Below are 230686 nucleotides of genomic sequence, written 5' to 3' on the forward strand. Positions count from 1 at the left end.
CAAGGCATTGGCGCCGGGCGCCAGTTGCACGCTGACGGCGGTCGACGGCTTGCCGTTCAAGCGGGTGGAGAAGTTGTATTCCTGGCTGCCGATCTCGACCCGCGCGACATCGCCAATGCGCACGGTGGAACCGTCGGGGTTGGCCTTGAGCACGATGTCGGCGAATTCTTCCGGCGTCGACAACTGGCCCTTCACCAGAATCGTCGCGGTGATTTCCTGTGTAGTACGAGTCGGCAAATCACCGATGCTGCCGGCGGACACCTGGGCGTTCTGCGCGACGATGGCGGCATTGACGTCGGCCGGGGTCAGGTTGAAACCAATCAGCTTCTGCGGGTCGATCCAGATGCGCATCGCCCGTTCTGCACCATACAACTGCGCCTTGCCGACGCCGTCCAGGCGCTTGATCTCGTTCATCACGTTGCGCGCCAGGTAATCGCTGAGCGCCACGTCGTCGAGTTTGCCGTCGCTGGAGGTGAGGGTGACCAGCAACAGGAAACCGGCGGAGACTTTCTCGACTTGCAGGCCTTGCTGATTGACCGCTTGCGGCAGCCGCGACTCCACGACCTTGAGGCGGTTTTGCACGTCGACCTGGGCCATTTCCGGGTCTGTACCCGGTTGGAAGGTGGCCTTGATCGTGGCGCTGCCGAGGCTGCTTTGCGACTCGAAGTACAGCAAATGATCGGCGCCGTTGAGTTCTTCCTCGATCAGGCTGACCACGCTTTCGTCCACGGTCTGCGCCGAAGCGCCCGGGTACTGGGCATAAATTTCAATTTGCGGCGGGGCGACATCCGGGTACTGCGCCACGGGCAACTGCGGAATGGCCAATGCGCCGGCCAGCAGGATGAACAAGGCAACCACCCAGGCAAACACCGGGCGATCAATAAAGAACTGCGGCATAAAAAGCGTCCTGCTTACTGCCCGGAAACCTGGGCAAGTGGAAGAGGGGAACTGTCGATCTGCACGTGTTCACCGGGGCGTGCGTGTTGCAGGCCTTCGGTGACGATGCGGTCGCCGGGTTTGAGGCCGCCGGTGACGATCCAGCGATCGTCCTGAACCGCGCCCAGTTCAACCGGTTGCAGGCCGACGCGCTGCTCGGGGTCCAGCAGCAACACGTGGGCAATGCCGGCGCTGTCACGCTGGATCGCCCGTTGCGGCACGCTGATGCCTTGCTGATTCACCGCTTGTTCCAGGCGCACCCGCACGAAACTGCCGGGCAGCAAGTCGAGGTCCGGGTTGGGGAATTCGCTGCGCAGGATGATCTGGCCAGTGCTCGGGTCGACGGTGATGTCGGTGAACAACAGCTTGCCCGGCAGCGGGTAGAGGCTGCCATCGTCCTGGATCAACGTGGCTTTGGCCTGGCCCTGGCCGACTTGCTGCAACTGGCCGGAGCGAAAGGCGCGGCGCAAGTCATTGAGTTCGCGGGTGGACTGGGTCAGATCGGCATGGATCGGGTTGAGCTGCTGAATCAGCGCCAGTGGCGTGGTTTCGTTTTGCCCGACCAGTGCACCTTCGGTCACCAGCGCACGGCCGACGCGACCGGAAATCGGCGCGGTGACGGTGGCATAACCGAGGTTGAGCTTCGCCCGTTCCACGGCGGCTTTGTTGGCGGCGACGTCGGCGGCGGTTTGCCGGACGTTGGCGCGGGCGTTGTCGTAATCCTGGCCGCTGATGGCGTTTCCTTCGATCAGTTGGGCATAACGCTGCTCTTGCAGCCGGGCCTGGAACGCATTGGCCTCGGCCTTGCGTAACGCCGCTTCGGCGCTGTCCAGGTCAGCCTTGAAGGGCGCCGGATCGATACGGAACAGCACGTCGCCTTTCTTCACATCGCTGCCTTCGTTGAAGGTGCGTTGCAACACGACGCCGGCGACACGGGCCCGGACTTCGGCAATCCTCGGCGCAGCAATCCGCCCGCTCAATTCGCTGGTGATCGACAGGGGGCGGGCTTCGATGGTTTCGATACGCACGGTAGCCAGCGGCGCCTGTTCTTCGGCGGTGGAGGACTTGTCACAGGCGCTCAGCGTCAGCGCCAATGCAAGCAGGCCGAGCGTGGCGAACAGATTCTTTGACATGGAATTACCCCAATAATGACCACCCGCATCCTACGGGGAGCGGACGAGGGTAGCGGTGAAGCTTTGTTGGTGCTGTGTGAAATTGTGTAAGGGTTTTACTCAAGCGGGGGTGAGGGCGTATATCCTTGGCGACTTGATATTTTTTGCGACGGTCAAGCCGCCATCGCGGGCAAGCCCGCTCCCACAGGGATTTGGTGTAGACACAGATGTTGTGAACATCCCCAATCAACTGTGGGAGCGAGCTTGCTCGCGATAGCGCCCGACCCGTCGCCACAGCACTTTCTGGAACACCCCATGCCCAACATCCTCTTGGTCGAAGACGACACCGCGCTCTCCGAACTGATCGCCAGCTACCTGGAACGCAACGGCTATTCGGTCAGCGTGATCAGCCGTGGCGATCATGTGCGGGAGCGTGCGCGGGTCAATCCGCCGGACCTGGTGATCCTCGACCTGATGCTGCCGGGCCTCGACGGCCTGCAAGTGTGCCGCTTGCTGCGGGCGGATTCGGCGACGCTGCCGATCCTGATGCTCACCGCCCGCGACGACAGCCACGATCAAGTCCTGGGCCTGGAAATGGGCGCCGACGATTACGTCACCAAGCCCTGCGAGCCCCGCGTCCTGCTGGCCCGCGTGCGCACGCTGTTGCGCCGCAGCAGCCTTGGCGAGCCGCAAACCGCCAACGACCGCATCCTTATGGGCAACCTGTGCATCGACCTGTCGGAGCGCACGGTGACCTGGCGTGAGCAATTGGTCGAGCTGTCCAGCGGCGAATACAACCTGCTGGTGGTGCTGGCCCGTCATGCCGGCGAAGTGCTGAGTCGCGACCAGATCCTGCAACGCCTGCGCGGCATCGAATTCAACGGCACCGACCGTTCGGTGGACGTGGCGATTTCCAAGTTGCGGCGCAAGTTTGACGACCACGCCGGTGAAGCGCGCAAGATCAAGACGGTGTGGGGCAAGGGCTACCTGTTCAGTCGTTCCGAGTGGGAATGCTGAGACGATGTTCAGGATTCTGTTTCGCCTGTATCTGGTGACCATCGTCTCGTTCAGCGCGGCGATTTACCTGGTGCCGGACCTGGTGATCAAGGTCTTCCATGAACGCTTTGTCACCTACAACCTCGACTATTCGCGCGGCTTGCAAACCCTCATCGTCAAACAGTTTCACGCCGTGCCTGAAGTGCAATGGCCGGCGTTGGCGGTCGAGATGGACAAGGATTTCGCCCCGCTGCACATCGCGTTGACGCGCAATGACGACCCGGATTTCACCTTGTACGAGCGCGAACGCCTGCAAAGCGGCGAGAACGTGGTGCGCATCGGCGACTGGGGCTGGCGCACGCTCGCCGTGGCGCCGTTGAACGAGCAAACGGTGGTGCAAATGATCGTGCCGCCGGACCCGATGGACGTCAGCCTGTTGTACTGGAGCATCAACGTCCTGATCGGGGCGACCATGCTCGCTTGCCTGCTGCTGTGGCTGCGCCCGCACTGGCGTGATCTGGAACGCCTCAAAGGCACCGCCGAGCGTTTCGGCAAAGGCCATCTGAGCGAACGCACACGGATTTCCCGGCATTCCAACATTGGCAGCCTGGCCAATGTCTTCGACACCATGGCCGGCGACATCGAAAACCTGCTGAACCAGCAGCGCGACTTGCTCAACGCTGTATCCCACGAACTGCGCACACCGCTGACCCGCCTGGATTTTGGCCTGGCGCTGGCGCTGTCCGATGACCTGCCCGTGACCAGTCGCGAGCGCTTGCAAGGGTTGGTCGCGCACATCCGTGAGCTGGATGAATTGGTCCTGGAATTGCTGTCCTACAGCCGCCTGCAAAACCCGGCGCAAGTGCCGGAGCAGGTTGAAGTCGCGCTGGACGAGTTTATCGACAGCATTCTGGGCAGCGTTGATGAAGAGCTGGAGTCGCCGCATATCGTGATGGATGTGCTGCTTCATGGCCAACTCGAACGCTTCACCCTCGACCCGCGCCTGACCGCCCGCGCGATCCAGAACCTGTTACGCAACGCCATGCGCTATTGCGAAAAACGCATTCAGGTTGGCGTGCAGGTGTGTGCGAAGGGCTGTGAGATCTGGGTGGATGACGACGGGATCGGCATTCCGGATGACGAGCGTGAGCGGATTTTTGAACCGTTTTATCGGTTGGACCGCAGTCGGGATCGGGCTACGGGCGGATTTGGCCTGGGGCTGGCGATCAGCCGTCGGGCGCTGGAGGCGCAGGGCGGCACCCTGACGGTCGAACCGTCCCCGCTAGGCGGTGCACGTTTCCGCTTGTGGTTACCCACCCAACCCTGACGCGTTCTTTGTAGCAGCTGCGCAGCCTCGCAGGCTCGACAGCTGCTATAGAACTATGTGCTGAGTCGCGTACGCAATAACTTGGCCATGTCTTCGAGTTCCGCCGCCGGGTTGTGCCCGATCAGCATCCATGCGTGTTCCATGTCCGCCCAATACACGACGTTCATGCCGTGCCGACGCTCACGGGCGAAGTGCCGGCTGCCGCTATTGGAGAGCGTGACGCACAACGCCATCGGGCCATTCGCAGGGTCCAGGTAGGTGATCTGGGCAATCGGCACCCCATCGTATTCGAGGATTTGCGCACGCTTGAACTCAGCGCGCGGCAAGGTCAGCTTCGCGGGCGCAAGGCTCAGGCCCAGGCGCGTATCGATGGAGCGCAGTTGCGCAAGTTGGGTGGCTTCATCGCTGGGCAAGTGTTCCAGGGTTTCAGGCACGTAGAGCGACATGTAATCCGCCACCAACCCGCGCCAGTTGTTCTTTTCCTGGCTCAATTGCCAGCCGAGGAACAAGCGATCCGCCACCACGCTGGTGACCACCAACCCGGCCGCGGCCGCCAGAAACCAGCGACGATCCATCGACGGACGTTCAGGCGAAGGCAAGGTGTCGAGCATGGACTGCAAGCGATCGATGGGCGCCTGTTGCGACAATTGGGCAAACGCGTCCTTGAACGGCAGGCTGCTGCGGGCCAGCCATTGCAGGCGCAGGTTGAGCGCCGAATCCTCGGCGATGGCCGTGTCGATGCGGGCGCGTTGCTCGGCATCGAGCTGGTCGTCGAGGTAGGCCACCAGTTGCTCGTCCGACGGTGCGGCGCGTTCGTTCATCGACGTTCTCCCGAGGAAGGGTTCGGTACAGCATGCAGCGGTGGATATTCGGCCAGTTTCACCCGTGCAGCGGCCAGCCGGCTCATGACCGTCCCGACGGGCACTTGCAGCACCTCGGCGACTTCGCGATACGACAAGCCTTCGACGTACGCCAGGTACACGGTTTCGCGCTGGGCTTCGGGCAGCGCGTCGACACGCCTGATCACCTGGGCTGCGCGCACATGGGTTTGCGCCGCGTGCTCGCCGTCAAACGATAACTGGCTTTCGGCGTCCACCAACCCCTGACCCTGGCGCACCCGGCGGGCGCGCACTTCGTTGAGCCAGATCGAATGCAGAATGCTCAACAGCCAGCGGTCCATGCGCGTGCCGGGGACAAACTGCCCGGCACGCTCCAGCGCCCGCACGCAGGTCGCCTGCACCAGGTCTTCGGCCACATGCCGTTGCCGGGACAGCAGCAAGCCATAGCGCCACAATCGCGCTAGATGTTGGCCCAGTTCGGCCCTGATTGCATGATCGCTGGCGATAGCGACCTCCGTCGTTTAATCAGTGTCAGGTTTTCGATGAATCGTTTATCGCTTCGGCCAGGTCCTGGTATTCCTCGCACGTGCTGCCGCAAATCGATTTGATGTGCTGCAACTGTTCTTGCGCGAGGTCCAGTCGGCCTTTGATCACATAGGCCTCGCCGAGGTACTCGCGCACTTGCGCATACTGCGGGTCGAGTTTGACCGATTGCAGGTAGTAACCGATGCCTTCGTCGGTGCGCCCCAGTTTACGCGTCGCGTAGCCGCGATAGTTCAAGGCTTTGGCCGTGTTCGGATCTTTCAGTGTATCAAGCAGGGCCAGGGCTTCTTCGTAGCGACCGTCCTTGGCCAGACGATAGGCGTAATTGGTGCGGTCGGCATCCGGCACCAGACTGCTGGTCTGCCTGAGGCATTTTTGCGATTTGGAATCGAAGACCTGGCCTTTCGGGCAGTTGGGTTTGGCGGGCTCATCTTCGTCGCCATGGGCCAGGGCCAGGGAACTGGTCAGCGCTGCCGTCAGACAACCGGCAAGCAGCAGCGGGGCGGTGAAAACAGCAAAACGCAGGTTCATGGGCAAGGCTCCAGGGTTTGATCCACCATCGTTCGTGGTGCTGATACAAGAACACCGCAGCGTGAACAATTATTCATTTCTTTGTGCTGATCATTACAAGGAAAGCTTAAACCTAGGCGCTATGCTCGACAGCATTCGTTGTCCAGCGGAGAACTGCCATGAAAGACTACGTTCATCATTCTGCAGCGGCGGGATACAAGACCGGCGCCGACACCTATGTTCGCGGCCGCCCGGACTATCCGCCGGCCGTAGCCGACTGGTTGACCGGTACGCTGGGCTTGAACGCGGACAGCACCGTGATCGACCTGGGGGCCGGCACCGGCAAATTCACCGGCCGCTTGCTGGCGACCGGGGCGCAGGTGATTGCCGTTGAGCCCGTACCGCAGATGCTGGAAAAACTCTCCCTGGCTCATCCCGAGGTGTTGGCCGTGAGCGGCACTGCCATGGATCTGCCGCTGCCGGATGCGTGTGTGGACGTGGTGGTCTGCGCCCAGGCCTTCCACTGGTTTGCCAGTGCCGAAGCGCTGACCGAAATTGCCCGGGTCCTGAAACCGGGTGGGCGGTTGGGGTTGGTGTGGAACGTGCGCGATACCCGGGTGAGTTGGGTGCCGAAACTGGATGCGATCGTCAATGCGCTGGAAGGCGATACGCCGCGCTATTACACCGGTGCCTGGCGCCAGGCGTTTCCTCACCCGGCGTTTGGGTCGTTGCAGGCGCAGCATTTCAGCCATGGCCATACAGGGGCGCCTGAGGATGTGATTTTCAATCGAGTGCGTTCAACCAGTTTTATTGCGGCGTTGCCGCAGGCGCAGCGGGCGAGGGTGGATGAGCAGGTTCGGGCGTTGATTGCCGGGGAGCCGGCGTTGCGTGGGCGGGATGTGGTGACGGTGCCTTATGAGACCGCGGCGTTCGTCGCGGTTAAGGGCAGTTAGATCGGTGGTGTGGCCTTCGCGAGCAGGCCCACCCAGACAGCACAAATCCCTGCAGAGTCCCGCTTTTGGCCGAACCACTGCCTTACTCCCCCCGCCAATGCCTTGTTATAGTCCGGACCTCATTTTTTGCCCGGTAAAAGGATCACTGCCATGTCTCAGTACACCGCGTTCACCGTCGAACTCGCCGACAACATCGCCCATGTGCAGATCAACCGTCCGGAAAAGATCAACGCCATGAACGCCGCGTTCTGGAGCGAGATCATCGAGATTTTCCAGTGGATCGACGACACCGATGAAGCGCGCGTGGTAGTCCTCAGCGGTGCCGGCAAGCACTTCTCCTCCGGCATCGACCTGATGATGCTGGCTGGCGTGGCCAATGAACTGGGCAAGGACGTCGGCCGCAATGCACGCCTGCTGCGCCGCAAGATTCTCGCCCTGCAGGCGTCCTTCAATGCCGTCGACCATTGCCGCAAGCCGGTGCTGGCAGCGATTCAAGGCTATTGCCTGGGTGGTGCGATTGATCTGATCGCCGCCTGCGACATGCGCTACGCCGCCGAAGACGCACAATTCTCGATCAAGGAAATCGATATCGGCATGGCGGCGGATGTAGGCACTTTGCAACGCTTGCCGCGTATCATCGGTGACGGCATGCTACGTGAGCTGGCTTACACTGGTCGCACGTTTGGCGCCGAAGAAGCGCGCACCATCGGCCTGGTCAATCGCGTCTACAGCGACACTGCCAGCCTGCTGGAGGGCGTCATGGGCATTGCCCGGGAAATCGCCAGCAAGTCGCCGATTGCGGTCACCGGCACCAAAGAGATGATCAGCTACATGCGCGACCACCGCATCGACGACGGCCTCGAATACGTCGCCACCTGGAACGCCGCCATGCTGCAATCCACCGATTTGCGCGTGGCCATGGCCGCCCATATGAGCAAACAGAAACCCGAATTTCTGGACTGATTAAACATGACTTCACGCTGGACCACTGCAGTACTGGACACCGATCAACCCGGCGGCTGGGCCGTGGCCCGCAGCCCGGAAGGCTTCCTGTTCGATGACAATGGCGCGCTGTTCCCGCGTGAATGGCTCAAGCGTCAGGACTTGCCGATTCTCGCCGAACACGGCATCGGCCATCTCGACGGTGAGCCGGTCTATCTGCTGGAACTGCGCAGCGCCAGCGACGTTGCGGGTTGCAACTGGAAAGGCCTGCGGGCGTTCATGCTTGAGGGCGATCACACGGTGTACAAGGTGCTCGGCTATGCCGCGCAAATTGGCACCTGGTACCGTGAGCATCGCTTCTGCGGCAATTGTGGGCAGGCGGCGACGCAAGTTCCGCGTGAACGGGCGATGTACTGCGAGCCTTGTGATTTGCGCTATTACCCTCGGATTTCGCCGAGCATGATCGTGCTGGTGACCCGTGGCGATGAAGTGCTGCTGGCGCGTTCGCCGCGTTTTGTCAGCGGGGTCTACAGCACGTTGGCCGGGTTTGCCGAGCCGGGTGAGTCGGCTGAGGACTGTCTGATTCGCGAGGTTCGCGAGGAGGTGCAGATCGAGGTCAAGAACATCCAGTACCTGGGCAGCCAGTGCTGGCCGTTCCCGCATTCGATGATGCTCGGCTTCCATGCCGAGTACGCCGGTGGCGAGATTGTCTGTCAGGAAGATGAAATCGAAGACGCCCAGTGGTTCAACGTCCACGCGCTGCCGCCGTTGCCGGCGTCACGCTCGATTGCCCGGTACCTGATCGACGTCTACGTGGCGCGGCGCTTAGGCCACGCTGAACCAGTGTTGCCAGGCTAACCGCACGGTCAAGCCCAGTACCACGGTGATGAACACCGGACGGATGAACTTCGCGCCGCCGCTGATGGCGGTGCGAGCGCCGAAGAATGCGCCGGCCATCACCGACACGCCCATGCTCAGGCCGATGATCCAGTCCACCTGCCCGGAAAACACGAACACCGACAGCGCCGCAATGTTGCTGACGAAGTTCATGCTGCGCGCCACGCCGCTGGCCTTCACCAGATCGATGGGGTACATCAGCAGGGTGCTGACGGTCCAGAATGCACCCGTGCCGGGACCGGCCACACCGTCGTAGAAACCGAGGCTGAAGCCTTGGGTCGACTGCCACTTTTTCTTGATCGGTGCATCGCTGTCCAGCGGTGCCTTGGGTGTACCGCCGAACAACAGGTACACGCCGCAGGCGAAGACGATCACCGGGAGCATTTTGTTCAGCCACTCGGCCGGCAAGTAATGCGCGACGATGGCGCCGGTCAATGCGCCGATCAGGGTGCCGACGATGGCATGCACCCACTGCCGGGGATGGAACAGCTTGCGTCGGTAGAAGGTAAAACTGGCGGTGGCCGAGCCAAAGGTGGAACTCAACTTGTTGGTGCCCAGCACCAGGTGCGGCGGCAGGCCGGCGGTGAGCAGTGCGGGCGTGGTGAGCAGGCCGCCACCCCCGGCAATCGCGTCGATGAAGCCGGCTATAAAGGCAACGACAGCCAGAATGGCCAGGGTGGTGAGGTCAACGCTGAGTTCGAAAGGCATGGAATCGGCTTATTCGGCGGGGTGCAGGAAAGGGCTGCGGGGAAGGGGCGGTATCTTACCTAGATCCGACTTCTGCGGCGACTGGTCTGGCCCCATCGCGAGCAAGCTTGCTCCCACATGGGATCTGCGCAACACCATCGTCCCCTGTGGGAGCGAGCTTGCTCGCGATGGCTGAGTGTCAGTCGATATATACAGTGACTGATACACCGCAATCGCGAGCAGGCTCACTCCTACAGATTGGATCTGGGTGAATTTACAGGCCGAGGTCGGACAGCCCCGGATGATCATCCGGCCGACGTCCCAGTGGCCAGTGGAACTTGCGCTCGCTTTCCTTGATCGGCAGGTCGTTGATGCAGGCAAACCGGTTAGCCATCAGGCCGTTTTCATCAAACTCCCAATTCTCGTTGCCGTAGGAACGGAACCAATTGCCCGAGTCGTCGTGCCATTCATAGGCATAGCGCACGGCAATGCGGTTGCCGGTGAAGGCCCAGAGTTCCTTGATCAAGCGGTAATCCAGCTCCTTGGCCCATTTGCGGGTGAGGAAACCTTTGGCTTCTTCGCGGTTGTAGGCGAACTCGGCGCGGTTGCGCCATTGGGTGTCCAGTGTATAAGCCAGCGATACCCGTTGCGGGTCGCGAGAGTTCCAGCCGTCTTCGGCCAGGCGAACTTTTTCGATGGCCGACTCGCGGGTGAAAGGGGGCAATGGCGGACGAACTTCAGCGTTAGACATGTAAAGTCTCCCAATAAAAATAACGTTCAAACACATTGTTACGCTTATATAAAGTGTTACAGGTCCAATAACTTTCGCGCCATGCATTGCGCATTATCGGCGGCACTGTGATCACCCATGACAAGCGCCACGGTAATGGCACCGTCGATCAGGATCAGCAGCTGTCTGGCCGTGTTCTCCGGATCGCTGGCACCATGTTCGGTGCAGAGCTCGCGCACGTAGTCGAGCAGCTTCTGTTTGTGTTCCTTGGCGACCAGGCGGACCGGGTCTTGCGGGTCGCCGGTTTCGCCGCTGGTATTGATGAAGGCGCAACCGCGGAAGCCTTCCGAGGCGAACCAGGCCTTGAGCACGGTAAACAGGTTGAGCAGGCGGTCGGCCGGTGTTTCAGCCTGATCGACGGCAGTTCTGTACCAATGCATCCAGCGCACATCGCGGCGTTGCAGGGCTGCGACGGTCAGCTCCTCCTTGTTGGCGAAGTAGCGGTAGATGCTTTTTCTGGAGACACCGGCGGTTTTCACCAGAAGGTCCATGCCGGTGGCGGCGATGCCACTTTTATAGATCAACTTTTCGGTGACGTCCAGAATGATGTCGCGCGTAGTGTTGCTGATTAATTCGTTCATGTGGCGAACAGTAGAACGTACGTTCTCCTTGGTCAATATAAAATTTATATTGTCTGTTATTGCCCATCGCGAGCAGGCTCACGCCTACACTTGGAATGCGTTTCCCTGTGGGCGCGAGCCTGCTCGCGATGGGTCCATTACAGACGGTAACAAGACCCAGGCCCATCCATGGTGTAAGCTCTTGAATTCTTCGGATTCGACCCACTGCGAGCCCTATGCCGTCGCTTTTCAAACGCCCTCTGCTGCCCAAACTGCGCAGTTTTCCGCTGACCGCCGATGCCGTCACCATCCTTTCCGGCGCTGCCGAGTTTCGTCGTTGCCTGCTGGAGAAAATTGCCCAGGCCACGCACCGCATCTATATCGTCGCGCTGTACCTGCAACAGGACGAAGCCGGGCAGGAAATCCTCGATGCCTTGCACGCCGCCAAACTGGCGCGTCCGCAGCTGGACGTGGTCGTGGTGGTGGACTGGCTGCGCGCCCAGCGCGGCCTGATCGGTGCCGGCAAGCAACCGGGAAACTCGGCGTGGTATCAGGAAGCGACTCGCACCCACGCCAGTGAAGTGCCGGTGTATGGCGTGCCGGTGCAGACCCGTGAGTTGTTTGGCGTGTTGCATTTGAAAGGCTTTGTCATCGATGACTGCGTGATCTACAGCGGTGCGAGCCTGAACAATGTGTACCTGCACAAGTTCGACAAGTACCGCTTCGACCGCTATCACGTGCTGCAGAACCAGGCGCTGGCCAACTCCATGCAGCACTTGATCCAGCACGGGTTCATCGCGTCCAAAGCCGTGCACCGCCTCGACTTGCCGAACCTGCCGACCACCCGCAGCCTGCGCAACGACATTGGCGACCTGCGCAGCCGCCTCAAGCACGCCGCCTACGACACCACCGCCGGCACCACGCTGAAAGGCGATTTGTGCGTCAGTCCGTTGCTCGGTGTGGGCAAGAACAATCCATTGAACCGGGTGATTTGCGAGCTGATCGCCACCGCCCAGCATCAACTGACCATCTGTACGCCGTACTTCAACTTGCCGCTGGCGGTGACCCGGGAAATCAACCGGGCGCTGGGCCGGGGCGTGAAGGTCGACATCGTGGTCGGCGACAAGACCGCCAACGATTTCTACATCCCGCCCAGCGAGCCGTTCAAGGTGATCGCGGCGCTGCCGTACCTGTATGAGATCAGCCTGCGACGTTTTGCCAAACGCCATCAACACAGCATCGACAGCGGCAAGCTGAACCTGCATTTGTGGCGCGATGGCGACAATACCTATCACCTCAAAGGCATGTGGATCGACCAGCGCTACACCTTGCTGACCGGCAACAACCTCAACCCGCGAGCGTTCCGTCTTGACCTGGAAAACGCGCTGCTGATCGATGACCCGAAAGGCGAGTTGCTGGAACCGCGCAAGGCTGAGCTGGTGGAGATTTTCCAAAACACCCAGCGCATCGAGCGTTACCAGAACCTCGAAACGCTGTTGGACTACCCGCCGGCCGTGGCCAAGTTCCTCACGCGCGTCAGTCGGGTGCGGATTGAACGGTTGCTCTATCGGATTCTGTAAGGCTCAGCGCTGCCGGGGGTTTTGGCCACAGGGCCACCAGCAGCAGTAGCGAAGCGGCCACCAGATAGGGCAGGCGCGGGTCCAGGTCGTAGATCAATGTGGCTGCCAATGGCCCGATGACCACGCCAAAGCCTTGCGCAGCGCCGATGGAGCCAGCGGTCGCGCCTTGCTCCGAGGCGTCCACGGCGTTCGCCGCCAACGCGGCGAATGACGGAAAAATCAGCCCCATCCCGCCCGCCCGCCGAAACGAAAAAGCACAGCCACAAGCCCCACGCGGTATTCGCGAGGATACTGCCGGCAAATCCCACAGACGCCACCAGTGCACCCGCGCGGATCAACTGCAGCGGTGGCCATTCCAGCCGGCGCACCACCAGTTGCGAACAGATCAACGCGAAACCGACCATGGTCAGGGCAATGCCCGCCGTTTGCGCGGCATCGGCCGGGCTCATGCCGAGTCGGTCGAGGGCGAAGAAGCCGACGGTGATCTGCGCAATCGATACACACAGCATCGCCACAAACGCGACCGCCATGGGCCGGCGCAGGCGCGGATCATTCAGGTGGACCTTGCGCGGGGCTTGCCGCAAATGCAATTCCTGGCCCTTGAGCTTGAAGCGCAACACCAGAAAGGCCAGCAATGGCAGGATGGCCATGGCGTAGAACGGCAGGCTCAAACTGAAACGCGAGAGCAACGCGGCGATGGCCGGCCCGATCACCAGGCCACAGGCGTTGGCCGCACCCAGCGCTGCCATGGCTTTGGCGCGGTGCTGCGGCTCGATGTTGTCGGCGATCAGCGCGTTGCCGCCCACCGGGATCGCGGCATAGAACACGCCGATCAAGCCGCGGCCGATCATCAAACCGATGAACCCCAGCAGCGCCGATGGCAAGAATCGCAATGACGCGTCGATGAACAGGCACAAGGCCCAATAGGCGAGGGTGAAACCGGCGGTGGCGATCAATAGAATGCGGCGCCGGCCATAGCGATCACTGGCCTGGCCCCACGGGCGGGCCAGCAGCATCCAGATCACCCCGGACACCGTCACCGCCGCACCGGCCTGCCACGTGGCCAGGCCCAGCACCCGGGCAATCGGGCCGATCAGCGAGACAAACGCCATCATCGACATGGAACAGGCCATGTTGGCCACCATTAATGGGCGCAGGTCGAAGGTGGAGGGGGTCATGGGGTGAGCCTTCCGTGAGCTTTTATTGTTTGCGGGGGATGGTAGCGCGGGTATCGGGAAAGCGGGGGGAATATCGGTGATAGTGATAATGCCATCGAGGGCAAGCCCGCTCCCACACTGAAACTGTGATCAACACAAAACCCCTGTGGGGGCGAGCTTGCTCCCGATGGGGACAGCCCAGACGCTACAAAACCTCAGTTCAAACCGAGTTTCCCACGCAACGTCGACAAATCTTCCGCCAGCGTATTCACCGGCCCAACCAGCGCCTTGCGGTCGCTCTCTTTCACCTTGTCATACGTTTCGAAACCACCGTCCTTGGTCTTGTACTTGGCCAGGATCTTGTCCACGGTCGCGAAGTTCTTGTCGACCTTGGCGATGAACGCCGCGTCCTGCTTCTGGATCTGCGGTCGGAACAGGTCGACGATTTTCTTTGCGCCGTCGACGTTGCCCTGGAAGTCATACAGGTCGGTGTGGCTGTAACGGTCTTCTTCGCCGGAGATCTTGGTCGCCGCCACTTCTTCCAGCAACGCCGCCGCGCCGCCGACGACTTTCTCAGGCGGGAAGGTCAGGCCAGCGACGCGGGTTTGCAGATCCTTGACGTCTTTGTTCAAACCGTCGGCCAGGTCGCCCAGGCCTTGGGTGCTTTTTTCCGAGAACAGCGAGTATTCGAGGCGGTGGAAGCCGGTGAAGTCGGCGGCGTCCACGCCTTTTTCGTGGTCGTCGACGCGGGAGTCGATGGACGCGTCCAGGTCACTGAACAGCTCGGCAATCGGCTCGATCGACTCGTAGTAGACGCGGGTCGGGGCATAGAGCCTTTGCGCGGTGGCCAAGTCACCTTTTTTCACCGCGTCGGTGAATGGCTGGGTATGGCTGGCCAAATCGTCCAGTTGTTCGGTGACGTAGATCTTGTAGTCCGAGACTGGTCCCACCAGGTCCAGCGGCGCGGTCGCCGCGAACGCTGAAAACGGAGTGTTGAGCAAGCCAAGGGTCAGCAGCAAAGCGAGTGGCGACTTTTTCATGGGGCGGTTCCGTGTTGGGCGTTGTTAGGCGGTTGTTGTTGAATGAGTGGCGTCCAGCAGCGAGCGACCGATGAAATCCTGATCGCCCGTGACACCCGGCAAAGTGAAGAAGTAGCCGCCGCCGACAGGCTTGAGGTATTCCTCCAGCGGTTCGCCGTTCAGACGGGTTTGCACGGTGATGAAGCCTTTTTCCAGATCGGCCTGGTAACAGATGAACAGCAAGCCCATGTCGAGCTGACCGTTTTTGTTCACGCCATTGGAGTAGTTGAACGGACGGCGCAGGATCAGGTTGGCCTGGGTCGCGGCGGTGCGCGGGTTGGCCAGGCGGATGTGCGCGTCGAGTTTGGTCAGTTTGCCTTCCGGGTCTTTGGCGTAGTCCGGCACCTCGGTTTCATGGGCGCCGCCCATGGGGGCTCCGGTGCTTTTGACCCGTCCGAGAATGCTTTCCTGTTCCTGCAACGGCGTGCGGTCCCAGCGCTCGACAAAGTTGCGGATAATCCGCACCGCTTGATAGCTGCCATTTACCGCCCAGGCCGGTTCATCGCTGTCGGGCTGGACCCAGACAATGCTGTCCATGGCGTTGGCGTTGTTGGAGTCAGGGTTGGCCGAGCCGTCGCGGAAACCGAGGAAGTTGCGCGCACTCTGTGCCGGAACACCCGGTTTCGCCGGGGCCTGCGGCGGCACGCTGCCTTCCTGTTTCCAGCGCACCAGCAGCAAATCCGGGAGGTTTTTCACGATGTCGCGCAGGGCGTGGATGTTGGTGTCCGTGGTGTTGGAACAGAACTGCACGCTCAAGTCGCCGTGGCAGCAGTCAGCTTCCAGCGCATCGTTGGGGAAACCGACCATGCGTATCAACCGCTTGGGTTTGACGTTGGCCAGACCGAAGCGCTCATCGAATAGCGACTCGCCCACCGAGACGGTGATGGTCAGATTGTCCGGCGTCACCACCGGGCCGAGAATCCCGGAGTCCACTGGCGGCAATTTAGGATCGACCTGGGTCACCGGGCCGCCCTTCATCAAAAACGCGATGCGCTCGTTGAGGGTACGGAACAGCCGCTCGAGGTCTTCGCGGTTGCTGGCCAACACATCAAACGACACCAGCATGCCCGACGCCGGGCGCGGGGTGACGATGCCGGTCTGGTGTTTGCCATGGAACGCGTGGCGGTCTTCGGTCTGGTCGCTGCTCGGCGCTTCGGTAACTTGCGCGGGGCTGGCGGCCATCGCCGGGCAGCTCAGGGCGCTGCCGGCCAATGCGACACCGGCGGCGCCCATGCCCATCAAGACCCGGCGACGCTGGAGGTTGAATTGCTCTGAATCGTTCATCTGAATGTCGTCTTCTGCTTACAGGCCGGACAGGCCAAGGGCGGGATCGATGGTGTCGAGGGCGTCGGCCAGTGCCTGGGCCTTGTCGGCGATCTGTTTGCGTTGTTCGGCGCTGACACTGTCGTAGCTGGCGTAGCCGTCCTTGACCTTGAGGCCATTGAGTTCGCTGTCGAAGTCGGCGAGGGCGCTGTCGATCTTCGACAGAACGTCAGCGGCGATCTTGCTCAGCATCGGTCGCAACAGCTCGACAACTTTGTGCGCGACGTCGAGGTTGGCGGCGAATCCGTTGAGATCGGTGTGGCTGTAGCGTTCTTCTTCGCCGCTGCTGGCGCGTACGTCGGCGAGGGTGTTGAGGTTGCGCACCACAATGCTCACCAGTTGTTCCGGCGGCAGCGGCTCGGCGAGCAGTTGTTGTTTAAGCGTGGTGACATCACTGGTCAGGCGTTGCGCCACTGGCGTCAGGCCGTCGAGGTTGCGTTGCTGGAACAGCGCGTATTCCAGGCGATGGAAGCCGACGAAGGTCGGGTCCTGTTCGCGTTTTTCGAAATAGTCGGCGCGGGCATTGATCGCGTTGTCCAGTTCGGCCAAGCGCTGTGCGGCCGGGGCGATGCGTTGATACGCAGCACGGGCCGGCACATACAAGGCTTGCGCCTGGCTAAGGTCGCCGGCCTCGATCGCTTGCTCAAGCGCGGTGACGGCTTTGATCAGCGCCGTGCTCTGGCTGCTCAGGTACACGCGAAATTCCGACAGCGGCCCGATGAACGCGGCCATCGACGGTTTGGCCTTGGCGGCGGCGTCGGACGCGGCCGTCGAGGTCACGTGCAAGGTGCCGCGCGGGTTGCTGAGCAAGCCACAGGTGATCGTGTAGTCGCCGGGCGCAAGGTTGGCGTTGATCACCTGGCTCAGGCCCGGCGCGATGTTCTCGCGCTCTTCGAGCACTAGCACGCCGTCGAGGATTTCCCATTCCACGGCGCGGTCCGAGCGGTTGACGATGCGGAAACTGGCGCGACCGGCCGGGACCGTCAACGCATTCGGCTCGCAGCTGTGCGGGTGGATGTTCACCACGATTTCGTCATGGTTGGCCTGGCGTTTGGCCGCGGCCATGTTCGAGGCGTAGTAGAACAGGCCGCCGGCGGCGATCATCACGATCACCGAACCGGCCACCGCCCAGCGCAAAGCCCTGGAAGGTGCGGCCACGTTTGGAGTAGGCGTTGACATGAAAGCCCTTACTGACTGGAAACGGAAGAAGACTGTTTTGCGGGTGCCGGGGCCGGGAGAAAAAACATCCCCAGCGCCACCACCAGGTAAATCAGATAAGCGCCGACGGTGCTGACGGTTGGCGCGTCCTGATAGCCGAACATGCCTGCCAGCACCGAGCCCAGCGGGCCGTCCATCGGCAGCGTGGCGCTGAAATCGAACAGCACGGTTTGCAGGTGATTCCACAGCCCGGCTTCATGCAGCGCCTGCACCGAGTTGGCGAGAATGCCGGCGGCGACCACGAGGATGAACAACCCGGTCCAGCGGAAAAACGCACTGAGGTTCAGGCGCATGCTGCCGGTATAGATGAGGAAACCGATGACGATGGCCAGGGCCAGGCCGAGCAGGGCGCCGATGGGCGCGGCGGGGCCTTCGCTTTGCTGGAACACGGCGAGCAGGAAGAACACTGTCTCCAGGCCTTCCCGGGCCACGGCGAAAAACACCATGGCGATCAGCGCGAACACCTGGTTTCTGGAACCGGTCAGCGCGTGATCAAGGGATACATGCAAGGAATGCTTGATCGAACGCGCCACTTTACGCATCCAGAACACCATGGAACTGAGAATGCCGACGGCCACCAGACCGACCACGCCTTCAAACAGCTCTTGTTGTTTCTGCGGGAACTCGGCGCTGACCAGCTCCAGGCCACCGCCCACCAGCAGGGCCAGGGCGGCGGCGAGGAATACGCCGATCCACACGGCGGGCATCCACTGGCCACGGCCGGTTTGCTTGAGGTAGCTGGCGATGATGCCAACGATCAACGCGGCTTCAATGCCTTCGCGCAGCATGATCAGGAAAGGGACGAGCATTCAGCACCGGTGGAATTAGATAGGGTGCTAATTTGTAACATAATGACACTCATTCACATATGGGGTTGATTGCCATTTACCTGAACCTAACCTGAACGACCTTGAGCATCACACATTCCCCTGGAGTGAGCCTGCTCGCGATGGCGGACTGACTGTCAGCAACTGAGGTGACTGACACACCGCTATCGCGAGCAGGCTCACTCCTACAGGGATCTGCACTGGGCAAACGGCTGCGGTAAGATGCCCACACTCAAAAAACAACAGGGCTCACCGCGCTCAATGTCGGAAAAAGACACCATCTCCATTCAACTGGTGCGCGAAGCGCTGCTGCAAAGTTGCGCCCCCGGTCAGGCCACCGACGAGGTGTTGAACAAGGTCGGCATCGATCCGGCCTGGCTGCAAACCACCGATGCCCGTGTTCCGGCCACCGCCTATGCGCGGCTCTGGCGCTTGCTGGCCCGGCGTGGCGATGACGAATTTTTTGGCATGGACCCGCGCAAGCTCAAGTCCGGCAGCCTCGAATTTCTTTGTCGTTGCTCCATGGTTCAGCCCAGCCTCGCTGCTGGTTTGACCACGGGGTTGAGCTTTCTGTCGTTGATGCTCGAACATTTGCCCGCGCAATTGGTTCGCCAGCAAAGCCTGGCCGAAATCGTGCTGCTGGAAGACGACCAGGACCCGCGTCGCGCCTTCACCTACTTTACCTACTGGATGATCGTCCACGGCGTGGCCTGCTGGTTGGCCGGGCGGCGCATCCCGATTCTGGCCATCGAATTGCGCTGCGCCGCGCCGGATTTTTGCGACGACTATCAGGTGATGTTCTCCGAGAACCTGCGCTTCGACCGCCCGCGCACCCGGATGATTTTCTCGGCCGACTGCCTGGATTTACCCATCAAGCGCAGCCCGGAAGAACTCAAGCGTTTCCTGGCCCATGCGCCGGCCAATATCCTGGTCAAGTACCGTGATCCGGAAAGCCTTGCGAGCCGAATCAAGCACAACTTGCGACAGCTCCCCGCTGAACAGTGGCCCGAGACCGAACCCTTGGCGCAGCAACTGTGCATATCGGCCTCGACCTTGCGCCGGCGTCTGGCGGAAGAAGGGCAGACCTATCAAGGGCTCAAGGACAGCGTGCGCAAGGAACTGGCAATCGTCTGGCTGGCCGAGCCGAGCATCAGCTTCGCCGAGATCGCGACGCGGTTGGGGTTTGCCGATGCCAGTTCGTTCTACAAGGCGTTCCGCAAGTGGTCGGGGTCTAATCCGGGGCATTACCGCAGCCTGATTCTGAACGAAGCGCACTGATCCAAACCCTGTATAGATACGACCGACGCCATCGCAGGCAAGCCACGCGCCCTCATTTGGAATGCAGTCCCTTGTGGGAGCGTGACTTGCCCGCGATGGCGTCCGCTCAGGCGCCCCACCTCCTGAACCTTGGCCAAAGCAGTCACGCAACTTGATAACTTTGACCATTGCCCCGTTCTGCCCACAGAGCGAGTATTTCCCTGGTTTTTACGGTTCCCCCAACCTAATAAAAATACAAAGGGATTCTGGCAATGCGCGATTACTTGTCTGCCACATCACAGTTCAATTATCAGCACACCGTCGACGCCGCACTCAGCGGTTCCCTGCAAGCGCTCAACGCCTGTGTCGAGTGTTGCGACCGGCATGCCTTGCCGGGGCGCATTGCGCTGTTCTGGGAAGGGCGCGATGGCGCCAGCGCCACGTACACCTTCTGCGACTTGCAGGATAAAGCCGCGCGTTTTGCCAATTTCCTGCTGGCCCAAGGGGTGAAGAAGGGCGACAAGGTCGCCGGCCTCCTGCCACGCAACATCGAATTATTGATCACCGTGTTCGCCACCTGGCGCATTGGGGCGGTGTATCAGCCGCTGTTTACCGCGTTCGGCCCCAAAGCCATCGAACACCGTCTCGGCTGCTCCGGGGCCAAAGTCGTGGTGACCGACGCGGTCAATCGCCCGAAACTCGCTGAAGTCGCCGACTGCCCGACCGTCGTCACCGTCGGTGGCGCCAAAGGCCAGGGCATCGTCCGTGGCGATTACAGCTTCTGGGCCGAACTGGCGAATTATTCCGCCGACTGCGAACCGGTGCTGCTGACCGGCGAAGACCCATTCCTGTTGATGTTCACTTCGGGCACCACCGGCCCTTCGAAAGCCTTGTCGGTGCCGCTCAAAGCCATCGTCGCGTTCCAGAGCTACACCCGCGACGCCGTGGATTTGCGTCCCGATGACGCGTTCTGGAACGTGGCCGATCCGGGCTGGGCCTACGGCATCTATTTCGGCGTCACCGGGCCGATGTCGATGGGGCATCCGATCACCTTTTACGATGGCCCATTCACCCTCGAAAGCACCTGCCGGGTGATCAACAAGTATGGGATCACCAACCTCACCGGATCGCCGACGGCTTACCGCCTGCTGATCGCGGGCGGCGACGAGTTCGCCAAGTCGATCAAGGGCAAGCTGCGCATCGTCAGCAGCGCCGGCGAACCGCTGAACCCGGAAGTGATCCGCTGGTTCGCCGACAACCTCGGCGTGGTCATCCACGACCATTACGGCCAGACCGAATTGGGCATGGTCCTGTGCAATCACCATGCACTGGAACACCCGGTTCACGTTGGCGCCGCCGGTTTTGCCTCGCCTGGCCACCGCATCGTGGTGCTGGACGAAGAATACAAGGAGCTCGGCGTCGGTCAGCCCGGCATTCTGGCCATCGATCGCACCCAGTCGCCGATGTGCTGGTTCAACGGCTATGAAGGCGCGCCGACCAAAGCGTTCGTCGGCGACTATTATTTAAGTGGCGACACCGTGGAGTGGAACCCGGACGGCAGCATCAGCTTCGTCGGTCGCAGCGATGACGTGATCACCACCTCTGGCTACCGCGTCGGCCCGTTCGACGTGGAAAGTGCGTTGATCGAGCACCCGGCCGTGGTCGAGGCGGCGGTGGTCGGCAAACCTGATCCGGAGCGCACCGAACTGGTCAAGGCCTTCGTCGTGATCTGCGAGCAATACCGCGCCACACCGGAGTTGGCCGAAGAACTGCGCCAACATGTGCGCAAGCGTCTGGCGGCGCATTCCTATCCCCGTGAAATCGAATTTGTCAGCGAGCTGCCGAAAACCCCTAGCGGCAAATTGCAGCGCTTTATCTTGCGCAACCAGGAAATCGCCAAGGCTCAAGAGGCCGCCGCGAAGAACGTTTCAGCTTGAATCCAAGGAAACAATGATGCAGATCGAAAACAAGATTTTTCTGGTCACCGGCGGTGCTTCCGGCCTGGGGGCCGCCACGGCTGAAATGCTGGTCGCGGCCGGCGCCAAAGTGATGCTGGTGGACATGAATGCCGAGGCCGTGGCGGCGCAGGCCCAGCGCCTGGGCGCGCAAAGCGTGGTCGCGGACATCAGCAACGAAGCGGCGGCGGAAGCGGCGGTGCAAGCCACGGTCAAAGCCTTCGGTGGCCTCAACGGTCTGGTCAATTGCGCCGGTATCGTGCGCGGCGAGAAAATCCTCGGCAAGAACGGCCCGCATGCATTGGCCAGTTTCAGCCAGGTGATCAACGTCAACCTGATCGGCAGCTTCAACATGCTGCGCCTGGCCTCGGCGGCCATCGCCGAAACCCAGCCGGACGCCGATGGCGAACGCGGCGTGATCATCAACACGGCCTCGGCCGCTGCCTATGACGGCCAGATCGGCCAGGCAGCTTATGCCGCATCCAAAGGCGCCATCGTCAGCCTGACCTTGCCCGCCGCCCGTGAACTGGCGCGTTTTGGCATCCGCGTGATGACCATCGCCCCGGGCATTTTCGAAACGCCAATGATGGCCGGCATGACCCAGGAAGTGCGCGATTCGCTGGCTGCTGGCGTGCCATTCCCGCCGCGCCTGGGCAAACCCGGCGAGTACGCCGCGCTGGTCCGGCATATCATTGAAAACAGCATGCTCAACGGCGAGGTGATCCGTCTCGACGGTGCCTTGCGCATGGCCGCCAAGTAAGGAGTTTTGACATGACCATTGCCAACGATCCGATTGTTATCGTCAGCGCCGTCCGCACCCCGATGGGCGGGTTTCAGGGCGAACTGAAAAGCCTGACCGCACCGCAACTCGGCGCCCTGGCCATCCGTGCCGCCGTCGAGCGCGCCGGCATCAACGCCGAATCCGTTGAAGAAGTGCTGTTTGGCTGCGTGCTGTCCGCTGGCCTCGGCCAGGCGCCGGCGCGCCAGGCTGCACTGGGCGCCGGGCTGGACAAATCGACCCGTTGCACCACGCTCAACAAGATGTGCGGTTCGGGCATGGAAGCAGCGATTCTGGCCCACGACATGCTGATGGCCGGCAGTGCTGACGTGGTGGTCGCGGGCGGCATGGAAAGCATGTCCAACGCGCCGTACCTGCTGGACCGCGCGCGCAGCGGTTATCGCATGGGCCACGGCCGTGTGCTCGATCACATGTTCCTCGACGGTCTGGAAGATGCCTACGACAAGGGCCGCCTGATGGGCACTTTTGCCGAGGATTGCGCGGAAACCAACGGGTTCACCCGCGAAGCGCAAGACGCCTTTGCCATCGCCTCGACCACCCGCGCGCAGCAGGCGATCAAGGACGGCAGCTTCAAGGACGAGATCGTCCCGGTGTCGGTCATGGTCGGCAAGGAGCAAGTACTGATCAGCAACGACGAACAGCCACCGAAAGCCAAACTGGACAAGATTGCTTCGTTGAAACCAGCGTTCCGCGAGGGCGGTACGGTCACAGCGGCGAACTCCAGTTCGATTTCCGACGGCGCGGCGGCACTGGTGCTGATGCGCCGTTCCGAAGCCGAGAAACAAGGGCTGAAACCACTGGCCGTGATTCACGGCCACGCGGCGTTTGCCGACACACCGGGCCTGTTCCCGGTGGCACCCGTGGGCGCGATCAAGAAGTTGATGAAGAAAACCGGCTGGTCGCTGGACCAGGTCGAACTGTTTGAAGTGAACGAAGCGTTCGCCGTGGTCAGTCTGGTAACGATGACCCAACTGGAAATCGCGCACGAGAAGGTCAACGTTCACGGCGGCGCGTGCGCCTTGGGCCATCCGATTGGTGCGTCGGGCGCGCGAATTCTCGTGACCTTGCTCTCGGCCCTGCGCCAGAAAGGCCTGAAACGCGGCGTCGCAGCGATCTGCATCGGCGGCGGCGAAGCCACGGCCATGGCGGTTGAATGCCTCTACTGAAGCACTCAGTCCCTGTAGGAGTGAGCCTGCTCGCGATAGCGGTGTATCAGTCAGTAGAAATGTTGACTATGAGACCGCCATCGCGAGCAGGCTCGCTCCTACAGGTTCAGTGTTTCAACCCGTCATTTTGTACGACAGGCTTATTTTAAGGACTTGGCATGATTCCCAATGACGAACAACTGCAGATCAGCGAAGCCGCCCGGCAGTTTGCCCAGGAACGGCTGAAACCGTTCGCCGCCGAGTGGGATCGCGAACACCGTTTCCCCAAGGAAGCCATCGGTGAAATGGCCGAGCTCGGCTTCTTCGGCATGCTGGTGCCGGAGCAGTGGGGCGGTTGCGACACCGGTTACCTGGCCTACGCCATGGCCCTGGAAGAAATCGCCGCCGGTGACGGCGCATGCTCGACCATCATGAGTGTGCACAACTCGGTCGGCTGCGTACCGATCCTGCACTATGGCAACGACGATCAGAAAGAACGCTTCCTCAAGCCCTTGGCCAGTGGCGCAATGCTTGGCGCCTTTGCCCTGACCGAACCGCAGGCCGGTTCCGACGCCAGCGGCCTGAAAACCCGCGCACGGCTGGAAGGCGATCACTACGTGCTCAACGGCTGCAAACAGTTCATCACCTCCGGGCAAAACGCCGGGGTGGTGATTGTGTTCGCGGTGACCGACCCGAGCGCGGGCAAACGTGGCATCACCGCGTTGATCGTACCGACCGATTCGCCGGGCTACAAAGTCGCGCGGGTCGAAGACAAACTCGGTCAGCACGCGTCCGACACCTGCCAGATCCTGTTCGAAGACGTTAAAGTCCCGGTCGCCAACCGTTTGGGCGAAGAGGGCGAAGGTTATCGAATCGCCCTGGCCAACCTCGAAGGTGGCCGCGTCGGCATTGCGTCGCAATCGGTGGGCATGGCTCGCGCCGCGTTCGAAGCGGCCCGCGACTACGCCCGTGAGCGCGAGAGTTTCGGCAAACCGATCATCGAACACCAGGCGGTTGCGTTCCGCCTCGCCGACATGGCCACACAAATTGCCGTGGCCCGCCAGATGGTGCATTACGCGGCGGCGCTGCGTGACAGCGGCAAACCGGCGCTGGTCGAAGCGTCCATGGCCAAGCTGTTCGCCTCGGAAATGGCCGAGAGGGTCTGCTCCTCGGCATTGCAAACCCTCGGCGGTTACGGTTACCTCAACGATTTCCCGTTGGAGCGCATTTATCGCGACGTGCGGGTCTGCCAGATCTACGAAGGCACCAGCGATATTCAACGCATGGTTATTTCGCGCAATTTATAAGAAGGAGTTCCTCTGTGAGTTACGAAACGATTTTGCTGGAAACCCATGGCCGCGTCGGCCTGATCACCTTGAACCGCCCGCAAGCGCTGAACGCGTTGAACGCGCAGATCGTCAGCGAGCTGAATCACGCCCTTGATGGCCTGGAAGCCGATTCGAACATCGGCTGCATCGTGCTGACCGGCTCGAAAAAAGCCTTTGCCGCCGGCGCCGACATCAAGGAAATGGCCGAGCTGACCTACCCGCAAATCTACATCGACGACCTGTTCAGCGACAGCGATCGCGTGGCCAACCGCCGCAAGCCGATCATCGCCGCGGTCAACGGTTTTGCCTTGGGCGGTGGCTGTGAACTGGCGCTGATGTGCGACTTCATCCTGGCGGGCGACAATGCCAAGTTCGGCCAGCCGGAAATCAACCTCGGCGTGCTGCCGGGCATGGGCGGTACCCAGCGCCTGACCCGCGCCGTGGGCAAAGCCAAGGCCATGGAAATGTGCCTGAGCGGGCGTTTGATCGACGCAGTGGAAGCAGAGCGTTGCGGCATCGTCGCGCGGATCGTGCCGGCGGATGAACTGCTGGACGAAGCGCTGAAAGTTGCGGCGCTGATTGCCAAGAAGTCGCTGCCGATTGCGATGATGGTCAAGGAGAGCGTCAACCGTGCGTTCGAAGTGAGCCTGTCCGAAGGCGTGCGCTTTGAGCGCCGGGTGTTCCATGCGGCGTTTGCGACGCAGGATCAGAAGGAAGGGATGGCTGCGTTTATTGCCAAGCGTGAGGCTGAGTTCAAAGGTAAGTAATGCGGCGTTTTGACTGACGCCATCGCGGGCAAGCCCGGCTCCCACAGGTTATCGGTGTCCTTTCCATTGACACATAACCTGTGGGAGCCGGGCTTGCCCGCGATGCTTTTAGGCTTCAGACCAGATAGTTTTTGAGCTCGCGGGCGATCACCATCCGCTGTATCTCGCTCGACCCTTCGTAAATCTGCGTAATCCGCGCATCCCGGTAGTACTTCTCCACTGGATAGTCTTCCAGATACCCATAACCACCATGAATCTGAATCGCGGACGAGCACACCTTTTCGGCCATTTCCGAGGCAAACAGCTTGGCCTGTGAAGCTTGCGACAGGCAGGGTTTGCCGGCCGTGCGCAGGCGCGCCGCATGCAGGATGAGCAAACGCGCGGCGTTCAGCTGCATGTGCATGTCAGCGAGCATGTTGGCGATGCTCTGGTGTTCGATGATCGGCTTGTCGAATTGCACCCGATCCCGCGCATAGGCCAGCGCCGCTTCGAACGCGGCTCGGGCAATGCCCAAGGCTTGCGCGGCGATGCCGATGCGGCCGCCTTCGAGGTTGGACAGGGCGATGGACAGTCCTTTGCCGCGCTCACCCAGCAGGTTGGCTTCAGGAATGGTGCAGTTATTCAACGTCACCGCGCAGGTGTCGGAGGCGCGGATGCCCATCTTGTGTTCCGTGCGATCGACGATAAAACCGGCGGTGTCAGTCGGCACCAGGAAGGCCGAAATGCCGCGTTTGCCCAGGTCCGGATCGGTCACGGCAAACACAATCGCCAGTTTCGCGCGCTTGCCGTTGCTGACAAATTGCTTGGCGCCGTTGATCACCCACTGGCCGTCGCGCAGTTCGGCGCGGGTGCGCAGGTTGTGCGCTTCGGAACCGGCTTGTGGTTCGGTCAGGCAGAAGCAGCCGATGGCCTGGCCGCTGGCCAGATCCGGCAGCCAGGTCTGTTTCTGTTCTTCAGTGCCATAGTTCAAAACGGGGCCGCACCCGACCGAGTTGTGAATGCTCATCAGCGCACCGGTAGCGCCATCACCCGCGGAAATCTCTTCCACCGCCAAGGCGTAGGCCACGTAGTCGACATAGGTGCCGCCCCATTCTTCAGGCACCACCATGCCCAGCAGCCCGAGTTCACCCATCTTCGCCACCAGACCGTCGTCGATCCAGCCAGCCTTTTCCCAGGCTTGTGCATGGGGCGCGATTTCGCCGCGGGCAAAGTCCCGGGCCATGTCGCGGATCATGACTTGCTCTTCGCTCAATTCGATATCGTGCATGGCTCAGTTCCCACTCTCATCAAGGCCTGTGAAGAAACTCGCGACATGCTTGGCGTCCAGCGCCTGCAAGGTCGGCGGGTTCCAGCGCGGCGTCTTGTCTTTGTCGATCAGCAAGGCGCGCACGCCTTCGATCAGGTCGCCGCGCTCGAACCATTGACGGTCCAGGTGCAGCTCAAGGGCGAAGCAGTCTTCCAGACTCAAGTGCCGACCCCGACGGAGCATTTCCAGGGTCACGCCCATGGCCAGCGGCGAACGGCTGTCCAGCAGGTCGGCGGTGGTCAGTGCCCACTCATGGCTGTCGGCAATCGTCACTTGACGCAATTGCTCAACAATACTCGGCACATCGGGCAAGGCGAAGAAGTGGTCGATGGCCGGGCGGAGCGCTTCCAGCGGTGCGTCGGGCAGTTGCTGCACCGCGAGTTTAGCCAGCAAGCCCTGCAGGTCTTTGAGCGGCGTGTCGTGCCATTCGAGCTGGTCGAGTTTGTCGTCCAGCACGGCCAGTTTTTCGCTCTCCAGATACCAGTCGGCCAACCCGCAGTAGAGCGCATCCGCCGCGCGAATCTGCACACCGCTGACACCGAGGTACATCCCAATCTCGCCAGGGATGCGTGGCAGGAAGTAGCTGCCACCGACGTCCGGGAAGTAGCCGATGCCGACTTCCGGCATCGCCAGACGGCTTTTTTCGGTGACTACTCGCAGATCGGCGCCTTGCACCAGGCCCATGCCGCCGCCCAGGACGAAGCCGTCCATCAAGGCGAGCACGGGTTTGCGGTAATGGTGGATGGCGAGGTCCAGGGCGTATTCCTCGACGAAGAAATCCTGGTGCAGCGTGTCGCCGCTTTTGAAACTGTCGTACAGCGAGCGAATATCGCCGCCGGCACAGAAGGCTTTCTCGCCGGCACCGCGCAAGACCACCGCGTATACGAGTGGATCCTGGGTCCAGGCGTCGAGCTGACGCTGCAGGTCGCGCACCATGTCCAGGGTCAAGGCATTGAGGCCGGCGGGGCGGTTGAGGGTCAGGTGACCGATGTGGTTGCGAACCTCGGCCAGCACTTCGTGTTGCGTGGCGTCCATGGACGAAGTCCCCTTCGATAAAACCTGAGCAGTCATCACTAACTCCCTGCTTTTATTGTTCTTTATAGAGAAGCTCGCGCGCGAGCGATGCAGGATCGTACCAGTGCAAATTTGTGATGTACAACCGGGAAATGTGCAGGTCCTGTCTGCGTTTTTGCAACAAACTTGTGGGAGCCGAGCTTGCTCGCGATGGGGTCCTGTCAGCCAACATAAATGTTGAATGACACACTGCTATCGCGAGCAAGCTCGGCTCCCACAAGGATTGGTTAAATGCGTTTGCTGAGTACTTCGCTGATACTGCGCCGCTTGGCGTGCAGTTCACTGGCATGGATCAGCTGTTCGAGGTCTTCAGGCGTGACATCGAAGAACGCCTCCATGTCCGCCAACGCCATTTTCAGGTCTTGGGCAGTGATGGCCTGGCTGTCAACAGGCGGGTGATCGGCGGGGATCACGGCCACCGGTTCGCTGGCGCGTTTGGGGTAGCGAATGCGCGTCAGGTTGTTGTAGGCCAGGGCGCTGAGCAGCATCGCCGAGGCACCGAGCATCACCGGGCCGAGGGCCTTCCAGTCCATGGCAATGGTGGCCGGATCGGCCAGCACCAACAGCAATGCCAAAGCCCCGGCCGGCGGATGCAGGCAACGCAGCCAGCACATCAACATCAGCGCCATGCCCGCTGCCAGGCAGGCACTGCCGAGGGTTCGCCCGAGCACATGGGCAACCAGCAGCGAAACCACTCCGGCGCTCAAGTAGCCGCCCAGAATCGACCACGGCTGGGCGAGGGCGCCGGAGGACACAGCGAACAACAACACGGCCGATGCACCCAGCGGGCCGATCAGGTGCTGCGCCACTTCCATGCCAAACACTTGCCCGCAAACCCAAACGCTGAACAGCGTCCCAAGGGCCATGCCGATGGCGGCGCGGCTCCATTCGGAAGGGCGGGTGTTGATGGCGGCGGGCAACCAGCGAGCGAACATGATGAAGTTGATCCGTGAACAAAAAAACGAGCAAAAAAAAAGGCTTGGCTGGGATATCCAGAAAGCCCTTGAAGGTGTTCCAACTATTGGGGGAGGAACGGGGCACAGTGTGCCGTTGAATCCATGTACTGACAAATTCATATTAATGCAGTTTCAGTGCATTAATTTTGCAGTATTGCCACGCGCCGTCCACTCATGAAGCACAGGAATCCGCCCATTGCGGTCAGTGCGCTCAAGGCATAGAACATCGTCGGTGCGGGGGTGTGCATCAGCAGGAAGCCGCAGATCACCGGGCTCAATGCGCCGCCGAGTGCGGCGAGGTTCTGCGCGCCGTAATAGCTGCCGCGCAATTCTTCCGGGGCCAGGGTGTCGACGAAGAGGAACTCGGCGGGGTAAATGATCATTTCGCCCAGGGTGAAGATGAACATGGCCACGCACCATGACACCAGGCTGTCGGCCAGGCTAAAGCCGATCAAACCGACGATGAACAGGCTGGTGCCGCCGGCAATCCAGTAGCGCAGTTGTTCGCGCTTGAGAAACCGGCCGATCTGGTATTGCAGCAGGATCACGCTGATGGCGTTACAAGCGAGCAGGGCGGCCATGGTTTCCAGGGCGCGTTTGGAATCGTGAGTCACCAGCAGGTATTGCGACAGGTACAAGGTGAACCGGCCGTGGACCACAGTACTGAGCAGGCAACCGCAGGTGAACATGATCAGCGTGCGGTCGTTTTTCAGGGTGATCAGCGTCTTGAGAAAGCTCTGGGGTTGGCCGATGGCGGGCACCGGGGCCGAGTCCTTGGGGATGCCGATCATCAGGAAGATGCTGAAGAACGCGATGCCACCGGCAATCAGAAATGGCGCAATCGGGTACACCCCGGCAATCACCACACCGAGCATCGGCCCGGTGGCGTAACCGATGTTGGTCAAGGTGTAGCGCAGGGAAAAGGCCTTGGCGCGCTGGCCCATGGGCAGGTTTTCGCTGAGGATCGCTTTCGATCCGATCAGGAACAGCGCCGATGCCGTTTCAGTGATCACCAGCGTGGCGGTGGTCAGGTAGAGGTTTTCGGCAAAGGTCAGCAGCACAAAGCCGATGGCACTGGAAAGCATGGCGAGGATCAGCAGTCGGCGCTTTTCCAGACGGTCGATGATGTAGCCGCCGTAGAGCGCGAGCAGGGTAGCGATAAACACCGCGATGCCTAGCAGCAAACCGACGTCCTGTTGGTTGAGGCCGAGTTTGTTGCTCAGGAACAGCGTGAGCAGCGGGCTGGTGATGGCGCGGCTGACGACAATCGTCAGCGAGACAATCATCAAGCGGCGGATAACGAGCGAGTAAGTGGCCACGGTGGGGCAAATGTCCTTATTTGGTTTTTTGAGTGTTTACCGACAGACCGAGGCGCGGCCATCGCGAGCAAGCTCGCTCCCACATTTGCAATGCATTGCCCTGTGGGAGCGAGCTTGCTCGCGATGGCGTCAGCCGATTCAACCTCTTGATCAAACCAGCCACCGATCCAGCAAACGAACCGATTCCATCTCCTCCAGCCGCCACAACTGCCCAAGGCATTGCGCCGCCCGTTCCTGCGACATCACCCGCCCGGCCAGACTGAAAAACTTCTGTTCCAACGCCGCATCACTCAACGGATTTCCCGGCGCTCCCAGCGGCACGTCGACACACAGGCTTGCCCGCCGACCGTCCACGGTTCGCAGGCTGACAACCGGCTCGCCATCCTCTGACAGTTGCGGGTCCACTTCAAGGCGAACGCGCGACATCCAGTGCGCGATACGCGGATCACGGCGTTGCGCATCGTCATAGGCCTGCAACCGGCAATGACCATGAACCAACCGTGCCGCCAGGGCATACGGCAAACTCATCTGCGCCGCCGCCAAGGTGCTGACTTCCTGGTCGCCGCACATGCCTTGAAGAAACCCGCACAGCGAAACATGAATGTCTTCGACCTGATCGACATCGACCTGCAATTGATCGAGCAACAGCCCCAATGCGTCGATGGCCGAATGCGTGCCCCGGCACGAGGCATGAGGCTTGATCGAACAGCGGGCGAGTTTCCACACGACGCCCACGTCGGCGTCCAGTGCCTCGGGCTGCGATGTCACGCCGGCGAGGGTTTTCAGAAAACCGCCCCAGACATCATCGAACAACTTCGTTGGCCCACTGATGCCCTGCTGCGCAAACCGTGCCGCGAGCAATCCACCTTCCGCGGCGCGGCCACTGTGCAGTTTTTTGCTGTGCGAGCCGTCATGGATAAACGCCCACAACCCGCCACTGAAACTGCCGGCGATGCCCAGCGCCGATAACGTTTGCTGAAGGTCCAGACGCAGGATCCGTGCGCTCGCCGCGGCCGCGCCGAATACACCGCACGTGGCGGTGGAGTGCCAGCCCGCGCCGTTGTGCGCCGAGTAACCGCCGCAGGCTTCCAGCACGCGCCGGCCAACTTCGTAGCCGATGACCACGGCGGTGATCAGCTCGCGACCGCTGACAGGGGTGGGCGACATCGATACCGCCGCCATGACCGCCGGAAGCACCACCGCGCCGGAATGGTCGCAGCCACCGGTGTCGTCCAGTTCCAGCGCATGGGCCGCGACGCCGTTGAGCATGGCCGCCTGAATGGCCCCGACCCGCAATCCGGTGCCCCAGACCAACGTTTCTCCGGTTTCACCCGCGAACACCTGTTGCGCCTGTTTCGCCACGTCGCTCACAGAACCGGCCAACGTCGCGCCGAAGGTATCGAGAATGTGCCGCTTGGCTTGCGTCACCAAAGCCGGGGGCAAGTCTTCGTAGCGAGTGTCGACGCAAAACTGCGCCAGTCGCTGCATGCGTTCGGTCATACGAGGTAATCCCGATAATGGCGCTCATACACCGAGGCCGGGTGATCCTCGGCCACAGGCTGCGCCGAACCGGCCCACCACTGCGCGACTTCAGCGGCGGTGGCGATCCACACATCTTTGTGTTGCTGAATGCCCTCAAGCAATTCGCGCAGGACACCGATGCGCCCCGGCGTGGCGATGATTTCCGGGTGCAGGCGCAGCACGTAGCACAGGCCAAACCGGTGGAACCCGGCGAAGTCCATTTGCAGGTTGCCCAGGGTGTGGCTGTAAGACGCGATCCGCGACTGCGCCGGAGGCACGGCAGGGCTCAGGTTGAAGGCGAAATACGGCTCGTCTTCCAGTTCATAGTGCAGCGGCAACTCGATGACTTCCGGTGCAGTCGGATGCTTGAACGGCAAGTCATCGCCACGCCATGATGAAGACCAGCGAATGCCCTGATCCCTCAAGGCCTCGATGAAACCCGGTGCGCCGTTGCCGGCCGGGATGCGAAACCCTGTGGGGCGCTGACCGGTCAGCGCGGTCAACGCTGCGCAACCCATGGCAATCTCAGCGCTCTGTTGGGCGAGATCGAGGGTGTCGTAGTTCTGGTGGCGGTAGCCTGAACAGGCGATTTCATGCCCGCCGGCCTGTATTGCGCGGAGGTGTTCGGGGTTTTCCTCGGCGACGATGCCGGGGATGCACCAACTGCTGGACACCCCCAGTTCCTTGAACAAACCGAGTAAGCGCTCGACTCCGCGTTGGCTGCCGTAACGCCAGACAGACAGCGTCTTGTCGCGCCCGGCGACTTCAGGCGCCTGGGTCAGAATGCCGTGGATGTCGTTGTAATCAACGGTCAACACCACGGCACAGCGCTTGCCTTGAGGCCACACAGTGAAATCAGCCATGGTGGTGCTCCTTCAGCCACCACTGGGCGACATCGCGGCAGGTCGCGAACCACACGTCATCGCGCTGGCGCATGTGGTCAAAGAGTTTTTCCAGCAACAGGATGCGTCCCGGTTTGCCGGTGATCTTGGGGTGGAACAAGGTGGTCAGGCACAGGCCTTCGTTCATCGCGCCGTCGTATTCGCGGCACCAGTTGTCGAGGGTCAGCGCGTAGCTGGCGGTGCGGTCGAGGCCCGAGGGGAAGTTCGGGGCACGGGTGTAGGCGAGGGAGGCGTAGTCGTCCATTTCCCAGCGGCCGGGAATTTCCACCAACGGCGTGTCGTGGCCGGGTACCTTGACCAGGTACGGCCGGTCATCGCCGCGCATGCTGCTGGAATAGGTCACGCCGGCTTCAACCAGCATCGCCGGGGTCTCGGCGCGCCAATCGCCGGACGGGGTGCGAAAGCCTTCGGCGCGGATCGCCAGGTGTTTCCAGAACACCTCGCGTGATGTCTTCATCACGTCCTTTTGCTGGTCCAGCGTCAGGGCGTAAAAGGATTCGTGTTTGTAGCCGTGGTACGCCACCTCATGCCCGCGCTCGATAATCGCCTGGCACTGTGTCGGCCAGTTCTCCACGACCCAGGCAGGGACGAAGAAGGTCGTTGGAATCCTGAATTCGTCCAGCAGGTCGAGAATCCGCGGCAGCGCCCGGTAAGGGCCGTAACCGCCGAAACCGAAGTACTCGGGCTTGTGCCAGATCGAGCCATTGAGCATGGCATCGCCGGTCGGGCCATCGAGATCGAAGGCGAGGGCGAGGCAGGCTTTGTGCGGGGCGGGCCAGGTGGGTTGCAGCGAGGAGGACATCAGTGGCACTCCATTCATTTATAGGTACCCCACAAAACCTGTGGGAGCGGGCTTGCCCGCGATGAGGCCGGCACATTCAACATCTATGTCACCTGACAGATCGCCATCGCGGGCAAGCCCGCTCCCACAGGTTTATTGGTCGGCCAAAAATTGTGTTTGGCCCAGACCATTGTGGGAGCGAGCCTGCCGCTTATTTCCCGGCGTTGATGGTCACAGTCTTGATTGCGCCCAGTTCCAGGTCCCATTTCTTCAGGATGGTCTGGTAGCTGCCGTCATCAATCATGCTCTGCAACGCGACCTTCACCGCTTCACTCAGCTCAGGCTTTTTCTTGCTCACGCCCAACCCGGTGAACTGCGAGGAGATCGGCAGGCCCACGGTTTTGTACATGTCCTTTTCCTGGGTCTTGAGGTAGGGCAGGGTCTCGCTGCCCTGCATCGCCGCGTCGATACGGCTTTGGCGCAGTTGCGCCCGGGCATCGGCCGAACCTTCGGTGCCGATCACGTTGATTGCAGGCTTGCCGGCGGCTTCGCAGTTGGCCTTGCTCCACTCGGCGATTTCCGACGGGAAGGTGGTGCGGCGGCTGGTGCCGACTTTCTTGCCGCACAGGTCGATGATCTCGTTGAAGTCCTTGTTCTTCTGCAGGGTGTAGAACTGCGGACCGCTGGTGAAGTAGTCAACGAAAGTCACGCTGGCTTGACGCTCGGCAGTGTCGGTCATGCCGGACAAGACCATGTCCACGCGGTCGGTGGTCAGCGCGTTGATCATCTGTTCGAAACCGGTTTCCTGCCATTTGATCTTCACGCCCAGACGCTCGGCCAGGGCATTGCCCAGGTCATAGTCCAGGCCGGTGAGGGTGTTGGTGGCCGGGTCCTTGAAATCCATCGGTGGGTAGTTCGGCATGATCGCTACCACGATCTCGCCCTTGGCCTTGATGCTGGCCGGCAATTCGGCGGCGAAGGTGAAGCTGGAAGCCATCAGGCCGGCGAGTACTGCTGGAATAACGAAATTCTTCATGGTCGTTCTCTTATGAGTGTTGTGAGCGCCAAACAGCGCTTAGGTTCGAACGGCAGAAATGAAGCTTTGGGTGCGCGGGTTTTGCGGACTTATTAGAATTTCTTCGGGGCTTCCTGCCTCCACGATCTGCCCGCCGTCCATGAACACCATGCGGTTGGAAACCTCGCGAGCGAAGCCCAGTTCATGGGTGACGACGATCATGGTCATGCCGGTTTGCGCCAGATCGCGCATCACCGACAGCACCTCACCGACCAGTTCCGGGTCGAGTGCCGAAGTGGGTTCATCGAACAGCATCAGCTTGGGCCGCATGGCCAGGGCGCGGGCAATGGCCACGCGTTGTTGCTGACCACCCGACAGCTCGATCGGGTAGCTGTTGCGCTTGTCGGCCAGGCCGACGCGAGCGAGCAGTTCCACGGCTTCTTCGTGCGCCTCCTTGGGCGAACGCTTGAGCACCTGGCACGGCCCTTCGATGATGTTTTGCAGCACCGTCATGTGCGGGAACAGGTTGAAACGCTGGAACACCATGCCGGTGGACAGGCGTTGACGGGCGATCTGCGACTCGTTGAGCTCGTGCAGTTTGTTGCCGACGACGCGGTAACCCACCAGTTCGCCGTCGACCCACAGGCCGCCCTTGTCGATCTTTTCCAGCTGGTTGACGCAGCGCAGCAAGGTGCTTTTGCCGGAGCCGGACGGGCCGATGATGCACAGCACTTCGCCTTGCTCGACTTCGATGTTGATGTCCTTGAGCGCGTGGTACTGGTCGTAATATTTGTTCAGGCTCACGGCCTTGACGATGCTTCTCATGTGGGGCTCCTCAAGAACGCTTGCCGGCGCCGCGAGCGAAACGACGCTCCAGGCGGCTTTGACCAAAGGACAGCACGGTGACCGTGGCCAGGTACCAGATACCGGCGACGATCAGCAGCTCCATCACGCGAGCGTTGGCGTAGTAGATGTTCTGGGCGTTGTAGAGCAGTTCCGAGTACTGGATAACGCTCGCCAGCGAGGTCATTTTGACCATGCCGATGAATTCGTTACCGACCGGCGGAATGATGATCCGCATGGCCTGCGGCAGAATGATGCGGCGCAGCGCTTGCAGGCGCGGCATGCCGATCGACTTGGCGGCCTCGTACTGGCCGGTGTCCACCGACAGCAACCCGGCGCGCACCACTTCGGCGGTGTAGGCGCCCTGGTTGATGCTCAAGCCGAGCAGGGCGGCCACGAACGGCGTCATCAGGCTCACAGTGTCCATTTCGAACAGGCCGGGGATGCCGATGGTGGGGAAAATCAATGCGAGGTTGAACCACAACAGCAGTTGCAGGATCAGTGGCGTACCGCGAAACAGCCAGGTGTAGGTCACGGCCACGTAGCGCAGGATCGGGTTGGCCGACATGCGCATGATCGCGGTGATCACCCCGAAAATAATGCCCAGCGCCATCGCCAGCACGGCCATGACGACGGTGTTGAGCAAGCCCCACATGATCGCCTGGGAGGTCAGGAACTGGCCGATGTACGACCATTCGATCTTGCCTTCGGCGAAGGCCCGCACCAGACCGAGAATGGCGACGACGATGAGGGTGGCGAAGAAAATCCGCCCGTAATAACGCCGTGGCACATGCTGGTATTGCGTGATGTCGAACTGGTTTTCCGCCAGTTTGCGCTCCGACTGGAGTCGTTCTGCCTGGGTCTGGCTCATGTTGTTTCTCCGTACACTGGTATCACAGGTCCAACTTGATCCCTGTGGAAGCGGGCAAGCCCGCTCCCACAGGTTTTTGTGTCTTGCCTCAGAGGCGGAAACCCTGATAGTCCTCGGTCCACTGCTGTTGCGCGGCGAGGGCGGTTTTCAGGCGGCCGATCTGCTCGCGCACCTGTTGCGGTGCGGTGCCGCCCCAGCCACTGCGGGCGGCGATGGCGGCTTCCAGGGTCAAACTGTCACGCACTTCAGGCGTCAGGCGCGGGTCGATTTCGGCCAGCAATGCCGGCGAGGCTTCCCACAATTCGAGGTCATGTTTCTCGCAGGCCTGGACCAGCGCACCGGTAATCTCATGCGCTTCCTTGAACGGCACGCCGCGCATGGCCAGCCAGTCAGCGACTTCGGTGGCGAGGGTGAAGCCCAGTGGCGCCTGACGACGCAGTTCTTCGACGTTGACCTTCATGGTTGCGACCATCCCGGCCATGGCCGGCAGTACCAGCAGCAAGGTGTCGACGCTGTCGAGCACGCCGTTCTTGTCTTCGCTCAAGTCGCGGTTGTACGACAGCGGCAGGGATTTCAGCGTGGAGAGCAAACCGGTCAGGTTACCGATCAGGCGACCCGCCTTGCCCCGGGCCAGTTCGGCGATGTCCGGGTTTTTCTTCTGCGGCATGATCGAGCTGCCGGTGGCGTAGGCATCGTCCAGCGCAACCCAGCGAAATTGCCGCGACGACCACAGGCAAAATTCTTCGGCGAGGCGGGAAATGTTGATGCCGAGCATGCTCGCAATAAACAGGAATTCGGCGACGTGATCGCGGCTGGCGACGGCGTCGATGGAGTTTTCGCAGACGCCGCTGTAGCCCATTTCCTTGGCCGACTGTTGCGGCAGGCGAGCAATGGCGGAACCGGCCATGGCCGCAGCGCCGAGTGGCGACAGTGAGGTGCGTATGTCCCAATCCACCAGGCGTTGCACGTCACGCAGCATCGATTGCGAGTGAGCCAGCAAGTGGTGCGCGAAGACAATGGGTTGCGCCTGCTGCAAGTGGGTGAAGCCCGGGCAGATGCTTTCGATGTGTTGCTCGGCCTGATCGACCAGGGCCTGTTGCAGGGCCAGCACTTCGACGGCCAGGGTGCGGACGTGATCACGCAGAAACAGGCGCAGGTCGTTGGCGGTCTGGTCGTTGCGCGAGCGGCCGGCACGCAGCTTGCCGCCCAAGGCGCCGAGGCGTTCGGTCAGCAGGCGTTCGATGAAGGTGTGGACGTCTTCGTCGTCCAGCGTCGGGGCGATGCTGCCGGCGCGGAAGTCGTCACCGATGCGCTCCAGCGCATCGAGCATGGTCAGGGTTTCTTGCTCGGTCAGCAGCCCGGCACGCTGCAGTTCACGGGCATGTGCCTTGGAACCGGCGAGGTCGTACGGGGTGAGGCGAAAGTAGCGCTCGGGGCAACGGGACAGGGCCGCCAGGGCTTCGGATGGGCCGCTTTTGAAGCGGGCACCCCAGAGACGGTCGGTGGTTTGAGACATTGTTGTTTTCCTCGTCGGTAAAGCGAACTGAAATCGGTATGCCGGGCCTGGAACACGCGTCGAAAATCATTCGGGCGAGGTTCGGCCTAATCAAATTCAAGGGCAGGGGATAAGCGCAGTTGCGAAGTCACGAGAGCTGATCGAAGTGTCAGCTTTTAGTCGTTGAACATCAGTGAGTTGGCACTGAAGTACGGAATTTATTGGCAGTTGCCAAGCCTGGTTTTCTGTGGTCATTATTATTTACCGGCACTATTTTTGTTGTTGGACACAGGTTGTTGAATACGGCGCCAGAGGTAAATAAGCATTATGGAAACCCCACTTTCCAATTCCGGAAACCCGCCGCCAAAACCGCTGCAACGGGCACCGCTGGCCCTCAGTGGGCTGGACTTCAAATTGCTCAAGGTATTCAAGGCCGTGGTCGAGGCCGGGGGCTTTAGTGCGGCGCAAAATGAGCTGAATGTGGGGCTGGCGGCGATCAGCAAACAGATATCTGACCTGGAAATCCGCATTGGCATGCGCTTGTGTACCCGGGGTCGAGAAGGCTTTCACCTGACCGAAGAAGGGCGATTGGTGTATCAGGCATCGATTGATTTGTTTGCCTCGGTCGATAACTTTCGAGATCGCCTTAGTTCAGCGCAAAACGAACTTATCGGCGATCTGGGGGTGGGCGTTATCGACAATACGATTTCCGATGCTAATTCACCGTTAGTTGCAGCGCTTAGACGAATTAATGAAGAGTCGCCGAAAATAAGGTTTCAACTTCAGTCGTCTCAACTGGATGAAGTGGAAAGGGGCGTAGTAGAGGGGCGATTAGTGGCGGGGATCGTGCCGGTGTACCAGAAAAGAGAGGAGTTTGATTATTACGCGCTGTATGAAGAACGCTCGGAAGTTTATTGCGCTGTCGGTCACCCGCTGTTTTCGACGCCGGACGCCGAAATGGGCAGTGATGTGCTCAGGCACCATGAGTGCATCAACCATCGCTACGCGATTCATCGGGACAAGCTGAACTTTGCTCACTATGACAGTTTCTCGGCGTCCGCCACCCAGGTGGAAGCCGTGGCGCTGTTGATCAAGACCGGTCGTTTTGTCGGTTTTCTGCCGCAGCATTATGCAGCGACGATGGTGGCTCAGGGACAGTTTCGCGCGGTGCGCCCGGACCTGATCAACATCGTCACGCCGTTCAATCTGATCCTGCGCCACAACACCGTGCGCAGTCCGCTGGTCAAGGCGTTTGCGCAGGCGTTGGGGGTCGATTTGAAGGCACCTGCGTGAAACAAGCAGGGGCCGCTAACAGCAACTTTCTGTGCGCCGTTCTACGGGGTTTGTTTATGCAGCAGCACGAAATCATTCTTGTCGAATCGCCCGCTCAACACCGGTTGCAAGTTACCCAGCGCAGTGCCTTGCAAGGCGTTGTAGGCGTTCAGGTCCATCATCAACCACGCGGGTCCGGAGAGACTTTGCAGTTCCGGGATCGAGTCGGTAAACAGCGGCTGCAAGTCATGCGGGATATTGACCATGAATTTGATCGCCTTGGCATCTTTGCCCATGCTGTGCAGCACCAATGGCGCCGGCGCTTTTTTAACCTGCTCATAGACGGCAAGGCTGAATGTGCGGGTGTCATAGAGCCGACGCTCAACCGGTTCGAACACGCTCATGTACACCGACCACACCGCCAGCACCGCGCAAAAAGCCAGCGTCTCTGCGCGCCAACGGGGCTTGAACAGCGTGGCAAGGGCGATGGCCTGCAACACGCCGAGCAGGATCACGATCGAGCGGATCGACGTCAGTTGCTCGGGAAACCGGCGCTGAGCGACCACCAATCCAACGATCATGAGTATCGGGATCAGCAACCATAACCCCTGCATCAAACCGCGCAACGCGGCAAACAACCGCCCTTGCGCGACCTGAAACGGATACGCCGCAATAATCGCCGCCATCGGCAACATCGGCAGTAGATAACGGGCCTTTTTCGCCTGCGGGATCGACAACCCGATCATCACAATCAACCCGGCCGCCATGCAGTACTGCAACAGGCGCCATGCCGGGCCTGCCTGGCGCGGTCGGGTCAGCGCAATCGCCGCCAACGCAAGCCAGGCCAGCGGATAGGCGAGCGCATAGTTGCCCATCGAACTGGTGAAATAATACAGCGCTCCGCTGGCGCCTTCGCTGCCGTCCATGCGCCCCATGAACTGCATGCGCACCACGTCTTGCATGAAGGCCGGGCCGCCTTCGGTGTCGGCCAGCCACAACAATGTGCCGATGCTCACGGCCAACAACACGGCGGCGGTCAGGCCGAAGCCGAACAAATGCCGCCATTGGCGATTGAGCAAAAAGTAGCTGCACAGAATGCCTGTGGGCACCACCAGCCCGATCGGTCCGCGCACCCCGAAGCCGAGGACCAACAGGGCAAATATCAGCCACCAGCGGCGTTGTGCTGCGAAGTGGTCGGCGGCATACCCCAGGTAAAACACCGAAAACGCGACCGCCGCGAGTATCAGGTCCTGGGACACCGCGCGAGCTTCGGTGATGAACGTACTGGTCATCAGCATCAAGGCAATGCTGAGCAGCGCCCAGCGTCGGGAGTAGGACGCCAGCAAGCGATACATCAGCGTGACAATCACCGCACCCGCCATCGCGCTCGGCAGCCAGGCGCTGAGGCTGTTGACCTGCCCGAATGGCAAGGACAGCAGCCAGATGAATAGCGTCGAAAGGGCGGAGTAGTCGGCGTAAGGCTGGCCATAGGTGGTGGGGAACACCGATGGCCCGTTACGCAGCATTTCCTGGGCAAACATCACGAACCGCGAATCGAAACCGATGGCCGCCTGCTGATAAACCCCGGCACTGAACAGGATCAGTGCCAGTAACCCGATGCCCAGGGACTGCTGGCGGGTGGGTGACAGGGTGATCACGCGACGACCGAGTCTGCCGGCCATTGCTGAAGCGGGATCGGCAGGTTGCGTGACTCGCCACGGCCCATCGGGAAGTATTTGAAACCGCTGCGCTCAAGGCGTTCGGCGTCGTACAGGTTGCGTCCGTCGAAGATCACGGGAGCGTTCAGACGTTGTTCGATCAGGTCGAAATCCGGGGCCTTGAACTGTTGCCACTCGGTGCAGACGATCAAGGCATCGGCGCCGGTCAATACCGATTCGGGCGTCCCCATGAGCATCAGCTTCGATTCATTCGGATAGAGTTTTTGGGTTTCCTGCATCGCTTCCGGATCATACGCGCGGACATTGGCTCCGGCGGCCCACAGCGATTCCAGCAGGACCCGGCTCGGCGCATCACGCATGTCATCGGTGTTGGGCTTGAACGCCAGGCCCCAGACGGCAAAGGTCTTGCCCCGCAGATCACCACGGTAGAACGCGTTGATCCGCTCGAACAGTTTGTGTTTCTGACGCTCGTTGATCGCTTCCACCGCTTGCAGCAGGTCGCTGGAGCAGTGCGCTTCCTGGGCGCTGTGAATCAGGGCGCGCATGTCTTTGGGGAAGCACGAGCCGCCATAACCGCAGCCGGGGTAAATGAAGTGATAACCGATGCGCGAGTCGGCGCCGATGCCCAGACGCACCGATTCGATGTCGGCGCCCAGGTGTTCGGCCAGTTCGGCAATCTGGTTGATGAAGCTGATTTTCGTGGCCAGCATGCAGTTGGCGGCGTACTTGGTCAGTTCGGCGCTGCGCAGGTCCATGAACATGACGCGGTCGTGGTTGCGGTTGAACGGTGCATAGAGGTCGCGCATTACTTCGCGCACTTCGTCACGTTCGCAGCCAATGATGATCCGGTCCGGGCGCCGGCAGTCGGCGACGGCCGAACCTTCCTTGAGAAACTCGGGGTTGGAAACGATATCGAACTGCAACACACGGCCAGCTTTCACCAGGGCCTTGTCGATATGTGCTTGCAACGCGTCGCCGGTGCCCACCGGGACCGTGGACTTTTCCACCAGAATCACCGGTTGTTCGCGATGCCGCGCCACGGCATCACCGACCGACATCACATAGCTCAGGTCCGCCGAACCATCGTCCCGGGACGGCGTGCCCACTGCAATAAACAGCACCTCGCCATGCTGGACGGCCAGCTTTTCGTCGCTGGTGAACTGCAGTCGTCTGGCTTCCAGGCTTTCACGTACCAGACTGGCCAGCCCTGGTTCGAAAATGCTCACGTGGCCCTGTTGCAGCAGCGCGACTTTTTTCTCGTCGATGTCCATGCAGACCACATCATGGCCAACTTCAGCCAGGACAGCTGCCTGGACCAAGCCCACATAACCGCTACCAAATACACTGATTTTCATGACGCACCCCGGAGTTCGGTCGCACGGACTGAACGAGAGTTGATTGTGATGACCCCGAGAATGATCAATGCCACCCCGACGGTCTTGGAAAGGCTGAACGATTCGTGAAACAGCGGCAGGCTGGCGGCCAGCACGTACACCAGCGCGTAGCTGATGCTCAAAAGCGAGTAGGCCCGGCCCAGCGGCAAGTCGCGCAGGGCGGCCAGCCAGCAGAGCATCGAGAGGGCGTAGGCCAGGATCGCGCTCAGCACGACCAGCAGCGGGACCGGTTCGAAACTGGCGGTCAGCCAGTTTTCCGGCGAGGGCAGGCGCGTCATGCTCCAGCGCATGCCCAGTTGCGCCGCGCTGCCCAGCACCACGCTGCCCAGGGCGAACGTGATTCCGCGACGCAGGCTCATGCGTGTTGCCCCAGCAGAACCACGCCACCGATCACCAGTGCGACGCCGAACCAGTGCTGGCGATCAATGGTTTCGTGGAAGACGAAGCGGGCGATCAGGGTGACCAATACGAAATTGAGGCTAAGCATCGGGTAGGCGATGCCGACTTCGAGGCGCTGCAACACCAGCAGCCAGACCAGCAAGCCTGACCCGAGCGCGGCGAGCGCCAGCCACAGCCAGGGCGAGCGCAGTTTCGCGCCCCATCCCGAAGCCTGGCCGCGCCAGCTCTCCACGGCGTATTTCTGCGCAATCTGACCCAGGCACGTCAACAGGCACGCGACCAGAACCAGTAGCAGGCTCATGGCGCCTCCTGAGGGAAAATCAGGATCACCAGGTTGCCCTGTTCATAGCGTTTACCGTCCTTGGGCAACAATTCGATTTCCTGCAATTCGTCCTCACCCTTGACCCGCATGACCACACCGACGGAGCCGCTGCGGCGGGCGTCGCGCATCCACTGCTGAACCTGGCCGACAGTGACCAGTTGCTGTGCCGAGTCAGGATAGGCGAGACCATATTTCAATTCGCCTACCGAGTTGTACAAGGACACATCCGGGTGCTTCATGCGCCAGGCCAGCGCCGATGCGGCGCCAAGATCGTTGCTCAGCAATTTGCCGGTCTGCGCCAGTTCATCCATGTGATGGAGGATGAATTGGTCGGGGGTCTTGTTGGCGACCACCGAGTTAGGCAGTCCGGCGGGTATCAAGCCGATCAGCAACAAACTGCCGAATGCCGGTGCAGCCCAGCATTGCAATGGCCTGAAGGCTTGCAGCAGGTTGGCCATGATCCAGCCGATCAAACCGATGAACACCAGCACCAGGTTGTGCAGTTCATGGTCGTACAGCGGCTTTTTCAATTGCAGGTAGACCAAGGCGATCAGGGTCACCAGACCCAACACCAGGTTGAGCAACCCGTTGAGCCCTAGCACCCGTCCCTGTTCCAGCTTCAGCCGGTCAGCCAGTGTATGACCCAGCAACAAGGCCAGGGGCAGCAGGCACGGCAGGATGTAACTGGGCAGTTTGCCTTTGCTGATGCTGAAAAATACCAGCGGCATCACCAGCCATAGCAGCAGGAAGCCGATGCTGGACTGGCGTCGGGTTTGCCAGGCCTGTTTCAGCGCCGACGGCAACAACGCCGCCCACGGCAGACTGAAACCGACCAGTAGCGGCAGGTAGAACCAGAACGGCTCTTCATGCTGGGCGTCCTCACCGGCAAAGCGCTGAATGTGTTCGTGCCAGAAGAAGAAACGCCAGTAATCGGGCTCTTCCGAATGAACCGCCAGCACCCAGGGCAGGCTCACCGCGATGGCCACGACAATCGCCACAGGCCCGTAGGTCAGCAGTTCTTTCCAGCGTTTCTGCCAGATCATGTAGGGCAGGGCCACCAGCACCGGCAGCAACCAGGCCAGGAAACCCTTGGTCATGAAGCCCATGCCGCAGGCCAGACCCAGCACCGCCCAGCTGATGATTTTTTGCCGGCGGCCGTCGCTGTCCAGCGCAAACCACAACGCCACCAGACTCAGGTTGACCCATAAGGTGAATTGCGGATCAAGGTTGGCGTAACCGGCCTGACCCGCGATGACGCTGAAACTCATGTACAGCAGCGCGCAGGCAAAACTCTTGCGCGGATCGTTCCACAATCGGCGGGCGATCAGGAAGCACAGCAGCACGCTCAGGCCCATGCTCAGCGCCGAGGCAAACCGCACGCCAAACAGGTTCTGACCGAACAGCGCCTGGCTGGCGGCGATCATCCAGTAACCCGCCGCCGGTTTCTCGAAATAGCGCACGCTCATGAAATGCGGCGACACCCAGTCGCCGCTCAGGAGCATGTGCTGACTGATCTGTGCGTAACGGGTTTCGTCCGGGATCCATAAGCCGTGGGTGCCCAGTGGCAGCAGATAACCCAGGACGAAAAGGACCAGCAGCAGGGGGAGTGCCCAGCGTTTGCTCATGCGCCTTGCACTCCCAACCAGCCTTCGCGACCTTCAAGGGTGCCGCGTACGACACGTCCTGTGGGCAAGGTGTTGGGCGCGTCGGGCAGCAGATCGCCCAAGGGCTGGAAATGAATGTCACGCTGGCGCGCATCGGCCAGCAGCTGACGGAAATCGTTGGCCATCAGAATCCCTTCTACTTCTGCATGAATGGTGTAGACGTTGAGTTTGTCGGGGGAAAAACGGTCAAGAATGAACGCGTTGAAGTCCTGGGCAGCGACCGTTGGGCCAACCACCTCATCGAAGGTCGGCAGGTCCACCGGTATCTGCGGTGCACCCAAACTACCGTTTGCCAGCGTCGGCTGAAACAGGCTCTGGCCCCGGCAGTCGCTGTTGTAGCGAAAGCCGAATGCTTGCTTGGCTTCGATCACGCGCTCGTCCGCACGCCAACCGGCGGCGGCCGAACAGTCGACCTTCTTTCCGAGGATGTCGCTGAGCGTGTCGACGCCCCGGCGGATTTGCTCGATCAGTTGCGCGTCGCTCCAGCGTCCGGCATTGGCCTGCCAGCCATGGTGATCCCAGGCGTGCAGGCCGACTTCATGCCCGGCGGCCTGAGCCTGGCGCATCAAATGCCCCAGGTCACGGCCGATCGGTTTGCCCGGCCAGGCAGTGCCGGCCAGCAAAATGTCCCAGCCGTACAACCCGGCGGCATTGGAACGGAGCATTTTCCAGAGAAATTGCGGGCGGATCAGGCGCCACAAGTGGCGCCCCATGTTGTCCGGCCCGACGCTGAAGAAGAACGTCGCCTTGACCTGCGCTTCGTCGAGGATTTCCAGCAGCCGGGGCACCCCCTCACGGGTGCCTCGGTAGGTGTCGACATCGATTCGAAGGCCTGCCTGCATTAGCGCTTGTCCGCGATTTCGAGCATGGCTTCACGCAGGAAGAAATCCAGGGTGTTGCCGATGGTCTCGCTCATCTCCACGGTTGGCGTCCAGTCCAGCAGACGTTTGGCGTTGGCGATGCTTGGTTTGCGATGGGACACGTCCTGGTAGCCGGTGCCGTAGAAGGCTTTGCTTTCTACGTCGCGGAAACCGGCGAACGGTGGGAAGTTGTCGCGCAGCGGGTGAGCTTCGAATTGGCGCAGCAATTCTTCGCCCAACTGGCGAATGCTCGCTTCGTTCTCAGGGTTGCCGATGTTGATGATCTGACCGTTGCAGGCGTCGTTTTCGTTGTCGATGATCCGCGCCAGGGCTTCTACGCCGTCCGCGATGTCAGTGAAGCAACGCTTTTGCTCGCCGCCATCGAACAGGCGAATCGGCGTGCCTTCCACGAGGTTCAGGATCAGCTGGGTAATGGCGCGGGAGCTGCCGATACGTGCCGAGTCCAGACGGTCCAGACGTGGGCCCATCCAGTTGAAAGGGCGGAACAGGGTGAAATTCAGGCCTTTCTGGCCGTAGGCCCAGATGACACGGTCGAGCAACTGTTTGGAGACCGAGTAGATCCAGCGTTGCTTGTTGATCGGGCCAACGATGAGGTTGGAAGTGTCTTCGTCGAAGTTGTTGTCCTGGCACATGCCATAGACTTCGGAAGTCGACGGGAAGATCACGCGCTTGTTGTATTTGACGCAGTAGCGAACCAGCTTCAGGTTCTCTTCGAAGTCCAGTTCGAACACGCGCAGCGGGTTGCGGGTGTATTCGATCGGGGTGGCAATCGCTACCAGTGGCAGGATCACGTCGCACTTCTTGATGTGATACTCGATCCACTCGGAGTGAATGCTGATATCGCCTTCGACGAAGTGGAAGTTCGGGTGGCTGCGCAGGCGGTCGATGGCGTCCGAACCGATGTCCAGGCCATAAACTTCGTACTGGTCATCGCGCAGCAGGCGCTCGGACAAGTGGTTGCCGATGAAGCCGTTGACGCCGAGGATCAGCACGCGGGTGCGACGTGGCTTGCGCCCGGATTCCGCGCCGCGCAGGACGGAGCCGTCGACCAGGCCCAATTCGTTGGCCAGTTGCGGGCCGCTCAGGTACAGGCCGTTGTCATTGCGCTGACCGGCGGTGATCACCAGCGAGTCTTCGCCGCAGGCGATACGCAGTGGATCGACGCTGATCACACGGCCCGGCGCCTGACCTTCATTGCCCTTGGCCACTTCGGCACTCCAGACAATCAGCTTGTGCTCGCCCACGTCGCAGAACGCGCCCGGGTACGGCTGGGTAACCGCACGGACCAGGTTGAACAGTTCTTCAGCGGGTTTCTTCCAGAACAGTTTGCCGTCGGCGGCGGTGCGGCGACCGAACACCGTGGCTTTGGACTCGTCCTGAGCCGTTTCGGTGACTTTGCCTTGCAACAGGGCAGGCAGGGTGTCGCGCAACAGGTCGGCCGCGGCCACACGCAATTTGCCGTGCAGGGTCAGCGCGGTGTCGCTGCGTTCAATGGCAACCTTTTGCTGGGCGATGATCGCGCCGGCATCGGCGCGCTTGACCATGCGGTGCAGGGTCACGCCGGTTTCGGTTTCACCGTTCACCAGCACCCAGTTGGCCGGGGCGCGGCCGCGGTAGCGTGGCAGCAGCGAACCGTGCAGGTTGAAGGCGCCTTTGCGGGCGGTGGCCAGCAGTGGCTCGGTCAACAGGTTGCGGTAGTAGAACGAGAAGAGGTAATCCGGGTTGAGTTTGGCGATGCGCTCGATCCACAGCGGATGGTTGGCATCTTCAGGGGCATGCACCGGGATGCCTTTTTGGGCACACAATTGCGCAACGGAACCGTAGAACGCGTTTTCTTTCGGGTCATCGGCATGAGTGAACACGGCGGCAATTTCAAAGCCGGACGCGAGCAGGGATTCGATACCGGCACAGCCAATATCGTGGTAGGCGAAGACAACAGCTTTTGCGCTCATGAGAGAACCTGATCTGAAGTGGAAGTGAGGCCGTCAACGGTGACAACGGGAGCGGGTGCGGCGGGTTGGCTACGCAAGACTTTTTCGACAAAGAAGCGCGGGCGGGCGCGGACGTCGCTGTACATGCGCCCCAGGTACTCGCCCAGCAGGCCCATGCCGATGAATTGCCCGCCGGTGAAGACGAAGAGCACGGCGAACAGCACGAACGAACCGTCCCCGGCCCATTCGGCGCCGAACACCAGGCGCAAGAAGATCAAGGTCATGGCGAACAGCACACCCAGGCCGGCCATGGCGAAACCGACGATGCTCAGCAGGCGCAACGGCGTGGTGGTCATGCAGGTGATCAGGTCGAACATCAGATTGACCAGGCGCATGGGGCTGTACTTGGATTCACCGTGTTCGCGCTCGGCGTGCATCACCAGGATTTCCGTGGTGTGCCGGGCAAAACTGTTGGCCAGGATCGGGATGAAGGTGCTGCGTTCTCGGCAGGCCAGCATCGCGTCGACGATGGTCCGGCGATAAGCACGCAACATGCAGCCGTAATCGCTCATGGCAACGCCGGTCGAGCGCTGCACGGCCATGTTGATCAGTTTCGACGGCCAGCGACGCAGGGCCGAGTCCTGACGGTTGTTGCGCACGGTGGCGACCACGTCATAACCGAGTTCGGCCTGGGCCACCAGTCGCGGAATTTCTTCAGGCGGGTTTTGCAGGTCGGCATCGAGCGTGATGACGACATCACCTTTGCAGTGTTCGAAACCGGCCATGATTGCCGCATGCTGACCATAGTTGCGGTTGAGAATGACCGCGACCACCGGGCTGCCTTCGCGACTGGCAGCCTCTTCGAGGATTTGCGCCGAGTTGTCGCGACTGCCGTCATCCACCAGCACTATTTCGTATTCATGGTGCAGCTGCGCACAGGCCGCTTCGGTACGCCGCAGCAACTCGGGCAGACTGTCTTGCTCGTTGTAGACCGGGATAACAACCGACACGCAACGGATTGGGTAAGGTTTCACTGAGATCTGTCCATAACGTTTTCAATGGCATCGACCACACGATTGACATCATCGCAGGTCATGTCGGGGAACAAGGGAATCGAACACAGCCGGGCCGAATTCCATTCGGTGTTAGGCAAGTAAATGTTCGGGAACCGCTGACGATAATACGTGTGCAAATGGGTGGCGATAAAGTGGATGCCAGTGCCGATGTTCTGCTCCTGTAAGCCCTTCATGAACGCTTCACGGTCCAGGCCGCAACGCTCGGCGTCGATGCGCAGGATAAACAGGTGCCAGGCGTGTTGTTGCGGGTAAGTCGGTATCGCCAGCGGTTGCACGGCGCAGCCTTCCAGGCGATGCAAGTACGTTTGTGCCAGCTGGGTGCGTTTAGCGTTGATTTCTTCAAGTCGCTCCAGTTGCACCAGGGCGATGGCAGCATTGATGTCGGCCAGGTTGTATTTGAAACCCGGTTCAATCACTTGCGCCTGCGGTTTGCGGCCGCCAGTCAGGCGGTCATAGGCGTCGACGCCGAGGCCGTGAAACTTGAGCATGCGCACCCGATTGGCCAGCGCTTCATCGTCGCTGACAAACATCGCGCCTTCAGCGCAGGTCATGTTCTTGATGGCGTGAAACGAGAAGATCGCCGTGCCCTTGGAACCGACATGACGACCTTTGTAGAAGGTGCCAGCGGCGTGGGCGGCGTCTTCGATGACAGGAATGCCGTGTTTGTCAGCCAGCGCATACAGCGGGTCGAGATCGTAGGCAGCGCCCGCGTAGTGCACCGGAATGATGGCTTTGGTACGTGGGGTGATGGCGGCCTCGATGCTGTCCAGATCGCTCATCAGGGTGTCGCGGTCGACGTCGACGAACACCGGCGTCGCGCCCAGCAGGCAGATCATGTTGGCGGTGGACACCCATGTCTGGGACGGGGTAATGACTTCATCGCCCGGCCCGATGCCCAAGGCCAGCAAGGTGATGTGCATGCCACCGGTGGCCGAGGAAAGTGCAACGGCGTGGCGGCATCCGACATAGTTGGCGAACTGCTCTTCCAATTGTTGATTTTTTGGCCCGGTGGTGATCCAGCCGGAGCGCAATACTTGCTCGACGGCTGCAATTTCTTCATCGCCGATACTTGGGCGGGAAAAGGGGAGAAACGCCTGACTCATGGGCACCTCGGGCTGGATTTGAACAATCGGTGGTACTGGATTTTTTGGATCCAAAAAAAGCGTAGTCGATAAAAAAGAAGCTGCTTCAATCGGTTACATAAAATGCCTGACAAATCGCCTCAATTGACTTTTTCTGTTCCAGTCGGCACGTTGGGACCCTGTGAGGGACAGCCGCGACTCATTGAGGGTATGCGCAATTTCGTGAAAGGAACATGAAAACCCGGTCGGCAAATCATTTATCTGAGAGCCATACAGGCACTGTTCAGACTCCTGCCGTTCATCGTGGTTTTCAGAAGAAAAGTCCTACGGAAGTCTCCGCTTTAGATGAGGAATGTTTCAATCCTTAGTTGTTTTACTGCAGTGTTTTAACTCAAGGCCGTTTCGTTTGACTGACTTACCTGTTACCCATCCTGTTGCTTCAAAGACCAACCCGTTGACGGTCTACCTGGCCCGGCTCGCGCCCTCCAGTCAGCTGACCATGCGTTATGTATTGCAGGATGCCGCCGACCGGTTGGGCTTCGAAGACATGAACATCGAGGAAATTCCCTGGCATCAGCTGCAGCCAGAAGATGTCATTGCGCTGGTCGCGGCGTTGCGCGAAGACGGCTATGCGCCCAACACCTCTTCGTTGTATGTGAACGCGATCCGCGGGGTAATGAATGAGGCGTGGCGCATGAGCCTGATCAGCCAGGAACACCTGCTGAAAATGCGCTCGGTCAAAGGCATTGCCGGCACCCGATTGTCGCAAGGGCGCAACTTGCGGCGCACGCTGATCCAGGAGTTGATGGCGGTGTGTGCCGCCGATCCACGCCCACAAGGGTTGCGGGACGCGGCGATCATCGGGATTTTGTACGGTTCGGGGATGCGCAAGTCCGAATCGGTAAACCTTGACCTGTCGCAGGTCGATTTTGCCGAGCGCAGCCTGCGGGTGACGGCCAAGGGCAACAAGCAATTGATCAAGTACGCGCCGGCCTGGGCCTTCGCCAAGCTGGAAGCCTGGCTCGAGTTCCGTCGATCACAGCTCAAGGAAGGCGAGGTGGATGACCCGTTTCTGTTCAACCGCATTCGCCGTGGCAGCCATATCACCCGTGAGCGCGTGACCAAACATGCGATCTATTACATCGCGCGCCAGCGCGGTGCCGAAGTCGGGGTCAAGATCATGCCGCATGATTTTCGCCGTTCATTCATCACCCGCGTGATTGAAGAGCACGATTTATCGATCGCGCAGAAACTCGCGCATCACAGCAACATCCAGACCACCGCCAATTACGATGTACGCGACGACAACGAGCGGCGCCGAGCAGTGGATCGCTTTGATCTTTGACGCATCGCTGTCAAACGTCGCTGAACACGTGGGCATGGCCGATGGTCGAGACGTGAACCGCGCTGCCGGCAGGGGGCGCATACATGCCTGAGCTGCGAACCGTTAATGACCGTCCTGTCAGTTCGCCGGCAGTCGGGGCTTCCAGCTCGACGGTCAATGTGCAGGTATTGCCGCTGAAATCCCGGTCGGTGACCACCGCGCGGCAGCCGGTAGCCTCGGTGGGACTGGGCTGGGCGCTGACCAGTTGCAGTTGTTCGGGACGCAGCATGATCTGCGCCGCGCTGTTGTTGCGATGGTTGTTCACCGGTATCCGGCCGAGGTCGCAATGGGCCCAGCCGGCTTCGATGCGGGCCGGCATGACCACTGCATCCCCGAGAAACAGCGCGGTCTGTTCGTCGTTGGGGTAGCGGTAAAGATCCAGGGGATGGCCGGATTGCACCAGCCGACCGTCGCGCATCACTGCCAGTTGATCGGCAAACGACAGCGCTTCGCTTTGGTCATGGGTGACCAGGATGGTGGTGACGCCGGCATCGGACAGCAGCCGGGCGACCATTTTGCGCATGGCGCCGCGCAGGCCGGTATCGAGGGCGGAAAACGGCTCGTCCAGCAGCATCAGGCGCGGCTGTTGCGCCAATGCCCGTGCCAGCGCTACACGCTGTTGCTGGCCGCCGGAGAGTTCATGGGGCCAACGATTGGCCATGTTCGCGTCCAGAGACACGCTGTCCATCAGCTCGGCGATACGCTCGTTTTTTTCGCTGCCCTTGCTCGCAAGCCCGAAACCGATATTGGCGGCCACGGTCATGTGCGGGAACAGGGCGCCGTCCTGGGGCACGTAACCAATCAAACGCTGATGCGCCGGCACCTCGTGGGTCTCGTCGACGAGTGTCTGGCCGTTGAGTGAGAGCCGGCCGGTGTCCGGGAATTCGAAACCGGCGATCATCCGCAACAGGGTGGTCTTGCCTGAACCGGACGGTCCGACAATCACCGTCCGACTGCCAGCGGGTACCGACAGGTTGATGTTTTCCAGCGCCTGATGGTCGCCGTAAGACTTGGAAATGGCATGCAGTTCAAGAGCGTTCATCGGCCAGCCGTTCGTTTGGATTGGTGATAAAGAAGTCCGGTCAGCGGAAGCGACAGCAGGATCATCAACAGGGCATAGGGTGCAGCGGCGGCATAGTCGATTTCGCTGGTCATGGCCCAGAAGCCGGTGGCCAGGGTGCGCGTACCATTGGGCGCCAGCAGCAGGGTGGCGGTGAGTTCGTTGGTGATCGCCAGAAACACCAGCGCAGCGCCAGCGGCGGCCCCCGGCGCGGCCAGGCGCAGGGTAATCAGCCACAAGGCCCGCCCCGGCGAGCGGCCGAGGCTGCGCGCGATGTTTTCCAGTTCCACCGGTGCCTGGGCAATACCGGCCCTTAGACTCACCAGGGCCCGGGGCAAGAACATCAGCAGATACGCCAGCAACACGGTGATCGTGGTCTGGTAAATCGGCCGGGCAAAGTGGATGGTGAACGTGACCAGGGCCAACGCCACGACAATCCCCGGCAACGAGCTGGTGATGTAGTTGCAGCTTTCCAGCACCCGTTGCAGTCGACCCGGCGCGCGAATCGACAGCCAGGCAATCGGGATCGCGGCGCAGGTAGTGAGGGCCGCGCCCGCAGCGCCTAACAGCAACGTCTGTTGCAGCGCCGGCAGCAGATCGTCCAGTTGCCAGACTTGCGTGCCCCCCGCAATCAGCCACTTGCCCAGCGTGATCAATGGCACGCCCAGCGCCAGTGCGCAGGTGATGCCTTGCAGGAGCAGGCCGAGCGCGATATCCCGTGAGCCCAGACGTACAGTCCGCTGAGAGCGTGCGCTTCCTGAGCCGACCCGGGCATAACGCGCCGTGCCGCGAGCAGCGGATTCGGCGGTGAGCATCGCCAGGCAACACAGGGCCAGCACACTGGCCAGCATGTTGGCGGCAGGGCCGTTGAAGGTGGACTTGAACTGGTCGAAAATTGCCGTGGTGAAGGTGTCGAAGCGGATCATCGCGTACAGGCCATATTCGGCGAGCAAATGCAGGCCCACCAACAACGCGCCGCCGCAAATGGCCAGGCGCAGCTGTGGCAGCACCAACCGAAAGAACACCGCCCACGGTTTGAGTCCCAACGATTCGCCGACGTCTTCGATGGCTGGATCGAGCCGGCGCAGGGTGGCGGCAATCGGCAGGTACAGAAACGGGAAGTAGGCGATGACCGAGACCAGCACGCCGGCAAACAACCCGTGAATCGGTGGCACCAGGCTCACCCACGCATAGCTGTGGACAAAGGCCGGCACCGCCAGCGGGGCGGTGGCCAGCAGTGACCATGTGCGTCGGCCCGGCAGATTGGTGCGCTCTGTCAGCCAGGCCAGCGCCAGGCCCAGCATCACGCACAACGGAATGGTGATCACCACCAGCAACACGGTGTTGACCAGCAGTTCAGCGACGCGAGGACGGAAGACCAGCGGCACGATGGCCGCCCAGCCCGTTTGAATCGACACGCCGATGACGAAGGCAATCGGCAGCAGCGACAGGAGGGAGATCAGTACGGACAAACCGATCACCCACACGCCGCCGCGACCTGTGAAGACGCCACGGGAGCGTCGTCGCAAGTTCGAGGGCATCGCCGTGGCGATAGCCCCTGGGAGGGTTTCAGGAATCAATTAGAGCAGTCCCGCCTGAGTCATCAACTCCACGGCTTTTTTGCTGTCGAGTTTTGAGGCATCGACTGCTGGCGCATCGAGCTGCTGCAAAGGCACCAGTTTAGGATTGGACGGTGCGTTCTTGCCCACGGCGTATTCGAACGATTTGCCGGTTTCGAGGACTTTCTGGCCTTCCTTGCCGGTGATCCACTTCAGCAGTGCCTGTGCTTCTTCTTTGTGTTTGCTGGAGGCCAGGACGCCGCCACCGGAGACGCTGACAAAGGCACCCGGATCTTTATGCTTGAAGTAGAAGAGGGCGGTGTTCTTGCTGTTTTCACCGGTCTTGGCCTGATCGCCGAAGCTGTAGTAGTGATAAATCACACCGCTGTCGACCTGGCCGGCGTTGACGGCCTTGAGCACGGCGCTGTTGCCACGATAGGCGGTGTAGTTGGCTTTCATCCCCTTGAGCCACTCAAGGGTGGCGGCTTCGCCCTTGAGTTCCAGCACGGCGGCGACGATGGCCTGGAAATCGGCACCGGCAGGCGAGGCGCCCCAACGGCCTTTCCAGTTGGGCCCGGCGAGGTCCATCAGCGATTTCGGCAGATCGGCTGCAGGCAATTTGCTCGGGTTGTAGACGAATACCGTGGAGCGCGCAGCGATTCCGACCCATTTGCCATGCGCCGGACGATAAGCCGCATCGACTTGTTCCAGCGTGGTCGGCGCGACCGGTGCAAACAGGCCCGCGTTGTCCACCAGCACCATGGCCGGGGAGTTCTCGGTCAGGAACACGTCGGCCGGAGAAGCGGCGCCTTCCTGAACGAGCTGATTGCCCATCTCGGTGTCGTCGCCGTTACGTACCGTGACTTTGATCCCGGTTTCCTTGGTGAAACCCTCGACCCAGGCTTTGGTCAGGCTTTCGTGTTGAGCGTTGTAGACCACGATGCCGTCGGTCTCAGCGGCATACACGTGCCCGGCGCTGATCAGAGCGGTGGTCAGCAGTGCGGTTTTGAAAAACGCAGGGAAAGAGGGCGTCATTCCGGGGGCAGCTCCTGTTCTTTCTTAGTGGTCATGCACGGCGATTCGCTAGCCAATCAATGCGAATCATTTGCATGTTTTGAATGGCAGGGAATGTAGAACGTAAAATGAGAAAAAAACGTCAAAGAAACCGTTAATACATGTCATTTTCATTCAGATTAGCAGCCCTCAGCGGCTTGCCCGGCAGAAATTCGTTTCGCGCACCTTGTTGTGAGCAACCGGCGGGCAGCCGCTGCGGTGTAAATAGTGGCGAAAGGATAGTACCGCTCTCAAAGGCACGCCGGGAAGCGCGGCCCGGAGTTTGAATTTTTCGTTGTGGATCACTCCGGAATAAACGCCACGCTCTGGTCTTCGCGGGCGTGAAACAGTCGCTCGCCGTTGGTGGGCGTGGTGGTGATGACCTGGTGGTCGGCACTCAGGTAGTTCAGCGGCAGCGCATCGCCGTTGCGGTACTGCGCGACAACAATGGTGAGTTGCGGATTCCAGTGCTGGCCACTGGTGCGGTCCAACCAGGCCATCAGCGCGGCGGTGTCGCCGGTGCGCGGGAAGTCGTCGGTTTGCTGCACGTAATAAAACGTTGGGCCACCGGTTTGCAGGTACATGGGCACTTTGTTGTCGACGTCGATCATCACCATGCGCCAGTGATTCAAGGGAGCCCGTTTGCTGGCCTCGAGCTTGACCCTGTCACCGAAGTCCATCACGCCGCCACCGCTGTTGGTCCAGGGATACAGCACGCCCAGCACGGCCATTAATGCGACGGCACTCACTCCGAAGCCGATCTTCAAGCCGCGACTGACCAACGTGCCGACCACGTTGCGTTCAGCCATGCGTCGGGTGATCCACCACGCTCCCAGCAGTTGCGCGAAGGGCACAAGCGGCAGCACGTAGTAGCTGCGTCGACTGCCACTGGCAGTGAAAAACAACATCAGCAACCCCAGGCCCCAGAGCAGCCAGCGGGTATTGGGCTCGACACTGCGCCAGTTGCGCAACGCGACCCAGCACGCCAACAGCCAGCAAGGCGCCCACGGCAAGGTGTAGACGGGGAGGTAAAGCAGGTAGGTGTAAATCGGGCCGATGTTATCGAACGGCTGGAAAAACCGGACGACGTTCTCGCGCAACACCAGGCCCAGGCCACTTTCGCCATAAGTCGGGGCACCGTAAACATGCGAGAGCATGAACGGGGTCATGTAGAAAACGCCGGCAATCAGCAGGGCGGCACACAGCCGCAGATTGAGGTGGCGTTTCCAGCGCCCTTCCTGCACCAGATGCGGCAGCAGCAACAAACCCGGCAGGATGAAACCGATCAAGCCTTTGAACAGCGAGGTCAGGGACAGCAGCAGGAAAAACACCAGGTAACGACCGACGCGGGTGTCGTCCGGTCCGCGCCAATACCACCACACCGCCGCCAGCACGCCGCACACCGTGAGGATGTCGGCCGTGGCCACCCGTGCCCAAAAGACAAAATAGAAGGTGGTCGCCAGCATCCACCCGGCAATCAAACCGGTGCCTTTGCGGAACAGCTGTTCGCCGATCAGGTACACCAGCCACACGCTCAGCCACGCGGCGATCACCGAGGAGAGGCGCAATGACCAGTGGTTCAAACCGCCGGTCAACCAGGCGGAAGCCGTGATCAACCAATAGGAGGGCAGCGGTTTGTCGTAATAGGCCCCACCTTTGAGGTAGGGGTCGAAATAGTCACCACTTTGCAGCATCTGCAACGCGATATTGGCCCAACGTGTTTCCGCGCCCCATAACTCACGGGTGCCTAGCCCCAACAACAGAATCAACGCGGTAACGCCCAGCAGCAGCGTCAACCGGCCCTTGTCACGGGTCCAGAATTTCATGAGGGGTTTCCAGTCGGCACTTTGTCAGAAACGCTGTCAGGGCCGGTTTTCGGAAATATCAGGATCTGCAGATTGCCTCGCTCATAGCGTACGCCGTCGATAGGCAACAGCTCGACCTCCTGCACTTCCTGAACACTGTTCACTCGCATGACCACGCCAACCGCGCCTTTTTTTCGTGCCTCGGCCATCCACTTGCCGACGCTGTCCTTGGTGACTTTGCGTGAGTCCATGGCCGGGTCGGCGAGGCCGTATTTCAGCTCGCCAACGGTATTGAACAGGTCGATTTGTGGCCGCTTCAAACGCCAGGACAACGCCGACGCCGCCCCCAGGTCGTTACTCAGCAAAGAGGAGGTTTGCGCCAATGCATCGAGGTGCTCGGCAATAAACTGATCCGGCATCTTGCTGTTGACGATTTGCGAAGGTATGGCGGCCGGCGCTAATGCGACCAGCAGCCAGATACCGACAGCGGGCATCGCCCAAAACGTCAATGGCCGCATGACTTGCAAGGCGTTGGAAATGATCCAGCCGATCAACACGATAAACACCAGGGACAGGCTGAACATCTCGGTGTTTGGGTAGATTTCCTTGGTGGTCTGGACATAAAGCAAGGCGATCAACGCCGCGGTGCCCACGCTGATGTTGACCACGCCATTGATGCGAATTGAACGGCCCCGACCCAGATTCAGCTGCTCCATGACCGTGTGCCCGATCAGCAGGGCCAACGGCAACAGGCACGGCATGATGTAGGTCGGCAGTTTGCCGCTGCTCAAGCTGAAAAACGCCAATGGCAACAGTAGCCACAACAGCATGAACGCGATGGCCGGTTGGCCTTTTTGCTTCCACGCGTTGATCAACGTGTTGGGCAGCAATGCCGCCCACGGCAGGCTCGACGCGACCAGCAGCGGCAGATAAAACCACCAGGGTCGTGCGTGCTGCGCATCATCGGCGGCGAACCGGCGCACGTGTTCATTCCAGAAGAAGAAGTTCCAGAAGTCCGGCTCCCGATGCTGGATGGCGAGCACCCATGGCAAGCACACCGCGACAGCGACCAACACGGCTAACGAACCGTAACGCAGCAATTCGCCCATGCGCCGTTGCCGGATCATGTAGGGCAGGGCGATCAACACCGGTAACAGCCAGGCGAGAAAGCCTTTGGTCATGAAACCCATGCCACAGGCAAAACCCATCACCGCCCACGCACTCACCTTGTTTCGAGACGTTTGGCCGTCGATGGCAAACCAAAGCGCGACCAGGCTCAAGTTGACCCAGAGCGTGAATTGCGGATCAAGGTTGGCGTAACCGGCCTGACCGGCAATCAGCCCGAAACTCATGTACAGCAATGCGCAGGCCGCGCTTTTGCGCGGATCGTTCCAAAGCCGGCGGGCGATCAGGTAAGTCAGCCAGACACTCAGCCCGGTACTCACGGCCGAAGCAATCCGCACGCCGAACAGGTTATCGCCAAAGATCGCCTGACCGATGGCGATCATCCAGTAGCCGGCAATAGGCTTTTCGAAGTAGCGGATGCCCATGAAGTGCGGCGCGACCCAGTTGCCGCTCAGGCGCATCTCCTGACTGATCTGGCCGTAGCGGGTTTCGTCGGGGATCCATAGCCCGTGCGTCACGAGCGGCAGCAGGTAAAAAACCACAAACGCCAATAACAGGCCGGGTACGAGCCAGCGTTCAATCGGGACGCGAGCGCTGGCTAGCTGATCCGTAGAATGGGGTAATGGGGTATGCGAAGTCATGACTCGTCCTTGCCGTAATACCGCAAGCAGGCAGCGTGGGTGTCGTAGTTCAATGGACAGTGGGGCAACTCAAGTCGAGTCGGCGGCTACTGATGGCTGTTGGCGCGCCGTTGTTTATTTCCCCTGCACTGCGTTCCAGTCTTCAGGATTAATAATGCCCAGCACTTGGAGTTGCCCATTAGTGTCGATGCGCAGGAACACTGTACTGCCGTATTCACTCTTGGCCGCATGCGGGAAACCGGTCTCGGCCAGGAAGTCGCCAATGCAGCCACTGTGAGAGACCAGTACCAGATTGCGATGGGCCTGCTTGTGCGCGACCACGTCATTGCGCAGTGTCTTGCCACAAGTCACCAGCCATTCCTGTGTCTTGGGGTCATTGCCGAACATCGCGTGCGACGTTTGTATCGTGCGCGTGGCCGGGCTGCTCAACACATCGGTTTGCGCCATGCCCAGGCGCATGAAGTGCTGGCCGACCGCCGTGGAGGATTCGTTGCCGAAGCGAGTGATACCGTCCGCCGGCCCCAGGCACGGGTTGCTGGATTGGTCGCACCGCTCGGCGTGACGGACCAGCGCAACCACTTCGCCAGCCTGCCAGTCTTGAAAGAGTTCAGCCTTGGCAGCGCTCTCGGCACTGACCAGGTGAGTGGGCGATCTCGGCCACAAGACCAAACCCGTGACAACTACAGCAACCACCGAGGTGGCGATCAATGACGCCAGTTTTACTGTGCGCGAAGTCATGTGTCGTTCGTTATCTGAAGTAGGAGAGTTACGAGCAAAACTAGAGGCGGGCAGGTAGCGGAGGAGTGAAACGAATGTGAAAAAATTGCTCAGGATGTGGGCGCTGCCAACTTAGTCAATGATTGAGAACCCTTATCGCTTATTCGGCCCCTGTCACGACGTTTGACGTGTCGATATAAAACCATCCTGTCATGCTTGGTTCAGCGGTGACGGAAGCACCGCTGAACAGTGTCCGGGCATTAAAGTCAGGAGGACGGGCAACTCTGTCGTGTGCCCCTGGCCGCCTGTCCGATCAGTGCAGCCAGGCGTTTGACGTTGTTCTGCTGGGCGGCAACCAGATCTTCAATGCTCGCGCCTGAAGGCGTTTGCAACGTGCTGCGGCAGGTGAGTGCTGCCCCATTGCCTTCGCCGGTCACGCGCAGGCGCCAGGTCGCGTCAATCAGCCCATATTGCCCGGGAACCGAATCAAAGCGTTGGACATCAATGCGCAATGACAGCTTGCGCGGGGGATTGGCGCTGGCCAATTGATCGATCAGGGCGCTTCGAAACTCATCGCCCAGCGACGCCCCCCACCATTCGGTTTCGAGCAGCACCAGGCCGCTGTTGCCTTGGCGAATCACCACCTGTGGCCGGTCGACCTGCGCTGGCACACTGAGGCTCTCAATCTCGATGGACACCGCATTATTGTGCGCCGCGCCCCCCGTTTGAGGCGGCATCAGGGTGTGATAGTGAACAGGATCACTGCGGCAGGCCGCGAGCAGTAACAGCGCAGTGACCAAGGTGAGCTTTGGCGAAAAACCCATAGGTGTTGCTCCTTTCTTCTGCGTCCCGGTCATTATTTCAGGTCCTTTGCCGCGGCATTGTCAGGTCGACCACGAATCAGTGACTCCGGATGGCGGCCCAGGTAATCCGTCAGTTCACGCAAGGATCGCGACGTACGTGAAAGCTCATCCAGGGTCTGCCCCAGTTTTTCCCTTTGTGGCGAATCTTCGGCAATGGTGGAGTTGGCGGATTGCAGGGTCGTATTGGCCGACTGCAGGGTCTTGCTGACTTCCGACAGGGTGGTATCTACGCCGGGCAGTGTCTTGCCGTTGAATTTCACCAGCCCTTTGCGCAGTTCCACAAGGTTGCTGTCGAGGTTGTCGGCAATGCGCTCCACGGGCAGCTTGTTGATCTTGCTGATCATGGCTTCAAGCTTTTCCTGCAACTGTTCGAGGCTGCCCGGCACCGTTGGAATCATGACCGGGCGCACGTTGGGATCGAAAGCGACTTTGTCTGCTTTGGGGTAGAAGTCCAGAGCGATGTACAACTGGCCGGTCAGCAGGTTGCCGGTACGGGCCTGGGCACGCAGACCGTTGTCGATGAAGGTACCGATCATCCGCACGCCAGCCGCTTCGTCATTAGGGTCATGATTGAGCGCCTTGATCATTTTGGTGTGGGCCTGACCCAGGCGTTGCGGGTAGATCACAATGCCGACGTTGACCGGGAAAGTACGTTTTACCGGGTCAAAATCCAGGTTGACCGACACCACTCTGCCGATTTCCATGCCGAGAAATTCCACCGGCGCATCAACCTTGAGCCCGCGCATCGCCTGATCGAAACGCAGGGCCAGGAACTGCGCCTTGCCATTGGGCGGGGCGAGGGCGGTTTGCTGGTCTTCGAACAGCTCGTAGGCATACTCTTCGGCGGCCGGCTTGTCGTTGGGGTTGTAGTCCGGCGCGCGGAAGGCGATACCGCCCACCAACAGAGAGGACAAGGACTCGGTCTTGAGCGCAAAACCGTTGGCGCCGACGCTCACGTCCACACCGCTGGCATTCCAGAATCGGGTGTTTTCGGTGACGTACTGGTCATTGGGCGCATGAATAAACAGGTCGATGTTTACCCCTTTGCCGTCGGGGTCCAGCGCGTAGGCCACCACCTGGCCAACCGGAATCTTGCGGTAGTAAACCGGCGAGCCGATGTCCAGCGAACCCAGGTCCTGTGTATGCAAGGTGAACCGCTTGCCCGGCTCGCCATAGGTGATCGGTGGCGGGTTTTCCAGACCTTTGAAGGTTTTCGAGCGGCCATTGGCCTGGCCAATGTCGGCGCCGATATAGTCCCCGGACAGCAGCGTATCAATGCCCGAAACCCCGCCGGCACCAATACGTGGCCGCACGACCCAGAATTGCGAGTCTGAACGGGTGAAACTTTCGGCTTGTTTGGTCAGTTTGATCGTGGCGTTGACATTCTTCTGGTCGTTGCTCAACTCCACATCGGCGACCTGGCCGATCACCACATTGCGGTATTTAACCTCAGTCTTGTTGGCCGTCAGGCCAGAACCGGTCTTGAACGTGACGGTGATGGTCGGGCCTTCCTGCAAGATGCTGTGGACCACCAGTGACAGCCCGACCAATACCGCAACAATGGGCACGATCCAGACCAGTGAGAGACTGCGACCGGTCTTGACCGGGGCCTGTCCGGGGGCTTGAGGCCCTTCAGTGGCTTGCGACTTCATCCATGACCTCCTCGTTTTGTGGGTTTTCCCGCTTTTTATCCCAGATCAGGCGCGGGTCGAAACTCATCGCCGCCAGCATGGTGAACACCACCACCAAACCGAAAAACAGAATGCCCGGGCGCGGTTCAATGTCGGCCAGGGCTTGAAACTTCACCAGAGAGGCCACCATCGCCACCACAATCACATCGAGCATTGACCAGTAACCAATGATCTCGACGAAGCGGTACAGCTGCGACCGCTCCTTGCGTGCCCACAGGCTCCCGCGCTGGACGGTCACCAGCAACATGGTCAGGGCCACGAACTTGATGCCCGGCACCGCAATGCTGGCAATGAAAATGATCAGGGCAATGTCCCATGCACCGTGCTGCCAGAACTCCAGGACGCCGCTCATGATCGTGCTGTCGGCGCCATTGCCGACCATCTTGGTGTTCATCACCGGCAACAAATTGGCCGGCACGTAAAACGCCAGGGCGGTGAACATGTAGGCCCAGGTGCGGGCCAGCGAATTGGATTTGCGCCGGTGCAGCGGCGCGCCGCAACGCTCGCATTCGTGGGGCTCACCGGTCATGTCGCAGGCCATGCCGCAGCTATGGCACAGGCAGAGGTTGAGGTCGCTGGCGACCGGGGGCATGTTCATAGGATGTCCCATAATTCACGGATATCGCGCCCGGCGATGCGGATCATCATCAGGCTGAGCACGGCCAGCGCAAACAGGCCGATGCCGGGCAGTACGTCGAGCAATCCGGCCAGTTTGATCACCGCGACCATGGCGCCGAGCAGGCAGACTTCCAGCATGCTCCAGGGCCGCAGGGATTCCAGCCAGCGCATGCAGAACTTGAAACCGGGGGAACGTCGGTGCGAGAGGGCGAAACCCAGGACCCAGATCAGCAGCAACAGCTGGAAAATCGGCGCGATGATCATTGCAATCGCGGCGACCATCGCGATGAACGTGATCGGACCCAGGCTCAGGGCCAATACCGAATCCCACAGGGTTGCGCTGTTTTTCAAGCCTTTGAGGCTGATGCTCATGACCGGATAGAAATTGGCGAAAATCCACAGCACCAACGCCGTGAAGGTTAACGCCAGTCGTTGCTCCACCGTCAGGCCGTTGTAACGCTGGAGCACGCCGCCGCAGCAGGTGCACAGGGTTTTCTGGTGTTTGGCGAGCGTGACTTTTTCATACACAGAGTCGCAGTGCTCGCAGATGATCAATTGATCAGTATTCGCCATGGGCCAAGGCTCAACAGTAGGCAGGAAGTTCAGAGCACCTCCTCAATATAGAAGTGCCTTGCAATTGAGCAAATCGAAATGCAAAACGATGCGGTATCGGTGAACCTTCATCTGTACGGCGTACTGTCGATTTCGCAACGGCTCGTTCGACTATCTGTCAGGGAATGAATCGGCGGGTACGCTGTGATCCCCGGCATTCCCGATACGCGCACTCAACAGGAGAAGACTATGCGCAAGCTCACCGTTGCCGCTTTCCTGAGTCTGGATGGCGTTATGCAAGCCCCCGGCGGTCCTGAAGAAGACACCAGCGGCGAATTCCGTTTCGGTGGCTGGATCGTGCCCCACGCCGACAAGGTCTCTGGCGAGGCGGTACAGGACCTGTTTTCGCAGCCGTTCGAATTGTTGCTGGGCCGTCGCACCTACGACATATTTGCGGCGTATTGGCCGCAGCAAAAGGCCGATTCCCATAGCCATTGTATTGCTGACCTGTTCAACCGGGCGCCGAAGCATGTGGCCACGCATCACCCCGATACGCTGGAATGGCAGCACAGTCGTGCCTTGGAAGGAAACCTTGCCGATGCGATACGTTCACTCAAGCAACAGGACGGTGCCGATCTGTTGACCCAGGGCAGCGGCGATCTGGTGCGCCAGCTGCTCGCCGCCGGAGTGGTCGACGAACTTCGGTTGATGACGTTTCCCGTCATGCTGGGGCGCGGCAAGCGCTTGTTCGATGACACGGCGCAGGCTTGGGCCTTCACGTTGGCGCATTCGACCAGCACGCCGGGCGGCGTGCTGATCACCCGATACGTGCGCGAAGGGGAGGTGCGCACTGGAACGTTCGATTAAGGTGAATAGAAGGGCCGTGCTTACGCCTTCACTTCAACCTTATCCAGCGCCTGATTCACCGCCAATTCCCCCAACATCACCACTTGGGTAATCCCCAGCAGGGTCTTACGGTTTGAGTGGTCCAGTAGCGCCGCCAAATTACTGAGCATGGTGGTGGCCGAGCCCAGTGATTCGCTGGCGTTGACCAGCAGGGATTCGGTGTCGTACTTGGGGTTGGCGAGGAACATCGGTTCGGGTTCGTGGGTGCTGGCCATGATTTGGGCGGCCGGGTTGAGGTAATGGTCGAGGGCGCGTTCGGCTGCTTCGTGGAGTTTTTTGGAATCGAGCGATTCGTAGGGTGATGCCGGATCGGTGTCCGGTGGGTTGGGTGTTGGTTTGATCATGGTGAAACTCCTGATTGTTCACGAGGAGCTACCAACATCACTTGCAGATGATGGGTGGCAGCGATGTGCGGGTCTGCAAGACCGGGAAACCAGGAACCCGGCAGACCCGAAGGTCTCCCGCACAAAGCCGCCATTTTTGCGGACATGAACGAGCGTCCGTTGGCTGGGCTATGCGACTGGTGTTCCGGCGGGCTTGCAGACCCGATCACTGATGAGCAGTGACAGGAATCAAGTTAACGACGGGGACCTGGACGCACAAGCCGGCGGATTCTGTCTTACCCGTAGGCCATGGCGCAAGGCGTTGTAGCCTTTGGGTGGTAACAGGAGGCTTCGTTTAAACAGGCGGGATTTTTGTTGTTTAAACGGGGGGTTGCGCTGGAACGGACCCCGTTGCGAGGTCCGCTCCGTTGTGCCTGCCGTCATTACTGGCTGGAGCGAATTGCCCCGCCATCAATCAACAAATTCTGTCCGGTCAGGTAGCCTGCGTGGCGGCTGCAAACGAAGGCACACAGCGCACCGAATTCCTCGGGTGAGCCAAAGCGTTTGGCAGGGATTTCACGGCGGCATTCGTCGAGGAATGCCTCACTGTCTTGCCCCGACTCCCGGGCCGCCGCGACCAGGTTGTCACGCAGTCGATCGGTGTCGAAGGAGCCCGGTTGCAGGTTGTTGATCGTCACATTACGACTGGCAATGTGTTCCTGCCGGGCAAGCCCCGCGATGAACCCCGTCAGGCCACTGCGCGCGCCGTTGGACAGGCCGAGGCTTTCGATAGGCGACTTCACGGCACTCGACGTGATGTTGATGATCCGGCCAAATCCGCGTGCCGCCATGCCGTCTACTGTTGCCTTGATCAACTCGATCGGCGTGAGCATGTTGGCGTCCAGTGCTTTGAGCCAGGCGTCGCGATCCCATTCGCGGAAATCCCCGGGAGGAGGGCCGCCAGCGTTGTTGATCAAGATGTCGAAATGCTCGTGGGCCAGGAGGGCGGCTGCCCGGCCTTCAGGCGTCGATATGTCTCCCGCCACGGCGATGACCGTCACCTCAGGATTGATCGCTCTGAGCTGAAGGGCTGTTTCATTTAGCGTGTGTTCGCCCCGCGCAGTAATCACCACGTTCACGCCTTCGCTGACGAGTGCCTGTGCGCAGGCTTTACCCAGGCCTTTGCTGGCGGCGCATACCAGCGCCCAGCGTCCTGCTATTCCAAGATTCATGCGTGTTTTCCTGAAAGAAGAGCGCTCAAAAAAAGGAGTTGCCTGTTCATGCGTGATCCACCGCTGCGGAGCGGTTGGGCGACTGAGCACCGATGCCCATAAAGCGCCGCACTCGTTCGCCCTCGGCATCGCAACGTATGGTTTCAGGCGCGGCATCGAGTTGAATATTGCCGTTCTCCATGAAAATCACCCGATCGGAGATTGACATGGCAAAGTCCATTTCGTGGGTCACGATCAGCATGGTCATGCCTTCCTTGGCCAAGTCGCGGATCACATTGAGCACGTCGTTGACCAGTTCCGGGTCGAGGGCCGAGGTCGGCTCGTCGAACAGCATGATCTGCGGCTCCATCGCCAGGGCCCGGGCGATGGCCACGCGCTGTTGCTGCCCGCCGGAGAGCTGGTGCGGGTACTTGTGGGCATGGGCCAGCAGGCCGACCTTGTCCAGTAGCGCGTAGGCACGATGTTCACTCAGCTCGCCTGGCTGACCGTGGTAACGCGGTGCCAGCGTGACGTTGTCGAGAATGGTGCGGTGCGGGAACAGATTGAAGTTCTGGAACACCATGCCGATGTGCCGCACGCCTTTGCGCAGGCGGGCGCTGTCGGGCTTGTCCGACGCCTCAATGAATGTTTCGCCGAACAACAGAATGTCGCCGGTATCGATGCTTTCCAGCCCGTTGACCGTGCGGATCAGCGACGTTTTGCCGGAGCCGGAGGGCCCGATGATCGAGACCACCTGGCCGTATGTGACAGTCAGGTCGATGCCCAAAAGCACTTTATGCGTGCCATAGCTCTTCTGGATATTCTTCAATTGCAGGATGGGTGTCGCATTATTGCCGGCGGCTTTGCGCGCGCTGTCGGGCAGTGCTTCGGCGCAGGCTTTGAACTTCGCCACGGCCGCGTCATCGAGTGTGTGCGGCTTGCGGAAATTCAGGTCCAGGTAGCGTTCCAGACGCTGCAGGAAATAGCCGAACACGGTGACGATCAACACGTAGTAGACGCCGACTGCCGCCAGGGTTTCCATGACCAGGAAGTTAGTGGCATAGAGGCGTTGGCCGACTGTGAGGATTTCGGTCAGGGAGATGACCGAGACCAGCGATGTCAGCTTGACCACCGTGATGTATTCATTGATCAACGTGGGCAGTGAAATACGGAATGCCTGGGGGATCACGATCAAACGTTGCATGCCGAACACGCCGACGCCCAGCGCGCGCCCGGCTTCCTTCTGGCCCTTGGCCACGGAAATCAGGCCGCCACGATGGATCTCCGCCATGTACGCCGCTTCGGTGACCACCAGGGCCAGCAAGCCGGAGTAGAAGGGGTTGGACAGAATCGGGCCGCTACCGGGAAACAATTGCGGCAAGTTGTAGACGAACACCACCAGCACCAGCAACGGAATGCTGCGAAAGAACCAGATGTAGACCGCTGCGGGAATGCGCAGCAAGGGCGATTGGGACAGCTTGGCCGAGGCCAGGAGAAAACCCAGCAGCATGCCGATGAACCAGGCCAGGGCACTGAGCTGGATCACCGTGACGCAGGCGTTCCAGAAGTCCGGCAGGGAGAACAGGGAGAAGAAATACGACCAATCGAATGGCATAGGGCACCTCGATCTGCCACCCCCATGCAGGGGCGGCAGATGACCAGACTACAAGGACAGGTTCTTAATGGGAGGTCGGTTCTTCCAAGGCGTATTTTTTAAGAATAGCGGCATACTCACCACTCTTCTTGGTCTCCTCGAAAGCCTTTTGCACCGCCTGGAAGGTTTCTTCGTTACCTTTCTTGACGAAAATGCCCAGGGTTTGCTGATAGATCGGGTGATCGGTGGTGATGACGACTCGGCCGTTGGTCTTTTCCGCGATCAATTTTGCCGCGCCCGCGATTTCAACCTGGGCCTGAATGTTCTTGGACAACAGGGCCTGGGTGACTTCAGGCGCCGAAGGGTACTCGCTGACGGTGATCGCGCCTTTGTTGTTCGGCACGCAATATTCATCGGACAGTTTGCGGAATTCCTTGACCCAGGTGGTGCCCTGTTCCAGACCCAGTTTCAAGCCACACAGGTCTTCAGGTTTTTTTGCATTGATTTCGCTGCCCTTGGGCACCATGACCGCGGCACCGGTGTTGGCATAGGCGATGGTCTGGGCCTGAGTCTGGCGTTCCGGTGTGATGTACATGCCGGAAATGACCGCGTCGTATTTGCCCGAGTTCAAGCCCAGGATCAGGCTCGGGAACTTGGTGTCGACGAACTCCACCGTGGTGTTCATGTGCTTGGCCAGTGCCGCTGCCAGTTCAGGATCGGAACCCACGACGTTTTTGTCCTTGTCATAGGACTCGAACGGAGGGTAAGTGATTTCCATGCCGACCTTGAACGGGCCGGTCGCAGCCATGCTCACCGAGGCACCGAGCATACCGGCTGCCAATACAGCCAAGCTCAACAGGTTCTTTTTATTGTTTTTCATCTTTTACTGACTCCGGCGTAGGTAAGGGTGTAACTGAAAACTTCAATCAGGACGGTTGAACCTGATTTTTCAAATGTCCGAAACTGGCGGGCTTGCGTGCCTTGCCTGGCAGTTGAACTTCCCCATTGGCTACCCTCTGACGCAGATACTGATAGGTCTGCAGAGCTTGGCCATACATGTGTTCGCCGATCGTGATTTCTTCGTAGTCGTTGCCTGCCTGGGCGAACCCTGGCAGCGGTTTGATCTGGGTGTGATAGTCGCAGGCATAAAACAGAGGAAAGGAATAGCGCTCCTCTTTCACGCTGCGCACCCGGTGTGCAGTGGCAACGAATGCGCCTGCCGTCATGACTTCAAGCATGTCGCCAATATTGACGACAAAGGCATCGGCCATCGGTGGTGCATCGATCCATTGCCCAAGGTTGTTCATCACCTCAAGGCCAGGTTTGTCGGCCAAGAGAATGGTGAAGCACTCATAATCAGTATGGGCGCCAAGCCCCGGTGCGTCGTGGGCGGCGCCGTCGAAGGGGTAGTGAATCAGCCGCAGTTTGGATGGCGGGCGGGTGACCAGGCTGTCGAAATAGTTTTCTTCCAGGCCCAGGGTCAGGGCAAAGCCGCCGAACAGGCGCCGGCCCAACGCGAAGATCGCTTCATAGTAGGCCTGCACTGACGCCTTGAAACCTGCCAGTTGCGGCCAGTCGTTAGGCCCCAGCAATGGAGTGTTGGCCAGCACCAGCGGGTCATCGGCCGGGACTTCGAAGCCGACGTCAAAGGCTTCCTTGTGGTCCGGCTTGCCTTTGGAGTAGACCTCTTCGCCTTCGGGAACAAAGCCCTTGTGGGTTTGCGAGGTGCCGATGTAGTGCTGCATCTTGGTGTCGAAAGGCTGGTCGAAAAAATCCTTGGCAGCCTTGCGCAGGTTGGCGATCAGTTGCGGGTCGATGCCGTGATCGGTGATATAGAGGAACCCGACGTCGCTGGCGGCGCGTCCCAATTGTTCGGCCACGGCCAGGCGGTGTTCCAGTTCATAGCTGAACAGACCGGCGATGTTCACCACCGGGATGCTATTGAAGTTGGCTGTGTGGGTGTCAGTGCTGGCGCTGTTGTTTTTATTGTCAGGCATGACGCATCGGCTCCCTAAGGACGGCTTGAGTGGTGGAAACGCTCGAAGTGTTCGCGCTCGGTCTGGCCCATCCACACGTTCAATGACCACAAATCGGCCACCGGGACGTTGGTGAAGGGCAAGTGATGCAGGTAGCCGTCGGCGCCGAATTCCGGGGTCAGGGTGCTGACCTGGTAACCGCGAGTTTGCTGCGAACGCCAGATGCTTTCCCAATGCTGCTGATGGAAAGCCAGTTCTTTTGCATATTCGGGAGCTGCCGGGTGTGGGACCTGCGGGCCTTGGTCGTAACCGACCCGGGCCTGGATATGGTGAACGCGCTCGATGAAGGCGCTGAGGTCATCGGCCGGGTCATTCAGCAGACGCTCGCAAGTCACGACCCAATGGCTGATGTCACTGGTGAACAGCAACTCGGGCAGTTGCCGGATCAACTCCAGGGTCACCCAGGGGTTGAACAGCGAACGCGAACGGTGAGTTTCGAAACTGCACACCTGACCATGCTTGCGCGCCAGTTCCAGTGCTTGACCGAAGAACTCCACTTGTTGCGGCAAGGACCAGCGATCATTGCCTGCCAGCACATTGACGAAACGAGGGCCGAGTTCGGCAGCCCAGGCGAGTTTCTGATCGAGGTCATTGAGGTGGACGGCAGGCGATGCCGACTGTTCCGGCAGCACGTCGTAGGCGGTGAAGACAGTGCTGATATAGCCCAGGCGATTGGCCTGGAGAAAGGCGCCAAACTCAGCCCGTTCCCGGGCGTCCAGTGGCAGGCGTGCTTCCATGCCATCAAAGCCGGCTTGCAGCAACTCCTCGAGCGCTTGAGCTTTGCTGGCGGTGTAACCCCACAGCGTGCGAAAAATTTCCAGCTTCATCGGTGATCCTCAAAAATCCCAGGGCCTACTGCAAAAGCACTTCGATGGCGCCAAGCCAATCAGCGATCAATGGTCAACCGGGGCAGAGGACATTAGGTCCGGGCGTCTGCGTCATCTGATCCACTGAGCGATACCGAGGCTGGTTCACTGTGGCGCCGATGTTAGGCACAGGCCGTGCGGCGAAAGAATCTGAAAGTTCAAATCAATACTTCAGACTTTCGTTAACAAATAGCTAGCTAATTATCGCGCGTATCAGAGGGGGATTTTTGATCAAGAAGGTGTCTGCGTTGGCGATTGGCGAGGCGTGCCATCGTTACAGCATCATTTTGAAGACTGCCAAGCGACACCGCCGTTGATGGGGCGCAACCGGCCAACAGCTGCCGTTCGGGGAGGACCGCCGTCGGCCACGAACCGTTTCTATAAGCGAGAAGCCAACATGAGTTCGTGATAATTTCATTGGGCTTCACCTTACCGGAAAGGTCAGGTGTCGCACTCAGTTTCCACGGTCACCCGTCTCGGTCTGTGTTGTTCCGGGTTTTTATTCGTCTGTGCAACGCGTTGGATTATGGTCTTTACAATAGTTAAAACGCATAAAATAACGAGAGACGCCAAACGTTAAACTAGAAAGCCCGGTTAATTGATAGCGCAGCAGATTGTGTCGTTATACTGCCAGTGGTGCTACCGATGAGCGAACCAGTGTAAGTGTAAGGCGTGCCGGGGTTTGTGAATGGAGCGGAGTAGTCGATGGTATGGCTTTTGGTGACGGAGTAGTTGTAGCTAAAGTCCAGAAACCACGATGCACTTAAAAAGTAGGTGCCGCCCAGTGTCGCGGTGCCGCCGTACACCCAGTCTGAACCGGAAAAGTTAGTCGGCTGCCCAGATATATCCGTGCGATTTCCCTTGAGGTCGGCAAAACCAACCAAGTCGGTAATTTTGGTGTTTATTTGAGAAGCGGTCGGTCCAGCGCCTGCATAAATATAGCCGGACTTAAATGACCGGCCAATATAGGGCACTAAAGACATGTGATGTTCAACTTCGGTTTCAAACGAGCGGACAACTGCATTCCCGGTAAAAGAGGTCGTTCCGTAAGCGCCAAACTGAGGGATCAGGAAAGGGTCTGTCTTAGAGCTGGTTGATAAGTAATCGTAAGTAAATTTACCGCCCCACAGCCATTTGCTGTTCTCGAAGTGCTTGAAATAGCCCACTTGCAGTGACGGCGAAAATTTTGAATCGGAGTCCATGCTCAGGTCGACAGCTGGCCCACCGGCAGAGCCGGAAGAAATATAGGCGCCGGTATTCGAATCATAGACATTCGACAAGCCGGTTGCATAAATATCCTGGTTGTTAAATTGGGTGTGATTGGCGCTGGCGCCGAACCCTATAAAAAACGCTGAATCTGGAACACTGGCCCCTGATGGCGACTCGGCAAAAACCTCGGCGCTCTGAGAGACGCCCAGTGCACAAGCAAATGCCAGCATGGTCGATTGCGATTTAGTTGGAAAAGTGTGGGTTGATGGCTTAATTGTCATTATTTATACCCCATTATGCATCGGCATTAGCGCAATAGATTGGCCAGATAGCCAATCAATTCGTAAGCCTGCGGGTTATTTAAGCAGGTCGAGCGGGTGGTGACTACTGAGAATGTTTTGAGAGGGAGTTTCTTTCTGGTTAAGTTTAGCGACTGTCTCTATAAGCCCTTGGATTCATAGAATAAGATGACGCGTCAAACAATAAGCAGATAGTTAGCCACCGGTAGAATCCGGGGTCACGCGCCTCAAGAACATCGATGTTGGTTGGCTGACTTCCTCAGGACGTGAAGCGGCCAACGCATGAGACGCAAGTGGCCATAACCGGACTATCAAGCTGCTGGAAACCCGAACCAAAAGAGTACGCCAACGACTACTATGATCCATGCAGTGCAGCGGCATAGGTGAATGACGACGAGGTGGCAATCCAGTCGCAGCTTGCCGGTGCTGGCACGGGAGAGGTCGAGCAAATCGTCCACTAACCGAGACATGTGTTGCACCTGACCTTCAATCAGCGCCTGCATCCTCGGCAGTTCATCACTGGGCACCCGCACCAGCCGGCCGGCAATGTAGCGGTCTTCCAGGTCCGAGGTCAGCAACACACTGACGCCGACACTGGTGAGGGCGGTGACCATACACGACAGTGATTCGCGAAAATCTTCGCGAAAGGTCGACGCCAGCGCCAGTTCGAAGCCTGACAAAGAGTCGATCACCACGCGGGTGCCCTTGAGCCGCGTGATTTCACTTAACAGCAACTGCACGATCTCGTCGATGGACAGGTCGGGGCGCGGCTATCCACCAGTGGCCAGACGGTTGATAGTCACTTGGGTGCTCATGGCGAAGTTAGAGAAGCTACGATCTGACGGCTCTCTTCGCTGAGCCTGGACATGGCTAACTGATATCTGAAGGACAGGTGTTGAATAACCTTACAGCGAGCTGCCGAGACTTAATTGGCCGCTGCGTAGAGCTACAGTCATTTATGGGGATAGAAGTGGCAGGCAGCTAAATAGCTGCCTTCGGAAAACACTACTCTACCAAGCACCCGCTGAACGATTTAGCCAATCTGTTGCCTCGACCGGTTGAATCCACAGACGATTACTGCCCGTTAAGCCGGGCAGCAATCGAGCAGAAAAGTGATGGTCGAAGGGGAGACTGACACCCAATCAAACCGCCGTTTTCAGCGCTTGATCTGGGAAATCTTCGTGCCTTCGATGCTGACGCCGGCCATTAACCCTTGTTGGTCGGTAATGAACGCGTAGGCGTCATCTTTCAGTGTCGAGCTGGACAGGTTTTTCGCAATCCCTTCATCCACTACGACAACCGTGGGCCCCACACCGATTTCCCAACCCTTGGTTTCGGCGAGGTATTTCACTGCTTTGTCGGTCATCAGAAACACCACATAGCCATACGACTGGGCGCCGGCCTGCAACCCCCATGACCCGCTGACGGAGTTGTAATACTTATCGATTTTCGTGCCTTCCATTAACACGCCTTCGCCATAACTTCCGCCGAAGACCAGGCCAGCCTTGATGATTTTCGGGAAGACCAGGATCGCCTTTGCCTGTTTTGAAAGGGTTTCGGCAGCTGGGGTGGATTTGTAGAGGATTTTCAGTTCTTGCCGAGCGTCGGCATTCAAATCCTCGGCGGTGGCCGCACCTGCTGTGTTGAGGAGGCTCGCCGAGGCCAAGGAGGCTGTTGCGAGGAAGAACGAGAGGAGGAATTGCATTGATCGTGTCATTTCCGTACTCCGAGAAAGGGAGCTTGGATGGGGCCAGCAGTCAGTGTCTGCATCTGGCAGGAACCGAGCTTGCTGACGTTATCCGGCGCACCCTGAAAGGTTGGGATTGCAAGCGTCGCGCTTGAATTATAGAGGCCCCGGGCCGCTGATCAGTTGCGATGCCATCACTGGTTGTGACCACTGTGTAACGGCGGGGTTCGCTGATGGCTGACACGCCTCGAACCTCGGTCAATACCTCGGCGTCCGGTCGCAATTCTCTGCGCTGCTAAAATGCACCTTCGAGTTCCAATCCAGGAGAACCACGATGATCAGCAAAAACACGATTTGTCTCTGGTACGACGGCACTGCGCTGGAGGCTGCGACTTTCTATGCCCAGACGTTTCCCGACAGTGCCGTGGGTGCCGTGCATCGCGCGCCGGGCGACTATCCGGCGGGCAAGCAGGGCGATGTCTTGACGGTTGAGTTCACGGTGATGGGCATACCGTGTCTCGGCCTGAACGGCGGGTCGGGAATCAAGCATAACCAGGCCTTTTCGTTTCAGGTCGCGACCGATGACCAAGCCGAAACGGATCGCCTGTGGAACGCGATTGTCAGCAACGGCGGCACGGAAAATGTCTGCGGCTGGTGCCAGGACAAGTGGGGTTTGTCGTGGCAGATCACCCCGCGTGTCTTGACGGCCGCGGTTACCAGTCCTGATCAAGCGGCAGCCAAGCGCGCGTTCGAGGCCATGATGCAGATGGGCAAGATCGATATTGCAGCGATTGAAGCGGCGGTGGGGCGTTAGCGGGTGTCGACGGATGCCGGGTGTCTTTTTACCAACCCGAAGCGGCTTGAGGCAGCCCGGCATCTCCTGTCGTTTTTCATGTGCAAGTGAAGGATGGCTTAACGTTAACCCAGCATTTCTCGCATCCGGTACCAGAGCATGCCCAGCGCCAGCAGTGGCGAGCGCAGGGCACGGCCGCCGGGGAAGGTCATGTGCGGCACGGCGCTGAACACGTCGAAGCCTTTGCTGTGCCCGGCATGGATGGCTTCGCCCAACAGTTTGGCGCACCAGTGGGTGACGTTCAGGCCATGGCCGGAGTAGCCCTGGGCGTAGAACACGTTCGGGTGCTGGCTCAAGCGCCCGACCTGGGGGAAACGATTGGCCGAGATGCCGATCATGCCGCCCCATTGATAGTCGATCCGCACATTGGCCAGTTGCGGGAATACCTTGAGCATTTGCGGGCGCATGTAGGCGGCGATGTCCGCCGGATCGCGACCGGAATAATGGCAGGCACCGCCGAACAGCAAACGCCGGTCCGCCGAGAGCCGGTAGTAATCCAGGCCAACTTTCTGGTCGCAGAGCGCGACGTTATGCGGGATCAGTTTCGACGCCGCTTCTTCCGACAGAGGCTCGGTAGCGATGATGTAGCTGCCCGCCGGAAGCACCTTGCCGCTGAGCTTGGGTTCGAGTTCTTCCAGATGCGCGTTGCAAGCCAGCACCAGGCTGTCGGCGCGCACCGTTCCGCCGGCACACCGCACTTGCACGGTACTGCCATGGATCAGTTCCAGCACCGGGCTCTGCTCGAAGATCTGCACGCCGAGGGAGTGCGCGACACGGGCTTCGCCGAGCACCAGGTTCAGCGGGTGCAAGTGCCCCGAGCCCATGTCCACCAAACCACCGGCATACACGCCGGCGTTCACCACCTGCTCGCGGATCTGTCCGGGTTCGACCAGGCGGGTTTCATGGGCGTAGCCCGACGCGATCAACTCCGCGTGTTCGGCCTTCAGCCCGGCGAACTGCGCCGGGGTGTTGGCCAGTTCACAGAAGCCCCAGCGCAGGTCGCAATCGATGCCGTGTTCGCGGATTCGATTACCCACCACTTGCACCGATTCGACGCCGGCACGTTCCAGATAGCGCACACCTTCGGCGCCGACATGCTTGGCAAACCCGCTGACGTCGTGGCCGATGCCGCGAATCAACTGGCCGCCGTTGCGCCCGCTGGCGCCCCAGCCAATCCGCCGGGCCTCCAGCAGGATCACCGAGAGCCCGCGCTGCGCCAGTTCGATGGCGGTGTTGACGCCGGTGAAGCCGCCGCCGATCACGCAGACATCGGCCGTCAGGTCCGAAGTCAACGTGGGGCGCGGCGTCAGGCCGTTAGCCGACGCGGCATAGTAGGAATGGGTGTGTTCGTTGCTGTACTGAGTCATTTGTTGGACTTCACTTTGCTCCAGGAACGGGTCATCAAACGCATGATCGCCTGGGGCGGGGTGGTCGAAATGTAGAGTTTGTCGAGGACGGCCTGGGATGGATACACCTCAGGATTGTTCACCAGTTCCGGGTCCATGAATGCCTTGGCTGGCGGGTTCGGGTTGGCGTAACCGACCGACGCGCTGACCTTGGCAATCACTTGTGGGTCCAGCAGGTAGTTGATGAACGCATGGGCCTCTTTTGGATTGCTCGCATCGGCGGGAACGGCCAGCAAGTCGAACCACAGGTTGCTGCCTTCCTTGGGAATGGCGTAGGCGATGTTCACACCGTTCTTGGCTTCCTTGGCGCGGTTGGCGGCCTGGAACACGTCACCCGAGTAGCCGAAGGCCACGCAAATGTCGCCGTTGGCCAGGTCGGACACGTACTTCGAGGAGTGGAAATAGGTGATGTAAGGACGGATCGCCAACAACTTGGCTTCGGCCTTTTTGAAGTCTTCGGGGTTTTCGCTGCGTGGGTCCATGCCCATGTAGTTGAGGATCGCCGGGAACACTTCATCCGCCGAGTCCATCATCGACACGCCGCACTGGCTGAGTTTCTTGATGTTTTCCGGTTCGAACAGCACGGCCCAGGAATCGATGTGATCGACGCCCAGCACTTGCTTGACCTTGTCGACGTTGTAGCCGATGCCGTTGGTGCCCCACAGGTACGGCACGGAGTGCGCATTTTGTGGGTCGTTCTTTTCCAGCAAGGCCAATAGTTTCGGGTCGAGGTTCTTGAAATTCGGCAGTTGCTCGCGGTCGAGCTTCAGGAACGCGCCGGCTTTCACCTGACGGGCGAGGAAGTGGTTGGACGGCACTACGACGTCATAGCCGGTGCGGCCCGCGAGCAGTTTGCCTTCCAGGGTTTCATTGGAGTCGAAGACGTCGTAGATCACTTTGATCCCGGTTTTGGCCTGGAAGTCGGCGAGGGTGGTTTCGCCGATGTAATCGGTCCAGTTGTAGACGCTGACCTGTGGCTGAGCCTGCACACCGGCGCTGAACATTGCCGCCAGCGCGACCGGGAACATGGATTTCAATAGACGCATATCGACACCTCTTCTAATTATTGGATTCTTCCGGAGATTCTTTGTTGATCCTGAAGCCGCTTTCGCGAGCAAGCTCGCTCCCACAGGGGAATGCATTTCAGATTTGGAATGCATTTAAAGTGTGGGAGCGAGCCTGCTCGCGAAGAGGCCGGTGCAGGCGAATCAGGTCTCAGACGCTCAGCATCAGGAACTCACGCTCCCAGGAGCTGATCACCCGCTTGAAGTTTTCGTGTTCCGCACGCTTGACCGCGACATAACCGCGAACAAACTTGCTGCCCAGATAACGTTCGACGGTGTCGCACTCTTCCATCTGGGTCAGGGCGTCTTCAATGGTGATCGGCAAGCGCAGGTTGCGACGTTCATAGGCGCGGCCCTGTACCGCAGCACTCGGCTCGACGCGCTCGACCATGCCCAGGTAACCGCACAGCAAACTTGCGGCAATCGCCAGGTACGGGTTGGCGTCGGCGCCCGGCAGGCGGTTCTCCACGCGCATCGCATCTGGCGACGAGGTTGGCACGCGCAAACCGACGGTACGGTTTTCTTCGCCCCATTCGACGTTGACCGGCGCCGAGGTGTCCGGCAGGAAGCGGCGGAACGAGTTCACGTTGGGCGCGAACATCGGCAGCACTTTAGGGATGTACTTTTGCAAACCGCCAATGTGGTGCAGGAACAGCTCGCTCATGTTGCCATCGGCGTCGGCGAAGATCGGCTGGCCGGTGGCGATGTCGACCACGCTCTGGTGAATGTGCATGGCGCTGCCAGGCTCATCGCCAATCGGCTTGGCCATGAAGGTCGCCGCCACATTGTGCTTGAGCGCGGCTTCACGCAGGGTGCGCTTGAACACGGTGATCTGGTCCGCCAGGTCCAGCGCGTCGCCGTGACGGAAGTTGATTTCCATCTGCGCCGGGCCGTCTTCGTGGATCAACGTGTCGAGGTCCAGGCCCTGCAGTTCACACCAGTCGTAGACATCTTCGAACAGCGGATCGAACTCGTTGGCCGCGTCGATGGAAAACGACTGACGACCGCTTTCGGCACGCCCCGAACGGCCCATCGGCGCCTTGAGTGGCAAGTCCGGGTCTTCGCAACGCTGGGTCAGGTAGAACTCCATTTCCGGCGCCACAATCGGCCGCCAGCCTTTGTCGGTGTACAACTGCAGCACTTTTTTCAGCACGTTGCGCGGCGACAATTCGATCGGGTTGCCGAACTTGTCAAAGGTGTCGTGGATGACGATGGCGGTCGGCTCGATCGCCCATGGAATCACATAGACCGCATTCGGGTCCGGCTTGCAGACCATGTCGATGTCGGCCGGGTCGAGCAGGTCGTAGTAGATGTCGTCGTCGACAAAGTCCCCGGTTACCGTTTGCAAAAGCACACTCTCCGGCAGGCGCATGCCTCGCTCATGCAGGAACTTGTTAGTGGGTGCAATCTTGCCGCGTGCAATGCCGGTCAAGTCACTGACCACACACTCGACTTCGGTAATCTTGTGATCTTTCAGCCAAGTGAACAGCTGATCGAAAGGGACATTCATAAAGACCTCGTTATTGGTTTTATTAACGTCGGGGAGGGCGGTTTCATCCACCGCACTCTTCCCCTGAGACGCGTTGACGACTATCTTGGGCGAGCCTTGCGGTTCCATCTATCCACTTTAAGCAGCACCAAAACGCACCAAACGAGTGCGTAAGGTCACCCATGTCAGCGTCCAGTCCGATTCAGGTTCAAGCGTTCAACACCGAAGATGTCGCCGAGCAAATCCGCGCCACACCGGGTTGGGTCCAGCACTATCAGCAGATGTCGCCAGGGCATTTCGCCGGGCGTGTGCGCTATCTGGACTTGCAAGGCGTGGAGATCTACGAAGAGCAGATGAACACCCGCGTCGAGCAGAATTTCAGCGCACCCGAGGGGGCACTGGCGTTCTGTTTTGATCGCAGCGACAACGCGCTTTACCTGCTCAATGGTGAAAGCCGCAACATCTGGATCACCCCCGAGAACTACCAGGAAATCGCCGTGGTATTCGGCCCTGAATTCGTTCAGCGCCAGGGGTTGAACGTGGCGCGCCTGGAAGGGTTGTTCCTGTCGCCGCTGAACTCGGGGCAGAACGCCTTGTTCAGCCGTTGGCTGAGCGGCACGCTGACCCGTCTGGGCGAAACACTCGACCCACCGAGCAAGGAAGCCCTGACACAGCAGTTGCTGGAGGACTGTTTGTACATCCTCGACAACGCCTGCGTGTGCCTCGACCGGGGTGGCTTACAGCGCCGCACCGAAGAGCGCGCGATCATGAAACGCATCGGGGAGTGGGCCGCCGATTCCCCGGAAGAAACCCTCAATCTGCTGGAGCTTTCCCAGGTCGCCGGGGTTTCGTTGCGTCAGTTGCAGCATGCGTTCAAGGCCTTCACCGGCATGACACCGAGCCATTGGCTGCGCCTGCGCCGGCTCAACAGCGCACACCGCGAACTGCTCGGCCGCACCCCCAACGAGACCACCGTTGCCGAGGTAGCGATGAACTGGTCGTTCTGGCATTTGGGGCGGTTTTCCAGCAGTTATCGGGCGTTGTTCAAAGAGTTGCCCAGTGAAACACTCAAGCGCTGCGGCCAGCGCTGAACGAACTAACCGGACGTCATCCTTCAGTCCGGGGTCGCCGGCTTAGCCAGTTCAATCCCCGCCGCGCCCAGTCGCTTCAAAATCTCGAACAACAGGTCGCTTTTGGTGATGCCGACGATTCTCGGGCTGCTGACGTAACCGGTGATGGTCAAGGTGATGCCATCGGGGCTGAGTTTGCTGAAGCGCACAAACGTCGCCGGTTTATCGAGGATGTTCTCGTTCTCTTGGTAGGTGTCATACAGCAGGTTTTTCACCTGCTCCGGATCGATGTTCAGCGGGAACATCAACTCAAGGCTCGCCACGCCTTGGGCACTGCCGCCCAGCGTCACGTTGCGCAGGTTTTGCGAGATCAACTGGGAGTTGGGCACGATCACAATCGAGCGGTCGCTGAGCTGGATTTCCGTGGCCCGGACGTTGATGCGGCGGATATCACCTTCGACGCCGCTGATGCTGATCAGGTCGCCGACCTTGACCGGACGCTCGGTCAGCAGGATCAGGCCAGAGACGAAGTTCTTGACGATTTCCTGCAAGCCGAAACCAATACCCACTGACAGGGCGCTGACAATCCACGCCAGGTTGGTCCACTGGATGCCCAGCGATGACAGCGTCAGCAGGATCACCAGAGCATAGCCGATGTTGGCGAACAGGGTACTCAGCGAGGCACACATGCCGGGGTCCATATCGGTTTTCGGCAGGAATTCGTCATCCAGCCAGCGGCACAGGGCTCGAATCAGGTAGATCCCGATAAACAGGGCCAGGATGGCATTGAGCAAATGGCCGGGAATGATGTTCAGCTTGCGCAAACCGTCACCGCCGAGGATCGACAGCGCCTGGGTCACCAGTTGTCCGAACGTGGTGCCTACGCCGCCGACAAACAGCGAAATGACCGCCAACAGTATTAACGTCGCACGACCGGCCCCGGACAAAATGATCTGGGCTTGCTCAAGGCGCACATCGCCCATCCCCAGCAACTGTTTGATCGCCTTGCCACTCGGGCTCTTGGGGGAGAACAGGTATTCGCAACTGTCCCTGAGCAACTGGATCAGCATGTAGAAACCTGAGAGGACGATAAAACCCCAGACCAGTTCGTACGTGATGAACCTTGCCAGGGACACATAGCCGATCAGCAAGGCGAAGAACGAGATGACCAGCGCAATAATCGTGCAGGTGTAAATCAGACCGGCCAGGGCAGTGCCCGCTTCAATGCTGTCGCCAGCGGCAACCAGAACTCTTCGGGCGTGACTCGCGCGGCGGAACAACAACGCGAAGATAATTGCCACCACCAGTGCGATCAGGCCTCGCCCCAACAGCACGGCGGCGCCGCTCATGCCGGAGACATTGGTGATTTGGGCTATCGTCACCGTCACCAGCAGGGTGGCGGCCAGTATTCTGGGGTAGGGCTTTATGGCCTCCGCGACGGAATCGTCGATAGCGGGTAGCCGCCAGGAGGGGTGCTGGTTGGCCAACAACGCACGGCTCAACCCGGTGATCAGCACGCAGGTATAGACCACCCTTTCGAACTCCTCGGCGAAGTTCTGAATCATCGGCGACAACGGCAGTTCCCGCGTGAGGGCGTAAAACAGCAGTTGCAACGCACAGGCGGTGGTCAACACCGTGGCCACGACAGACGCCAGGGCCAGCGTACTTCGCCGCAATCGCCCTTCAGGCAGGCGATGGATGCAAATCCAGGTCAGCCCTCGATCAGCCAGTCTGCGGCCCCAGATCCAGATGACCAGGGCCAGCAACATCAGCAGGACTGTCGACAGACGCTGGCCGGGTTGCCAGGCAGCCGCGAGTGTGTCGCCGGCTTGTTCGATGAAATTGATGAGCCGCAGGCGATCCTCCGGGAGTGGGTTAATTAACGGTGCCCAAAAATCCCGTCCCAGGATGCTGCCACTGCGCAGTGTGACTTCGCTTTCCAGAAGACTGCGCCGGATGCTGGCGATTTGTGTAAGGAGGTCGACGGCACTGGCTCTCAGTGCGGCGAGGATTTTCAAGCTGGCATCGACGTTTTTCTTTTGCTCGGAAAGAACAGCTCGTTGCGCCGTGATATCCGATTTCTCGACAGCCTCGCCCCCCAGGGAAACCGGACCGCTCAATACGTCCAGTTGCGCTTGCAGTTGTTTCTGTTCGGGCAACAGCGACGATTGCAGGTTGTCCACGTCATTGATAAACGACTGAACGGAGTCTTGCAGGCCGACCATCATGGTGACGTTATTGGCCAGTGAAACCCGCTGTTTGATCAGGTCCAGGCGCAATTGCAGGCCTTGCAGTTCACTGGTGGACACCGCCGCCGACGAAGCGCCTGGCGCAATTATTGAAGACGGTGCGGGATCATCCGCGGGCAGCGCTGCGCCACTGGGCACCAGCAGGGTGAGCGCGACGAATATCACTGACATCAATACATGACGCATAGGCGTTCGGCTCTGTTGTTGGTCACTCAGCCTATGAGGTTAGGTCATCAGGCCAAAACGATCGAAAAGTTTCGTCTTTACGGGCAGCAATCGACATAAGGGCCCTGAGGCGGCTGATGGCTGATCTACACTTCTTGATGCTCAATCAAGCGTGGGAGGGCGGTCAACGGACTGCTCGGAACTGCGCAGGAGGTCATCATGCCTAGGTTGTCTTCCATCAGTCTGTGCCTCGCGTTGTCGGTTTCATCTGCCCAGGGCTGGGCGCAAACCGTTGTGCCGACCAAAGGCCAGAGTTCGCAACAGACCCAGCTGGATATCAACGAATGCCAGAGCATTGCGGCCAGTCAGACGGCTTCGACCGACACGTCTCCTTCCGGAGGAAGAGTGAAGGGGGCCGCGGTGGGTGCCGCCGCCGGTGCCGTTGCAGCCGATGCGCGCGGGCGTCAGCACGACGAGTTTTACGACAACGCGAATGACAACGTGAAGCAGGAATACCGGCAGAATCAAGCCAAAGGGGCGGCGGCGGCCGGTGTCGTGGTGGGTGGTTCGCGCCAGAGGCAGGAACGCCGGGCGGATGAAAAAACCAGCGCTGCCAACAGCCAGACGGCCTATACCAGTTGCCTGCAAGGCAAGGGGTATCAGGTCAATCCCTGAGCCGGTGATTGTGCCTGTGCCGGCCGGTCAAGCAAGCGAACCATTACGTAGGCATACAGCGTGACGGCGATGAACAGGCCCATGCGCACGGCGAAGGCGGTGTAGACGTCTTTGCCCAAGGCGCTGTCCTGCACGGACTGGCCCAGCAGGATGATCAGGGTGATAAAGGTGTTGAGCCACAGCCCCGGGCCATAGCGACTGGGGCTGAGGGCATACAGCTTGCGCGCCAGGATCAGGCCGAACAGCAGCATCCACAGGAAGAACATCCACAGGTGCACAAACAGGCTCAGTGCACACCAGAACAGGATGGCCAGCAAACCGCCGAGCAAGGTCGCGCCGAGCAGCTCACGCCCGGCATTGCGCGCGCTGGTGGTTGAGCATTGCTGACCCAGGCCGACCGCTTTCAGGATGATCGGCAGGTAGGCCGCCGGGTCGATCATCGCCAGCAGGAATGTCGGCAAGACGATCAAGGTTGCACGCAACGCAATCCGACTGGCTTCTACGCCCTGCGGTGGTGGGGCGGCGGGTGGCGAGGGGGCATTGGCCGGTTCGGGGAATATCCAGTGACTGAGCGCAATCACCATCACCGCCAGTAACAAACCTTTGACCAGCGCGCCGATGACCATCGCCGCCAGGTCGAACTCGGCGACACCCGCCGAAGAGATCATCGTCAGGCCCATCACCAGCAAGGTCACGATCAGGTTGTTGCCGCCACTGAGCCCCCAGCGAAAGACCAGAAAGAGGCTGACCGTGACCAACAGCACGCCGGTCAACGGGTAGTAACGCAGGATCGGGATCAAGAGCAGGCCGATGCCGGTGGTGAGCATCGCGACCAGGGCGAGCACGATTGCCGCCTTGAACGGCAGCGGGCGGTTGACCGAGGCCAGGAGCAGCAGGCACAACACGGGGGCGAGAAACGGAATCGGCAGCGCCAGGCCGAAACTGATGGCCAGGCACAGTGCCGCGCCGCTGGCCAACCGCAGCGCACGTTGCTCCCGGGGTGTGCGTTTAGTAGGCATAGGACAGCCAGCTCATCAGCCCTAAATAGACCCGGCCGAGCGGGTTGAGCCAATTGCCCGGTGAAGGGAAGGCCATGACTTCAGCCTGCCCGCCGGCACGAATGTTTCCGCTGCCAAGCAGTGCGTTCATGGACTGTTCGGAAAACTCGATGATCACCGGGAAGCGTTGCGCCGGTCGCAGCCAGTCCCGGCTGTTCTGGATGCCGGGCAAGGTGCCGGGCGGTGTTGGCTGCCCGACGCTGATGCCATAACCGACGCTGCGGACATGGCCCTCGAAAACTTCACCCGGCACCGCATCGAGGACGATGGACACTGGCGTGTCGGGGCGCACCAGGCCGAGGTTGTTCTCGGTCATGTCGGCCGTGATCCAGATGTCCTGAATGGTGATCAGCGTCATCACCGGGCTGCCGGCGGCGGCGAATTGCCCGACGTCGGTGCGCAGGTCCGTGATCAACCCCGCCGAGCGTGCCCGTGTTTGCGTGTTGGACAGGTCCAGTTCGGCTTTTTCCAGCGCCGTGGCGGCGCTGCGCAGTTTTGCGTTGACGTCTTCACCGCCACCTTCCGTTTCTTTAGCACGCTCTACCTCGGCGCGGGCGGCGGCCGTTTGGCTGATCGCAGCTTCGCGGCTGGTGCGTGATGCGTCGAGAACGCGCACGGAAATGGTCCCCGGGTCTTCACGGTACAACCCTTCCAGGCGCTGATTCTCTTGGCGGGCCTTGGTTTCGTTGGCCTGGGCGGCGCGCAAGGCGGCTTGCGCCGAGGCAATCCCCGCGGTGCTGGCGCCCAACTGCCGACGGGTTGTCTCAAGGTCGGCGCGGGCGCGGTCGACGGCAATCTTGTAGGGTGCCGGATCCACCTCGAAAACCACATCGCCGGCCTTGACGATCTGATTGTTGTGAACGTTTACCCGGATCACCCGGCCCGCAACTTCAGACGCCACCGGAATGACGAATGCACCGACCCGGGCCTGTTGCGTATAGGGCGTGAAACGGTCGGCCAACAGGTACCAGACCAGGCTCAGGATGATCAGCAGCAATACCCATTTGATGCCTTTTTTCGCCGGATCGGCCGCCACGGGCTCGGCGGCGTTGGGGGAGGGCTGCGCGGCGTCACTCATGGCTGTTTTCCTTGGCGGGTAGCGGGAAAGCGGGCTGATCGGCGGCGGGCTCGTCCAGCATGTCGCCCCAGTCGGTGCGTTGTTCCATCAAATGGCGCGTGGCCGGGTCGACGCGTGGCAGGGCGGAGTACCACCCGCCGCCCAGGGCCTTGTACAGAGCGATGACATTGCTCACCGCATTGCCGCGCACGATCAGGTAATTGTCCTGCTGTTCGAGCAGCGCCCGTTGCGCGTCGAGCACCCGCTGGAAGTCGGAGTAGCCTTCGCGAAATTGCACGCTGGCCAGCGTCAACGAGCGCTTGGCGGCGCCGCCGGCTTCACGCAGGATGCGCTCGCTTTCCAGTGACTGGATCAGGCCGTTGGCCGCATCGTCAGCCTCGCGCGCGGCCTGGCGAACCTTGTCGCGGTAGGCTTCGATCAACTGCTGCAACCGCGCGTCCTGTACGCGCACGTTGTTGATGATCTGCCCGTAATCGAACACATTCCAGCGCAGACTGGGGCCACCGACCAGGTCCAGGCTGCTGGACGTGCCGTGGAGCGTGTCCGTCGACCAGACAATGCTGCCGAGCAACGTCAGCGACGGATAAAAATCACTTTCGGCCACGCCGATCAGCGCCCCTTGGGCGGCAACGTTAAGTTCGGCGGCGCGGACGTCAGGCCGACGCAACAGCAGGCTGGCGGGCACATCTTGCAGTACCGCGCGATCGACCAGCGGCACCAGGCTGTCATTATCGACCACCTGCGGCAGCCCGCCTGGCGGTTGCCCAATCAGCACGGCCAGGGCATTTCGGGTGCGTTGCAACTGGTCCTGTAGGTTGGGAATACTGGCCAACGTGCCGAGGTACTGGGTTTTGGCCTGTTGCAGATCGAGCTCAGCATCCTGGCCGCTCTTGAACAGTTTTTCGGTGATCTCGAAATTGCGCTTTTGCTGCTTGGCGTTTTCACGGGCGACGCGCAGCCGGGCTTCGGTGGTGCGCAACAAATAATAGGTGTCGGCCACTTGGGCGCGCAGCAGGACCAGCACGTCTTCGTAGTTGGCCTGGGCGGAAAAATAAGCTGCATCGGCGGATTCGATGGCGCGGGCGAAGCGTCCCCAGAAGTCGAGCTCCCAGCCAATGTCAAACCCGGCACTGTGTTGCCAGAAATTATTATCCTGCGGATTGTTGCCACCGTATTGGTGACGTTTGACATACAAACTGTCAGCGCTTACTTGCTGCAGTTGCGGGTACAGCGTGCTTTGCGCAATGCCCAATTGGGCGCGGGACTCCATCACTCGCAGACCGGCGATTTTAAGGCTGGAATTGTAAGCATCCGCTTGCGCAATCAGTTGATCGAGCACCGGGTCGTTGAAGACAAGCCACCACTCGCGCAGATCCGGATTCGCCCCACGTTGACTGGATTGCTCAAGGGCCGGAGTGTCCCAATGTTTGATCCATTCCTCACCCGGCGGCTGGAAGTCCGGGCCGAGCCGAATGCAGCCGCTCAGGGTCAGCGCACCCAACAGGATGAGGTAGCCCGGTTGCACCAGCGGGGACCGACCTGGAGGCATAGTTCCGTGTCCAGCCAAGAAAGATCACTGGAGCATAGACGCCTGTATGAACAGTCGAGTGGCCGGCGGCAGTTTTTTTCTAGCGCGAAATAATCCCGTGATCGATTGCGTATTTGACCAGCGCCGCCGGTTTGTCGATGTTGAGTTTTCGGCGAATGCTCAAGCGATGGGTTTCGACCGTGCGCACACTGATGTCGAGTTCGCGGGCCATTTCCTTGTTGTTCAGGCCTTGAGCCATTTTGTACAACACTTGGCTTTCGCGTGGGGTCAGCTCGTTGTCGGCGCTTTTATCGGCGATCAGGCGCTGGGCGATTTCGGCGCTGTAGAACGTGCCGCCGCTGGCAATGGCTTCGATGGCCGCAATGATTTCCCGCGAGGGCGAATTCTTCAGCACATAGCCGCTGGCACCGGCACGCACGGACTCGCTCACGTATTCGTTATTGTCGTACATGCTCAGCACCAGCACTTTCAGCGTCGGGTACTGACTGCGCAATAGGCGCGTCAGTTCGAGGCCGTTCATGTCGCGCAAACTGATGTCGACCAGCAACAGGTCCGGCTGACAGCGCCCGACCATTTCGATTGCCTGAGCACCGCTTTCGGCTTCGCCCACCACTTCCAGGGGCGCCATGACCGCCAGCAACGCTTTGATCCCGTCACGGACCAGGGAATGATCGTCGACCAAGGCGACGCGGATCGGGTAAGGCAGGTTCATCGCGGGTGTTCACTCTTGTTGTAAGGGGTGAGTCAGCGTTTCGTAGCGGGTACTTTCATCGGCAGCTGCACGTCCAGTTCACTCCTGCCGGGGATCGATATCAGTTCGAAACGTCCACCAAAGTGCTCGACCCGTTCACGGATGTTACGCAAGCCGATGCCCGCGTGGCGACGCTCGACCTGAGCGACATTGAATCCGATTCCGTCATCCACCACGCTCAGGCGTACCGATTCTTCAGCGCCGTGCAGGGTAATGGAAACGTTCTTTGCCTGGGCGTGGCGTTCGATATTGGTCAGGCCTTCTTGCACGATCCGGAACAGCGCGACGGCCGCGCCGTCGACTAGGTGACAGTCGAATTCGTTGTCGTCATACGTTACTTTGAGACCGCTGCGTTGCTCGAACTCGGCGGCGAGTTGGCCGATGGCGGCCGGCAAGCCCAAGGTGTCGAGCAGGGAAGAGCGCAGGTCATGGGAGAGGCTGCGGACTTCACCAATGGCTTCGCCCAGGCGCTCGGTGGCATCCTTCAGCGTGCTCAAGCCTTTGTCATGGCCCTGTTCGTTTTCCAGCAGATGGCTGGCCAGTTCGAAGCGAAACTTGATCGACACCAGCAACTGGCTGATGCCGTCATGCAACTCGCGGGAAACCCGTGATCGCTCTTCTTCCTGGAGGCTGACGATGCGTTGGGTCAGGCGCTGCAATTTTTTATCCGCCAGGCGATGCTCGCTGACGTTCAGCGTCATGCCACTGGCGAATACAAACAGCACCGCCACCAACGCCACCACGGCAATCGCCAGCATGGTCTTGCGGATGCCCTGAGCCACTTCGTCACGGGCCTGCTGCGTGGCGCGTTCGACGTCCTCCAGGTAAATGCCGGTGCCGAGCATCCAGCCCCAACGGTCCAGCATCACGACGTAGGCGAGTTTATCGGTGACCTGACCGGAGGAGGGTTTGTTCCAGGCGTAACGCTGAAAGCCTTCGCCCGATTGCGCACTTTTGAGCAGCGCCTGAATCACCGGCAAGCCGTGCGGGTCTTTCATGTCCCACAGGTACTTGCCCACCAGTTCCGTCTGGCGCGCGTGCATCAGGCTGCGACCTTCACGGTCGTAGACGAAGAAGTAGCCGTTGATGCCGAAGCTGAGCTTGCGCAGTTCTTCCAGGACTTGCTGCTGGGCATGCGCGTCACCGTGGCCGTCGTCGTACAGCGGCGCGATCAGGCTTTGCGCCATTTCCACGTAGTTTTTAAGCTCGGCACGCTTGCTGGCCAGGATGCTGTCTTCAATCAGCTGGGCCTGTTGATCGCCGAGTTGGCGGTTCAGGGAAATCACCAGCGCACAAATCACCGCAATGGCCAATACCAGCGGCAGAATCCCGAGCGCGACGATTTTGTGTTTGAGCTGCATCTTGGCTCCTGACCGGACCGAAGAAGGGCGAAGGCCGGCATCATAGGCCAAAGAGATGCGTTTCCTGTAGCGCTGCTGGACGGAATGACCAGCGGCCGACGTGTCAGTCGGTTGAAATGCAACCCCCCTGTAGGAGTGAGCCTGCTCGCGATGGCGGTGTAACAGGCGATATTGATATTGGCCGGTAGATAGCTATCGCGAGCAGCCTCACTCCTACAAGGGATCTGCGTGATCTACGTAGAACTACGTAGACGTGGCGTACGTAGTAACGCGGATTTATTTGTAGACGGCATGCGGGGATATTGGGCCAGCTCCGCACCGCGGACACAATTATAAAAATTACCGCCGCAGTCACTGGCTGTCGGCAGGAGACACGCTATGCCCCGTCTGGCTAAACACCTCGCCTGGTTTGCCGTGGCTGTTCTGGGAGCGTTTGCGCTAAGTGTCGTGGCCCTGCGCCGCGGCGAAGCGATCAACGCCCTCTGGATCGTAGTCGCAGCTGTCGCTATCTACCTCGTTGCCTATCGCTACTACAGCCTGTTCATCGCCACCAAGGTGATGCAACTGGACCCCAATCGTGCCACGCCCGCGGTCATCAATAACGATGGCCTGGACTACGTGCCGACCAATAAACACGTGTTGTTCGGTCACCACTTCGCGGCCATTGCCGGCGCGGGTCCCCTGGTCGGCCCGGTACTGGCGGCGCAAATGGGCTACCTGCCCGGCACGCTGTGGCTGATCGCCGGCGTGGTGCTGGCCGGTGCGGTTCAGGACTTCATGGTCCTGTTCATGTCCACTCGCCGCAACGGTCGTTCGCTCGGCGACATGGTTCGTGAAGAAATGGGTCGCATCCCCGGCACCATCGCGCTGTTTGGCTGCTTCCTGATCATGATCATCATCCTCGCGGTGCTGGCGCTGATCGTGGTGAAAGCCTTGGCCGAGAGCCCTTGGGGCATTTTCACGGTGATGGCGACCATCCCGATTGCGATGTTCATGGGCATTTACATGCGCTACATCCGCCCGGGTCGCATTGGCGAAATCTCTGTGGTCGGCGTGGCGTTGTTGCTCGGTTCGATCTGGCTCGGTGGGCAGATCGCGGCTGATCCGGTGTGGGCCAAGGCCTTTACCTTCACCGGTATCCAGATCACCTGGATGCTGATTGGTTACGGTTTTGTCGCGGCGGTACTGCCGGTATGGCTGATCCTGGCTCCCCGTGACTACCTGTCGACCTTCCTGAAAATCGGCACCATCGTGGCCTTGGCGATCGGCATTCTGATCACCATGCCCGAGCTGAAAATGCCCGCACTGACCCAGTTCATCGACGGCACCGGCCCGGTGTGGAAGGGCGGTCTGTTCCCGTTCCTGTTCATCACCATCGCTTGTGGCGCGGTCTCGGGTTTCCATGCGCTGATCGCGTCCGGCACCACGCCGAAACTGCTGGCCAGTGAAGGTCATGCCCGTTACATCGGTTACGGCGGCATGTTGATGGAATCGTTTGTCGCCATCATGGCCATGGTTGCCGCCTCGGTCATCGAGCCAGGTGTGTACTTTGCGATGAACAGCCCCGCGGCGTTGGTCGGCGCGGATGTTGTCTCCGTCGCTCAAACCGTCAGCAGCTGGGGCTTTGCGATTACCCCGGAAGCCCTGCAAGCGGTGGCCCATGACATTGGTGAAACCACTATCCTGGCCCGTGCTGGCGGTGCGCCGACCCTGGCGGTCGGTATCGCGCAGATCCTGCACCACGTCCTGCCGGGTGAAAACACCATGGCGTTCTGGTACCACTTCGCGATTCTGTTTGAAGCGCTGTTCATCCTGACGGCGGTCGACGCCGGTACCCGTGCCGGTCGCTTCATGCTCCAGGATTTGCTTGGCTCCTTCGTTCCAGCGCTCAAACGCACCGATTCCTGGCCCGCCAACCTGATCGCCACCGCCGGTTGCGTGGCGATGTGGGGCTACTTGCTCTATCAAGGCGTGATCGATCCTCTGGGTGGGATCAACACCTTGTGGCCGCTGTTTGGTATCTCCAATCAGATGCTGGCCGGTATCGCGCTGATGTTGGCAACGGTTGTGCTGATCAAAATGAAGCGCCAGCGCTACATCTGGGTGACCATGCTGCCAGCCGTCTGGCTGCTGATCTGCACCGTGACGGCGGGTTTCATCAAGCTGTTCGACGCCAACCCGGCCATCGGTTTCCTCGCCCTGGCGAAGAAGTACAGCGACGCGCTGGCCAACGGTCAGGTGTTGGCCCCGGCCAAGAGCATTGACCAGATGCAGCATGTGATCTTCAACGCCTATACCAACGCGACGCTGACGGCGCTGTTCCTGTTCGTGGTCTTCAGCATTCTGTTCTTTGCGCTCAAGGTCGGCATCGCCGCCTGGGGCACCAAGGAACGCACGGATAAAGAAGCGCCATTCCAGGCCATTCCACAGGCTTGATGGAGGAGGGTGTTGATGTTCAATGACTTGAGTCGTCTCGGTAAATACCTCGGTCAGGCCGCGCGCCTGATGGTCGGCATGCCGGACTATGACACCTACGTCGAGCACATGCAGAACAAGCACCCGGACAAACCGGTGATGAGCTACGAAGTGTTCTTCCGGGAGCGCCAGGAAGCTCGATACGGCAGCAAGGCTGGGCCGAAGTGCTGCTGACGCAGTAAGTCCAGACAAAAAAACAGGAGCCCGGCTTGCCGCGCTCCTGTTTTTTTTGGCTCGCTGGCCGCTACCCAATCGCTTACCAAGGACCGACGGCGGGAATCTGACAACCGCTCATCGCTCAACTACGCTGCCTACAGACCCTGTCCTAATCCTGTGACGTAAGGAACTGACGCATGCGGAGCAGGTTGCTCGCGGTGATATTGATCGTTGTCGGGATGTGCGGGTCGGTGTTGGTGTGGGCCGAAAATACACCCAGCGTGGTGGATCCGCCGGCTGAATTAAAGGTCGCCAACCGTAGCGTCATGGTGTTTCGCGCAACGATATTGGGGGAACCTCCGGTGTCGCGGGTCAAGCGCGCGAAAGCGGTGATCGGCGAAGCGCTGGATGAGGCGGATGATCTGAACGTTACCGTCGACCCGGTGCTGGACAGCTATATGGTACTGCTGGGCAGCCGGCGCGCGTTTATCGTTTCGGCCAAGGATTTCGACGCCAGCGAATTCGATTCGGCGCAGCAGGCGGCTGAAGCAGCAGCGCGAAATCTGCGTCTGGTGGTGTCTGAAACCCAGGAAGCGCGCAGCCTGCAGTTAATCATAAGGTCGGTGGGCGCTGCGGTGTTCGCCACTGTTATTTACATCGTCTTGCTCTACGCCATGGCGTACCTGCGACGCAAACTGCTGAAGAAACTTCCCGGACTGGTGCATCGTCATAGCCAGGCGCTGAAGGTCGGGCGCACACAGCTTTTCGACGTCAGTTACCTCTATCCGTTGGTCAGTCGTGCGTTTGAGTGGCTGCGCTGGGCCGTGGTGGTGTTGTTGACCTATGAATGGCTGGGGTTTGTCCTGTCGCGTTTCCCCTACACTCGGCCATGGGGCGAACGCCTTAACACCTACCTGTTGGAACTCGGCGACTATTTGCTGCAAGGCATTCTGGGCGCCATTCCCGGACTGGGCGTGGCGGTGGCGATTTATTTCATCGCCCGAGGCGTTACCGCCTTCATGCGTCGGGTGCTTCGGCGCATGGCGACCCCCGGCACCTTCAGTTGGCTGAACCATGAAACCCTGCAACCGACCCAGCGCCTGGTGTCCCTGGCGGTGTGGTTGTTTGCATTGGCCATGGCTTATCCGTACCTGCCGGGCGCCGGCACCGATGCATTTAAAGGCTTGTCGGTGCTGATCGGTTTGATGATTTCGCTGGGCGCGTCCAGCGTGGTGGGTCAGGCGGCGGCGGGATTGATCCTGACTTACACCCGAACATTGCGTCCCGGCGAATTTGTACGCATTGGCGAGTACGAAGGCACGGTGACCGAGTTGGGTATGTTCACCACGCGAATCCGCACGGGCCTGGGCGAAGTGTTGACCCTGCCCAATTCCATGATCACCAACACCGTGACCAAGAATTACTCGCGCACCGTGCAGGGCGCCGGTTACGTGGTCGACACCGTCGTGACCATTGGCTACGACACGCCGTGGCGGCAGGTGGAGGCGATGTTGCTGGAAGCCGCCAAACGCACCCCGGGCATTCTTGAAAACCCGCCCCCGCAGGTATTTCAAACCGCGTTGTCAGACTTCTATCCCGAGTACCGTCTGGTGGCCCAGGCCATTCCCAGCCAGCCTCGACCGCGTGCGGAGTTACTGAGCATGCTGCACGCCAATATTCAGGATGTGTTCAATGAGTACGGCGTGCAGATCATGTCGCCGCATTATTTGGGTGATCCGCAGGCAGAGAAGTGGGTGCCCCGGGACAAATGGTATACGGCACCCGCGCAAGAACCGAAGGACAGTTGAGCGCTCTTCACATTCTCTGCCGAGGCATCGTCGAAGGCTGAAGTTGCTGCTGCGGGATGTACTTGCCATTGCCATCGGTAAACGGCGGATGCTGCACGGCGTTTTCATCGTTGTCCTGTTGACGGTCATGGCAGGACGAACCGCTGATCGCGATGAGCAGGGCGACCATGACAAGGGGAATCAAGTACTTGATCACGGGAGTTCTCCAGTGGACACCGTCTGTTTTCGTCGGCGCTATGGCAGCGCATAGACCTTGAACAGCTTTTTGGTCGTGTCGCTGGCGCCTTCCAGGTACTTATCGTACGCCTGTTCAATCTCGCCGGAGCGGTACATTTCACTCAGCGTGGTGTCGACCAGCAAGCGGAAATCTTCATCGTTACGCGGTACTGCCATGGCCGTTGGGGCGTACTCGAAAATACGCTCCAGCAGGACCAGGTTGCCCGTTGGGTAGCGGCTGTCGAGGAGGTTCCTGAGCATCATCCGTTCGCTGAACATCGCATCGGCTTTGCCTTTGGCGACCAACTCGAGTCCTTCGGCCGTAGTGTTGACCGTGATCAGTGTGGCGACCACGCCCAGCAAGCGCATCTGCTGACGAATCCACGCTTCGCTCACGCCTCCGGTCGTGGTGACATAAGTCTGGTTGGACAGACCATGGTTGACGGTGGCACGCCAGGTGGGTCCGGTGTGGGCCACTTTGCCATTGAGCACGTCCAGCAGCGTCGCCGGGGCATCCTGGTGCACCACCGCCGAGAGGCCTGCGGTGTAAATGGGCACCGAATAGCTCACTGTCTTGCGTCGTTCCAGTGTTGGCGGCGTTGGTGTGCAGAGGAGGTCGACCTTGCCTGAGCTGACGGCACTGATCCCATCGACGACGGTGACAGGCAGGTAACTGACCTGTAGTTCGGGCAAACCCAGTTCGGCCTTGACCTTGTTGGCGATTTTGTCGCAAAGACTGATGGCATAACCCTGGACCTTGTCGCCGACTTTGACGCTGAAGGGCGCGAAGTCAGGCAGGTAGCCGAGGGTCAACGTATTGCTTGAGCGCACCCGTTCAAGGGTGTTGGCGCTGGCCAGCAGTGGCAGGCAGGCAAAGAGCAGTGCGATGGTTTTGCTTCGTTGTGCATTCATGTCCCATTCCCCGAATTCAGATGTCAGTACCGTCCAGAAACCAGGCCTAAGGGGTGTCGACCCTGGCAGGGTCGGTGGGAGACACAACGGCAAAGCGCTTGGCGAGCCAGCCATACAGTGGGTAGCCGAACACCAGCACAAGGGCGCCCCCGAACACCGCGTCCTTGCCGCACGAGTGCAGGGCATACAATGAATAGGCGAGCGCGATCAGCAATACGGGGGTATTACGCAGGTAAACCGCTGACGAAACCCGCGCCTTGTACATCATGACCAGCAGCCCGGTCAGTGCCGTCACGTAGGGGATCAGGTTGGTCACGGCGGCAAGATTGACCAGTTTGCCGAACTGAGCGGCGGCATTGGGTGAAATGGTCGACAGGGCCATCAGCGTCTGCAACACACCACACACCAGCATGCCCAGGAGGGGCGCGTTGTGCCTGTTGAGCTTGCTGAACAGTTTCGGAAACATTCCTTGGTCGGCGGTCATTTTCGCCGTTTGAGCCAAGGTGAATTGCCATCCCAGCAGCGAGCCCACACACGCCATCACCGCCAACGCCATGATGATGGTCCCGACCGTGGGGTTGAACATTTGCGCGTAGACCAGCGCGAAGGGCGCCGAGGAGTTGGCCAGTTCCTCGTTGGGAATGATGCCCTGGATCACGGTCGTCGACAGCACGTAGACCACCGCTGCACCCAACGTGCCGAACAGGCAGGCCAGCGGTACGGTGCGCTTGGGGTTTTCAACGGCGTCGCTGGCCTGTGCCGCTGATTCCATACCCAGAAATGCCCAGAGGGTCAATGGAATCGCACTGCTGATCGCGTCGGCGTTGGAAAGGTTATTCGGGTTCCAGGCGGACACCAATATCTCCGGTTTGAACCAGAACCAGCCAATGATGCTCAGGCCTGCCACCGGGATGATCACTCCCCAGACTGTAATCGCGCCGATCCTGCCGGTGATGCCGGGGCCACCGAAGTTAGCGACGGTGGTCAGCCACAGCAGGCCGACCGTACCGATGAACAGCGGGATTGCGCCCGTGCCCAGCCAGGGCAGGAACGAGGTCATGTACCCCACGGCCGAGATAGCGACCGCAACGTTGGCAATGGCCAGCGACAGGAAGTACAGATACGAACAGAGGAAGAACCCTGACTTGCCATGCGCTTCTTCGGTGTAGGCGGATAACCCGCCGGAGCGCTGACAATAGATGCCACATTGGGAAAAGCAGTAGGCGATGGCCATGGAGCCAATCGCCGTGACAATCCATGACAGCAATGAAATGGCCCCGAGCTGGGCCATGCTGGTCGGCAACATGATGATGCCCGACCCCATCATGTTGACCATCACCAGGGTAGTGAGCCCCACAAGGCTCATTTTTTTACTTGAGTCGGCCATCGAAAACTCCTTTCTCTGCACTTGTGCCAAGCTGTCAGGTGACGCAGCACCACGCATTCAGATGTCGCCAAGCTCAACTTCAGGAAGCCCATGTCATGACGCAATCTCATGCAAAGCACGTCCGTCGCGAGTTTTACAGAACAGTGTGGTTCTACATTCGTGTTGTCTGGCCGATTTTCTCAATTCTGTTGGTTACGATCGTGCTGTTCGGTCTGATCATCGCCTACCTGGAAGGGTGGGGGCCGTTTGACGGTATCTACTTCGGGTTCGTGACCGGATTGACCATCGGTTACGGTGACCTGGTACCCAAAACGCCCCTCTCACGTGTCCTTGCAGTTTTGCTGGGTTTCAATGGCGTTCTGATGACGGCCATATTCGCCGCCGTCAGTATCCGCGCCATCGAAGAGACCGCGCGAGCGGCCAAATCCGAGGAATAAGGCCGACGCATCACGCTGAGCCCTCAGTAGGGTTCAGCGATGTATTTGAACGGGTAATTGGCTGCCTTGTAGCTGCCGATCTTGCGTTTCGGCAGGCTGACTTTTTCTTGCTTGACCTTTTTATAGGGGATGTTTCCCAACAAGTGAGTCAGCACGTTCAGCCGTACGGATTTCTTGTCCTCGGAACGGGCAACGTTCCAGGGCGCCCAGTCGGTGTCGGTGGCTTCGAACATCTCATCACGGGCGCGCGTGTAGTCGTCCCAGCGGTTGTAGGACTTGATGTCCATCGGTGACAGTTTCCAGATCTTGCGCCCGTCGGTGATGCGCTCCTTGAGCCGCCGGGTTTGTTCTTCAGGGCTGACTTCCAGCCAGTACTTGAACAACAGCACGCCGGAATTAACCATAAGACGTTCGAACAACGGCGCCAGTGCTAAAAAGCCGATCACCTGTTGCTCGTCGCAAAAACCCATGACTCGCTCGACACCTGCCCGGTTGTACCAGCTGCGATCGAAGATCACGACCTCGCCGGCCGCTGGAAAGTGCGGCATGTAGCGTTGCAGGTACATCTGGCTTTTTTCTCGTTCGGACGGTGCTGGCAGGGCCACCACACGAAACACCCGTGGGCTGACACGTTCGGTCAACGCCTTGATCGTGCCACCTTTGCCGGCGCCATCACGGCCTTCGAAAACAATCACGACCTTGGCCCCCGTGGCGACCACCCACTGCTGCAATTTGACGAGTTCGACGTGCAGGGTCTTGAGCTGTTTTTCGTAGTCTTTGCGGCTAAGCGTGTCGGCTTTCTTTTGCGCAGAATCGGCAATTTCACGATTGGTTTTTTTCATCGCGATACTTCAACCTCTGGTGGTCTTGAATAGAGTGTGTGTCGGTTGCGAATTCCCGGTACCGCTTGCGTACTAAAGGGTAGTTCAAATTCCCGACGTGCAGATGACGCAGGTCATCGGTCTTCAGGGCTGCGCGCGAAATCACGTTTGATCTCTTTGTTGGCGCTGATAATCGGCAACGGCTTGCTCCAGATTGGGGAGCATCCGCGTATCACCCAATGCGACGCCCAATGGAGCATGAATAACCATCGCGTAAACACTGGGACTCATGCCCACCAGCCACAACGAAATGCCTTTTTCTCGCAGACGCTGTTCTGCCGCCGTGAGCATTTTCAAAGCGGTGTATTCCAGATCGAAAACACTGCGCAGATCGAGAATCACAACGCGTGGCGCAGCCGCAGCGATTAACGAGCGGATTTTCGAACCGAGTCGTTCGGCGTTGGCAAAGAAAATGCGACCTTCAGGGCGCAGCATCAGCAACCCCTCGAAGTGCTCGTCGTCAGTCTCGGCGCAGGGCGGGCGATACACATTGGTGCCGGGTTTGCGCCCAAGTATGTGAACGGGCGGGTCAGAGACCTGGTAGGCCAGTGCCAGCAGCGAAACAATGATCGCGACGACGATCCCCTGCAGCGTGCCGAGCAACATGACCCCGACCAGTGCCACCAGTGCCCAGATAAATTCTGTGCGGCGCACCGAAAGAATGTCGCGAAATTCCGAAGGCTGGATCAGGCCAATCGAATACACGATCACAACCGCGGCGAGCGTGGCATTGGGCATCAGGCCAATGAACGGCGCAATCAGCAGGCAAGTCCCCAGTGCCAGTCCGGCCGTGATCAACCCCGCCAGTTGTGATTGCGCACCGGCCAAGCGGTTGACGGCGGTTTGGGTGGTTCCACCCCCGGCCGCCATGGCCCCAAGCAATGCACCGCCGATGTTGGCAAACCCTGTCGCCACCAACTCACGGTTGGGCTGCAGCGCGGGTTCATCACTGCGGGCAAAAGCTCGTCCCGCCGCGATGGTTTCGGTAAAGCTCATCAGCGCAATGCCCAGGGCCGATGGCCAGAGCTGTGACACGATCGACCAGTCGGGCAGCGTCAACCCCGGCAACCCGATTGGAACGATTCCTACGGCCGACACACCCAATTGCTCCAGATTCAGCACACTCATGCCGACAATGCCGAGCGCAACCGCAATCAGTGGTGCTGGCAATCGGGGGGTGAAGTGCTTCATGCCGATCAGAATCAGCACCATGAATACACCGACGGCCACGGTCGGCAATGAGGCATGCCCCAACCCTTCGACAGTGGCGAGGACGTTGTGAAAAAACCCACCTTTTTCGATATGGATGCCCAGCAACTTGGGCAGTTGATCGAGCACGATGACTATCCCGATGCCGGCCTTGAAGCCCACCAGCACCGGTTCTGAAATGAAGTTGGCAACGAAGCCGAGGCGCAATATCCCGGCCAGGACCAATATGGCGCCGACCATCAAGGCCAGCGTGGCGGAGGCAACGATCAGGGTCGCCGTATCGCCGGACGGGCTGACCTGACCCAGTGCGGAGGCGACCAGGATCGCAAGGGTTGTGGTGGTACTGACGCTGAGCGGGCGTGAACTGCCGAGCACGGCATAGATCGCCATCGGCACCAACACGGTATAGAGGCCGATCTGTACCGGCAGGCCGGCGATGGTGGCGTAGGCCAGTGCCTTGGGAATGACCACGGCCGCGGCGGTCAGACCCGCGATGGCATCGCCTTTGAACCAGCCCTGTTGGTAGTCGCCAAGCCACTCTGGTAACAGGGCACTCACAACTCGCCGGGGGGTTAATCCTGAAAGCCGATCTTCCTGATCGCTACGTTGTTGGTTCATGAAGTGCTCCAACCCAAATTTTTCATGCTGCGTTAGATCCCTATTCCATCGCCCACATGGCGCCTGAACGGCAGCGTGCAGTCACAGAAAAATGCAGTTGATCGAGGACAAACAGAGGAGGGCAGGCGTCCCCTGTCAAAAGGGGACGCCTGTCATTTATTAATGGAATGGAAAGATGTAGTTCATCCAGGCAGCCATGCGCAGCAGGATTTTGCGCATCATTGCGATATGCTCAAAGTGCTGGCTATAGAGTGCCGCCTGCCCATACGCGCCGCCCGGCATCTGGCTGCTGTATTGGGCATAGTCCGGATCGGTGATCTCGATAATGACCGGTACCCGGCCGGCCGGCGGTGAGCCCGTGAAGCCGGTCAATGTTCCAGAGGGCTGAACTTGTCCCTCTGCGATAACGTTGACGACGGTCTTGACCCGCCCCTCGAACACCCTGCCGGGAATGCCATCAAAAGCCACTTCTGCCTCATCGCCGACCGACAAGCGCAACAGGCTGTTTTGACGCATCCACGCGGCAAAGTAATGCCCTTCATCCGGGATGAACACCATGGAAGGACGCAAGGGTAACTTGGTCGCCATCATGCCCGGACGCAAGGAAACATGGGTGACGAAGCCTTTGCTCGGGGCGCGAACGGTGGTGTTGTCCAGTTCATACTGAGCATTTTCCAGTTGTGCCTGCAAATCGTCAGAGCGAGCAACGACGACGTCCAGTTCACGTTGGGTGGCAAAGTTGCGCTTGATCAGCTCAGTGATTCGGGCTCGATCAGCTTTCGCTGATAGCAACTGTGCCTTGATGGACTGGATCTTGTACTCGAACGGGGCAGGGTCGATGCGAAACAGCACATCGCCTTTTTCCAGAGGCTCATTACCCTTGACCGGCACGTCGATGACCTGGCCACTGACCACCGGAATGACCGGCACGGAGACGAAGTAAGAGCGCGCGACCTCAGAGTACGGGTGGTTGTAGTTCATCGTGAAGATCAATGCGCCCACGATCAGGATCCCACCGAGGACTGCGGTCGGCACCGTCCATTTGTTCAGTGGTATGCGGAAGATCTTGAAGATGGCGGTGCAGATGGCGGCATAGGTCAAAACAAGCAGAAGATCCATGGCTTAGATTCCTTCACCGCGATTGTCCGACGCTGGCGTGCCCAGCGCAGTACCTGTTGCCGTTTCCAGTCGCTCAATGCGACTTTGCAGATCGGCAACCTGTTGTTCCAGATGAGCAACATGAAATTGTGGTGACTTGCCATCACCAAATCCCCAGCCCCGGTCTTCCCGGTACGCCATCGCCCAGATCCACAGAAATGGCCAAAGCGCATGCAGGGTGAACAAACTCACCCAGCCGGTGGCATGGATCGCATCCTGGTGCGGGTGATTGCGGTGTACGGCTATTTCATAGGGTATGTCGTGTAGCGCGATGATTCCGTAGAACAGGACCAGCCCGACAAAGAACAACAGGCCTAGCGCGAAGTAATCCAGCATGGTCGCCCCCTCATGGCACAAGCGATGTACTTGGGTCAGTGTAGTCACGGTTTTTATGAGTGCGGGCAGTCCTGATGACCAGAACTGAACCGACCACTCAATTGTCAGCCTGCGCAGGCCAGGCCTGCGGGAGAGCGAGCGAGAGAATCTGCTTAATTGCCGCTGTGTTCTAGGTCGTTTTATGCACGTGTTGGTATTTTCTCGCGCTACTGTCTACTGGCCGTTAGGTCGTATCGGTGAGAGCGGCGAGGGCACGCCTTCACTCAATCGAAGTGCCCTCGCTACCCACCAGACGCCTGTCAATCAATCTCTGCGCTTATCAAGACATTGACGGCGCAGGGTCATGTTGTTGATCTCCATACAACTGGCCGAATAATCATCAGATTTGTCTTTGGCTTCCTTGGCTTTGTCGCAGTTACCATTTCCATTGCAGTTGCCTTTACCTTTTTGATCATTGTTGTTTTTAACGCAGTTTTTGGCAGCACTTGCACTGCCGGCGTTATTGCAATTTGAAGCGGCAAAAGACGGCGATGACAAAGCCAGCGAAAACAAGAGTGTGCATACAAGCGTCGCGATGATTCTCATAACCAAGCTCCTGAGTAGATTTTTACTGACCAGCAACACCGTTCGGATCGATCAGCGTTGGAAGGTTCATTGCGCGTAACATCGAACATTAGCTTCATTTTTACCCCTGCCGGGTGGATAAAATCGTTGGCATTTGCAGATCCTTGTAAATGGCGAGAAACCGCAGGCCCGAGGTAAAGAGCAAGGCAATCCAGCCGGCGACCTGGATAGTCGGGAATGCATCGCGCAACAGGACATAGACGATGCACCCCAGCAGGATCGGCGTGGCGTAGATCTCACGTGACATCAACAACGAGGTTCTGCCGGCCAGAACATCACGCACGATGCCGCCGCCAATACTGGTCAGTACACCCATCATCACGGCAAAAGGCGCCGCGAGATGCAATCCGAGCACTTTCTCGGTAGCGACCAATCCGAACAGCGCGGCCGCAAATCCATCGAGGTACAGCAAAAGGCGATAGCGCTGCTGGAATCTTTTGGTGAGAAAAAAAGCCAGCGCGGCGGCAATCAAGGCGACCCAGATGTAGTTGAAGTCCGCGATCCAGAAAATCGGTTGATCGAGCAACAGGTCGCGAACGGTGCCGCCACCAATAGCCGTGATGATGCCCAGCACCACGGCGCCGAACACATCGACCCCCGCTTTCTGGATAGCCAGCACCCCGGTGATGGCAAACACGGCGGTGCCCAACATTTGCTGAAAATAAAGCATCCGTTACTCCGTTCTCAGGCTGTGCCCCTCAGCAGTCGGTCATTTGCTCGCATCCAGCATGACGCGATAGCGCGGCGCAGATAAGGAAGTGTAGCGGGGAGCTTGGCGTTGTCTCGGAGGTTGATGAATGGGGCGCACCACGGTGTGGATTACCCGGTGATTGGATGACTGAGAGGATGGCGAAACATGCCCCCGTCAGTGAACGTCACTTTCAATGATTACCTGCGGGGAAATGACCCAAATACTGCATGGCATTTTGAACAGCAGTTGTTCCACCGTACTGCCGATAAACCGGTCCATTGTCCGGTGCCCGATTCGTCCCATCACAATCACATCGGTCTCATACGCTGCTGCGTAGCTGGCAAGCACCTTGACGGGGTTACCCATGATCAGATGCTGGCGTTCCGGCGGGATACCGTTGCGCTCAGACAGTTCACGAAAGGCATCAGCCTGTGCGTCAAATAGCATTTTGGCTTTGCTGGATGAGAAAAACGTCGAGCCATTTGCGAAGCCGAATTCATCTGCGCTGATGGATGAAAGGTCATGGGCATAGATAACGTCGAGCTCTGCATGACAGGTGCTCGCCAGTTTTTGGGCTTCTTGCAGAATTCTGTCGTTGAAACTTTTGTACTGCCCATTGCGATGAAAAGGGTCGACCGCAGCGACGATCTTGCGGGGCAATGCGTGGTGCATGTGGCTGACGAAGTGCATGGGCACCGGGCATTCGCGTAACAGATGGACATCCAACGGAGTAAACATCAGGCGTGATAGCAGCGTTTCGTGTTCCAGCGCCTTGATCAATACCGCCATGGATTGTTCTTTGAGATGGATGAGGATTTCCTGCAAGGGTCTTTCTACCCAGACGACTTCAGTTGTGACGTGTACTCCGTTTTTGCGCAACGGACGGGCCTGGTCTTCCAGCCATTGTCGATGGCGCTCGACGTAGCTGATTCGCATTTGCTCCCGCGCTTGCTGGTTGACCATTCCGGCAGTCGCCAGCCCTTCGAGGTAGTCGAATGCCACAATGTGAAGTGCCGCGTCCGACGCTTTGGCCAGCGCGGCGGCCCGATCGAAAGCGGGATTGTTCTCCATCAGGGGCGGAACGACCAGCATGAAACGTGTTTGATCGGACATGACAAATCTCCCGTAGGTAATCGTGCAAATGCCTGCCCAATGACTCCAGTGTCCGACGCCTTTACGAGGATCGAATCCGTCCGGTTCGGCGGAATTGAGCAGCACGTCCTGGGGAACCACCGGCTCCCCAGGGTATTGACTCACGCAAGCAGCAAATGGTCTTCCACTTTGCTCACGCCTGGCACCGACCAGGCGGCCCGTTCTGCAATCTGGCGTTCGCGCCACAAGTGAACCCGGCCTTCGAGCCTCACCACATCACCTTCGACGGTGACATGAATATCCTTGGCATCCACTTCGGCGCTACGCTTTAGCGCGGCCTCAATGCGTTGCTGGATATCAAAGACATCCAGCCGAGGGCGCAAGGTGAGGCGATTACACACGCCAACCACGCCGGATAACTTGCGCACCGAGCGCTCCACGGTTTCTTTCTGGTATTGCCAGTCCACTTGTCCTTCCAGAGTGATCCGCCCGCTCTGCACGATGACTTTGACGTCGCCTTCTGGAACGTCGGAACTCCAATGGATGATTTTCAAGGCGCGGGTGGCGATCGAGTCGTCGGAAGTCCCGGCGTATTTATCCAGCCTGACCTGAATTTCATCGGCCAGCGCGCGTACGCCATTGATGCCTTTGACCGCGCGTTCCGCGCTGATTTTCTGGGCGTAGCTGCTGACGTGACCGGACAGCGTGACCACGCCATTGTCCACGGCTACACCAATGTTGGCTGCTTCGATATCGGGCTTGAATTCGAGCTCTTCCAATATGGTTTTACGCAGGCTCAAGTCGCTCATGTCTGTGTCCTCTGTTTGATCCGGTATTGGCGGGCCGCACGAGCCCTATTGGTTTTTTCTACGCCTGAGCGGCGCCAAGACATTGAGCTAAATCAACAAGGCGTCAGTGAGTGCCTCCGCGAGTCGACAGCCGGCGATCAGTAGACAAAAATCAGAGAGTGCAGGCGACTCGGATCAACTTTCTGATGCTTTCCAGCCATGAAGCCGTGGGCACGTAGACGGGTACGGAGATAATCGGCGAGGGGGCGGGCGAGAGTAGTTGACATTGATCAAAGAGACTCGTCGTCACGCGCCCAGAATCAAGGCTCCTGCTCAATGGCTCAGGGGCACGGCATGTCTGTTAAACCGCCCAATCCGGACCTGAATCACCCGCCTGTCTTTGAAGAAGACCCGCATTACAGTCGACCTGCGCTCTGGCTGACCTGGCTGCTGGGGGCCGCGATGTTTGCGACGGTCATTGGCGTCGCGCTGCACTTCACCGATGTCGAATCCTTCACGCGATTGCTGGTGGAGGCAGAACCGCTGTGGCTCATCGCTGCCTTCGGCTTGCAAGCCCTGACGTATGTCGCCCAGGGGCAGGTGTTTCGCGTGGTGCTCAAGGCCGGGGACCTGCGCCTTTCACTCTGGGATTCGGGCAAATTGAGCTTGATGAAACTGTTTGTCGATCAAGCACTGCCGTCTTCCGGTATCAGCGGCGCATTTGCGGTGGTCGCCTCGTTTGTACGACTCGGGTTTGCCAAACCAGTGGTGTTGGCGTGTCTGGTACTGGATGTGTCCGGGTACTTCCTGGCCTACGTGCTGTCCGTTGGCGTGGCGTTGCCGGTGGTGATTTTCCAGGGGCATGCGACGGCCACGGTACTGACCACTTGTGTGGTGTTTGTGGCGGTGAGCCTGGTTCTGGCGGTGATCATCCCAAGACTGGCGGGTAATAGCCGCCTGGCTGCCCATGTGCCGGGCCAGGGTTTTTCGATTATCGCCAAGAGCGTTTCGTTACTGACCGGCGCCGACAAAAATCTGGTTCGCAGTCACGCCTTGCTCTGGCGCGTTACGCTGCTGGAGTTAGCGATCATTGTGCTTGATAGCGCAACGTTATGGGTGCTGGTCCGAGCGCTGGGCGTCTCGGCACCGCCGTTGGGCCTTTTTGCCGGATTCATGCTGGCCAGTGTGCTGCGCAGTATCGGCATTGTGCCGGGTGGTCTCGGTGCCTTCGAGGCGGCGGCCGTGGTGACGTTGCATTGGGTTGGGGTGAACATTGCGGTGGCGCTTTCGGCCACGTTGTTGTTTCGCGGATTAACCTTCTGGTTGCCGATGGTGCCGGGCCTTTGGCTGGCGCATCGCGAATGGCAATCGACAGGCAAAAAAACAACGCGTGACAAAAACGCCGATTATTGGAGCCCGCCGGTCAGCCAGGTGTTCAGTACCCTGCACAGCACCCAAAAGGGGTTGAGCCAAACTCAGGCCAGGGCCCGAATGCGCAGTGCCCCGGTCCAGGCAAAGGACCGGCCACGGGGGTTGACCAGACTGGTGCTGGAGCAAATGCGCACCCCCTTGGTCCTGATTCTGATTGTGGGCGCGTTGGTGGCCGTGGTGGTGGGGGACTGGCTCGACGCGGCGATTGTGTGGTGCATAGTGCTGATCAGTGCGGTACTCAGCGCCTGGTATGAGAGTCGGGCTAGCCAGGCGGTGGAACAGCTGCGCAGCAAGATTGCCCTGCGGGCGATGGTACGTCGTGAGGGCAAGCCCCTGGAAGTGGCCGCCAGTGAGGTGGTGCCGGGGGATATCCTGTTACTCAGTGCCGGCAGCTTGATTGCCGCTGACGGCCGCATCATACAAGCGCTTGATTGCTTCATCGCCGAGAGCCTGCTGACGGGGGAAACCTTTCCGGTAGAAAAGCTGCCCGGTGATTGCGCCCCCGATGCCCCCCTGGGGCAGCGCCACAATTGTGTGTTCATGGGCACCTCGGTGCGCAGCGGCACTGCCGAGGTGGTGGTGACGCGCTATGCCCAGGAGAGTGAAATCGGCAGCATCGCCAAGACCTTGGCGCTACGGCCCCCCGAAACTGAATTTGAGCGTGGCCTGCGCCACTTCGGTGGCTTGCTGCTGCGGGTGATGCTGGTCATCACGATTGTGGTGTTCGGCATCAATATGTTGCTGCATCGCCCAACGCTCGACACCCTGTTGTTCGCCATTGCCTTGTCCATCGGCCTGTCGCCGGAACTGTTGCCGGCGATCCTCAGTATCACGCTGGCCAAAGGCGCGCAGCGCATGGCGGCCAAAGGGGTCATCGTGCGTCACCTCAATGCCATCGAAAACCTCGGGGCCATGGACATCCTGTGTACCGACAAGACCGGTACGCTGACCCGGGGGGTCGTGGTGCTGGACGGTGCCATGGATGTAGAAGGCGTCGTCGCCTCTGATGTCTTGCAACTGGCGGTGTTCAATTCGAGCTTCCAGACCGGAATGCGCAACGCGATGGACGATGCCATCACTCTGGCCGGCAAAGACCTGCCTTGCGCAGGCGTCAGCAAGCTTGATGAAGTCCCTTATGACTTCGTTCGCAAGCGCCTCAGCGTGGTGGTGGCCAATGCGCCCGAGGCCAGCAGACTGATGGTGACCAAGGGGGCATTGGACAATGTGCTTGAGGTTTGCACGCACAGGCGTCGAGGTGATCAGGTTATCGCGCTGAACGACGCAGAACTCGCGTCGATTGCTCAACGCTTCGCCGATTGGAGCGAGCAGGGGTTTCGAGTCCTGGGGCTTGCCACCCGTACATTGCCGGATCAGCCACACTATGGCCGGGATGAAGAAAAGGACATGACCTTTCGCGGCTTTCTATTGTTCTTTGACCCTCCAGAACCGGGAATCAAAGACACCATTGCCACCCTCGACAAGCTCGGTGTGCAAGTGAAGATCATCAGCGGCGACAGTCATCTGGTGGCCCGCCACGTAGGTATGGCGGTGGGTCTTCCCGTTGAGCGGATCATCACCGGCGCTGAGCTGTCAGCGATGAAAGACGAAGCGTTGATGCACCTGGCCCCGCTGACGACCCTGTTCGCCGAGGTCGATCCCAATCAGAAAGAACGCATTATCCGAGCCCTGCAGAAGACCGGGCATGTTGTCGGGTACATGGGCGATGGCATCAATGATGCACCCGCGCTTCAAGTGGCCGATATCGGGATCTCCGTGGACAACGCCGCCGACGTCGCGAAACAAGCCGCCGACTTCGTGTTGCTGGAGCACGATCTGAATGTCCTGCGCGAAGGCATCGAAGAGGGCAGGCATACCTTTGCCAACACCCTCAAGTACATTTCCATCGTCTCCAGTGCCAACTTCGGCAACATGATCAGTATGGCCCTGGCTTCTCTGGCGTTACCTTTCCTGCCCCTGCTGGCCAAGCAAATATTGCTCAACAACTTCCTGTCTGACATCCCCTCCATGGGGATTGCCAACGACAACGTTGATCGCGAATGGGAAAGCACGCCTCATCGGTGGAACATCACTGAAATCCGCAATTTCATGGTGGTTTTCGGGCTGGTGAGCTCGTTGTTCGACATGCTGACGTTCGTAGCCTTGTACCTGCTCGCAGACATGGTTCCCGAAGTATTCCGCAGCGGTTGGTTCGTTGAGTCGCTGCTGACCCAACTGCTGACGATTTTCATCGTGCGCACTTACAGGCCGTTTTACCAAAGCCGCCCGGCGAAACTGCTGATGATCAGTGCGCTGGGCATTGGTCTGCTTGCAATCGGGCTACCGTACAGTGCGCTAGCGCCATGGTTCGGCTTGGTGCCACTGCCGTTCCATATTCTGGCGGTGGTGTTGACGATCAGCCTGGTGTACATGGCGTCAGCTGAAAGTGTGAAGCGTATTTTCTACCGTCGTCAGCGCTCGAAGCGCCATCGCAGATCCATCGTCACGCCTGTCTCTGGATGACGGGAAAGGCATGGCTCAAGCCTTCACGTGCTGTCATCGGGCGTTTTTGCCCTTGGTATGACGCCATTCCTGCCAGGCTTGTCGGTATTTTTCATCCGCCCGTTTTTTTGCTTCAGTAAATTTATGGATGGTATGCGTCGAAACGGGCTCGTCCAACAGGGCGTAGGCTTTATCGTTCAGACGGTCGGCTTCAGAAAACAACGCCATGCTGCCATTGGTCGATTGAAGGTTGGCTGCAGGCTGCAGGGCTGATTCATTGATGGCCATATTCATACGCCCTCGGGTAGCACAAGAAGGTGAGCGGGGGTGTCCTGGTCCCCCTCCATTTTCCCTGTTGAGACAACCGCGCCCGGTTCTATTCGTCACGTGTCCAGTCGACGCTCAAGCCATACTCGTTGTCGCCGTACCGGTAATCAGAGTTCCCTTTGAACGCGGCCTCCAGTGCATGGCCCAGGCGATTCGCGAGATGAATGCCAGTCGTGGTCACGATCAGGTCACCCGCTGAATCGGTCAAGTCCATGATGCGTTCCAGGGCATGCTCGGCTTTTTCCTTTTTTTCGGTGTTTTCGATCAGGCTGATGATTTCGTCTCGATGCTTGAGCAAGAAGCTGCCCGATAACGTAAGCGTCCCCGCTGGCATGTTGTCATTGATGCGCCGACAGGCTGGGCACGTCGCTGTTTGCGCGTTATGGACGACCGTGTTTTCAGGGTGTTTCCAGGTCCAGTTTCCGGCTTGATAGACCGCGTCGCACTGCGGGCAGATGGCTGAACCTTCAACCTTCTGCAAGCAATAGGGGTCATGAGTGGATGTTTTGAACAGCTTGCTTTTTTGACTCTGCTGAAACTTGTCCATGGCGTTTCTCCTCACACATCAAATGGAAAAAGATCTCACCTGTGACCGAGACCAAAAACAGATCCCTTCTCCTTTCAGCCTGCTCAACACACACACCTTCATTTGGACTCGGTTTCTGGCGGCGCGAATTGATCTGTGTCAATTCCGGGACGTGAGCTGACAGTCGGTCATCCCTACGGCGCGCGCATTCTTTGCGGCGGCCGAGGGCTTGGTGGCGTTGTGAGTTTGTTGATAAAAGTCAACGTTGCACGGGCCAGTTCATAGAAGCTGCCAAAACGCACTTGTTATGGAACTGGCGAGGAGAGCACCCTGATGGCTCACACTAAAATCGTGTTTCGTGCTGCAGCTCGCGAGAAAATCCTGAGTGGCGCTACACAGTTGGCGGACGCCGTGCGTGTGACGCTGGGGCCGAAATCAAAATCGGTACTGATCCAGAATAAGTGGGGCAATCCGACGGTCTGCAATGATGGCGTCACGATCGCCAAACGCATTGACCTGCTCGACCCCGAGGAAAACCTCGGCGCGCAAATGCTGCGTCAGGCGGCCGAACGCACAGGTGATGCGGTAGGGGACGGGACCAGTACGTCAACGGTGTTGGCCCATGCCATCCTGGCCGATGGCATCCGCAACGTCGTCGCGGGTGCCAGTGCGATCGACCTCAAGCGCGGCCTGGATCGTGGCCTCTTGTTGGTCATCGAATCCCTCGCCACTCAGTCGCGTCCCGTCAGCACGCCCAAGGAGAAGGCTCAGGTCGCCACGCTGTCAGCGCATAACGATGCCGTCATCGGTCAACTGGTGGCAGACGCCCTGGAAAAGGTCGGCGTTGAAGGCGTCGTCAGTGTCGAGGAATCCAAGACCACCGAAACAGTGGTCGAAGTCATGGAAGGCATGCGGTTTGACCGGGGGTATGTCTCACCCTATTTCGTCACCGACGCCGAAAAGATGCAGGTCGAACTCGATGACGCCTACCTGCTGCTCTGTGACCACAAGATCGGTGCACTCAAAGACTTGCTGCCCTTGCTTGAGCTCGTCGCTAAAAGCGGGCAACCCCTGGTTTTGATCGCGGACGATATCGAAGGTGAGGCATTGACCACGCTAGTCGTCAACCAGATACGCGGTGTTCTGCGAGCAGTGGCAATCAAGGCGCCGGGCTTTGGTGATCGGCGCAAGGAAATGCTTCAGGACATGGCCGTTCTGACGGGGGCAACCGTGGTTTCCCACGAGCTGGGCGTCCCCCTTGAACAGGTGGAACTGAACCAGTTGGGGCGTGCACATCGAGTCGTGGTGCAAAAAGACAGCACGGCGTTAATAGGGGGCGCCGGCACACGCGAGGCCATCGAGGCTCGGTTGCAGCAGATCCGTGCGCAAATAGACAGTACGACCAGCGATTACGACCGGGAAAAGCTTCAGGAACGACTGGCCAGGCTGTCGGGTGGTGTTGCGGTGATCCGTGTCGGGGCGCCTTCCGAAGCGGAAATGAAGGCGCACAAAGATGCGCTGGACGATGCCATTTCAGCGACCCGGGCGGCGATCGCCGAAGGCATTGTGCCGGGTGGCGGGCTTGCGTTGCTCAAGGCTGTCCCGATTATTGCGGCCGAAGAAGCCCGTTATGAGGGCGATGCCAGGACCGGCTTGCAGATTCTTCGCCGGGCGCTGGAAGCCCCGGCCAGACTCATCGCTGAAAATTCGGCCGTGGATGCCGGCGTCGTGGTTGCGCGCATGCTTGCGGAGCCAGGGAATATTGGCTTCGATGCGTCCACCAATAGCTATGTCGACATGTACGAAGCCGGCATCATCGACCCGACCAAGGTGGTGCGGATTGCCCTCGAAAATGCTGTTTCAGTCGCCAGTATCTTGCTGCTGACCGAGGCGACCATGACGGATATTCCGGAAAAGGAATCACCCGCCCAGCCATCTTTTCCTGAATGAAAATCCGGTGGTGGGTAGCGCTCATGTATAGGAGGACGCCTCAGTCATTGCCAGGTGATTGAGGATCGGGTTTTCGCCGTGCAAGTAACTCAGTGCCTGGTGCATCAACTGGACCGCTTTTTCCTTCTTCTCGTATCGCTTGGCCGGATCGACATGACGTAGCGCTGCACCCGCGAGGGAGAAACAGCGCGTAGCAGCCCTCAAAGAAAGAAAAAACGCCAAGGGTTTGCAATCTTCCTGCACATCACTGTGGTTGAGGTAACTGGACAACAGACGCGCCCCCAGCCTGTTCAGCCCATGGTGTTGCAGGTCCATCAGCACAAAAGCCAGGTCGTAGAGCACATCGATACAGGAAAGCCGCTCACTGAACTCGATGCCATCGAAGAGCGTCGGCGTACCGTCGAGCAGGCAGATATTGGCCAAACGCATATCACCATGGCAACGGCGAACGCGGCCCTTATGGCGGCGATCTTCAAGGCAGCCGTTCAACGACTCCAGCAGGTTCCGGGAGGCATGAGCAATCGCGGTGACTGTCGCAAGGTCGAGGATCGGTGGATAACGCGACATTTCCCGATGGTTTTTCTCGATTTCTTCGTACAGGTCCGGGATGCGACCGAAAGAAGGGGTGATGTGTGCGTTGGCATGAAAGCGAGCGATCTCGCCCCCCAATTGTTCCATCATCGGTTCCGTCAGACGTCCTTCAATGGCCATGCGGTCAAACAGCCGATTCTGAGCAAAACGGCGCATCACCACGAGCCAGTCAACCACCTGTCCGCCACCATCGAGCGCCAACTGGCCATCCGCCTGGCGATTGATCGAACACACGCTCAAATACAGCGTCGGTGCTGTTCGTCGATTGAGTAGTAATTCTGCCTGACAGGCGTTTTTCCGGCTTTCCAGGCTGAGGAAATCCAGCTCGGCAAACGCCACGGCGCGTTTGAGTTTATAGGCGCGGTTGGCCTGCAGAAAAATCACCGAACCATGGGTCTCGATACGCTCCACGGGCTGGTTTGACGTGCCGTAGCTGGACGGCCTGGAGAGAAAGGCAATGACCTCGTCTTGCAGGTTGTTCATTCTCGCCTCCACGCCGTCTGCGGACTTTTCGGCAGTGTGAAGAAGGGAAGGCCCGCTCCGATTGATATTGATCAAGTGCGGTGGAATGAAAGGCTGCGCGTCTTGTGGGCTTCACGCCGGTTTTTGATATTTATCAACGTCTGGCACATTCCAGCGGAGCAACCTGAATCAACGCTGGTACTGGGTCCGGCGTCGACGCAACGGCTGAGCTCCGCGAGGATCAGCGGCAAGCGTTGAAGCCCTCTGCCTGGAGTCAGACCATGAGCCAGTATCAACGGTTGTTACTCATCATCCACCTGGCGCTGCGCCATTCTCCGGCAATCGACCATGCAGCAGCGCTCGCCAAGGCCAGCGGTGCATGTCTGCATATTGCGGCGTTGATCCCGACGTTGAAATTGTTGCCGCTGCTTGAAGAAGGCGACCGGGAAAAGGCTCGGGAGCGTTACCTGCAGGACCATCGCGACTGGCTGAAAGACCAGGCCAGACAACTGCGTGCCAAAGGGGTCGAGGTGACCACCGAGGTGGCGTGGGCGGATGACGTGGCGCAAGACATCCTGGATCACGTCAAGGAGTTACAACCCGACCTGTTGATTAAGGAAATCCAACATGAATCAGCGCTCAAGCGCACGTTGTTCACCCCCCTGGACTGGCACTTGCTGCGCCACTGTCCGGTACCGGTTTATCTGGTGGGTGGGGCGCACCATGCCTTGCCGCTCAAGATCGTGGCGGCGGTTGATGCTTCGGCGGTTGGGCCCGAGAACAGCGAATTGAATGACCGGATTATCCAACAGGCTTCCAGCCTCGCCATACAGTGTGATGCCGAGTTGCACCTGTTGTATGCCTATGACATCACGGAAGACTACCTGGAGGAATTGGGCGGTGGCTTGAAACTGTCGGAGCTGACCAAGGGGCTGCGCAAGGAACTGGAAAAATCGTTCCTGACATTCGCCGGTCGGTACGGTGTGCCTGCCAACCGTCGGCATTTCATTCTGGGACATCCCGTTTCGGCGCTGAGCGAGTTCGCCGACAAGCACAACGTGGATGTGATCGTGATGGGCAGAGTCCAATACCACGGGATGGAGAAACTGCTGGGCAGCACGACCGAACATATTTTGTATCAGGTGCCCTGCAGCGTCCTGGCGGTCTAGGACGGACCGATGACGACTCAAGGGGGCAATCATGCATCCAGCGATCATTAAGAAAACCCTGGCCAACCTGCCGCTAGCGCCGAACTGGCTCGATAGCGTGCAAGCTCGGGACGCCTTTTCCTGGCAGGTGGAAGCCCGTGCTCTGGCCGGTTTGCCGGGCGGCGGTTTGAACCTCGCGTATGAGGCCGTGGATCGGCATGCGCAGGGTGCGCATCGACGGCATACCGCATTGCGCATTCTTGACCGCAATGGGGGCAGTTGTGACATCAGCTACGCCCAACTGAGCCTCCTGACCAATCGATTTGCCAATGTATTGAAAAAACTGGGCGTGATGCCCGGCGAACGAGTATTTGTCCTCTGTGGCCGGGGGCTGGAACTTTATCTGGGCGTGCTCGGCGGCCTGAAACTCGGTTGCGTGGTGTCGCCATTGTTCTGTGCGTTCGGCCCGGAGCCCATCGAAACCCGTATGCGTCTTGGCGAAGGCAGTGTGTTGCTGACCAGTGAAACCCTCTACCGGCGCAAGATCGCGGCCATACGTGAGCGTTTGCCGGCACTCAAGCATGTGCTGCTGTATGACGAAAATGGCGGGGACACGGCGCCTATCGAGGGGACGCTTAATTTGCATCAACTATTGGCGCAGGCAGAGGAAGCCTTGACCGTTGCCAATACGACCGCCGACAGCCCCGCACTTTTACACTTCACCAGCGGCACGACGGGCACCCCAAAAGGTGTGTTGCATGTCCATGGCGCGGCGCTGACTCACCGCGTCACAGGAAAATACGCCTTGGACTTGCACCCCGACGATGTCTATTGGTGCAGCGCCGATCCGGGTTGGGTGACCGGCACCTCCTATGGGATCTTTGCCCCGTTGTTGCTGGGCGTCACCAGTGTGGTCGAGGGCAATGAATTCGATGCTGAGCGTTGGTACCGGATACTGGAGAAGCAACAAGTGACAGTCTGGTATACGGCCCCGACGGCCATTCGCCTCCTGATGAAAGCAGGCGAGGCCTTGGCGCGCGGCCATCGTTTTCCGAGTCTGCGGTTTATTGCCAGTGTCGGCGAGCCGCTCAATCCCGAGGCAGTCTGGTGGGGCAAAGAGGTGCTTGGGCTGCCGATCCACGACAATTGGTGGCAGACCGAAACCGGCGGCATCATGATTGCCAACACGGTCGCGATGCCGATCAAACCGGGCTCCATGGGCAAACCGCTGCCGGGTGTCGAGGCGGCCATCGTCGTACGAGGTGAAGAGGGCGGATTGGTGTTCCTGGGCGACAACGAGGTCGGTGACCTGGCCTTGAAACAGCCTTGGCCTGCCATGTTCCGTACCTACCTGGGACAGGAGGAGCGTTATCGCCACTGTTTTGTCGGTGAGTGGTACCTGAGCGGCGATCTGGTGCGTCGCGATGCCGATGGTTACTACTGGTTTATTGGTCGCAGCGACGACGTCATCAAGTCGGCGGGTCACCTGATCGGTCCGTTCGAAGTTGAAAGCTCCCTCATGGAACACCCGGCCGTGGCCGAGGCTGCGGTGATTGGCAAGCCCGATCCGCTGTTGGGCGAAACCGTGAAGGCCTTTGTTTCACTCAAACGTGGTTTCACTGCCAGCCAGGCCTTGCACGACGAGTTGCTCGGTCATGGACGCAAGCGTCTTGGGGCGGTCGTTGCGCCCAAGGAGCTGGAATTTGTGGAGGTGCTTCCGCACACCCGTAGCGGAAAACTCATGCGGCGTCTGCTCAAGGCCCGGGAACTGGGTTTGCCTGAAGGCGATACGTCCAGCATGGAGAGCCCGTCATGAGCCTACCACCGCGTTCCCGGGACATTTCGCTCGATTTGCTGCGTGACATGGTGCGCATCCGCCGTCTTGAGGAGCGGGCTGGCGAGTTGTATGGGGAGGGCAAGATTCGTGGCTTCCTGCACCTGTACATTGGTGAAGAAGCGGTAGCGGTCGGCGTGCTCCATGCGCTGGCCGCCAACGATGCGGTGGTCGCGACGTATCGCGAACATGGCCACGCGCTGATCAAGGGCGTCCCCATGAAAGCCATCATGGCCGAGATGTATGGCCGCCAGGAAGGATGCTCGCGGGGACGCGGCGGCTCTATGCATTTGTTTGATGCCACTACGCGATTCTACGGCGGCAATGCCATCGTGGCGGGTGGCTTGCCACTGACGGTCGGCCTGGCGCTTGCTGAACGCATGCAAGGTGGATCGCGTCTCTGTGCCTGTTTTTTTGGTGAAGGCGCGATGGCGGAAGGGGCCTTCCATGAGTCCATCAACCTGGCGGCATTGTGGCAGCTGCCGATGCTGTTTTGCTGCGAAAACAACCTCTATGCGATGGGGACTGCCCTGGACCGTTCGCAATCGCAAACTGACCTGTGTGCGAAAGCCTCGGCCTACAAAGTTGATACCCGGTCCGTGGATGGCATGGACGTGATCGCGGTGTATGAAGCCGCTCGTGATGCGGTTGAACACATCCGCGCGGGGCGTGGGCCTTTTTTTCTGGAGTTTCGCACCTATCGGTTTCGTGCCCACTCGATGTTCGACCCGCAGCTGTATCGTGACAAGGACGAGGTGGAGCAATGGAAGACCCATGGGCCGATCCATACGTACAGTGCACAGCTTAAGGCGCAAGGTCTTTTGGACGAGCCCGGATTTCTGGCGATCCTGACCCAGGTGGACGCGGAAGTGGAAGCCGCCGTGACGTATGCCGAAAGCGGTCGCCTGGAGCCACTCGAGGATTTGTCTCTTGATGTATACACCCCAACGGTGGCGCCATGAGCATTCGCATGACCTATCGCGAAGCGCTACGCGAGGCCATGCGTGAGGCGCTGCAGCAGGACCCACGGGTATTTCTGATGGGCGAAGACGTGGGTCGCTACGGTGGCAGCTATGCCGTCTCCCTGGGGTTGCTTGAGGCGTTCGGCCCCGAGCGCATTCGAGACACGCCGTTGTCCGAGTTGGGTTTTGTGGGCGCCGGTATAGGGGCGGCATTGGGGGGCATGCGGCCGATTGTCGAAATCATGACCGTGAATTTCAGTCTGCTCGCACTCGATCCTTTGATGAATACGGCGGCCGCCTTGAGGCACATGTCCGGCGGACAGTTCTCCGTGCCCTTGGTCGTGCGCATGGCGACCGGTGCCGGACGCCAGCTTGCAGCGCAGCACTCGCACAGTCTGGAGGGTTGGTACGCCCATATTCCCGGGTTGAAAATCCTCGCTCCGGCGACCATCGAAGATGCGCGCGGCATGCTCCGGCCCGCGCTGCTGGACCCAGACCCGGTGCTGATATTCGAACACGCCCAGCTCTATAACCTGGAGGGTGATGCGGGCGATTGGGAGGCAGTGGACATCAGCTCTGCCAAGGTACGCCGTGCCGGCAAGGACCTGACCCTGATCACGTATGGCGGCACTCTCGGCAAAACCCTGGAGGCAGCGCAGGTGCTGGCCGGGGAGGGCATTGATTGCGAAGTCATCGACCTGCGGGTCCTGCGCCCTCTGGACGACCAGACGCTGATGGCTTCAGTCTGCAAAACCCGTCGCGCCCTGGTGGTCGATGAGGGATGGCGCAGCGGCAGCCTATCTGCCGAGATCATTACGCGGATCATTGAACAAGGCTTTTTCGAGCTGGATGCTCCACCGGCACGGGTGTGCAGCGCCGAGGTGCCGATCCCTTATCCCCGGCATCTGGAAGAGGCGGCCCTGCCACAAGTGTCGACGATCGTCGCGGCCGCTCATGAGTTGTGCCAGGGGACATCCGGGTGAGCGCAATGACAATGGCGCGTTCGAGTATCGGACGCGGAGGGTAAACGATGATCGAGTTCAAGTTGCCCTCTCTGGGGGCTGATATGGATGAAGGCACGTTGCTGGAGTGGAAAGTCCATCCGGGCGATGTGGTCAAGCCAGGTCAGGTGATTGCCGTCGTCGATACCGCCAAGGCCGCCATCGATGTCGAGTGTTGGCATGACGGCACGGTGTCGCAACTGCTGATCGATGTCGGCGCCAAAGTACCGGTCGGTACCGCCATCGCCCGATTGTTGGAACCGGGCGAAAATCCGCAAAGTGCACGACGAACGACAGCGGCACCTCTGCTGATCGAAGAGCAAGCCCCGGCGGGCAGGCGCCCGCGGGTTTCTCCAGCGGCGCGCAAGCGTGCTGCCGAGTTAGGGGTCAGTGCCGGTGATGTAAAAGGCCATGGTCCACAGGGTGTCATTACCCTGGAGGACATCGAGACCGCTGCCCGTGTGACGCACCCTCCAGACCCCGATCAGGCCATGCGGCACGCCATCGCCGCAGCCATGAGCCGATCAAAACGCGAGATTCCCCATTACTACCTCAGCGAAACCATCGCCCTGGATAACGTCATGGCGTGGCTGCAGGTACACAATGCGCAAAGCACACTTCAGGAACGCCTGCTGCCCAGCGTCTTGCTGCTCAAGGCGGTGGCGCTGGCCTTGCGCGAGTATCCGCAGCTCAATGGTTTCTGGCTGGATAACGCCTTCAAGCCCGCACTCGATACCGACCTTGGGGTGGCAATCACCTTGCGCCAGGGGGGCCTGGTCGCCCCGGTTCTGCATCATGTGGCGGACACCTCCCTGACGCAGTTAATGAGTGAACTGGCCAGCCTGGTCGAGCGCGCCCGCAGCGGATCCCTGCGCAGCTCCGAGCTGGGAGGCGCCGGCATGACGGTCACTCAACTCGGCGATCAGGGCGTGGACAGCGTATTAGGGGTGATCTATCCGCCCCAGGTGGCCTTGGTCGGTTTCGGTCGGATCACTGAGCGGCCCTGGGTGAAAGACGGCCAGTTGTGTGTGATGCCGACGGTCATTAGCAGTTTGTCCGCCGATCATCGAGTCAGCGACGGTCACTACGGCGCACGTTTTCTGGGCGAAGTCCGACGCTTGTTGCAGACGCCAGAGGCGCTTTGAGGAGAGGACACATGAACCCGAACATGATCCGCGATGAAGTCTGGAAAGCCTTGAAAGGCATTGCCCCGGAACTTGAGATCGAGCAGCTGCGACCCGATCGGTCGCTACGCGAAGAGGTTGATCTGGATTCCATGGATTGGCTTCGTTTCATCGAAGCGCTGAACCGCAGTCTGGGCATTGCAATTCCTGAAAGCGATTACCAGCAAGTGGACACCCTGGACAAACTCATCACCTACCTGGGGAAAAAGGGATGAAGGTCCCGAACAGTGGCCGCCCGGCAGCGATTGCGGGCTGCACGATGGAGGCTCTCACTCACAGGGATTGACGTCCGTACTCACACTCAATAAAGCAGGTTTTGCTGCCGCAGTCGTGCGAAGCGCGCAAGCGCCGCAGCGTCGAGTGCTTGCGCTGCATCCGGTGTAGCACCGTCGTGAATCGCTTGCCACACGGTTTGCGAGCCGATCGAACCGCGCGTTGCCGCCAGCTTGAACGTATCGGGATAGAGCCGGTGCAATGTGGCGAGCAGTGCCAGTCCCAGGCTTGCCACGGGGCGCCGCTCGGAAGCTGCGTCGCGCGTAATACTCACCCCATGACAGAGTTGACCGCGCCAGGTGGAGTCGGTGGGGACGAAGTCGAGTGGCGCAAAATGCGCGCCGGCATCCAGCGCATTCAGGGCGGTTGCCAGGCGGGTCGCGTCGATCCACGGCGCGCCGATCCACTCGAACGGATGCGGCGTGCCGCGCCCGACACTCACATTCGCGCCTTCGAGCAACCCGACATCCGGGTACAGATCGAGTTGGGACAGTGTGCGCAGGTTCGGCGATAGCGGCACCCAACCGAGACCGGTGTCGGTAAACGTCATTGTGCGTCGATAGCCCTGCATCGGCACCACGCGCAGGTCCGCGCCAATGTGTTTATTGCGATTGAATAGAGTCGCCAGTTCACCGACCGTCATGCCGGGTTGAAGCGGCGCAGGAAAATAGCCCGTGAACGATTCGCGGAGGCTGTCCAGCACCGGACCGCCGAAGCGCTGTGCACCGAGCGGATCGGGCCGATCCAGCACAAACAATGGAATGCCTCGCGCCGCGGCGGCTTCCAGCGCGTAGCCGAGCGTCGTTTCATAGGTGAAGAAACGCACGCCGGCGTCTTGTATGTCAAAGATCAGCGCATCGAGTCCACGAAGTGACCCCACCGGGAAACGCTGCGTTGCGCCGTACAGGCTGTGTACGGTGAGGCCCGTCGCCGCGTCGCGGGTGTCACCGACCCGTTCATCCACATCGGTATCAAGCCCGTGTTCCGGCGAGAACAGCGCCGCCAGCGTGACGCCTGGCGCATGCGCGAGTACGTCGACGGTGCGCCTGCCCTCGGCGTCAAAACCGCTGCGATTGGTGATCAACCCCACGCGCAGGCCAGCGAGCGGCGCAAACCGCTGCGCTTCCAGCACGTCAATGCCGGTCTGCACTGGGCCGGTCGAGGCCGGCAGGCGATTGGCTTCATGCAGCGCCGGCAAGGCTGACGGCAACGACCGACCGATCTGTGCAGCACTCACAGGCACGGCTCGGCTTGCCAGTAACGCGAGCAGCTGCGCACGAAGCGGGCGAGCATCACCGCGGTCGTCCGGGTACACACGGTTGGTCAGGATGACAATGAACTGGCGTGTGACCCGATCGATCCATAGGCCCGTACCGGTATAGCCCGTGTGGCCGATGACGCCAATCGGCGGCAGGCGGTCATGATTCTGCACGAGTGGTGCGGCCAGTTCCCAGCCGAGGCCGCGCCACGGCACGGCCGCGAGCGGTGAGGACGCTGCCGCCAGTGCGGCGATGCTCTCGGGTCGCAGAATGCGCACGGAGCCTGCGCGCCCGTTGTTGAGCATCATTTGCGCGAAGCGGGCGAGGTCGTCCGCGGTGGAAAACAGCCCCGCGTTACCGGAAACGCCGCCCATCCAGCGGGCCGTGGGATCGTGCACGCGCCCGCGAAGGATGCCGGCCTTGTTGGCGATGGTCGGTGCACTGCGTGCCGCTCGACCGGCGTCCGGCATGAAGACCGTGTCGTGCATACCGAGCGGGCCGAAGATGTGAACACGGCAATACGCGTCCAGCGGGAGGTGAGTGATGCGCTCGACCAGCTCGCCGAGCACCACGAAATTCAGGTCACTGTAGAGCACGCGTTCACCGGGCGCGCTGCGCGGATGCTGCGCCGCGATCGCACTCAATACGGCTTTCCGGCCGGGCTGCGGGGGCCGCGCAGGCAAGTCTGGCGCTAGCCCGGAGGTATGGGCAAGCAGCTCACGCACCGTCACCGCGTTTTTGCCTTGCATCGCAAACGCAGGCCAATACCGGGCAACGGGTGCGTCCAGATCGAGGCGGCCCGCTTCGGCCAGTTGCATAATCGCCGTGGTCGTCGCGATGACCTTGGTCAGCGACGCAAGATCGAACTCGGTGTCCAGCGTCATCGGTTCGGGGGAGGGCGTCGTCTTGCGTTGTCCGAAGGCTTGGCGATACAGCACCTGTGTGGAATCCCCGATCAGAACAACGGCACCTGGAAGTCGTCCGGCGGCAATCTGTGTGTCGACGATCTGTGCGGCTTGCAGGCGTGTCGGCGCATCAAGATCGCTGGCACTCGTCATCTGCGCCGCCGTCGCCATGCCGAGCAGCAGCGTCCAGTGCTTCAGCGCACCCATCAACGCTGTGGCAGGTCGCTGACTTTGTAGTGATTGCGAGGGTTCCATAGCATCCACCCATCAGTGCCGGCTGCGTCGGCGGCGTCAACCTGCGCCTTGATCGCCGCCGCATCAAACGGGCGATGATCGAACGCGTAGTCGCGAAATGCCTGCAACCACGGACGAAAGCGCACGCCCGGCAGGCCGGTGCGCTGCATGGCCTCCGCCAGGGAACGCCGGACTATCTGGCCGGGGTCGGCGGCCGGGTTGGTACAGCCCGGCAACCCCCACGTGAAACTGGAGGGGTACAACATCGGAGAAATATAGTCGAGCGCCGCGCCGAGCAGTTCGATCTGCTGGCCGATCGCGGTGTCATCAAGGTTCCAGCAGACGTAGCCGAAGATGTCCGCCGAGATGAAGACGTTATAGGGCGCGAGCCGTGTGCGTGCGGCCTGCAGGAACTCGACAATCGCCGCAGTCCGGTTGGCCCGGGTGTTCGGGAGGGCAAAGCGTAGCCCGCTCTTGTCGGGAAAGCGCACGTAGTCGAACTGGATCTCATCGAAGCCCATCCGCGCCGCCTCCTCGGCGACATCAAGATTGTGCTGCCAGACGTCGTGGGAAAACGGGTCCATCCATTGCAGGTTTTCGCGATCCCGCCAGGGTTGTCCGTCGGCGGTGTGCACGCTCCACTGCGGATGCGCGTCGGCGAGCGGGTCGTCTTTGAACACCACAATCCGCGCGATCAGGTACAGGTGTTGTGCATGCAGCCTGGCCAGCAGCGCAGGAAAGTCCTGCGCCTGTGGTACGCGGGTGGTCACGCGGGCCGCTGCGCCGATTGCCTCGCGCGCGGCACTGCGATAGGGCGTCAGACCGCGGTCGCCCTTGACGTCGATGACCAGTGCATTGATCACCGTATGGTCGGCAAGGCTGACGGCCCTGTTGCGCAAGGTCGCACTGGTGATGCCGAACACCGACAGGTAAACCGCTTTCGGACGAAACGGAGTCAATGTGAGCGTCACAGGCGTCTCGTCGGACAGCTTGGCCTCGGTGCGCAGATACCCCGGGGCGCGAACCGCGACGCTCCGGGCCGCGTGAGCCGTCTCGAATTGCCCATGCTCATTGGTGTGGGTTACACCGGCCAACGTCGTGATGGTCGCGCCAGCCACCGGATGACGAGTGCTCGAGTCGAGTACGACACCGGTAAAGGCCAAGGCTTGAACAGCCAGCAAAGCCGTGACGACGAACAACATCGGGATCGCCAAACGCCTCAAGACGCGGGTCAAGGTCATGGCGCGCTCCCTGCGGCGGGCACGGGCTGAGTGGTCGGTTCGCCGAGCAGGCGTGCGAACGTGTTGGCGCCATAGGCGTCGGTCATCAGAAAGCGTGGCAGTGCCAGCAGCCGTGCGTGCCGGTCGGCCTTGCGCGCGTCCAGGGTCAAACCGACGACATAGCCTTCATCGGCGGCGAGCGTGATCAATTCGTCGTCGTAGATACCGAACGGCCACGCGAGCATGTCAACAGGGGCGCCGGTTTGCGACTCGAGACGTCGACGTGACTTGTCGAGTTGCGTGTGAACGAATTGCTGGAAATCCGCTGGCGAACGGTGTCGGCGCTCGACGTTGAAATTGGGATGCCAGAACGTGTGCGACTGAATATCCACGAGCCCGGTCTGCCTGAGTGCACGCAATTGCTCCCAGGTCATGGCATAGGACGCGTTGGAAATCGCCGAGGGGTAGATAAAGAGCGTGACCGCGAACCGCTCTCGCAGCATCACCGGCAGCAATTTTTCGTATACCGAACGATGGCCGTCGTCGACGGTGATCGCCACTGGCTTGGGCGGTAGCGTTGCCTCGGGATCGCGTAGCCAGTCGACCACTTCACGCAGCGGCACGATGTGGTAGCCACGCTCGCGCAGGACACGCAATTGCGATTCGAAAGTGCTCATGCGCACGGTCATCGAGTCGTCTGCCGTGTCCGAAAAACGGTGGTAAACGAGGATCGTGACGCGCGGTTCGACCCTCAGCACGGCGTCGTCCGCGCCCCAGGCCACTGCGCAAGCGCCCACCAACACGGCGCGTATCAGAAACCGCAGCGCGGCGCTGCTTCTGGTAGGTACCAGGGTTTTTCCATACATGTCAGCGCTCCTGCGCGAGCCATTTCTCCCGCGTTGCCCGTCTCGCAAGAGCGAACCCGGCCAATCCAGTGTGCAGTGAGCGCACAGCGTTCATCTGATGCAGATCAAGTTCGCGCGACGTGGCGTCGTTCAGACGTGCGCGAGTTGTCTGACGAAACGAGAGGCGGGTTCCGCCTTGATTTGATCTAAATCAACAGCAGGTCCATGCGGGTGGACAACCTTATGAGACGGCCCTTTATCAGGTATGCACTCATGAACATCGACAAGGCAATCTCCGGCCGGCGCTCGGCGCGTGAATACACGACAGAAGCTGTTGATGAGAACGTCCTGCGGCGTTTAATCAGTGCCGCGGCCCAGGCGCCCAGCGCAATGAACCAACAACCGTGGACTTTCACGGTGATTCGCGACCAGGCACTGCTGGATCGAATCTCCCGTGAAGCGAAAGCGCACATGCTCAAGACGATGCCCGCTGGCTTCCATTCCGAGCACTTCCATACGTTGCTCAATGACGAAAACTTTCAGATCTTCTATCACGCACCTGCACTCATCCTGATTTCGGGAAATGCTCCGAGTCCTTGGATCGTCGAAGACTGTGCCCTGGCTGCCGAGAATCTGATGCTCGCCGCCTATGCAGAAGGACTTGCCACCTGTTGGATCGGTTTCGCGCAGAGCTTTCTTAATACGCCGGATGGCAAGCATGCCCTGGGCCTGCCGGCCGAGTGGACGCCAGTGGCGCCCATTATCGTTGGCCATCCGAAATCTGCGCCTGGCCCCCTCTCACACAAGACGCCCGAGGTTCGCTGGATTGGCTGATCGCAAAACACTCTACCGCCCATGACATGGAGGACGCGGATGTGCTTTGCGATGGGCTGGCGATGCGTCACCAAGGGAACACGGCGGCTGCCACTATCGACCGTCTAGCCGCAACCTCATTTGTCTGGCTGTTTTCTGATGTGGATCAGATTATCCACCTGCCTGGCTCCTAATCTCGAACCATCCCCACCACCGTATTGAGAAGAGCTGAAATGAACAAATCAAGCATGATCGGACAATGCATGTTGATAGCGGCGAGTGTTTTCTTGATGCCATCCAGCAGCGTCTTCGCCAACCCACCCCTGTCACCGCAAGCTGGCATGACCCATCATTTCCAGGACTTCGATTGGGTCAAACATACGCAGCGGAGCCTGGATAAACTGAAAGCCAAGCTCAATCTCAAGCCGGAGCAAATGCCCGCCTGGGAGACATGGGCTACCGGGGTCACCGCGGATGCCAATCAGCAACTGGAAAAGGACAAGGCCCGGCGCAACGAGATGGCGAGCGCGAAGCAAGCGCCTCTTGATGAAACGACGCCGGAAAGAATGGCAAAAGGGATAGAGCGTCTGCGCGCAGAAACCAACTGGATGCAGGCGCAGTTGGTGCGTCTGGATGCTGCTCAGGTGCGTACCAAAACATTTTATGACGCTCTGGGAACTGAACAGAAAACCATATTCGACCTGTTCTGGACAGCGATGCATCACAGGAATGCTGGCTATGACGGTTCGCAGATGCCAATGCAAATGCCGATGCAGATGCCAATGCAGATGCCGATGCAAATGCACATGCCAAGACCGCAAATGGACGGCGACCAGGACCAAACAGACCTGAAGTAGGCGCTGACTCACTGTTCGATTGGGTGAACATCATGAACCTCGACACGGTAAGACGGTGCGCGTTGACAGGGATCATCCTGATTGTCACAAGCCTGGCCTTACCGGCCAATGCCGACTCGCATCACGGCGGTGCAGGGGCATTTTGGTGGGGCATAGGCCTGGGACTGGGCCTCGGTTGGGAAGCTGCGCGTATTCCCGGTCCTTATTACTACCCTGCCTATCCGGTTTATTACTATCCCGCTCCGACTTACTACTACCCGGCCAATCCACCTACAGTGATCATCGAATCGCCGCCAGTAATCCTCCCTCCCGGCGCAACCACGGGGGCTGCACCGCCCGCCGCGCAGTCACCGCCCAATTGGTATTACTGCGACTCTGCCAAAGGCTATTACCCCTATGTGCGCCAGTGTCCTGAAGCGTGGCGCATGGTTCCCGCGACACCCCCCGGCCGCATACGCTGAAGGGGTGAGCGGGGCTCGCCCGCCGGTCTGGAGTCAGATCGTGAGTCAATATCAACGCTCAGACGCGTTTTTCATCCCACTGGACGGGCTCTTGCAATGAAGCTCACCGCCGTACCGTCTCAGGAACCGTTACCCGCCTTGCTATCGGCCTCCCTCAAGGACTGGCAGGTGATTGGCAATGATCAGATTGCCGCGGTTTTTGACGAAATTGCTGATCTGCTGGAAATCGATGACGCCAACCCCTTTCGGATCCGGGCCTACCGTAATGCGGCGCGCACGTTAAGGGCGTTGACCTTCGAGCTCGCGGAGACCATCGCGAGTGGCGAACCACTGCCCAAACTGACCGGTATCGGAGTTGATCTGGCAGGCAAGATCAACGAAATCGTTACCACCGGAAATTGTGCTTTGCGCCAGCGGTTGCGTTCGACATTACCGCCCGGATTGGTTGAACTGCTGTCCATCGCCGGATTGGGCCCCAAACGTGTCAGGCACCTGTATCACGATCTGGGGATCGAAACCGCGCAGCAGTTATGCGAGGCGGCTCGACAGGGGCGAATCCGCCATCTGCCCGGCTTCGGCGAAAAGATGGAAACGCGGCTGTTAAGTGCCGCGCAGCAGGGGATCGGAAAAGATCACCGTTTGCCGCTGGCGTTTGTGGAGCCCGTGGCGCGCCGGCTGATCGAATACTTGCAGCAGCTTGCGGGCATCGAGGAAGCAACGGTGGCCGGAAGTCTGCGTCGCATGCGCGACACCGTCGGTGATATCGACATCCTCGTGGCCGCAGCGCCGTCTGTGAACGTCACGGCACACTTGCTCAAGCACCCGGAGATTTCCACCGTGTTGGTTAAAGGGCGCACGCGTGCCAGCGTCGTGCTGGGTTCAGGCCTGCAAGTGGATGTGCGTATTGTAAAACCGGCGCAATTTGGCGCCGCTCTGGTGTATTTCACTGGCAGCAAGGCGCATAACATCGCGATTCGCCAGAGGGCCCGGAAGTTGGGGCTCAAACTCAATGAATATGGGGTGTTCAAGGCCGCAGAATGCGTGGCCCATACCACCGAGGTGGCGGTTTATCAGGCCTTGGGGTTGGTATGGATCACCCCGGAACTGCGCGAAAATCGCGGTGAAGTCGAGGCGGCACTGACAGGTCGTTTACCGAGGCTGATTGAGTTGAGCGACCTCAAAGGTGACCTGCATGCTCATACCCGTTACTCGGATGGCGGCAATAGCCTGGAAGAGATCGCGTTGGCGGCGCAGCAAGCCGGGTTGGAATACCTGGCAATTACCGACCACTCCCGGTCCCTCAGGGTGGCCCATGGTCTGGACACTGATCGATTGTTGAAGCAAATCGACCAGATCGATTCGCTCAATGCCCGTTTGCAGGGCATAACCTTGCTCAAGGGTGTTGAGGTCGACATTCTCGAAGACGGGCGCCTGGATCTGCCGGACGACATTCTGGGGCGCCTGGATCTGGTGGTGGGCGCCGTCCACAGTCATTTCGGCTTGACGCTGCATCAACAAACCCAACGCCTGCTCAGGGCCATGGATCATCGCTACTTCAGCATACTGGCACACCCCCTGTGTCGGTTGATCAATGAACGCGCGCCTCTGAACATGGACCTGCCTGCAATCACCAAGGCAGCCGCTGAGCGTGGTTGCTGCCTGGAACTCAACTCGCAACCCCAGCGCATGGATCTGTTTGACCTGCAGTGCCAATACGCCAAGGATCAAGGGGTGCTCATCAGCATCAATTCGGACGCCCATCGCACCGCGGATTTTTCTTATTTGCGCTACGGGGTCGCTCAGGCGCGCCGAGCCTGGCTGGAAAAACACGATGTGCTCAATACCCGTTCGCTGACCTCACTCAAGTCGTTTTTACGGGATGGCGGTGGTCGACCGCAAAGCGCACAAAACTGATATCAGCCGTTGACAGTCTTGTTGTCCGGGGTCCGGGGTCCGGGGTCCGGGGCCAGTTGGTGTCCAGGTACACCTTCTGCACAAATCAAAAAGGGGGCTGAAACTCCCCGCTATTACTGCTCAAAAGACGCAAATTGATCTAGATCAACACACGCAGACGGCATCAAGCCATAAAGCTTTGTATAAAGTAGAAACGGCCGACAAAGTCTCCCCCATCCAATGGAGAAACATCGTGATGCCTTCACATATCCGCTGGTTCAAAGAGCTGGGTATCAACGATGTATCGCTGGTGGGTGGCAAGAACGCCTCGCTGGGAGAGATGTACCAGAACCTCACGACTGAGGGGGTATGCATCCCCAACGGCTTTGCCATCACCGTTGAGGCGTATCGTTATGTACTTGATCACAATAGGGCCTGGCAGCCTCTGCATGCGGCACTTGACGGACTCGACCCCGCCAACATCAAGGATTTGCAGGCGCGGGGGAAAAAGGCGAGGGCGATTGTATATGGCTGTTCATTGCCGGAAGACCTAAAGACGGCGATTTTGCACAGTTATGCCCAACTCAAAAAAGAATACGGCGAAAACATTTCATTGGCAGTGCGTTCCTCGGCGACCGCTGAAGATTCGCCGCAGGCCTCATTTGCCGGGCAGAACGACAGCTATCTCAACATTGCCGGTGACGATGATCTGCTTGATGCCTACAAACGTTGCCTGGCATCCAACTTTACCGACCGCTCCATTCACTACAAATACGACAATGGCTTTGATTACTACAAGGTCTATCTCGCCGTCGTGGTCATGAAAATGGTGCGTAGCGATATCGGGGCCAGTGGCGTGATGTTTTCGCTGGACACGGAAACAGGCTTCAGGGATGTCGTCTTCATCAATGCCGCACTGGGGCTTGGCGAGAATGTGGTGCAGGGCACAATCGACCCCGACAGCTTCTATGTGCACAAACCCAGCTTTCTCCAGGGATATCGGGCGGTCTTGAAGCGCAGCCTGGGCAGCAAAGCAAAGAAGATGATTTTTACCGACACGCTCAATACCGGCAATATCGCGGTGGAATACACCGAGAATATTGACACGCCCCACGAAGAACGAACCCGCTTTAGCCTCTCTGATGCGGATGTGATGGTGCTGGCCGACTATGCCATCAAGGTTGAAAACCACTACTCGAGCAAAGCCGGTTTTTACAAGCCCATGGATATGGAATGGGCCAAAGACGGGATCGATGGCCGCTTATATATCGTACAGGCGCGACCGGAAACGGTGGAGTCGCAAAAGAAAGGCAGCGTGCTTGAGATTTACCATCTCAAGCAAAGATCAACAGTGCTGCTCAAGGGCAGGGCGGTCGGTACCCGAATTGGCGCCGGCAAGGCGCGTGTCATCAACGATGCCAAGCATCTCAGTGATTTCCAACCGGGCGAGGTGCTGGTCTCAGATACCACGGCACCCGACTGGGAACCTGTCATGAAGACCGCAGCGGCGATTGTGACGAGCCGGGGCGGCCGGACTTGTCACGCCGCCATCGTGTCGCGTGAACTGGGCATTCCCGCCATCGTGGGAACCGCAAACGCGGCAGAGAAAATAGAAACCGGCACACCGATCACCATTAGCTGCGCCGAAGGCGAAACCGGAAATGTCTATGAAGGCATTCTGGATTTTGACATTCAGCACACCGATCTCAGCCAGCTGGGACATCCAAAAACAAAGATTATGATGAACCTGGGCAATCCTGATCAGGCCTTTAGTCTTGCCTCGCTACCGGTGGATGGCATTGGTCTGGCGCGTATGGAATTCATTATCAATGAGTACATCAAGGTGCATCCGATGGCGTTCGTACACCCGGAAAAGGTGGATGACACGACACGCGAAAACATCGCTGCCCTGAGTATTGCTTACAATGATCCTGCGGACTTTTTCGTCAAGACCTTGGCCGAAGGCGTCGCCACAATTGCGGCGGCGGTGTATCCAAAACCCTGCGTCGTGCGCATGAGCGACTTCAAAAGCAACGAATACGCGACCCTGCTGGGCGGTCAGTATTTCGAGCCGGAAGAAGACAACCCGATGATCGGCTTTCGTGGGGCGTCCCGTTATACCCATAGTGCCTATGCCGAAGGTTTTGCGCTGGAATGCGCGGCAATGAAGCGGGTGCGCGACGAGATAGGCCTGACTAACGTCAAATTGATGATCCCTTTTTGCCGCAGAGTGGAGGAGGGTGAAAAGGTGTTGGCAGCGATGGCCAGCCATGGCCTCAAGCGCGGAGAGAACGGACTGGAGGTCTACGTCATGTGCGAGATCCCCAACAACGTCATCCTGATCGACGCCTTCGCCAAACTGTTCGACGGGTTCTCCATCGGCTCCAATGACCTGACCCAATTGACGCTCGGCGTGGATCGCGATTCGGAAATCGTCGCCTTCGATTTCGATGAACGCGATCCGGGAGTGAAACAGATGATTCGTCTGGCGGTGGAGGGAGCAAAACGCAACGGCCGCCACTCCGGTATCTGCGGACAGGCGCCGTCTGACTATCCCGAGATGGCTGAATTTCTGGTGGAAATTGGCATCGACTCGATAAGCCTCAATCCGGATGCAGTGCTCGCCACGACTCGGCATGTTCTGGCGGTGGAAAAGCGCCTGTCACTTAATCGCACACCGTAAAGCCGTTGCCGCATGGCCCGCCTGATCAAGATCCGCAAAACTGCCGATTACATTGAGGTGTCGACGTGTATGCCTTCTTGCCACGTGAGTTGCCGGAGCCACTCTGCACACTGACCGAGCTCGCGCTTAACCTGCGCTGGACCTGGAATCATGCACTCGACGACCTGTGGAAATCGATTGACCCAGAACTTTGGGAGCGCACCCATAATCCGTGGATGATTCTGCAGAATGCTTCGCAGCAGCGTCTTGACGAACTCTGCCGAGATGCCCATTTCTCGCAGAAACTGGCACACGCCATTGCAGAGCATCGGAGTTATCTCGACGACTCAGGCTGGTATGCGCAGCGGCAAGCGGCTGGCGATTCGGCGCGTATCGCTTATTTCAGTATGGAGTACGGTCTGAGTGAGGCCTTTCCGCTCTATGCCGGCGGACTCGGTGTGCTTGCAGGGGATTACCTCAAGACGGCGAGCGATATGGGCGCTCCAATCCTTGGGGTGGGTTTGCTCTATCAGGAAGGCTATTTTCGGCAATACATCGACGCGCAAGGCAGGCAGCATGAGGCCTATCCATACAACGATGCCACCAGCCTGCCGATTCAGCCAACCATCGGAAATGAAGGGGCCTGGCTGAAAATCGTGCTGCAACTTCCCGGCCGCACTTTGTATTTGCGTATCTGGCAGGCCATTGTCGGACGTACGCGCCTGTACCTGCTGGACAGTAACGATCTGCGCAACGGTGCCGCCGATCGCGGTATCACCTCTAAGTTGTACGGCGGTGGCTCGGAAATGCGTTTGCTCCAGGAAGTGGTGCTCGGCATCGGTGGCTGGGCGGTACTCGACGCACTGGGGATCGACGTGGACGTGTGCCACCTTAACGAAGGTCATGCCGCACTGCTTGTGCTGGAACGTGCCCGTCGCTTTATGCACAAGATGGGAACATCGTTCTGGGAGGCGTGGTGGGCAACGCGTGCGGGTAATGTATTCACAACGCATACGCCAGTGGCTGCGGGTTTCGACTCATTTCCACCCGCGCTTATTTACAAGTATGCGCGCGAGTTTCTCGAAGACTGTCGCATTTCATTGCGCGAACTGCTTGCGTTGGGCCGGCGTGATCCGGCGAACGACGATGAGCCTTTCAACATGGCTTTTCTGGCATTGCGTGGGTGCGCCCAGTGCAATGCCGTGAGTCGTTTGCATGGCGAGGTCAGCCGTCGATTGTTCAGTGATCTTTATCCACGCTGGCCGCTTCAAGAGATACCTGTAGGGCATATTACCAACGGCGTCCATGTGCCATCCTGGGATTCAGTGTGGTCCGATCACCTGTGGACCAGTACCTGTGGCAAGGAACGTTGGCTCGGCACGGTGGAGTCTCTCTCAGGGACGGTCTCCAACAGTGATGACAGGGCCTTGTGGACGATGGCCGCCGAGCAACGCCGCGATTTGGTGCATTACACGCGTCACCGTTTGGCATGGCATCTTGGACAACGTGGCGAGTCACCGCTGCACGTCGAAGAAGCCGCGCAGGTGCTCGATCCCAATTGCCTGACGCTCGGCTTCGCGCGGCGATTCACCGACTATAAGCGACCGAATCTGTTGCTGCATGACCCGGAGCGCCTGAGTCGCCTGCTAACCGATGAACATCGACCGGTCCAACTGATCATCGCCGGTAAAGCCCATCCCAATGACGAGCAGGGCAAGCAGCTGATCCAGGCATGGATGGAGTTTGTTCATCGTCCAAATCTACGAAGGCATGTCGTGTTCCTGGAGGATTACGACATTGAACTGGCCCAACAGTTGGTGCAAGGCGTCGATGTCTGGATCAATACACCGCGACGACCATGGGAAGCCTGCGGCACCAGTGGTATGAAGGTTCTGGTCAATGGCGGACTGAACCTGTCCCAACTGGACGGCTGGTGGGCGGAGGCGTACCAGTCCACCTGCGGTTGGGCGATCGGCGACGACGCCCCCAGCGACGATGTCGCCGACGCCGAGTGCTTGTACCGCTTGCTCGAAGAAGAAGTAGTCCCCACCTTTTACATGCGCGACACGCAGGGAATTCCACGAGGATGGGTGCAACGCATGCGCGCCAGCATGTCGCAATTGGGGCCGCAATTCAGTAGCAATCGCATGCTGCTCGAATACCTGGACGGTTGTTACCAACCGGCGATCCAGGCTTTCCGACGCCGTAGCAAGGATATGGCCGAGCTCGCACGTGCGCTTCATGCCTGGCAGAAGGCGGTTGCCTTGGGATGGGACAACATACATTTCGGCACGGTCGATGCGAAACACGACGGCGAGCGGCTGTACATCAGCGTTCCAGTCTACCTGGGGGAGATCGCACCGGAGTGGGTAAGGGTGGAACTCTATGCCGGCCCGTACGATGAACACCCGGCAGAATGCCTGCCGATGAACGCTGTCGGGCCCATTCCCGGCGCCATTCAAGGCTATATCTTTTCTATCTCGGTCTCTGCCACGCGGCCCGTGGATGGCTACACCCCTCGGGTACGCGCCTGGCACTCAGACGCCTTTCTGCCAGCGGAAAATGCACTTATTGCATGGCAACGTTGACGCTGACCCGCCTTCACTCGACCGATCTCAATGTATTTCAGCTGGAAGATCAGCACGACGATGACAAGTCCATTTGAATGGGTGATTGCGCACGACCACTAAACACCTAGACACCCTCTGGAAGCTTCGACTGCATCCTTTCTCTTCTATCCAGTTTGCGTCCGTCCACGACGAAGGAACCATCACCCACTGAATGAATGGTTCGTGTCTCTTTGCGTGAATCGTCGATGTAGGCGGCGAGGCCTTCGAGGACAACAATATTGTGCTTCTCGATGACATCGATAACGTTGCATTCGATATTGGCCAAGCACTCCTTAATCAAGGGTGACCTGACATGTTTGCCTTTCACGGGCGTCAATCCGAATGTTGCAAACTTGTCTGTGTCCGCACCGGAACAGGTTCCCACACCAATAACGCAATCGATCAAATCGACGGTGGGGATTGAAATGACGCACTCCTTGGTTTTCAGGAGCGCGGCGTATGAATAGTTCCAGGGGCCGGTGGTCATGGCGAAAGTCGGCGTAAAGCCCATCACCATGGTCCACGAAATGGTCATGATGTTGTTCTTCTGGCCGTCATTTGTGGTGACGAAGACCACCGGGCCTGGCTCCATCAGTGTGAATGCTGTGTTGATTTTCATCTTTTTCAACGTCAGGCACTCCCATTGGCTCTGATCGACAGCTTCCGCTCAGACGGAATCGAATGCCCCATTTTCAGCCAGCAAGGTGGCTATCTGGGCGGTGCTGTCGAGTACGTGCACGTGCTGCGTCACACACTCGGACAGCAGGCGAAATGGCGGCACGCTGTCAGAGATCGCAATGTGCTCGAAAAGCAGCGGGTCGAACAGTTGGCTGCCCGCCGTAAACAAACCATGGGTCGCCGCGGCGAATAATCGGGTGGCTCCACCCTTTTGACAGGCAAGGCCCGCATGCTTCAGCGTTTCACCGGTACTGATCAGGTCGTCGAAAACAATGGCTGTCTTACCCGATACGTCGCCCACCAAGAGGGTGCCCGTCAGCGTCGCGTGAGCACGGTGCTTTTCCATCAGCGCACTGCCCACTGAGCGTCCCAGTTGTCGTTCGAGGGCCTGACGAAACTGTTCGGCGCGCTTGGCACCACCGGAATCCGGGGACACCGCTACCACGTCGGCGTCGCCGACGAACCTGGCGAAATGCTCGGCGAATAATTCTGTGCACTGCACGTTCCACGCAGGAATGCGAAAGGCATTGTCGAACGCGGCCGGATTATGCACCTCCAGGGCAACCAGACGATCAACGTGGCAGGCTTCAAAAATGGTCGCCAGGTAGCGGGTGATCGTTGGGTCTTGAGGTTGGCTGCGACGATCTTTGCGTCCGTAACAGAGGTAGGGTGTTACGACTTGCACATGGCGAGCACCGGCATCCTTGAGTGCTCCGCAAAAGAACAACAGGCGACACAACTTATCGTTAGCGCTCTGCCGATCATCCCCATACAAGGAATGGAACACCACGACCTCGCGACCGTTAACCGACGCCAGCGGTCGGCATTTATGTTCGCCATCTTCATAGTTGCGTTCTTCATGAAGGGCCAGTTGGCAGCCAAGCCGCTGCGCGACGCGGGTTGCATAGTGCTCACTGCCTTGCAGGGCAAAAAGAAGCGGGCGGTCAGTGAGCATGCATTGGCTCCTTTGAGGTTTATCGAACAGTTGCGCCATCATCGGACAGCGCCATGCCGTAACACTTCAATGCAGAACTCCATTTCGTAGGGCGGGACGTTGCATTCGACGATGTCATGGGCGGCAACTTGCAGATGCACGCCGATAATGTCGGCACGGATCGGTTGCTGGCAAACATGCCGATCAACCAATACCGCCGTGTAGACCCGACGGGCCCCCAGTTGCGCCAGATAGGCACAGGTGCGCAGGAGTGAATGGCCCTCAAAAAGCACATCGTCGACAACAAGCAGGGTTGTATTGGCAAGGTCCAGCGCTCCCAGAAGCGGGTTCTCGGTCAATTCCGTGTGTGCATGCAGGACCTTGAGGTCATCGGCATAGCGCTTGACCTTCAGGGGGTACAGCGGCAGTTCTGGCTGGCCGGTCTGACGCGAAAGATGCTGCTGTAAGCGCTGTGCCAGAGGCTCGCCGCGGCGCTGGATGCCAATCAGTGCCGATTGAGCGGGCGGCAACAATATCGCCGCTTGGCGCGCCATCGCCTGCAGCACGCCATCGAGTTCATCGCTGTCGTACAAGCGCAACCGCTGACTCGCAAGTGGGGCAGACATTGCCGTCTCCTGTCGAAACCGATCAACCGCAAAAAAGTGCGGGGCCACTGCCAACGTAATCCCGCTCGGCTCGGCCCTATTGATATTGATCAAGTACGGAGAAATGAAATGTCAATCCATGAGCGGCGTTAGTCCATTGATCGGTCTTGCGCAGGGATTTGATATAAATCAACGCCTGGGCGACATCAACGGAGGACTCTGAATCAAACGCTGGCGTCTGATCCGGCGCGTCAAGTCCCCCCTGTCTGGAGTCAGATCATGAGCCAATATCAACGCTTGTTACTCATCATCAACCCGGCCCTGCGCCATTCCCCTGCGATAAACCATGCGGCCGCCCTGGCCAAGGCCAGCGGCGCGAGCTTGCATATTGCTGCGTTTATAAAGCCGTTGAAGATACTGTCACTACTTGACGAAGGCGAGCAGGAAAAGGCCCTGGAAAGCTATCGTCAGGACCATCGCGACTGGCTGCAGAACCAGGCCACCAAACTCCACGCTCTCGGGCTCGAAGTGACGACGGAGGTGGCGTGGACCGATGACATGAAGCAAGACATTCTTGATCGCGTCACGGAAATGCAGCCCGACCTGTTGATCAAGGAAGTGCAACACGAATCAGCGCTCAAACGCGCGTTCTTCACTCCGCTGGATTGGCATTTGTTGCGCCACTGCCCAATACCGATCTATCTGGTGGGCGGCGGTGGCCATGCCTTGCCGCGCAAGGTCGTGGCGGCGGTTGACGCTTCGGATACGGCGCCTGCAAACAGCGAGCTGAACGAGCGGATCATTCAGCAAGCCACCAACCTGGCGTTGCAGTGCGATGCCGAGTTGCACCTGCTGTATGCCTGCGATCTTTCTGGGGTCTATCTGGCGGACATGGGGGGGCTGGCGCTTCAAGACATCACCAAAGAGTTGCGCACCACCGAGGAACAATCGTTCATTAAATTGGCCGGTCGGTATGGCGTCCCCTCTGACCGTCGGCATTTTGTTCTCGGACACCCGGTCTCGGCGTTGAGCGATTTTGCCAGCGAGCAGAAGGTGGATGTGATCGTGATGGGCAGAGTCCAGTATCACGGCCTGGAGAAGCTGCTGGGCAGCACGACCGAACACATTCTGTACCAGGTGCCTTGCAGCGTTCTGGCCGTCTAGATCGGGCCAGGCCATGTTGAAACGAAACGACAGGCGTCATCGCCTGGGGAGGTTTTTCATGAGTCAAAGCCCCTCATTGCAAACCACGTTGAAGGACCGGAAAGAAGCCGGTCGACGTCTGGTGGAACCGTTGCTCAAATACGCACAGCGCCCCGATGTCATCGTCCTCGCCTTACCCCGTGGCGGCGTTCCGGTCGCCTATGAAGTGGTCAAGGCCCTGGACGTGCGCCTGGACCTGATGCTGGTGCGCAAACTGGGCGTGCCGTCCAACCCGGAGTTCGCCATGGGCGCCATCGCCAGTGGCGGTATCCAGATCCGAAATGAAGAAGCGCTGCGGGCCCACCCGATTTCCCCGGCCGCATTCGACGCCGTGGTCGCGCGTGAAACACGGGAATTGCAGCGGCGCGAGTTGCTGTACCGGGGCGCCCGGCCACCCTTACAGCTCAAGGGGCAGGTGGTGATTCTGGTGGATGATGGCCTGGCGACGGGCGCCTCGATGATGGCGGCGATCCGCGCGGTGCGTATGCAGGCACCTGCTCGTATCGTCGTTGCCGTGCCGGTTGCGCCGCTGGAAACGGTGGACACGCTGAGCTTCGAAGTCGATGAGGTGATCTGCCCACTCATGCCTGAATGGATGATGTCGATCGGGTATTGGTACTTGAATTTCCCCCAGACCTCGGACGAAGAAGTCATTGATTTGTTGCAACTGGCCTGGCAGCGAGAAGCCGCCACCAGCGCCAAGGTTCAGGGGAACGTCGATGACTGAGTCGCACTATCGACAGCTGGACCTGAAAGACGTTGAGTTATCAGCCGACTTGCGTCTGCCGGCCAACCCCTGCGGTCTGGTGGTCTTCGTGCATGGCAGCGGCAGCAGTCGTACAAGTCCGCGTAATCAGTATGTCGCCGAGTCGCTGGCCAGCAGGGGGCTGGCGTCGCTGCTGTTCGACCTGCTCACGGAGCCAGAGCAACGGCTGGACAACCTCACCCGGGAGTTACGTTTCGATATCGCCTTGCTCGCCAGGCGACTGGTGGAAGTCATAGACTGGGTCGGTCGGGACGTGAAGTTGCACTCGCTACGAATCGGCCTGTTCGGCGCAAGCACCGGTGCTGCGGCGGCGTTGTTGGCGGCGGCCGTGCGCCCGGAGGTGGTGCATGCGGTGGTCAGTCGGGGAGGGCGCACCGACCTGGCGGGGGCTGCATTGTCGCAGGTGAGGGCACCCACTCTGCAGATCGTGGGCGCCCAGGACCCGGTGGTGCTCGAATTGAATGATCAAAGCAGTCATGCCTTGCGGTGTGAGCAGCAGCTGGAAATCGTGGCGGGCGCGACTCATCTTTTCGAAGAACCGGGCGCCCTTGAAGAAGTCGCCAGACTCGCTGGCGACTGGTTCGAGAAGCATTTGCACGGCCCCGCCTGACAACGCCTGATCGGCCTCACACGCCAAACGGATAGGTTTCGTCTTCCGGTTCGAGTCTCTGGCTTTTCGGCAGCGCCAGTGCTGTCACGGGTTGGGTCTGTTCAATCCAGATCATGGCGTCGAACTGTTCGGCCAGCGTCGCTTCGAAGTAGTGACTGCCACGCTCGGTTTCAGGGCGGTAAATCACCCCGATGGCCCGCTCCAGCAATGGTTTGGACAACACACGGCGCAGCGCTTTGCGCGTTGGGTCTCGCCAGTCGGTCAATGACGCCGGCACACCCGCCATTAGGAACTGGTGCTCCCAACTGTCCGGGCGAGAGGGCCGGATGTCCTTGATGAGCATGTCGCCGTCCCAGTCATCGGCCGCGGCCACCTGGCCACGGTCGGTGCTCATGCCGATCAGAACAGCATCGCGCCCATAAGCACTGCGGCACAGCTGACCGATGTTGAACTGACCCTTCCAGCCCATTTCCGTCGCAGCCGCGTTGCCAATATGAGAATTGTGCGCCCAGACCACGGCTTTGGCTTGTGGACCCCGGTGCTCAAGCAGTGCCCGAAGTGTGTCGAACATGTGCCGGTCACGCAGGTTCCACGAGGCGGTCGACCCTCGATAAATCGCACGGTAATACTGTTCCGCCGCCTGCACCACCCGAGCATTTTGCGCCGCATTGAAGAATGCCTCGTCGTTCTGGATGAGCCCGGCCAATTGTTCAGCCAGCATGGCGTCGAGCTGTTCGATCACCGGTTGCTCACAAGGCATCAAGCCGGCACGTTCGACGAAGTGACCATACAAGGCGGGATCATCCTGCCAAGGGGTCAGACAGCCATAGCGCCGCCGGGCTTCGTGGGCCAGCTGTGGGTCGACCCGGTCCAGATAACTCAGCACCTCATGGATGGAGTTGCGCAAGCTGTATACGTCCAGCCCGCGGAACTCGACGCGACGCTCAGTGGCGAGGGTGTGGTTGTATTGATGCAGCCAGTGGGCGAATGCTCTCACGTCGGTGTTACGCCACATCCAGGTCGGGAATCGGCTGAAGATGTGACGTTTCCACGCCGAGTGTGCCAACCCCCGGACATACTGGTCGACATGGCCTGCGTCCGGCCAGTCGGCTTCAACGGCCACAATGTTGAACCCGTGTTGCTCAATCAGCCTTTGGGTGATCGCTGCCCGGGTTCGATAAAAATCACTGGTGCCATGACTGGCCTCACCAATCATCACCACGCGCGCATCGGCATAGCGATCGAACATTTCACCAAAGGCGGATGAGTCCAGCGCCGGCAGAGGCTCGGCGTATTGGCGCAGAAGCGGTGCGATGGCAGCCTGGTCAATGTGCCGAGGTGAGCCATACAGGTTATCCAGCATGTCTTGGGAGGGTGTGTTCATGACCGTCGTCCCCGTAAGGGTGGGTTACCACCAGCGGTATTGCGCTTGCGCACAACTGCCGGAAATCGATCCGCAGGTCCTTGACACATTGTGTTTAAACGCAAGCTTTTGTGTCGCTTCATCACCTGTTTGAGTATTCCTACACCTTGCTCCAGACAAACAATTGAGTTTCGTCAATAAAGGGTGCAAAGCCTTAAGAGAAGGTGTCGTGATCCAGTATTCGCTGATTGCCGAATATGACCTGACGCGATGGGCGTTATTCTGAATGCAGGCTCGCAAGGCTCATTCTGCTCTGACCTTGTAAATGGTCTGCGTCTAGCTAGGCTCCAGCCTAGGGCTGTCATCAGCAGAGGGAATTGAACGGCAGGTGAAGGACGCGTATTGATCCGCTGAACACAGGGGCGTAGATCATGGAAGCATTTGGCATGAAGAGTTTTTTCAACCGATCACATCTTGCTCTTGCCCTCTGCTTGGCAGCGCTCATGGGGTGTACCCGTACGAGCGAAGAGCCATCGCAAACAACCTCGCCCATGTCCGGTATCGTCATGAACGACCAGGTTTGCGCCCAATGCCATGGCCAGACGGGAGAGTCCTTCTCGCCATTGTTTCCCAAGTTAGCCGGGCAGCAAAAAGAGTACCTGAAGTTGCAGTTGGCTGACTTCAAGGACCATGCACGCAGTGATAAAACCGGGACTCAGTACATGTGGGGATTTACCCATCTGACGCAGACCCAGATAGCCGAACTGGCTGACTATTTTTCAAGTCAGAGCCCCATGAAGGCGGATGCCGACACACCCGATGCCCGCGGTGAATTGATCTTTCGCCAGGGCTTGCCTGGGGCGGGCGTCGCGCAGTGCAGTTCGTGCCACGGTGCTGACGGTCAGGGAGATGGCCCGATTCCCCGCCTGGCGGGTCAACATGCCGCTTATATGAGTCGCCAGATCAAGGTGCTTCAACAGACCGAACTGCGCCCCCGGGACGCCCTGATGAAGCAACATCATTCACTGTCGGATGCGGATGCCGAATCTGTCGCCCATTACATGGCAACACTGGGGGCAAAAAAATAATGGCTTTTCGCTGACAGCGCTCAAGTCGTTTTACAGGTACAGGCCGTGAATCACCTGACGGGTATCAAAGGGATCGTTGCGCGTTTCGAAGCCCAGGGATCTGGCCAGCTCGCGCATCGGGGCATTGCTGGAGGCGTCGACCGCATACATCTGGTGGAAACGGTTCTTGCGCGCGGCCCTGATCAAATGTGCCATCAATAGCGTCCCCAGCCCCAGATGCTTCCATTGATCGGCGACTGTCACCGTACATTCACACTTATATTCGCCCGTGGCGACATAACGGCTGACGCCGATCTCGATCAATTGGCCATTTTCGTGGACCAATGCGATGTATGCCAGGCACTGCTTGTTCCCGGGGTCGTTGATCTGCGTGAGAAAGCGCATGTGCCGGGACTCAGGGCACAGCTGTTTGATGAAGCTGTACTCTCGCTCGCGGTCTTTTTCCGTCAGTTGCCGGATCAACACGTGACGACCATCCTTGAGCGCTTCGATCCAGTATTTCCCAGTGACTTTGGAATAGGCTTCAGAGGCCCGATCATCAGGGTCTTTGACAGTGATCATGATGCGATCCTCCAGCCGACTTCAAAGGTTGGCGCGCAGTGGAAAATCTCGCGATTCACTTCTTTCTACTCCGCTGACTGCGCCTGAATATGATCTGGATCAGCTCTCTTGTGACAGCGCGCTCAATTGCCTGGATTTGATGTAAATCAAACAGGCAAAGGGCGCAACAAGCGCAGTCTTTGAACATGGCCACGCTATGGGCCGGTGTAGAGAGGAGGTGTGTCATGGCCCACTATCAACGCTTGCTGCTGATCGCCAACCCAAACCTGAAAGAGGCCCCAGCCTTGCTGCGTGCCATCGCCCTGGCCAGGGCCAGTGGAGCCATGCTGGATGTACGAGCCTTTATAGAACCGGCGCCCATGGCGCCAGTGTGGGAAGAGAACAGAGACGAGGAGGGGGATCAGCGATATCAGCGCCATTATCTCCACTGGAGGGACCAGACACTTCAGCGTCTCAATGCACAGGGATTAGAGGTGAACGTGCAAGTTGTCTTTACCTGCGATCCAGTGCTCGACATCTTGAAATGTGTAGAAGCGCTCAAGCCCGACCTGGTCATCAAGGATGTCACGGTAGACCCGGTACTTGGACGGGTGTTCGTTACACCTTTGGATTACCATTTGCTGCGTGGATGTCCCGTTGCGTTGCACCTGGTCAACCAGGTCCATCATGAGTTGCCTCATCGGATCGTCGCCGCTGTGGACCTGTTTGATACGGTCACACAAATCCATGATGTGAACGATGCCATTATTCAGGCAGCTCATACGCTGGCCGTGCAATGCGACGCATCGCTGCACCTGCTTTACGCCTATGATTTATCGCCTGCATTCAATGGCGATACGCCGCTGATCACCGGCGGCTGGAATGTGGCCTTCATGGATGGGTTGCGAGAGTCCCTTCATCAGGCCTTCAACACCCTGGCTGAGCGCTATGGCATTGCTCCAGAGCGCCGGCATTTTTTCATGGGGCTGCCGATGCCGGTGATCAGTGCAGTTGTCGATGATTACCAGGTTGACGTCGTGGTGATGGGCACCGTGCATCGGGTGGGCACTGATCGATTCATCGGCAGCACTATGGAGCGCGCGCTGTATTCGTTGCAGGGCAGCATTCTGGCGGTCAGACAATCCAATTCCTGCGTCGAAGAAAACTTGTGATCGCAGCATTAACGCGCGCCTTGTTTCAGTCTTTTGCAATGAACATAAAAAAGCCCCCACCGGTTTCCCGACAGGGGCAGGGCAGCCTGGGACTCACTCGCCTTTGATTGGCACGACTTTATCCGCTTTCATGGCCTCGGGCTTTTTCGGCAGCGAGATGCTCAGCACTCCCTTGCTGAAACTCGCGTCGATCTTCTCGGCATCGACACCTTTGGGCAAGTTGAACACCCGCTCGAAGGAGCCGTAGTGACGCTCGCTGAGGTGATAACCCTTTCCTTTCTCTTCCTTGTCCTCTTTCTTTTCGCCCTTGATGATCAGGCTGCCGTTGGACAGTTTGATCTCAATGTTTTTCTGATCCATGCCGGGCAGCTCAGCTGTGATTTCGTAGCTTTTGTCTTTCTCGCAGATGTCCACGGCAGGCAGGCTATGGCCGATCAGTTCCCGTCGCCAGAGCGGCTCGACATCAAACAGCCCGCGACCGAATGGCGACAGCCCCGAGCCTCGATTGAAGTCTTCGAACAGGTGATCAACCTGTTGCCGAAGCTTTTCCAGGGGGCGCCAGACGTCTGTTGTCACTGGATGCTGACTGGCTTTGTCGTCGCTATGAACCGGTACTTTTTTTTCACTGTTGCTCATTTTGATTTCCTCCTCTTGGGTAATAGAGATGGATCGCGAACACCCGTTTGGCGGTCCACCACGACAGAACAAACACGTGATACTGACCTTACAAGGCCAGTGTCCCGGACCACAGCATCCAGCCGGCGAAGGCTGCGGCCGTCCAGATAATGATCAACAGCCCGGTCTCAGGGCCGCTGAGCGGTTGTCCCTGGCGAGACCTGATGGTGGCCAGGTAAATCAACGAACCGGGGGCGTAGAGCAAAGCGCTGAGCAACATGTATTTAGGCCCGGCGGCATACAGCAGCCACAGGCAATACAGCGTCGCGACCGCGGCGATGGCCATGTCACGCAGTTGCAAGGCGCGGTGGCCGGCGTAGGTCTGGCCCTGCAAGGTCAGTTTCAGCGCATACACACCGCTAAACAGGTAGGGCAGCAGAATCATCGAGGTGGCCAGGGAAATCAGCGCAAGGTAAGTGGCGCTCGAGTACAGCGTCAGTAACAGGAACAGTTGAATGCAGCCGTTGGTGATCCACAGTGCATTGGCCGGTACACCTTGGGTGTTTTCCACGGCGAGCGTACCTGGCATCACCTTTTCCTTGGCTGGTGTGAACACCGACTCCGCTGCGAGCAGCGTCCAGGCGAGCAGGGCGCCCCCCACCGAAATGATCAAGCCGATGCTGATCAGCACTGCGCCCCATGGCCCGGCGGCAGCCTGAAGTACGCCGGCCATCGAAGGGTTTTTCAGGGCGGCTAACTCCGGTTGTTTCAGAATGCCCAGTGACAGCAGCGACACCGCAATCAACAGCAACAGGGTGATGACAAAACCGATGACGGTGGCGCGACCGACGTTGGCGCGTTCTGCGGCGCGGGCGGAGAACACGTTGGCGCCTTCGATCCCGATGAACACCCAAACGGTGACCAACATAGTGCTTTTGACCTGATCGAGGGTGCTGCCCAGCGCGGGCGAGCCCCAGAAATCGACCGTGAAGGTTTCACGCTGGAAGGCCGCGATCACCAGACCGATAAACAGCAGCAACGGTACGATCTTGGCTACCGTGGTCAACGCGTTGGCCCGGGCCGCAGTGCGCATCCCTCTGAGGATCATCCAGTGCAACGACCACAGCACCACGGACGCGCCGGCAATCGCCGCTTTGTTATTGCCTTCACCGAACAGCGGGAAGAAATAACTCAGCGCCGCGAACAAAATCACCAGGTAGCTGACGTTGCCGATCCAGGCGCTGATCCAGTAACCCCAGGCTGAGTTGAACCCGAGGAATTCGCCACCCAAGGCACGCGCATAGGCAAACACACCGTTATCCAGAGCCGGTTGACGGTTGGACAAGGTTTGATAAACCAGCGCCAGCGACAACATGCCGACACCGGTGATCAGCCAGCCAATCAGAATGGCTCCGGCGCCGGCACTGGCCGCCATGTTTTGCGGCAGGCTGAAAATGCCGCTGCCGATCATCGAACCGACCACCAGCGCAATCAGCAAACTCAAGGACAAGCGTTTGGGCTCCACCTTTCGCAAACTGCCTGCAAGTGGGTGGGCAGTCGGCGGGATGACCGGTTGGGTGCCTTGCAGGTGCGTAGCCATGGGAGCCTCCACGAAACGAGAGTTTCTGCACACATCGAATGCGATGTGTACGAATGCTGACTCTAATGTCTACGTGTCCGTCCAACGCCTGATTGATTTAGATCAGAAAGACGGCAAACACCCGATTTGCCCGGGCACAACCATGACTTGTGTTGTATCGAACGCCGAAATTGCGGCGCCCCGCGGACACGAAAGGCATTCGAGTCCTAAGCTCTACCTCGATGAACGACAGATGTTTTTACAGCGAGGCATGCACATCGCTTTTAAGGAACTCACTTCAATGCTCAGTAAGTGGCTGGACCCCGTTCTGTTGCTGCTCACCGCACTGACGCTGCTGGCCGGCGGCATTGCGTATGTTGCGCAAGCACCTGATTGGGCATCGAGGTGCTGGGCCGCGGGAAGTCTGGTGATGTCTGCGGTACTGCTCGTTGAAATCGTCAGGCGCCTGGCCCGGCGCGAGGCCGGTGTCGACCTGATCGCGCTGCTGTCGATCACTGCCGCCCTGGTCTTTGACCAGACACTGGTGGCGGCGGTGATTGCCTTGATGCTGGCGACTGGACGGACCCTGGAGTTTTTCACCAAGCAACGCGCTGACCGTGAGCTTCGTGCGCTCATCGACCGGGCGCCACGTTTTGCCTGGCTGCAGGAGGAGGGCGGCTTGCGCGAGATTCCGGTTGAGCAGGTCCAGCTGCATCAAACATTGTTGGTGCGGATGGGAGAGGTGATCCCGGTCGACGGTCGGCTGCTAAGTCCTGCGGCCATTCTGGACGAATCGGCGCTCAGCGGTGAGTCGCTGCCTGTCACCCGTCGAGAAGGAGAGCAACTGCCCAGCGGCGTTTCCAACGTCGGTGCGCCCATCCTGCTAATCGCCACGCGAACGGCCGCGCAGAGTACCTACGCGGGCATCGTGCGGCTGGCCGAGGAGGCACGTCGTTCGCGCGCACCTTTCGTGCGCCTGGCCGACCGCTATGCCTTGTTCTTCATCCCACTGACATTGCTGATCGCCGGATTGGCCTGGCAATTGAGTGGCGATCCTTTGCGCGCGCTGGCCGTGCTGGTGGTGGCCACACCTTGCCCTTTGATTCTGGCCGTACCGATTGCCTTCATGTCGGGTATTTCGAGGGCAGCGCGGCGCGGGATCTTGATCAAGGACGGCGCGACCGTGGAAGCGCTGGCCGGGGTCAAACAAGTGTTTCTCGACAAGACCGGCACGCTGACCAGCGGCCATGCGCGCCTGCAGTCGATAGAGGTCAACGGACTGGGCGATCCGCAGCGCCTGCTTGCCCTGGCCGCTTCGCTGGCACAGGCCTCGACGCATCCTGTTTCCCAGGCAATTGTTGAAGCGGCCCATCAGCGCCAGTTGCCGCTCAGCGTCCCGCAGACAGTAGAAGAAAGCCCAGGCTCTGGACTTTGTGGGCGCGTCGATGGCGTGCAGGTGCGTTTCGGCACATTGTCTTTTGTTCACAAAGCGCCCCCTGAAACCGACTGGGTCGCCGCCATGCTGCGCCACATGGATTACCTGGCGTGCAGTGGAAGCTTCATCGACGTGGATGGCAAACTCGCAGGCCTGCTGGTTTTCTCGGACAAGGTTCGGCGCGAAACCCCGCAGACGCTGCGTCGACTGCGCAACAGGGGCATCGAAAAGATCGTCATGCTCACCGGGGATCGCCTGGAAACCGCGGAGATGATTGCGCTGTCTGCCGGGATTGACGAGCTGCGTGCCGGGTTGACCCCCGAGGATAAAGTGCGTGCCGTACAGCAAGGTTGCCTGCGCGCTAGCACACTGATGGTCGGCGACGGCATCAACGATGCCCCGGCGCTGGCGGCGGCCAACGTCGGCGTAGCCATGGGGGCGGGCGGTGCCACGGCTTCTGCGCAAGCCGCTGGCGTTGTGCTGTTGGTGGATCGTCTGGATCGCCTGGTCGAGGCGTTGGACATTGCCCGACGAACCCGCTACATCGCACGCCAAGGTGTGCTGGTCGGGATGGGAATGTCATTGCTGGCCATGGCGGCAGCCGCCTTTGGCTACTTGCCGCCGCTGATTGGCGCCGTGGTGCAGGAGGGCATCGACGTCGCGATCATCATTAACGCCTTGCGGGCATTGGGGCCGTTATGGGCGTTGAGGAAACGAGACCTTACCGCAGAGCACATCGATCACCTGCAAGACGAACACCAGCAACTCTCCACCGTGCTGAGCGATCTGCACCAACTGGCCAGCGACTTTGCCCAGCGCCCACTTGCGCAAGCACAGACAGACTTGCAGGAACTGGTCGACAAGCTGCAAACATCACTGGCGCAGCATGAACACGAAGATGAAAACACACTGTACCCGCTGCTGACGCAAAGCATGCCGGGGGAGGACCCGATGTCGGCCATGAGTCACGTGCATCGAGAGATTTTTCGCCTCATCCATTTACTGGCGCGCATGAGCGGCGACTTCAGCGCCGACCCTGCGACAACGCCTGCTGATGAGATTCAGCATCAGCTGATCCGTCTGGATACCCTTGTGCGACTGCACTTTGATCAGGAAGAGGAACTGTTCCGTTATCTGGACGGGCGCTAGAAGGTTGCCAACTCGACTAAATGGGTATTTAGTCGAGTTATGTCGCTAAATACTGCAAACATGCAGATATATACGTCGATAACGCTAAATAGGGGTTTCCATAATGGCTTTAAAGACACCCTGGATAGAAGAACTGGTCGCAGCGCTCGATCTGGAGCCCCATTTGGAAGGCGGCTACTACCGCAGAACGTATCAGTCAGACGATCAAAGCATGGTCACAACAACCGGTGGCCAGCGTTACCGAATGACGTCGATTTTCTATCTGCTAACGAAAGATTCTCCCGTTGGCCATTTTCATCTCAACCAGTCCGATATCGTTCATTACTACCATTTGGGTGACGCCATCGAGTACTCGCTGATTTTTCCGGACGGTACGTTGAAGACTGTCTTGATGGGTAGCGATGTCATCGCAGGAGAATGTTTGCAGCTGAATGTACCTGGCGGCGTCTGGAAAGCTTCGCGGCTTGTAGAGGGATCGGCAGGATTCGGTTTGATCAGTGAAGCGGTGTCGCCCGGGTTTGATTACGCGGATATGGAATTGGGTGCTCGAGAAAAGCTCAGTGAGCGGTTTCCTGAGTATTCGATGCTGATAGAAAGGCTTACACGCGGATAAGGGCTTGAGGTGAATTGAGGGCTGCGAAATCTGCGTGCAACAACCGGGCTGATCCTGAAATACGTTGTTACGTGTAATGTATATTATGTTAAACGACAGGTCATGTCATAGATGTTCATGAGCTGCCCAAGCCACTGATTCGACAAACCCGCTTCTGGCGTCCACTCTCTCAACGGGCCATGTACTTCGTGTTCATGGCGAGTCCTTGAATGAGGTGGCTGCCGATGAAGCTGATTCAGTGCCGTTACTCATCTGGGCAGCGTGTACCGTTGCTCGTGCAGACCGGAGATGTGGCGCCGTTGCCCATGCTTGTCCCGTTCATCTACGTTCAACTCAAGCTAAGGTACCGCGCTTACAACACTGCTGCGGCACATCTGCGTGCGATCCAGACGTTCTACACCTATGCCAAAACTCGAGGTCTGGATATCGATGAGGCCATCTTGGCCTGCCACTTCGAATCGATCCTGGCTTTACTGGACGGTTACGCCATTTGGCTCCAAAGCGGCCGTCAAGCCGACAACCTGATCGCCCGAATCGGCACAGCTGATATGGAACCTTTTCCGAAGATCGATCCTCGTACCCGTGACCAGTACCTGCGATTGCTGAAGCTATACCTGTCCTGGTGTGTTACCCGATACATCCCGCGCGCTCGTCAAAACTCAACCACCCTGGCTAACATCGAGGTGGTATTTGCAGATGTCGCCGACGTCATTGAACGACGCTTTGAGAGCCACATCATCAATGTTCGTCCCGACCATGCTCGTTACCGCAGCCTGACAGATACGCAACTCCAGATCATTCGCACACTGATTCGCCCGGGCGCTGCAGAGAATCCGTTTCCAGAACGATTGCAGTTGCGCAATTGGCTAATGATTGAATTGCTGTTGGAGACGGGTATACGGCGCGGTGAGCTTCTGAAGCTCTACACCACGGACATCAATCAGGGTTCACAACATGCCTATGTCAGTATCAATGATCGCGAAAATGACCCAGGTGACCCGCGCGCTGAAGAGCCTGCGCTGAAAACGCACGGACGGACCGTAGGTATCTCCGCACAGTTGTATGAGGTCTATGAGCGCTATATCCAGAGCGAGCGGCGCCCAATGCGTGACGGCAAACCGATGAAATTGCCATACCGCTATTTGTTCATTTCGGATCGAGGGCGCCCGCTGTCGATCCGCGCGTTGTCTAACGTCCTTGATCGGCTGTTTCTGACCATTGAACTGGCTCATCCGGGGTTGTTGCCTACACTTTCCGCGCATGACTTTCGCCACACCTTTGCCGACCGGTTTTTGGCTTACCTGGTCGAGCAACGTGGGTATGACCTCGAGCGGGCCACGGACGAACTCCGGCGAGTCTGCGGTTGGTCTGACACTTCGACGATGCCACGCCGTTATGCAAGTCGTTATCTAGCGGAGTCGGCCAACCACCACAATGCCCAGCGTGCCTCGGCAGCCTGGCGCCGATTTGACAGTTAGGGAGGTTCGCTGTGACTAAATCAGTTGGCCAAGATCATGCTTCACCCTCCTCCTCTTTTACAGGTTATTTGTTCCAAGGGCCGGCTCAGGTCGCTATTCGAACACGCACCAATGATCAGCCACGATACGTCGATACCAGGCTGAAGGTGTGGACGTGGTACGACGGTGGGCTCTCGATGAAAATCGATTGGACTGCACTCCAATTGAATTCGGAGCTAATCGAAATAGGCAAAGGTTTTATGGCCTATGCACTTGAGAAATATGCCCCTCGAACCGCGGTAATGTTCGTAGATACCCTACGTTTTTTATCTAGAACAAATCTCGCGACCGGACTTCCTTGGGACAACCATCAACTGGTCGCTGCTCTCGAGGAACTCAAAAAAACGAGGACAGTACTTATAGGATTTCGAAGGCTTTACCGATGGGCAATGGATAGAGGAATCAATGGCTTCGATCCAATCACCTACTTAAAAATCAAGGATGTGAAATCAGATCGAGTTGACCCGTATGCACGAATTTTCCTCTCACAGTCTGGTTTAGACCTCGATGAGGAAGTTCGATTGCTCAAACGCATTGAACGAGAAGTTTCACCTAACTCTTGGGAGGACGCTCAGTTCAATATAGTACTTCACTTAGGTTTCGAACTCGCACCACGCTCGATTCAATTCCACTCGCTTGACATCGCGGACTTTGAGTTCATTGAAAGCGCTGATCATGAGAGGTACTACACCCTATGGCTACCCATGGCCAAAAAGGCCGGCCAGCGCAGACTTGAGCGACGGCCCCGCAAAGTCACCTCCCGACTGGGTGAAAAAATCTCACGCCACATCTCGGAAATTCACCGCCTGTTTGGCAGCGACTGCGGACCATTATTTGTCAGTCCTAATGGAAAACGCCTGTCCGTTAACGAAATCGGTATAGGCCTCAAACATGAACTGCGTGAAGCAGGGATAGACAAGCCTAACCAGGTAACTATCTTGTTGCGTCATCACCTCGGGCAAGGGTTGGCTGACCAGGGAACACCGGTAGATATGATTGCCGAGCTGCTTGGCCACAACAGCACAGTAGCGGCGCGCGCTTACGTCACGGCAACTCCCAACATTGCCCGGATCAAAGAAAAAGCACTCGGCAAGAGTCCCGCCTATCAACGCATTATGCGCAGTCTCTTGACCGGGGAAGTCGTGCAACGCCGCGATACTGTTGCCGAAAGAGCGATCCGTGGCGTGATCGACACACAGTACATTGGGGACATCGGTGCATGCGCCCTCCCGGTTCATACGCACTGCCCCTACAATCCCGTCTACGCCTGCTACACCTGCAAGAAGTTTCACCCCTTTGCTGACGGCCGCCATGAGCAGGTAAAAGAGGCGCTGCAACGAGAAGCGCAACGGTTCATAGACGTGGCAGAACAAGCCGGAGATCTCATTCACAACCGGCCCCTCGCCCAGCATCAGACAACCATCCTGGCGGTAAGCGCTACGATCGAGCGCTGCCGGAAACACACGGAGGATGCCGCAGATGACGCAGTCTAGGGCAAGGCAGAGTCTCGAAGGCTTCATTAAACAGGAACAAGTGGTTTTTCGGTCATTACCGATTACAACGCCGTGGGCATCAACATTGTGGTCGGTCGAGCGTTGGTTGCCGCAACGGCTAAAGCAACAGACCATAACCTTTGAAACACATCGACAATCGCTTGAAAGGTATGGCTATTCTGTTCCTCCTAAAACTGCCCTCCCCTTGGGTTTCCAGGATTTTTGCAAGGCACTAATCGTATATCTGCAGCGCACCCGGAGTCTGAAGTTTTCTATGGTCGCTGCATACAATATTGCCGTCCGGCGGCTGTACAACCCGTTATTTGAACGCGGCGTATCCGACCCCACAGAGTTGACTCGGGACGATTTTGACCGCGTCGTAGGATTTCTCCGCGAGAGTGGCTACAAGAATCTTTACGATGCGGTCTCTCACCTTCAGGTAATAGCGGATACGATTGATAAAATGCAATTAACCGAGATCGCCATCCACTTTGAGCATGATGCCAAACCAGAAAACCGTCGCCACGACTACATTTCATTGCACGATCCTGATCGTGCGGTAAAACAGCGTAAATCTGATGATAAATTGCCTTCTCGCGAGGCGATGGAAGCTTACGCTCTGTGTTCGAACAAGCCGCTCAGTGACGGCGAAGAAGTATTGTTACGAGTAATCGATTTATTGATCGCGACAGGGCAACGAGGCAATGAGGTAGCAGTAGTCCCCTATGACTGTTGGGTCGAAAGGCCGATCAAAGGGGCGACAGGTGAGGTGGTTGTAGATGCCTACGGCAGTCCTCTGGTCGAATGCGGGATCAGGTATTTTGCGGAAAAGCAATTTCAATCTCGTGTGCATTGGCTCGCAGAAAGCGACATTCCTTTGGCGAGGCGTGCTATCGAGCGGTTAAAAATTTTAACTATCGAGCAGCGTAAGATAGCGCAATGGCAAGAAAAAAATCCAGGCCGTATTTGGGAGCACTTGCCAAATACAATTTTGCCAGAGAATGAAGTCATCAAGTGGTTAGGCTTTAGCAACTTCAGAAACTTGGGTCTTTATTTAGATCGCAACGGCGTGCATCCCGTTGGCTGGTCGGATGAAGGTGATGAAGAATATCGCTGTTACTCTGCCGGAGAGATTGAGACTCTCATCGCACTTAAAGTCGGTGACCATGTAACCCTGGCAGAAGCTCATTCCAGCGGGCTTCAAGTAATACTTAGAACTAGCGAAACATTGGCCATTGCCTTCGACGGTCAATTTCGTTGCGGTGGACGTGAGGAAAATATATTTCGTGCAATACCGCGCCGGGTGACCTTGCAAGATATCAATCGGGCGCTGGGCGCTGATCCGCGATACCCATCTATTTTTTCCCGCCGGTCGTTCGTTGAAGCCGATGGAAATCCGATTCGGCTAACCAGTCACCAACCTCGACACTGGCGAAACACAATTTACCATCTGACCGGCATGAGTGATGTTCAGCAAGCATTGGCCTTAGGTCGAAAACGCCTCGACCAGAATGTCTACTACCAACACACGAGCATTGAGGAAAACACTGCTGCGCATCATGAGTTTTTGGCGTTCAATAGCCATCACGAGCGCATCGATTTTCTGCATACAGGCATAAGAGATAAACGCATTCAGGGCGCGTTGACCGACAGTTACCATGCGTTGCTGTCAGATAAAGGCACGACCACTGCAGAAGCATTCCTCACCGTACACGCCACGGCTCTGCACGTGACCCCCTTCGGAGGTTGCATTCACGATTTCTCCCAAGCGCCCTGCCCTAAGCATCTTCAATGCTGGAATGGCTGCTCGCATCTCCATCTGATGGGCACTCCATCGGAGCGGGCCAACCTTGAGAGACAAGCCGAGAATCTGACGAAGGCAATTATCATCATGCGCGATGCCGGCGCCGGAGAGGCAGGCAGCGATGTATGGCTGGCGGACCAGGAAGACAAGCTCAACAATTTAAATTCCGTCCTCGCACGCGATACCAATGTAGGTGTGCAACGCGTGTTTCCAAATGGGCATCCAATGACGGTTGCCGACACGGACAAACGACACAGTTCTGTTTCGGATGATTAGAGGCGACCATGGCGCAACGACAGATCTTGAGGGGCGGCACCTTGGACGAGGCTATCGACGCCCTCCTCGCTCAAATGATTAGCTTAGGACTGGAGCTCGCGCCTATTTCACGCCCCGAGGTGCAGCGTCGATTAGGCCTGACTAGCCGAGCTACCTTAGTGGGGGACCGTGGGAGACGAATCGAGTCCGCCCGTATCGCACAACTCAAGGAGAGTGGCAGAGATCCAGATGGTGCCCGCCGCCGAAGAAGCCTCGAAGAACGTATTGCTAATCTTCAGGTGGAGAATGCTGACTTGATAAAGCAGCGAGACCAGCTCTATGAAGCACTTTCGGTAATTGCGCACAATTGTCTGCTGAAAGGACTGGATGTCGAAAACATACTGGCTCCATTGCGAAAGCGGTAAGAGGCAGAAAGGTTGCCAACGCCGCTAACTGACGCGGCGACCAGGCAAGATTGCCTAACGCGCTAGCGTATCGAAGCTGCTGTTAACCGTTCGAGCGTGTTGGTCTCATGCTCGCCGAGATACTGGTGTGGCCGAAAAAATGATACGAAGATTTTGTAGATCGGATGTGCTGGCCCCCAGAGCCTCAGTGTAGATATGCCCTCCCTCCAGGCTATACACGTAGGCCGCCTCCTTACTGAGGTCATCCACCGTTTCGCGCACCTCTAACAGCCTCTCCATCTTCCACCCATCACTTCCGTTCAGATAAGTCGGAGAAACCAACTGTACATCCAACACCCAGATGTCTGCTCCTTGTTCATTAAGTAACTGCTCAAGGGCTGAAATGCTGGGGAGCATAACCATGTTAGTCAACGCTTCACTGCCTTGTCGTCGACCTACTTTGACGTAAAACCAGGGGCAATGAGTGGTCTGCTCAACGTACTGCCAGCACTGGGTAGAGTCATCCCCCAGGTACGCGTCGAGGAAAATCTTTGCTTGTTTGTGAGTGATAAACATAGCGCCACTCCAAAAGTGAACACTATAGATTGTAGCCCTATAGAGTTCGAAAAGGCTTCATCGTTCCTTTTGCGAGATTGGCAATATGGAACTGAAACAGGCATTTGGCTCAGCTCTGAAACAGCTGAGATCGAAAAGGAAGCTTTCGCAGGAGGATTTTTCCGACGTCAGCAGTCGTACATATCTCAGCACCCTGGAGCGCGGCCTGAAGAGCCCTACGATCGAGAAGGTAGACGAACTGGCATCTGTATTGGATGTTCATCCACTGACCATCCTCGTAGGTTGTTATCTGCTTCAGGACAATCCGGTCTCCCTCGACGAACTGTTTTCCCGAATTCGAACGGAACTGCCAAGCGAGATGAAATGAACATCTGACGGATTACGTTCCATAAGCAAAGGGGATCAACGGAAGACTGTGGGTTGTAAGGCTTGTGCTAGCATCCAATTTGATCCGAAGATCGAGGTCAGCAGCGATGAAGCACCCAGTAAAGCCGGAAAATAGCCTCTCTGAAATTTTGGAAGGTAAACGGAAACGCCGTGATGCGTTAATGCTTGCCGTTAGCCTTGCTTCGCCGTCCGAGCTAGAAGAATCTGCTCAGCGTTTGAAAGAGGTGATGAAAAAACCTGCTGGAGCGCGACGTCAACGCGTTCCCCCACCAGAGTTCGCACGATAGGCAAAGGTTCGATTTCTACCCTCCTTAAATAACAGCGCTACCGCGTCGATCGCGATGCTCCAATTGCTCGATGAAACCGACTCCGGTGGTAGCACTGATGTTCAAGAAACAATCATGAAATGGATGCCGATCGAGGAATGCTATTTGGCCTTTCCCGCGAACACTAGGCCATGGGATTTCGTTCGGTGATTGCAAGACAGGCTGTCACCCGCGAGCCCTTAAATGAATGGAGTAAAAGGACCGACCAAGCTTATCGACCTCATACGGTCTTCTATGCCACGATAATGCACTAGACAATTGGGGTGGACATGGCATGGCTTTCAGCGATGACAGCGGCGGATTCGCTTTTTCATGCACGGACGCAAAGATGTCCATTGGCGCGTCGACATGGGCTACACGTTTGAGTCAAATCAGCAAAGCCACCGGCGAAATCTTGATCCTGACCCGTGGTCTGCCTGATATAGATTACATAACGAAAATTTTGGATAAGCGCCCCCGAGACATTTGGATAGTTGCGCACGCAGACTCCACTGCCGGGGCTAAAGCCCTAAAGGCAGCGAGGCCCTGGCTCCGGATCGCTGTGCACCATGACATAGGTGCGAAAGCCGTCCTGGTGGCTCCTGATACTGTCTGGGTCTCTAGCAGCGACTTTGGAAAGGCCGGCAAGCTTGAGTCAGGAGTGGGTTTTCACTCTACCGAACTTTATATCCGGACGCGCTCGCAGCTATTCGAGAGAGCGTGGGCAGAAAGTCATGAGCTGTAGAGCAGAGCCGATATGTAGAGGGGAAGGTGCGCCCTGGATCGAGCGCAAGCCAAGCAAGCGACTTCCCTGCCATTATCCTCATATGCCAAACTTGCGGTGCTGAAAATATGGCTACAGAGATTCAGCACAGTGGCGATCACAGATCGGTAATCCGAAGCCCTGGTGAATACCAAGGACGCATGTTGATCAATCGTTCTTTGAGCTCCGGCACCAGGAATGCGAAGAGCAGGTTGAACTGGAGATCGGGTCGATATGCTTCATCCCGATCCTTGAATCCGGTGCGGATTATTGCACGTCGCTTCGCCCAGGTACCCTTCTTGTCCTGCTCGGCCAACAGCTTATTCTGCTCAAAGATTTCCAGAGTCCAGCCGAACTGCAGCAGAAAAGGTTTGTAGGAATCGAACGCTTGGTTGCTGACATTGAGCAGGCGCTCGAATCGGTAGCCTATGGGCCGGCCGTAGCGCGCGCTCAACACAATGGATACTGCCCCTTGAAAAGGATCTGTCCAGTGGAAATTCGGGAGCTTGATAGCTGGAAACGCAATTGCCATCCGCTCGCGTAGATCGACCCAACGCACTCGGGATTCTGGCGTGTCCTGCCTGCCGTACTCCGTCCAGAAAGAATGGAAATCACGGCGTAGCACGTCAGTGTTGACCGATGCCTCCAATACCTCTCTCTGTGTCTGGTAGTCGTTGTAGAACACGACCTGCTTCTCCGGACTGAACGTCAGCTCGTCCAGAAACACTTCAGCCCGCCTCCATTCATTGACTATGGTACGGCCGATCAATCCGGGCACAGCGTACCAGCAATCAAATGCCATTCGACCGGTATCCCTCGATCGTGCCAGCGTCCGATCGTTGACGATGAAAACGTTGAGGTGGTTTAGGAAGAAGATGTCTTCCTCTGCTGTCTTGGTTGAGCTGGGATCAAAATTCTGGAATACCCAGATCATCGATCCACCATTGGCCCGATAGAACTCCCTCCGCCCGACGATCTCAGTCAGGAAAGTCGTCGACAACTGTACCTCGAACGCGATGCGTTCATCGCCCCTGGCCACTTGTACGTCTGGCTTGCGCCAGGTAGCACGTTCGGCAACGGGTCGCCCTTTCCAAACTTTCTCGACCTGGGGCTCGCCGCACGATCGGTCGGCAATCAGGCTGTCGCGAATGATCCCTTTGAGCCGGATATGTGCCTGGCTCTCTTTTTGCGCGTTGTATTTGATCGCAGTGATCAGGGCTGGGCTGAGCTCACCTTTGGTCGAGATATCGCACTTGATAAGCCCTTCGATACTCGGGTGATGTCGGAAGTGGAAAAAACGATTCTGGGTGCGAACCAGCAAAAGCGCGGCGCCGCACAGCTGGCAAACTAGCCAGGGCATGTCTCGATCTAGTAGGAATCGCGACGCCAGCTTCGCTCTGTCCCGTATGACCAAAGACAATTCGCGGGTCAGGAAGCTGCCAATTTCGATAGGCGCCGCGCTGTCCAGATCCATAACGTCCGTCAGTTTCATCTGCTCGGTGGGCTGAGCGTATTCCAAAGTGCGCACGAGGTGCCTCCATCATCGCAGCGCTCGCTGCATTGCAGACCATCCGTTGATTCGGTTCCAATTCACTCACCGAGTGCCGACCCGGCTGGCAACAATTCTGTACCAGGCTGCGCTTTCGACCTGGCCGTCTCGTCTGCCTCGTTACCACCCTGCCGTGACTTCCCAGATTTGGGTTGAAAGGTGTATTGCCCGTTAGACCACAGCACCTGCCCGACATAATGGGAAATGGCTAGGCGCTCCTTGAGAGAATCAGGTGCATCGCCCTTTATCTTATGTTCGATCACTTCGTTGTTGTAAAAACGTAGCGTCCTGGAAAAGGCATAGAACATCTGCCTGGGCTTCTTGGATTTGGGATTTTCATACAGAAGGCAAAAGGCATTGGGGAACGTCCAGTGCCCGGTTAGCTTGTCCTTGTCCGCGACCGATTTGTGGCGATGGTACAGATTGGTCAGTACGACCAGATCGACGTTGCCGTAGCGCGTGACATCCGCAAAAGAGTCGTCGGTAAATAGCCCCTGCTGGCCAGTCAGATAGCCTTCCCATTGCTGCATGTCCCACGGATCATCGCATCCGACGACGAGTACGTTGTACTGGCTTTGGTCTGCCGCATCAGGGAATTTCCCATGAGCATCATATAAATAGTCTTTCAGCTTGTTGTCCATGTGGAGCCCTTTCGCCAAGGTTTTACCACCAATGGCAAAGGTCTCTTGAAGCTGAGCGACTGCATCGTTGTAGTCTGAGAGTCGTCCTATCGCCCGGATGATGAACTCGCTACCCGAGTCGATCTCATGCTTGGCCGCATAATCAGCACACTTCACTTCGACGTTGAATTTGTACCCTTCGCTGCGAAATGAACAGTCGACATCACGAGGCGGCACCACGCTGTCTTCGTAGACGAAATCACTGGGGAAATTTAGGGCGTAGTGAGTGCATACGGTGAGTTCGACCGCCGACTGGAGATATTGATACTCCGCCGGCGCTGGATCTTCCAGGCGAAGCTTTTTGTACACCAGCGCCTCAAATTCACGCTGGCTGAGATGCTTCCCAATGCATTCCAAGGCAAGCACCATCTCTTGCCGATATTCCACGGGGGGAATGAAGGGATTGCAGACCGTCACTTTTAACTGTTTTCGGGCGGCGGAGGGGTTACCCATCGCATTCTCCATGATCATTGACGGAAGATTATCGAGCCACGCGCCAGCGCTTGTCCCGAAGTAACCCCTGCTGCGAGAGTGGCACCACCTGTGTGCATAAACACTGATGCGTGAAAGCGGATCATCATTAGGAAACCACCCAATGGCCAATCACAGTCCCACGCATTCGAGGTCAGCCCGCTGCAGGGTGGTGCGTGGATAGATGATCGAAAGCCAGGCGATGGGGGTGTTTTGATCGAATGCAGCCGCCAATGTACGCAGTTGGATGAGGTGCGGAAAGTTTTCGGCTGCTGCAGATAGTGCAGCATTGGCAGAAGTCGAATCACCGACTCTCCTGTGCCGTTCAGCCAGTGAAAGAGCCATGCAGGCTTCCACATTAGTGGGCACCCTGATGCCATTTTTTTTGTAGCGTTGCGTGTAATAGCGATCCAGCTGGAGCTGGTGGTCAACCGGTGTCCATTCCGAGTCGCTGCCAAGCAATGCCTGCGCGACAAGGGAATCGACACTCGGCTTGTTCAACAGCTCCAATTCTTTGGCCGAATACTTTCTTCCAGTTGGATCACGTCCTAGGTAGATGTCGGACAAATACCAGAAGGCGAGGAAAGACACATTCTGTGCTTCGCTCATTTGGGGCTGAATGCTCAACCCTTTCTCGACCACATGATTGAGCCGATGGAGTTTGCGGTTTGGGTAATCAACCAGGCATTGGTCAAGCAGCTCTACCAAGCCTTGGAAGTAGCGTCTCGATGTCTGACTGTCAAAGCCTGGGGGATTGTAGATCCACAGCGAGGGGGCGAGCCTCAGCGTCAAGAGGTGGGGATTGTCCCACTCGTAGTTGCTCGGCTCGTGCTCGATCTTCGTGGCCTTGCGGACAAACTCGATGATCACCGCCCTTACCAGGCGGAATAGCCCTTGGAAGGTGAAGGTGAGCTTCCCGTCGTCCTCACACGTTTCTCTGTGGCTGGCGAAGTGGAGGAACTCTTTGGTCAAAGGTTTGAGCGTGTGGACATAGCTAGAGCGGACGCCGTAGAGGTTCTGCAGTGCTGCTTCCAGATCACGGCGCCCTATCGGATTTTTATGGGCATCAGCCTGAACAGAGAAGTAATCCGCCGGCAGGTGAACGAGGATGAACTGTACAAATCGAAAGCCAAGGCGCGGATGTATGACTTCCAACACTGCGTCCCTGACCTTTTGCGAGTGTTCTTCGCTGACGCCAGTGAGTGCCTCATCCACCCCAGATCGCTTTTGATCAGGGATATCTGTCCATTGCGGCTCGTGGCCATCAAATTTCTGGGCCAACGACTCAACGCACATGACCAAAAGGGTGTATGCCAGGTTGAGGTCATCGCTCATTCTGTGTACAGCGGCCACGTACGTTCTGATTGCCTGGACCGCAGCCAGGTAGGTGGTGCGCTGCAAACCGATCAATTGGTCTGCAAACTGTTCGAAATCCTGAAGCTCGGACTGAGTGGCCCTTACTGACGCATCATAAAAGCGCGCTAGCCGTTCACTGGGCTGCCGCTCACTTGGTCGAAGCCGCTGGCGCAGTAAGCGTTCAGCAACGTGAACATCTGGCGAGCAAATCACCTGTAAACTGAAGGAGGCCACGTCAGCAAAGTCGTCGATGTAGGCTCCCATCGAGCGGGAAACGAGGACTCCCGGTTCCGGGTCAGCCGCTTCCATATACTCGGTCATTTCATAGCCCAATGTGGCTGGGGTATGCGAGGTGTCCAGGTTGATCAGTGTTCCGATCCTGGAGCTTAACCGGTCGACAGCACCGAGATCCAAGTTCGTGTAAATCACCCCTTTGAGATCTTGTCGGCGTGGGTTTTCGCGATTTGTGAACAGCTTTCCGGTCGCAGCTTGTAGCACGGAAACTCCTTGATTGATAAACCCACGTTTATCGAGCTGGTAGAGGTTAGACAGCTTCCTTGATTGCGACGTCGTTTGCTTCAGCGGCATTGGATTCGACCAGGTCGAGCGTGCCCTGCTCTTGTGTCGATAGTACCTTGGCGAGGAGCGTGTCCGTTTTGAGATCGTCGTACCTGTCTTCCAGGGTTTTCCGCAAACGCATCAGTCGAAGGTTGGCCGTGCTCACCAAGGCGCCATAAGTGGTGGCCCGCACTTGCCCATACTTGCGTGATTCATCACCCACCGTCTTGGAGGTACCCACCCCGGCAGCGATTGATTGCCCTACTACCCAGGCAGTAATGAACGGGGAACCGTTGATATAGCCTGATCCAGCGATGTCCTGAACATATCCGTCGGCCTGGTTGACCTCCTGGCGGTTGAGCTTGAATCCACCCTTCTTCAGCTCAATCAGAAGAATGTTCTGCATCTGGGCGACCGAGGCATCTTGTGGGTCGAGATGCTCGATTCCCACCAGCTGTACAGTGGATCGATCTGGCAGTACCACGATGTCAGGTCGTTTCCGCTCGTTGATGAATGAAGCGTCGCCATCCCCCCAGAGCTGCTTCGCAACGCTTTTCAACGTCATGTTCGAGCAGTATTCCATCGACTCGAACTCGGGGCCAAACAACCAACGGGATCGCAGAATCAAAGGGTGTAGGGTGTGTAGCTCATCTGTATCGGGATCATCCGCAAGCCTGGCGATGGCCTCAATGACGCAGAGCCGGCCATCAATCTCGTCGAGCACGCGCAATGCGTCTTTGACAGACCAGTCTGCCAAGAGGGAGTCCAGGCCCTCAATATCAGTCGCAGGCAGGTTGGCAAGCTTCTGAAGCAAGGATGCCCCACTTTTGGATTTCTCCAGGTTGATGACTGCCTTCACCGCCGTGGCGAGGAAGTCTGGAGACACCATAGGATGTGCTTGGGCGACAGCTTTCGTAAATTCCGTCACTTCGAGTTGAGCGCCATGGCCCAAAGACTTGAGCTCTGAACGGTTCTGTACCAGAGCATCCTCGGAGGTTGCTTCTACGACTTCAGCGGCCAGCTCATCCGCTACCTGACTGATACAGTCTGCAGCTGCCTTGAATAGCTCCTCGACGGCTGGCGTCGACTGAAATCCCGTCCAGTCTGGAAGCACGTGCCCTTCAAAGCCTTCGGTGTCCACGATGACCTTGTAGCGCTTGGCAAATCGTGTCCGTCCATCGAAGTTAGCGATCTGGCCGATTACCCACGAGGGGTTACCTACGAGCCGGTGGTCGACCCAGAACGCCACGCCTTGGTGGATGGATGAATGGTTCTGCTGCGTTGAGTCGATGACGATGACTTTTGCAGTACGGCCATCACTCAACTTCAGGGTATGTGTACGCGCATGCCGCTCAAGCTTTGCCAGGGTAAGAGGCGTGCCGTTTACGCGAATCTGGAACCCGGGGTCATGAATGAATCGCGCGGCAAGAACCGTGATGATTTCCTTTGCATCCGGCATCTTGCGGGTGACCGACACGGACAGACGCGTGCCTGCGCCATCGCGCTCGGCAAACTCCTCTGAGCGCACCACAAACGGGCTGGGCCCTGACTCTGTACCCACCACGAAGGTGCTGAGCTTACCGTCGCGCCAGGTTTCTACCTGGTACTGATCGCCGAAGCAAAGAAGCCCATGCCGGCCAACACCGTTGCGCCCGTAGGCCTTCCTGAGTTTGGAGTTCTTGCCTTTAGGAAATTCAACCTTGGAGCTCTGATGCTTGAGGCGGTTGTACCGAAGCGTCATCCATCGTTTGCTGAACTGCTGGGCCGACATCCCGTGACCATCATCGACAACGGTCAGCGTGCCACCAGGCTCAGAGGGTAGAATTAGGTCGACCTTGCTCGCACCAGCATCCCAGGCATTGGCCACAAGTTCAGTAAGTGCCACCTGCGGCACATGCGCGACTGGGCCCAATTCACGGAGAAGGTAGTCCTCCTCAAACAATGAAAGATGACGGGTTTGGTCGGACATCGATTCCCTCCATGGAGTGGTTTTACCCGGCCATTTGCCCGGGTAAAGCAGTTGTCAGCAATCCTACCTGATTGGCTTGCTTAGCTAAATCCAAGAAGAGCTCCTCTGAGTACAAGTTCAATCGTCTTGGGGCTCGCTATCTGTCTTGTTGGCACGCCACCGGAGGCAAAGTCTGTCATCTTCGCCCATCACCCAGAACCCCGACCAAATTGCTAGCCAGAATTGTGCCTTCAGCAGAGGAAGCAAGGCCATTATCCGACCTAACTCCTGGAACACGGGGCGCAGGTTGAGTTTCTGTCCCAGCTTGGCACCATAGGTACGCTGTAAAGCGCTGCAGCGACGAATGCCAGCCATGGCGCGCCAAGGATGAACAGGCAGATGCCAAGTAAGCTCACAAGGATACCGACGCGAGCCGACCAAGTCGGATGAGGGTGCCGCGCTATAGAAATTTCCAACACCCTGGCCACCATCTGGGCGGGCCCAATGACCATTCCGACCGCCAACACCGTGACGATTGGAAGCCCCAGCTGCTGGAGCGAGGTCAGCAGGTGGACATATAGGCTGGCCATCACGAAGGCGATGACCGTTAGCAGCCCTGCAAGGAGCCAAAATAGTCAGCGGTTACCATGATCCAGCGTAAGGGATGCCGGTGCTTCCCGCGCTGATCCTTTTCCAGCTTTAAGCGGCTTCGGTACTGCAAGCGAATGAGTCGGCAGTTCTAAGCAGTATGGGCACCGCATTGGATGCCCATGAGCTCTGCGAAAACCATGAGGTCTAACCATTTCGTAAAGCCTCAAGTCCGTTATCCATAGCCAAAGCTGCGCTCACAATCGTATTCACTGTTGCGCGATCAAACTCGTGATCTCGCTGTGAGTCGTGCGTGCCGCTGTTCAGGTAACTCCATTCAATAGAAGTCCCGCTTACCCGTAGCAACGCATCAAGCCCGGACAGGATTTCCACCACGCCTTGGGCTGGGCCTTGGATCCTACCTAAACCACTCCGAAGCTTTATACACTTGTTGTTAAGCTCCCAATTTGCTCGCGGTCCAGCGAGTTTCAGCTCAAGCCGCCCGTCATGACGCCTCCCGAGCCAAGTCCAAGCTCGATCAGTCAGACTCTCGATCGCAGCCCTTGAATGGCGCAATGCATCACGCTTCTCTTCTGCCACCAATGAAGCATGCGCGAGCAGGACATAGTTCTTAGTAGGTGGATCTGTATCGATCCGAAGGTGGTGCTCGCCTTGATGGGGAAGGAACCGGTACCGGCGAATTTGTGCCGCTCGCTGAGCACCAATCTCCTGCTGAATTCGATGCAGAAACTCTTCTGCATGCGAGGTCAGAATGACCTGCTTGGTATCGAGTAGACCGCTTTCGAAGAAGGTACGCCATATACCATCTCTATGCTCATCATCAATGGCGTTGACGACGTCGTCGAAGATCACTATAGGGCAATTTTCTGCGAGATTTTTTGCCAGCAAAATGGCTAGACCAAGGCACCGGATATGCCCTTCACTCAGGATCATCAGAGCATCGAAAAGTTCGCCTGGCTGACCTACGAACTCGATTTCTATTTTTCCGTTCTCTGCGAGCGGCAACCTTAGGGCATGAATTTGTGCGGGTACAGGATCTTCACGGTTAAACGAGTTATAAAGTTCGCGCGCGCTCTCACCCAGTCCCTGAAGCAGCTGACTAGGCAACGCCGCAAGGTACGACTGTAGCTGCGGTAAGTAGGCATCATAAGCTGCCTTGATGCGCCTGTTATGGCCAAGTGTCAGCGCTCCCGACCGACCTCTTCGATCAGTTGCTGGTTGTCAGCTTCGAATTGGGCAATCGTTGCTTGTGCCTGAGTGAATTCAGCGAGGGCTTGAGATCGCAGCAGCCTACAGCGCTCAATTTCAGTCTTGAAACCGTCAAGCCGCATACGCTCTTGTACCAGTGCTTGCCTTTCCTGGGTGATTTGACGAGTAGTAGCATCCGCTTGCTCGATCAGGGAGGCTAGCTGCAAGAGTGCTTGCCATGCCCTTTCATTTTCATCCATCCACGGCTGAAGCCAATTACCAACGGTGGTCGGCGGAAGCTCCGGTAATTGTGCTGCCTGAAGTTCTTTAAAACACACCTGTACTGCGACATCGCACACACGCCGCATTTCAGCATGCAGTGAGCGGAATGATTCGTTGAAGCTATTGGTAGCGGCTTCTGATTGTTGCTGCAGCGTTTTGAGCTCAGCGAGTTGAGCGAGTCCTACCCGCGCGCGATCGAATGGGTTCTGGGCGACACGATCCAACTGGGTACCGCAAGCTGGGCAAGCAATCGCGCCCTCCGCAAGTTGAAGGACAGCCTCGTACAGGTTCGAGTATGAGACCTCGCTAGCCCGTGCATTGAGCGCTTGCTGCGCAGCTTGGCTCGCTGCATGCAGCTGATATACCTGCCTCCGACTTTCCTCAAGACCAGCATCCGTGCATCCATGAATCAAGGGAACAGGGGATTCCAATACACCCTGAAGATACGCCAATCGGCCCTGTATTTGCTGCGTGCCGAAAATCCAGTCACTGCACGTTTGATAGGTACTACCTGGATGAATTCGTGCTGCAAGGGCTTCCTCCTGCTGGGCAAGTCCCACAAGGCACTGCTGAAAGCTGTCGATTGTCTGCTGGGAGGCCGCGACCTGATTACGTCTACCATCTAGCTGAAACGCCTTAACGCTTGATATGTTCAAGTTCTCGTCAAGAGTGGCGTTGAAGCCGCGGACGAACTCGCTAAACTGATCAACACCAAACAACGTAGCGATCAACTGACGCTGATCACCTGGTGTCCTGGCGGCTATTCGACCAAAGTCATCAAGCCGATTTTTTTCCACAAAGCAGAACCGGTAGTCTTCTTCGTTAGCCTGTATCTGGGTAGCGGCTTCACCATTGAGCGAGCAGAGCAGGCGTGGAGCTACATGGCGGCGAAGGCGCGCATTGTTGCAGTACGATCGATGATCAAAGCGCTTTGCTTCAGCCTCACTGATTGAGCCAAGCATCGCGGTTTCGAGAGCTTCGAAGAAGCTGCTTTTCCCCGTTCCATTCGGCCCGTAAACCAGTGTGATGTCGTGGCTCAGGTCAAAGACTTCAGGTTGCATGAACCCGCGAAACGGGCCAACCTCCAAACGATCCAACCGCAAGTGAGTGCGATTCGTCTGAGCGACTTGAGCAGCCTCCGGCAAATGGGTCACAGCTCCAGCCAAGTGCTGGAGTGCGATCGGAGCCAACCTACTGGAACGTCCTCGCCTTTGCGCACCTACTTCCGCCAGATGCTGCAGATTGATCATGACTAGGTTCGCCATCCGACGCACGTCGTCATGAACTGGCTGATCAGCCAAGTAGACCAAGAATCGCTGATACTCCGCTTGTAGACTCGACATGACTGCTCCGTGTGTTAACCAACCGTAGTCGCACCACCTCTTTGGGTAGCTGAACATGGAGCGTAGTCGGAAAAGAACACTGGCGGCCTAGTGATATAGACTCAGTGCTGCTGTTTTTTGTGTCGTCCGACTTCAGCCATCACTGATGAGAGTCGGCTAAACCAACCGCAAGCCGCCGACGGGATCGATCTTGATTTCGTCGACCTCTCTCCCTCTTCACTCTCTATCCCCACAAGAGCGTGCAGTGGTCAACTAATCCCGGACACGGCGTTAAGTTTTTTCTCGGCCTGAGCTGGGGCCAGACCGTCGTTGAATTGACACGACCGAATCCAGTTGTACCGATGCATCAGATAATGATTCATGTTTCGGTGCGCTTCTTGTGTCGTCATGTAACCCACGGTTGGTATCCATTCAGTTTTCAAGCTGCGAAACACACGCACCATCGGCGCATTGTCCCTACAGTTTCCACGACGGCTCATGCTTCGGCGCATGCGGTAACACCCGAGCCGTTGGCGAAACTGGCGGCTGCCATAGACGTCAGGCCAGTTGTTTCTCAACCTTTGTCAAATCCGCTTTAAACTGCTTGAGTGTCTGCTGGTCATCCTCCAAGGATGTTGAGCCAGGACTGCAATGGCAATACGATTGCCAGGTAGCTCCGACCATCACAAGTTTCCATCCCGCCGATAACAGGCAGGACAAGTGCTCTTAGACCGCTAGCCGATCTCAATCAGCTGATTACCCAAAATTTTTGCAAGGACGCCAGATGCCTCCAGTACCGCTAACCCGGCATTTCCGTCTGATTCCAGACGCCTATCAGAAAGATGATCTACCTCTAGGCGAACTGTGGCTGGGATCTTCACACGGTGAAAATCAGACGTGGAAGGTGCTCTTTACGGAGTACCGGGTGGTCATCCTCGCCGAGGCTGGAGCTGGTAAAACCTACGAGCTACAGTGGGCCGCAAACCTACTGCAAAACCAGGGCAAAGCGGCATTCTTTATCCGGATCGAAGACATAAGCGACCGCTTCGAGACAGCCTTCGAGATAGGCACCGCAGAAGCATTCTCGGCCTGGCTATCAGGTACGGATGAAGCCTGGTTCTTTCTGGACTCAGTGGATGAGCTTCGCCTGACAGAAGCGAGAGCCTTTGAGCAGGCCTTGCGATATTTTGCCGATCAGGTTGGGCCAGCCAGCCAACGCGCCCATGTGTACGTGTCAAGCCGACCCTATGCCTGGCGGCCGCAACTTGATCGTGCCCTTTTGGAAGAGTTACTCCCCTTTGCCCCGCAGACGACGTCGCTCGAAACCGATGGCATCGATGATCCCGCAGAAGATACCGAGGTTGCGGCTGAGCACTACACTACCCAGACAGCCGATGACCCGCTGTCCGCCCTGCGCCTTTATCAGTTGACCCCGCTGAGCATTAACGACATTGAGATTTTTGCCCAGCACAGCGGCGTCTTGGACCCAACCGTGTTTCTGGAAGAGCTGGAGCGCGGTAACCTTCTCACACTCGCTGGGCTTCCCTTTGATTTGCGCGATTTGATCGGCACATGGAACGCCGAGCATGCTCTTGCGAACAGGCTAACGATCCTGCAGCAGAGTATCGCCCGACAACTTGATCAAGCCGCCCGGGATCTGCCGACTCTCACGCGGTCTCGCCTCGAAGAGGGTGCCGAACTCTTGGCCATAGGTGTTGTATTGACCGGCATTTCGAGCCTGCGGATACAAGAAAGTGGCTCTGAGGCAGCTATCAAACCGGACACCTTACTCCAGGAATGGTCCTGCGCTGAGCTCAATGCCCTGTTGATGTGCGGAATTTTTGGCGAGCCCGTCTATGGCGAGGTTCGGTTCCGCCATCGCGAAATAAGAGAATTGCTGGCAGCGCGCTGGATCAGCAACCATCTGGGAGTCGAGGCGAATCGCAGCGAAATTGAGTCATGGATATTTCGTCGGCAGTATGAGCAGACGGTACTGAGTGCACGCATGCGTCCGCTGCTGCCTTGGTTGATTCTGCTCGACGAGAGCATTCGAAACAGGGTCATCCGTGACTACCCTGATGTTGTGCTTGAAGGAGGGGATGCTGCAGTACTGCCTTTTGCAGCTCGAGGAGAGACATTGACGCGAGTGATTGAACAGATCACTGATGCAAATTCATCGATTCGGGGACTGGACAATGACGCCATCATACGAATCGCAGGCCTAGATCTTGAAGCCCTGACCCTCGAGCTGATTGGCAAGCACGCGAAGCATGACGACGCGATTTTCATCCTGGGTCGTTTAGCCTGGCAGGGCAAGATGCTCCGATGCGTGGAGCCGCTGGCGAACATCGCTGTCGAGTCCGGCCGCGGCCTGTATGCTCGGATCGTGTCGGTGAGAGCGGTGGCAGCACTGAGTGATACTCAGCGCTTCCTTCAGCTGTGGCAAGACATCTTGGCATGCGAAGGATCGGTTCCGCGAGGCGTCTTCTCGGAACTGGTTTCGTATGCACCCAGCCAACAGGAGTCGAGCGAGTTCATCCTGCAGACCCTTAATCGATCAGGAAAGCATGACGGATATGACGCAAGCGGACTCACTTCCAGCTTGGCCGATTTCGTTAAACGGCTGGCCTTGAGCGGTAAGTCTAACGCACTTGAGTTACTCCATGGGTTTGCCGAGGGCTTGCTTGGACTTCTGAAAAAGACGCCGCATATAGAACGGGGTGACTGCGCTGTTTCGAAAGAGTATCAGTGGCTGATGCCCACCGCCTTGCTCTGCGTCGAACACCTGATTGCTGTGCGCGCTCCGGCCGCTTTGTCCTCGACATCATTGGCCCTCCTCTCGGCGGTACCTGCCCTTCTCCACTGGCAGGGTGCCGAGCTTCAAGAAGCGCGGAAGACGTTCGACATGCTAGTACCCCAATGGACCGAATTGAATGACGCGTTGTTTTGGTGGACTGTCGCCGAATGCCGGAAGAAGACCAAGAGGACTGGCCAGCCGCTCAGGGATGATTGGCCGGTGACCTGGCCAGGGCATTTCTGGTCGTTCGATGAAGCCAGTTTCCCCAGAACATTGGCGTGGATAAATCAGCGAGCTCAGGAAGATGACCGTTACGTAGCCCTTGCCCGGGCTTATCGGACCTATAGGGAAAATAGCCAGCCGCAGTGCTGGTTGGATCAGTTGCTTGTCGCTACGCACGACCATACCGGGCTAAAGGCCACCCTTCAGGCGTGGCTCAACCCTCCACCAGACCCGGCAACCTTGAGCCTCCAAGCACAAGAGCGTAAGCACCAGCAGCTCTATGCACGGCGTAAAAAAAAGCGGAGTAAGGACTGGGACGCCTTCGTCGCTCGAGTGAAGGATAACCCGAAGATTGTACGTCACCCGCCGGGTCTTAAAACGAACGAATTGAGCCAAATCCAGTATCACTTGATGGAACATATCCGAGCAGGCAATGGCCTATATAAGCGATCTGAGGGAGCTAACTGGAGTGCACTGATCCCAGAGTTCGGCAACGAGGTGGCCGGGGCTTACCGCGATGCTGCGATTGCGTTCTGGCGTGCTTACCAACCAGATACTCGTTCAGAAGGCGCCGCGCCGAATAGCATCCCCGTGGCGGTGATGTTTGGCCTGGCCGGCCTTGAAATTGAACTTGAAAGCGAGAGCGCCATTGCTCACTTGACTAACGCGGAAGCGGAAGCTGCACTGCGATACGCACTTTGGGAGATCAATGGTTTTCCGCAATGGTTTGAACCGTTATGCCGGCTGTATCCCCTTGCGGTGACGAACGTCTTGCACCCGGAAATTCAATGGGAACTGCAGAGTAGCCTGCCCGAGCAAAACTCCTACTATGTGTTACACAACTTGGTGTACTACGCTCCAGGGTTGCATGGTGCTTTAGCTCCGGCAATCTATGAGTGGATATCGAAGCATCAGGTCGTAAACCATGACTGCTTGAACTACTGCCGACTGATCATGACCGCCGGGGACATATCAGCTACGCGGATAGCAGGATTGGCGGCGGCTAAGGTTAGCGACCCTTCTACCCCCCCTCAACTACTGCCGGTCTGGCACGCCGTCCGAGTGCACGCCGACCCCTATCTGGCGTTACCACCTCTTAAGCATACATTCCGCTCGCTTTCCGCGACAAAGGCCGAGCGCTTCGGCGAAGTCTTCAGTGTAGCGCTGCTGGGCGGAAGACGTGAGACGGTCAAAGGTAACGGCAGATTCCAGACACCGAGTATCCTGAAGGATTTGTATTTGCTGGTGCATCGCGTGGTCCGCGCCAGAGATGACCTCAATCGGGCTAACACCGGTGTGTACTCCCCAACGCTGCGTGATGATGCACAGGATGCCAGGGAGCGCCTGTTCGGCCTGCTTAGCGAATTACCTAAAGAGGCGACTTACCGAACCATTCTCGAGCTTGCCGTTGCGCACCCGGATCCCCGTTTTCGTGCTTTTATGCGCGCATCTGCTCTGCAGCGCGCTACGGTAGATGGGGATCTAGCATTGTGGAGTGAAGATGAGGTCGCCAATGTTGCGCGTCGTCTGACGGTGATTAACGCCGTCGACACTTCTTCGCCGGAGACCCCCTGTGCAGTACTTTGAGCGGCCAAGCCAGCCTCCCGCGATTCTGAAGTCACCGCTAACCCAGGCATCGCGCAAATCGATGCTGGAATACTGGCTGATTGAGCCCGGGCGACGGTCGCAAACCAGTGTCCCCATCATTAGCGTCAATGAAGACGAACACCTCCTGCGTGAAGCGTTGGCAAACCTGAATAGGCAGCGATGCGCGTTTTGTGAGGCCAGCGATCGGCTGGAAGTGCATCGCTTCCGGCCCGCTGGTAATGCCTTGCCCATGTCTCGGTCCAGTGACGCCCACCTTTACTACCTCTGGCTAGCAGATGCCTGGCAAAACCTTTTCCCCATCTGCCCCGGCTGTGTACCGATTGAGCCCCAATTTGCGGTGCGAGGAAGTCGCTGCCCGCTACCGACCCGTGAGCGGGTTGAGGCCTATGTGAACAGCGGAGATGGTCTCTGGCAGTTTGGCATGCCTAGCGAAAAAGCCATGCTCCTCGATCCCACGGAAGTACGCCAGTTTGCCGGCCACCTCATTCCGGCCTTGGATGGCGGTTTACTGCCCGGCTCGACACGAGGAGCGTACACCATTGCCCATTTCGACCTGAATCGGGGGGAGCGACGTCACCAGCGCTATATCACCTACCAGCAGCGCCTGGAGGAGCTTCGCAGCTGTACCACACCCTCAGACCTGTCGAGGATCGATCGACTGGTCGACTTTGCAACTCTTGAGTTTGGCGGGACGTGGTACCTGCTGCTTCGTCGGCTACTCAACCATCTTCCTGTCAATGGAATCGTGCGTAACCCGACGCCCAAGCAGGTTGGTCCCGCGCTTCGCCGATGGGCGAAAGCCCGGGACGCGGCGACGCTCTTGGCGCAAGCACACCATATGCTGCAACGCGAAGATGCGAGGCTGCACGCAAGCGACAAACAGGCGATGGCGCCCGAGCCGGTCGTCGAATCGATCACCGCCATCCACATCCGCAATTTCAAAGCAATCGAGCAGCTTGATCTTAAGCTCAAGGGGGCACCGGCGCGGTCGCTCGCGCGCAGTGAGCCTCTGGCCCCTGCCTTGGTGATTCTGGGAGAAAATGCCACCGGTAAGAGCTCCATACTTGAAGCTGTCGCGTTGACGCTAGTCCCTGCAGCAGTTCGGAACGCACTCAACATATCGTTGGCTGAGCTGGTCATGGATCCTGCCCAGCTCGGCGTGGACGGCGGTGATCAGGCGACTCGTGCACAGATTCGTATCGAGCTATCCAATCAACACTGGGTTGAGCTGACCATCGACCAGCAAACCCACGGCCACTCCAGCAACTTAGATAACCAGCAAGTCCCTGTGTTTGCCTATGGCGCGTTTCGTAGATTCACCCGAACCAGCCAGCGAACAAGCCCGCATGCCCATGTCCGTAATCTGTTCGACGGCAACGTGCTGTCAAATCCTGAGCCTTGGCTAAGGCAGCTTAGACAAGATCGATTCGACATGGTGATTCGTACCCTACGCGAAGTGCTGGCAATAGATGGCGATTTCGATGTAATCCAACGCGCTCAGGAGAGCGATATCCTGTACATGGTGACGGCCATCAGCGAACCGGACGGCGCGTTCCGCTTCAATCGTACCCCGCTGCACGCTGTGTCTTCCGGGTATCGCTCAATGCTGGCAATGATCTGTGACATCCTCAAAGGGCTCATGAACGCAACTATTTACCCCGGCTTCGAAAGCTTTCAATCGGCCCGAGGGGTCGTACTGATCGACGAAATCGAGGCGCACCTACACCCACGCTGGAAGGTCCAAGTCATGTCTCGTTTACGTGCAGCCCTGCCAAGCATGACATTTATCGTCACCACCCATGACCCGTTGTGCCTGCGGGGCATGGAGCAAGGCGAAGTGGTGGTGCTGCAGCGCATCGCTAGCGCTGATAGCCAGGCGCAGCGCCAGATGCCGATCACCATTGAAAGCATGGCCGACCTGCCCCCGGTGGCCGATCTGAGGCTTGAGCAACTGCTCACCTCTGACTTCTTCCAGATGCTATCTACCGATGATGCGCATGCTGACCGTCGCTTAGCGAGAATCGCCGATCTGATGGCGGCACACGCTAATGGTGAGTTGAGCGCGGAGGATGAGCGAGTGTTGCAGGACTTCAATGAAGATATCACTAACGCCCTTCCAATTGGCTCGAGCGAAGTACATCAAATTGTCCAACTGGCCGTGGGTGAATACCTGGCGAAACGCCGTGCCGCCAGTAGCCAGCGGTTGCGGAATTTGCGGCAGGCAGCCAAGGATCAAATTCTGTCTGCCCTAGAGAGGCTTTGAATATGCGTCCCGTTGACCGATTTTCAGTGCCTCCCCCCTCCTCGCTGCTAGCAGGTGGCGCTGGACCTCTGGAGTTAGATGATGCCCGCAGCCACCGCGCCACTGCGCCGGTCCCAGGCACAAAGAAGAAGGAATTTAAGTACAAGGCTTACAAAGGCGCCGATGTGCGACAGGCCTTGGAGAAACTGTTCCACGGCAAGTGTGCCTACTGCGAGACCTACTATGCGGCCTCTGCCCCAGTAGATATCGAGCATTACCGGCCCAAAGGTGCGGTGGCGGATGATGTCGCGCATGGTGGTTATTGGTGGATTGCCATGCAGTGGGAAAATCTGCTGCCGTCGTGCATTGACTGCAACCGCAAACGGGGTCAGGTTCTGGCTAATGCATCGAATAGCCTTGTAGTGCTGGCGGGCACGGCTGCGACAAGGACCCGACAAGCAGGCAAGAAAGATAGCTTTCCGCTCGCGGACACGGGCGTGCGCGCCACGGCAGAGACCACTAACTTTTCCAGAGAATTGCCGCTACTCATCAATCCTTGCGAAGATGATCCTGCCACGTATTTAGCGCATAGCATCGATCCACAGCTGCCCACGGGTTTGATCGTGGCCGTAGGCAATGCGCAACAGCAAGCGCGCGCCAATTCGTCTATTTACGTATATGGGCTGAACCGCCTGAAGCTGTTCCAAGATCGCAACCGCGTGTTACGGAAATTACAATTCCTCGGTGATTTGGTCACTGAACTGGCTGAGTCGATCACCGCACTGGAGGAACCCGCCACACAGCGCATATTGGAGGGTACGCCTGCGGCAGGTGTCACCACACGACTTCGCCTTCTCCAAGATCGCTTGCTCACCGAATTGAAGGCTGCCACCGCGCCGGAAGCTCCTTATGCGTCGATGGCCAGCGCTTGGCTTGCACAGTTCACGGAAGAGCTGCTCTTGTAAAGCGTTCAAAACCGCTGTCAACTACCGAACCAGATAGTAGTGCCACTTCTAGTTTGTCGACAAATACATAGGACGATTACCACAACTAACGAACGATTTTTCCACTGTTGCACAACAGCAGGTTTAATCGCCGAGGTTAGGTTCAGGCAGAAGCAATTGTTCCCGAGGCGAGCCACGCACGCCCCTCAACTATCAACATTTGTGCGGATTTCCAAGAGCGAGTAACCGGTATCATGCAGGACTGGATTCAACACAAATACAACGAAATATCCGCGTCTAACCTCTTTTATATTTTTTCCATGACGACCTTCTTACTCGGAATGATACTGTCACACTGGCTCGGCGCCCTTGCGATGGATATTGCCGTAATAATTGGATCAGTCGGAGTTGTAGGAGGTTTCATTTCGTGGTGTATGCCAGCGGTTCAATGGATCAGCGCTGTATGGGAAAGTACGCTGGGGAAAACCGCCGTGGCCCTTCTTCATTTTGTAGTCCTTCTGATCGCCACGGTGATGGCTCGGTCGCTTGTTTCCGAGTCGTTAGGTTTACCGCCACAAAGCTTTGACGTAACAGTCGGTTTTCTCATCGTCGCCTTTTACATCCCGGCACTGATTACCGTTGCGTCCATAGCGCTTCTCTTCTTTGCGCTCGTGATGGTCATAGTCGGATTTATCCATACGATGACACTTAATTCGATACAGATGCTCGCCCCTGTATTGGAAGTGGTGGGCCTAAAAAAGAAAATCCCCAGACCCACCGCAACTGCAATGCTACATTCGTTTGGTTCGCTGATGATGGCGGTTGTGCTGGTGAGCGGCAGTTCATACATGACGGGCCAGCATGGTTCATGGGTGCATACAGCAGTAAAAGTGATAGCAGTTCTAAGCGATTTTCAACAGGCAGTTAATTATCCCGGAGGAGAAAACGATGTGCGAATTCATCCTTTAGAGAACGGATTGGTAGCCTTTGCCAAGGTTGAAGATGACCGTAGCATTTCTATTCACATTCGAAAGCAGGGAGACGAAATCGGGTCGCATCAGATCGGCACCTCGATTCCTTCCATCAAACAGATGATTACACCCATCAGCCTTGGAACAACGGAAAGCTAGTCGGGCAGAAAGTCCCCCTTCGAGTCAGAGATATTTGGGCCATCTGCGTAAGACTTCAGCTTGCAGAGAAGATGCGTGATTTAGCGCTCTTCGATTACAAGCTGCGTGCCTGTGAACGCTCCTCAAACTTCTAACTTGCTCGCTTTGGGAGGGCGCCGCGCTCGACCTACTCAATAGGGGCATTCTGGGGCCTCGTACGCCAGTTCTCGCGTCCCGGCATATTTCACTTCAAGGTCGATCGGACGGCCGTACGCCGCAAGCGCGGCAAAAAAAGCTTTCTCCTCCGCGTTATCGTTCAGTTCGATGCAACCCTTCGTCCCTTTTACATCGCCGCCGTGAATGTACATCCCGGTTCGGATCAGCTTGAAACAGTCCCGCATGCGAGTAACGGTTGCGGCTACCGGTTGCAAGCGAACTCTGTGAGACCCCCAGTCAGGTCCCTCCACGAGGTACTGAATATCGGCCGGGTCAATGGTGAAATGTCCTTGCGGCGTCGGCCCGATATCCTGCTCGGACTCACGCGCATTTTCGCCTGCCACACCCGAGAATGCGACCCACTCCTTGGCTTGAGCACCAATCCACCGAAGCGTGTATCCGTCGAAGGTCAGGTAAACCACGAGCGCTGCATCGAGCATCGATGTATCAACAGGCTCGCCGATGACGAGGTCTTCACCTGATGCTGGTGGCGGCGCCGGTAGACGGTTCTGTTGTGAATTGATCTTCGACGGATCAAACTCTGATCGTTCGCGCATAATCTTCGTCCTCCTATAGCTTTCTCTGCAAACATGAGATTGGCGTTGATTAATTTACTATTTGATCGACATTAATTTGTTGAAGTTGCCTTTTTGAAGGTTTGTAACCTTCATTTTGGAAGTGGCTCAACAATCTCCACTAGGCCTCCAGCTCGTCTCGACCACAGATCAATTGTCATATTAAGTACCCAACGACGCTGTTCGATCTTTCCAGTGTAGTCGTCTCGCTGCCGCGCGCTTTCTCTTACCCGAATTCCATAGTTGCGAAGTCTTCGAGAATGGGGAAGTCGTCCCTTCCACTCCCAAATGGTCCTTCCAGATGCCTGAATTGGCGGAAGGTCAGCCACGTAGAGCTGATCTATCCTCCCCCTTGCCGGCACCCACAGATTGCCGATTCCAACGGCCTCGTTGTGCAGCACAGTCACTTCTAGCTTCGGAGATGTGGCGAGATCTTCGTCGACCATCGGCCCCTCTATTCTGAGAACGAAATTGCGAGAGTCCGAGAATTCGATACTGCCGTGGCGCCAGGGAAGAAGCCATATGTCCCGGCCAACTGCAGGAGAGAGTTGAAGCCCCTCGACGGCATGCTTCTGGTAACGAGCCAAGCCCAGATGGACGAACGGCATGTAAGGCGCTCCGGCAGCCAAATCGGCTCTTCGTTGAGCGGCGTTCTGCGGGTCGAGTACGACGTCGCAATAATAGCCTTTCTTCTCGTCCAAGCTGGGTTCGTGCGGGAGTATGTCGACGGGGACTCCTCCGTCTCCTCCGATAGCAGAACTTCCTGGTCTCTGCGCCTTGAGGATCCCGCGTACGACAGTTTCACCGCTGCGGAAGCGCTCAGGTCCCAAGTGGCCACGGGTAACCGAGTTGTGAAGTGGATTACGCCCTTCCATCGTGAATCCATCAGCGTAGGGCTCGAATTCCGGCGTGAAGAGATCACAGGGATCGTTTCCATCCACCCGGAAAATGACTCCCAGTTTCTCGCCCTCGCCGGACACATAAACATCAGTGCCCAGCTCCATGCGTATCCTACTGGTACGTGTGAACGAAAACCGCCCATGACCATCAGATCGATAATCTTCCTTCAGCATGAAGGAGATCCCTGCAACGATTGGGGGGGGTGGGAGAAAGGTGCATGGCACCCATATCTCGTGTGTAGCCGAGAGGCTCTCGCAGTCTTTGACGCTTGGGAAGTAGTCGGTGAACCGCGACGTGGCAACCAGCCTCGCTACGAGGCGCCGTGCGCGACCATCGGGGAACGAGTGGGCAAGCCGCCGCGGCACTAGTTGGTTGTTTAGCAGATCAAGACGGGTGGCCGTTGTCGCGCTGTCAATGTCGGACACATCGAAAAGCAGGCATGTGCTGGAGCCGGGCTTGTATCGATAGCTCTTTGCGGAGTTCTTTTTCAAATACTCGGGTCCATGCTCCTCCCAATGCGCCTCGCAACGTAGCTTACCCGTTGCTGCTGGGTCGACGTTGACGCACCCGACGAAGAAACACGTTGATCCACCTTCGTCGCTTTCCCAGCGGCTATACCGATCATTGTGCATCGCCCAGCGCGCAACCACCACATCGATCCACTTTCGATCCGAGCTCGTTGAAGAGTCGGCAGCGACAGTCACGACAACAGGTGTGATCGCTCCCTGGTCGACAATGAATGCAGGAGCTTCTGGTCGTTGTTGAGCATGAACTAGCCTGATGGCCTGCAAGCCATTGAGACTTGAGATGACTTGCTGCTGAAGCATGACTGCAAGCAGAATCTCAGCCATTTTCTCCGGGGGCTGACTGGCTGGCGTCAGACCTCGGGTGTGCTCGAGTAACACCTCCCCTATCAAATGATTTTGGAGCAAGACGGCAGGTGTTGGCTCGGCAACGGCCATCGCGCTAATCACCGTGGCCGGCTGTATCGACACCACGATTCGTCGGACCTTGACACCGTGGTATGTGTAGGAATCCTGATTCACAGTGACGCGTGGCTTAATGGAATCTGCATTGATCCGGCGAAGCTCAAGCAGCACAGGCATGGCTTGGCGAGGTCGCTTCCCATCCGTCCAGAATGGGGTTGGCAGCTTCATCGTCGGGCTTACGAAGTCTGCCGGAGTCTGGGTCGCGAGGTGCAGCCGGAGAAACTGTGAGTTGCTGTCCGGGTAATATTCTCTCTGCGGTTTTGGCGAGGTAATGAACTTCAGCACCTGGCCACGGCTGTTGCTATCCTTCGCAATGGGCGACGTTGCAATCCTTCCCCCCATGGCGAGTGGGAAACTGCCTCCACCTTGTCGCCAGAGTACGCCGACGTCTGCTCTAAAGGCGCCTGCCGGTGCATCCTCAATGACCCCCCGGAACTGATCTTGCTGCTCCGCCTGATCGAAATTGACCGCGTCCGGATAGAAGAACCTGCGAGATATCAAGGTGGAAGAGTCACCCGATCGCACGACAAGCACGAGAAGGGACTCGCCCTGCAGGTCCTTCTCCCGCGCAAAGGTAACCATGCTGCTGTCATGCGGTAGAAGTATGAGCGGCGCCGGGATCTTGTCCGGCCGTCTGAACTCGAAAGGCGTCCCCGCGGAACCGCCAAGAACATGACCATATTTATCCTCGGCATGCGCGGCAATGGCATCCCGCATATTTAATGCCCACCCGCCGACATACGAAGCCACGAGACCAACTATGTAACGGCGACCGTCTCGCAGGGGAGGCGGCCGGTAATCGACTTCACCGTGGGCCGGCGGGTCAGGGAGGTTGTACGTTCGCGAGACCGCGAGATCCTCACTGACGCTTATGGAGGCGCTCGCGCTGGCAATTTCAGTAGGCAGCGCGACCGTCAGGCTCCCGCCATGCCAGGAAAACAGTTCTTGCGGCATTGAAACTACGGGCTTGGTAAGTCCATTTTCGTCCGTTGTCTCCTGCTGTACAGGGATGGTTTCCGTGATTCCAAACTCCCTTTCCGGGGAGACGTTCTTTTCGATGAATTCTAAATTGATCTGCTGTTTGGAGCGAAATGTGATGCTTCGCCCCATAGCTGTTCGCCACTCGGTTGCGAGAGACTTGAGGTCTGGCGTCTGCTGCCGGGGAATCGCGAACATGACGGAATAACCGCGAAGAAGATCCGCTGCGAAATTGATGTGCTCGTCTGGATCGCTTTGTAACAGCTTCAGGCGCTTCACTGACTGCTCGGAGGCAGAATGGATGCTTCTGTCAACCAGAGCGATAGCTCGACCAATAGGATTCGGCTCGCTTCGTGTCGGCACATTTCCTTCACGAAGTGCAGCAAGCGCTTGGCGAGCGAAGTCCATCCGCCGAATGGTCGAGTTGACCGTGTCTATCGCATGCAACGCGTAGCGCGGCTCGCCGTCGAACTGCGTCCGCAAACGGATCACGCCAGCAACAATCGAAGCATTCGGTACAGCAGCTCTCGCAATTGCTTCTGCCTGGTCGCAGGGGCCGAAGAAATTCGGGCCGCCCTCACCTCCATGTACGAATGCGGTCCATCCCTGCCCTCCCGGTGCAGTTCCGTCAAAGGAGACGGCCACCGCTCCATATGAAGCCCCCTCCTTTATCTGCCCAACTGCCAAATCCCATTGCTCTCTCGTGATTCGAAGTTCAGCGTTCACCGCCAGAAAGGTGGCGATGCTCGGAGACGTTAAAATGCTGGAGAATTTTCGGCGGGCGATCTCCTTTTGTGTGCTCAGGGGAAGGGGGTTGACTATATCGCAGTGGACGTTTCGCGCTAGAGCGAACTCTTCCAGTACGTTGTCCAGACGACCAGGTGAGGCTGCCGCCAAACTACTAATGAGATCTTCAAGAGCCACGCTCGCTGTCCCGTCGAGCTGCTCTGCTCGATGGCGAGCCATCATTTCTGCAACCGAAAACCGTCCTGCCCTTAACTGTGCCATGGCGGTGTTGGCTGCAAGTGAAACCCCCTCCTCGCTGTGTATGTAGCTGCGCAAAATATCACTGTGGGCCTGACGTATCTTGCTGAGTTCGGCGCTTTCAATCGTTTCGCCAGCCTTATCGAGCGCCGACCCAGGCGGTGACCATTTTCTGAGACGCTCTTTATCAGATGTGAGCTGCCTTGCGGCGATTGATCCGTGCTCCAGCTCTTTAAGAACCCGAGTTCTGTAATCGATATGAAGTTCAGTTGCGAGGAGGTGGGAGTCTATCAATGGCGAGATGCCCGAACTGCTCGCAAACGACGGTCCGCTCAAAGCGTCCTCCCTAAGAGCATCGATCAGGTCGGTCACCTGACCATCCTTGAACGTCTCACCCCAGAGCGCGTCGGCCGCCGCCGCTGCACGATTGCTCCAAGAGGTTGAGGCAGCAATCGGTAGCAGCTGTTTTTTTGCAAGGAAGCCGCCTTTCGTGGTCACATCCCCCAGATGGACATGGATCTGCTTGAGCTTTGTCCGGAGTTCCTGAGGCCAGATCGCGAGATTGACAGTGTCCGTGTTGAGGTAGCCTCCGAGCTCTGGCGGCACTGGCGTGATCTGCAGGCCGAGCAGCATATCCCCGTTAGGCGCCACCCCATGTGGTACCACAAGGATGGCAACATGGGCTGGAACGTTGGACTGCGCATTTAATTCATCTGTTGTCATCGATCAGATCCAGTGCGATGTGTCGGCGATATTTTTTCCAGGCGCGGTTCTTGACGGGAGCGCTTGTGCCTATCGTGAATTTCGGTTTTTCGACCGGACGACCAGCGCTCTTTCCGTTAAGGGTATTCGTATGAAGTTGGTGCTGGCTTTTTCCGTTACCGCCAGGTCCGGCGATGTGACGCGTGGCGGTCACGGAGTAACGGACGCTGAAGAAGCCTACCTTGAAGGAAAAGCTGTAGGTTGCAGACCCATCCAGATTCCCCTCTGGCGAATGCTGAAGAACGATGCGGATGAAAATCGAAAGCGAGAAGCAGGCAACGTGACCTTCGCCGACAGCCTCCACGATCGCCTGAATCGTCAAGCCAGGACCGCGTTTGATCATCGCAATGCCAGTCGAAACTCGACCGGAACCTGTAAGGAATGAAAAATTGAACGCAACTGCGGCGCCGAATACGAATGAAAGCGCAAGTCTGTCAATCGATCCGCGGGCGTCCATTTCAATCTGGAGATAACCACCGCCACCATAAGGTGGGCAGGCGATGATGAACGGCCGTTCCTCGCTTGCGAAATTGAACCCAAACCTCGCTGCTCCCGGCCCGAATGGAAGATCGGCGAAGACATCGATCGCTATGTTCATGAATTGCAGGTTGCCGACCATGATCAGGTCGCTGGCGAACTGGTAGCCCACGCGAATTCCGCTGAGGGAGGGTACGACGTAGACGCCGTTTCCGCTCGGCGCCATCCACGCCCTCAACTCGTCGAGAAACTTGAGATATTTGCCAAGCTCGACTGAAAGCACCTGCACATCGAAGGCGGTCTTCCTGCCCGTACCGCCTGAGAAAGTCGCTGGGGCGAAGTGTATCGTCGCCATATCCGGAAGCATGATGGCGAAAGAGTGCAACCTGCCGCTCATCTCGGCGGTGGACGTGTTCGAAATAAAGTCGTAGCTGATCTGTGACGAAAGGGTCAGATGGTTGGCATCAATGTCTCCCGGAGAATTTGTTTCAATCTTGAAACAGTCACTCGACCCAAGCTTGGTGTTCCAGTTATATCCGGTCTTGATCTGGGTAGGAACGAACTGTTTTATAGCGTCATTGAGTTGTTTCCTGAGCGCGTCGGCTTGCGCACGAATGCTTCCACCGATGAGTTGGTCGATATTGCCCTGGAAGAACACATCGACCACGTGAAGGAGCTGATCGAACAGCTCAAGCAACGGGATGTGTTTCGCCTGCCATTCTTTAATGACAGGGCTCACGGCAGCAAGTGCGTCGTCCACCGTTCCTGCAGTTCCAACATCCTTAAACGCTTTCACTTCGATATCCAGCTTATCTATCGAAGAGAACAAATCTCCAGGGGCAGCGAGGCTGATCAAGTAGCTCAAGATCGGATCGGTCTTGATTTTGCTGATTACCCCGCGAGCGCTCAACGCGACAGCGCCCTCGAAAGTTGCGAGCGCTTTGGCAGTCTCCTTGAGAAGCGGCAAGGTCGCTGCCTCGACCTTCATCAGAGTGGTATCGGAGAACATCACCGTCTGCAGGAGAGATGCAGCCAGGCGGCGCTCATCCATGATGTAGTCGGCAGAGATACGTGACACGATCTCGACAAGAGTGGCTGGGTCGGCGCTGGCAAGCTGTTTGCGGAGATCGTTTGCTGCATCCTCGACGCTACGCAGTCGAGTATCGAGGCTGGTAATGTAGCCCGTAAATTGACCGAGGTCACTTTTGAGCTTCGTCGCTGCCGTTGAAACACTGGTCCACGCCCCTGACCTGCCAACCTTACCTATCGTCGTAAGGTCCAACAGCAGATTGCGCACCAACTCTTCTACGTCACTAACGGCTGGAATACCAGCACGTTTCGCAGCGTTATTGGCGATCGTCATTTTTTGCAGCGCTCGACCAATCTCAAGCAGCGTAGGCACTGTTGCATTGCGTGCGATGATGGCGTGGTCAACGGACTTTACCAGCACCGCCCCAGCAGCACATGCGTCGGTCGCCGCCAGATTGCGCAGCGTTGACCTTGCCGACTCAAGTGTTGCGATAAGTTTTACCAGATCATTCGCTCGTAGCAGAAGCTCCTTTCGAGCTTCATTGAAAGCCTTCACCGCCTGTGGCGGCGCGGTGGGCGCTGGTACATCCGCCGTAGTCTCGATGAGATCGGCTATGCGCTGGGCAATCGTTGCGGAGTCGCCAAGAAGTCCGTCCCCAAAAGCGGCTGCCGACGCCAAGGCGCCGTTAGCGCCTTGGCACCATCCGGACAGTTGGGTGGCCGCCCGTGATATGCGGCTCGTCGCCTCGATGTCCACGACCCCCGTCAGAACGGTGACCAACGTATTCGTCAGGAGTTGGGACTGACGATCGGCTTCGACTGCATACTGGCTTAGCCTAGCAATTGCTGCGTCGCTTGCTTCTTTCACGGCCAGCTCGGCCGCGGAGGAAATAGGTTCGATCGCCGCCCCCACGAAATCAGAAAGAATGGCTTCTACCGTATTTTCCGGCGATGCGATGAACCAGTCCGGGTGTTTTGCAAGAGCTCTGCGAAACTCATCTGTGACGGCCGCTCTGAACCTGGCTGGCAGCCTTTGCAGATAGTCTCTCAGGCTGTCTGGGCTGGCGTTTGTTGGGGTCGGGAAGGTTCTAAGGGTCACCTCGACGGCCGATATCAGCTCGGACGCCAGGACAGCCTGCTGGGTCAGCTCCGAAATTTTGCTTGTCGTTTTCGGATCCAGACGGCTGTGGATGGCGTCCTCAGCCTGGCGCAAGAACGCCGCAAATCGGCGCTCCAGGGAGAGTCGCCCCAGTATGACGTGACCACGTAGTCCCTGAAGCAGATCACTTAACAGGGTTGCAATATCAACGAGAGGCGCACCGATCTGCTCGTAGGCAAATGCCTTCGCCAGTTCAACTCTGGCAGACGGATCGAAAAGCAGTTTCGTCAGGTCGCCAGGCGCGACGGGGCGACCAAGCCACAGTTCGAGTTCATCACGGGTTGCAGATTCAAAGGCCGGGATCAGCGTGTTCTTAAATACATTTTGTGCGACCGCATCGAGGAGGCTGCCGAGGCCTCCCCTCAGCCCGTTCTGCAGCAATTGCCACCACTGCTTAGCCTCGTCGATTACCTTCTCAAACGATTGAGGTACAGGGTTCTCGATCAGCGTCGCCACCGCAGAAGTGAATGGTCGAACAGCAACAATGGCCTTGCTCGCTTCTACCGAAAGTGCTGCTAGCTTCGAGGCCTCGCTGACGGCACGAAGCGCAGGTGGGACGCTTGACTTCGCTTGTTTGTATGAATTGTAGAAGTCTGGATAGAGCGCCGCGAAACTCAGGCCAGCGCTCGCAAGAGTTTGGTCGAGTTGTTCTATCGCTGCATCGAGTACGCCGCAGGTCTCTGCCCTTGGGGCGCAATTGCCACCGCTGTTGAAGGCGACCTCTGCGTAATCGGCGGCAACTCTGGCAATTTCCTTGACAGCGTCAAGGGTCGTCTCCCCGGCTTTGTCTACTCCGTATAGAAACTGCTCCACAAGCTTCGGTCCCTCGTCGAGCGTATCCTCAACCCCGACCAGGATCAGATCTATCAGGTTCACGCCAAGGATGACGAAAGCGCCATTGAAAGCTTCTTTCGGATCAAACTTGTTCAGTTTGGCATTTCCGAAATCGAAGGCCAGTTCGGTCGAACCAGACCCCATCGATTGGACGAGTCCTTTCGTACTGGCCTGACGCTCCGAACCTCCTACGACCCCATTACGTCGAGACAGGGCTGCAACGAAGGAGTTCGGTTGGGCGACACCAACTGTCGTGTCGCTGACGCCAACGAGACTAAAGGCGATTTTGGGGCTGATGACGTTCAGGAATATTTCCGAATCATCTTTCGCTCCGGTGAAACCATTCTGCACGTATGCCACATCAGGCATGCACTCGATTAATCCTTGGGGGGCGCCAACAATGCGGTCAACGCTCTGGACCGAGATTTTCGTCCTGCGGACACTAGGGTAGAAAGGCGGCTGGTCAGCGCCATTCATTCTCGCGTCCATTATGTAGGACTGCTGCCCGCCCAAGAAGCGTCCTCGCGCCACGAGAAGCCAGCTGTCAGTGTCGAAGCTGGTATCAACCTTGTCGCTGTGATCTGCGTAGCGCCGGCGTGTGCCATACAATCGGGCAGTGTTGGCCTCGGGCCAGCTTGGGCGGGACACGCTAACGCCAAGCGCCTCTCGATTGTAAATTTCGACTACGGCCCCGACGATGTTGTCGAGACCTATCACGCCACCGTCCAGGAAGATCATCCTTGTCGCCATCGGCGTGGCGTCGCGCTCAATCTGCACCTTCCACTCCAGATCTCTTGTCTCGGTCGCGTTGATCTTGATGCGCGGCCAGAAGATAGAAAAACGAGGCAAGTTGTGCTTCAGAGTCAATTGGTACAACTCATCCGGGACACTTTGCGGATCGACCAGCACCGGCGTCTCCTCAGTGAGAAGCGTGACGCTTGACGCTGGCCAGTCGCGTCCTCCATCCGGCTGATTCAGTGCCGGAAAAGCTTTCTCCGGACGCCGGCTGATAATCCTGCGACGCTCTATGTTTACTCCGACCACCGAGCCTGGATGTTTCGGATCTGGAACATATCCACGCTTCTGCGTGGTCAACAGCGTTGCTCGGAACCCGATCGGAAGCAGGAAGCCGGTCTCTGCCGAGATGATCGTCTCGTCCTGGCCGAGGAATGTGGAGAAAAAGAGTCTCTCTAGTGCAGTACCCAAAACCGAAACAACTTCTCCACGAGGTGGCGGCCTGAAGTCGAGCGCGGAGGTTGGCTGGTACATTGGCGGTCGGCCTTTCCACTCTGCCCGACCTGTTGCCCCGAAAGCCGTGACCGCGATGTCGGCATGGTCGAACGGAGTGTTCAAAGCGATACCCGTTTCCGGTGGAGGCGGATTCGCCGGCGCCTCACCTGGAGGCCTCTGTTTATGCAGCTCGATGAGTTGATCTAGTTCGACGAGGTATTTGTAGGGCTTAGGGCGGACAACGTTACCGCGTGGGACTTTGGCCAGTTCCTCGTTGATTCCAGTCGATCTATTTTCGGAAAGGCCGCGCCGAAGTGCGGGAAGCGCGCCAATAGAGGTCTGTGCGATCAGGCCCCAGTCCCGCTGCACGAGTGAATCCGGCGTGGGTGAAGGGAGGACTCCCTCATGCAAGCGCCACGACCAGATAGCGCGCATTCTGGCATCGGAATTTCTTCCGAAGCGGATACTGAAGAGCTGCCACAGTCCCGCTAGCGGTTGCTCCGGGAACTCCCAGATTGTCTTCGGTCCGGGGGAAAAAACCAGTTTATCCACCAGTTCGAATGCCGTCTCGTCAAAGGCAGGAGGCCGAAGTGTACGACCGATGTGCTCAAGCACATCGGCAAGATTGCCTTCCAGAGCATCTTCCTCGAGGCCCATTGCCTCCAGTTGAGACCTCAGGCTGTCTCCGGCTCGGGCCCGCGGAGTCACCGAGAGATGACCGGTAAGGGCTGACCAGTCAGTCAGAGCCTCGATCGTAAGCGGTACTGTGCGCCAAGGGGCTTGTCGCGCGTTCTGTCGATCCAGTTTGAATACGATCCGGGACGGTCTGGCTATACTGGTGTATTCATCTTTGGGAACTGGGCAGCCGCTTCCATCAAAGGTCGTCACCGACTCGGTTACATGCTGGGGAGGCAGGACCAGCGAAATTACTGCAGGTTCGCAAATGCCATTCCTGCGGACCCGTCGGAGAAAGGATTGGCCATTCCAACGTCTGCGCAGCTCAAATCCGCTGAACTGAAATGTAAGGTTGAGAAGATCAGTGCCTCGGCTGATCTGAACCTTAGTGCCGTTTAGGTGAATTGTAGATACGTCGTTTCCTTCGATCAGCAGTTTTGTGTTCGCGTTGTCAGAACCTGTCAGGAGGATGGAACTCCTGCCCTCTGAGACAACAACTGCTTCGTTGCCATCGCTAAGCGGCAAGTACAACCGTTCGACTTTAAGCGCTGCCTCAATGGCATTAGTGGCGCCTGGACGGAATACCGCCTTGAAGACGGGCACATCGTCCCCACCACAAAGCTGCGCACTCCCCCCCTTCAGGCCAACCCGGAACGGAATTCTGGAAACCTCTCCGGATACGGCAATGAAATTGGCTTCAATCAGGCTCGCCGCATAATCAAGACTTAGCTTGATCTCAGGTGTGCCATCGGTGGACGCTTCCAAGTCAGCGGCACCAATGAACAACACTCTCTGGGATTTGCCTTGTCCTGTTCCGGCGAAGTCCCCCTCCACAGTCTGACAAGACCGCGGGCGGATCGCCACTATCCCGCTTTCTCCCTTGCAGGCATATTGCTTTGATTGAACGATGGGATCGGAAAGAAGGAATGCGGTCGTATTCTGTCCCGGTGCAAAGGCGGGCAAGCCATTCGCGGCTTGATCTCGCCGAGTTACCGTAAGGATCAGACCTGCCCCCTCGGCCTGGACCTGCCCGGCCATGGTCGCAGGTGCCTGGAATTCAAGCGTCAGCATCTTCGTTGGTCGGACGAGCAGCCTGCCGGCTCCAACGCGAAGCTCCCCCGTTCCTGCTAAGAATTGAGCGGCGCGAGAGGGGCCGGCGAGCGGAGCGCCTCCCAGCCATGCGTCCAATGGCAATTCTGCGCTGAAAGCCACTGATGGAATCTCAATGCGGCAAGTCCAGTCCCTACCCGCCGCGCGCATTGTCATCAGAAAATCCACACGAAGATCGGTGCCTGGCATCTCTGCTCGTGTGAGCCTCACGACAAGCTCCGACTGCTTCTGCCGGATGCTAACCCTTGCGCGCGATCCGAAGGCCTTCGGTTCAAACTCCCAGATGAGGCCGCGATATCGAAGGTGAAATAATCCCGTAAAAAGGTGTGCAACCGGATAGGAGGGCTCCGTTAGATCGAGCGCCCCCCTGACCCATGCGGCGCTCGGGGCTGCTGCGGTTGCACCTAATGCCGCGATAAATGATCGCCGGGTGAGACAGGCTGCGTTGGCTGCGGAAGCCAGCGGCCTGAGGCGCGTCGACAGCCAGTCAAGTAGTCTGCGGTCTTCTTTCATGCGCCCTCCTATCCGTCCGAGCGATCGTCCTCACAGCTACTGAGCCAACTTCTTACTCACCTTCTATTTCTTCGCGGTTGCCTTTCTAGTAGGTATCTGGCCAACACATCTCATGACTAAGCTGTTCCGCGGAGACAGCTACATTATGGAAACGAGCAAGCATGACTAGACAAGTCAGTCCAGTGCCGACTACTTCGGGTGGCAATTCGGCGGCTGTATCGTCGCCCTCACCAACAATGGCATCCATAGGTGTACAACTCGCTTCTGTATCTGACGAAGAGACACAGAAACGAGCGTAGACCAGGAATATTCGGGTGAATTAAAAGCGTTTAGATCATAATGCTATCACGGCAATTTCTGGTTAGAGGCCAATGAGGATTACCCCCCCCCCCTTTTTGCCCCTAGAAGAAGTCTCAACACTTAGTCCAAGTCAGCTTTGACTGGGTTTTTAGGAGTTCTCATTGATCGAGAAAAGCGTTCTGCGAACGTCGTCGTAGTGGCTTTAGATGCTAGCGGACTCAGGGGCGTAACAAGGCTCACATTCGCATGGCGAGAACTGCTCCAATAGCTCACACGGCTAGCCTCCCAGGTGTGGCATCGCGGTACTGATAAAGTAGGACTGCCGTAGCGCTGAACTTGCTGCGATTAGTTGGGCGCCAATCGCCGAAGTCTGCCGGCGAAGCTGGCAATCTAGATAGATCAACTGCTGCCGCACCGGTGCATGCCGACGTGAGTCACGCAAAGTGACTTCGCCGGAGGCTTACGAACCAAGAATCTAGAGAATGAAAGGAAATTCTTTTGCTTCAGAAACTCAAATCCATAGTGCGATCTATAAGAACCACTTTGACTGCAAAAAGCCTCTGCTCGGTAGGCGTGCTGGTAGCGGTTGTTGGCTTCCTCAGCGACAGCTCCAGCGTGATCTCATTCATCAGCCATGCGTATTATGGCTGAGACTGCATCGGCCAGAGCAATTACTGCGTCCGGAGCTACGAAGCCGCACTGCGCTTACTTTTCCCCAAACGCATGGTTAGCAGTCATCAAGTCAACGTAAAGACAAAATGATCGCCGTGTTACGCTAACGGGTTAAGGTAAAATACTTTGGGCAATTGGCTTTGGTGGCAGGAAACCAGGGTTACCAGGACGGATAGGTCGAGATCAGGCGATGGTTACGTCGGCCCGTTGCTGCACTAAATCTGATGGTTAGGGGGAGTAAATGGCTCAGTTTGTTCGAAAGCGTATTGTCAACGATTTGATCGACGAAATCGTCGAAATCGATGCTGTGTCACTCGAGTTTGTAGGCCACAGAATACTCGAAATCATTGAGGGTACTCCCCTTATTCATCGTGGCGTCAACAAGGACCACAAGCCGGTCGGGTACACCTTAGATACCTACTCCCATGATTTCAAAGTAGTGGGCGAGTACAGTACTGAAGATAAATACTTTATTGGTGTAAAAGCCGCCGATGAGAGTATTCAATTTGAAAAAATTGGAAATGATTTGACCCATGTCTTAGAGCATTGCGCTGGTCGGATTCCCGAGAGAATCTACTTGGTCTCTAGCGAAGAACAGCCGGCGTCTTTCCGCGTCAAATTTAACACAACCCAGTTGGCCAAAGATTACTCAGAACGGATCCGGTTTCTGAGCGCGCGCGATCTCGCTGAGCAGATATTCGATGCGTCCGTGAGCAATGCCAACCACGCCGATTTTTTTTGCCAGTATTTTCCAGATTTTGGTCAAAATCTTGATAATTACGAATACTTTGGCCGTGTGCCGCCAGCTTGTGCGGACTTCAAAGCTGAAGAGATTTTCTTTCGTCAGATTCGCGAGCATTTCGCAGCCGGCCATCAGATCTGCGTGCTACATGGGCTCAGCGGAGCGGGTAAAACGCAAGCCGCAATTAATTATGTTCGGAAGACTCTGGACGAATACGAAAACTATATCTGGATTTCCGGAGAGGATTGGAAGCCAGATGTAGCCCTTAGCGCGATAAAACGGGTTCGCGGCGGGGTCGCCATCAACGTTGCGGGGATATTCAATGCCTCGAAAACGCTGCTTATCGTAGACGACCTGACTCGTGCTCTGCAGCCCAGCCAGCTTGAGGCAGAGCTGGCTGCCGGGTTCGGTCGTGGCGGCAGAGTGCTGGTGACTTCTCAGATTGGAGCAACTGGTAAGGAGGAGGCCAGGATTTGTGTCCCGATCGAGCGAGTCTCCCATAAAACAGCGTTTCAGATTTTAGATGAAAGCGAGGCAACGGCTACTGACGCTTGTCGGAGGTTTGTTGAGGAATGTCGATTCTCACCGCTCATTCTATCAATCGTGCGAAATCTTAGTGACGAGGACGATATATCCAAAGAAGATTTGTATCGAGAGGTGCTTGAGAACCCTGTTGAAGCACAGCAAGCAGATGGCACCTCCATACTGTCACTGATGCTGGGTAAGTTGAGCCCGGAAAACCGAAACGCCTTGGTCAAGATCGCCAATGGTGGCTGCAGAACCTACGAAATAAAATTTCTCAACAGCTTCATTGGAACAATGACGCGAGCGGCGCTCCAAAGATTGGCAATTCTCAGCCGAACTGCGACCTCTTCAACCGTTTCCGTGCATGAGCTTATTTGTCGGGCCGTACGGACAGCTGAGGACGACGGCGTTCTGGCCACCGCCATCGAACAGTATGTAAGTCGCAGTCACGGTGAAATGGTTCCGAGCATGTTGCGCCAGATCCATTTGGCCGTCGCTCAACTCAAGGCTGCGAATCACCGGAGAGGGAACAGGCCGCCTGATTGGCTGACATACGCACTCATGCAGGTTGACCCTGCCAAGCATATAGCTCCAAGTTTGCAGGCAACCTCAGTCACTGGTGATATGCCGATGGCGCAGCTGCTGTGCGTCGTAGATGCCAAGGAAGGATACGCCTATACCCTCGCTCAGGAAGACCGCGGCGCGTATTACGAGCGATGTGCTGAGGAATATGGCCAAGCTCTCGAATTTGCATCTGATCCGGACGTGCGAGCAGAGCTAATGCACCATCAAGGAAAAGCGTTTCGTCGATGCGCTAAGCCAGAGCTGGCGCTGGATTGTTTCAAGCGCTTGCTGGCTGAGAAACCCGATTGGCACGCCGCTCACGGTCAGGTTGCCCATTTGGGTACCCAGAAAGGTGTTTCGCAGACAATGGTGGCAGAGGGTGAAGTAGCCAATGGATATCTTATCGACTGCACTTTTGACTCGCCGGAGAAAGTTCCTCTGCGAGTTTCTCTAGCAGCCATTAGCCGGCTTAGGAGCTACTTTAAGCTTAGTAATGAAATTAAGGATGATGCGGCTAAGGTTCAACAGCTCGCCGATGTCGTTGCGCTTTCGGCGCTGGAAGGCTTCGATCAATTCTATGAGGCATTTCTGGCTCTCACTAGCCTATATGGGTATCACCACGGTGGTATTTGCCTTGCCCTCGCTGAGGCATTTCCAGAAATGCTGACGATTCGTCCTGACTCCGTAGAGGCGCGACAATGGTCGAATGCATGTGAGGGCCTGACAAATGTTGCCGTTGCGGCTCGCGCGGCTGGGAAAAAGGCGCTTGCCAACGAACTCAACGAAGCCGCCTGTAGCTTCGCAGATGAAGTCAGTCGTGGTGATCGGCTGACGTCTTACCTAGCTCGTGTGGTGGCCAAGACATATATTGAAGCTAATAGAGCTTCAGATGCCTTGGCGGCGATTGATAAGGTACCCCAAGACCGTGTTGATCACTGGGTACTCTATCAAAAGACCCGGGCTGAACTGGCCATGGGCACCCCAAAGCTTGCAATTGAATCTGCGAAGCTGGCATTGGCTCTGGTTGAGCAGGATAAAAAGGCACAAGGCAGAAGGAATATTTATCATGTTCAGCAAAGTCAATGCTGGGAGGCCTTGGGTGAAATAGAAAAGGCCGTAGCCAGTATGGCAGCGGCATGCGAACTCACCGCTGACCCCAAATACCGCGAACAGTTGGAATCTCAACTCCAAAAGCTGACCGCGAAATTGCCATAGCATCATCGCCTTGCTTGCGGCTCACACTGCTTTCTGAGTTAAGCAGCACGCGCATTCCACTCAACTAGTTTTCTGCAGTGGATGGGCTCTTGAGGTAGGCAAGCGAAAAGCCAGGTGATCCTGGCGCTTGTTTTATGGGGTTGGTGCTGCCGAGAAAGGCGTCAGTACTTCAAGAAGATATCTTGGAGCTGCTTGAGGTCGGTCGTTTTCGTTAAGGACAGTGCCATGAGGATTCTGGCTTTGGCTGGGTTCTGATCATCCACGACGATGAAGCCGTTCTTGTCGTCATCGGCTTTGTTGTTGCGCTTGATGGAGCGTGTGTCCTGATTAACGTAGTCCATGCGCCTAACTCCTGTCCTTTAGCAGATAACATAGAAGATTCCGCTGAAAGTCAGGCAGCCTACCTACGACGCCCTAGAGTGGGCGTCTCTGAGCAGATCACGAGTCGTCTTGCACCTCGGGTCATGGCCACGTACAAGTTGTTGGCGTCCATCTGGGCAGGGTTCAGAATGACGGCGATGTCGGTTTCCAGGCCTTTGGGCAACAGCGTGCTACCTACTGCACGTCTCGATAGTGGTCGCCCCTGAAGCCGGTTACGCTCACGCACGTGGAGGGCCGACTCGACAAGTGAGTGTGTTATGGAGGCGGCCATGCGCAATGCGCTCATGCATGCCCGGAAGACCTCTGGTCTGTAGAGGTGCGTGCCGGCCTGGCTCGCAAAGTTTTCGAGCAAATGAGCGGCTGCCCCAAGACTGGGTGCTTGTTGAAACGCCAGAGCTCGTTGCTCGATATCTGTGGGCGGCGTGCGTTATGGCCTGCACGGATGGTCGCAATACGTGTGGTGAGCGCAGCCTCGCCCACACCAGTCATGACGCTGGCAGCCAGCTCGATAACCCCATTCAACGCTCGGTCAAATGCAGGATCAAATGCTCTGGCGAAACTCATCATTTCAGTCAGTTCGACACTCTCAACCGCCGTGGCACCTGGTGTCTGACTGGAGAGCCGAAATCGGCTGGTGGGGTTTGCTGCGTCGCCGATGATGAGCGCAGACTCACCGTCCCTGAGCCGAACCAGCGCAGCGTTTCGACGTTGCGCATCAGCGGTTGCTGCACGGATGGGCACTCACTCAATTTCCGCCGGGCCGCCTCGAAGATCGATGCCCTCTCCCGCTGCCAACGGTTGGCGCAGGTCCAAGAGCCATCGGCCGAATTGTTCGGTATTGGCCCAGCGCCAGCGCCACTAAGTGTTGAGTGTTCCAACCGCTGGAAGATGAGGAATGACGGCAGTTGGCCAGCTCACCGGTGCGTTCCCGCGAAACCCAAAGATCGCCTGCATAGGATCGCCCATGACACAGGCCGGAATACTCTGGGCCAGCCACGTAACCATGGCATACTGGGACTGGTTACAGTCCTGGTATTCAGCTACGAGCAGTCGCGAGATCACATGGCTGATATGACCATTGCGCAGCAGATGGCCTGCAGCATTGCGAATGGCAGGATAATCGTGTGCCCGGTTCTCCAGCAGCAGGATCCGTGGATCGTGGCCGCTGCGCGCTGGAAACTTGCTGATCAGTCTCATGGCGAATCCATCAAGCGTCGCCACCTGGTATCGCGGGCTCTGGATTCGTGCACGTTGAAGACGTGCGAGCAACGCAGCCATACCTGCATTGGTATGGGGCTGGATCAGTACGGGCTTGGCCTCGCTATGGGCCGCCAGTGCGTCGGCGATCAATTGGGTCTTGCCGCATCCCGCCAGCGCCACTACCGAGCCACGCTCGACGACTGAAAGGTCGATTTCAGCCGGCATGCACCCACTCCTTGATGCCGTTGATGATCTGCTGAAACGCTGCATCAGACGTCACTAAGTGCGGCCCTATGATCTCCCTGCCGATGGCCTGGTAGGTAGTGACCGACATGTACCAGCCCTTTGACCGTATATACGTGAAGAGATGCGTAGCAGCGAGCGGGTCTCAATGGGGTAAGCGTTCCCGGCAGCACGGTGCTCCTGGATAGCCTGCAGAGTTGATCGCCCTTCCGATTTGGATTGGATCTGACTTGCAACGCGTTCAAGCTCATTCACCTCCAACGCTTTGACGATCAACGCATCAATGGCTAAGTCAGGCAGGCTGGCAAACAGCTCATCCTCTAGCGCCCTGCCCTGTCCTTAATTCGATTACTTTCTGCAGCTCGGAGCTACCTCTAAGGGCCCTCCAGACCTGTGAGTCGGGCGGCTAGTTGCTGTTCACACTCTCGAGCCCGCTTAAGTCTGCCAATGGCCTTAGGGAGCAACCGTCATCAGTCTCGCCGGAGCTCCCCCAAAAAAACCATGCCACCCAAGTCACCACGCCAGTCGTGGCATTGGATCCAGTGCGTTATGATCGCCTGCAATTAACCAAGGCTGCTCAGGGAGCGGCAGGCCGGAGAAACATGCACATTTCCAAACTAACCCTGATCAACTACAGGAACTTCAAGAACACGTCTCTCCGGTTTCACAAGGGAGTGAACACCATCATCGGAGAGAACGGCTCTGGTAAGTCGAACATCCTGCGGGCAATCCGCCTTCTGCTCGACGATACGATGGTGCGGGCTGCCTACCGCCTGGAAGAGTCTGATTTCAGCCGCTCACTCGGCCAATGGCAGGGCCACTGGATCATCATTAGTGTGGAGTTTGAGGAGATCAGCACCGACGAATCCGTGCAGGCGCTGTTCCTCCACGGTGCAGCAGTGCTGGACGAGCCCACCGTTCGTAAGGCGACCTACAACCTTATTTTCCGCCCGAAGAAAGAAATTCGATCGAAGTTCGCTGCGCTCGATGTCTGGGATGAAGACGAGCTAGCGCAAATCCGCAGCACGATTACGATCAACGACTACGAAACGATTTTCACGGGACGAAGCGAGGCCGACTTCAGCGACCCAAAAGTCTACAAAGAACTTGTTGGCGATTTCGAGCTGTGTGACTTCTCATCAGAAACGGAGTTTCCGGAAATCGGGTCGAAGGTACCCGGCTTTCTCTCCGTTACCAAAGAGGTATCGCTGACCTTTATCCAGGCTTTGCGCGACGTCGTTGCGGAATTCCACAACAACCGTACGAACCCGTTGCTTACCCTGCTCAAGAGCAAGAGTGGGCAGATCAACCCCGCCTCGATGGAGCCCATCACCGAGATGGTCCGCGAACTCAACACTTCCATCGAGGATCTGGAGGACGTTCAGTCGGTTCGTAATCATATTCGCGAGACCATCAAGGACGCCGCGGGTGAAACCTACTCGCCAGCGTCACTCTCGATCAAATCCGACCTGCCGGAAGAAGCCGATAAGCTTTTCCAGTCTCTTCGGCTTTTCGTGGGCGAATCAGAAGAGGGGTATGAAGGCGCGATTCATGAGTTGAGCCTGGGCGGGGCCAACCTCATCTACCTGACGCTCAAGCTGCTCGAGTTCAAATACCAGCGCGAAAAGATGGCCATGGCCAACTTCCTCCTGATCGAGGAACCAGAAGCGCACATCCATACCCACATCCAGAAAACTCTGTTCGACCGCATCGCGTACAGCGACGCGCAGATCATCTACACCACCCACTCCACTCACATCTCCGAAGTGAGCAATGTCAGCAACGTCAACATCCTTGGACGTCACGGTGCGCTCTGTGAGGCCTACCAGCCTGCCAAAGGCCTGGAGCCCGCCCAGATCAACAGCATCCAGCGCTACCTGGATGCGGTGCGTAGCAACCTGCTCTTCGCAAAAAGCGTGATACTCGTCGAAGGTGATGTGGAGGAAATTCTGATACCAATCCTCCTTAAGCAAGTGCTGGGGGTAAGCGTTGACGAGTTGGGCATCAGCGTCATCAACATTCGTAGTACAGGCTTCAAAAACGTAGCCGTCCTGTTCCACAACCTGCGCATTCGAAAGCGATGCGCCATCGTCACGGACCTGGACCAGACGTTCTTCGACATCACCATTCAGGCAACTGATACAGAAGCCATGACGAAGAGAAAAGCCAAAGCCGCTGGGTCACAGAAAGCCGGTTTAGAACGGCAGGCCGATTTGACGGCATTCACTGCGGGAAATCCATGGCTCGAAACCTTCTACGCCAAACACACCTTCGAGGTCGACTTTGTCGCTGCCGGCAACCATGAAGCCGTCGTTCAAACCCTTCCAGAAGTCTACAAGGACGATGACACCAGGGAGCTAGCGAAGCAGCAGCTCCAATCGGGGCATTTGAGCCAAATGGGCAGCCGGACGTTGACGATGGCCAAACAGGAGGGCAAAGGATGGTTCGCTCTCTTGCTCGCTGAATACATTACTCCCGAAGTCCAGATCCCGGGCTACATCCTGCAAGCCATTCATTTCGCACATGGCACGTTCCCCCTCCCCCTTCTTGCCCGAGTCTTCCAATATCGCGCGGAATGTCGGTTCGGATCCAACCCAGTGGATCCTTCGATAAAAAAGGCATTTCTGTATGACGTGGATCGCTTTGTACACGGGCATATAGACTTGGAAACACTCAAAGCGTCGATCGACCTCATGCTACCTGGGGATGCCGTCAACGACTTCCTTGCGGAAATGCAGTGATGTTCACTTGGGATCCGAAGGACCTCAATCCTGAGCAGGCGGCGGCTGTGATCGAGCCGTCGAGCATCTTCCTGATTGCATGCCCTGGCAGCGGTAAAACACGCACCCTGACCTACAAGATTGCCTACGAGCTATCTCACCGTACTGACAAGCGCATCGTTGTAGCCATTACCTACACCCATCGCGCCGCCGATGAGATTCAAGAACGTATCGAGGACCTGGGAGTCGACACCTCGGGCCTATGGATCGGTACGATCCATGCGTTCTGCCTTGAGTGGATCCTCAAACCATACGGCATCTATTCATCCGACCTGGCTCAGGGTTATCGCGTGATCGACACGCATGATCGCGAGCGTCTACTGGAGAGGCTATGCGCACCATATAAAGGTGTCACTCACTGGGATTGCGATTATTACGTCACCGAGACGGGCTATCAGCTTGGCTGTCCAGACAGTCGAAAGCACCCTACGATTCAACAGGTTCTGAATGCATACTTCGATGAGCTTTCAGCGAATCGACAGATCGACTTCGAACTGATTCTTTGGCACGCCTACACCTTGGTGCGGGACAGAGCCCACATCGCAGTTCTGCTGTCACGAGTGTTTTCCCACATCCTCGTGGATGAGTATCAGGACACCAAACAGATCCAGTACAGTCTCGTGACGTCCATTCTTCGTGCAGGCTGCGGACAGACCAAGACGCTCATCGTAGGCGATCCGAATCAGGCCATCTACGGCACACTGGGTGGCTACGCAATGCCGGTGGAGGAGTTCCGCACCCGAGCCGGGATCCCGATCAAGGAGTTGGCTCTCAGCCTCAATTACCGGTCCAGCGATCGAATCATCAACTACTTTTCGAACTACAAGGTGCATGAGACAAGTATCAACGGCGCAGGCAAACATGCCACGTTTCCCAGCCAGGTGACCTACAATTTGGATGCGACGCGAAACGACGTGCATGACGAGATCGTCAGGTTGATTCAGGCAAGCCTCTCCGACGGCAACACACCCGAAAATATTTGCGTTCTCGCTCCACAGTGGGTCTTGCTGGCCTCAACGACGCGCAAACTGGTGGCGATGCTACCCGACCAGCAATTTGACGGCCCAGGTCTTGTCCCTTTCAGCAACAACATCGATAACTTCTGGTTCAAGCTCTCCAAGATCGTGCTGACGGAGTCCTCCCCGAGACTGCTCATTAGGCGAATGCGCTGGGCAAGCGACGTAATCAAAGACCTCGATAGCTTTGGCGTCGACACCACACGGCTAACACCACGCGCCTTACTGCGGGAAAGCAATGCGCTCACAGTTGATGAAACGGATGGACTCCGCTATCTGGACCAGGCTTTCACCGATCTGCTCAAGAGACTCGATATTTCCCAGGACGTCTTTCCAGCACTCTCGACTCACCGAGAGGCATTTTTCAGCAGCTCGGCCGCGAGAATAGAGAGGCTGCAGAAGGACGGAGCGAGCTACATCAATCACGTTTCATTCTTCAAGAAAGTGTTTCGTGAACGAACTGGCATCACGGTTTCCACCATCCATGGTGTCAAAGGCGCCGAGTTCGACGTTGTCATCGCGTTTGGACTGCTGGAAGGTATGGTGCCGCACTTCAATGACCCGAATGGACAAATTGCGGCGAACAAGCTCCTGTATGTATTGAGTTCTCGCGCCCGTAAGCACCTGCATCTGATCTCGGAAAAGGGACGAAGCAGAGGACGTTATGGTGAGTATGGTCCGACCGAATCACTCACTGCTTGCCGCTTTGACTACGACCCTCACTAAGATCCTCTGCCACAGTGTCCAATTGGGGTACCAGCAGTGAGGAACCCTGCGGGGCCAAAGGCTTAACAGGCGGTTGGACGATCACTCTCGTCGAACGACGGGGCGCTCTGCCCCTCGCTCCTCCACTGCGCGCCTACGGGCAAGTCAACAGGCTGTTGCAGCATGAGCACATAACCGAATCGCCATTAAATTCCCTCTGAAGTCATCTATCAGATGCGCTGCAACATGACTTTTCCCTCATCGAACCGGGCTCGGAGCAAGAAGACTCTGTCCGTTAGATCCTGAACTTTTTCTTCGGAGTATTGGCGCATCCTGGTCGTATCTTCATCGTTTAATGGTGGGCCGGCACTAACGACCCTCGACAACCTATTGCAGATCACACTGGCAGCGTACGCGACCTTGCATTCGTCGTTGCGAAAGGGATCACGGGCGTGCCTACACTTGGCCCGACATCCCTGCCTTGCTCTGCGCAACCGACAGCAGCCGCCATTCCCGAAATACTGAATGCTCAGGGCGCGGTCTATGGCTCGGGTATGACGATCCAGTAGCTGTAATCATTTGGAATGGTCAGTCTAAATGGCTGTACCAAGAGGCTCGCTTGGATGTCACCATCGGCCAGCATTACCTCCCCAATGCAACTCCCTGCCCATCTACCGCAGCGTCCTCACCGCTTAAGTAGCTGCCAAAGGTCGGATCGACCAGACAAGCGGAAAACCTCGTCCATGAACATTAATCGATGAACAAGCGCATTCATTTTTAGCGTATTGAGCCCGGCGGAGTGGGCTTACGAGCAGCTTGTGAACATCTGGCATCGCCCACTTGTTAAATGATGTGTCTCGGTGGAACCTCTACCGAGGTCTTCTCTTGTATTCATGAAATACCAAGCTCATGAACACAAACCCTGGCAACGAACTTCGCCTACGTGACACCGAAGTACTTTATAGATCTCAGAAACCACCTGCATCGTTGCCTCTTCGATCGTTCCTTCATTACGGCATAAAACCCAGCCGTAATCTGCAATCGCTTGCTCGAACGCCTCAGTACACGCGACATGTTCTTCCAGCTTATGGATCACCGTACTGCTCAGCCCACGCCGTCGTGCTGCTGCCCTTGCCCACGAAATTTCAGGGTTGGTGACAACCCCGACATGCAGGTCTGGCACTTGCACGTTTCGATCAATGTTCAACTGCAGAATCTCTGCAAACGGGATTGTCCGGCGAAACGCGGCATCAGATGGGTACCAGCGATCGATCAAGATGATGCTGTCTGTTGGCTGTTTGGCCAGAACGTGCTGCGAAATCCAGATACGGCTATCAGCAAGGCGCTCACAAACCTCCAACTCCAAGTCGCGGGTGGGATTTCTGACGAGTTTATTTACCAGGGCCATTGTTTCACCCCGATAGGGATCGCTTTTTTGCTCGGAAAGTCGGATCACCTTTTTGTTGTCGGCCCTCAGTGCTTTCGTAACGGCTTCCAACAGTGTGGTTTTGCCGGTTCCCTTGGGCCCATCTAGAGAAACAAACAGCGGACGATTCATTCTTGAGTATCGATTGATATACGGTTTTTTTTGCCTGATTCGTGCGCAGGAACCGCTTGGCGTGACGACACGAATCGAGTGGAGGGCCTTGTTAACAGGCGTTGATGAGCACTCTAACTTAGTTTCTGCATCGGGATCACGCCCTGGATAGCCCTGACCTTCCTGGAAGAAAGAAGATCGGCAGCTGTTTGAAACGCTGCGGTTGTTTGGGGTATTGAAGCTGACTCATTCAGCCCCGAGGGCGGATTCGAAAAAAGAACATCGCCCAGACGATGTGTCTGGGTGGAACTTCCTTCGCTTGGGGTTATAGTCCCCTACGGAAAATGATCTGAGTGACGTCAACATGAAAACGCTCACGGCCCTTTTCACCTGCCTGCTCGCCAGCATCAGCGCGGCGACATTCTCTTGCGCCAATGCCGCATCACCTTCGCGAACCTACAAGACCAGCTTCGACTGTGCCAGCGCCAGAGCCCCTGTAGAAAAACTCATTTGCCGCGATCCACAACTGGCACAGATGGACGTTGAACTGACGCGTCTCTATCGCCTGGCGCTTACGGATGAACACTCCGTACCGCCTCCCGACAAAGTCATCATCGACCAGCAATTCTGGATCGACGCCCGCAACCAGTGTGGCGCCGGGTCCGAGGGCAAGGCATGCACGATCCGCAGTTATGCCCAGCGTGCCTACCAGCTGCGTCAAGGCTCGGCCATTGTGCGAACCAAGGATCCAGACCGGCTGACCGAAGGCCCTCAGGTGTTTCGTTGCGCCGGGTTTAACGTGCCGGTTGCCGCGACTTTCTTTAATACGCAGCCGGGTGTCGTGTACCTGAAATGGGCGAACACCTCGGTCACCCTCATCCAGGTGCAAAGCTATTCAGGAACTCAATACACCGGCAAGGATGTCTTGGGGAACTACAGCTTTCGGCAAAACGAAAACGGGGTGTTTTTCCAGAAACCGGGCTCTGGAGAAATGAACTGTACGGCCGAGCCGGTCAGCTGAAGGCTCTGGCGATATCCGGTCTGCATCTGTCGCTCCAACCGCTCTGGGACCATGATCTTGCTCGCTTGATCAGGCGACCGCACATCGCATGCATTTAAGTGACGCCTCAAATGTGTCGACAATACTGTTGATGCGCCCCGCATAAATCATTATATTCCGCCTAGATAACGAGATAGTGTCGACAATCGGCATCGAAGCTAGCTCAGAACAGCTTTTGTAGGAGCCGTTGCTCCAGTGGTTACGGTGGTCACCCTCGATCGCTGAGCAACGGCTCCTACTTTTATTTTTTCGGACACAACCCGGGCGGCTTTTCGCCCAACACGCGGTATGACAGGAGAAACCCAGTGCTTGAGACCTACGTACAACAATTACAAGCACGTGCCGAGCAAGGGCTTCCACCCTTGGCGCTGAATGCCGAACAAACGGCAGGCCTGGTTGAGCTGCTGAAGAATCCTCCGGCTGGCGAAGAAGCTTTCCTCGTTGACCTGATCACCCATCGCGTTCCACCTGGCGTGGACGAAGCGGCCTATGTCAAGGCCGGCTTCCTGTCTGCCCTCGCCAAAGGCGAAGCCAAATCCCCCCTGATCGACAAGAAGCGCGCTGTAGAACTGCTCGGCACCATGCAGGGCGGCTACAACATCGTGACCCTGGTCAACCTGCTGGACGACGCCGAACTGGCACCCGTGGCGGCCGAAGAACTCAAGCACACCCTGTTGATGTTCGACGCCTTCCACGATGTCGCTGAACGCGCCAAAAACGGTAACGTTCACGCACAAGGCGTGCTGCAATCCTGGGCTGACGGCGAGTGGTTCAAGAACCGCCCTGTTCTGGCCGACAAGATCAGCCTGCGCGTGTTCAAGGTCACTGGCGAAACCAACACCGACGACCTGTCCCCTGCCCCGGACGCCTGGTCCCGCCCGGACATCCCGTTGCACGCCCTGGCCATGCTGAAAATGGCCCGCGACGGCATCGTACCGGACGAGCAAGGCGTCACCGGTCCGATGAAGCAGATCGAGGAAATGCGCGGTCAAGGCTTCCCGATCGCTTACGTCGGTGACGTGGTGGGTACCGGTTCGTCGCGTAAATCCGCGACCAACTCGGTGCTGTGGTTCTTCGGCGACGACGTTCCGTTCGTGCCGAACAAGCGTGCCGGCGGTTTCTGCTTCGGCAACAAAATCGCCCCGATCTTCTACAACACCATGGAAGACGCCGGCGCCCTGCCGATCGAATTTGATGTGTCCAACATGCACATGGGCGATGTGATCGACCTGTACCCGCACGCAGGCAAAGTCTGCAAGCACGGCACTGACGAGGTCATCACCACCTTCGAAATGAAGACCCCGGTGCTGTTGGACGAAGTCCGTGCCGGCGGTCGAATCCCGCTGATCATCGGCCGCGGCCTGACCGAAAAGGCGCGTGCCGAGCTGGGCCTGCCGCCTTCGGATCTGTTCAAGAAGCCTGAGGCGCCGGCAGAAAGCACCAAGGGTTATACCCTGGCGCAGAAAATGGTCGGCAAGGCGTGCGGCGTAGCCGGTGTGCGTCCTGGCACCTACTGCGAACCGAAGATGACCACCGTGGGTTCTCAGGACACCACCGGCCCTATGACCCGTGACGAACTGAAAGACCTGGCGTGTTTGGGCTTCTCGACCGATCTGGTGATGCAGTCCTTCTGCCACACCGCGGCTTACCCCAAGCCTGTCGATGTCACGACTCACCACACCCTACCGAACTTCATGCGCAATCGCGGTGGCGTATCGCTCAAGCCAGGCGACGGCATCATCCACAGCTGGTTGAACCGCATGCTGCTGCCAGACACCGTCGGCACCGGTGGTGACTCGCACACCCGTTTCCCGATCGGTATTTCATTCCCGGCCGGCTCCGGTCTGATCGCGTTCGCCGCGGCCACCGGCGTTATGCCGCTGGACATGCCGGAATCGGTTCTGGTGCGTTTCAAAGGCAAGATGCAACCGGGCATCACCCTGCGAGACCTGGTCCATTCGATCCCTTACTACGCCATCAAGGCCGGTCTGCTGACCGTGGAAAAGAAAGGCAAGGTCAACGCTTTCTCCGGCCGCATCCTGGAAATCGAAGGCCTGGACAACCTGACCGTCGAGCAAGCGTTCGAGCTGTCTGACGCTTCCGCTGAGCGTTCGGCTGCCGGCTGCACCATCAAGCTCCCGGAAAAGGCCATTGCCGAGTACCTGACCTCGAACATCACCCTGCTGCGCTGGATGATCGGCGAAGGCTACGGCGATGCACGCACCCTGGAACGCCGTGCTCAAGCGATGGAAGCCTGGCTGGCCAACCCTGAGCTGCTGGTGGCGGACAAAGACGCCGAGTACGCCGAAATCATCGAGATCGATCTGGCTGAGATCACTCAACCGATTCTGTGCGCACCGAACGACCCGGACGACGCCCGTCTGTTGTCGACCGCTGAAGGTCAGAAGATCGACGAAGTGTTCATCGGTTCGTGCATGACCAACATCGGTCACTTCCGCGCAGCCGGTAAGCTGCTGGAGCAGGTCGACGGTCAGTTGCCAACCCGTCTGTGGCTGTCGCCGCCGACCAAGATGGACGCACACCAGCTGACCGAAGAAGGTTACTACGGCATCTATAACAAGGCCGGCGCGCGCATGGAGATGCCGGGCTGCTCGCTGTGCATGGGTAACCAGGCACGTGTAGAGCCGAATTCGACTGTGGTGTCGACGTCGACCCGTAACTTCCCGAACCGTCTGGGTGATGGCGCGAACGTCTACCTGGCTTCGGCCGAGCTGGCGTCCGTGGCGTCCATCCTGGGTCGCCTGCCGACCGTCGAGGAGTACATGGAATACGCTGGCAAGATCGACAGCATGGCGGCCGATGTCTACCGCTACCTGTCCTTCGACCAGATCGCCGAGTTCCGTGAAGCTGCTGCGAACGCGAACATTCCGGTGGTTCAAGCCTAACGCTGCAACGCAATGGAAAACGCCGCCCATCGTGAGATGTGCGGCGTTTTTTTATGCCTGCAAGATGGCTATGTGAGCCTGCTCGCGATAGCGGTCTCACATTCAATATCAATATCGACTAACACACCGCTATCGCGAGCAGGCTCACTCCTAAGGGGATTTGTGGTGTGCTTGCCATGCCACTCGTCAGCGCCTCAGCACCTTCCCCCGCCCGGCTCTTCCAACGTTTTATACCCCTCGCAGGAAGATCCGGATGATGAACAGAACAATCACCGCCCTCGCCGTCGCGAGCCTGTTGTCGACGGGCTCGTTTTTCGCCATGGCCGCCGAGAAGGCAGACGTTCCGCCAACCGCCGTTCCCGGCGTCAACCAGGCCCAGGGCGCCGAATCCAATGAGCAGAAGGCCGACAAAAAGGGTGAGGAAGCCTCGGGCTCAAACTCCGGCGCCGATTCGCAGGCCACGGAAAAAGACGCCGCTACGTCGAGCGGTTCGAAGGGCGAAGAAAAAACCGAGTAAACGCAGTCAACGGAGGTACACGACATGCACAACGATGACGATGTGAATGAAGCATCCAACGCCCCTTCCACTGATGTGTCGGGCAAACCGGTCAACGTGGTCGAAAGGGACCTGCACGACACATCAAGAGAAACCGAGGGCGTCGATGAAGCCATCACGCCCTCTTCCACCCGCGCCAAGGAGCAGGACGCTGAAAAGCTCAGCGATAAAATCGCGGAAATAGAACGCAAAGTGGCGGATGGTAATTAGCGACCTGGGGAAACGGGAGGCCGATGGCCGACCTCCCATCCCCTGTCGTTGCTCAGCGTCTGTCATCCGATAGCGGAGTTGGCTCATCCGCCTCCGGCATGTCCCTGTCCGGGTCTTCCCAGTCGTCAGGTCGCTGGTCGTCTGGCCGTGTCAGCGGATCATATCGACCGGGATCGTCAGGATTGGCCATCGGGTCATCAGTGCCTGGCTCCGGTCTGGATGGAACCGCGTCTTGCACCGGGTACTGGTGTTGTTGCTGGAAAGTCGAATCGTCGGACATACCCACCTCACCGCTCAAGGGTCCGGATTCTCCGGGCCGTACAAATTGGAAGTGGACCGAGTTGCAGCGTGCGTTCGAACAGACGAGTGGCTAGCCCTCGGCGCCGGTGGCCGGACCGGTTGCGTCCTTGGCGGCGCAGCACAGCAAGATGTCGGACACGCGCATGATCGGCAGCGGGTCGGTCTGGCGACGTTCTTTAAGCCATTGGCGGCTGCGTCCAATATCCAGTTGCAGATTCAACAACATCATCAGGCTTAGCAGTTCTTGGGAAATACGTCCCTGGCCGCATTCAGGGCAATGAAATTCCTGCCCAACGCCTGCGCAGAGTGTTCGTGCAAAAGGATTTTCACAGATCAAACAAGACATAGTCGGTCTCCACCCAATAAAAAGTAGAGAGCCGCGAGCGCTCAAAGGTGTTCATCGCGGCCGACGAACGGCCCTGCCCCCCCCAGCGGAGCAATGCCGAGAGCGTTAGCGCGCTGCCCAATGCAGCACCACTGGCAGTGTTGTCGAACATGCACCACGTCGCTTCGCTGTCGGTGGTGGCTGTTTGAAGAGTGATTGCCAGGCTTTGCAGCGTGGGCAGTTCGTAGGGGCTGAAGTAAGTTCGGGGCGATCCTTGCAGTCGCCAATACTTCAATCCCGGCCAGCCCTCCGGCAGCGCGTCATGGCTGACGCGTGATGGATCAACCGCGGCCCGGGCAATACGGTGATGGATCAACAGCCGCTCGGCATCGAGCCAGGATTCGTGCCGGGGTTCGAGCACTACGTGGCCGGCATACTGCTGTCTGAGTTCAATGAAAAAGCTGTCAGCTACTGAATGAACAAATGCCAATGAGGGCGGCAACTGCACGAGCAGGCAGTCCAATCGATCATTTAACCCTGAACACTGCGAGATAAACTCGATCAGCCCAATGGAACCTAAAGATTCAGCTCGCTCTCTATTGCAGGACCAGCAGACGGAGGAATTCACCATGATCGACCCAGCAACCGGCATGAGGGCGGGCGAGCGCTATAACGTCGAGTGCCTCGAACGCACGCCGCATTTCCCCGGCTTCTTTCTCGATGGAAAGTATTACCTCGGACCCGAGTTGCAGACGGCGGTCGGCTGGGTTGAAGGGCAGCAGTTTCTGTATGACCAACTCGATCCGACGGGCGAACCGGTGTATCCCGGGCGTGTCGCCGGCACTATTGAAAACCTGACATTGGTCCTCGCCGATGGCACGCGCCTGAAACTGAACGAGATGGCATACGACGCCCCCAGATACCTGCCCACCGAAATGACTGACGACATTCTAAACACCTCCCCGTTGGCGCCCGTCAGGCCCATCCGACCTTCGCCGCTGCTGGTCATCGGCGCCGCACTGTTGATTGGCGGTTGCCTGCTCGCGATTAATCGTCTGGGCCATCGCCGGCCCGTGCGCTAGGTTCGCGGGCAATCATGGCGATTGCCCGCGACCTCGCTTTATAGATACCAGCGATATTCCCGCGCACTGATTTCCTGCATGAACGCCAGGTGATCCTGACGTTTGTTCTCGCAATAAACGTCCACAAACTCCGCTCCCAGCCCTTCACGCAATTGCGGCTGATGCTGCATTGCGCGCACGGCTTCGAGCATTTCCTTAGGAAAGTCGACGCCACTGTTGCGGTCTTCGTTCAGCGGCAGAATCGGTTCCTTGCCGGACTCCAGCCCATGTTCCAATCCGACCAGAATCGCCGCCAATACCAAATAGGGGTTGGCATCGGCACCGGCCAGGCGATGTTCGACGCGCAAGTTCTTCGAGTCCGATTCCGGAATGCGCAGGCACGCATCGCGGTCTTCAAACCCCCAGCTCGCTTGGGTGGCGATGTTGGTCGTGCCGCCCAGGCGTCGATAAGCGTTCTGGTTCGGGGCGAAAACCGGCATGCAATGCGGCAGCAATTGGAGGCAACCCGCCACTGCGTGACGTAACGATTGCTGCTGGTTGGCCGCCAGAATGTTATTCCCGGCCGTATCGTAAAGGCTGACATGCACATGCATGCCGCTGCCCGGATGCTGCAAGTAAGGCTTGGCCATGAAACTCGCACGGTAACCGTGCTTGAGCGCCACGCCACGGCTGCTGCGACAGAACAGCGCTGCCCAGTCGGCGGCACGCAAGCCATCGTCCAGGTGGCCGAAGTTGATTTCGAACTGACCCGGTCCGAGTTCAGCCGTGATCACCGTGCTGTCGATGCCCTGGGCCCGCGAGGCTTCGACCATGTCATCAAGTACCGGCGCAAAGCGCGACAGTCGTTCGATGTGCATGTTGGGTTGATCGTCGGCATCGTCCGTCAGGTCATCGCGGGGAAATTGCGGCAGCCCGTCGCGCAGCTTTTTATCGAACAGGTAGAACTCCAGCTCGAACGCCACCACCGGATGAATGCCTTTGCCGGCAAGCCTGTCCAGGACCTGCGCCAGCACTTGGCGCGGTTCGAACACGATGGGTTTTGCGGTGCCGTCCGAGGTGATCAGCATTTGCCCCAGCGGTTGCGCTTCCCAGGTCACTGGCTTGAGCGTGCCCGGTACCAGCCGACGCACGGCGTCCGGGTCGCCATCGTTGAAGCAGTAGTCGCCAATCTTGAACAACCCGCCTTGCACGCCCAGCAGCACGCAGTTCTGCGGCAGTTTCAGCGCACTGCCGGCCGCGACCTTTTCCAGCATGTCCACCGGGTAGCGCTTGCCGTAGAAATGCCCGGGGATATCGAGGGAAATCAGGTCGACATAACGCACGTCAGGGTAGCGTTGGCGAAAAGCACGCACCTCGGCCAGCAGGTCAGAGCAGGTAGCATCCATCATTGTGGGTCCTTGTCTTGTTATCAGGTGTAAACCCAGAGCACTCGCGTGAGTTGTCCGGTGAGGTTGCCGTAGCGGCAACGGGTATGGCTGTCGAACTGGAAACTGTCGCCAGCCACCAAAGTCACAGGTTCTTCGTCGTCGCCCAGCCACAGCGTCAACTCGCCTTCGAGCACATAGCCGCCCTGCTCCGAGCTGTCACTCATGTGCCGGTCGCCGCTGCTGGCACCCGCTTCCAGATGACTTTCGAGCATGGAAAATGACGCGCGCATTTTTGGCGAAACCAGAATGTCGGTAATGCCGTTGGCGTAGTACAGCGTGCGGCGTTCATCGGGCCGTGTGACCCATGGCAACTCCTTGGGTTTTGGCAGGCTGTAGAAGTACGTGGTCGGTACGCCCAGGGTTTCGCTGATCGCCGTCAAGTCGGCCACGGTGGGCCGTGACAGGCCGCGTTCGACCTGCGAAAGAAAGCCGACGGAGCGGCCGATTTTGTCGGCCAGTTCCTTCAAGGTGTATTTCTTGTGCTTGCGCAAATCGTGAATCAGGATCGCCAGCGCAGCGATTTCTTCTTGCTTGTTCATGCCTGGAATTCCGTTAGATGACTCATCAGATACTGTCGCGCAGTCGATACCAGGCTTTGCCGATGGCTTCCAGTGGCGCGGCGAGGTATTTGCCGCCGGGAAAGCTGCCGTTGTCCAGGCCCTGATACAAGGACAATTCATCGTCCTGGCCCAGAATGGCGTCGGACACCGCACGGGCCGCGGCCAGTGTCGGCAGCACACCATGCCCGGAATAACCTTGCATCCAATAGCGATCACCGGAGCGGCCAACGTCGGGCGTTCGTTTAAGCGTCAGGTCGATGTGCCCGCCCCAGGCGAACTCCAGTTCCACACCTTTGAGCTGCGGGAACACCCGTTCCAGGAACGGTCGTGTGGCACCGGCGATGTCCTTGGGCATGCCGCCCAGATAGGTGCAGCCGCCGCCGAACAGCAGGCGGTTGTCGGGTGTGCGACGGAAATAGTCGAGGACAAACTGGTTGTCGGTGACGCAGACATTACTCGGCAGCAGCGCAGTGGCTTGCTCCGGCGTCAGGGGCGCGGTCGCCACTTGATACGTCCCGACAGGCAATACGCAACTGGCCAGTTGTGGGTCGAGCCGATCGAGATAGGCGTTGCAGGCCAGCACCAGAACGTCGGCGCGAATCGCCCCGCGCTCAGTGTTCACCACGAAGCGGCCACCCTCCTCGCGATAACTCAACGCTTTGCTTTGCTCATGGATACGGCCACCCGCGCGTTCGATGGCGGCGGCCAGGCCGATGGCCAGTTTCAGAGGGTTCAAATGAGCGCCCTCTGGGTCGTACAACCCTGCCTGATAGCGCTCGCTGGCGATCCATTCCGGCAACTGTTCACGGCTGATGAGCTGCAAACCGTGGTGCCCCCACTTGTGACTGGCCTCGCGCTGCCACTCGGTCAGCAGGCCGATACGTCGTGGCAACACGGAGGTCCACACATGGCCGGCGCGATAATCACAATCGAAGCCGTGGCGAGCTGGCAATTCACGCAGTTCCTGCGCCGCCCAGCGCATGCCGTCCCACAACCGCCGTGCACGCTCATAACCCAGCGCGGCTTCCAGCGGTGGCATGTCACACGACCAGCCGAGGATGGCCTGTCCACCGTTTCGACCCGAGGCGGCCCACGCCACGCGACTGGCTTCCAGCAGTGTCACGCGTTTGCCGGCCAGCGCCAGGCGCAACGCGGTGTGCAGGCCACTGAAACCGGCGCCGATGATCAGGATGTCGGTGTCGTGTTCACCGGCGAGTGCGGGCCGAGTGGTCAGGCGATCCGCGCAGCTGTGGGCGTAGTAGCTGGCGACATGCTGCGTGGACTGCTGGAACATACAAGCCTCATGAAATTATGTTTTTATAATTTCATGAAAAACTACAGGATTAATTTCATATGGGCAACCAGCGTAATTTTTCTATGCCTGGGCTGACGCCATCGCGAGCAAGCTCGCTCCCACAGTAGATCTCCATCAGACGCAGATTTTGTGCGCGACCAAGATCACCTGTGGGAGCGAGCTTGCTCGCGATGAGCCCAGCCCAGACCACCCAAAATCCCGACGTGTCTCAGGCATTGGGCGACTTATGCCACGGATACCCCTTCGCACTCTGCTCAAAGGCGTAATCAAACAACCGCTTCATGTACTCCCCATCGAACTGGCGATTGCGCAGGTGAAGAAAATCCGCCCCGATGTACGCCAGATTGAAATCCGCCCCGTCCTGCTGTGCGATTCGGTAGATCCGCTCCAGGTCGCTGATACCTTGCATCTGAATCAATGCGCTGATGGCGCGACCACCAATGCTCAACGTGCGGCGTTTGGTCCCCGACCACTGCGGTTCCATCTTGCCGTTACGAATCACATAAAAATGCCGATCACGGCGCAAACGCGCGCCGGTCACGCTGTTCAGTGCCATGACGGTGCCTGGCGGATAAAGGAAGACCTGTGTAATGACGCCGCCGTCGACGTGCATCTCCTGAAACGGTTGGCCGTTCACTTCCACGTCGATCATGACTGGAGAAACGGCGCCGGGAATACTCATCGACGCGATCAGGATCCGCCGGAACAAGTCGAGCGCTCCTGGTGCGCCGCTGGCAGCAATGGCGCCCATGTTCCAGGTCACGGGCCGCCCCGCATCGAGGTCGGTGGTGCCGATCATCAGCAAGCGTCCGTTGGCGTATTGCGCGGCAATCGCCGCCAGTATGTCCGCAGAAATGCACTGCGCGACGAGCCGCGCCAATGGCTTGCTGTCCGCAATGCCGTCGCTGGCAAGCCGGGTCAGCACACTGCGTGAATGGAAGACGTCTTTGGGGCCGATGGCACTGCAAATGCGCAGGATGATGTCGTCGTACTGAGGCCCCAGGTACGCGAACGGGGCCACCAGGGCCCCGGCGCTGATGCCCGTGACGACTTTGAAAGGTGGACGCGAACCATGCAACGTCCATCCCGCGATAATCCCCGCCGCAAAGGTGCCGGCATCACCCCCACCGGAAATCGCCAGCATGTTGGCCAGTGGCAAGGTGTCATTCGGCTCCCCTGCCCTGGCCAGCGCTTCGGCCTCACGCAGGTTGGACTGGTGCACATCCCGAATCAGCGGCGCGAGGTCCCGGTCCAGCCAGTAACGCGCCTCGGGAATGCCGGGGACGACCGCCAGTTCCGTCAAGGTCGGCGGCACGGCATCCCGGCGTTGCAGGCACGCCTGGCGCAACATGTTCCACGTTGACGCACCGGGTCCGGGCTGGAATGGTTTCAACACACCTCCTCATGACCTGAGGACGTCAGACACCCTCCGGTCGATCCTTAACCCACTGCCAGAATAATTGGTAACCCACCGCCAGCACCACCGGCCCGATGAACAGCCCGAGGATGCCGCTGGTGACCATGCCGCCCAACGCGCCAATCAACACGACCGGCATCGGCACATCCACACCGCGCCCCAGCAACAGTGGTTTGAGGACGTTGTCCACCAGGCCCGCAACGAACACAAAGACCGAGAAGATAATGGTCCTCGTGTTGGGCCCTTCGGTGGCCATGACATAGGCGATCACTGGTAGCGTAATCAGCGTGGCCGGCAACTGCATGATGCCCAGCAGCAATACGCCGATGGCCAGCAGACCGGCACCGGGGATGCCTTTGAGCACAAACCCGATCCCCACCAGCATCATCTGGATAAACGCGATACCGACCACACCGAGCGCAACGGCACGGATGGTCGCCGTGCACAGCTCGGCGATCTGCGCCCCCTTGTCCGGACCGCTGATGCGTGACGCGATATCCACCGCACAACGGCCGCCGGCTTCGCCATGGGCCATGAAAATACCGGCGATGATCAAGGCAACAATGAACATCAGCAAACCTGCCCCGACGCCCGCGATTTTGGCCAACACGCCCAGCGTGACGCCTTTTATTTGCGGCAGGTATTTCACCATCAGGTCGGGCAGATCGGTTGAGGCCTGCAGCCATATCGCCGAGATCGATTTACCCACCAGCGGCCAGGTTGCGACCGTATCCGGTGGCGGCGGGATATGGAAACTGCCCTCCTTCACCAGGTCGACGACCTTGGCCACCGACTCCGCAATCGAGGTCCCCAACAGATAGACCGGCACCACCAGAATCGCGATGGAAATCACCACAATTACGGTTGCAGCACGCCCCTCGCTACGCCCCATCGAGCCCATGAGTCGCAGTTGCAACGGATAGAGGGTGATTGCGAGGATGACCGACCACAGCATCAGGTCGCGAAACGGACGGAAAATCTCGAAACAGAACAGTACCAAAACGACAATCAACCCGGCACGAATCAGGACATCGAGCATGCTGCGGGTCAGCGATTTCTCGGACAGTGGTAAGGGCACCATGGATGCCTCCTTGCTGATAGCTGCAAAGAACAGTTGGGGAACGGTTAGGGCAGCATAGACGCTGATTTCACCGTGCGACATCCACAATGTGCTCTGTATCGCTGCGCTGCGAAAAAAACCGCAAAAACAGCACATGGACTCAATATCCGCTGCTCAAACCACGCAACCATGGCCCCCTCACTCACCCCGTAAGGACCTCATCATGGCCATTGCGAAAGCAGTTCCCGGCAAAACCCTGCTGACCCCCTCCGACCACACCCTGATCATGATTGACCACCAATCGCAGATGTCCTTTGCGACCAAGTCAATCGACGCCGTGACCTTGCGCAACAACGCCGCGCTCGTGGCCAAGGCGGCTCGTGGGTTCAAGGTCTCGACCCTCCTTACCACTGTGGCCGAGAAGAGCTTTTCCGGGCCGATTTTTGATGAAATCAAATCGGTGTTCCCGGATCACAACGTGATCGACCGCACCAGCATGAACACCTGGGAAGACGAGCGCATCGCCGTTGAAGTCAACAAGTTCGGCAAGCAGAAAATCGTCTTGGCCGGTCTCTGGACCTCAGTGTGTATTGTCGGCCCGGCGCTGTCGGCCATCGACCAGGGTTTCGAGGTGTACGTAATCGCCGACGCCTGTGGCGACGTCACCACCGAAGCCCACGAAATGGCTATGCAGCGCATGATCCAGATCGGCGCTCGCCCGATGACGTCCCTGCAATACCTGCTGGAACTGCAGCGTGACTGGGCGCGCAGCGAAACCTATGACGAAACCGTCAAAACCTCGATCGCCAACGGCGGTGCCTACGGTCTGGGCCTGATCTATGCCAAGAGCATGTTCGGTGCCTCGGAAGCCCATTAAGCAACAACCAGCGACTCCGTAATCGCGGAGTCGCTGCCCGGTGGTGATTGATCGATGACGTTTTCCAAGCGCAAATCCGGTCTGCCTTTCTGGTTATCGGTGATAGTCGCCAGCACGACCGCAACGGCGCACGCGGATGAAGCGATGCAAACCGGGCAAGGGTTCCTCGACGGTGCGACGCTGAATGTGCTCAGCCGCAACTTCTACCTCAACAGTGATTACCGGTCCCCTTCAGCGTCCGGCAAAAGCTACAAGGCGGAATGGGCGCAAGGCTTCATTGGCGCTTTCGAGTCTGGATTTACCCCCGGCCTCCTCGGATTTGGCCTCGATAGCCACGCCTTTTTGGGCGTGAAGCTCGACAGTGGCAAGGGTCGTTCCGGCACCGGATTGCTGCCGGTGGACAGTGACGGCCGCAGTGAGAACAACTATTCCAGCGCTGGCGGCGCGCTGAAAATCAAGGCGTCTAAAACCACCGTGGCGTACGGCGAAATGATGGTTGAAACACCGGTGTTCGATACTGCCGACAAACGCCTGCAACCGGAATACGCCACCGGTTTCCTGCTCAACAGCCGCGAAATCGATGGCATGAATGTGCAGGCCGGTCACTTCACGGCGTTCAAGAATCAGGACAGTTCATCGAGCAAGGGCAATTTTTCCGGTTACGGGGCCAACACCGATGCTGGCGGCATTTCGTTTGTCGGCGCCGACCTGTTCACCCAAAGCCCAGTCGGCGGCGCGCTCTATGCGTCAACGCTGACCGACACCTGGCACCAGTACTACGGCAATCTTCACCTCAAGCAGCCCGGTGTCTTCGTCGACGCCAATCTCTACCATACGCGGGACACGGGTGAGGCATTGGCCGGCGCCATCGACAACACTGCGTTCAGCCTGTCCGGCAAATACACGGTCAATGCCCACGGCTTCACCCTGGCCTATCAGAAAGTCAACGGTGACACCCCCTTCGATTTCGTCGGTGGCGACTCCATCTACCTGGCCAACTCGATCAAGTACGCCGACTTCAACGGCGCCCACGAACAATCCTGGCAAGTGCGCTACGACCTCGACCTGAGCACCTTCGGCGTCCCCGGCCTGGCCTTCATGACGCGTTACGTCAAAGGCACGCAGATCGACGGAACCCATGCGCCCCAGGGTGGCGCCTACAACCCCTTCGATGAGGCGACCGGCACCTTCGTACCGCAACAAGGCGACGGCGGACGGCATTGGGAGCGCGACATCGATTTGCGTTACATCGTGCAATCAGGAGCGGCCAAGGATTTGTCGCTGCAACTGTCCCATGTGTCGCACCGCGCCAACGCGGCGCAGGCAGGCGATGACATCGACCGGGTGTATGTGGTGATCCAGTACCCGTTGAACTTCGGGCCTTTTTGATCGGGAAGTTGGCGGAAGTACGAAACGCGAAACTTCAACGCAGTTTCAGTGGGTCGACCATCTGCGCCGCGATCGCCATGCCCACCAGGTCCGGCAAGGTAGTGGCTTGCATGCGTTTCATCACACGCGAGCGGTACAGGTCGACGGTTTTTGCGCTGACGCCCAGTTGCTCCGCTATTTCCCGGGTGGTGTAACCCTGTACCAGCGGCAGCAAGACATCGCGCTCACGTGGGGTCAGCGTCAGCAACCGCGCCTGCAACGCATCGTGCCCCTGGCTGCCGGAGCGGTTGGCCGCGCAGTTGCTGAGCGCCTGTTGGACGCTGTCCAGCAGCAACTGCTCGTTGTAGGGTTTCTCGATGAAGTCATGGGCGCCGGCCTTGAAAGCGCGAACCACGATCGGCACATCGGCGTGCCCGCTGACAAAGATGATCGGCAGATTCAGTTCACGCGCGCGCATTTCCTCCTGCACGTTCAGCCCGCCCATGCCGGGCATGCGAACATCGAGCAGCACGCAGGCATCGAGCGTGGCATCACAAGCATTGAGAAACGCCACACCACTGGTAAACGGCAAGGCCTTGAGCCCGACCGATTCCAACAACCAGACGGTTGAATCAAGCATGCCCTGGTCATCGTCGACCACATACACCACGTGCTCCGTCACACCTGCCATTACGTTATTCCTGTTGTTGTTTTGTTGGGCCGGCCAGCGGCAGACGGCAGCACATCAGCAGCCCGACCGGTTGGCGCAGGGCCTGTAATTCGCCACCGAAACCTTCGATGATGCTGCGGCTCATGGACAAACCAAGCCCCAGGCCATCAGCCTTGCTGGTATAGAACGGGGTAAATATCTGCTCCAGCTCCGGCTCGCTGACACCCGGTCCCTGGTCTTGCACACTGATTTCCACGGTTGCACTAGCACCCTGCCCCGCGGCCATCACAATCAGTGACGGTTGCCCCGGATGTTGTTCGCGGTTGGCGTCAATGGCATTGCGCAACAGATTGAGCAGCACCTGCTCCAGCAACACCCGGTCGGCATAAACGGGCGGCAGATTATCCGGCAGACAATCCTCGATTGTCACTTGGCAATTGCTCGCCTCCCAAGCACACAAACGCACGGCCTCGCGGGCGACGTCGGTGAAATTCAGGGCTTGCATGCGGCGTTGGCCCTTGCGCAGAAACGCCCGTAGACGGCTGATCACTTGCGAGGCATGGGTGGCATGCTGGGTTATGCGCTGCAGCCCCTGTGCCACTCGTTCGGCGGCCTGAGGATTGGAATCCAGAGTCTGTAAATAGCGCTGGCTGGCATTCGCATAATTGACCACCGCGGCCAATGGCTGGTTGATTTCGTGGGCAATGCCCGAGGCCAGTTCACCCAGCGTTACCAAACGCGCGGTGTGCGCCAGTTCGTCTTGATGACGGCGCTGTTGCACCTCACGCAATTCGCGTTCGGTCATGTCCCGCGCCACCAACGAGTAGTAGCGCTCACCGCCTGCAGATCGGTGCGCCAACAGCACCAGCGACACTGGCACTGACATGCCGCCACCGAGGGGTTGCAAGCGTGCATCGGTGCTCCAGACTCCATCACGTTCGGCGCTGCTCCAGCCATCACGCTGCAGACGTATCAGGTCCGCGCTCGCGAACAGTTCGGCAAGCGCTGGCATCGCCTGTTGCTCCTCGATTCCGAGGATGCGGCGCGCCGCCGGGTTAAGGTAGGTCACTTGCCCTTCAGGGGCGATGAACAACACCGGGTCGATGTTGGCCTCGACGACTTCGGCCAGGCGTCGCTTGTTCTCTTCCGCCTGCACCCGCGCCGTAATGTCCCGAGACACGCTGACCACTTCGACCACCGCACCGGTGTAGGTTTCACGAATCGCCCGGCTCGCGGTTTCGAACCACAGGTAATGCCCGTCTCGATGGCGAATGCGATAGGTCATCGTGTGATAACCGTCCTGCTCCAGGGCATCCCGTGCGCGCTGCACCAGGCTGGCCAGGTCCTGACCATGGAACAGGCCTTGGGCCATTTGCCCGCGCAACTCTTCCGGCCAGTAGCCGAGCAAGGTCCAGGACGCGGGCGAAGCATCCAGAAAGCGCCCGTCTGGAGTGTGCCGGGAAATCAGGTCGGTGGTGTTTTCGATGATCAACCGGTACAGCCGGCGTGCCGTGGCCGCTTCACGTTCGGCCAACACCTGGAGGGTGGCGTCGCGGCAACGGGCGAGCACGCGGTTGTCCTGAGGATCGGGGATAAACGTCCAGATCAGAATCTGTGTTTCGAACTGCGCCTCAACCCCTTCGATGGCACGCTTCTGGTCCAGGCAGGCGCGCACCAGCACGCGGTGATTGACCGGCAAAAAGCCCAGCACATCAGTCAGCGGTTTTTCGGCGAGCAGTGCCAGTAGCGCTCCGTTGAACTCCAGCGGCCGGCCCTGCGCGTCGAGCAACAGACTCGGTTGCGGATCGTGACCCAACAGCGGCGAGCCGCGCAGCATACCGTTGACGCTACTCAGCAAGGTCGTCAGCAAATCCTGGACCCAACCCAGCCAACCAAGGCTCACGCCGTCGCACACCTCCACCAGCAACAACCCCGGCAGTCCCGATTGCAAGGCCAGATCAAACACCTGGCCATGGCTGATTGCGGCCCGACGCAATCGACCGGACAACCAGCAATCGAGTTGCCGCACTTGCGCCAGATCGAGTCGCCCCGCTTCGACCAGCCGATCAAACAACAACTGATCGCTGGCCAGCGAAGGGTCGCCCAGCCCCGGTGGAAAGTGCTGGGCAGCACCCTCATGGCTGTAAATCCGGGCATTGGGTTGCCAACTCAAATAAACCGCGCGGCGCACCTCGGGACATTCCTGCAAGGCACGGCACAACGCATCAGCCCGGGCGGCCAGAGACACACCCTCGCGCTGCAGGCGCAACCAGCTGTGCAATCGAACGGGAGTCAGGGTCATCACAGGTCCGCTTCGTTGGGGAAGCCAAGGATATACCGCCCTTGGCGGTAAGACTGTATTGATTTAGAACGGCCGGAATCAAATATAGTACATATCCTATATGACGTAGGTTGTACTTCCATATCTGTAGCTGAATGTTATATAAAGCAGATCGGACATAAAAGATGCCCTCAGCGGCGACGCTGCAAGGACATCTATAGAGCTAACAATCAGCCACCGAGTACCCGCACATGTCGATCTATGAACAAGGGCTAGGCCCTGCGGCTGTCAACCATATTGCCTTGTCTCCGCTCAGCTTCATCGAGCGCACCGCCAGCGTTTATCCGGACTACCCCGCCGTCATCCATGGCTCTATCCGCCGCACCTGGGCGCAGACCTACACCCGCTGCCGCCGCTTGGCCTCGGCATTGGCTGGTCGCGGCATCGGCAAGAACGACACGGTGGCGGTGATGCTGCCCAACATTCCCGAGATGCTTGAAGTGCACTTCGGCGTGCCGATGATTGGCGCGGTGCTCAACCCGCTCAACGTGCGTCTGGATGCCGAAGCCATCGCCTTCATGCTGCAGCATGGCGAAGCCAAGGTGCTGATTACCGACCGCGAGTTCCATGATGTGATTCACGCGGCGATTGGGATGCTGGATCACCCGCCGCTGGTCATCGACGTCAATGATCCGGAATACGGCGAAGGCAAGGCGGTCAGCGATCTGGATTATGAAGCGCTGTTGGCCGAAGGCGATCCAGCCTTTGCCTGGCAGTGGCCGGCGAACGAATGGCAAGCCATCTCGCTGAACTACACCTCAGGCACCACCGGTAACCCCAAAGGCGTGGTTTACCACCATCGCGGTGCTTATCTGAACTCGTTGGGCAACCAGATGACCTGGGCCATGGGCAACCATCCTGTGTACCTCTGGACCCTGCCGATGTTCCATTGCAACGGTTGGTGCTACCCGTGGATTATTACCGCCATGGCCGGTGTGCATGTGTTCCTGCGCCGTGTTGATCCACAGAAAATCCTCACGCTGATCCGCGAGCATCAGGTCACCCATCTGTGCGCTGCGCCGATCGTGCTCAACGCCCTGGTCAACATGCCGGAGTCGGCTAAAGCCGCGATTGATCACCCGGTCAACGCGATGGTCGCCGGTGCCGCGCCACCGGCCAAAGTAATCGGTGCCGTGGAAGAAATGGGCATCAAGGTCACCCATGTGTATGGCCTGACCGAAACCTATGGTCCGGTGACGCTCTGCGCCTGGCATGCCGAATGGGATGAGTTGCCGCTGGACGAACGGGCGCAAATCAAATCCCGTCAGGGCGTGCGCTACCCGACGCTCGAAGGCGTGATGGTCGGCGACTCGAAGACACTGGAGCCGACTCCGCGAGATGGTCAGACCATCGGTGAGATCTTCATGCGCGGCAACACCGTGATGAAGGGTTACCTGAAGAACCCGACCGCCACGGCCGAAGCGTTCGAAGGCGGCTGGTTCCACACCGGCGACCTGGCGGTGTGTCATCCGAACGGGTATGTCGAGATCAAGGACCGACTCAAGGACATCATCATTTCCGGCGGCGAGAACATTTCCACCATCGAACTGGAAGGTGTGCTCTATCGCCATCCAGCCGTCATGGAAGCGGCCGTTGTCGCCCGTCCCGATGAGAAGTGGGGCGAAACGCCCTGCGCCTTTATCACGTTGAAGGCTGATCACCAGGACGTTCGCGAGGCCGACATCATCAGTTTCTGCCGCGAGCATCTGGCCGGTTTCAAAGTGCCGCGCACGGTGGTTTTCACCCTGCTGCCGAAGACTTCAACCGGCAAGATCCAGAAGTACGTGCTGCGCGACAGGGCCAAGGCGCTCTAACCGAATCGACGTTGTACCCGTCAAGCGGCCGGTGTATTTACCGGCCGCTTCGGGCTCGTGCGGGCCGGATTCGGCGCTGCCCTGCCCTTAAATGCCAAAAGCATCGATAACAATAACAAGGTGGAGCCACCCATGATCGACATCCATTCAACCGATACCCAACGCTGCGAACGCATTCGGTCCAATCCGAAATTCCTTCAATTGGTGAGCAGCCGTTCGCGCCTGGCCTGGTCGCTGAGTGCTGCGGTGCTGGGCACTTACTACGCGTTCATGCTGGTGGTGGCGTTTGCCCCGCAGTGGCTGCATGCGCCGCTCGCCGAGCATCGGATGTTGACCCTGGGCATGCCGGTTGGCGCGGCGATCATCATTTTTTCCTGGCTACTGACCGGTTGGTACGTCTACAGCGCCAACACGCGTTTCGATGCACTGGGTGCCGCCATTCTCGAGGAGAGCAAGTAATGACTCTTCTGCGTAAACTTCTCCTTGCCGCTGCCGGGCTATTGCCGGCCTCCGTCGTGCTGGCTGCACCCGCGCTGGGTGCGGTGGAAAAACAACCCCTCAACCTGCATGCGATCGGCATGTTCTTCGTCTTCGTGCTGGGCACGCTGGCCATCACCTGGTGGGCCGCGCGACAAACCAAATCCACGTCTGACTTCTACACCGCAGGCGGTGGCATTACCGGGTTCCAGAACGGTCTGGCGATTGCCGGCGACTACATGTCCGCCGCCACGCTGCTGGGGCTGTCCAGCCTGGTGTTCGCCAAGGGCTACGACGGCTTCATCTATACCATCGGTTTCTTCGTCGGCTGGCCGATCATCACCTTCCTGATGGCCGAGCGCTTGCGCAATCTGGGGCGCTACACCTTTGCCGACATCGTGTCCTATCGACTGGACCAGAACAAAGTGCGGATCTTCGCCGCGTTTGGTTCGTTGACGGTGGTGTGCTGCTACCTGATTGTGCAGATGGTCGGTGCCGGTCAGTTGATCAAATTGCTGTTCGGCCTCGACTACCCGGTTGCCGTGGTGATCGTCGGCGCGTTGATGCTGGTGTACGTGATTTTCGGCGGCATGATCGCCACCACCTGGGTGCAGATCATCAAGGCAGTGTTGCTGCTTGCCGGCGGCACGACCCTGGCGTTCATGGCCATGTCGCAATTCGGCTTCAGCTACGAAACCCTGGCCACCAAAGCCGTCGAAGCCCACGCCAGCGGCTGGAACATCATGGGCCCTGGCTCAATGCTCGCCGACCCGATCAACACCGCGTCGATGTCGCTGGGCCTGGTGTTCGGGATTGCCGGTCTGCCACACATCCTGATGCGTTTCTTCACCGTGCCTAACGCCAAGGAAGCGCGTAAGTCGGTGTTCTACGCCACCGGTTTCATCGGCTTCTTCTTCCTTGTTGTCTGCACCCTGGGTTTTGCCGCGATGGTCATCATCGGCACTGACCCGCAGTACTACGTCAATGGTGAAGTCGGCGGCGCCTTGATTGGCGGCGGCAACATGGTCGCCATGCACCTGGCCAAAGCCGTGGGCGGCAACCTGTTCTTCGGTTTCCTCTCGGCCGTGGCCTTCGCCACTATTCTGGCGGTGGTCTCAGGTCTGGCCCTGGCCGGTGCTTCGGCGATATCCCACGATCTCTATGCCACGGTGTTCAAGAAAGGCAAAGCCAGCCAGAAACAGGAAATGCGCGTGACCCGCATGGCCACTGTCGGCCTGGGCATCATCGCAATTCTGCTGGGCATTCTGTTCGAGAAGATGAACGTCGCGTTCCTGGTGGGCCTGACCTTCGGCATCGCTGCGTCGACCAACTTCCCGGTGCTGATCATGGCCATGTACTGGAAAGGCCTGACCACCAAAGGCGCAATCACCGGCGGTTTCGCCGGCCTGATCTGTGCGCTGGTGTTGGTGATCCTGTCGCCAGCCGTCTGGGTCACCGTGCTCGGCCATGCTCACGCGATCTTCCCGTACGACCACCCGGCGCTGTTCTCCATGCCGCTGGCGTTCTTCGTGATCGTCGTGGTGTCGAAACTCGACCGCAGCGTGCGCGCCGACAAGGAACGCGACGCTTACGCCGACCAATTCGTTCGCGCCCAGACCGGCCTCGGTGCCGCCAGCGCTTCCGCTCATTGATAGAAAGGGCACGGCCTGCTCTAGCGGCGCCGTGCCCATCGCACAACCTTTTGAGGTTCACGCTATGCCCGAATTCAACGCCCCGCTGCGCGACATGCGCTTTGTCTTGCATGAAGTATTCGACGCCCCGGCCCTGTGGGCACGCCTGCCAGCCCTGGCCGACAGCGTCGACGCCGCCACCGCTGACGCGATTCTTGAGGAGGCGGCCAAAGTCACCTCGCACCTGATTGCGCCATTGAATCGCAGCGGCGACGAGGAAGGCGCCCAGTGGGTCGATGGCCAGGTCAGCACGCCAATCGGTTTCAAACAGGCTTATGCCACCTACATCGAAGGCGGCTGGGTGGGTCTTTCCGGTAGCGCCGATTTCGGCGGCATGGGCATGCCGAAGATGCTCGCCGTGCAGTTCGAAGAAATGCTCTACGGCGCCAACTCAAGCTTTGCACTCTATTCAGCGTTGAGTTCCGGTGCCTGCCTGGCGCTGGATGCCCACGCCAGCGACACCTTGAAAAAGCTCTACCTGCCGCCGATGTACGAAGGCCGCTGGGCCGGCTCCATGTGCCTGACCGAAGCCCACGCCGGCACCGATCTGGGGATCATCCGCACCCGCGCCGAACCTCAGGCCGACGGCAGCTTCAGCATCACCGGCAGCAAGATCTTTATCACCGGTGGCGATCAGGACCTGACCGAAAACATTGTCCATCTGGTGCTGGCCAAATTGCCGGACGCACCGGCGGGGCCGAAAGGCATCTCGCTGTTCGTCGTGCCCAAAGTGCTGGTCAATGCCGACGGTTCCCTCGGCGATGCCAACGCCGTAAGTTGCGGTTCGATCGAACACAAGATGGGGATCAAGGCTTCGGCCACCTGCGTGATGAACTTCGACGGCGCCAGCGGTTGGTTGGTCGGCGAGCCCAACAAAGGCCTGGCGGCGATGTTCACCATGATGAACTACGAGCGCTTGTCCATCGGCATTCAAGGCATTGGCTGCGCGGAAGCGTCCTATCAGAGCGCTGTCACCTATGCACGCGAACGTGTGCAGAGCCGCGCGCCGACGGGTGCCATTGCTGCGGACAAAGTGGCCGACCCGATCATCGTTCACCCCGACGTGCGCCGCATGCTGCTGAGCATGAAAGCCATGACTGAAGGTGGCCGTGCGTTTGCCAGCTATGTCGGGCAGCAACTGGACCTGGCGAAGTTTTCCGATGACGCCAAGGAACGCGACAGCGCGCAAACCCTGGTTGCGCTGCTCACTCCGGTGGCCAAGGCGTTCTTCACCGACACCGGCCTCGAAAGCTGCATTAACGGCCAGCAAGTGTTCGGCGGCCATGGCTACATCCGCGAATGGGGCCAGGAACAATTGGTCCGTGACGTGCGCATCGCGCAGATCTACGAAGGCACCAACGGCATTCAGGCCCTGGACCTGCTCGGACGCAAAGTGCTCGCCGACAAAGGCTTCGCGCTGCGCCAGTTCACCAGTGAGATTCGTCATTTCGCCGATCAGCCTGATGCGCCCTACTGCGCTCAACTGCTCGATGCCGTGCAGCGTCTGGAAGACCTGAGCGACTGGCTACAGGATCAGGCCGCGACCAACCGCAACGAAGTCGGCGCCGCTTCGGTGGAGTATTTGCACCTGTTCGGTTACGTCGCCTACGCCTGGCTTTGGGCGCGCATGGCACAGGTTGCCAAGCAAAAGCTGCCCGAAGACGAAGGGTTTTATGGCGCGAAAATCGCCACCGCCGACTTCTATATCCATCGCCTGCTGCCACGCATTTTGAGTCTGGAGCAATCCATTCGCGCGGGCAGTGCCTCCTTGTTTGGCCTTTGCGCCGAACAGTTCTAACGATTGAACCGCACGCGGCGCCACGCTCCTCTCTTTTGGCGTTCGCGTTTTTTATTGATAAGCCCTCGCCCACCTGGCGAGGGCCGCGGGACCTGTCTTTCCATAATAAAAATAAAGGGGCTTCACCATGGACCGCAACACCCGCATCCTCGCTACCCGACTGTTGCTGTCCGGCGGCGTCATCAGCCTCTCGGCCCCCGCCGCTGCTGACTTTGTCAAAGACAGCAAGGCCAGCCTTGAGCTGCGCAACTTCTATTTCAACCGTGACTATCGCCAGGACAACGCTGCGCAATCCAAACAGGAGGAATGGGCACAGGGTTTCCTGCTGCGCTATGAGTCGGGGTTCACCGAAGGGTTGATTGGCGTGGGATTCGATGCGATCGGACTGGTCGGCGTCAAGCTCGATTCCAGCCCTGATCGGGCAGGCTCCGGACTGCTAAAACGCCACCGCGACACGAGCCAAGGTGCGCAGGACGAGTATGGCGAACTGGGACTGACCGGCAAAGTGCGCGCCTCAAAAAGTACGCTGAAACTCGGCACGTTGCTGCCGAAACTGCCGACGGTACTGGCCAACGATTCACGGCTGTTGCCACAAACCTTCAAGGGCGGTCAGTTGACCTCGCTGGAACTCGAAGGCTTGACCGTGGATGCCGGGCGACTGACGCAGGTCAATCAGCGCGACTCCTCGAACTACGAGGACATGGGCATCACCCGCACTGGCGCCAAGGGCATCACCACACGTCATGTCGATAGCGACAGCTTCGATTTCGCCAGCCTGAACTACAAATGGACCAGCAACCTCGCCACCGGCTACAGCTACGGTCACCTCGACAACTTCTACAGCCAGCACCTGGTCAACCTGACCTACGTGTTGCCGGTCACAACCGGCCAGTCGCTGAAGACGGATCTGCGCTTCGCCCGCTCCACGGACGATGGTGGCAGTAATGTCGATAACAATGCCATTGGCGCGATGTTCACCTACAACCTTGGCGGGCATGCGTTGGGCCTGGGCTATCAAGGCATGAGCGGCGACACTGGCTACGCCTACATCAACGGCACCGACGCCTTCCTGGTGAACTTCGTGCAAATCGGCGACTTCGCCAGCAAGGACGAAAAGTCCTGGCAGGCGCGCTACGACTACAACTTTGCAGCCATCGGCGTTCCGGGCCTGACCTTCATGACCCGCTACCTCACCGGCGACAATATCGATCTGGGTGGCAACCGCCCGGAAGGCAAGGAATGGGAACGTGATACCGACATCGGTTATGTCGTGCAGGGCGGGCCGCTGAAGAATGTCGGCGTGAAATGGCGTAATGCGACGGTTCGCTCGACCAACTTTGGCAACGATCTGGATGAAAACCGCCTGATCGTCAGCTACACCTTGCCGATCTGGTAAGCCGATTCAATTTCTCTGAGGGGGGGCACGCTACCGGCGGGCTCCCCTTTTTACGACTTGGGAATCTTCGATGTGCTGGAGGGCCTCATCGCGGGCAAGCCCGCTCCCACAGGGTTCTTCTTTGAATGCAGAATTTGTGAACAACAGAGAATACTGTGGGAGCGGGCTTGCCCGCGATGGCGGCCTGAAGACCACCAATGTAGGTTAAGATGCCTACAAACCAGGCCCGCCGCGAGACGCCCCGCATGACTGATACCTCCCCCCGCCTGATCAAGAAGTACCCCAATCGCCGACTGTATGACACCCACACCAGCAGTCATTTGACACTGGCGGACATACGGCAATTGGTGGTCGACAAAATTGCCTTTCAGGTGGTCGATGCCAAGAGCGGCGAGGACTTGACGCGCAGCATCCTGCTGCAAGTGATTCTGGAAGCTGAAAGTGGCGGTGAGCCGATCTTCACTACCGAAATGCTGATGGGGATTATCCAGTTCTACGGCCCTTACCAGGGTGTACTCGGCAGTTACCTGGACAAGAGCATTCAGACCGTAATCGACGTTCAGTCCCAGACCGGCGCGCAGTCGTCCGAAGCCTGGAGCGACTTCATGCATCAACAGGCCCCAGTGATGCAGGACCTGATGCGCCAGTATGTCGACCAGTCCAAAGCGTTGTACCTCAATACCCAGAACCTGTTTGGCATGTTCGGCGGTAAACCCGGCACCGATAACGGGCCGAAAAAAAATGGCGATGGGGAATAAACCCATCGCCATTGGTGCCGCTTGCTTGACGTGACTTACTTGTTGCCGCTGGTAGCCTTGGCGCTTGCTTCCGGGGCCGCTTTGGTGGCCGCGGCAGTCGCTGCGTCGAAATTGCTCTGAGCCACATCGGCAGCCTGTTTTACGGCTTTCTGTGCGCTTTCGAACACGGTACCGGCATTCGCCAGGCTCGACTTGAACGCTGCCACAACGGGTTCGGAGCCGGCCGGTGCATTCTTGCCGATGGTTTCAACGAATTCTTGCACCTGTTGGGTGCCCGCTTCGACCTGACTCGAAGTCAATTTGGCGATGTCCGACTGAGTACCGACGATCAGTGCTTGAACCTGACGATTGAACTCGGCCAGACGTTCGGCCTGCGCGCTCGGCTGGGTGAAAGAAGCCTGCAGATCGGCGAAACCTTGTGGATCACGGACGGCCAGCAGCTTGCGAACGCCTTCGAAGTGCTCTTCGGTGGAGTCGCGCAGTGCCTTGAACTGCAACTGGCTGAGCTGTTCAACGCTGGCGAAGACTTTGCCGCTGATTTGCTGCAAAAGATCGAGGTTGGCTTTCTGAGCGGTTTGCAGTTTTTCCGTATTGAAAAAAGACATGCTTGAATCTCCTGGTACTGGAAGGCCCTGATGGGCCTGAGGACGCGATAGCGATCCGGCCAGTCATCGCGTTAGCCTTGATATTGCAGTGCACAAAACCATTTGGCAACGCCTATTTTTGTGCAGTGCAAAATATACTTTGCTAAAGCCCTCCTTATACGCTGTAGACTCCTGCTCATCGAACGGCCAGGCTAGCGCTCTTTAACCAAAGGGTTCAGACGGGCCGGTCCCCATGCACCGCGTCAGGAGATTACGATGGGTCAGGAATTAAATATTGCGCTGCAAGATGAAAAATTCTCCGAACCCGCTGGCTTGTTTGAACACCTCAATCATCTGCAACGCCTTAATACCCGCAACGTCCTCGACGCCGTACAGAAGCGCCAGGCAAAAACCTTCGCGCCTTTAAGCCTTGGGCAACTCCGGCAGCCAACGCCTGCTGACTGGCAGGAATACTTCACGGACCTTGGCCAACGCAGCGTGTTGTTCTGGGATACCTTGCGTCAGCGCGGCGACAACACCCTGGCCCACGAACGCGCCGGGTATCCGCTGCTGCTCAAGTTCAATCATGAAACGCTGGTCGCCGGGGAAGCCCTGCCCCGCCCGGTCAACTATTCGTTGTTGCAAATCCTCGGCGGCCCGGGGCAACCGATCGACAGTAAGAAACAGCCCGTGATCATCATTGACCCTCGCGGCGGTCACGGCTCGGGCATCGGCGGTTTCAAACAGGATTCGGTCATCGGCGAGAGCCTGAGAGCCGGCCACCCCACCTACTTCATCTCCTTCAGTCACTCGCCTCGCCCAGGGCAAACCCTTGCCGATATCACAGACGCCCAAGCGAAGTTCATCGAGGTCGTCAGCGCCCGCCATCCCGACAGCGCCAACCCCGTGCTGATTGGCAATTGCCAGGCCGGTTGGGCATTGATGGGGCTGGCGGCTACCCGGCCGGAGCTGCCGGGGTTGATCATCGTCAATGGTGCGCCGTTATCGTATTGGGCCGGTGTCAATGGCTGCAATCCGATGCGCTACACCGGTGGTTTGCTAGGCGGTGGCTGGATGGCACGCCTCGGTAGCGACCTCGGTAATGGCCGTTTCGACGGTACCTGGCTGGTCAGCAACTTCGAAAGCCTGGACCCGGCCAATACGTATTGGGGCAAGTACTACCACCTGTTCAGTGAAGTCGACAGCGAGGCCGCACGCTTTCTGGATTTCGAACGCTGGTGGGGCAGCCCGACCCTCCTCAATGGCGAAGAGATCGAGATGATTGTCGACGACCTGTTCATCGGCAATCGGCTGTCTGGTGGCCTCGGTCGCAAGAGCACCGGGCTTGACCTCAAGCTGATCGAAGCGCCGGTGGTGGTGTTCTGTTCGTATGGCGACAACATCACCTCCCCGCAGCAGGCACTGGACTGGATCACCGACGTCTATCCCAGCGATCTCGCGTTGCAAAATGCCGGGCGCACCATCGTGTACCTGCGACACGCGAGCATCGGTCACCTGGGCATCTTCGTGTCCGGTGAAGTGGCGCGGCGTGAACACCGTGAATTGCTCGGTGCGGTCGATGCGATCAATGCGCTGTCGGCCGGGCTGTATGAGATGCTGATCGAAGACCTGCCGGAGAATTCGCCGACGCCGTATGCCGTGCGTTTCGAACGCCGGCGGATCGCCGACATCCATGGCCAGGTGCAGCCGCCCCGTGATGACGATCGGGAATTTGCGCTGGTCCAGCGCGCGTCCACAATCAACAATGGCGTGTACGACGAATTCATACGCCCGTGGTTGCGCCAGCTGATCAACGAACCGAGCGCCGAAATGCTGCGCCGCACCCACCCTTTCCATCAGCAGCAAGTGGCCTGGAGCAGTTTGAACCCGGCGCTGTGGTGGCTGGCAGGCAGTGCCGCTCAGGTGAACAAGGATCGTCACCCCGCCAGCCAGAACAACCCGTTGCTGGTCTGGCAGGAACTGTTTTCCAACCAGGTGCAGGACGCCTTGAACGGCTATCGAGACCTGCGTGATGCAGCACAGGAAATGTGTTTCTACGGCGTATATGGCGTACTCAATAGCCTCGCCGGCACTGCGCCTGGGCGAGATCTGCAGGCGCACGCCGAGCAGCACGACAAGGTCTTGATCGATCGTCTTCAGGACGCCCTGCCCCTGGGCGGTCTGATGGAAGCCTTGGTACGGATCCTGTTTCTGCTGGACCGCGACAGCGACGAGCCTGGCAAGGAAATCGTCGAACGGTTGATCCAGCAATTGCAGGTACTGCTCCAGGACTACAGTGCCCAGCCGTTGGACCTGCGCGAAACGTTGCGCCTGCAAAAACTGCTGGTCGCCACTCACCCGCAAGAAAGCCTTAACAGCCTGTCCTTGATGCTTGTCGAGGTTGAGGAACGCCAACAAGTGCTGGCGGCCGTCGCCAATTTGTTGCCGGAACTGTTGATCAGCGGCACCCATAACGCGTTATGGTGTGAACTGCACGCACTGCTCGACGTCCCGCTGCCTGGTTTCATCCTGACCCAGCCAGCCGCTGAAGCCGATGTCATCGCAGCACCGGTCCCGGTCATGACGCCTGAGCCGATCGTGCAGATACTCGCCGCGGAGCCCCCACAACCGACGCCCGTCGCCAAGGTCAAGAATCCGGTACGCCCCCCTGCCAAGGGCAAAAAAGGCGCGAAGAAACCGCCGGTGACATAACGCTGAGTGGTTGGCGAGAAGCGCGTCAGACGGGCGCGGCTTCTTCCATCTCGAACGACTCGTCAGCCCGATACTGGCCCGGGGTCATGCCAAACCATCGGCTGCACGCTTTGTTGAAGCTGCTGTGGTCATGAAAACCAAGGAGGTACGCGACATGCTTCATGTTGAAGTGAGAATGGCGCAGGTAGAAATCGGCCAATTGCCGGCGCACAGCGTTCTGCACGTCCTTGAATTGCGTCCCGTCTTTTTCCAGGGCCCGTTGCAGCGTGCGCTTACTGATGTTCAAGGCGGCAGCGATCGATTCCATGTCGCATTGCCCCTGTCCATGGCTCAATCGCTCGGTAATCAGCGCCCGAATCCTGCCGGTAATGGACAAGCCGAACAGCAGATCCAATTGCGTCTCGGCAAAACTGTCATGCAATACCGCTAAGGCCTCATTGGCCATACTCAACGGTCGCAGCAGCTCCTGCCCGTCAAACAGAATGCTGTCGTAGGCCGAACCAAAAGTCAGGTCGCAATCAAAAAGCCGTTGATGCGCGGAAATGTCTTTCGGTTCGGGGTAACTGAACTCGACGCTCAAGGGTTGCGGTAACTTGCCACCGCCCAGCCAACGGCAGAAGCCGAGCAAAGAAGCCAACCCGGCATCGGCATACTGACGGGGCTTGATGGAACCGGACTGTTGATGATCGAGCGAGGCGAGCCGGTAATGCTGCTGCTCCGGAACAAAAAACAGACTGAACCCGTTACCGATCAATGGGCTGAAGCGCACCAGGCGCTCCAGCGCCCGTTTGAGGTTGAGGCTCGACATCATGGTGTAACCGACGATTTGAAAACTGCCCGGATGAAAGTGCCCGTAGGCCTTCAAGCCGATGTCCGGATCACCGCTGGCCTGGGCGGCCAGTTGCCACAACCGATAGATCACCCTTCGCTCGCAAAGCGCCCCGGGCGTGTTCGCGATCTGCATGTCCAGTCCGGCTTCCCGACACAGGCTGGCAACATCCAGTCCTTCGGCCGAAAGCGTATTGACCAACACGTTGGCATAGCCTGAACTCATTCTGTACATGGGGTCCTCACTGACCTGTGGAACCGGACATCCTGTCCGGAGCCATGACTGATCTACGTTGAATCAAAGAGTAACCGACCGTTCAATGCCAAGAATTGATCCCGGTACCGGTAAAGGTCATTGACTGCCAGTGATCCGAAAACACCTGCATGGCACCTATGGACACCAGACAGTCACCTCCCAACACTTCCGCACACCCCGCCAATACCGAACAATCTTCCCATCTTGCAGCGCAAAAAATAAAAGGGAAGCAATCTATGAAGTCGCTTGGTCGTATTGCGTTGGTCACCGGTGGTATGGGTGGGATTGGTACGGCAATCAGCCGACGCCTGTACACCGAGGGATTCAAGGTCATTGTGGGTTGCAGCGCTGATTCAGCCCGCAAGAACGATTGGATCGCCGCTCAGTTGGTAGCGGGTTATCAGTTCGAATGCATCTATGGCGACATCACCGATTGGGAATCAACGCGAAAGGCCTTTGAGGGCGCGCGGGAGCAATTCGGACCGGTCGATGTGCTGGTCAACAACGCCGGAATCACTCGCGATGCCTCCTTTCGCAAACTCACCCCCGAAGACTGGAACGCCGTGATCGGCACTAATCTCAGCGGCTTGTTCAACACCACCAAGCAGGTGATCGAAGGGATGTTGGCCAAGGGATGGGGACGGGTCATCAACATCTCCTCGATCAACGGTCAGCGTGGCCAGTTCGGCCAGACCAATTACAGCGCGGCCAAAGCCGGCATCCATGGTTTCACCATGGCACTGGCCCGGGAAGTGTCCGGCAAGGGCGTGACCGTCAACACCGTTTCGCCAGGCTACATCCAGACCAGCATGACCGCGGCCATCCGCCCGGACATTCTCGACACCATGATTGCGTCCACACCGGTCGGGCGCCTCGGTCAACCCGAAGAAATCGCCTCGATCGTGGCCTGGCTGGCGTCCGGCGAGTCGGGTTACAGCACGGGTGCCGACTTCTCGGTCAACGGCGGCATGAACATGCAGTAGACCTGTGGGCATGGCCCCCAGCTCTCGCTCGATGCTAAAGACTCAAAACTGCCTGCGTGCTTGCTGACGGCGGTGCCGAAGTCCGGCGCCGCTGCTTTTTTTCTGCCCGTTTTACGTATATGGGCAAGGAGTTCCATGGACAACAACGCACACACCTTCAACACCTACTGGTCAGGCCAGGTTCCGTTCATTGCATCCTTTGCAGTGCAACAATTACGTGTGTGGGTCAGCACTAATCCGTGGTTTGACGGCCAGGAGTACAACGAGTGGTTCGAGCTGCCGGGCGATGTCCTGGACAGCCTTCAGTCGGACTATCAGCTGCAATGGAGCGACCTCGGCCACCGTATGTTGACCGGTCAGCCCTTCGCCTTTGAAGACCGCCGTTTCGCCAGCGGAAACTGGAGTGATCCCCTGTTCGGCTCACTCGCCGCGTTTTACCTGCTCAACGCCGGTTTTTTGCTGAAACTGCTCGACAAGCTGCCGATCAAGGACAAGAAGCCGCGCCAGCGCTTGCTCTACCTGGTGGAACAAGCCATCGCTGCCGGCGCCCCCAGCAACTTTCTGGCGAGTAATCCCGATGCGCTGCAACGGGTCGTCGACACCCAAGGCAGCAGCCTCCTCACCGGCATGCTGCACCTGGCCAGCGACTTGCAAGAAGGCAAGATGCGCCACTGCGACAGCGGCGCGTTCAAGGTAGGCGTCGATGTGGCCAATACCCCCGGCGACGTAGTGTTCGAGAACGCACTGTTCCAGCTGATTCAGTACTACCCGCAAAGCGAAACCCAGTACCGGCGCCCGGTTTTTGTCGTACCGCCCGCCATCAACAAGTTCTACATACTCGACCTGCGACCGGACAACTCGATGGTTGCCCATCTGTTGAAACAAGGGCATCCGGTGTTTCTGATGTCGTGGCGCAACTTCGACCAGGAACACGCAGGCACCACCTGGGATGATCTGATCGAAACCGGCATCATCAAAGGCTTGCAGGTCACCCGCGAAATCAGCGGCGAGCAACGTCCCAACTGCGTGGGTTTCTGCATCGGCGGCACACTGTTGAGTACGGCGCTGGCGGTACTGGCGGCGCGCGGGGACAAAGAGGTCGGCAGCATAAGCCTGTTGACCACATTCCTCGATTACCTCGACACCGGCCCCATCGACATCTTCGTCGACGAACAACTGGTGGCCTACCGCGAGCGCACCATCGGCGGCGTGAATGGCCCCCTCGGCCTGTTCAAGGGCGAGGACATGGGCAATACCTTCTCGCTATTGCGTCCCAACGATTTGTGGTGGAACTACAACGTCGACAAATACCTCAAGGGCCAGAAGCCGATGGCTCTGGACCTGCTGTTCTGGAACAACGACAGCACCAACCTGCCTGGGCCGATGTATTGCTGGTACCTGCGCCACACCTATTTGCAGAACGACTTGAAGTCAGGCGAGCTGGACTGTTGCGGGGTCAAGCTGGACCTGCGCGCCATTGATGCGCCCGCCTATATCCTCGCCACCCATGACGATCACATCGTGCCGTGGAGAAGTGCCTATGCCAGCACCGAGCTGCTCTGCGGGACCAAGCGCTTTGTGCTCGGCGCCTCGGGGCATATCGCCGGGGTGATCAATCCACCGGCCAAGGAAAAACGTCACTACTGGACCAATAACCGACTCTCCAAAAACCCCGAAACCTGGTTCATGAACGCGCAGCAGCATTCCGGCAGCTGGTGGAATGACTGGTTCGCCTGGCTCGACGAACATGCCGGTGAGCGCCAGCCGTCGGTGCTGCACACCGGGAATGCGCAATACCCGGCGCTGGAGTCGGCACCCGGGCGATATGTGATGCAATAAGCCACGAGCCTGTTCGGAGCTTCGAAAGCCCGCTCAGCAAAAAATGGCGGAAGGCAGCCGGAGTCGAACCTGCCCGGGAACGGATGCCGTCCCCAACCGGGTTTGAAGCCCGGCCGCGCCACCGGGCGCGATTGCCTTCCTTGAACTCAGTGGTGGTCTTTTTGCGCCAAGGCACTGTCGAGACGGATCTGGCGTTTGTCGCCCAGGCGTCGAGTCAGGCCGATGCGGTCAAAGTACTCCAGAATCTGAATGCTGCGCTTGCGGCCCAGGCCGACCGCATCGCGAAACGCCGCGACCTGAATCACCGGGTCGTGCTCGGCCAGTTGCAACAGCATAGCCGCCAATCGACGGATCATCGCGTCGGTGTAGAACAGGTCCCGCACCACTTGATGCAGCAACCCCAGCCGCGCCATTTTGCGCAACAGCAGGCGCACGCTCGCCTCGTCATGCCCCAGTTGACGCACCCATGGCGGATCGAAAGCGGCCTGTTCAAACAACGGTTGCAAGCGCTGCCACAGGGCCTCGTCTTCTTCACTCAGGCGCACTTGATGACCGGGTAAATGCAGCCAGGGTCCGCTGGTGGCGATAGCGCCGCTGGCGAGTAAATCGTCGAGCAGACGGAGGAAGGTCGGGCGTTCCAGCGTGGTGGCGGTGAAGCGACGCAAGCGATCACGGTCCGGGCCCATTTGATCCGGCTCAAGTTCATGAAAGCGTGCGAGGTGTTCCAGCAAAGGGGCCTTCAGGGCTTCCCAGCGGGCCGAACTGAACAGCAGCGGACCTTGGCGGGTCTCGATCAAGCGCACGTCATCGGGTAACACCCAAGTCCCGCGCGGACGGTTGAACTGGCGCTCCAGTTGCCGTGGATCGAGGCCGCTGTCGCTGTTGGCCAACAAGGCCGGCAGGAGTTCCTCCAGCGAATGGCGGGTGGCGAGCGCCTGAAGTTGCGCCAGTCGTTCGGGGCTGCGACGGTGTCGGGTCGGGGCAAACGGATCAAGCACCCGACCACCGCCGAGGGTACGCTGGGCGCTCTGATCCCGCAGGATCAACGGATCGCCTTTCACCGCGTGCACCGGGGCATTCAGCAGGATTTGCGCAAACATCCGCCCGCCCGGCGCGAGGTTCGCACCTTCCAGCAACGCCACCCGCCCCGTCACGTCTTGAGTGCCAAGGTGAACATGCACCGGTTGAAAATGTTCGAAGGCTTTGGCTTCGCTGGCCAACAAACGCAGCTTGATGTCCAGTCGTTGAGTCGGCGCAGAGAGCCACTCCGCCAGCAACCATTGACCACGGTGGATGTGCTCCAGCGCCAGGCGCTCTGCACTCAGGTTCAATGCCACGCGTTGGCCGGCAACCGCGGTGTTCGCCGCCTGATTCTGCGCATGCAAACCGCGCACTCGAACAGGTTTGCCCAATGGACTCAACACCAGTGTGTCGCCCACCGTCACTTGCCCCGACAACGCCGTACCCGTCACCACAATACCGGCGCCGGCGACGCTGAAGGCGCGATCAATTGCCAGACGAAAACCGCCGTCGGTACTGCGTTGATGCACGTCACGCTGTGCGTCGAGCAATGCCTGACGCAGCGTCTCGACACCTTCCCCGCTCACACTCGACAGCGCGATTTGCGGCGCATCGGCATAGGGGCCGGGCGCCAATAGCGTGGTCATCTGTTCATGGACGACTTGCACCCTGGCTGGCTCGACCCGGTCGCACTTGGTGATCGCCACCAGCGCCCGGGGAATGCCCAGCAGTTCAACAATCGCCAGGTGTTCGCGGGTCTGCGGCATGACGCCGTCATCCGCCGCGACCACCAGCACCACCAGATCAATGCCCTGCGCCCCGGCCAGCATATTGTGGGTGAAACGTTCGTGACCGGGCACGTCGATGAACCCGGTCAATTCCGCGCCCGGTTCCAGCGCGGCATACAGGTAGCCAAGATCAATCGTCATGCCGCGTTCACGTTCTTCCCGGCGCCGGTCACCGGCCTGCCCGGTCAACGCCTGCAACAGCGCAGTCTTACCGTGATCGATGTGCCCTGCGGTGCCGACGATCACCCTGCCCGCCCCTCGACGGCTAACTGATCGAGTTGCTCCAGCCATGCAACTTCATCGTCCAGTTGGCGCAGATCCAGCCACAGCGCGTCGTCGTCGATGCGGCCCAGTACCGGAATGGCCAACTGACGGAACGCGGCTTCCAGCCCCAGCAACTGCCGGCCGCGCAGACGTTTGGACACGTTAGGCCGCAGGCACAACGCGGCACTCGGCAAGCGCGCCACCGGTTGGCTGCCGCTGCCGATCATGCCCAGCGCCGGCAGCGCACTGACGCTCCAGCCTTCACCCAAAACGTGGGCCAGCGACGGTTGCAGCCGTTCGGCTTGCGCGAGGATGTCGGCGTGCGGGCGAGTCAGCAGGCGCAGGCTCGGCAGGCGTTCGGCCAGGCGATCCGGGTCGCGGTACAACCCCAGCACCGCTTCGAGCGCGGCCAGGGTCAGTTTGTCGACCCGCAGCGCACGCTTGAGTGGGTTCTTCTTGATCTTCGCAATCAGGTCCTTGCGCCCGACAATCAACCCCGCCTGCGGGCCACCCAACAATTTGTCGCCGCTGAAAGTGACGATGTCCGCGCCATCGAGCAGCGCCTGGCGCACCGTCGGTTCGGCGGGCAGGCCCCAGCGGGTCAGGTCCAGCAGGCTGCCGCTGCCAAGGTCTTCCAGCAGCGGTAATCCATGCCGGTGTGCCAACTGCGCAAGTTCGGCGGTCGGCACCCGTGCGGTGAATCCTTCGATACTGTAGTTGCTCGCGTGCACGCGCATCACCAGACCGCTGCGCGGGCCGATGGCCGCCTCGTAATCACCGGCATGGGTGCGGTTAGTGGTGCCGACTTCATGCAGGCGAACCCCGGCCCGCGCCATGATGTCGGGAATGCGGAACGCGCCGCCGATTTCAATCAGCTCGCCCCGGGAAATGATCCCTTCCTTGCGCGCGCCTAAACTGTTGAGCGTCAGCAGCACCGCTGCCG

General features: G+C 58.5%; 178 protein-coding genes, 1 tRNA gene and 5 pseudogenes (2 of these 184 only partly in view). 71 read left to right on the forward strand and 113 right to left on the reverse strand.

Translation table 11 applies throughout. The features are described from left to right. Together D882_RS0109565 and D882_RS0109570 are read right to left on the reverse strand one after the other, a co-directional pair. Nucleotides 1–897, reverse strand: the beginning of a protein-coding gene (locus D882_RS0109565; protein WP_027923022.1) for an efflux RND transporter permease subunit. It extends 2202 nt beyond the left edge of the window; only the first 897 of its 3099 coding nucleotides appear in the window; it begins with the start codon at nt 895–897; its stop codon lies off the left edge, out of view. Between the two features lie 14 nt (nt 898–911). Further along, nucleotides 912–2069, reverse strand: a complete 1158-nt coding sequence (locus D882_RS0109570) for an efflux RND transporter periplasmic adaptor subunit (protein WP_027923023.1) — start codon at nt 2067–2069, stop codon at nt 912–914. 294 nt (nt 2070–2363) lie between these two features. On the opposite strand from D882_RS0109570, the gene D882_RS0109575 reads away from it, so the two are divergent. Both D882_RS0109575 and D882_RS0109580 read left to right on the forward strand, forming a co-directional pair. Then, nucleotides 2364–3065, forward strand: coding sequence for a response regulator transcription factor (locus D882_RS0109575; RefSeq protein ID WP_027923024.1), 702 nt, complete (start codon nt 2364–2366; stop codon nt 3063–3065). Between the two features lie 4 nt (nt 3066–3069). Continuing rightward, the gene (locus D882_RS0109580) at nt 3070–4371 is read left to right on the forward strand and encodes an ATP-binding protein (RefSeq protein ID WP_027923025.1); all 1302 of its coding nucleotides are present in this window, start codon (nt 3070–3072) and stop codon (nt 4369–4371) included. A 53-nt stretch (nt 4372–4424) separates the two neighbouring features. Here D882_RS0109580 and D882_RS0109585 read toward each other — a convergent pair whose 3' ends face one another. From D882_RS0109585 to D882_RS0109595, 3 genes are read right to left on the reverse strand one after another with little or no spacing between them, the layout of a single operon-like run. Next, on the reverse strand, nt 4425–5192 hold the full coding sequence (locus tag D882_RS0109585) for an anti-sigma factor (RefSeq protein ID WP_027923026.1): 768 nt from the start codon (nt 5190–5192) through the stop codon (nt 4425–4427). After that, nucleotides 5189–5686: an RNA polymerase sigma factor gene (locus D882_RS0109590; protein ID WP_081743930.1), complete on the reverse strand. Its 498-nt coding sequence runs from the start codon at nt 5684–5686 to the stop codon at nt 5189–5191. Before D882_RS0109590 ends, D882_RS0109585 begins: the two co-directional genes overlap by 4 nt. 55 nt (nt 5687–5741) lie before the next feature. Beyond that, a complete protein-coding gene (locus D882_RS0109595) occupies nt 5742–6284 on the reverse strand; it encodes a tetratricopeptide repeat protein (protein ID WP_027923028.1) in 543 nt (180 codons plus the stop codon). Nucleotides 6285–6442: 158 nt separating this feature from the next. On the opposite strand from D882_RS0109595, the gene D882_RS0109600 reads away from it, so the two are divergent. The 3 genes from D882_RS0109600 to nudC all read left to right on the forward strand — a co-directional run bounded on the left by D882_RS0109600 (nt 6443) and on the right by nudC (nt 9016). Then, nucleotides 6443–7216, forward strand: coding sequence for a class I SAM-dependent methyltransferase (locus D882_RS0109600; protein WP_027923029.1), 774 nt, complete (start codon nt 6443–6445; stop codon nt 7214–7216). Nucleotides 7217–7366: 150 nt separating this feature from the next. After that, on the forward strand, nt 7367–8179 hold the full coding sequence (locus D882_RS0109605; protein WP_027923030.1) for a crotonase/enoyl-CoA hydratase family protein: 813 nt from the start codon (nt 7367–7369) through the stop codon (nt 8177–8179). 6 nt (nt 8180–8185) lie between these two features. Then, entirely contained in the window at nt 8186–9016 is an 831-nt protein-coding gene (gene nudC / locus D882_RS0109610; protein WP_027923031.1) for an NAD(+) diphosphatase, read from the forward strand. On the opposite strand, the gene D882_RS0109615 is transcribed toward nudC, so the two are convergent. The 3 genes from D882_RS0109615 to D882_RS0109625 form a co-directional block, all read right to left on the reverse strand. Then, nucleotides 8984–9763 carry a TSUP family transporter gene (locus D882_RS0109615; protein WP_027923032.1) on the reverse strand — a complete coding sequence of 260 codons (780 nt, stop codon included), beginning with the start codon at nt 9761–9763 and terminating at the stop codon, nt 8984–8986. The two genes, nudC and D882_RS0109615, sit on opposite strands and share 33 nt — an antisense overlap. A gap of 253 nt (nt 9764–10016) precedes the next feature. Further along, entirely contained in the window at nt 10017–10493 is a 477-nt protein-coding gene (locus D882_RS0109620) for a nuclear transport factor 2 family protein (RefSeq protein ID WP_027923033.1), read from the reverse strand. Nucleotides 10494–10549: 56 nt separating this feature from the next. After that, nucleotides 10550–11113, reverse strand: coding sequence for a TetR/AcrR family transcriptional regulator (locus D882_RS0109625; RefSeq protein WP_027923034.1), 564 nt, complete (start codon nt 11111–11113; stop codon nt 10550–10552). A 215-nt stretch (nt 11114–11328) separates the two neighbouring features. Between D882_RS0109625 and pssA the strand changes: the two genes are divergently transcribed. Next, on the forward strand, nt 11329–12672 hold the full coding sequence (pssA, locus tag D882_RS0109630; protein ID WP_027923035.1) for a CDP-diacylglycerol--serine O-phosphatidyltransferase: 1344 nt from the start codon (nt 11329–11331) through the stop codon (nt 12670–12672). Here pssA and D882_RS01000000130945 read toward each other — a convergent pair. The 5 genes and pseudogenes from D882_RS01000000130945 to efeU form a co-directional block, all read right to left on the reverse strand. Next, nucleotides 12629–13850, reverse strand: a pseudogene (locus D882_RS01000000130945) (MFS transporter). The gene pssA and the pseudogene D882_RS01000000130945 overlap by 44 nt on opposite strands. Nucleotides 13851–14044: 194 nt before the next feature. Beyond that, on the reverse strand, nt 14045–14869 hold the full coding sequence (gene efeO, locus D882_RS0109640) for an iron uptake system protein EfeO (RefSeq protein WP_027923036.1): 825 nt from the start codon (nt 14867–14869) through the stop codon (nt 14045–14047). 24 nt (nt 14870–14893) lie between these two features. After that, entirely contained in the window at nt 14894–16192 is a 1299-nt protein-coding gene (gene efeB, locus D882_RS0109645) for an iron uptake transporter deferrochelatase/peroxidase subunit (RefSeq protein WP_027923037.1), read from the reverse strand. Nucleotides 16193–16210: 18 nt separating this feature from the next. Further along, entirely contained in the window at nt 16211–17410 is a 1200-nt protein-coding gene (gene efeO / locus D882_RS0109650; protein ID WP_027923038.1) for an iron uptake system protein EfeO, read from the reverse strand. Nucleotides 17411–17418: 8 nt separating this feature from the next. Then, nucleotides 17419–18258, reverse strand: coding sequence for an iron uptake transporter permease EfeU (gene efeU, locus D882_RS0109655; protein WP_027923039.1), 840 nt, complete (start codon nt 18256–18258; stop codon nt 17419–17421). Nucleotides 18259–18537: 279 nt separating this feature from the next. On the opposite strand from efeU, the gene D882_RS0109660 reads away from it, so the two are divergent. The 6 genes from D882_RS0109660 (at nt 18538) to D882_RS0109685 (ending at nt 25527) form a co-directional block, all read left to right on the forward strand. After that, nucleotides 18538–19554 carry an AraC family transcriptional regulator gene (locus D882_RS0109660; protein ID WP_027923040.1) on the forward strand — a complete coding sequence of 339 codons (1017 nt, stop codon included), beginning with the start codon at nt 18538–18540 and terminating at the stop codon, nt 19552–19554. A 251-nt stretch (nt 19555–19805) separates the two neighbouring features. Next, nucleotides 19806–21470 carry an AMP-binding protein gene (locus tag D882_RS0109665; RefSeq protein ID WP_027923041.1) on the forward strand — a complete coding sequence of 555 codons (1665 nt, stop codon included), beginning with the start codon at nt 19806–19808 and terminating at the stop codon, nt 21468–21470. A 16-nt stretch (nt 21471–21486) separates the two neighbouring features. Next, nucleotides 21487–22248, forward strand: coding sequence for an SDR family NAD(P)-dependent oxidoreductase (locus D882_RS0109670; RefSeq protein WP_027923042.1), 762 nt, complete (start codon nt 21487–21489; stop codon nt 22246–22248). A gap of 11 nt (nt 22249–22259) precedes the next feature. After that, nucleotides 22260–23453, forward strand: a complete 1194-nt coding sequence (locus D882_RS0109675; RefSeq protein WP_027923043.1) for an acetyl-CoA C-acyltransferase — start codon at nt 22260–22262, stop codon at nt 23451–23453. Nucleotides 23454–23611: 158 nt separating this feature from the next. After that, nucleotides 23612–24739 carry an acyl-CoA dehydrogenase gene (locus D882_RS0109680; RefSeq protein WP_027923044.1) on the forward strand — a complete coding sequence of 376 codons (1128 nt, stop codon included), beginning with the start codon at nt 23612–23614 and terminating at the stop codon, nt 24737–24739. A 14-nt stretch (nt 24740–24753) separates the two neighbouring features. Continuing rightward, nucleotides 24754–25527 carry an enoyl-CoA hydratase gene (locus D882_RS0109685; protein ID WP_027923045.1) on the forward strand — a complete coding sequence of 258 codons (774 nt, stop codon included), beginning with the start codon at nt 24754–24756 and terminating at the stop codon, nt 25525–25527. 115 nt (nt 25528–25642) lie between these two features. On the opposite strand, the gene D882_RS0109690 is transcribed toward D882_RS0109685, so the two are convergent. The 11 genes from D882_RS0109690 to argH all read right to left on the reverse strand — a co-directional run bounded on the left by D882_RS0109690 (nt 25643) and on the right by argH (nt 37631). Beyond that, on the reverse strand, nt 25643–26794 hold the full coding sequence (locus D882_RS0109690; RefSeq protein ID WP_027923046.1) for an acyl-CoA dehydrogenase family protein: 1152 nt from the start codon (nt 26792–26794) through the stop codon (nt 25643–25645). A 3-nt stretch (nt 26795–26797) separates the two neighbouring features. Next, the gene (locus D882_RS0109695; RefSeq protein ID WP_027923047.1) at nt 26798–27904 is read right to left on the reverse strand and encodes an enoyl-CoA hydratase/isomerase family protein; all 1107 of its coding nucleotides are present in this window, start codon (nt 27902–27904) and stop codon (nt 26798–26800) included. 230 nt (nt 27905–28134) lie between these two features. Further along, entirely contained in the window at nt 28135–28842 is a 708-nt protein-coding gene (locus D882_RS0109700; protein ID WP_027923048.1) for an HPP family protein, read from the reverse strand. 161 nt (nt 28843–29003) lie between these two features. Beyond that, nucleotides 29004–30182: an MFS transporter gene (locus D882_RS0109705; RefSeq protein WP_027923049.1), complete on the reverse strand. Its 1179-nt coding sequence runs from the start codon at nt 30180–30182 to the stop codon at nt 29004–29006. A 150-nt stretch (nt 30183–30332) separates the two neighbouring features. After that, a complete protein-coding gene (locus D882_RS0109710) occupies nt 30333–31682 on the reverse strand; it encodes an MmgE/PrpD family protein (RefSeq protein ID WP_027923050.1) in 1350 nt (449 codons plus the stop codon). Then, complete coding sequence (locus D882_RS0109715; RefSeq protein WP_027923051.1) at nt 31679–32566, reverse strand: polysaccharide deacetylase; 888 nt, start codon at nt 32564–32566, stop codon at nt 31679–31681. The genes D882_RS0109710 and D882_RS0109715 overlap by 4 nt, the downstream gene beginning before the upstream one ends. After that, the gene (locus D882_RS0109720; protein ID WP_027923052.1) at nt 32559–33407 is read right to left on the reverse strand and encodes a polysaccharide deacetylase; all 849 of its coding nucleotides are present in this window, start codon (nt 33405–33407) and stop codon (nt 32559–32561) included. The genes D882_RS0109715 and D882_RS0109720 overlap by 8 nt, the downstream gene beginning before the upstream one ends. Nucleotides 33408–33597: 190 nt before the next feature. Further along, the gene (locus D882_RS0109725; RefSeq protein WP_027923053.1) at nt 33598–34422 is read right to left on the reverse strand and encodes an ABC transporter substrate-binding protein; all 825 of its coding nucleotides are present in this window, start codon (nt 34420–34422) and stop codon (nt 33598–33600) included. A 39-nt stretch (nt 34423–34461) separates the two neighbouring features. Continuing rightward, a complete protein-coding gene (locus D882_RS0109730) occupies nt 34462–35226 on the reverse strand; it encodes an amino acid ABC transporter ATP-binding protein (protein WP_027923054.1) in 765 nt (254 codons plus the stop codon). 10 nt (nt 35227–35236) lie between these two features. Beyond that, nucleotides 35237–36115: an amino acid ABC transporter permease gene (locus D882_RS0109735; protein WP_027923055.1), complete on the reverse strand. Its 879-nt coding sequence runs from the start codon at nt 36113–36115 to the stop codon at nt 35237–35239. A gap of 88 nt (nt 36116–36203) precedes the next feature. After that, nucleotides 36204–37631, reverse strand: a complete 1428-nt coding sequence (gene argH, locus D882_RS0109740; RefSeq protein ID WP_027923056.1) for an argininosuccinate lyase — start codon at nt 37629–37631, stop codon at nt 36204–36206. Between the two features lie 306 nt (nt 37632–37937). On the opposite strand from argH, the gene D882_RS0109745 reads away from it, so the two are divergent. Beyond that, entirely contained in the window at nt 37938–38903 is a 966-nt protein-coding gene (locus D882_RS0109745; RefSeq protein ID WP_027923057.1) for a LysR family transcriptional regulator, read from the forward strand. A 41-nt stretch (nt 38904–38944) separates the two neighbouring features. Here D882_RS0109745 and D882_RS0109750 read toward each other — a convergent pair whose 3' ends face one another. The 9 genes from D882_RS0109750 to arnB are packed head-to-tail and all read right to left on the reverse strand — an operon-like array spanning nt 38945 to nt 49331. Then, the gene (locus tag D882_RS0109750; RefSeq protein ID WP_027923058.1) at nt 38945–40564 is read right to left on the reverse strand and encodes a glycosyltransferase family 39 protein; all 1620 of its coding nucleotides are present in this window, start codon (nt 40562–40564) and stop codon (nt 38945–38947) included. Further along, on the reverse strand, nt 40537–41916 hold the full coding sequence (locus tag D882_RS0109755) for a UDP-glucose/GDP-mannose dehydrogenase family protein (RefSeq protein ID WP_027923059.1): 1380 nt from the start codon (nt 41914–41916) through the stop codon (nt 40537–40539). Before D882_RS0109755 ends, D882_RS0109750 begins: the two co-directional genes overlap by 28 nt. Beyond that, on the reverse strand, nt 41913–42314 hold the full coding sequence (arnF, locus tag D882_RS0109760; protein ID WP_027923060.1) for a 4-amino-4-deoxy-L-arabinose-phosphoundecaprenol flippase subunit ArnF: 402 nt from the start codon (nt 42312–42314) through the stop codon (nt 41913–41915). The genes D882_RS0109755 and arnF overlap by 4 nt, the downstream gene beginning before the upstream one ends. Next, the gene (gene arnE, locus D882_RS0109765) at nt 42311–42655 is read right to left on the reverse strand and encodes a 4-amino-4-deoxy-L-arabinose-phosphoundecaprenol flippase subunit ArnE (RefSeq protein WP_027923061.1); all 345 of its coding nucleotides are present in this window, start codon (nt 42653–42655) and stop codon (nt 42311–42313) included. The genes arnF and arnE overlap by 4 nt, the downstream gene beginning before the upstream one ends. Beyond that, nucleotides 42652–44301: a lipid IV(A) 4-amino-4-deoxy-L-arabinosyltransferase gene (gene arnT / locus D882_RS0109770; RefSeq protein WP_027923062.1), complete on the reverse strand. Its 1650-nt coding sequence runs from the start codon at nt 44299–44301 to the stop codon at nt 42652–42654. Before arnT (D882_RS0109770) ends, arnE begins: the two co-directional genes overlap by 4 nt. Then, the gene (gene arnD, locus D882_RS0109775; RefSeq protein ID WP_027923063.1) at nt 44298–45182 is read right to left on the reverse strand and encodes a 4-deoxy-4-formamido-L-arabinose-phosphoundecaprenol deformylase; all 885 of its coding nucleotides are present in this window, start codon (nt 45180–45182) and stop codon (nt 44298–44300) included. The genes arnT (D882_RS0109770) and arnD overlap by 4 nt, the downstream gene beginning before the upstream one ends. After that, entirely contained in the window at nt 45182–47173 is a 1992-nt protein-coding gene (gene arnA, locus D882_RS0109780) for a bifunctional UDP-4-amino-4-deoxy-L-arabinose formyltransferase/UDP-glucuronic acid oxidase ArnA (protein WP_027923064.1), read from the reverse strand. Before arnA ends, arnD begins: the two co-directional genes overlap by 1 nt. Further along, nucleotides 47170–48186, reverse strand: coding sequence for an undecaprenyl-phosphate 4-deoxy-4-formamido-L-arabinose transferase (gene arnC, locus D882_RS0109785; RefSeq protein WP_027923065.1), 1017 nt, complete (start codon nt 48184–48186; stop codon nt 47170–47172). Before arnC ends, arnA begins: the two co-directional genes overlap by 4 nt. Continuing rightward, nucleotides 48183–49331 (reverse strand): UDP-4-amino-4-deoxy-L-arabinose aminotransferase, encoded by a 1149-nt coding sequence (arnB, locus tag D882_RS0109790; protein WP_027923066.1) that lies wholly within the window; start codon nt 49329–49331, stop codon nt 48183–48185. The genes arnC and arnB overlap by 4 nt, the downstream gene beginning before the upstream one ends. A 385-nt stretch (nt 49332–49716) precedes the next feature. Here arnB and xerC point away from each other — a divergent pair, with 385 nt between their 5' ends. After that, the gene (gene xerC / locus D882_RS0109795) at nt 49717–50655 is read left to right on the forward strand and encodes a tyrosine-type recombinase/integrase (protein ID WP_050590164.1); all 939 of its coding nucleotides are present in this window, start codon (nt 49717–49719) and stop codon (nt 50653–50655) included. Between the two features lie 10 nt (nt 50656–50665). Here xerC and D882_RS0109800 read toward each other — a convergent pair whose 3' ends face one another. From D882_RS0109800 to D882_RS0109845, 10 genes are all read right to left on the reverse strand, one after another. After that, entirely contained in the window at nt 50666–51736 is a 1071-nt protein-coding gene (locus tag D882_RS0109800) for an ABC transporter ATP-binding protein (protein ID WP_027923068.1), read from the reverse strand. Continuing rightward, the gene (locus D882_RS0109805) at nt 51733–53331 is read right to left on the reverse strand and encodes an iron ABC transporter permease (protein ID WP_027923069.1); all 1599 of its coding nucleotides are present in this window, start codon (nt 53329–53331) and stop codon (nt 51733–51735) included. Before D882_RS0109805 ends, D882_RS0109800 begins: the two co-directional genes overlap by 4 nt. A 3-nt stretch (nt 53332–53334) precedes the next feature. Then, nucleotides 53335–54348: an iron ABC transporter substrate-binding protein gene (locus D882_RS0109810; RefSeq protein ID WP_027923070.1), complete on the reverse strand. Its 1014-nt coding sequence runs from the start codon at nt 54346–54348 to the stop codon at nt 53335–53337. Between the two features lie 320 nt (nt 54349–54668). Next, nucleotides 54669–56192, reverse strand: coding sequence for a glycosyltransferase family 39 protein (locus tag D882_RS0109815; protein ID WP_027923071.1), 1524 nt, complete (start codon nt 56190–56192; stop codon nt 54669–54671). Next, nucleotides 56189–57937: a lipid IV(A) 4-amino-4-deoxy-L-arabinosyltransferase gene (gene arnT / locus D882_RS01000000130950; RefSeq protein ID WP_050590165.1), complete on the reverse strand. Its 1749-nt coding sequence runs from the start codon at nt 57935–57937 to the stop codon at nt 56189–56191. Before arnT (D882_RS01000000130950) ends, D882_RS0109815 begins: the two co-directional genes overlap by 4 nt. Before the next feature lie 114 nt (nt 57938–58051). Then, nucleotides 58052–58675, reverse strand: a complete 624-nt coding sequence (locus D882_RS0109825) for a histidine phosphatase family protein (protein ID WP_050590166.1) — start codon at nt 58673–58675, stop codon at nt 58052–58054. 245 nt (nt 58676–58920) lie between these two features. After that, on the reverse strand, nt 58921–59478 hold the full coding sequence (locus D882_RS0109830; RefSeq protein WP_027923073.1) for a membrane integrity-associated transporter subunit PqiC: 558 nt from the start codon (nt 59476–59478) through the stop codon (nt 58921–58923). Between the two features lie 32 nt (nt 59479–59510). Then, nucleotides 59511–61169 carry an intermembrane transport protein PqiB gene (locus tag D882_RS0109835; RefSeq protein WP_027923074.1) on the reverse strand — a complete coding sequence of 553 codons (1659 nt, stop codon included), beginning with the start codon at nt 61167–61169 and terminating at the stop codon, nt 59511–59513. After that, nucleotides 61150–61806: a paraquat-inducible protein A gene (locus tag D882_RS0109840; RefSeq protein WP_027923075.1), complete on the reverse strand. Its 657-nt coding sequence runs from the start codon at nt 61804–61806 to the stop codon at nt 61150–61152. Before D882_RS0109840 ends, D882_RS0109835 begins: the two co-directional genes overlap by 20 nt. Then, complete coding sequence (locus tag D882_RS0109845; protein ID WP_027923076.1) at nt 61803–62399, reverse strand: paraquat-inducible protein A; 597 nt, start codon at nt 62397–62399, stop codon at nt 61803–61805. The genes D882_RS0109840 and D882_RS0109845 overlap by 4 nt, the downstream gene beginning before the upstream one ends. Nucleotides 62400–62627: 228 nt before the next feature. On the opposite strand from D882_RS0109845, the gene D882_RS0109850 reads away from it, so the two are divergent. Continuing rightward, on the forward strand, nt 62628–63245 hold the full coding sequence (locus D882_RS0109850) for a dihydrofolate reductase family protein (RefSeq protein WP_027923077.1): 618 nt from the start codon (nt 62628–62630) through the stop codon (nt 63243–63245). Between the two features lie 20 nt (nt 63246–63265). Here D882_RS0109850 and D882_RS0109855 read toward each other — a convergent pair whose 3' ends face one another. The 9 genes and pseudogenes from D882_RS0109855 to D882_RS0109895 form a co-directional block, all read right to left on the reverse strand. Then, entirely contained in the window at nt 63266–63628 is a 363-nt protein-coding gene (locus tag D882_RS0109855) for a DUF6124 family protein (RefSeq protein WP_027923078.1), read from the reverse strand. 422 nt (nt 63629–64050) lie between these two features. Next, a complete protein-coding gene (locus D882_RS0109860) occupies nt 64051–64839 on the reverse strand; it encodes an SDR family oxidoreductase (RefSeq protein WP_027923079.1) in 789 nt (262 codons plus the stop codon). Between the two features lie 46 nt (nt 64840–64885). Continuing rightward, on the reverse strand, nt 64886–66433 hold the full coding sequence (locus D882_RS0109865; protein ID WP_027923080.1) for an amino acid ABC transporter permease/ATP-binding protein: 1548 nt from the start codon (nt 66431–66433) through the stop codon (nt 64886–64888). Between the two features lie 64 nt (nt 66434–66497). Continuing rightward, a complete protein-coding gene (locus D882_RS0109870) occupies nt 66498–67292 on the reverse strand; it encodes an ABC transporter substrate-binding protein (protein ID WP_027923081.1) in 795 nt (264 codons plus the stop codon). A 46-nt stretch (nt 67293–67338) separates the two neighbouring features. Next, nucleotides 67339–68409: an isopenicillin N synthase family oxygenase gene (locus tag D882_RS0109875; protein WP_027923082.1), complete on the reverse strand. Its 1071-nt coding sequence runs from the start codon at nt 68407–68409 to the stop codon at nt 67339–67341. Nucleotides 68410–68423: 14 nt separating this feature from the next. Continuing rightward, complete coding sequence (locus tag D882_RS0109880) at nt 68424–69275, reverse strand: sugar phosphate isomerase/epimerase (protein WP_027923083.1); 852 nt, start codon at nt 69273–69275, stop codon at nt 68424–68426. 620 nt (nt 69276–69895) lie between these two features. Then, nucleotides 69896–70804 carry an outer membrane protein gene (locus D882_RS0109885; RefSeq protein ID WP_155953716.1) on the reverse strand — a complete coding sequence of 303 codons (909 nt, stop codon included), beginning with the start codon at nt 70802–70804 and terminating at the stop codon, nt 69896–69898. Between the two features lie 566 nt (nt 70805–71370). After that, nucleotides 71371–71586, reverse strand: a pseudogene (locus D882_RS1000000131955) (protein kinase); the annotation flags it as partial. 392 nt (nt 71587–71978) lie between these two features. Further along, complete coding sequence (locus D882_RS0109895; protein WP_027923086.1) at nt 71979–72539, reverse strand: YSC84-related protein; 561 nt, start codon at nt 72537–72539, stop codon at nt 71979–71981. A 304-nt stretch (nt 72540–72843) separates the two neighbouring features. Between D882_RS0109895 and D882_RS0109900 the strand changes: the two genes are divergently transcribed. After that, complete coding sequence (locus tag D882_RS0109900; RefSeq protein ID WP_027923087.1) at nt 72844–73323, forward strand: VOC family protein; 480 nt, start codon at nt 72844–72846, stop codon at nt 73321–73323. Between the two features lie 104 nt (nt 73324–73427). Here D882_RS0109900 and D882_RS0109905 read toward each other — a convergent pair whose 3' ends face one another. From D882_RS0109905 to D882_RS0109915, 3 genes are all read right to left on the reverse strand, one after another. Beyond that, nucleotides 73428–74729: an FAD-binding oxidoreductase gene (locus tag D882_RS0109905; RefSeq protein ID WP_027923088.1), complete on the reverse strand. Its 1302-nt coding sequence runs from the start codon at nt 74727–74729 to the stop codon at nt 73428–73430. Further along, nucleotides 74726–75814, reverse strand: coding sequence for a polyamine ABC transporter substrate-binding protein (locus D882_RS0109910; protein WP_027923089.1), 1089 nt, complete (start codon nt 75812–75814; stop codon nt 74726–74728). The genes D882_RS0109905 and D882_RS0109910 overlap by 4 nt, the downstream gene beginning before the upstream one ends. 169 nt (nt 75815–75983) lie before the next feature. Continuing rightward, nucleotides 75984–77342 (reverse strand): glutamine synthetase family protein, encoded by a 1359-nt coding sequence (locus D882_RS0109915; protein WP_027923090.1) that lies wholly within the window; start codon nt 77340–77342, stop codon nt 75984–75986. A 161-nt stretch (nt 77343–77503) separates the two neighbouring features. On the opposite strand from D882_RS0109915, the gene D882_RS0109920 reads away from it, so the two are divergent. Continuing rightward, nucleotides 77504–78412, forward strand: a complete 909-nt coding sequence (locus D882_RS0109920; RefSeq protein WP_027923091.1) for a helix-turn-helix domain-containing protein — start codon at nt 77504–77506, stop codon at nt 78410–78412. Between the two features lie 23 nt (nt 78413–78435). Here D882_RS0109920 and D882_RS0109925 read toward each other — a convergent pair whose 3' ends face one another. Beyond that, on the reverse strand, nt 78436–80826 hold the full coding sequence (locus D882_RS0109925; RefSeq protein ID WP_027923092.1) for a DUF3772 domain-containing protein: 2391 nt from the start codon (nt 80824–80826) through the stop codon (nt 78436–78438). Nucleotides 80827–81024: 198 nt separating this feature from the next. Between D882_RS0109925 and D882_RS0109930 the strand changes: the two genes are divergently transcribed. After that, on the forward strand, nt 81025–81480 hold the full coding sequence (locus D882_RS0109930; RefSeq protein ID WP_027923093.1) for a YMGG-like glycine zipper-containing protein: 456 nt from the start codon (nt 81025–81027) through the stop codon (nt 81478–81480). On the opposite strand, the gene D882_RS0109935 is transcribed toward D882_RS0109930, so the two are convergent. The 5 genes from D882_RS0109935 to D882_RS0109955 form a co-directional block, all read right to left on the reverse strand. After that, nucleotides 81465–82499, reverse strand: coding sequence for a DUF2955 domain-containing protein (locus tag D882_RS0109935; protein WP_027923094.1), 1035 nt, complete (start codon nt 82497–82499; stop codon nt 81465–81467). The two genes, D882_RS0109930 and D882_RS0109935, sit on opposite strands and share 16 nt — an antisense overlap. After that, the gene (locus D882_RS0109940; protein ID WP_027923095.1) at nt 82489–83616 is read right to left on the reverse strand and encodes an HlyD family secretion protein; all 1128 of its coding nucleotides are present in this window, start codon (nt 83614–83616) and stop codon (nt 82489–82491) included. Before D882_RS0109940 ends, D882_RS0109935 begins: the two co-directional genes overlap by 11 nt. Then, nucleotides 83609–85165 (reverse strand): efflux transporter outer membrane subunit, encoded by a 1557-nt coding sequence (locus D882_RS0109945; protein WP_027923096.1) that lies wholly within the window; start codon nt 85163–85165, stop codon nt 83609–83611. Before D882_RS0109945 ends, D882_RS0109940 begins: the two co-directional genes overlap by 8 nt. A gap of 79 nt (nt 85166–85244) precedes the next feature. Next, entirely contained in the window at nt 85245–85877 is a 633-nt protein-coding gene (locus tag D882_RS0109950; protein WP_027923097.1) for a response regulator transcription factor, read from the reverse strand. A 32-nt stretch (nt 85878–85909) separates the two neighbouring features. After that, nucleotides 85910–87277, reverse strand: a complete 1368-nt coding sequence (locus D882_RS0109955; protein WP_027923098.1) for a cache domain-containing protein — start codon at nt 87275–87277, stop codon at nt 85910–85912. Nucleotides 87278–87655: 378 nt separating this feature from the next. On the opposite strand from D882_RS0109955, the gene D882_RS0109960 reads away from it, so the two are divergent. From D882_RS0109960 to D882_RS0109970, 3 genes are all read left to right on the forward strand, one after another. After that, complete coding sequence (locus D882_RS0109960) at nt 87656–89713, forward strand: carbon starvation CstA family protein (RefSeq protein WP_027923099.1); 2058 nt, start codon at nt 87656–87658, stop codon at nt 89711–89713. A gap of 15 nt (nt 89714–89728) precedes the next feature. Continuing rightward, a complete protein-coding gene (locus tag D882_RS0109965; RefSeq protein WP_007949127.1) occupies nt 89729–89926 on the forward strand; it encodes a YbdD/YjiX family protein in 198 nt (65 codons plus the stop codon). A 179-nt stretch (nt 89927–90105) separates the two neighbouring features. Then, complete coding sequence (locus tag D882_RS0109970) at nt 90106–91716, forward strand: mechanosensitive ion channel family protein (protein WP_027923100.1); 1611 nt, start codon at nt 90106–90108, stop codon at nt 91714–91716. Nucleotides 91717–91723: 7 nt separating this feature from the next. Here the strand turns inward: D882_RS0109970 and D882_RS0109975 are convergent, their stop codons facing one another. Genes D882_RS0109975 through potE form a run of 3 tightly spaced genes read right to left on the reverse strand, consistent with a single transcriptional unit; the run spans nt 91724 to nt 94231 of the window. Then, entirely contained in the window at nt 91724–91912 is a 189-nt protein-coding gene (locus tag D882_RS0109975; protein WP_027923101.1) for a hypothetical protein, read from the reverse strand. Nucleotides 91913–91950: 38 nt separating this feature from the next. Beyond that, complete coding sequence (locus D882_RS0109980) at nt 91951–92844, reverse strand: amino acid ABC transporter substrate-binding protein (RefSeq protein WP_027923102.1); 894 nt, start codon at nt 92842–92844, stop codon at nt 91951–91953. Nucleotides 92845–92890: 46 nt separating this feature from the next. After that, nucleotides 92891–94231: a putrescine-ornithine antiporter gene (gene potE / locus D882_RS0109985; protein ID WP_027923103.1), complete on the reverse strand. Its 1341-nt coding sequence runs from the start codon at nt 94229–94231 to the stop codon at nt 92891–92893. Nucleotides 94232–94326: 95 nt separating this feature from the next. Here potE and D882_RS0109990 point away from each other — a divergent pair, with 95 nt between their 5' ends. After that, entirely contained in the window at nt 94327–94668 is a 342-nt protein-coding gene (locus tag D882_RS0109990; protein ID WP_027923104.1) for a potassium channel family protein, read from the forward strand. A 23-nt stretch (nt 94669–94691) separates the two neighbouring features. Here D882_RS0109990 and ppk2 read toward each other — a convergent pair whose 3' ends face one another. From ppk2 to D882_RS0110030, 8 genes are all read right to left on the reverse strand, one after another. Further along, complete coding sequence (ppk2, locus tag D882_RS0109995; RefSeq protein ID WP_027923105.1) at nt 94692–95510, reverse strand: polyphosphate kinase 2; 819 nt, start codon at nt 95508–95510, stop codon at nt 94692–94694. Between the two features lie 141 nt (nt 95511–95651). Continuing rightward, nucleotides 95652–97376 (reverse strand): SulP family inorganic anion transporter, encoded by a 1725-nt coding sequence (locus D882_RS0110000; protein ID WP_027923106.1) that lies wholly within the window; start codon nt 97374–97376, stop codon nt 95652–95654. A 159-nt stretch (nt 97377–97535) separates the two neighbouring features. Beyond that, complete coding sequence (locus D882_RS0110005; protein ID WP_027923107.1) at nt 97536–98495, reverse strand: HlyD family secretion protein; 960 nt, start codon at nt 98493–98495, stop codon at nt 97536–97538. Nucleotides 98496–98498: 3 nt separating this feature from the next. Further along, nucleotides 98499–98870 (reverse strand): DUF3302 domain-containing protein, encoded by a 372-nt coding sequence (locus D882_RS0110010; protein WP_027923108.1) that lies wholly within the window; start codon nt 98868–98870, stop codon nt 98499–98501. 303 nt (nt 98871–99173) lie between these two features. After that, nucleotides 99174–99455, reverse strand: a complete 282-nt coding sequence (locus tag D882_RS0110015; protein ID WP_027923109.1) for a hypothetical protein — start codon at nt 99453–99455, stop codon at nt 99174–99176. Nucleotides 99456–99555: 100 nt separating this feature from the next. After that, entirely contained in the window at nt 99556–100164 is a 609-nt protein-coding gene (locus tag D882_RS0110020; protein ID WP_027923110.1) for a trimeric intracellular cation channel family protein, read from the reverse strand. A gap of 195 nt (nt 100165–100359) precedes the next feature. Next, entirely contained in the window at nt 100360–101298 is a 939-nt protein-coding gene (locus D882_RS0110025) for a universal stress protein (protein WP_027923111.1), read from the reverse strand. A gap of 140 nt (nt 101299–101438) precedes the next feature. After that, nucleotides 101439–102086, reverse strand: coding sequence for a BON domain-containing protein (locus D882_RS0110030; RefSeq protein WP_027923112.1), 648 nt, complete (start codon nt 102084–102086; stop codon nt 101439–101441). A gap of 333 nt (nt 102087–102419) precedes the next feature. Here D882_RS0110030 and mgtA point away from each other — a divergent pair, with 333 nt between their 5' ends. Further along, on the forward strand, nt 102420–106016 hold the full coding sequence (mgtA, locus tag D882_RS0110035; RefSeq protein WP_027923113.1) for a magnesium-translocating P-type ATPase: 3597 nt from the start codon (nt 102420–102422) through the stop codon (nt 106014–106016). A gap of 33 nt (nt 106017–106049) precedes the next feature. Here mgtA and D882_RS0110040 read toward each other — a convergent pair whose 3' ends face one another. Further along, nucleotides 106050–106289, reverse strand: coding sequence for a hypothetical protein (locus tag D882_RS0110040; protein WP_228758754.1), 240 nt, complete (start codon nt 106287–106289; stop codon nt 106050–106052). Nucleotides 106290–106371: 82 nt separating this feature from the next. After that, nucleotides 106372–106869, reverse strand: coding sequence for a BCAM0308 family protein (locus tag D882_RS0110045; protein ID WP_027923115.1), 498 nt, complete (start codon nt 106867–106869; stop codon nt 106372–106374). Between the two features lie 312 nt (nt 106870–107181). Here D882_RS0110045 and groL point away from each other — a divergent pair, with 312 nt between their 5' ends. Then, nucleotides 107182–108798, forward strand: a complete 1617-nt coding sequence (gene groL / locus D882_RS0110050; RefSeq protein WP_027923116.1) for a chaperonin GroEL — start codon at nt 107182–107184, stop codon at nt 108796–108798. A gap of 21 nt (nt 108799–108819) precedes the next feature. Here groL and D882_RS0110055 read toward each other — a convergent pair whose 3' ends face one another. Further along, nucleotides 108820–109872, reverse strand: coding sequence for a phosphotransferase (locus D882_RS0110055; RefSeq protein WP_027923117.1), 1053 nt, complete (start codon nt 109870–109872; stop codon nt 108820–108822). A gap of 260 nt (nt 109873–110132) precedes the next feature. Between D882_RS0110055 and D882_RS0110060 the strand changes: the two genes are divergently transcribed. Genes D882_RS0110060 through D882_RS0110085 form a run of 6 tightly spaced genes read left to right on the forward strand, consistent with a single transcriptional unit; the run spans nt 110133 to nt 116195 of the window. After that, nucleotides 110133–111020, forward strand: coding sequence for a universal stress protein (locus tag D882_RS0110060; RefSeq protein WP_027923118.1), 888 nt, complete (start codon nt 110133–110135; stop codon nt 111018–111020). Between the two features lie 31 nt (nt 111021–111051). Further along, nucleotides 111052–112815, forward strand: a complete 1764-nt coding sequence (gene acsA, locus D882_RS0110065) for an acetate--CoA ligase (RefSeq protein WP_027923119.1) — start codon at nt 111052–111054, stop codon at nt 112813–112815. Further along, complete coding sequence (gene pdhA, locus D882_RS0110070) at nt 112812–113795, forward strand: pyruvate dehydrogenase (acetyl-transferring) E1 component subunit alpha (protein ID WP_027923120.1); 984 nt, start codon at nt 112812–112814, stop codon at nt 113793–113795. Before acsA ends, pdhA begins: the two co-directional genes overlap by 4 nt. Beyond that, complete coding sequence (locus tag D882_RS0110075) at nt 113792–114778, forward strand: alpha-ketoacid dehydrogenase subunit beta (protein ID WP_027923121.1); 987 nt, start codon at nt 113792–113794, stop codon at nt 114776–114778. Before pdhA ends, D882_RS0110075 begins: the two co-directional genes overlap by 4 nt. A 47-nt stretch (nt 114779–114825) precedes the next feature. Then, entirely contained in the window at nt 114826–115941 is a 1116-nt protein-coding gene (locus tag D882_RS0110080) for a dihydrolipoamide acetyltransferase family protein (protein ID WP_027923122.1), read from the forward strand. 11 nt (nt 115942–115952) lie between these two features. Continuing rightward, entirely contained in the window at nt 115953–116195 is a 243-nt protein-coding gene (locus D882_RS0110085) for an acyl carrier protein (RefSeq protein WP_027923123.1), read from the forward strand. Nucleotides 116196–116281: 86 nt separating this feature from the next. Here D882_RS0110085 and D882_RS0110090 read toward each other — a convergent pair whose 3' ends face one another. The 3 genes from D882_RS0110090 to D882_RS0110100 are packed head-to-tail and all read right to left on the reverse strand — an operon-like array spanning nt 116282 to nt 120737. Beyond that, a complete protein-coding gene (locus D882_RS0110090; RefSeq protein WP_256218362.1) occupies nt 116282–118672 on the reverse strand; it encodes a serine hydrolase in 2391 nt (796 codons plus the stop codon). Then, a complete protein-coding gene (locus D882_RS0110095; RefSeq protein ID WP_256218363.1) occupies nt 118624–119874 on the reverse strand; it encodes a putative glycoside hydrolase in 1251 nt (416 codons plus the stop codon). The genes D882_RS0110090 and D882_RS0110095 overlap by 49 nt, the downstream gene beginning before the upstream one ends. Nucleotides 119875–119888: 14 nt before the next feature. After that, complete coding sequence (locus D882_RS0110100; RefSeq protein ID WP_027923126.1) at nt 119889–120737, reverse strand: polysaccharide deacetylase family protein; 849 nt, start codon at nt 120735–120737, stop codon at nt 119889–119891. Between the two features lie 252 nt (nt 120738–120989). Between D882_RS0110100 and D882_RS0110105 the strand changes: the two genes are divergently transcribed. The 6 genes from D882_RS0110105 to glgP all read left to right on the forward strand — a co-directional run bounded on the left by D882_RS0110105 (nt 120990) and on the right by glgP (nt 129990). Then, complete coding sequence (locus tag D882_RS0110105; RefSeq protein ID WP_027923127.1) at nt 120990–121550, forward strand: nitroreductase; 561 nt, start codon at nt 120990–120992, stop codon at nt 121548–121550. A 212-nt stretch (nt 121551–121762) separates the two neighbouring features. Then, nucleotides 121763–122386 carry a Spy/CpxP family protein refolding chaperone gene (locus D882_RS0110115; RefSeq protein WP_027923128.1) on the forward strand — a complete coding sequence of 208 codons (624 nt, stop codon included), beginning with the start codon at nt 121763–121765 and terminating at the stop codon, nt 122384–122386. Nucleotides 122387–122448: 62 nt separating this feature from the next. Then, on the forward strand, nt 122449–122847 hold the full coding sequence (locus D882_RS1000000131960) for a hypothetical protein (protein WP_231986512.1): 399 nt from the start codon (nt 122449–122451) through the stop codon (nt 122845–122847). A gap of 96 nt (nt 122848–122943) precedes the next feature. Continuing rightward, a complete protein-coding gene (gene polX, locus D882_RS0110120) occupies nt 122944–124761 on the forward strand; it encodes a DNA polymerase/3'-5' exonuclease PolX (RefSeq protein ID WP_027923129.1) in 1818 nt (605 codons plus the stop codon). A gap of 235 nt (nt 124762–124996) precedes the next feature. Continuing rightward, nucleotides 124997–127423 carry a phosphoenolpyruvate synthase gene (gene ppsA, locus D882_RS0110125; protein ID WP_027923130.1) on the forward strand — a complete coding sequence of 809 codons (2427 nt, stop codon included), beginning with the start codon at nt 124997–124999 and terminating at the stop codon, nt 127421–127423. Nucleotides 127424–127488: 65 nt separating this feature from the next. Further along, a complete protein-coding gene (glgP, locus tag D882_RS0110130) occupies nt 127489–129990 on the forward strand; it encodes an alpha-glucan family phosphorylase (protein ID WP_027923131.1) in 2502 nt (833 codons plus the stop codon). 106 nt (nt 129991–130096) lie between these two features. Here the strand turns inward: glgP and D882_RS0110140 are convergent, their stop codons facing one another. The 3 genes from D882_RS0110140 to D882_RS0110150 are packed head-to-tail and all read right to left on the reverse strand — an operon-like array spanning nt 130097 to nt 132249. After that, nucleotides 130097–130630, reverse strand: coding sequence for a flavin reductase family protein (locus D882_RS0110140; protein WP_081743932.1), 534 nt, complete (start codon nt 130628–130630; stop codon nt 130097–130099). Nucleotides 130631–130678: 48 nt separating this feature from the next. Further along, entirely contained in the window at nt 130679–131644 is a 966-nt protein-coding gene (locus D882_RS0110145) for a ribose-phosphate pyrophosphokinase (protein WP_027923133.1), read from the reverse strand. 38 nt (nt 131645–131682) lie between these two features. Then, nucleotides 131683–132249 (reverse strand): phosphoribosyltransferase family protein, encoded by a 567-nt coding sequence (locus D882_RS0110150; RefSeq protein WP_027923134.1) that lies wholly within the window; start codon nt 132247–132249, stop codon nt 131683–131685. A 258-nt stretch (nt 132250–132507) separates the two neighbouring features. Between D882_RS0110150 and D882_RS0110155 the strand changes: the two genes are divergently transcribed. Genes D882_RS0110155 through D882_RS0110165 form a run of 3 tightly spaced genes read left to right on the forward strand, consistent with a single transcriptional unit; the run spans nt 132508 to nt 134807 of the window. Next, entirely contained in the window at nt 132508–133392 is an 885-nt protein-coding gene (locus D882_RS0110155) for a universal stress protein (RefSeq protein ID WP_027923135.1), read from the forward strand. A gap of 58 nt (nt 133393–133450) precedes the next feature. Next, entirely contained in the window at nt 133451–134158 is a 708-nt protein-coding gene (locus D882_RS0110160; RefSeq protein ID WP_027923136.1) for a phosphoribosyltransferase, read from the forward strand. Beyond that, nucleotides 134151–134807 (forward strand): dienelactone hydrolase family protein, encoded by a 657-nt coding sequence (locus D882_RS0110165; protein WP_027923137.1) that lies wholly within the window; start codon nt 134151–134153, stop codon nt 134805–134807. Before D882_RS0110160 ends, D882_RS0110165 begins: the two co-directional genes overlap by 8 nt. Nucleotides 134808–134823: 16 nt before the next feature. On the opposite strand, the gene D882_RS0110170 is transcribed toward D882_RS0110165, so the two are convergent. Next, a complete protein-coding gene (locus D882_RS0110170; protein WP_027923138.1) occupies nt 134824–136191 on the reverse strand; it encodes an erythromycin esterase family protein in 1368 nt (455 codons plus the stop codon). 410 nt (nt 136192–136601) lie between these two features. Between D882_RS0110170 and D882_RS0110175 the strand changes: the two genes are divergently transcribed. Beyond that, nucleotides 136602–137258: a c-type cytochrome gene (locus D882_RS0110175; RefSeq protein WP_027923139.1), complete on the forward strand. Its 657-nt coding sequence runs from the start codon at nt 136602–136604 to the stop codon at nt 137256–137258. Nucleotides 137259–137288: 30 nt separating this feature from the next. On the opposite strand, the gene D882_RS0110180 is transcribed toward D882_RS0110175, so the two are convergent. Further along, on the reverse strand, nt 137289–137819 hold the full coding sequence (locus tag D882_RS0110180; protein WP_027923140.1) for a GNAT family N-acetyltransferase: 531 nt from the start codon (nt 137817–137819) through the stop codon (nt 137289–137291). 224 nt (nt 137820–138043) lie between these two features. Here D882_RS0110180 and D882_RS0110185 point away from each other — a divergent pair, with 224 nt between their 5' ends. Then, nucleotides 138044–138970 (forward strand): universal stress protein, encoded by a 927-nt coding sequence (locus D882_RS0110185; protein ID WP_027923141.1) that lies wholly within the window; start codon nt 138044–138046, stop codon nt 138968–138970. 93 nt (nt 138971–139063) lie between these two features. Here D882_RS0110185 and D882_RS0110190 read toward each other — a convergent pair whose 3' ends face one another. Next, on the reverse strand, nt 139064–139606 hold the full coding sequence (locus tag D882_RS0110190; protein ID WP_027923142.1) for an Hsp20/alpha crystallin family protein: 543 nt from the start codon (nt 139604–139606) through the stop codon (nt 139064–139066). A gap of 88 nt (nt 139607–139694) precedes the next feature. Further along, nucleotides 139695–141185 carry an arginine-ornithine antiporter gene (gene arcD, locus D882_RS0110195; RefSeq protein ID WP_032833480.1) on the reverse strand — a complete coding sequence of 497 codons (1491 nt, stop codon included), beginning with the start codon at nt 141183–141185 and terminating at the stop codon, nt 139695–139697. A 280-nt stretch (nt 141186–141465) separates the two neighbouring features. Between arcD and D882_RS0110200 the strand changes: the two genes are divergently transcribed. From D882_RS0110200 to D882_RS0110220, 5 genes are all read left to right on the forward strand, one after another. After that, on the forward strand, nt 141466–143748 hold the full coding sequence (locus D882_RS0110200; RefSeq protein ID WP_027923144.1) for a heavy metal translocating P-type ATPase: 2283 nt from the start codon (nt 141466–141468) through the stop codon (nt 143746–143748). A 103-nt stretch (nt 143749–143851) separates the two neighbouring features. Next, the gene (locus D882_RS0110205; RefSeq protein ID WP_027923145.1) at nt 143852–144361 is read left to right on the forward strand and encodes a cupin domain-containing protein; all 510 of its coding nucleotides are present in this window, start codon (nt 143852–143854) and stop codon (nt 144359–144361) included. 224 nt (nt 144362–144585) lie between these two features. Further along, a complete protein-coding gene (locus tag D882_RS0110210; protein WP_027923146.1) occupies nt 144586–145839 on the forward strand; it encodes a site-specific integrase in 1254 nt (417 codons plus the stop codon). Nucleotides 145840–146015: 176 nt separating this feature from the next. After that, nucleotides 146016–147371, forward strand: a complete 1356-nt coding sequence (locus tag D882_RS0110215; RefSeq protein ID WP_256218364.1) for a tyrosine-type recombinase/integrase — start codon at nt 146016–146018, stop codon at nt 147369–147371. Continuing rightward, the gene (locus tag D882_RS0110220; RefSeq protein ID WP_027923148.1) at nt 147358–149451 is read left to right on the forward strand and encodes a hypothetical protein; all 2094 of its coding nucleotides are present in this window, start codon (nt 147358–147360) and stop codon (nt 149449–149451) included. The genes D882_RS0110215 and D882_RS0110220 overlap by 14 nt, the downstream gene beginning before the upstream one ends. A gap of 509 nt (nt 149452–149960) precedes the next feature. On the opposite strand, the gene D882_RS01000000130955 is transcribed toward D882_RS0110220, so the two are convergent. Next, nucleotides 149961–150410: a hypothetical protein gene (locus tag D882_RS01000000130955; protein WP_050590168.1), complete on the reverse strand. Its 450-nt coding sequence runs from the start codon at nt 150408–150410 to the stop codon at nt 149961–149963. 85 nt (nt 150411–150495) lie between these two features. Between D882_RS01000000130955 and D882_RS0110235 the strand changes: the two genes are divergently transcribed. Then, nucleotides 150496–150777: a helix-turn-helix domain-containing protein gene (locus tag D882_RS0110235; RefSeq protein ID WP_027923150.1), complete on the forward strand. Its 282-nt coding sequence runs from the start codon at nt 150496–150498 to the stop codon at nt 150775–150777. Between the two features lie 1206 nt (nt 150778–151983). Here D882_RS0110235 and D882_RS01000000130960 read toward each other — a convergent pair. From D882_RS01000000130960 to D882_RS01000000130980, 6 genes and pseudogenes are all read right to left on the reverse strand, one after another. Further along, the gene (locus D882_RS01000000130960) at nt 151984–153393 is read right to left on the reverse strand and encodes a DUF6035 family protein (protein ID WP_050590169.1); all 1410 of its coding nucleotides are present in this window, start codon (nt 153391–153393) and stop codon (nt 151984–151986) included. Between the two features lie 62 nt (nt 153394–153455). Further along, nucleotides 153456–154547, reverse strand: coding sequence for a hypothetical protein (locus D882_RS01000000130965; protein WP_177327603.1), 1092 nt, complete (start codon nt 154545–154547; stop codon nt 153456–153458). Nucleotides 154548–154697: 150 nt separating this feature from the next. Beyond that, complete coding sequence (locus D882_RS0110255; RefSeq protein ID WP_256218365.1) at nt 154698–156509, reverse strand: hypothetical protein; 1812 nt, start codon at nt 156507–156509, stop codon at nt 154698–154700. Then, complete coding sequence (locus D882_RS1000000131965; protein WP_081743933.1) at nt 156466–158448, reverse strand: ATP-binding protein; 1983 nt, start codon at nt 158446–158448, stop codon at nt 156466–156468. The genes D882_RS0110255 and D882_RS1000000131965 overlap by 44 nt, the downstream gene beginning before the upstream one ends. A gap of 774 nt (nt 158449–159222) precedes the next feature. Next, nucleotides 159223–161849: pseudogene (locus tag D882_RS01000000130975) on the reverse strand (AAA family ATPase). Nucleotides 161850–162097: 248 nt separating this feature from the next. Beyond that, a pseudogene (locus tag D882_RS01000000130980) lies at nt 162098–162382 on the reverse strand (IS3 family transposase); the annotation flags it as partial. Nucleotides 162383–162612: 230 nt separating this feature from the next. On the opposite strand from D882_RS01000000130980, the gene D882_RS01000000130985 reads away from it, so the two are divergent. The 5 genes and pseudogenes from D882_RS01000000130985 to D882_RS1000000133145 form a co-directional block, all read left to right on the forward strand. After that, the gene (locus tag D882_RS01000000130985) at nt 162613–166434 is read left to right on the forward strand and encodes an NACHT domain-containing NTPase (protein ID WP_050590170.1); all 3822 of its coding nucleotides are present in this window, start codon (nt 162613–162615) and stop codon (nt 166432–166434) included. Next, nucleotides 166421–168718: an AAA family ATPase gene (locus tag D882_RS0110295; protein WP_027923154.1), complete on the forward strand. Its 2298-nt coding sequence runs from the start codon at nt 166421–166423 to the stop codon at nt 168716–168718. Before D882_RS01000000130985 ends, D882_RS0110295 begins: the two co-directional genes overlap by 14 nt. Before the next feature lie 2 nt (nt 168719–168720). Continuing rightward, nucleotides 168721–169662 carry an HNH endonuclease gene (locus D882_RS0110300; RefSeq protein WP_027923155.1) on the forward strand — a complete coding sequence of 314 codons (942 nt, stop codon included), beginning with the start codon at nt 168721–168723 and terminating at the stop codon, nt 169660–169662. A gap of 233 nt (nt 169663–169895) precedes the next feature. Further along, nucleotides 169896–170771, forward strand: coding sequence for a hypothetical protein (locus D882_RS0110305; RefSeq protein WP_027923156.1), 876 nt, complete (start codon nt 169896–169898; stop codon nt 170769–170771). Further along, a pseudogene (locus tag D882_RS1000000133145) lies at nt 170738–170887 on the forward strand (integrase); the annotation flags it as partial. The gene D882_RS0110305 and the pseudogene D882_RS1000000133145, both read left to right, overlap by 34 nt. 54 nt (nt 170888–170941) lie before the next feature. Here D882_RS1000000133145 and D882_RS0110310 read toward each other — a convergent pair. The 3 genes from D882_RS0110310 to D882_RS0110320 all read right to left on the reverse strand — a co-directional run bounded on the left by D882_RS0110310 (nt 170942) and on the right by D882_RS0110320 (nt 182857). Beyond that, nucleotides 170942–171523, reverse strand: coding sequence for a L,D-transpeptidase (locus tag D882_RS0110310; RefSeq protein ID WP_027923157.1), 582 nt, complete (start codon nt 171521–171523; stop codon nt 170942–170944). Nucleotides 171524–171633: 110 nt separating this feature from the next. Next, nucleotides 171634–176115: a hypothetical protein gene (locus tag D882_RS0110315; RefSeq protein ID WP_027923158.1), complete on the reverse strand. Its 4482-nt coding sequence runs from the start codon at nt 176113–176115 to the stop codon at nt 171634–171636. Further along, nucleotides 176102–182857 carry a hypothetical protein gene (locus D882_RS0110320; protein WP_155953717.1) on the reverse strand — a complete coding sequence of 2252 codons (6756 nt, stop codon included), beginning with the start codon at nt 182855–182857 and terminating at the stop codon, nt 176102–176104. Before D882_RS0110320 ends, D882_RS0110315 begins: the two co-directional genes overlap by 14 nt. Before the next feature lie 1537 nt (nt 182858–184394). Between D882_RS0110320 and D882_RS0110325 the strand changes: the two genes are divergently transcribed. Continuing rightward, entirely contained in the window at nt 184395–187199 is a 2805-nt protein-coding gene (locus D882_RS0110325; RefSeq protein ID WP_027923160.1) for an ATP-binding protein, read from the forward strand. 161 nt (nt 187200–187360) lie between these two features. On the opposite strand, the gene D882_RS0110330 is transcribed toward D882_RS0110325, so the two are convergent. Continuing rightward, nucleotides 187361–187540, reverse strand: a complete 180-nt coding sequence (locus tag D882_RS0110330) for a hypothetical protein (protein ID WP_027923161.1) — start codon at nt 187538–187540, stop codon at nt 187361–187363. Nucleotides 187541–188438: 898 nt separating this feature from the next. Further along, entirely contained in the window at nt 188439–189005 is a 567-nt protein-coding gene (locus tag D882_RS1000000133515) for a UvrD-helicase domain-containing protein (RefSeq protein ID WP_371258945.1), read from the reverse strand. Nucleotides 189006–189625: 620 nt separating this feature from the next. Here D882_RS1000000133515 and D882_RS0110345 point away from each other — a divergent pair. Together D882_RS0110345 and D882_RS0110350 are read left to right on the forward strand one after the other, a co-directional pair. Next, nucleotides 189626–191764, forward strand: a complete 2139-nt coding sequence (locus tag D882_RS0110345; protein WP_027923162.1) for an AAA family ATPase — start codon at nt 189626–189628, stop codon at nt 191762–191764. Further along, nucleotides 191764–193545, forward strand: a complete 1782-nt coding sequence (locus tag D882_RS0110350; RefSeq protein WP_027923163.1) for a UvrD-helicase domain-containing protein — start codon at nt 191764–191766, stop codon at nt 193543–193545. Before D882_RS0110345 ends, D882_RS0110350 begins: the two co-directional genes overlap by 1 nt. Before the next feature lie 886 nt (nt 193546–194431). Here the strand turns inward: D882_RS0110350 and D882_RS0110360 are convergent. Next, nucleotides 194432–195082 carry a dTMP kinase gene (locus D882_RS0110360; protein ID WP_027923164.1) on the reverse strand — a complete coding sequence of 217 codons (651 nt, stop codon included), beginning with the start codon at nt 195080–195082 and terminating at the stop codon, nt 194432–194434. A gap of 343 nt (nt 195083–195425) precedes the next feature. Here D882_RS0110360 and D882_RS0110365 point away from each other — a divergent pair, with 343 nt between their 5' ends. The 4 genes from D882_RS0110365 to D882_RS0110380 all read left to right on the forward strand — a co-directional run bounded on the left by D882_RS0110365 (nt 195426) and on the right by D882_RS0110380 (nt 199793). Continuing rightward, nucleotides 195426–196082: an MliC family protein gene (locus tag D882_RS0110365; protein ID WP_027923165.1), complete on the forward strand. Its 657-nt coding sequence runs from the start codon at nt 195426–195428 to the stop codon at nt 196080–196082. 344 nt (nt 196083–196426) lie between these two features. Next, a complete protein-coding gene (gene acnB / locus D882_RS0110370; RefSeq protein WP_027923166.1) occupies nt 196427–199027 on the forward strand; it encodes a bifunctional aconitate hydratase 2/2-methylisocitrate dehydratase in 2601 nt (866 codons plus the stop codon). Nucleotides 199028–199283: 256 nt separating this feature from the next. Further along, a complete protein-coding gene (locus D882_RS0110375; protein WP_027923167.1) occupies nt 199284–199544 on the forward strand; it encodes a hypothetical protein in 261 nt (86 codons plus the stop codon). A gap of 24 nt (nt 199545–199568) precedes the next feature. Then, nucleotides 199569–199793: a hypothetical protein gene (locus D882_RS0110380; protein ID WP_027923168.1), complete on the forward strand. Its 225-nt coding sequence runs from the start codon at nt 199569–199571 to the stop codon at nt 199791–199793. Nucleotides 199794–199845: 52 nt separating this feature from the next. Here D882_RS0110380 and D882_RS1000000131980 read toward each other — a convergent pair whose 3' ends face one another. The 3 genes from D882_RS1000000131980 to D882_RS01000000130995 form a co-directional block, all read right to left on the reverse strand. Then, a complete protein-coding gene (locus D882_RS1000000131980) occupies nt 199846–200073 on the reverse strand; it encodes a hypothetical protein (RefSeq protein WP_081743934.1) in 228 nt (75 codons plus the stop codon). A 90-nt stretch (nt 200074–200163) separates the two neighbouring features. Beyond that, nucleotides 200164–200322 carry a hypothetical protein gene (locus tag D882_RS1000000132665; protein ID WP_155953718.1) on the reverse strand — a complete coding sequence of 53 codons (159 nt, stop codon included), beginning with the start codon at nt 200320–200322 and terminating at the stop codon, nt 200164–200166. A gap of 97 nt (nt 200323–200419) precedes the next feature. Continuing rightward, nucleotides 200420–201049 carry a DUF72 domain-containing protein gene (locus D882_RS01000000130995; protein ID WP_256218367.1) on the reverse strand — a complete coding sequence of 210 codons (630 nt, stop codon included), beginning with the start codon at nt 201047–201049 and terminating at the stop codon, nt 200420–200422. On the opposite strand from D882_RS01000000130995, the gene D882_RS0110395 reads away from it, so the two are divergent. Beyond that, nucleotides 201048–201500 (forward strand): chitin-binding protein, encoded by a 453-nt coding sequence (locus D882_RS0110395; protein ID WP_027923169.1) that lies wholly within the window; start codon nt 201048–201050, stop codon nt 201498–201500. The two genes, D882_RS01000000130995 and D882_RS0110395, sit on opposite strands and share 2 nt — an antisense overlap. Nucleotides 201501–201538: 38 nt before the next feature. Here the strand turns inward: D882_RS0110395 and D882_RS0110400 are convergent, their stop codons facing one another. The 5 genes from D882_RS0110400 to D882_RS0110420 form a co-directional block, all read right to left on the reverse strand. Then, nucleotides 201539–202885, reverse strand: a complete 1347-nt coding sequence (locus D882_RS0110400; protein WP_027923170.1) for a glutamine synthetase family protein — start codon at nt 202883–202885, stop codon at nt 201539–201541. 23 nt (nt 202886–202908) lie between these two features. After that, nucleotides 202909–203466, reverse strand: a complete 558-nt coding sequence (locus D882_RS0110405) for a helix-turn-helix domain-containing protein (RefSeq protein ID WP_027923171.1) — start codon at nt 203464–203466, stop codon at nt 202909–202911. 25 nt (nt 203467–203491) lie between these two features. Next, nucleotides 203492–204781: an FAD-binding oxidoreductase gene (locus D882_RS0110410; protein WP_027923172.1), complete on the reverse strand. Its 1290-nt coding sequence runs from the start codon at nt 204779–204781 to the stop codon at nt 203492–203494. Nucleotides 204782–205010: 229 nt separating this feature from the next. After that, nucleotides 205011–206195, reverse strand: a complete 1185-nt coding sequence (locus D882_RS0110415) for a patatin-like phospholipase family protein (protein WP_027923173.1) — start codon at nt 206193–206195, stop codon at nt 205011–205013. Nucleotides 206196–206220: 25 nt separating this feature from the next. After that, on the reverse strand, nt 206221–207300 hold the full coding sequence (locus tag D882_RS0110420) for an AI-2E family transporter (RefSeq protein ID WP_027923174.1): 1080 nt from the start codon (nt 207298–207300) through the stop codon (nt 206221–206223). A gap of 202 nt (nt 207301–207502) precedes the next feature. Here D882_RS0110420 and D882_RS0110425 point away from each other — a divergent pair, with 202 nt between their 5' ends. Both D882_RS0110425 and D882_RS0110430 read left to right on the forward strand, forming a co-directional pair. Continuing rightward, nucleotides 207503–208156, forward strand: coding sequence for a hydrolase (locus D882_RS0110425; protein ID WP_027923175.1), 654 nt, complete (start codon nt 207503–207505; stop codon nt 208154–208156). A gap of 54 nt (nt 208157–208210) precedes the next feature. Beyond that, on the forward strand, nt 208211–209545 hold the full coding sequence (locus D882_RS0110430; RefSeq protein ID WP_027923176.1) for an OprD family porin: 1335 nt from the start codon (nt 208211–208213) through the stop codon (nt 209543–209545). 34 nt (nt 209546–209579) lie between these two features. Here the strand turns inward: D882_RS0110430 and D882_RS0110435 are convergent, their stop codons facing one another. Next, entirely contained in the window at nt 209580–210215 is a 636-nt protein-coding gene (locus D882_RS0110435; protein ID WP_027923177.1) for a response regulator transcription factor, read from the reverse strand. Between the two features lie 4 nt (nt 210216–210219). Further along, nucleotides 210220–212496, reverse strand: a complete 2277-nt coding sequence (locus D882_RS0110440; protein WP_027923178.1) for a PAS domain S-box protein — start codon at nt 212494–212496, stop codon at nt 210220–210222. A 230-nt stretch (nt 212497–212726) separates the two neighbouring features. Between D882_RS0110440 and D882_RS0110445 the strand changes: the two genes are divergently transcribed. The 6 genes from D882_RS0110445 to phaR all read left to right on the forward strand — a co-directional run bounded on the left by D882_RS0110445 (nt 212727) and on the right by phaR (nt 220469). After that, the gene (locus D882_RS0110445) at nt 212727–214349 is read left to right on the forward strand and encodes an acyl-CoA synthetase (protein WP_027923179.1); all 1623 of its coding nucleotides are present in this window, start codon (nt 212727–212729) and stop codon (nt 214347–214349) included. Between the two features lie 132 nt (nt 214350–214481). Further along, on the forward strand, nt 214482–214808 hold the full coding sequence (locus tag D882_RS0110450) for a DUF485 domain-containing protein (RefSeq protein ID WP_008146418.1): 327 nt from the start codon (nt 214482–214484) through the stop codon (nt 214806–214808). Next, nucleotides 214808–216478, forward strand: a complete 1671-nt coding sequence (locus D882_RS0110455; RefSeq protein WP_027923180.1) for a cation acetate symporter — start codon at nt 214808–214810, stop codon at nt 216476–216478. The genes D882_RS0110450 and D882_RS0110455 overlap by 1 nt, the downstream gene beginning before the upstream one ends. A gap of 64 nt (nt 216479–216542) precedes the next feature. Beyond that, nucleotides 216543–218315: an acyl-CoA dehydrogenase C-terminal domain-containing protein gene (locus D882_RS0110460; protein WP_027923181.1), complete on the forward strand. Its 1773-nt coding sequence runs from the start codon at nt 216543–216545 to the stop codon at nt 218313–218315. 127 nt (nt 218316–218442) lie between these two features. Continuing rightward, nucleotides 218443–219711, forward strand: coding sequence for an OprD family porin (locus tag D882_RS0110465; RefSeq protein ID WP_027923182.1), 1269 nt, complete (start codon nt 218443–218445; stop codon nt 219709–219711). A 209-nt stretch (nt 219712–219920) separates the two neighbouring features. Next, complete coding sequence (phaR, locus tag D882_RS0110470) at nt 219921–220469, forward strand: polyhydroxyalkanoate synthesis repressor PhaR (RefSeq protein ID WP_155953719.1); 549 nt, start codon at nt 219921–219923, stop codon at nt 220467–220469. Nucleotides 220470–220504: 35 nt separating this feature from the next. Here the strand turns inward: phaR and phaP are convergent, their stop codons facing one another. Continuing rightward, a complete protein-coding gene (gene phaP, locus D882_RS0110475; RefSeq protein ID WP_027923184.1) occupies nt 220505–221074 on the reverse strand; it encodes a TIGR01841 family phasin in 570 nt (189 codons plus the stop codon). A gap of 255 nt (nt 221075–221329) precedes the next feature. Between phaP and D882_RS0110480 the strand changes: the two genes are divergently transcribed. Then, nucleotides 221330–223765, forward strand: a complete 2436-nt coding sequence (locus D882_RS0110480; protein WP_027923185.1) for a DUF3141 domain-containing protein — start codon at nt 221330–221332, stop codon at nt 223763–223765. A gap of 25 nt (nt 223766–223790) precedes the next feature. Here the strand turns inward: D882_RS0110480 and D882_RS0110485 are convergent, their stop codons facing one another. Further along, the gene (locus D882_RS0110485) at nt 223791–224828 is read right to left on the reverse strand and encodes an AraC family transcriptional regulator (protein ID WP_027923186.1); all 1038 of its coding nucleotides are present in this window, start codon (nt 224826–224828) and stop codon (nt 223791–223793) included. 257 nt (nt 224829–225085) lie between these two features. On the opposite strand from D882_RS0110485, the gene phbB reads away from it, so the two are divergent. Then, the gene (phbB, locus tag D882_RS0110490) at nt 225086–225832 is read left to right on the forward strand and encodes an acetoacetyl-CoA reductase (RefSeq protein WP_027923187.1); all 747 of its coding nucleotides are present in this window, start codon (nt 225086–225088) and stop codon (nt 225830–225832) included. A 135-nt stretch (nt 225833–225967) separates the two neighbouring features. After that, a complete protein-coding gene (phaC, locus tag D882_RS0110495) occupies nt 225968–227671 on the forward strand; it encodes a class I poly(R)-hydroxyalkanoic acid synthase (RefSeq protein WP_027923188.1) in 1704 nt (567 codons plus the stop codon). A 44-nt stretch (nt 227672–227715) separates the two neighbouring features. Here phaC and D882_RS0110500 read toward each other — a convergent pair. The 3 genes from D882_RS0110500 to selA all read right to left on the reverse strand — a co-directional run. Continuing rightward, a tRNA-Sec gene (locus D882_RS0110500) sits at nt 227716–227811 on the reverse strand. A gap of 6 nt (nt 227812–227817) precedes the next feature. Then, entirely contained in the window at nt 227818–229725 is a 1908-nt protein-coding gene (gene selB / locus D882_RS0110505) for a selenocysteine-specific translation elongation factor (protein ID WP_027923189.1), read from the reverse strand. Next, nucleotides 229722–230686: the 3' portion of an L-seryl-tRNA(Sec) selenium transferase gene (gene selA / locus D882_RS0110510; protein WP_027923190.1), read on the reverse strand. It continues 466 nt past the right edge of the window; the window shows 965 of its 1431 coding nt (coding positions 467–1431); its start codon lies beyond the right edge, outside the window; the stop codon is at nt 229722–229724. The genes selB and selA overlap by 4 nt, the downstream gene beginning before the upstream one ends.

The organism is Pseudomonas sp. URMO17WK12:I12 (assembly GCF_000514395.1).
Classification (GTDB): domain Bacteria; phylum Pseudomonadota; class Gammaproteobacteria; order Pseudomonadales; family Pseudomonadaceae; genus Aquipseudomonas; species Aquipseudomonas mucoides.

What these genes read in the sequence shown, in the direction of transcription:
- D882_RS0109570 (WP_027923023.1), bottom strand. Translation starts at nt 2,069, where the DNA reads ATGTCAAAGAATCTGTTCGCCACGCTCGGCCTGCTTGCATTGGCGCTG.
- D882_RS0109575 (WP_027923024.1), top strand. Translation starts at nt 2,364, where the DNA reads ATGCCCAACATCCTCTTGGTCGAAGACGACACCGCGCTCTCCGAACTG.
- D882_RS0109580 (WP_027923025.1), top strand. Translation starts at nt 3,070, where the DNA reads ATGTTCAGGATTCTGTTTCGCCTGTATCTGGTGACCATCGTCTCGTTC.
- D882_RS0109585 (WP_027923026.1), bottom strand. Translation starts at nt 5,192, where the DNA reads ATGAACGAACGCGCCGCACCGTCGGACGAGCAACTGGTGGCCTACCTC.
- D882_RS0109595 (WP_027923028.1), bottom strand. Translation starts at nt 6,284, where the DNA reads ATGAACCTGCGTTTTGCTGTTTTCACCGCCCCGCTGCTGCTTGCCGGT.
- D882_RS0109600 (WP_027923029.1), top strand. Translation starts at nt 6,443, where the DNA reads ATGAAAGACTACGTTCATCATTCTGCAGCGGCGGGATACAAGACCGGC.
- D882_RS0109605 (WP_027923030.1), top strand. Translation starts at nt 7,367, where the DNA reads ATGTCTCAGTACACCGCGTTCACCGTCGAACTCGCCGACAACATCGCC.
- nudC (WP_027923031.1), top strand. Translation starts at nt 8,186, where the DNA reads ATGACTTCACGCTGGACCACTGCAGTACTGGACACCGATCAACCCGGC.
- D882_RS0109615 (WP_027923032.1), bottom strand. Translation starts at nt 9,763, where the DNA reads ATGCCTTTCGAACTCAGCGTTGACCTCACCACCCTGGCCATTCTGGCT.
- D882_RS0109620 (WP_027923033.1), bottom strand. Translation starts at nt 10,493, where the DNA reads ATGTCTAACGCTGAAGTTCGTCCGCCATTGCCCCCTTTCACCCGCGAG.
- D882_RS0109625 (WP_027923034.1), bottom strand. Translation starts at nt 11,113, where the DNA reads ATGAACGAATTAATCAGCAACACTACGCGCGACATCATTCTGGACGTC.
- pssA (WP_027923035.1), top strand. Translation starts at nt 11,329, where the DNA reads ATGCCGTCGCTTTTCAAACGCCCTCTGCTGCCCAAACTGCGCAGTTTT.
- efeO (WP_027923036.1), bottom strand. Translation starts at nt 14,869, where the DNA reads ATGAAAAAGTCGCCACTCGCTTTGCTGCTGACCCTTGGCTTGCTCAAC.
- efeB (WP_027923037.1), bottom strand. Translation starts at nt 16,192, where the DNA reads ATGAACGATTCAGAGCAATTCAACCTCCAGCGTCGCCGGGTCTTGATG.
- efeO (WP_027923038.1), bottom strand. Translation starts at nt 17,410, where the DNA reads ATGTCAACGCCTACTCCAAACGTGGCCGCACCTTCCAGGGCTTTGCGC.
- efeU (WP_027923039.1), bottom strand. Translation starts at nt 18,258, where the DNA reads ATGCTCGTCCCTTTCCTGATCATGCTGCGCGAAGGCATTGAAGCCGCG.
- D882_RS0109660 (WP_027923040.1), top strand. Translation starts at nt 18,538, where the DNA reads ATGTCGGAAAAAGACACCATCTCCATTCAACTGGTGCGCGAAGCGCTG.
- D882_RS0109665 (WP_027923041.1), top strand. Translation starts at nt 19,806, where the DNA reads ATGCGCGATTACTTGTCTGCCACATCACAGTTCAATTATCAGCACACC.
- D882_RS0109670 (WP_027923042.1), top strand. Translation starts at nt 21,487, where the DNA reads ATGCAGATCGAAAACAAGATTTTTCTGGTCACCGGCGGTGCTTCCGGC.
- D882_RS0109675 (WP_027923043.1), top strand. Translation starts at nt 22,260, where the DNA reads ATGACCATTGCCAACGATCCGATTGTTATCGTCAGCGCCGTCCGCACC.
- D882_RS0109680 (WP_027923044.1), top strand. Translation starts at nt 23,612, where the DNA reads ATGATTCCCAATGACGAACAACTGCAGATCAGCGAAGCCGCCCGGCAG.
- D882_RS0109690 (WP_027923046.1), bottom strand. Translation starts at nt 26,794, where the DNA reads ATGCACGATATCGAATTGAGCGAAGAGCAAGTCATGATCCGCGACATG.
- D882_RS0109695 (WP_027923047.1), bottom strand. Translation starts at nt 27,904, where the DNA reads ATGACTGCTCAGGTTTTATCGAAGGGGACTTCGTCCATGGACGCCACG.
- D882_RS0109700 (WP_027923048.1), bottom strand. Translation starts at nt 28,842, where the DNA reads ATGTTCGCTCGCTGGTTGCCCGCCGCCATCAACACCCGCCCTTCCGAA.
- D882_RS0109710 (WP_027923050.1), bottom strand. Translation starts at nt 31,682, where the DNA reads ATGACCGAACGCATGCAGCGACTGGCGCAGTTTTGCGTCGACACTCGC.
- D882_RS0109715 (WP_027923051.1), bottom strand. Translation starts at nt 32,566, where the DNA reads ATGGCTGATTTCACTGTGTGGCCTCAAGGCAAGCGCTGTGCCGTGGTG.
- D882_RS0109720 (WP_027923052.1), bottom strand. Translation starts at nt 33,407, where the DNA reads ATGTCCTCCTCGCTGCAACCCACCTGGCCCGCCCCGCACAAAGCCTGC.
- D882_RS0109725 (WP_027923053.1), bottom strand. Translation starts at nt 34,422, where the DNA reads ATGAAGAATTTCGTTATTCCAGCAGTACTCGCCGGCCTGATGGCTTCC.
- D882_RS0109730 (WP_027923054.1), bottom strand. Translation starts at nt 35,226, where the DNA reads ATGAGAAGCATCGTCAAGGCCGTGAGCCTGAACAAATATTACGACCAG.
- D882_RS0109735 (WP_027923055.1), bottom strand. Translation starts at nt 36,115, where the DNA reads ATGAGCCAGACCCAGGCAGAACGACTCCAGTCGGAGCGCAAACTGGCG.
- argH (WP_027923056.1), bottom strand. Translation starts at nt 37,631, where the DNA reads ATGTCTCAAACCACCGACCGTCTCTGGGGTGCCCGCTTCAAAAGCGGC.
- D882_RS0109745 (WP_027923057.1), top strand. Translation starts at nt 37,938, where the DNA reads ATGGAAACCCCACTTTCCAATTCCGGAAACCCGCCGCCAAAACCGCTG.
- D882_RS0109750 (WP_027923058.1), bottom strand. Translation starts at nt 40,564, where the DNA reads ATGGCCGGCAGACTCGGTCGTCGCGTGATCACCCTGTCACCCACCCGC.
- D882_RS0109755 (WP_027923059.1), bottom strand. Translation starts at nt 41,916, where the DNA reads ATGAAAATCAGTGTATTTGGTAGCGGTTATGTGGGCTTGGTCCAGGCA.
- arnF (WP_027923060.1), bottom strand. Translation starts at nt 42,314, where the DNA reads ATGAGCCTGCGTCGCGGAATCACGTTCGCCCTGGGCAGCGTGGTGCTG.
- arnE (WP_027923061.1), bottom strand. Translation starts at nt 42,655, where the DNA reads ATGAGCCTGCTACTGGTTCTGGTCGCGTGCCTGTTGACGTGCCTGGGT.
- arnT (WP_027923062.1), bottom strand. Translation starts at nt 44,301, where the DNA reads ATGAGCAAACGCTGGGCACTCCCCCTGCTGCTGGTCCTTTTCGTCCTG.
- arnD (WP_027923063.1), bottom strand. Translation starts at nt 45,182, where the DNA reads ATGCAGGCAGGCCTTCGAATCGATGTCGACACCTACCGAGGCACCCGT.
- arnA (WP_027923064.1), bottom strand. Translation starts at nt 47,173, where the DNA reads ATGAGCGCAAAAGCTGTTGTCTTCGCCTACCACGATATTGGCTGTGCC.
- arnB (WP_027923066.1), bottom strand. Translation starts at nt 49,331, where the DNA reads ATGAGTCAGGCGTTTCTCCCCTTTTCCCGCCCAAGTATCGGCGATGAA.
- D882_RS0109800 (WP_027923068.1), bottom strand. Translation starts at nt 51,736, where the DNA reads ATGAACGCTCTTGAACTGCATGCCATTTCCAAGTCTTACGGCGACCAT.
- D882_RS0109810 (WP_027923070.1), bottom strand. Translation starts at nt 54,348, where the DNA reads ATGACGCCCTCTTTCCCTGCGTTTTTCAAAACCGCACTGCTGACCACC.
- D882_RS0109815 (WP_027923071.1), bottom strand. Translation starts at nt 56,192, where the DNA reads ATGAAATTCTGGACCCGTGACAAGGGCCGGTTGACGCTGCTGCTGGGC.
- arnT (WP_050590165.1), bottom strand. Translation starts at nt 57,937, where the DNA reads ATGACTTCGCATACCCCATTACCCCATTCTACGGATCAGCTAGCCAGC.
- D882_RS0109825 (WP_050590166.1), bottom strand. Translation starts at nt 58,675, where the DNA reads ATGACTTCGCGCACAGTAAAACTGGCGTCATTGATCGCCACCTCGGTG.
- D882_RS0109830 (WP_027923073.1), bottom strand. Translation starts at nt 59,478, where the DNA reads ATGGGTTTTTCGCCAAAGCTCACCTTGGTCACTGCGCTGTTACTGCTC.
- D882_RS0109835 (WP_027923074.1), bottom strand. Translation starts at nt 61,169, where the DNA reads ATGAAGTCGCAAGCCACTGAAGGGCCTCAAGCCCCCGGACAGGCCCCG.
- D882_RS0109840 (WP_027923075.1), bottom strand. Translation starts at nt 61,806, where the DNA reads ATGAACATGCCCCCGGTCGCCAGCGACCTCAACCTCTGCCTGTGCCAT.
- D882_RS0109845 (WP_027923076.1), bottom strand. Translation starts at nt 62,399, where the DNA reads ATGGCGAATACTGATCAATTGATCATCTGCGAGCACTGCGACTCTGTG.
- D882_RS0109850 (WP_027923077.1), top strand. Translation starts at nt 62,628, where the DNA reads ATGCGCAAGCTCACCGTTGCCGCTTTCCTGAGTCTGGATGGCGTTATG.
- D882_RS0109855 (WP_027923078.1), bottom strand. Translation starts at nt 63,628, where the DNA reads ATGATCAAACCAACACCCAACCCACCGGACACCGATCCGGCATCACCC.
- D882_RS0109860 (WP_027923079.1), bottom strand. Translation starts at nt 64,839, where the DNA reads ATGAATCTTGGAATAGCAGGACGCTGGGCGCTGGTATGCGCCGCCAGC.
- D882_RS0109865 (WP_027923080.1), bottom strand. Translation starts at nt 66,433, where the DNA reads ATGCCATTCGATTGGTCGTATTTCTTCTCCCTGTTCTCCCTGCCGGAC.
- D882_RS0109870 (WP_027923081.1), bottom strand. Translation starts at nt 67,292, where the DNA reads ATGAAAAACAATAAAAAGAACCTGTTGAGCTTGGCTGTATTGGCAGCC.
- D882_RS0109875 (WP_027923082.1), bottom strand. Translation starts at nt 68,409, where the DNA reads ATGCCTGACAATAAAAACAACAGCGCCAGCACTGACACCCACACAGCC.
- D882_RS0109880 (WP_027923083.1), bottom strand. Translation starts at nt 69,275, where the DNA reads ATGAAGCTGGAAATTTTTCGCACGCTGTGGGGTTACACCGCCAGCAAA.
- D882_RS0109885 (WP_155953716.1), bottom strand. Translation starts at nt 70,804, where the DNA reads ATGACAATTAAGCCATCAACCCACACTTTTCCAACTAAATCGCAATCG.
- D882_RS0109895 (WP_027923086.1), bottom strand. Translation starts at nt 72,539, where the DNA reads ATGACACGATCAATGCAATTCCTCCTCTCGTTCTTCCTCGCAACAGCC.
- D882_RS0109900 (WP_027923087.1), top strand. Translation starts at nt 72,844, where the DNA reads ATGATCAGCAAAAACACGATTTGTCTCTGGTACGACGGCACTGCGCTG.
- D882_RS0109905 (WP_027923088.1), bottom strand. Translation starts at nt 74,729, where the DNA reads ATGACTCAGTACAGCAACGAACACACCCATTCCTACTATGCCGCGTCG.
- D882_RS0109910 (WP_027923089.1), bottom strand. Translation starts at nt 75,814, where the DNA reads ATGCGTCTATTGAAATCCATGTTCCCGGTCGCGCTGGCGGCAATGTTC.
- D882_RS0109915 (WP_027923090.1), bottom strand. Translation starts at nt 77,342, where the DNA reads ATGAATGTCCCTTTCGATCAGCTGTTCACTTGGCTGAAAGATCACAAG.
- D882_RS0109920 (WP_027923091.1), top strand. Translation starts at nt 77,504, where the DNA reads ATGTCAGCGTCCAGTCCGATTCAGGTTCAAGCGTTCAACACCGAAGAT.
- D882_RS0109925 (WP_027923092.1), bottom strand. Translation starts at nt 80,826, where the DNA reads ATGCGTCATGTATTGATGTCAGTGATATTCGTCGCGCTCACCCTGCTG.
- D882_RS0109930 (WP_027923093.1), top strand. Translation starts at nt 81,025, where the DNA reads ATGCCTAGGTTGTCTTCCATCAGTCTGTGCCTCGCGTTGTCGGTTTCA.
- D882_RS0109935 (WP_027923094.1), bottom strand. Translation starts at nt 82,499, where the DNA reads ATGCCTACTAAACGCACACCCCGGGAGCAACGTGCGCTGCGGTTGGCC.
- D882_RS0109940 (WP_027923095.1), bottom strand. Translation starts at nt 83,616, where the DNA reads ATGAGTGACGCCGCGCAGCCCTCCCCCAACGCCGCCGAGCCCGTGGCG.
- D882_RS0109945 (WP_027923096.1), bottom strand. Translation starts at nt 85,165, where the DNA reads ATGCCTCCAGGTCGGTCCCCGCTGGTGCAACCGGGCTACCTCATCCTG.
- D882_RS0109950 (WP_027923097.1), bottom strand. Translation starts at nt 85,877, where the DNA reads ATGAACCTGCCTTACCCGATCCGCGTCGCCTTGGTCGACGATCATTCC.
- D882_RS0109955 (WP_027923098.1), bottom strand. Translation starts at nt 87,277, where the DNA reads ATGCAGCTCAAACACAAAATCGTCGCGCTCGGGATTCTGCCGCTGGTA.
- D882_RS0109960 (WP_027923099.1), top strand. Translation starts at nt 87,656, where the DNA reads ATGCCCCGTCTGGCTAAACACCTCGCCTGGTTTGCCGTGGCTGTTCTG.
- D882_RS0109965 (WP_007949127.1), top strand. Translation starts at nt 89,729, where the DNA reads ATGTTCAATGACTTGAGTCGTCTCGGTAAATACCTCGGTCAGGCCGCG.
- D882_RS0109970 (WP_027923100.1), top strand. Translation starts at nt 90,106, where the DNA reads ATGCGGAGCAGGTTGCTCGCGGTGATATTGATCGTTGTCGGGATGTGC.
- D882_RS0109980 (WP_027923102.1), bottom strand. Translation starts at nt 92,844, where the DNA reads ATGAATGCACAACGAAGCAAAACCATCGCACTGCTCTTTGCCTGCCTG.
- potE (WP_027923103.1), bottom strand. Translation starts at nt 94,231, where the DNA reads ATGGCCGACTCAAGTAAAAAAATGAGCCTTGTGGGGCTCACTACCCTG.
- D882_RS0109990 (WP_027923104.1), top strand. Translation starts at nt 94,327, where the DNA reads ATGACGCAATCTCATGCAAAGCACGTCCGTCGCGAGTTTTACAGAACA.
- ppk2 (WP_027923105.1), bottom strand. Translation starts at nt 95,510, where the DNA reads ATGAAAAAAACCAATCGTGAAATTGCCGATTCTGCGCAAAAGAAAGCC.
- D882_RS0110000 (WP_027923106.1), bottom strand. Translation starts at nt 97,376, where the DNA reads ATGAACCAACAACGTAGCGATCAGGAAGATCGGCTTTCAGGATTAACC.
- D882_RS0110005 (WP_027923107.1), bottom strand. Translation starts at nt 98,495, where the DNA reads ATGGATCTTCTGCTTGTTTTGACCTATGCCGCCATCTGCACCGCCATC.
- D882_RS0110010 (WP_027923108.1), bottom strand. Translation starts at nt 98,870, where the DNA reads ATGCTGGATTACTTCGCGCTAGGCCTGTTGTTCTTTGTCGGGCTGGTC.
- D882_RS0110015 (WP_027923109.1), bottom strand. Translation starts at nt 99,455, where the DNA reads ATGAGAATCATCGCGACGCTTGTATGCACACTCTTGTTTTCGCTGGCT.
- D882_RS0110020 (WP_027923110.1), bottom strand. Translation starts at nt 100,164, where the DNA reads ATGCTTTATTTTCAGCAAATGTTGGGCACCGCCGTGTTTGCCATCACC.
- D882_RS0110025 (WP_027923111.1), bottom strand. Translation starts at nt 101,298, where the DNA reads ATGTCCGATCAAACACGTTTCATGCTGGTCGTTCCGCCCCTGATGGAG.
- D882_RS0110030 (WP_027923112.1), bottom strand. Translation starts at nt 102,086, where the DNA reads ATGAGCGACTTGAGCCTGCGTAAAACCATATTGGAAGAGCTCGAATTC.
- mgtA (WP_027923113.1), top strand. Translation starts at nt 102,420, where the DNA reads ATGTCTGTTAAACCGCCCAATCCGGACCTGAATCACCCGCCTGTCTTT.
- D882_RS0110040 (WP_228758754.1), bottom strand. Translation starts at nt 106,289, where the DNA reads ATGAATATGGCCATCAATGAATCAGCCCTGCAGCCTGCAGCCAACCTT.
- D882_RS0110045 (WP_027923115.1), bottom strand. Translation starts at nt 106,869, where the DNA reads ATGGACAAGTTTCAGCAGAGTCAAAAAAGCAAGCTGTTCAAAACATCC.
- groL (WP_027923116.1), top strand. Translation starts at nt 107,182, where the DNA reads ATGGCTCACACTAAAATCGTGTTTCGTGCTGCAGCTCGCGAGAAAATC.
- D882_RS0110055 (WP_027923117.1), bottom strand. Translation starts at nt 109,872, where the DNA reads ATGAACAACCTGCAAGACGAGGTCATTGCCTTTCTCTCCAGGCCGTCC.
- D882_RS0110060 (WP_027923118.1), top strand. Translation starts at nt 110,133, where the DNA reads ATGAGCCAGTATCAACGGTTGTTACTCATCATCCACCTGGCGCTGCGC.
- acsA (WP_027923119.1), top strand. Translation starts at nt 111,052, where the DNA reads ATGCATCCAGCGATCATTAAGAAAACCCTGGCCAACCTGCCGCTAGCG.
- pdhA (WP_027923120.1), top strand. Translation starts at nt 112,812, where the DNA reads ATGAGCCTACCACCGCGTTCCCGGGACATTTCGCTCGATTTGCTGCGT.
- D882_RS0110075 (WP_027923121.1), top strand. Translation starts at nt 113,792, where the DNA reads ATGAGCATTCGCATGACCTATCGCGAAGCGCTACGCGAGGCCATGCGT.
- D882_RS0110080 (WP_027923122.1), top strand. Translation starts at nt 114,826, where the DNA reads ATGATCGAGTTCAAGTTGCCCTCTCTGGGGGCTGATATGGATGAAGGC.
- D882_RS0110085 (WP_027923123.1), top strand. Translation starts at nt 115,953, where the DNA reads ATGAACCCGAACATGATCCGCGATGAAGTCTGGAAAGCCTTGAAAGGC.
- D882_RS0110090 (WP_256218362.1), bottom strand. Translation starts at nt 118,672, where the DNA reads ATGGAACCCTCGCAATCACTACAAAGTCAGCGACCTGCCACAGCGTTG.
- D882_RS0110100 (WP_027923126.1), bottom strand. Translation starts at nt 120,737, where the DNA reads ATGTATGGAAAAACCCTGGTACCTACCAGAAGCAGCGCCGCGCTGCGG.
- D882_RS0110105 (WP_027923127.1), top strand. Translation starts at nt 120,990, where the DNA reads ATGAACATCGACAAGGCAATCTCCGGCCGGCGCTCGGCGCGTGAATAC.
- D882_RS0110115 (WP_027923128.1), top strand. Translation starts at nt 121,763, where the DNA reads ATGAACAAATCAAGCATGATCGGACAATGCATGTTGATAGCGGCGAGT.
- polX (WP_027923129.1), top strand. Translation starts at nt 122,944, where the DNA reads ATGAAGCTCACCGCCGTACCGTCTCAGGAACCGTTACCCGCCTTGCTA.
- ppsA (WP_027923130.1), top strand. Translation starts at nt 124,997, where the DNA reads ATGCCTTCACATATCCGCTGGTTCAAAGAGCTGGGTATCAACGATGTA.
- D882_RS0110140 (WP_081743932.1), bottom strand. Translation starts at nt 130,630, where the DNA reads ATGAAAATCAACACAGCATTCACACTGATGGAGCCAGGCCCGGTGGTC.
- D882_RS0110145 (WP_027923133.1), bottom strand. Translation starts at nt 131,644, where the DNA reads ATGCTCACTGACCGCCCGCTTCTTTTTGCCCTGCAAGGCAGTGAGCAC.
- D882_RS0110150 (WP_027923134.1), bottom strand. Translation starts at nt 132,249, where the DNA reads ATGTCTGCCCCACTTGCGAGTCAGCGGTTGCGCTTGTACGACAGCGAT.
- D882_RS0110155 (WP_027923135.1), top strand. Translation starts at nt 132,508, where the DNA reads ATGAGCCAATATCAACGCTTGTTACTCATCATCAACCCGGCCCTGCGC.
- D882_RS0110160 (WP_027923136.1), top strand. Translation starts at nt 133,451, where the DNA reads ATGAGTCAAAGCCCCTCATTGCAAACCACGTTGAAGGACCGGAAAGAA.
- D882_RS0110165 (WP_027923137.1), top strand. Translation starts at nt 134,151, where the DNA reads ATGACTGAGTCGCACTATCGACAGCTGGACCTGAAAGACGTTGAGTTA.
- D882_RS0110170 (WP_027923138.1), bottom strand. Translation starts at nt 136,191, where the DNA reads ATGAACACACCCTCCCAAGACATGCTGGATAACCTGTATGGCTCACCT.
- D882_RS0110175 (WP_027923139.1), top strand. Translation starts at nt 136,602, where the DNA reads ATGGAAGCATTTGGCATGAAGAGTTTTTTCAACCGATCACATCTTGCT.
- D882_RS0110180 (WP_027923140.1), bottom strand. Translation starts at nt 137,819, where the DNA reads ATGATCACTGTCAAAGACCCTGATGATCGGGCCTCTGAAGCCTATTCC.
- D882_RS0110185 (WP_027923141.1), top strand. Translation starts at nt 138,044, where the DNA reads ATGGCCCACTATCAACGCTTGCTGCTGATCGCCAACCCAAACCTGAAA.
- D882_RS0110190 (WP_027923142.1), bottom strand. Translation starts at nt 139,606, where the DNA reads ATGAGCAACAGTGAAAAAAAAGTACCGGTTCATAGCGACGACAAAGCC.
- arcD (WP_032833480.1), bottom strand. Translation starts at nt 141,185, where the DNA reads ATGGCTACGCACCTGCAAGGCACCCAACCGGTCATCCCGCCGACTGCC.
- D882_RS0110200 (WP_027923144.1), top strand. Translation starts at nt 141,466, where the DNA reads ATGCTCAGTAAGTGGCTGGACCCCGTTCTGTTGCTGCTCACCGCACTG.
- D882_RS0110205 (WP_027923145.1), top strand. Translation starts at nt 143,852, where the DNA reads ATGGCTTTAAAGACACCCTGGATAGAAGAACTGGTCGCAGCGCTCGAT.
- D882_RS0110210 (WP_027923146.1), top strand. Translation starts at nt 144,586, where the DNA reads ATGAAGCTGATTCAGTGCCGTTACTCATCTGGGCAGCGTGTACCGTTG.
- D882_RS0110215 (WP_256218364.1), top strand. Translation starts at nt 146,016, where the DNA reads ATGAAAATCGATTGGACTGCACTCCAATTGAATTCGGAGCTAATCGAA.
- D882_RS0110220 (WP_027923148.1), top strand. Translation starts at nt 147,358, where the DNA reads ATGACGCAGTCTAGGGCAAGGCAGAGTCTCGAAGGCTTCATTAAACAG.
- D882_RS01000000130955 (WP_050590168.1), bottom strand. Translation starts at nt 150,410, where the DNA reads ATGTTTATCACTCACAAACAAGCAAAGATTTTCCTCGACGCGTACCTG.
- D882_RS0110235 (WP_027923150.1), top strand. Translation starts at nt 150,496, where the DNA reads ATGGAACTGAAACAGGCATTTGGCTCAGCTCTGAAACAGCTGAGATCG.
- D882_RS01000000130965 (WP_177327603.1), bottom strand. Translation starts at nt 154,547, where the DNA reads ATGGGTAACCCCTCCGCCGCCCGAAAACAGTTAAAAGTGACGGTCTGC.
- D882_RS0110255 (WP_256218365.1), bottom strand. Translation starts at nt 156,509, where the DNA reads ATGCCGCTGAAGCAAACGACGTCGCAATCAAGGAAGCTGTCTAACCTC.
- D882_RS1000000131965 (WP_081743933.1), bottom strand. Translation starts at nt 158,448, where the DNA reads ATGTCCGACCAAACCCGTCATCTTTCATTGTTTGAGGAGGACTACCTT.
- D882_RS01000000130985 (WP_050590170.1), top strand. Translation starts at nt 162,613, where the DNA reads ATGCCTCCAGTACCGCTAACCCGGCATTTCCGTCTGATTCCAGACGCC.
- D882_RS0110300 (WP_027923155.1), top strand. Translation starts at nt 168,721, where the DNA reads ATGCGTCCCGTTGACCGATTTTCAGTGCCTCCCCCCTCCTCGCTGCTA.
- D882_RS0110305 (WP_027923156.1), top strand. Translation starts at nt 169,896, where the DNA reads ATGCAGGACTGGATTCAACACAAATACAACGAAATATCCGCGTCTAAC.
- D882_RS0110310 (WP_027923157.1), bottom strand. Translation starts at nt 171,523, where the DNA reads ATGCGCGAACGATCAGAGTTTGATCCGTCGAAGATCAATTCACAACAG.
- D882_RS0110315 (WP_027923158.1), bottom strand. Translation starts at nt 176,115, where the DNA reads ATGACAACAGATGAATTAAATGCGCAGTCCAACGTTCCAGCCCATGTT.
- D882_RS0110320 (WP_155953717.1), bottom strand. Translation starts at nt 182,857, where the DNA reads ATGCCAGGCACCGATCTTCGTGTGGATTTTCTGATGACAATGCGCGCG.
- D882_RS0110325 (WP_027923160.1), top strand. Translation starts at nt 184,395, where the DNA reads ATGGCTCAGTTTGTTCGAAAGCGTATTGTCAACGATTTGATCGACGAA.
- D882_RS0110330 (WP_027923161.1), bottom strand. Translation starts at nt 187,540, where the DNA reads ATGGACTACGTTAATCAGGACACACGCTCCATCAAGCGCAACAACAAA.
- D882_RS1000000133515 (WP_371258945.1), bottom strand. Translation starts at nt 189,005, where the DNA reads ATGCCGGCTGAAATCGACCTTTCAGTCGTCGAGCGTGGCTCGGTAGTG.
- D882_RS0110345 (WP_027923162.1), top strand. Translation starts at nt 189,626, where the DNA reads ATGCACATTTCCAAACTAACCCTGATCAACTACAGGAACTTCAAGAAC.
- D882_RS0110350 (WP_027923163.1), top strand. Translation starts at nt 191,764, where the DNA reads ATGTTCACTTGGGATCCGAAGGACCTCAATCCTGAGCAGGCGGCGGCT.
- D882_RS0110360 (WP_027923164.1), bottom strand. Translation starts at nt 195,082, where the DNA reads ATGAATCGTCCGCTGTTTGTTTCTCTAGATGGGCCCAAGGGAACCGGC.
- D882_RS0110365 (WP_027923165.1), top strand. Translation starts at nt 195,426, where the DNA reads ATGAAAACGCTCACGGCCCTTTTCACCTGCCTGCTCGCCAGCATCAGC.
- D882_RS0110375 (WP_027923167.1), top strand. Translation starts at nt 199,284, where the DNA reads ATGAACAGAACAATCACCGCCCTCGCCGTCGCGAGCCTGTTGTCGACG.
- D882_RS0110380 (WP_027923168.1), top strand. Translation starts at nt 199,569, where the DNA reads ATGCACAACGATGACGATGTGAATGAAGCATCCAACGCCCCTTCCACT.
- D882_RS1000000131980 (WP_081743934.1), bottom strand. Translation starts at nt 200,073, where the DNA reads ATGTCCGACGATTCGACTTTCCAGCAACAACACCAGTACCCGGTGCAA.
- D882_RS1000000132665 (WP_155953718.1), bottom strand. Translation starts at nt 200,322, where the DNA reads ATGATGTTGTTGAATCTGCAACTGGATATTGGACGCAGCCGCCAATGG.
- D882_RS0110395 (WP_027923169.1), top strand. Translation starts at nt 201,048, where the DNA reads ATGATCGACCCAGCAACCGGCATGAGGGCGGGCGAGCGCTATAACGTC.
- D882_RS01000000130995 (WP_256218367.1), bottom strand. Translation starts at nt 201,049, where the DNA reads ATGGTGAATTCCTCCGTCTGCTGGTCCTGCAATAGAGAGCGAGCTGAA.
- D882_RS0110400 (WP_027923170.1), bottom strand. Translation starts at nt 202,885, where the DNA reads ATGGATGCTACCTGCTCTGACCTGCTGGCCGAGGTGCGTGCTTTTCGC.
- D882_RS0110405 (WP_027923171.1), bottom strand. Translation starts at nt 203,466, where the DNA reads ATGAACAAGCAAGAAGAAATCGCTGCGCTGGCGATCCTGATTCACGAT.
- D882_RS0110410 (WP_027923172.1), bottom strand. Translation starts at nt 204,781, where the DNA reads ATGTTCCAGCAGTCCACGCAGCATGTCGCCAGCTACTACGCCCACAGC.
- D882_RS0110420 (WP_027923174.1), bottom strand. Translation starts at nt 207,300, where the DNA reads ATGGTGCCCTTACCACTGTCCGAGAAATCGCTGACCCGCAGCATGCTC.
- D882_RS0110425 (WP_027923175.1), top strand. Translation starts at nt 207,503, where the DNA reads ATGGCCATTGCGAAAGCAGTTCCCGGCAAAACCCTGCTGACCCCCTCC.
- D882_RS0110430 (WP_027923176.1), top strand. Translation starts at nt 208,211, where the DNA reads ATGACGTTTTCCAAGCGCAAATCCGGTCTGCCTTTCTGGTTATCGGTG.
- D882_RS0110435 (WP_027923177.1), bottom strand. Translation starts at nt 210,215, where the DNA reads ATGGCAGGTGTGACGGAGCACGTGGTGTATGTGGTCGACGATGACCAG.
- D882_RS0110440 (WP_027923178.1), bottom strand. Translation starts at nt 212,496, where the DNA reads ATGACCCTGACTCCCGTTCGATTGCACAGCTGGTTGCGCCTGCAGCGC.
- D882_RS0110445 (WP_027923179.1), top strand. Translation starts at nt 212,727, where the DNA reads ATGTCGATCTATGAACAAGGGCTAGGCCCTGCGGCTGTCAACCATATT.
- D882_RS0110450 (WP_008146418.1), top strand. Translation starts at nt 214,482, where the DNA reads ATGATCGACATCCATTCAACCGATACCCAACGCTGCGAACGCATTCGG.
- D882_RS0110455 (WP_027923180.1), top strand. Translation starts at nt 214,808, where the DNA reads ATGACTCTTCTGCGTAAACTTCTCCTTGCCGCTGCCGGGCTATTGCCG.
- D882_RS0110460 (WP_027923181.1), top strand. Translation starts at nt 216,543, where the DNA reads ATGCCCGAATTCAACGCCCCGCTGCGCGACATGCGCTTTGTCTTGCAT.
- D882_RS0110465 (WP_027923182.1), top strand. Translation starts at nt 218,443, where the DNA reads ATGGACCGCAACACCCGCATCCTCGCTACCCGACTGTTGCTGTCCGGC.
- phaR (WP_155953719.1), top strand. Translation starts at nt 219,921, where the DNA reads ATGCCTACAAACCAGGCCCGCCGCGAGACGCCCCGCATGACTGATACC.
- phaP (WP_027923184.1), bottom strand. Translation starts at nt 221,074, where the DNA reads ATGTCTTTTTTCAATACGGAAAAACTGCAAACCGCTCAGAAAGCCAAC.
- D882_RS0110480 (WP_027923185.1), top strand. Translation starts at nt 221,330, where the DNA reads ATGGGTCAGGAATTAAATATTGCGCTGCAAGATGAAAAATTCTCCGAA.
- D882_RS0110485 (WP_027923186.1), bottom strand. Translation starts at nt 224,828, where the DNA reads ATGTACAGAATGAGTTCAGGCTATGCCAACGTGTTGGTCAATACGCTT.
- phbB (WP_027923187.1), top strand. Translation starts at nt 225,086, where the DNA reads ATGAAGTCGCTTGGTCGTATTGCGTTGGTCACCGGTGGTATGGGTGGG.
- phaC (WP_027923188.1), top strand. Translation starts at nt 225,968, where the DNA reads ATGGACAACAACGCACACACCTTCAACACCTACTGGTCAGGCCAGGTT.